Consider the following 230686-nt stretch of genomic DNA (forward strand, 5'->3'; position numbering starts at 1 on the left):
ATGCAAGTCATGAGTTTACTAAAGTAAAGAACCAAAATAAACTTTCCAAAGAAAATATTGATAAGATTGTCGAAACATATAAAAACCGTAAAGATGTGGAGAATTATGCACATGTCGCTACTTTTGATGAAATCAAAGAAAATGATTTTAATTTGAACATCCCTCGATATGTGGATACCTTTGAAGAAGAAGTGCCTGTTGATATGGCTGCAATCGGCTCAACCATTCAAGACATACGAAAAGAAAAAGCAGAACTAGAATCTAGCCTATATGACATGATTTCTTTGCTACAATTTGATGAAGAAAACACAGACTGGATCAAGGGTGCATTAGAGGTGTTTACTCGTGAAAAATAAAATTACACCAGAAATTCGCTTTCCAGGATATACAGGAGATTGGGAGCAACAAAAGTTAGGGGAAGTAGCAGATTTTTTTGATGAAAAACGAATACCAATTGACTCTGTAAAGCGAATAAAAGGTCAATATCCTTATTATGGGGCAACTGGGATAATTGATTATGTTGAAGACTATATATTTGAAGGAGAATATGTACTCTTAGCAGAAGATGGTGCCAATATTACCACGAGAAACAGTCCAATAGCCTATTTGACTGAAGGAAAATTTTGGGTTAATAACCATGCACACATCATGAAAATGAAGTTGGGGTCTAATATTTATTTAGTACAACTCTTGGAAAAACAAAATTATGATAAATACAATAGTGGAACTGCACAACCAAAGTTAAATGGAAAAGTTGTCAAAAACATAATTCTTAATTTCCCATGTAAAGAAGAACAAACTAAAATTGGGGAATTTTTCAAACATCTTGATAACACTATCGCCCTTCTTCAACAAGAACTAACAACCCTTAAACAAATAAAACAAGGATTCTTGCAAAAAATGTTTCCAAAAGAAGGGCAGTCCGTACCAGAAGTTCGGTTCCCGGGATTTACTGGAGATTGGGAAGAGCGTAAGATTTCGGAAATTGGAAATATTTCTGCCGGTGGGGACATTGATAAATCAAAACTTATTGATGGTGGGAAATTTCCTGTATTAGCAAATGCATTAACAAATGATGGCATTGTTGGCTATTATAACAACTATAAGTCAGTTGCGCCAGCTGTTACGATTACTGGTCGTGGTGATGTAGGACACGCAAAGGCTAGACATGTCAATTTCACAGCTATTGTTAGACTCTTAGTTTTAAAACCTTTTGATGATTTTAATGTTGATTTTTTAGAACCAGCAATAAATAATACTAATATTTTGGTTGAATCAACAGGTGTTCCACAACTTACAGCTCCGCAATTTGGGAATTATAAAATATATTTCCCAACTCTTGAGGAACAAATTAAAATCGGTAATTTCTTTAAGCAACTCGATGAGACTATCGCTCTTCATCAACGCGAATTAGATACCTTAAAGGAAACCCAAAAAGCTTTCTTACAAAAGATGTTTCTATAAGTAAGTAGAGGGAGAAGAAAAATGACAAAGATACCACATAACGATGAAGCTGAAGTGGAACGTCGCCTGATTGAAGTGCTAGGGGAAGGGCATAACCAGTGGAATTGTCGCCCAGATTTAAAATCGGAAGAAGCTCTATGGGAGAACTTGCGTCAAAAAATTACGCAAAATAACTTATCAGAAATTGGGGAACATCCAATTTCTGATAAAGAATTTGACAATATTAAAACAGAATTACTATTGAAAACAAAGACACCCTTTGAGGCTGCTAGATGGCTCAAAGGGGAGAATGGAATCTCTCGCATTACGATTGAACGTGAAGATGTTTCCTTGGGGTCAATGTCATTGGTGTTGTATTCCAACCAAGATATTGGTGGCGGAATCTCTACTTACGAAGTCGTTCATCAGATTGCGAAACAAAAGACAGACGTTGATGGCCGTGATCGTCGATTTGACGTGACACTCTTAATCAACGGGTTGCCAATTGTTCAAATTGAATTGAAGCAGGTCGGTGCCAAAGATGGCGTATTCCAAGCCTTTAATCAAATCAAAAAATACGCAGAAGAAGGAATGTTTAGAAACAATATCTTTTCTACTCTTCAGTTATTTGTCATTTCCAACGAACAAACGACTCGCTATTTTGCCAATGCGATGCCAAAAGACATGCACAAGAAATCTGTTTTCAGTTGGCGAACAACAGACAATCGAAAAGTAGAAAATCTCTATGAATTTGTGAAACAGGTCTTAAATATTCCAGATGCGCATCGCTTGATTGCCCATTATACGATTGTTAGTGAAGACCAAGACAATAAATCCTTAATGGTGTTAAAATCCTATCAAATTCATGCAATTGAAGCCTTGTTTACATCTGCCATGAAACATGAATCCGGATACGTTTGGCATGCGACTGGTTCAGGAAAAACGTTGACAAGTTTTGTGTCTACGAAGTTATTGGCTCGCAAACCAGGTGTAGATCGTACAATTATGCTGGTTGACCGAAAAGACTTAGATAATCAAACAACGTCGGAATTTACCAAATTTGCTTCCGAGTTTAATACCGGTATTTCTTCTGGTAATGCGAAGTCTAATAGCTTGATTGTTGGAACCGGAAGTGCTCCGGAGCTAAGTAATACTCTGCTATCTGATGCCAATTCCAATACAGTAATTATTACCACTCGTCAAAAATTGGAAGCTGCCTTGCGCTATGCTCAAAAACTAGAAGAACAAAAAGGCACTCAGCGCTTTAAGAAACTACTAGGACAACATATTGTGTTTATCGTTGATGAATGCCATCGGGCGTTAAGCGCAGAAGGGATGGAAGCGATCAAGGGATTTTTTCCAAATTCTACATGGTTTGGATTTACAGGTACACCGATATTTGATGTAAACAAGAAACAAGCTAAAGGCCAATTAGCTCGCACCACTCGTGATCAATATGGAGATATCCTGCATCCCTATACCATTAAGAATGCGTTAGATGACGGGGCTGTTTTAGGATTCCAAGTAGAGCATGAGGATACGATTGAACCAACATCATTAAATAACTATATTTTTGCTCAACTGCGTCAACAGGAAAAATACGCTCATTTTAGTGATGATGAAATGAACGACATGATCGATCAAATGGATGGAATAGAAAAAGAAGCATATCTTGGATCATCTTCTTATGAAAGTGATGAACATATTCAAAAAGTTATTCGCAAGATTTTTCGCCCGGATAATGCCTATACCAAATTTGATTTCCAAAATGGTCGCCCGCAAAAGTCCGCTATTTTAACAACAAGTTCCATTGATATGGCGAAACGCTACTATCAGGCAATCAAGGAAATGACGAAAGATCCGGAATGGTTGACGAAGGAATTTGCTGAACATCCGATTCGAACAGGGCGAACGATTGAAGATCCGGACTTCCCACGGATTGCCATCACCTATTCGATGCAAGAAAACGAAGATAATTCTAAACAAAATCAAGATGAAATGTTAGAAATTATCAAGGACTATAACGATTATTATCATACAGCTTGGTCGTTAGAAGATATTGAACGATATAATGGCGATATCAACAATCGTTTAGCTCGTAAGAAGGCAGAGTTCAAAGAATTCGGGAAACAAATTGACCTCGTTATTGTTGTAGAGCGTTTATTGACTGGATTCGATGCTCCAACCGTCCAAACGTTATTTGTGGACCGGAATTTAAGTTATGCCAATCTGATCCAAGCCTTTTCCCGAACAAATCGTACCTATCCAGGAAAGACAAAGGGATTGATTGTGACTTTCCGGAAACCTTGGACAATGGAGCAAAATGTAAAGGATGCCACGAAGTTATATTCTCAAGAACAAGAGGAATCAGAGCTTGTTTATCAATTTATATTCCAATAATTTTTTCTTTTGCTCTTTTTAATATCTGTGGTATATTAATTAAGTAAATTCATTCTATTCTGCAAATGGAAATAATCTGACAACAAAGGGGAAATTGATATGAAGAAGTTTGGTTTATTTAGTTTGTTTTTAATTCTTACTATCTTTATCGCGGCTTGTGGAAGTAGTGACGCAAAAAGCGGGAAAGAGGAAAAGGCTAAGGTGTATAAAGTAGGTGTAGATACGACCTATCCTCCGTTTGAATTTAAAGAAGGAAACGACTATAAGGGTATCGATATTGAGTTAATCAATGCCATTGCAAAAAATCAAGGTTTCAAAATTGAACTTTCACCAATGGATTTTGGTGGTATCATCCCAGCAATGCAAGCTAATCAGCTAGATGTGGCGATTGCAGGAATGAGTATTACAGAAGATAGAAAGAAAATAGTAGATTTCTCCACACCATATTTTGATGCGGGGTTAACATTAATTGTCAAAAACGATAATTCATCGATTAAATCGATCAATGACCTTAAAGGCAAAAAAGTTGCGGTTAAAAAAGGTACTTCTGGTGCAAAATATGCAACAGACAATGCTTCAAAACTAGGAATTTCTGTTGTTCAATTTAATGATAGTCCTGCTATGTTCCAAGAGGTATCTAACGGAAATGCAGATGCTCTAATTGAAGATTATCCAGTAATTTCGTATGCTATTGCCCAAAAAGACCTTGGATTAAAAATCGTAGGTGATCGTTTAAATGGGGATCAATATGGAATCGCTGTTCTAAAAGGAAAAAATACGGATCTTTTGAAAAAAATCGACGCTGGTCTTGCTGAGTTAAAGAAAGATGGAACCTATGATAAAATTATAAAAACTTATCTTGGTGAAAAATAGATTTGTAAGCTAGAGGCGCGCTTATAGCGCGCTTTCTTGTTGAAAGGTGATGATAAGAATGGATATTATTTCTGCGGCTATACCAATGTTATTAAAAGGACTTCAAGTTACTCTTTATATTTTTGTAATTGCAATTATTCTAGGTTTTCTAATTGGTTTAGTCATCGCCTTATTGAGATTGGCTCCAAGTAAGATTTTAAACTGGATTGCAAAGATTTATGTGGATGCAATTCGAGGGACACCATTTATTGTCCAGCTATTTTTTATTTACTTTGGCGTCAATTCTTTACAAATAGTGTCCTTGAACAGCACAACAGCAGGGATCGTCACTGTTGCCATTAATGCTGGGGCGTATTTTGCGGAGATTATCAGAGCGGGAATTCAATCGATTGATAAGGGACAAACAGAAGCGGCAAGATCGATTGGGTTTACAGGTGCCCAAACGATGCGCTATGTGGTGCTTCCACAGGCATTTAGAAGAATGCTACCTACCATTACGAATCAGTCGATTATTAGTTTAAAAGATACTTCTCTTTTATCGGTTATTGGGATTGCTGATTTAACACAGCAAGGGCAAATTCAAGCCTCCGCAACGTTTGAAGCTTTCAAGATTTGGCTAGTTGTGGGTGTTATTTACTTTATTATTATTTATTTATTAACCATTCTAGCTAATTTCATCGAAAGGAGGATTCAGCTTCGATGAGTATGATTACTGTTAAAAACTTAAGAAAATCGTTTGGTAAGGTAGAGGTTTTAAAGGATATTAATGCAATCGTACAAGAAAAAGAGGTAGTTTGTGTTATTGGTCCATCTGGTTCCGGAAAGAGTACGTTTCTTCGCTGCTTAAATCGCCTCGAGGAAATTTCAGGTGGCGAGGTAGTCATTAACGGACAGGATATAACAGACAATAAGATCAATATCAATAAGGTTAGACAAGAAGTTGGAATGGTATTTCAGCATTTCAATCTATTCCCTCATAAAACCGTTTTAGAAAACCTAACGATGGGGCCTATTAAAATTCGTTCGACCGAAAAATCAGCTGCTGAAAAATTAGCCTATGAGTTGCTCGATAAAGTTGGTTTAAGAGAAAAGGCAAATAGTTATCCAGGCGAACTCTCTGGGGGGCAGAAACAACGTGTTGCCATTGCTAGGGCGCTGGCAATGAATCCAAAAATCATGCTCTTTGACGAGCCGACTTCTGCACTTGACCCTGAAATGGTCGGAGATGTATTAGAAGTCATGAAACAGCTTGCTAAAGAGGGGATGACAATGGTGGTTGTTACCCACGAAATGGGCTTTGCACGTGAAGTTGGCGATCGGGTTATTTTCATGGACGGCGGCTATATTGTTGAAGAAAATGAACCGAATGAGTTATTCAGTAACCCTCAGCATAACCGAACCAAAGCATTTTTAAGTAAAGTGTTATAAACGATAAGTTTTTTCAATTGAATAGGAAAATAAATAAGCCATCAAATACTAGTGAGCATAAATCTAGTGTTTGATGGCTTATTTTACTGGTTGGATTATGTAAAGTAGAGTAGAAACTACCTATGTATGGGTATACTCTTTTTGAGATTGTTATTTCATTTGGTGGATATCTCCATAACATTAAAATGAATTTAGACATCTAAGAGGAGTGAAGCTATGAAATGCCCACAATGTGTTTATTCCAACCCAGAGGGAGTGAAGTTCTGCCTAAGCTGCGGTGAAAAATTTATTAAGGGTAACTCGCAAGAGGAGGATAACAGCTTTTTTTATGAGTTTGCCCACTATGTGGACATGGTTCCAAAATTAGAACAATCGGTTGAACCAAAAATGCAAAATATATTTTCTCGTGTTTTCCGAAATCATAGTGAACTAGAAGCTGAGCGGCTGTTTATCGTTGGAACCGCTCTTACGACTCCGAAAATTTCCGAAGTAAAAAGCACATGGCCAAAACCTTGGCTATTTGCAAGGGTGTTCATCATTTCGCTTCTCGCGTTCGTCGGGCTGCACATTGGGTTCAGCTATTTTAGTAATATCAATTTTATACCCGGACTTATTATAGTGGGTGCTTTTGCTGTTCCGTTGACAACACTTATATTCTTCTGGGAAATGAATGCTCCGCAAAATATTGCCTTTTATCGAATTATTTATGTCGTACTCATCGGCGGGATTGTCTCGTTGTTAGTTGCACTTGTCTTTTTTGATATTCTAAAGAATATTATTAATCCGATTACGATTGGAATCGCTGAGGAGCTTGCCAAAACGATTACCGTAATTAGTTTTGTCAAGTATCGAAAATACAGGTATATTCTTAATGGTCTACTCATTGGTGCGGCCGTTGGTGCAGGCTTTGCCGCATTTGAAACAGCTGGCTATGCCTTAAGAGCATTGCTATCCGGGGATACACAAAATCTCTATACCACGATATTATGGCGAGGGCTCTTAGCACCTGGCGGCCATGTCGCCTGGGCGGGCTTAACAGGTGCGGCATTCTGCAGGGTACAAGGGGATCAGCCCTTTAATCTTAACATGTTATTTAGAATTAAATTTTTACGTGTCTTTATCCTCGTCGTATTGATGCATGCGCTATGGGATACTCCCGTAACTGGAATGTTTCCTTATGGCCATATTTTTTTAATGATCACTTCATGGATTGTTGTTTTTCTGCTAATTCGTGCCGGACTTAAGGAGATTAGTGAAAAAATTGAGCTTCAAAAGGATGGTTCTCATAGTTACTGATGTGTTGAAGTTGTCCACGAGAACCTTCCACATAGTCTCAGGGATAAAAAAAAGACCATCTATCAGATGGTCTTTAAACGCGTTTGGTTCCAACGTATCTTGGATGCCAATATGGATTGTTTGTGTTTGTAATCATGACTCCTCTTGATGAAGAAGCCATAATCATTTTTCCATTCCCAATATATATCGCGACATGTGTTGGTCGACTTGCTTTGGTTGGAGCGAAGAACATTAAATCACCCGGTTGGATATAATTATAGATACGATATCCGTTTCCATAATACATTTGAGCGGCGGTACGGTTTAATGTTCTTCCAGCTCTAGCATAAGAATACTTCACGAGACCAGAACAATCAAAACCGTTAGTTGACATACCGCCCCAACGATAAGGTACTCCTAAATTAGACTTTGCAACCGACACTGCCTTTGAATTATAATAAGCTGCTTCCGCTTTATCACCTATGCTAGCAAACAAAGAGCCACAAGAAACGATGATGGTAAATGCTAGAATGAATTTCTTTAGCATGATTGTTACCTCCTAGTGTGATTTGATAGTTTTAATATACTAGAAAGCTGTAACAGAGACGTCTCAGTAAAATTACAATTTCATTACAAAGTTATATTGGAATAATTTTTAGAATAGGAAAAAGTGCATGGGATAAATATCCAAATATTCCGTTTATCGGTTAGCGGATCAGGTTAAGAACCCGAGCTGGTAAGTAGACGGAAAAATTCCGCTTAATTTGTAAATATAATTAAAATAAGCTTAAATAGACGGAGAGATTCCGCCTATTTACTCAAAGTATTCGAAAATGGGAGAATTTGCTTTACATAACCGGAAAAATTCCCCTTATATTCCCCGAAACGAACACCATTCTGCATTTAACCGGAAAATCTCCGCTTATTTTACTTTTGCTGGTTACTCGATTAAGGACAAGACATCTTATTTAAAAGAAAGTGAGTTTTTTCTCGAAAAGCTAATAGAACCTCATTTTGGTGCAAAACGTTGAACCGTATTACCTGTAAGTGAGATTTAATAAAAAGTGTTTTTGTATTCTTAATAAAGAAACTCGCCAATAGTGAGCTATGGCGAGTTTTACTTTTATATATATCAATAACGCTGCCAATACGACTGTCATTTTGCTAAGTATTTTAAGAAAAGTACCTAATAACGTAACCCATTAAATAAGTATCCAAACGTTTTATATGCAACTCAATAAACACGTATTCAATTTTGGTGTCAGGCACCAATCAGATTAGCTGGAATTTTAATCGATAATATTTTAAAAGTTAGGAAGGGTATAACCCGTCCTAGCTTTTTTGTACGGAAAGACGAAGTGTCCCCCTGAACTTTGATTTACTTTAAAATAAATAACCAACCTTGATTTAAGTCAATTAATAATGATAATTATTATCATATAATGAGTGGGAATAAACGGTTGATCCTTTTTATTTATTTAAATTTGAGAAGAGGAAAAAAATGCGCACTCTAGTATTTCAAGGATATTTGTGGGGTTATATTTTAAGTAAAGCAAACAAAACATTTACGATAAATAAATTAAAGAAAGCCGGTAAGAACAAAGAAAAACTAGAACTAATTAATAAGTTGATTTTAAAATGTACAAAAAAATTAGTGAAAATTTCTGGTGCCGACCTAACAGTAACAGGAATAGAAAATGTTCCATTAGATGAATCCGTATTATATGTTGGAAACCATCAAAGTAATATGGATATTCCACTTTTATTTTCAACAGCACCACAAACTATGGCGTTTGTCGCTAAAAAGGAAATGGAAAAGATTCCATTATTGGGTTTTTGGATGAAAGAGCGAGGCTGTGTGTTCATCGATAGGGAAAATGCTCGCAGTTCCTTAAAGTCTATAAACCAAGCGATTGAAAATTTAATACGGGGTCATTCAATGGCCATCTTCCCGGAAGGAACGAGAAGTAGAGGTCCGCAAATGGGCGATTTTAAATCTGGTAGTTTAAGGATCGCTATGAAATCAGGAGTAAAAGTTATCCCTGTTTCCATCAAGGATTCTTATAAATTAACAGAAAAGAAAGGGAAACATACTGCTGTCAAAGTATCTGTACATTATTCTGAACCTATTGATTCAAAAATCTTTAAAGATACAAACGAACTAGCCGCAGCAGTTCAGGCTCAAATTAAAAACCATTTATAATAGAAGTAGATGTAAGTGAAGAGAAAACGAAAATGTTCTGATCATTATGAGCAAATTGTCTGTCATTTAGAAAAGGTTCAATAAACACGAGGGCTGGTGTCAGGCACCACACGGGTTACCAGGAATTAAGACATGAAAAAGAGTGCAGTCACTATTCCGCATGGAATGGTGACTGTACTCTTTTTATAATTATTGGTTCAAAAAATAGGTTTCACCCAGTATTTCCTTCACTTGATAACTGCTTTTTGAAAGTTCTTTTTCGGCAAATGCGATGATTTCTGTTTTTTCAAGATCATACATGACTTCAATCTCTTTGGAAAATAAGAGCTTTTCTTTTTCAAGCAGGCTTGAGAGGGCAGGTTGTTGTTTAGGTTGGAGAGTCTCTGAATCCAGAGCTTGTTTTAGACCTGCAACGTAGTATTCTAATGGGCGAGAACCAACCATCTTGACACCTTTATTTTCCTCATTGATCATAACAATCGTTGGAAAACCTCTGGCACCTAATTTTGCAGCTAGCCCAAAATCTTCGTTTAATAATTGCTGTCCGCTTGGCTGCTCCGCTTCTTTTACAATTGCTTCACCATCAAGTCCAAGTGTATTTACAATATCAACTAAAATTGAATGCTCTGCAATATTTTGATTGAACGCAAAAACGGCTTCTCTCACCCGACGTAAAAACACACGAGCCAACGCTTCATTTTGTTTTTGAATGACTTTAAAAACAATGGAAGGAGGATAGGATGAGTGAATAGGGTTGTCATACCAAAGTGAGCCATCAATAGGCATACGTGTATATTCCCCAACTTCTCTCCAGTGTCCAGCCACATCAGACGGTTGTCCAATCCCGTTTGCTGGATCGACAGGTCCATCCCCCCATTTTTCTAACAATCCGCCCATAACCGTATGAACTGTAAAGTGATCGCCATACTGTTCTTCAAAACGACGGAGAACTGGCTCTAATGCCCAACAGTGAGAGCAGATGGGGTCGGTAACGTAATAAAGCTCAATCGCTTTTTTTGGTTGATTAAAGTCAAGCATTACCATTTCCTCGTCTCCAGCACTTCCACAAACGCCTGTTTCCAAATCGCACATCATATTATTTTTGCTATTCATTTTATTCCTCCTATTATTTTTGATTAAACATGATCTTTAAAATCAATTGCCCAGTTCTGGATCGGCTGAAGGGCAGAAACAAGTGCTTGCCCTTTTTTGGTTAATTTATATGAAATCGTTACGTGTGGTGTATCAATAACAACTTTCTTAACCAAACCATACTCAATAAGTTCAGTTAACCTCATGGATAAGACTCTAGGGGTAATGTTAGAAATTTCTTGAACCATTTCAGTAAAACTGGTGGAGTTGTTTTCACAAAGAGATAAATAGTGAATGATTAAACCGTTCCACTTTTTACCAAGTATTTGAAATGAGTATTCTAAATATGGACAAATTTTAATAACTATCACCTCCACAAGAATAGTACAAACGATATATAAAGTATATCAGATATAAAAAATATATCAACAGATGAGTGTCAGGCACCTGTTCTTTAGAAAATCCAATAAATTTTCTGATATAATGAAAATAAAAAAAGGAAGATTTTTAATAGAACGAATGGGAATTTTATTTTTATTTTCTATCATTCTCATACCGCGCTGTAAAGGATTAAAGCATTATTTGGGGAGGGGGAGAAATTATGCCGTTAGAAATTGTTCGCCATGATATTACCAAGATGAAGGTGGATGCAATTGTGAATGCTGCGAATACCTCACTGAAAATGGGTGGTGGCGTTTGTGGTGCTATTTTTCGCGCAGCCGGTATCCATGAGTTGCAACAAGCCTGCGATAAAATGGGAAATTGTAAGGTTGGAGAAGCAGTTTTGACAGATGGCTTTCACTTGGAGGCAAAATATATTATACATACACCGGGACCTATTTGGCGGGGGGGTTCACATCAAGAAGCAGCACTGTTAAAGGTATCCTACAAAAACTCCTTGGAGCTTGCAAAAAGCCATCAATGTGAATCGATTGCCTTTCCGTTGATTTCGACGGGCATCTATGGCTATCCAAAGGAGGAGGCATTACAGGTCGCGATCTCCTCCATCAGCTCTTTTTTATTACATCATGACCTGCTCGTTTATCTGGTGGTTTTTGATAAAAATTCTTTCGGATTAAGCCAGAAACTATTTACATCGATTCATCAATTTATTGATGAGCATTATGTGAAAGAATTAGAAAGCAAGTTTGCTCGTAATAGGGAAGAACATTTTATATGGGAATTCCGGCAAGAAGTCGAAATTTTTCAGAAGGATGAGTTAAAAGAGGCCGAGAGCTCCTTAGTAAACCTGTTGGACCAACTCGATGAGTCTTTTTCCGAGCGGCTGCTTCGTTTAATTGACGAAAAAGAAATGACAGATGTTGAGACGTATAAACGGGCGAATATTGACCGTCGCTTATTCTCCAAAATACGAAATGGAGCCGATTATACACCGAAAAAGAAAACCACGATTGCTTTTGCTGTTGCATTAAGATTAAATGTGGAAGAAACAATGGAGCTGCTCGCCGCTGCCGGATATACTTTGTCACGGAGCAATAAATTTGATGTGATTATTGAGTATTTTATTCAACAGGAAAATTTCAATATTCATGAAATCAATGAGGCCTTATTCGCTTTTGACCAGCCCTTACTCGGTGCCTGAAATGTCGCTTCCCAAGCGACCATTTTGTCATCGATATTTGTTATTCTTTGTTTATCACATAACAAGGGATGATGAATATGAAAAGAAACCTTACAGAATTAGTGTTTATTTTAGATAAAAGCGGCTCGATGGCCGGCCTTGAGGCCGATACCATCGGCGGTTATAATGCGATGTTAAAGAAGCAGCAAAAGGCAGAAGGAGAAGCTGTTGTCACGACTGCATTATTTGATCACGATTATGAATTATTACACGACCGTAAAAATATAAGGGGCATTTCTCCTATCACTGAAAAAGATTATGAAGTAGGGGGAACCACAGCGTTATTGGACGCGATCGGTTTTACAATTCAAAAAATCATCAATGTACAAAAGAGAACGAGTGAGGATGAACGTGCTGAAAAAGTACTCTGCGTTATTACAACCGATGGGATGGAAAATGCCAGCCGTGAATTCACAACAGACCAAATCAAAAAAATGGTTCAGCACCAAAAGGACAAATATGGTTGGGAATTCCTGTTCCTTGGGGCTAATATCGATGCCATTGCAACGGCTGCCCGGTTTGGAATCGGTGAGGACTTTGCGGTTGAATACCACGCGGACCATGAAGGAACGCAATTAAATTATGAAGCGGTCAATGAAGCCGTCGTCAACCTTCGAAGTGGCAAAAAGATTGATCGCAGCTGGAAACAAGGAATTGAAAGGGATTATAATCACCGATCGGGAAATAAATAAGTTGATTTCTACTAAAGGGACACCTGCTGTTAGGAGTAACAGAGGTGTCTTTTTTCTTTCATAAGGTTCTTTTCTGTGATGTAGGTCACGAATCTAGAAATTAGTTTACACTATACTAATAGTAGAAACTAATTTAATTAAGAAAAAGAGGGAATGAATGATGACTATTTCATTAGAACAGGAACAAGTGAATGAGTTGGTTGACCGCTTTTATGATAAGCTGTTAAAGGATACATATTATATCAACATGTTTAATGAAAGAAACACGGATATTGAAATGTTGAAAAGTCGGCAAAGAGTCTTTATAAACCGTCTTGTTTCCGATGAATCTGCTCAGGAAGAAGGAATGCAGGTGTCACAGGTAAAAGAGAGACACTCCTTTCAAATAGCTCCTGAAAGGGCCGCAGTTTGGTTTGGTCAATTGAAAGAGACGATGGAAGAAATGGATCTTGATGTTTGTGTAAGGGACCTTCTTATAGAGAAAGTTGATTTTTTGTTGAATAAGATTGTAAAATGATTTCCAAAAATATTTCTTGTTTCGCAGTAGCGTTTAACGATGAACCTAAGCGGCAATAATGATGCTAGGACTAATCCGAATTTTGGAGGTTCTGGTATTTTTTATTGGCGCATTTTGTCGTATCTAGTAGAATAGTAGGAGACGAACGAAAGGTGGAACCCTGAATGAAGGAGAAAATGAAGGCTTGGATTCATTCATATTTTAAAACGATGCAACTACCTACTAGACGAAAAAAGATAGATATTCAACAACTAGAGGATTATCTCATTCAAGATAAATTAAAGGACCACATTCGTTATCTATCCGAAAATGGCTATCGCTACTTTGTACAACTAATCAACGAGCTTAGTGCAGAAGGTGTCATTTCACCGGTGAAGAAAAGTCCATTAAACGGAAGGAGGCCAAGTCTCCATTCGGAATGGTGGCTGAATCCTGTACCAGTAGAGACGCAGTGGACGGATATGCAGATTTTAGCGGTTTCAGACCGTCTTAATCTGACCAAATACCGTCAGCATCCGGAGTGGCAGACGGACATAGAGTGGCAGCGAATTCAAGCAGTTTATTTATTTTTAAAACAAAAAGATCATGCTAACTGGGTGACAAGAGAGGAGCGCTCCTTCGAGCTTTTTGGTGAGGAGAAGTTCCTCACCAATGAGGGTGCAACTCTACTGCAACGTTTGCTGCTTTCGTTGGAGGACTTGAAGGCAAAAATATACGGTGAACCATTTGCTTTTTGGCCTGCTCCAAGGACAGATATTAATCATGCGAAAACGGTTTTAGTTGTTGAGAACCAGTCGTTTTATCATACCTGTAGGCTTTTGATGAGCAAAGGTCGAGATATTGTCGGCATTCGACCAGACCTCTTGATTTATGGTGAAGGAAAAAAAATCGAGAAAAGCTTTTATTTTTTACATGATATTACCAAAGACAATAAATTAACCATCTATTATGTTGGTGATATTGATCCAGAAGGCTGGGGGATCTATGTTCGCCTGAAGGATAATTACCCAGATTTTAACATTCAGTTAGCTATTCCGATATACTCCGCCTTATTGGATAAACAAGTGGTGAATAAAACTGATAAAAATCAAAATGAAAATCGAACATATCTCGAGCGTGTCATGGAAGAATTCAAGCAAATTGCCCGGTCAGATATGGCTGAACGGGTACAAACCCTTTGGGACCAAAAATATAGAGTGCCTCAAGAAGTTCTTTCATTAGATACGATATGCTCTTCTAAAGGTGAAAAAGAATGAATGGACGTTGGCAAGGGTTTGGAGAGCGGATGAAGCGGTTAAATCCGATTTGGAGTTTCGCATCGGGCATGCAGTTGGCTGGTCTGAAAGATTACGCACAGATGCTTGCACTTAGTGTGTTGTTGGAGGTTTTTTACCGGGAAATTGAAAATAATCCAGATCGTAAAAAACAGGATTTACAAGGAATCACGAAATCTTGTCTGAACGATTTAAATATTTCCATCGAGTCCGACAATCAAGAAGAGCTAATTCATCGATTTGTCGATGGGCTGCTTTGGAGTGGACAAGCGGAACTGCATCAACCGTTTTTAGCAAAATGGTTTGATGAAAAGGAACGAGTGATAAAGGATCACCGGTTCCGTTACTTAGTTGAAGACCGAGAAACCTCCCAATGGGAAAAGGGTGGCAAAACCGTTTATCGTTGTTCGGATGAAGCAAAAGAATTAATTTTTATGAGTCGGGAGATTCTTCAAGAACTAGAGATTACGATTGATCAGCTCTATATTGAGCATTTAGTAAAGAATGGCCATTTCCAACAAGCCCTGTCTGGGTTGGATGACTTGATGGCCCGTGTCAAACGGATGATTGCCAGGGAGTTGGATTATCGGGAAAGTATGAAAAGGAATCCGAAGATTATTTTTCAACAAGAGTTTGATCTTCGCAGTGGTCGCGAACAAGAGGTAAAGAAGCAATTCCAAGATGAAAAACTGCGGTTCCAACAAATGCGGCAGCTGCTTCAAAGAATCTCGACCTCGAATCAACATTTTGAAATATCGGAAAAATTGGAACAAACACGAAGGATTCATGATCTATTGGCGAGTCATGTGGTTGAAAATATGCGCTTAGAGATTGAACTCCGCTATGAGTTTCCAAACCTTTTCTGGAAACAGCAGCATGTTTCCTTTCAGAAAAGCTTTTTTCAGGATTGGCTCGTGGCTGAGGGAATGCCATCTCCAGAGGATATGGCAACAATATTGGAGCCCTTGTTTTCGGCTCAAACCCACTTCATCTATCCACTCGATTGGAGTTGGATGGAACAGGAAACAGATCTCCAACTAAACGAAAAAGTAGAAATTATCGAAGACGATATTGAAGAAGTGGTTTACCAAAAGCGGGAAGTTGATTGGGAAAAGGTTGTCAGGTTATGGGAACCTATTTTTGTGGAACTTCTAGAAAAAGGAGAATTTCATCTTTCTAAGCTACGAGACATTCCTGAATCCTTACAAAAAAAATGGTTGGAGCAAAAGGAAGCCGTTGACTTATGGCTCTTATTCCATAGTGAGAACTTATCGATTCCTGCTATTAATAATGACAAAGAACCATCCGATGAGCGCTTATTATTAATTCATAAATTAGAGAGTAAACAACAACGTTTTTTGAAACTCGAAGGGAAAACCATCCTGTCTTCCATTGATTCGGACCAGCCGATGATCCATTGGAAGGGTATGAGTATTTCCCCATTTGTATTATGCCTAACGAATTAATGGTGCCTGACACCATTATTTACTTAAAGGAAGTGTTTACGTGAGTATTTCGACGCAACAGCTGCAGGATGCGGCGAAGATTTTTTTTCTATTATTGAATCGAAGGATTGTTTTAACGAATGATCCTATCTTAAGTCCATATTTTGAAGAAGATGGCGTCCGGGATGCGTTAAAAGTATTAGCAGAGGAATCAAGGACACGAATCATTCAAACGACCGACCGAATTCACTTAGTGGCCCGTCCCGAAGGTTCAATCTTTGCAACTTCTTTTACCCAGTTTAAGAAGAAATACAGTGATGTTGAAAATAAAAAGTATTTTTATCTTATTAATCTCATCGTGTTTGTTTTCTTAGCTGAGATTGATATACCATCTAGTTCCAATCTTCGCTGGGAACATGCGGGAGTTTCCTATTTCTTACTGGAGAAAAATTTGAATCAACTTTTACATGAGTGGAACAAGGAAAATAAGGAAACAGAGGGAAAGTTCAGTGAAGCCTATGGCTTGGCTGTTACTGATATGGCTGACATTTGGAGTTCGATGGCGGTCGATTCAGATCATGAAACTGCCGATGAGAGAATTATGGTGACAAAGAAAACCCATATCGGACTGATTCATATGGCGATGCGATTATTACGTGATGAAGGGCTCGTTTTTATTGTCGAGGATGAAAAGCGGGTCATTCCAAAAATGGAATTATTCGAACGAATAGAGGAGGGTTACCATCAACAGGCACGCTATGAAGAAATGCGTGTCTTGATCATGTCCACTTTAAATGCAGGAGGGGAACCAATTGCCTAGAATCGAAAAAGTCCGGATCACGGGTGTACGTTATGACAAAATGAAAAAGCACTATGAAAATACGATTTTTGATTTTATGAATGATAGTGATCCTGAACATGCCCTGTTAACTCTAGTGAACGGTGGCGGGAAAGGGATGTTGCTACAAATTATCTTTCAGGCACTGATTCCCCTTACGACCTGGGGAAAGAATGGCGAGAATCAAATTGATGCTCTCTTTTATAATGAAAAGCAGCAATTCGATCCTTATACTTTCCATGTCGCGCTGGAATGGCGGTTGGATACAGATCCTGCTGAATGGTTGGTAACCGGGATTTGTGTAACAGCACGAAAATTCGGCCAGGAAAATGAGGAAATTGAGACCGAGCCACAATACTTTTTATATACAAGCAAATACCGCAAACCAGAGGATTGGACGATTGATACGCTGCCCCTCTACGACGAGGAAAATAAGCGAACCGCCCCATTTGAAGATTGGGAGAATTGGTTGAAAAGACATAAACAACAGTTTCATATCTACTCGAAATCGAAACAAACCGCCTATTTTCAATACTTATCCTCATATGGCATTGAAAAAGCTGAATGGCGCCAGATGAAGGAGATTAACCGGGACGAGGGTGGCATTGAGCATTATTTTAAAAAGGGCTTGGATAACTTTGGGTTGTTTCACCATTTAATTATTCCAGAGATTAGTGCGTATCTTCAGGAAGACCAGGAAGAAAATCTAGTAAAAATCTTTCGAGATAATTCGATTATTGCCCAAAAGCTCCCAAAGCTCCTTAAGCGTGAGGATGCCTATCAGCTGATTCAAGGTAAGCTCGTTCCCATCAAAGCTACTTTAGAAGAAGGTCAAGTCTTGGAAACCAAGGTCCAAGAGCATCATGACCGTGCGAATTATCTATATGCCGGTATGGAAGAACAAAAGCAAACTAACCATTATGAGCAGGATAAATGGGAAGAGGACAAACGGAAATCTGAGCAGTTGCAGGCAGATTTTCTTTGGCAAAAAGACAATCTGGACTATGCGAAAGAATGTCGTTCTTACGATGAGATTTCCCGTGATATCGAATTTTCACAATCCAAAGTACAGCAATTAGATGAGACTAAGCTAAACTATGAATCAGAAAAGCATGACATGGAGGTAACCATCGCACTAACTGATTATAATGAGTCAACTGAAAAGTTAAAATCGATTGAATCCCGGATCATCTTTTTAGAAGATGCTCAGAACCTTCAAGAAGAAAAAGCGCAATCAGAAAAAATTGAGCAGCAGCTAACGAATAGTTGGAAGGCTATTGAGACTGAGCTGCGAGACGATATTGAGAAGTTTAATACCTTGCAAAATCGATTGAATAAAAATTTAAATGGACTCCATTCCCAAATAAATTTTAGCCAGCAAGAATTGAATGATGTCCGCTCACAGTTAGGTACGTATACAGCATATATTAAGGCACACCATCAAAAAGCTATCACAATGGAACAAAAATACGGTAGAGACATTAACCGAGAGCCTGAGCTTGTTCAAAGGAAAGTAACTAAGGAGCTGCAAGAGCTTAATGAAGCTTCAATTAGACTGCAAAAAGAAAGCGAAGAACTTCATTCCAGAAAAGTCGAAGTCAGTAAGCAGCTTGGTGAGTGTGGAGCTGTTATTAAAGGGAAAAAGTCTGAACTACTTCAGGCGGCTAAAGAAATAGCGGAAAGACTAGGGGCGGAACGTGCGTTCCATAAGCGTTGGAGCCGGTATTATTTTCTTGAACAAGAGTTTCAGTCCTTTTCAGCTAATGATTGGATCGATATTTCTGAGCAGATAAACAAAGAAAAGGACCAATTAAGATTTCAATTTGATAATATTCAAAAAGAATATTGGTATCATCAGCTTGATACTGCACTTGTGAATGATGATTATTGGGTTCCGAACAACGATGTCCGCAAAATGGTTGAAAAGCTTGCCGAAGACGGTGTTCAAGCAAGTTATGGCACTCGGTTGATCCAAGAGTTAAACCCTGAAGAACAAGCATTAGTGATGGAAAGATATCCTTTATTGGCGTATGGCATTGTCATTCATCAACAGGATTGGGATAAAAAAGTCGACGAATCACGTTTTCAGCAAATGTTAGCACATGCCCCAGTGCCGATATTTATCCGTGAACGCATGGATCAACCCTATGCACAGCCATTTGAAATTGCTCGTAATCAAGGGATTGCCATGGCGTTTCATAAAGAACTATGGTTGGATTGGAAGGATAATCTATCAAAGTTAACGGATAATTTTACAACAGACTTAGGTAAGGTTGAAACGAAGCTCGATGAGGTAGAGCATTTGCTAGAAATAATCAAGGGACTTGCTGTTACAACCTATGAAGAAATTCTTAACGCAGAAGAGTCTATTAAACGTCAATTGGCGGAGCTCAATGAGCAACAAAGTCAACTTCATGAAGAAATGAATTTAGTTGATGGGCAACTGGCGGAGTTAGCAAAGCTTACGATTACGAATAACCAGGAACTTAAGGAAGCACAAAAGAAACTGCATGAAATCGAGTCTTGGGTGAATGATTACAAACAGTATAAACAATATCAGCTATTAAAATCGGAAACACAAATGAAAGAAACTCAGATACAAAAAAGATTAGGAGAATTCACACAGCAAAGAGACGAATTGCAACAGAATCTTTCTAGTTGGGTAAGGTCTTTTCAAATCTGGGAAATCAGTACTCAGCAGCAGACTGAGCTAATAAAAGAAATCCTGCCAACAATACAATATCCTATGAGTGATCACGTTCTTACGAATGAAGGGGTAACGCCACAGTTACGGAAGGTGATCTTTGATGAGGTAGGATCAATGGTAAAACATTGGCATAACCTACAACAAAAAATCAATAGTGTTAACAGTGAATTAGCATCGGAACGAACAAATCGGGACCATCAGATAAAGGATCAGCAATTAAAAAAATCGCATCTAGAACAGCTGGAGTCCAACTGGATCGAACGAGAGGTTTCAAAGTTTCCGAGAGAAATTCTCCAGGAACAACTGAGATTAAAAAATGAGGAAATCCTGCAAACGAAGAAGGCATTAAGTTCTGAACGTGGCCGAGCCCAGGGGCTTCAAGGTCAAATCGTGCAGATAGAAAAAAATAAATTGAAGCTAGAACAGCAAATTTTCAAGAAGCATCACCTAGCTGTTGAATCATGGGCTAATGTGAATCTTGAAGAAAAAGAAATAGAAATTGACGAGCTATTGAAGAAGGTTAGCGAAGATTTGGCTGCCCAGCAAAAAATTATTGGGGAACTTATTCGTCAGCAGCAACTACTGCAAAAGCAGCAGGATATTTTAAAAACCCATCAGGTAAGCTTTAAACAAGTTGGAGAAATCCCACCCGATTATAAAGAGAAAATCAAAAATGAGCCAGAGAAACTAATCCAACATTGGATTGGACAAAACAATGATTTCAATCAGCGAAAAGAGCAATACCACAAAGGTTTTAAAGAACGGTTGAAGGAACTAAGTTTCGTTTTGCAGGATGAAAAAATGGATACACCGCTAAAACAAAGCATGAATCATTTGATTCCACAGCTAGAAAGTGATTCGATTCGGTCTGGTTTAAGCGTGATCTCGAGTGTTATTGAGCATATTCAGCATGAGTTATTGAAACTAAAGTATGATAAACAAAAAGCGGAAAATGCTCAAGAAATCTGGGTGGATCGGGCCGTTATTCGTGTCATCAGAATTTTTCAATCGCTTAAACAGATGGTTAACCGGATGAAAATAAAGAATAAGGAAGGCCACTCTTTCCCACTCGTCGAGATTGAACGATTAAAAGAAATAGAAACAGGCGATGAAGAGGAATACCGTCGCTTATTACGGGAGCATTTTATCCAAACGATTGAAAAATTACTCGACAGCGAAGAAGCAATTGAAAATCTAACCGATGCCCAATTGAAAAAGTATATCGATGATAATCAGCTGGTGTTGATTTCATTGCGAAACCGTTATCCGAAGCTTCAAATCTATAAACCTCAAACGACGAATGCCTTTTTATATGAAAAACCAAGAAAACACCATTTTACTGATTGGGAGACCTTAAACAAAGGCTCAAAAATGGAAGCGAAGGGCAGCGGCGGCCAGTTGCTTGCAGCAAGAACAATGATTATGATGATGATTATGACCTTCAAGCGTCAGGAACACAACAATAACTGGTCCGTGTTAATTACCGATAATCCATTTGGCCAAGCGGTATCGGCACACATCTTAGACCCGATTTTCTCGATTGCCGATATTCTCAGGTTCCAATGGATTGTCCTGGCACCGCCAGAATTAATCAAACTAGATGTCAGCCGCCGCTTCCCCGTGTATTGGAAACTAGAATTGAGTCAGCAGAAACATGGGGAAATAGTTAAGGAAGTCCTGCAGCATGGGGGAAGGACCTTTGATGAAGTGGAGTTTAGTTTGTTTTAAAAGAACTTTGCAGAATTGATGAATAGAAATGAAGAATTAACTAACAATTAAGGATGGTTTATATTAATAGTCCCCGATGATACTTAATAGAAGTGCAAGAATTAGATAAAATTCTTTTTGAGTTGCAAAACACTAATGACCGTATTGGCAATATGGAAAAACTGGCCAAAAAGAAATTACTCATCGAATGAAAAAATTAGAAGTTAAGGCATCAACCTAATTGGACGATGCCTTAAAATTTACTTGAGTATTTTCATAATTTTTAGGGCAACGAAGATCTTTAGCAAGTCTTCCATCTGATTAAAGTCAACATTTAATATCGTTTCCAACTTTTTTAAGCGTTTCCGTAACGTGTTTGGGTGAATTTAGAGCTGCTCAGCGGTTTGATTAATATCACCATTGTGATTATAAAATGCTGCTTCCAATGTGACCATATAAAAATCATCATTCTCTTCATCTAAAAGAATCAGTTCTCCCAATGTTGCCTCATAATATTCGTGCAATAAATCATTATGAACATTCGAGAGGAGTCTCGCTATTCCTATATCTTCAAAATGACGCACGGAATGATGGTTAGATTCATACTTTCCTAATTCTAGTGCAACCTTTGCCTCATAAAAACTACGAAACAATTGCATATTGGATGGGTAATGACGTCCTAACCCAATTTGACATTCCATTGTATCTTGTCATCTATGTGAAGATATATGCTTTTTCCAAAATATCCTCTTACAAGACCAGCCAAATATCCAACTGCTTTCTAATAAAATCGTACTTGCGGAAAAACCTTGCCATTGTCACAATGAACCAATTTAATGAAGATTTAAAGAGATAGTTTTAATAAAATTCCATCTTCCTGCTGACTAATAAAAATTATGATTAGTCGAAAAGGTAATCGTGCATTATAATAGCAATTATGAATATACCCGGAAAATGGAGGAAAAATAAATGAAATTCCCAAATGATGCTGATGGAGATGCTTTACGTAGTCTCTATAAAGATGGTTTAAATTTCAAAAAACAACAATCGGTGGAATTTTTTGTTGCCGTTCCCGATCAAGCAACAGGTGAAAAATTATCACAAATCCTAAAAGGTGAAGGATTCAATTGTTTCTTAGAACAAGACGACGAAACAGAAGAATGGGCATGTTGTTTCTCTAAAAAAATGCTATTAAATTATAGTGAACTAATTAAAATACAGAATAAATTAAATAACCTAAGCAAACCACATGGTGGGTTTTCAGACGGTTGGGGTGTTTTTGTAGAGTAAGTGTGACTATGATGCCGATTTTGAGGAATTAAAAGCGGGTCAAGCTGAAATAATAGATTTAATTGAACATATAAACACATTATTGACAGGAAAGTTCACCTATATCTGTAAGGATATGACGTCTTATCGGTTGGGGGGCAGGTTAAGGACCGGGTTTGATAAATAAGCGGAGAAACTTCTCTTAATCAAGAAAAAGTACTGAAAATAGCCTAAATAGACGGAGGAATTCCGACTATTAACTCAAAAAACATGAAAATGGGTAATTTTCCTTGGCTTAATCGGAAAACCTCCGCTTATATACCCCGAATCGGGCTCTATACTGAAGTCTAACCGGAAAATCTCCGCTTATGATTTCCAATTATTGTTTTTATCATGTCGAAAATTATCTTCAATTTAAATTCTCCAGTTAGACAAATAATCCACACCTTATCTCAGACTATTAGAAATTCATAGTGATGGTTTTAATATGGAGTTAATTCCTACTACCGCAATAACCATCAAGATAGTTTCTTAACAGTTGTATTTTTTCCACTTTTAACCCCTCTAAATAGTTTGTATAATTCAATTGTACCTTAAATTCTGAAGTGAATTCAAAAAGTGTAGTTATGGGGGATTCCTATGAAAATCAAGATTGCCGATTTAAAAAAACAGTTAAAAACCTATGAACAAAAGGAATTGATTGAACTCATTGTCGAGATGTTTAAGTCAAACAAAGATGTTCAAAACTACTTATCCAGTAAATTTCTAGGGGATGTAGTAATCGATGAGCTGTTTCAGCAAGCTCAAAAAAAAATAAATAATGAATTTTTTCCAGATAGAGGCCATGGAAAACTATGGTTAGCAGAGGCGAAAAAAGAGATCACTGCTTTTAAGAAAGCAACAAATGATGAGAAACGAACGGTTCATCTTATGCTTTTTTATGTGGAAATGGGTGTTGAATTTACGAATGCATATGGTGATATAGATGAACAGTTTTATTCTAGTATGGTGAAAATGTTTGACCAAGTGGCCATGGAATGTGATCGGGATGAAGAACTATACAAAGTTTTTTCGAATAGATTAGAAAATGTTCTGAACAAGGCAGATGGGACAGGTTGGTGGTTCCATGAACCTTTGGAGGAGATATATTATACGATTGAATGGGTCCATGATGAGGACGATGATGAAGAAGAAGAAGATGTTGGTGAAGATTAATAGGTAATGACTTATGCATATTAATTATGAAAAATGTAGGATTTGGTAACATAGTTAAATATCAATTTTGGTTATAAGAGTGGGATATTTGGATGGCTAAAAAGAAAAACAAATCAAACAACACACCTAGAAGAAAACAGTATAATCAGACTGCGCGGCTACAAAATGCAAAGAAATGGGTTGAGCAGTACAATGGGAAGAATATCGCAAAGGGTTATAGTAACTGGTTTGGTGTTGACTTACTTTGTGCAATTAAAGAATTGGAGCTCTTAGGATACAAATTTAAACAATCATATAAAGAAAATGTGAAGCAATCACTAATAGCTAGACAAAAACAAAGAGAAAGAAGAAAACGAGAAAAAGAACGGGAACATTTTAATGAAGGATTTGAATCCTTTTATTTTATCGAAGGTTTTACTTCAAATTGTTTTCCATATGGCGTTACATTAGATGAAATTAATGATATTGAGGATATAGAATGGCAATTGAAGCGGCAAGACAAAAAGCATCCATTTATCGAAGTTAAAGATATACCTTTTTAGTCTAGTAATTCTTACTTACTATTAATCGAAAGAAAGGCTGTAGATATGAAAAAGATATTAATACGTAGTGGAATTGGTATTTTGCTAGTGTTCCTTTTATTATTAGGAACCTATAAGTTAATGAATGCTAGAACATTTCAATTATTTGGCGGGATTACCGACAAGGTGGAGACCAACCAAAAGGTAGTCGCATTGACCTTTGATGATGGACCAACGAAGAATGTCGATAAAATTCTACCGTTGTTAAACCAATACCATGCAAAAGCGACATTTTTTCTCATTGGCAATGAAATAGAAAAAAATCCAGAAGAAGCAATAAAAATTGTAAGGGCCGGGCATCAAATTGGCAATCATACTTATTCTCATCAGCGGATGGTATTTAAATCACCTTCATACATCAAGACGGAAATAGAAAAAACTGATAAACTAATACGAGAAGCGGGGTATAAAGGGGAAATTGATTTCCGACCACCAAATGGAAAAAAACTCGTAGGCTTGCCTTTTTACTTAAATCAGCATAAAAGAGAGACCATAATGTGGAATCTCGAACCAGATACCTACTACACAACTGCTGCTGACAAATTAAGTTACGTGAAAAAGAACATAAAACCTGGTTCGATTATCTTGATTCACCCGATGTATGATGATTCTAACGTAGAGCTAGAAACAATTAAAGGAATCCTGCAATCATTATCAAACGAGGGTTACAAGTTCATCACTGTTAATGAACTTTTGAAGATAAAGAAAACCCAATGATGGTGCATCCTAAAACTTCTATTTAATAATACATATTGATTATAAATAAGGAGGTGTTCGCTTGGAAACAATCCAAAATATGTTTGAGCATTTACATTGGTCTAATCAACGAATTATAAAAACTTTGCAAGGTAATGAAGGTGAGAACAAGCAGGTTTACAAATTGTTCGCACATATCCTTTTGGCAGAACAGGTGTGGTTTACAAGGTTAAAAGGATTAGATAGTTCAAAGTTACCTATTTGGGCAGAGGTCAATTTAGAAGCCTGTGAGCAGCTGGTTAACCAAAATCATCAAAACTTTAAAGAGTTACTATCTGGTATGTCTACGCCTAAACTCGAGCAAATCGTGTCTTACAAGAATAGTAAAGGCAAAGAGTTCAATAATTCGGTAAGGGACATCCTGACACATGTTGCTCTACATGGCCAATATCACCGAGGCCAGATTAATCTCCTTCTAAGAGCAAATGAATTTGAACCAGTGAATGTAGACTATATAACATTTGTGAGATAACATCATGGATTTATTGAAAGAATGGCTAGGAGGTTTTCTCCTAGCTATTTTTTTTGTGAACCAATAGAGCCACTCTTTATCCAGTTGATGAAATACTATTAAAATGGTAAGTTTAATATATAATTTTATTCGTTTACCAAACTAACAAAAATAAATATAAGTGGTCAATATGAATAAGATTTCAAATCCAACCTAAAAAAATCACAAATTATCCTAAAAAAAGGACATTCAAAAACCTTCATTAGTTTCTTAAAATGAAAAGGAAGAAACCGTTTTCAAATGGGGGGAATCAAATGAATGTGATCAAACGAGTAGGTCTAGTCATCGATACTATTTTCGAAAAATTCACTCTAATTTCGTTAATTGCGTTAATCTTTGTTGTCACTACTCAAGTTTTTACAAGGAAATTATTTAATTTTGTTTTCTTTTGGTCAGAGGAAGTTACGCTTTTGTTATTAGCATGGTTTGCTTTTATGGCCATCGCGGTAGGCTTTCGAGAATATATCCATTTAGGAATTGATTCCTTCACCAATCTATTTCCTAAAAGTTTTAATAAGGTTCTAGATAAAATCATCAGCGCCTCCATTTTTGCTTTTGGTCTCTACTTAGTGATCCAGGGCTGGGAATTTACGGTCTTGATGATGGATTCAACCCTGCCGGCGACAAAATGGCCAAGTAGTATCACCTATGCTGTGATGCCGGTTACCGGAGTGATGATTTGTGTGTATTCACTTTTGCAATTCTTTAACATTCACACCACTCGCCACAAAGACATAGAGGAGGGCATGTAACTTGGATAGCAACACAATTGGTATTATTATCTTACTTTCAAGCTTTGTCCTATTAGTCCTACTTCGTTTTCCCATTGCCCTAACGCTCATTGTATCGTCATTATTAACGGTTATCTACCTAGGTATCCCTCTTCCGGTGGTGGGTCAGCAAATGATTCAAGGAATGAATTCTTTTTCATTACTTGCGATCCCGTTCTTTATTTTAACAGGACAAATTATGAGTGAAGGGGGCCTTGCAACTCGAATTGTGAATCTGGCAAGTTTAATGGTCGGAAGAATTCGCGGGGGGCTCGCCATGGTTAACAGTGTAGCTGCATTGTTCTTTGGAAATATTTCCGGATCTGCGGTTGCCGACGTTTCCTCCGTTGGGTCTGTTATGATTCCGATGATGAAAAAGAAGGGCTACGAAGCAGACTATGCGGTCGGTGTAACGATTGCCTCTGCGATTCAAGGTGTAGTAGTCCCGCCGAGTCATAATCTTGTTTTATATTCCTTAGCTGTAGGTGGGGTTTCCATCGCCAGTTTATTTATGGCAGGTATTGTTCCCGGATTTATTATGTTAATTTCCTTAATGATCACGGGTTACATTATTGCCAGAAAAAGAGGTTATCAAAAAGCGGACCCTGTTCCAAAATCTGAAATTGGCGGTATTCTTTTCCATGGACTTTTATCCTTAAGCCCGGCGGTCATTATTTTGGGCGGGATTATGAGTGGCTGGTTTACAGCAACGGAATCCGGAGCATTAGCTTGTTTGTATTCTTTTATTCTAGCGTTTGTTGTCTATCGGGAAGCAAAGTTCTCTAATATATGGAAAATATTAACCCGGACGATGAGAACAGTTTCGATGGTATTTTTCCTAATAGCCGCATCTGCTTCATTCGGCTGGATCTTAGCTTATTTGAAAATTCCTTCCATGGTAACGAACTTATTTTTAAGTATTTCTGATAACCCAATTATTATTCTATTGATTATTAATATTTTGTTGCTGCTTCTAGGAGCACCAATGGACATGGCGCCTATGATTTTAATTATGACACCCATTCTCCTTCCAGTGGTAACAAGCTTTGGAATGGATCCGGTGCATTTCGGGATTGTCCTTATTTTAAATGCTGGAATTGGCTTATTAACGCCGCCAGTAGGAACCGTTTTGTTCGTCGGATGTGCGATAGGAAAAGTCTCGATACAGCAAGGGACAAAAGCGATGATGCCATTTTTCTACGCGTTACTAATTGTTCTGTTGGTTATTACCTATATTCCTGAGGTAGTCCTTTGGCTTCCCAATATGTTAGCCAAGTAACCGAAGGAAAGGTGAAAATATAATAACATTTTTTAAGGAGGGTTACAGAGAATGAAGAAAAAAAGATCACAGGAATACTTGCAGCAACGCTTTTAATGGGTAGTATCCTAGCTGCCTGTGGAAAAGAGGCCACGACCGGGACAAAAGATGGGGGATCGAAAGCAGAGGAAGCAAAATATACCTTCCGCTTAGCAGATAATCAGCCGCCGGATTACCCAACTGTGGTTGGTGACAAAAAGTTCGCCGAATTGGTTGAAGAACGAACAAAGGGACGCATTAAAATTGAGGTATTTCCATCTGCACAATTAGGGGATGAAAAATCCGTGTTGGAACAAGTTCAGCTTGGAGCGATTGAGTTCACAAGAATCAATTCTAGTCCGCTTGCTGAATTCAATGATCAGTTCACTGCACTAGGACTCCCATATGTTTTTGACGGTGAAGAACATTTATGGAACTTCCTAAATGGAGAGATGGGAACCAAGCTGTTAGATGGTTTAGAACAGTCAAAAATGAAAGGGCTTGCTTATTACGATTCAGGTTCGCGTAGTTTTTATTCTACTAAACCACTAAAAGGTGTAAAAGACTTAAAAGGGCAAAAAATCCGTGTGCAGCAGAGTAAAATCAATATTGACTTCATGGAGGCTCTAGGTGCAAGTGCAACGCCAATGCCATATGGAGAGGTATTTAGTGCCCTTCAAACGGGAATTATTGACGGTGCAGAAAATAACATTCCAAGTTTAGACTCTTCCAACCATTATCAGGAGGCAAAAACTTTATTTTAGACCATCATCAACGAATCCCTGAAGTCCTGCTCATTAGCAAAGCCGCCTGGGATAAACTTTCAAAAGAAGACCAAAAGATTGTTAAGCAAGCAGCACTTGATTCCGTTCAAGCTCAAAGAGACGAATGGGATAAGTGGGAAGAGCGTTCCACGAAGAAACTGAAAGATGCAGGCGTGACATTCACGGAGGTTGATGATATTACACCTTGGAAAGACGCTGTTAAATCCATGGTTGATCAATACTCAAAAGATTATAAAGAAGTAATGGATGCGATCGAAAAAGCACGTCCATAATAAATAGCTGGCAGTAAGCCTAGTTGGTGAGTATTTCCATTTACCTACTAGGTCTTTTCTGTTTAAAAAATCACGAATAGATAGGATGAATAGCAACAATGATGATCTGGTGGAGAAAAATGGCGGAATTTCTTGAACGATACATCCTATTAAAAAATCAATCATTAATGATAAAGCTTGCTGTATTCTCAAGTTTTCTGGTTATTTTTCCAGTCATTTCAGTTGGGGTTATTTCCTACAACCGTTCAGCGGTTGAACTCGAAAACGTACTAAGACAATCGAGCGGTCAGGTAATTGATCAAGTAGAGTCACATATCGAATATTATTTACAAGACTTTGAGATTACCAGCCTTAAAATTATCAACTCTCCGGAAGTTTCTAGTCTGTTGAAATTGAAATCGTCAGAAAGCAAGGATACCTTAATTGAACCAACTCGTAACACCTTAAAAGCAGCAGAGTATTCGCGAGCAGATATTTCGAATATCACCCTCATCCTTGATAACGATCAGGTGATTGATACGTTAGGAAAAAGAAATTTCTATCCTGTGATAAGAATGAAAGAGGAATATTGGTATTCGTCAGTCCCACTTAATGGGATGAGTATGTTAGTTACAAGAAAAATTAAATTAGAAAATAAGGAACAGCCAGTTATTTCACTTGTAAGGAGACTCTATAACCCCCAGACACTCTTACCTGTAGGCATGCTTATTATTGATATCAATTTTAGGAGAATTGAAGAAATTTCTAACAAAGTAACGATCAGTAAAAATGGCTATTTTTTTATATTAGATGCGAATGGGCATTATGTATACCATCCTAATTACTCGAAACTCGGGAAAAGAGTTGAATTCAAACAACTTTTAAACCTGAAAACAGAAGGAAACAGCACGGAAATTTTAGAAAATGAACGAAAAGATTTTGTTACCTATACCTTCTCTCAAAACCTCGGCTGGAGGTTTCTATCGGCAGTCCCATACCGTGATTTAACGGGGGGTATCATTCAAATTGAAAAAGCAATATCTTTCACTATTTTTGTGTCTTTGATCATCGCTTATTTGATTGGTTACGGATTCGCCACAAGTATCATTCGGCCCGTCCGCCGTCTCCAGCATTTTATGAAGGAAGTTGAAATTGGAAAACTAGATGGCAGAGTTCGAGTGGATTCCAATGATGAAATTGGACAATTGTCTGCTGGTTTTAATAATACGGTTGAGAAACTATCCCATCTCCTTGAGGAGGTATACATCTCCAAGTTAAGGGAAGCAGAAATGTCACTTAAACAAAAAGAAATAGAATTAAAAATGCTCCAATCACAAATGAATCCCCACTTTTTATATAATTCTCTTGAAACGATTAGGGGAATGGCATTGGAACAAAATCAGGAAAATATTGCATCCATGTCATACGCGCTTGGAAAACTACTCCGATATAATCTTAATAACCATTCATCGACTGTGAGTTTTAGAGAAGAAATAAATTTTTGTGAAATGTATTTGCAGATTCAAAAATTTCGCTTTGAGGACCGTTTTGAGTACAAGTTTGATATTCCGCAATGGGTCATGGCACTGAAGGTGGTTAAGTTTTCGTTGCAGCCATTAGTAGAGAATTGTTTTGTTCACGGTTATGGTCCTGATACGAGAAAACTAAAAATTATGATCTCTGCTTACCGTCAATCTGAGTCTTCCTTTGTCATTCGGATTTTCGATTCCGGTAAAGGAATAGATGATGATATTTTAGAAGAGATCAAGAAAAGAATAAACTTAAAAAAGGCAGCTAGTGATGGGGAAAATATCGGAATAGTCAATGTTCATCAAAGAATTCACTATTTGTTTGGTGCTGAATATGGAATCACCATACAAAGTGAACAGGGTTCTGGAACGGAGATCTTGATTCGGTTACCAATTCTAGATTATCACGTGGAAGGGGAGACAGCATGAAGAAGAATATCTTGTTGGTTGATGATGAGAGATGGGTTCGGACAGCTCTTAAGTGGACGATAAACAAGTTACAGCTTCCTTTACAGGTTATCCACGAATGTGAAAATGGTTTAGAAGCACTCGACTGGATTAAGCAAAATGAGGTTGATTTAGTATTAACCGATATTCGAATGCCGATTATGGACGGTTTATCTTTAGTAAAGGAATTAAGCCAGTTGAAGAAGAAACAGGATATCATCGTGATTAGTGTTCATGATGAATTTCAATTTGTTCAGCAAGCGATACGAACTGGAGTAACCGATTACCTGTTAAAACCAGTAGAGGAAACCGAGTTAAAAGAGTGTCTTGAAAAATGGTTAAACATGAAATCAAAAGAAGAAATAAACAGGAATACTGAAAAAAATGAGGATGAAACTCTTCCTTTCTCAACGATTGAGAAGGTTCTGCAGTATTTAGAAAAAACACCACTAGATCAAATTACACTAAAAGATGCAGCTGATTGTGTCCATATGAATCCTAGTTATCTCAGTCAATTGTTTAAACAACAGTTGAATAAAAAGTTTGTTGATTATATTACGGAGCTGCGTATTCAGGAAAGCAAGCGATTGTTAATAAATACAAGCCTACGAATGTCCGAGATTGCTGAGAGAGTAGGATACTCGGATTTAGCCTATTTTAGTAATAATTTTAAGAGGATTACTGGCCTTTCACCATCCGAGTTTCGAAAATCATCCATTTGAAGGGCTTCTTTTTTTCGCCTGACTTTTATTAAATTTTAGGTTCATTAGAGATAGAAAGGATTTTAGCACCAGGTATATATAGCTGAATATTTAGAATCTTAAAAAAACACAAATTACTCTAAAAATACTCCCTATTAAAGTTTCCTTACTAAATTATACAATTATCTTGATTAAAAGCGGTTTCTTCTGAAGGAGGGGTTTGAATGTCGTGATTCAGTTATGAATTACTAGTTTTACTCATTTTGTAAGTAATTTAAAAGGAAAACGGGGGAGAAAAAAGATATGAAACTATTTTCAAAAAAAGCATCCACAATAACGATCGCTGCATTGATGTTATCATCACTGGCTATTCCATACGCAAGCGCGGAACCGGGAAAATCGAATGGCAATAAGCAAAATGCACCTTCGGTTGAAGCGAGGTCCAAACAGATCCTTACACAGGGGGAGAAGAAATTTAAAGATCTAAATAATAACGGAAGACTTGATCCTTATGAAAACTGGCAGGTCCCAATTGACGTACGCGTTAAGGATCTTATTAAAAAGATGACGCTTGAGGAAAAAGCCGGAATGATGCTTATCACTGAATTTCCACAATTTAAAGATAACAAGCTAGTTTTACCGAATAAATTAATAAACCAAAATACTCGCTACTATATTTTCCGTAAAATTCCAACAACAGATGTGATAGCAGACTATAATAATCAATTGCAGGAAGTGGCTGAGGGATCTAGATTAGGAATCCCTATTGTAATTACATCCAACCCGCGTAATCATGCGTCAACTGATTATACGAATAATAGTGAAGGGGCAGGTCTGCATTCGTTTTGGCCGGGTCCTTTAGGTCTAGCAGCAACGCGTGATACTAGACTTGTAAAGGACTTTGCTGAAACTGCCGCAAAGGAATGGCGTGCCTCAGGTATTCGTAAAGTTTACGGGTATACGGCTGATATCGCTACTGACCCGCTCTGGGCAAGAATTGAAGATACCTTTGGGGAACAGCCAGAACTTGCTTCTGACATGATTTATAATGTCATCAAAGGTTTTCAAGGGGAAGAACTTGGTAAAGACAGTGTGTCCATTACCGTGAAGCATTTCCCTGGCGGCGGTGCACGTGATAATGGTTTGGATCCCCATTTTGTGGAGGGGAAATTCAATCCATATCCAACTGAAGGGAGCTTGCTTAAATATCATATCCCAACCTTTAAAGCAGCTATTGCTGCAGGTGTATCGTCTGTGATGCCATACTATGCATTTCCAAGTAATACGAGTGCTGACCAAGGTTTGCCATGGTTTAACGAAACCCAGCAATTTGAAGAAGTTGGTTTTGCTTTAAATAAAGCAATTATCACGGATCTATTGCGTGGACAGCTTGGTTTCAAGGGCTATGTAAACTCAGATACTGGGGCGGTTGGTAATAATGCTTGGGGTGCAGAAGGGTTAACACCGGAACAAAAATTTGCGAAAGCAATCGATGCCGGGACAAATATCATTTCTGGTGCATCCGATCCGACGCCGATTATTAATGCCGTTAAGAACGGATTGCTTGCAGAAGAAAAAGTAGATGAATCGGTCACTTTCCTACTAAACGAGATGATGAAATTAGGCCTTTTCGAAAACCCTTATGTCGATCGTCAAAATGCGCTTAATGTAGTCAATAATCCAGAATCACAGAAAAAAGCGGATGAAGCACACCGGAAGTCATTGGTTCTATTACGGAATGACACAGTTAATGGTAAAAAAGTATTACCATTGGGTGATAGTGAAATAAAGGATGTAAAACTATACATTGAGATGTTCCCAGGTGGAAACGATGCAGCGGCCACCCAGAAATTAAAAGAAACCATCCAAAAATATGATCCATCTATCATAGTAACGGATAATCTTGCAGAAGCTACACATGCGTTTGTTTGGGTCAGACCAGTTCAATCCAATTGGGATAATAATCCACGGATCACAGTTGGCCCTGAAACAGGAATCAATAATGTCGATAAAATTATTGAGATTCAGAAAAAAGTTCCGACGATTACTGCGATAAACTTCACGAACCCATGGTTAATTGATCAAATTGAGCCCAATGCTGCAGCGGTAATTAGCACGTTTGGCGTAAAGGCTGAGGCGATTGTAGACGTTATTCGTGGCAAATTCAAACCGACAGGGAAACTTCCTTTCACCATTCCTGCGAACAAAGAGGCAGTAGACAACGAGGTGGGGGATATTCCTGGCTATGTGGAGGATCCTTCTTATGTTTATAAAAATAAAAATGGGGATTCTTATGGATTTGACTTTGGATTAACCTATAAATAATTTTTGAAAGCACACGAAGCATTAAATTGTGACGGAAAGGTGTCAGCTTTAGATGGATTTTGTTTTTTTATATATCAAAATAATATCTTAATTCAGAAAATTTGTTTGACAAGACTCTTCCAATAGACTAGGATTTAATTAGATTCATAATTGCGGATGAGTATTGTGGGAGAGACTAAACGAATTGTTTAGCACCGAAGGAGCAAACCCCAAAAAATTGGGCTCAATCTCTCAGGTAAAAGGACTACAATAGGACGCGTCTCTGGAGAGAGCCATGTGCCACCAAAGGAGTTATACTCTCAGGTAAAAGGACAGAGGAGGAATAGGAATTAACCTATTTTTCTTTGTCCTTTTTGTGTGGAGAAAAATAGTAATAAATGATAAAGGAGGAGTTAGAACAGAAATAATCATCGGATGCACATCATGATTGTCCTCTTGATTTTATACTTCAAAAAAATGTAAGCGCTTTTTCTGCCGAATTGACGAATAAAAAAAACTTTCACGCGAATCAATTTGCAAATACAGAATTTACATACGACTTATTGATTAAGACCATCAAGCAATTGCAAGCATTCTCGGGGAAGTAGGGGAGAGGGAATTCATATGCAGGAACAAACATTGTCGAGGGGTCTAAAAAACAGGCATGTACAATTAATCGCGATTGGCGGGGCAATCGGAACGGGACTATTTCTTGGGGCAGGTAAATCAATCCATCTCGCCGGACCATCGATATTATTTGCTTATCTGATTACAGGGGTCATTTGCTTTTTAATCATGCGCGCGCTTGGAGAACTGCTTTTATCGAATTTGAAATATCATTCTTTTGTTGACTTTGTTAGAGACTATATGGGAAATATGGCAGCATTTATCACAGGCTGGACCTACTGGTTTTGCTGGATTTCAATCGCTATGGCCGATCTAACAGCAGTTGGTCTCTATACCCAGTTTTGGTTTCCGAGTGTACCGCAGTGGATGCCGGGACTAATTGCATTAGTCGTTTTACTCGTCATGAACCTTGCTACAGTCAAGCTTTTTGGCGAAATGGAATTCTGGTTTGCATTAATTAAAGTAATTGCGATTGTTGGACTAATTATTGTCGGGACTTTCATGATTATTAAAGGTTTTTCTACAAATTCAGGCACATCTAGTTTTACGAATATATGGAGCCATGGAGGCATGTTCCCTAATGGCGTAAATGGTTTTATCCTCTCATTCCAAATGGTCGTGTTTGCGTTTGTTGGTATTGAACTTGTCGGACTTACTGCAGGGGAAACAGAAGACCCAGAAACAGTTATCCCAAAAGCTATCAATAATATTCCAATTCGAGTGTTAATTTTCTACATTGGCGCCCTTATTGTCATCATGAGTATTTATCCATGGAACGCGATCAATCCAGCGAAAAGCCCATTCGTTCAAGTATTCGTAGCTGTTGGTATCGCGGCAGCTGCTGGTATCGTTAATTTTGTCGTGCTAACGTCTGCAGCTTCAGCATGTAACAGTGCCGTTTTCAGTACTAGTCGGATGGTATACTCACTTGCCAAAGATAAAAATGCACCTGTACCATTTGCAAAACTGACTTCTCGTCAAGTACCTTCCAATGCATTGTTCTTTTCTACTGTTGTTATCTTGGTTGCCGTAATATTGAACTATGTTATGCCAGAAGGAGTATTTACACTGATTACAAGTATTTCTACTGTATGTTTCATCTTTATCTGGGGAATTACGGTTATCAGCCATTTGAAGTACCGGAAAACCAGACCAGATCTAGCAAAAGTGAACAAGTTTAAATTACCGCTTTACCCATTTTCCAATTACCTAATCCTTGTCTTCTTGGCGTTCGTACTTGTCGTGCTTGCACTTGCGGAAGACACTCGTGTTGCCTTATTCGTCACACCTGTTTGGTTTATCATGCTGATTGCGATCTATAAGATGATGGGCAAGAAGGCTGATTTTGCTGATCAAGCAGATGATCGAAAAGTAGTGGGAGATTAAGAGGCTGATCGATAGGTTTATACAAAAGATGTATCCGTTTTCAAAAAAAGCTTGACTTAGATGTCTCTAACTATTAATCTGAAAATAATAAAAAAATATGAGCGGATGATGGTTGTGGGAGAGTGCAAGATTTCACGCCACCGAAGGAGCAAGTTCCAAAAAGACCCTTGGAACAAATCTCTCAGGTAGATGGTACCACGATTGGACGCAACTCTGGAGAGCGCGTATAAAGTTTACGCCACCAAAGGGGAAGGTTCCTATACGGAACTTAAACTCTCAGGTAAAAGGACAGAGAAGGGTAGATGAAAGCTTTAAGCTACCCTTCTATGTCCTTTTTTGCGTGCAAAAAAAGGGTAGTGCTGTGTTTCAGGTTTTATCTTGGGAATTAGCAGATAAAATCTTCAATGTTTAACACCCTTAGTAATAGCCAAAACAACCAACCAAGGAGGAACATGATGAGTTTACAACAGAATGATTCAACAATTTTTGAAGCTATTAGAAATGAGCAGGATAGACAGTGTCAAACATTGGAATTGATCGCATCTGAAAATTTCGTAAGCGAGGATGTTTTAGAAGCTATGGGAAGTGTGATGACGAACAAATATGCAGAAGGCTATCCGGGGAAGCGTTACTATGGAGGCTGTGAATTTGTCGATGTGGCAGAACGAGCAGCGATTGACCGCCTAACGCAGTTGTTTGGCGCTAAATATGCCAATGTACAGCCTCATTCAGGTGCACAAGCTAATTTTGCTGTATTTTTCGCACTGCTTCAACCCGGTGATAAAGTGATGGGGATGAACCTTTCACATGGCGGGCATTTAACGCACGGAAGTCCTGTCAGTGTTTCAGGAAAATGGTTTGAGGTTGTCTCCTATGGTGTGAGAAAAGATACTCAATTGATTGATTATGATGAACTAGAAGAAATTGCAAAAAGGGAAAAGCCGAAATTGATCATTGCAGGTACAAGTGCTTACACTAGAACGATTGATTTTGCTCGCTTTAGACAAATTGCTGATCAAGTTGGCGCAAAATTCATGGTAGATATGGCGCATATTGCGGGACTAGTTGCCACAGGACTTCATCCTTCACCAGTTCCATATGCAGATGTTGTAACGAGTACAACCCATAAAACCTTGAGAGGTCCTCGCGGGGGCATTATTTTAACAAATGATGAAGAGATGATCAAAGCTATTAATAAATCCGTATTCCCAGGAATTCAAGGTGGCCCGCAAATGCATATTATTGCAGCGAAGGCAGTTGCCTTCAATGAAGCATTGCAGCCAAGCTTTAAAGAATATGCAAAACAAATCATTCTAAATGCCGCCACACTAGGCGAGACATTAAAAAATGAAGGTGCAGCTCTTGTTTCTGGTGGAACGGATAATCATATCGTCCTTTTAGATTTGCGTCCGTGGAATTTAACTGGGAAAGTGGCAGAAAAATTATTAGAAGAAGCGGGCATTACTGTTAATAAAAATACGATTCCCTTTGATCCGGAAAAGCCGTTCGTAACGAGTGGTATTCGGATGGGAACAGCGGCTTTAACAACACGGGGTATGAAACAGGATGAAATGGTGAAAATCGGGAAAGTAATTGCAGCTGTTTTAAAGAGCAATGGGGATAAAGACGTTCTTGAGAAAGCAAAAGAAACAACTAAAGCAATTTGTGAAGTTTATCCGTTATTTCAGCAGGCAATCACAGTATAAGAAAGGGGTATGAGGATGGGGACAGCAACAGCATTAAAGCAAACACCGCTTTTTGAAACTTATGGAAAGTTTGGTGCAAAGGTCATTGATTTTGGAGGCTGGGCATTGCCAGTACAGTTTTCAGGCATTTTAGATGAGCATGAGGCAGTTCGAACGAAAGCAGGTCTTTTTGATGTCTCACATATGGGTGAAGTGCTTGTTGAAGGCAAAGATGCAGAGAGCTACATTAACTACCTTGTCACGAACGATGTAACCAAGCTTAGTATCGATCAAGCACAGTATACAGCGATGTGCTATCCGGACGGCGGAACAGTCGATGATTTATTAGTATACAAATTAGCGGATGAAAAATATTTACTTGTCATTAATGCTGCAAACATAGAGAAAGATTTTGACTGGATGAAGCAGCATGTAAAAGGAGATGTGACACTCCAAAATATTTCGAACACAGTTGCTCAGCTTGCCATTCAAGGTCCAAAGGCTGAAGGTATTTTACAAAAGTTAACGGATACAGATCTTTCAAAAATTGGCTCCTTTAAATTTGCACAACAGGTCAACCTGAACGGAATCACAGATGTGCTCGTATCTCGGACAGGGTATACCGGAGAAGATGGCCTTGAGCTTTATTTAGATGCTTCACAAGTCGAAGCACTTTGGGTAAAGCTTTTAGATGCAGGAATTGATGAGGGCTTAAAACCATGTGGTCTGGGTGCACGTGACACGCTTCGCTTAGAAGCACGTCTTGCACTCTATGGTCAAGAACTATTAAGTGATATTAGTCCCCTTGAAGCTGGAATCGGCTTTGCCGTAAAAATTAAAAAAGAGAGTGATTTTATCGGTAAATCCGCACTTTCAGCCCAAAAAGAAGCGGGGTTAAAACGAAAATTAGTAGGAATTGAGGTAACTGGCCGAGGGATTCCGCGCCACGGCTATCCAGTCGTTTCCGAAGATGGAGAGGCAATTGGTGTGGTTACATCAGGAACCCAATCACCATCTTTAAAGAAAAGCATTGGTCTTGCACTCCTATCAGCAGAGCATGCTGAAGTGGGGACACCATTAAAAGTGGTTATCCGTAATAAGCCGGTTGATGCAGTGGTAGTTAAAGCACCTTTCTATAAAAAGAATTAATAGAGTGATAGAAACCTGAATATCAAACATTACTTTACATTGGGAAGGAAGAGAAATGATGACAAAAGCAACTGCAAATTTACTATATAGCAAAGAACATGAGTGGGTATTACTATTAGACGGAAACCGAGTACGAATTGGAATATCTGATTTTGCGCAAAAGCAATTAGGCGATATCGTCTTTGTTGAAACTCCGGAAGTGGACACGGAAGTAACAGCAAACGATTCCATGGGAACCATCGAATCAGTAAAAGCAGTTTCTGAACTTTATTCTCCTGTATCAGGCACGGTTGTTACTGTAAATGAGGAGTTAGCAGATGCCCCTGAGACGATTAACGAACATCCTTTTGAAGCAGGTTGGTTAGTCGAAGTGGAGATGTCCAATCCGGAAGAATTGGATGCACTTTTAAATGAGGATGTGTACCAAGCATATATAAATGAAGGAGAGGAATAAAATGACTTCTACTTATCGGTACCTCCCTGATACGAAACAAGATCAAGAGGAAATGCTCGCCTTTTTAAATATTTCTTCGATAGACGAGTTATTTGAAGATATTCCGGCTGAGATTCAATTAAAAGGGGAGTTAAATATCCCAGAGGCGGTTTCTGAACCACTTCTTTTGAAAAAAATGAATCAGCTTGCTTCTAAAAATAAAAATGCGAACCATTACCCAACCTTTCTTGGGGCGGGAACCTATGATCACTACATACCAAGTGTGGTCGATCATATGATTTCACGGTCCGAATTTTACACTGCTTATACACCCTACCAACCGGAAATCAGCCAAGGTGAATTACAGGCGATTTTTGAGTTTCAAACCATGGTTTGTGAGCTGACAGGAATGGATGTCGCCAACTCTTCAATGTACGATGGCTTTACATCTCTAGCAGAAGCGGCGTCACTTGCTGTTGCATCAACACGACGTTCGAAAGTACTTGTGTCAAAGGCAGTTCATCCTGAATCCCGTGCGATCTTAAATACGGTAGCAGAAGGCCAAGGATATATAGTTGAAGACGTCAATCTTACGGATGATGAGACAAGCTTGGTGAAGCTGCAAGGACAAATAGATAAAAACACTGCTGCGGTTATTGTTCAATACCCTAACTTTTTCGGATCCATTGAGGATCTGGCTGAAATCAAGAATATCGCGGATACAAAAGGAGCGCTGTTAATTGTAAGTGCCAATCCATTGTCACTTGCACTCTTGCAGGCTCCAGGTAAACTTGGTGCAGACATTGTGGTCGGAGATATGCAGCCATTAGGAATCCCAATGTCCTTTGGCGGACCACACTGCGGTTATTTTGCCGTAAGTAAGAAATTCATGCGAAAAATCCCAGGACGAATTGTTGGGCAAACAACAGATGAAAAAGGACAGCGCGGATTTGTATTAACCCTGCAGGCTCGTGAACAACATATTCGCCGTGATAAAGCATCATCCAATATTTGTTCAAACCAGGCACTAAATGCGCTTGCTTCTGCGGTTTGTATGAGTGCACTTGGAAAACAAGGAATTCGTCAAATGGCCCAACTAAACATTGAAAAAGCCGATTACATGGCAAAGTCTCTCGATAAAAAAGGCTTTCCTATTATCAATAAAGCCCCGTTCTTTAATGAATTTGTTGTCGAACTTCCTCGTCCGGTAAAGGAAGTCAATACAAAACTTCTTGAGGCTGGTATCATCGGTGGCTTTGATTTAGGAACGGATTACGACCTAGTAAATCAAATGCTACTCGCAGTGACAGAGCAGCGGACAAAAGAGGAGATTGACCAATTTATCGAGGTATTGGAGGCAGCTGTAAATGGTTGAATATAATGATCTAATTTTTGAAATCAGTCGTCAAGGACGTGTTGGTTCAAGCCTTCCAGAAAGTGATGTTGATCAGGTTAATATTAATGATAAACTTCCCAAGCATTTGATTCGGGACCTGCCGGCAGAACTCCCGGAAGTATCAGAGTTACAGCTTGTTCGCCATTATACTGCTCTTTCGAATAAGAACCATGGAATCGATAATGGCTTCTATCCACTTGGTTCTTGTACGATGAAGTACAATCCGAAAATAAATGAAGATGTGGCGCGTTTGGAAGGGTTTAGCCGGATTCATCCATACCAGCCTACTGAAACGGTCCAAGGTGCACTAGAAGTTTTATATGAATTACAGGAAGAGTTAGCTGTCATCACAGGAATGGATGCAGTAACTTTACAGCCTTCAGCAGGAGCACAGGGTGAATGGACTGGGTTAATGATGGTCAAAGCCTACCATAAGCAAAAAGGAGAAGTGAGAACAAAGGTTCTTGTACCAGACTCTGCACATGGAACAAACCCTGCGAGTGCATCAGTTGCCGGTTTTGAAACGATAACCATTCCATCCAATGAGCATGGATTAGTCGACATTGAAGAACTAAAGAAGCATGTAAATGATCAAACAGCCGCACTGATGTTAACCAATCCAAATACTCTCGGCTTGTTTGAAAAAGAAATCGTAGAAATCGCTGAAGTTGTTCATGAAGCTGGCGGCTTATTGTACTATGATGGAGCGAATGCTAATGCCATCTTAGGGAAATCAACTCCAGGGCAAATGGGCTTTGACATCGTGCACTTAAATCTTCATAAAACATTTACTACACCTCATGGCGGCGGCGGCCCAGGTGCAGGTCCAGTCGGTGTGAAAGAGAAACTGATTCCGTTTTTACCTGTACCGCGAGTGGAGAAAGTAAATGACGTATATGTGCTAGACTCTAACCAACCGCTATCTATCGGTCGGGTGAAGGGATATTATGGAAACTTCGGTATTCTATTACGTGCGTACACCTATATTCGCACAATGGGACCTGTTGGGTTACGTCAAGTGTCAGAAGGTGCGGTACTTCATGCGAATTATCTGCGCAAAAAACTCGAGCCGTATTTTGAGGCACCATATACACAAATTTGTAAGCATGAATTTGTGTTATCAGGATCCAGACAGAAAAAGCTTGGTGTAAGAACACTTGATATGGCCAAACGTCTGCTTGATTTTGGCTACCATCCACCTACCATCTACTTCCCGCTCAATGTAGAGGAATGTTTGATGATTGAACCGACAGAAACAGAGTCAAAAGAAACACTAGATGCTTTTGCAGATGTCATGATTCAAATTGCAAAGGAAGTCGAAGAAAATCCAGGTGTTGTATTGGACGCACCACATACGACGGTTATTGGCCGATTGGATGAAGTACAGGCAGCTAGACAACCAATTTTGCGTTATACAAAAGAAGAAGCGGTAAAAAGAGAACCTGTAATGTCTTAAATGAATGTTTATCCATGAACCACCGGGAATGAAGATTAAGAGAAAAGGAATTTTCTTATGATGTCATTCTTGGTGGTTTAATATAAATAAATTAAAAACTTCATGACTGTTCATAGGAGTGAAACAGATGTCTACTGATTATGTCCGCAAACCAGAATGGCTAAAAATTAAATTAAATACGAACGAACAATATACTAACATAAAAAAAATGATGCGTGAAAAAAAACTACATACAGTCTGTGAGGAAGCGAAATGCCCAAACATTCATGAATGCTGGGCTGAACGTAAAACGGCAACCTTTATGATCTTAGGAAGTGTGTGCACGCGTGCCTGCCGATTTTGCGCAGTTCAAACAGGTCTTCCGACCGAGCTTGATTGGGAAGAGCCAGAACGTGTGGCCGTATCCGTGGAGCAAATGGGCCTAAAGCATGTCGTAATTACCGCGGTTGCTCGTGATGATTTAAAAGATGGTGGAGCCGGAGTGTTTGCAGAAACCATACGGGCAGTAAGACGCCGCAATCCATTATGCAGCATTGAAGTCCTTCCCTCCGATATGAACGGAGAATATGAAAACCTAAAAGCATTACTAGATGCGAAGCCTGATATATTAAATCATAATATTGAGACAGTGAAACGGTTAACACCAAGAATCCGCGCCCGTGCAACGTATGAAAGGTCTCTTGAGTTTTTGAGACGAGCAAAAGAATTGAATGCTGCTATTCCTACAAAATCCAGCATTATGGTTGGTCTAGGTGAAACAAAAGAAGAAATTATTGAAACGATGGACGATCTTCGTGCAAACAATGTAAATATATTAACAATCGGTCAATATTTGCAGCCAACCAAACATCATATAAAAGTCCAAAAGTATTGGAGTTTACAAGAATTTGAAGAACTTAAGCTGATTGCCATGTCAAAAGGCTTTAGTCACTGTGAATCGGGTCCTCTTGTTCGCTCTTCTTATCATGCGGATGAACAGGTCCATGCAGCAAAAGCAAATGCATAATCAAATATAAATGGCGATATTTGGGGAGGGCGGTCCAATGTTGATAAAAATGACAGAAGAAGCTAGGTATAAGCTGAAGGAAATGATAGTCAATAGAGCGCAAACTCCTCGGATTGACGCCGATGTCACCGGCGGATGCGGGATGACTGTTAAGTTTTCGATTGTTTTCGATGAACCGCGTCGAAACGATTTAATCTTTGAAACGGATGGGATTGAGATTCGATTGGATCGTTTTACAAAACGCTATTTAAATGAAGAAACACATATCGAATATAGTGACGAACACGGTTTTCTAGTGGGAGAAAGCTTTGCCTCTAGTGCCTGTGCAATTGAAATAGATTAAGAGAATATCGAAACTTCAAATTTCCCATACATTTTATAGTTTCTCAAAGGAGACACGACGATGACAAAAGAATATGATGTGGTTATTATCGGCGGTGGAACAGGCGGGTATGTTGCTGCCATTCGCGCTTCCCAATTAGGCTTAAAAGCGGCGGTTATCGAAAAAGGAAAAATCGGTGGAACCTGCCTTCATGCCGGTTGTATCCCGAGTAAAGCCCTACTTAGAAGCGCAGAAGTATACGCACAAACAAAACATGCTGATAAGTATGGTGTTGTTGCCCCAGAAGTTGGACTTGATTTCTCAAAAGTACAAGCGCGGAAAGAAGAAATTACCGATCGTCTCTTTAAAGGTGTCCAACATTTAATGAAAAAAGGAAAGATCGATGTTTATGATGGGAAAGGCAGTATCTTGCAGTCAAAAGATGTATTAGTGGAATTGAACACTAGTGAAGAGGAAATCATTTTAAGCCCACGGAATATTGTCATTGCTACCGGCTCTCGCCCAAGAACACTGCCTGGCTTAGAAGTAGATGAAAAGTATGTAATGACATCGGACGAAGCGCTTAAAATGGAAAAGCTTCCTGATTCGATTATCATTGTTGGCGGCGGAGTTATCGGAATGGAATGGGCATCGATGCTCGTGGACTTCGGAATACAAGTAACCGTACTTGAATATGCTGATCGTATTTTACCAACCGAAGATCAAGATGTCTCTAAGGAAATCCAACGGTTAATGAAGAAAAAAGGTGTAAAAATCGTTACTAGTGCTAAGGTGCTGCCTGAAACACTTGAAAAAGGTGAGGGTGTAACGATTAAGGCGGAACATAAAGGAAAAGAAACGCCATTTTCTGCTGATAAACTATTAGTATCTGTAGGGCGGTTACCAAATACTGAAGGCCTGGGCATTGAAAAGCTGGCGATTGAGCTGGATCGTGGATTTATTAAAACAAATCAGTCTTATCAAACAAATGAAGCAAATATTTATGCTATAGGTGATGTGATCGGCGGTCTGCAGCTTGCCCATGTTGCCTCACATGAAGGCATCATCGCAATTGAACATATGGCAGGAGAAAACCCTGCTCCACTTGATTCAACTTTGGTTTCCAAATGTGTATACAGCAGCCCGGAAGTAGCAAGTGTTGGGCTTACAGAAGAGGAAGCAAAGTCGGAAGGATATCAAGTGAAGACTGGTAAATTTTCATTCCGGGCGATTGGAAAGGCTTTGGTTTTTGGTGAATCAGATGGTTTTGTAAAACTTGTTGTTGAAGAAGGAACGAATAAGCTGTTAGGAGCCCATATGGTTGGTCCACATGTAACAGATATGATTACAGAAGTAGGTCTTGCCCGTGTATTAAATGCAACCGCGATGGATATTGCTCATACAATCCATCCCCACCCGTCACTGGCTGAAGCAATAGGTGAAGCAGCACTTGCCGTTAATGAAATGGCTATCCACGGATAAAATTATCAAAAAAGACAGCTTCTAATTAGAGGCTGTCTTCGTGTTTTGTTTTCTTGCAGAAGATAAATAATTCCACTGGATTAATCCTCACCGCTATCATTTACAGTGATGCCATGCTTTCTTGAATACACATAATCCGAAGATAAGGAATGCAAGGAAGCCAATTAAAGCAATAAGGAAGTTTAGAACAGTAACAAGTAAACCACTTAGGCCAATTACACCAAGCAAGATTGTCACCCAGCCCAGTACTACAAACAATAACCAAATTGCACCTGTTAAAAATCCAAGAAAAATCCCAAAAATACCGCAGGAAGAATGGTTATGACTCACGGAAACTCACCCCCTTTCTTTCTAAGGTTGTTCAATAATAATGTATGCGGTACCAAATGAACTCGTTTAAGAAAACACAAAAATAGGGCTCAAAACAGGCATTTGTCCTATGCATATTAAGTTGGATATTTTCTATAAAGCTTACATCGAAGTACTTTCCACAATGTAACAAATATTCAATCTTCGTATTCCTACCAATGTACTGAAGAATATAGTAAAATAAGTGAGGAAAAATTAAATAGAAATCGAAATAGTGTGGAGGATTAAAGTGACATACCATCAAAACAAAAGGTTTAAACTTTTTTCATTAAATTCAAATCAAAGGCTAGCAGCCGAGATGGCTGAACTCTTGGGCTGTAAGCTAGGAAAAAGTTCTGTATCTCATTTCAGTGATGGAGAAATTCAAATTCATATTGAAGAAAGTGTTCGTGGCAGTGAGGTCTATGTTGTTCAATCCACATCGTACCCTGTCAATGATAATATTTTGGAACTCCTCATCATGATTGATGCTTTAAAAAGAGCTTCTGCAGGAATAATCAATATTGTTATTCCATATTATGGGTATGGGCGCCAAGATCGAAAGGCACGTTCGCGGGAACCAATTACAGCAAAACTGGTCGCAAACCTTTTAGAAAAAACAGGAGCAGACCGTATCCTTACAATGGACCTCCATACTTCACAGATTCAAGGATTTTTTGATATACCTGTTGAACATTTATATGGTGTACCAATCCTTGGGCAGTATTTCCAGGAAAAGGAATTAGAAGATATTGTTATTGTTGCGCCGCATAATGGCAGCATCGGCCGAGCTAGAAAAGTGGCCAACCTCTTACATGCTCCAATTGCTCTAATCGATAAAAGAAGATTTGAAGAAAATGCTTTTGAAACTACGAGTGTAGTTGGAAATGTTGAAGGAAAAAATGCGATTATTATTGATGATTTAATTGATACAGGTGATACCATTGTATTAGCAGCTAAGACACTAGCAGAAAATGGGGCAAAAGCCATCTATGCCGGTTGTACACATCCTGTCTTTACGGACAAAGCGATTGAGAAAATTGAAGCCTCTCCGATTAAAGAATTAGTGGTAACCAATACGATTGAATTACCAAGCGAGAAAGAAATCAGTAAAATAAAGACGATCTCAGTTGCCCCATTACTTGTTGAGGCAATCGACCGGATTCATAATGAAAAAGCGGTAAGTCCTTTATTTGAATAAACCCAAGCGAGGCCAACTATTTTTAATAGTTGGCTTTAGTTTTCTGTAGGAGTAGTACCAGATAATAAGGCTTGCTATTAAATGTTTTTTAAAGACTAAATAATTTACATAATTTTTTAAAGTGCTATTATTGTAAGAGTTAAGGTTATTTAGTATCTTATGTTATAATCAGGTACTAACTAACAAACTCTGCTAAACGGGAAACTCAACATATAATTACTAAGAATGGAGATTGACAATTGTGGATTTGAAATCATTGATCGCACCAGAGCACTTTAATTTAGCAAGTGAAATATCTAAGCATAACTCCAATAAAATCGCTTTGCGATTGGAAAATGAACTCGGGGAAACGAGAACGATCTCTTATGCTCAGTTAATCACGAAGTCGAATAAACTTGCCAATGGGTTAACCAAGTTAGGATTAGAGAAAGGTGACCGGGTTGTCGTCATGACCACTCGACTCATTGAGTCTTATGTTATCTATTTAGCCTGTTTAAAAGCAGGATTAGTTATTAGTCCAACTTCAGAGCTTTTACGGGCAAAGGATTTAGTGTATCGCTTAAATCATTCAGAGGCGAAAGCAGTTATTTCCTATTCCGAATTAATTAATGAATTCGAAAATATAAGTGAGGAAACACCATTTTTACAGTTTAAGATTGCCTTTGGTCAGGAGGTACCCAACTGGATTTCATTGGAAGCGCTAGTGGAAGATGAATCAGACACCTTTAGCGATGTGGATACGCTGAGTGAAGATTATGCCTTTTTAGCCTATACTTCAGGGACAACCGGTCAGCCAAAAGGGGTTGTCCATAGTCACGGCTGGGGCTATGCACATTTAAGAATTGCTGCTTCAAAATGGCTGAATATTAGTGAAGAGGACCTAGTTTGGGCCACCGCTTCCCCAGGTTGGCAAAAGTGGGTTTGGAGTCCATTCTTATCGATTCTAGGTTCAGGAGCAACAGGATATATCTATCATGGTAGGTTCAATCCCCACAAATATTTACGGCTTCTTCAAGAGAACAAGGTAAATGTATTATGCTGTACACCGACAGAATACCGAATGATGGCAAAATTAGATGATTTATCAAGCTTCGATCTCTCGCAATTACACACTGCTGTTTCGGCAGGTGAGGCACTAAACCGTGAAGTCATTGATGTGTTTAAAAATCAATTTAATATCTTGATTCGCGATGGATATGGTCAAACAGAAAGCACTTTATTGATTGCTAACTTAAATACCAATGAGAACAAATTGGGATCAATGGGGCAGCCGCTTTTACAAGAATTTATTGAAGTGGTTGATGAAAATGGTCAACCTGCTCCCATAAATGAAGTCGGGACGATTGCGATTAGAAGTGATTTTCCTGCCTTATTTAAACAGTATTATAAAAATCCCGTGACCACAGCTTCTTCCTATCAAGGTCAATATTTTTTATCGGGTGACCGTGCGATGAAGGACGAGGATAATTATTATTGGTTCCAGGGTCGGAAAGACGATGTGATCATCAGCTCTGGGTATACAATTGGACCGTTTGAAGTGGAAGATGCCTTAATGAAACATAAAGCGGTTAAAGAGTGTGCCGTCGTTGCATTACCGGATCCAATCAGAGGAAATGTTGTCAAAGCATTTGTTGTGTTGAAGGAAGGAACTCTCGGTACAGTGGAGTTAACCAAGGAATTACAGGGATTTGTTAAAAATTTAACGGCGCCTTATAAATATCCGCGGGTGATCGAATATATCGACGCACTTCCTAAAACAGATTCAGGGAAAATTCGTCGGATCGAACTTCGTATTCAGCGATAACAGAATGAACAAAAGGCGCAAGCGCCCGTTCAGCGGCGTATGGCCTGGAGCGCTCCAACTGAGATAAAGGAAACACGAAGAGCGTTAGCGCATTCGTGCTTGACTTATCGTAGGGCGGAGAGCGAAGGGCACTAGCCGTTGGGCGCTGGAGCTGGATTCAAAGAGACTAAATCAATTTTTCCACAATTAAATATTTTATAATTTCCTATACAACCAGAAAAACCTCCTCAAATTTTTAATTTGAGGAGGTTCTTCATAATCAGATCCATATCATTCTCTTCTAGGCGGGGGACTAACCCCGATTAGCTTGAATATATTATTTAAAAATGCCAAAAGGCTTGCCAACTGGGAGAGTAACTTTCCCAAAGTGCGTGTTTAGGACGCTTGCTGCAGAGCCGTAGAAGCTACAAATAGAGATTAATAACTCCGAAACAGCGGCTAATTTATGCATTGACTCTGGTAAAATCCCTAATGTTGAAAACGATAAGCCAATAAATAAGAAATCAATTAATACGAAAATAATAAATAAAACTTTGTGTGTCTCCATTGCACCAACAGTCATAAATATGCTGAAGATTAAGTAGCCTACAAAGGCAACCCCTAATTGTTTTGGATCTGCAGCAGCTGCAGCAGCCTTACCAAATAAACCAAGTTGTATTAACCACGAGGTTCCAACTCCTAGCCAGAATAGACCAAATGCTCCAAAGGCTGTTGCACCAAACGTGTTGTTATGCTTAGAATCTTGTAGACTAGCAATTAGCTGAGCAATACCTCCTAGAAAAATAGCCCAAGGTAATACAAGAGAAACTCCGTCTGTCCAACCTAGCTTTGCTGAGGATGCCACAAGTGTTACCATTGCTAAACCAAATAGGCCTAGAGCGGAAGGGTCAGCTGTTAAAATTTGAACTTGTTGTGTAGTTTGCGACTGATTCATGATGATACCTCCTATTAAACATACTTGATAAATTTACATAATTAAATTGCATTTTGCAACAAAAAAATTGTGTATATTTTATGTAGAAACAGAGGTTTATTATTTTGATTAGGAGAGTTAAGATTACGTTACAGCTATCTTTAACTAACCATCAGTGTCCCAAACAGGGGTTATTGACGACCGAAATTGTGAAAAAAGTAAAAGACCGGTAGCCAATAGAGGTTATTGGCGACCGAACTCGTGAAAAAAGAAAAGGAGCGGTCGTCAATAGTGTAAACTCATGCTGAATTTTTACATAGTTAGCAATTATCGAAAAAAACAATTAACTATTAAGTCCATCTAATGTATAATGTGTTCAACATAGACAGAGAGGTTTTGTAAACATGAATGCATTTATAAAAGATCAAATTGAATTATTTCAAGAAAAGAATAAAAACAGGGGATGCTTGCTAGTTAGTTGCCCCGATCAACCAGGAATTGTTGCGGCGATTTCCAAATTTTTGTTTTCTTATAATGCAAATATTATCGAATCGAGTCAATATTCCACCAATCCCGAAGGCGGGACCTTTTTTATCCGAATTGAATTTGAATGCCCCAACTTAAAGGATAAAGCAAAAGAAATGGAGAATGAGTTTGCGGAAATCGTTGAACAGTTTTCGATGGAGTGGAATTTTACGCATGTTTATCATGTGAAAAAAGCGGCAATCTTTGTTTCAAAAGAGCTCCATTGTTTGCTCGAACTTTTATGGGAATGGCAAAGTGGTGATCTAATGGCGGATATTGCTCTTGTGATTAGTAACCATGAAACCGCAAGAGAGGTTGTTGAGGGGCTGAATATACCGTTTTATTACGTTCCAGCCAATAAAGATATTCGTGGACAAGCCGAAGCTGCCCAACTTAAGCTATTAAAAGAGTATGAGATTGATTTTGTCGTTTTGGCCCGTTATATGCAAATCCTGTCACCAAAATTCGTCGTAGAAAATCCAAATAAGATTATTAATATCCACCATTCCTTTTTACCGGCCTTTGTTGGTGCAAGGCCCTATGAACGCGCTTTTGACCGCGGGGTTAAATTAATCGGTGCCACTTCTCATTATGTAACCAATGATCTTGATGAGGGACCGATCATCGAACAGGATATCAGCCGTGTCGACCACCATGATGATGTGGATAGTCTAAAAAAAATCGGTCGTCGAATTGAAAGAAGCGTTCTAGCTCGAGCCGTTAAATGGCATATTGAGGACAGGATTATTGTTCACCAAAATAAAACGATTGTTTTTTAAAAAATCCCTTTTATAGGGATTTTTTTGTTGAAAAAAATTTTTCAACTTTTTCAAGAAATATCTTGAACTATTCGAAGGGGAGGTGAATATACATCTTAGAAAAAGCAGGAGGGGGAGAGATTGAGTTTTCAAGCTGAAAATTTATCGGAACCAAAAAGAAGGATTGTTCGTGTTATTAAAACTAGTGGTGCTTTATCAATGAGCGAACTTGCCTCATTGTTGGATTTATCCGGCGAGGCAGTCCGGCAGCATCTCCTCCTATTAGAAAAGGACGGCTGGATTGTCAGGATTTCAGAAAAGCACTCTGGAATTGGCAGGCCTCATATTCGATATCAATTAACCACCGCTGGGGAACATCTCTTTGAAAAAAACTATGATCACTTAACGATTGAAGTTCTTGACACCTTGGTCAGTCATCTCGGTGAAAATGCACTTAAAGATGTGCTTACCGCGATGATTGAAGATAGAGTTCGTGAATGGAAGCCGAAATTGCAAGGTCTTGGCATCGCTGAAAGATTAACGGTGCTTAAGGATTTTTATGCAAAAGATGACTCATATATGGAAGTAGTCAAAAAAGGTAATGATAATTACCTAATTGAGCGGAATTGTCCTTTTCATAATGTTGCACTTAAGCGTCCTATCTTGTGCAGTGTGACTGTTTCCGTTCTGACTCAATTGCTTGGTTGTAAGGTGCAAAGAGAACAACGCTTTCAGAATCGTGATGGGTGCTGTGCATTTCGAATTCAACAAAATGAGCAAGTAGATGATAACACGCCTTGTTTAATCATCGAGGATCAACCCTCCAATATCATGCCAAAGGAATGATGTGCAATGACAAGTGATCAATATCTTTTATTATCTAAGAAGTTTCCAAGCTTGTTTAAACCCCATGCAGAGGAGAACCATCGGAATTTAATGGATGTTAATTTTTTCTCCACGGCGATTAGACAATTAATTAAGCTTTGTGGAGATGACCCTGATCGAGATGGACTGCAAGACACTCCGTTTAGGGTACTTAAAGCATTCCTCGAATATACCGAAGGCTATCATGAGGACCCCAAACTTCACCTCGAAAAGACGTTTGATATTCAGCATAAGGGTCTGATTTTAGTTAAGGAGATTGAGTTCTTTTCAATGTGTGAACATCATTTCGCTCCGTTTTTTGGCGTTGCTCACGTAGGTTACATCCCTAATGATAAAATCACAGGCTTATCGAAAATTGGTCGAATGGTTGACGGGTTTGCGAAAAGATTTCAGGTGCAAGAGAGACTTACATCGCAGATTGCAGTGGCTATGGAAGAGGTTTTGAAACCGGAAGGAACCATGGTAGTAGTTGAAGCAAAGCATATGTGTATGTGCAGCAGAGGAACGAAAAAATCAACCACATTTACCACTACCACCAGCATTCATGGGGCATTTGAAACAAATCCTAGTTTACGTTCTGAATTTTTTTCATTAATAAAAAATTAAAGGAGATATGATAAATATGGATAATCATATTAAAATTAACGATAATGGTCCATTGCAGATAAGTGGTGATTTTCAGATCTTCGATGCAGATGGAAAGGAGTATCCGAAGAAGGCAAAAGTGTATCTATGCCGTTGCGGACTTTCTAACAAAAAGCCGTTCTGTGATGGTTCCCATAAAAAGGGCGGCTTTGAAAGCAGTCCAAGAGCCACTGAATAAACAAGGATTAAAACGGTGTCAGGCACCACTATAAAGCCAGGATGAAAAACGTCATCCTGGCTTTAACATTGTTCCCTTATCCATGATGGTTTATTGCGTCTGCAGTGAAGAGTTGATAAGATATTATTAGGTATGTTACAGCATGAATGAAAAATACTATCTACGTATTAAACTAAGTGAATGTTGAGAGGCGGTAAATAAAATGAACACAGGTAATAATGTAAAAGTAACGGTAAAAGCGACAGTTAATGCTCCAGTAGAAAAAGTCTGGGAATATTGGACAGAGCCTAAACATATCACCAAATGGAATAATGCTTCAGATGATTGGCACACTCCCATTGCCGAAAATGATTTAACGGTTGGCGGAAAATTCCTTACCAGAATGGAAGCAAAGGATGGCAGTTTTGGCTTTGATTTTGGCGGGATTTATGATGAAGTGAAATTAAATGAGGTAATTTCTTATACCATGGGGGATGGAAGAAAAGTTACGATTACTTTTAAAGCTCATGGAAACGAAACAGAGGTAATCGAAACTTTCGATGCGGAAACCTCTAATCCAGTTGAGATGCAACAAGCTGGCTGGCAGGCGATTTTAGATAACTTTAAAAAATATGTAGAGCAATAAATTGAAAAGATTTTTATAAAAATTTTTTCTTCAAAAAAGAGAGAGAATCAGTATAAAGCTGATTCTCTCTCTTTTGGTTATTGGGATGTTTAATTGGCTGCTTCCTAATGAGTTTTGCCTATAGACAGTGTTATTAACGAGAATGAACCTTTACTCCTTGTACCCAAACTTCACGAATGTTTTCTGGTCGGGCTAGATATATAATCTTTTGGAAGATATCAAGTAAATCTTCATTTGCATGATAAAGAGGGAGTTTTGCGAATGGGACGGACGTATCAATGATTTGTACATCCCAGGCATAGTTTTCCTCCAAGCGGCCGATCGGCAAATTTAAACTCTCTCCGCCGCCAGCTGTTGCGAAATAGAAAGCTTCATTTATGGTGATGCGTGAATTAGCTACACCGCGTTCCTCTGCAGGAAGAGTACTGTTCACACCATCCTCTAACATTCTAGAGACAATCACTGCTTGTCTAACATTATCAAAAAGGCTGGGTGAAAAACCGCCAGAAATGTCGGTACCTAAACCAATTTCAACTCCTTTGGAATGCAAATGTGCGATAGGTATGACACTATTGGCAAAGTAAGAATTAGAGATGGGACAATGGCACACAGCAGTACCTGTGGCAGCAAATAAATCGGCGTCTGCATCATCTAAGAAATTACAATGCGCCATAACCGACTTTTCGCCTAATAAACCAAATTCTTGTAAAGCAAACGCATCATTCTTACCGAGGCGATTCTTAACATATCCATGCTCCCAATCACTTTCACTACAGTGTGATTGAACATACGTATCGTATTTTTCAGCTAATTCTCCCAACCCTTTTAACGCATCATCCGTACAACTAGGAATAAAACGTGGGGTTACGACAGGATATACCCCCTGTTTCGCACTCTTCGCTAATTTATTTACAGCTAAAATAAATTCCTCTGTGTCAGCTAAGGCTGTTTTTGTATCTGCATCACGATAATAATCTGGATTTTGTTCAGGATTATCCATCACAACCTTTCCGACTAGACCGCGCTGCCCTTTTTCAGCGCAAATTTCTGCTAGTAATAAACTTGCTTCTTTATGTACAGTGGCGAAATAAAGTGCCGTAGTTGTTCCATTTGAGAGTAAGGTTCTTACGACATCTTCGTAGACATCTTTCGCGAAATCTAAATCCGAAAATTTTGACTCAAGAGGGAAGGTATATGTATTTAACCAATCATAGAGTGGAATATCTAATGCCGTCCCAGTCTGAGCCCATTGCGGAGCATGTACATGTAAATCGACAAAACCAGGTAAGAAATATTGACCTTCAGCTAAGTGATGAAAGTTCTCTTCCTTTTGATATGCATCTAATATAGGCTGGTATTCAACCTCTTCTGGGGAAACCACTTTTTCAATCATTCCGTTCTCATTAATGCAGAAAAGATGATCTTTTAATAGTTGGATTTCTTTTGGCGACTTGCTGGAAAAAGCAGTCCCCTGGAATATTTGTGTATAATTTTTCATGAATGGCACCTTTATGTTCGTATTTTTAAATTAAATCGAGGATCTCCTATTAGTATTAGGAGTTAACTTCCTATTTATCAAATCAAAGTACACCAGTAAATTAAAAATTTTTAGGTTACTAAAGGGGCCTTAATCATACTTTTAACCCTAATAGTGGTCTTTTTTAATGAGACGATAACTAGTAAATTCTAGTTTCTTTGTCGTTTCCAGCTGGATTAATTCTCCATGCTTCAAATGGATTTTTTTTGAAAATAATGGTCCATCATAGACAAAAGTATGATATTCACCCGCTTCTCCCATCGGACAAATAGTAGTCTTTTGGACATCTTGAAGGAACGTTTCATCGATGATTCTTCCCAGCCAGGTTTCATCTAGTAGATCTTCCCTGACTCGAATTACGATTGCTTCATAACTGGATTGGACAAACTTACCTAGAGATTGTAGTGCTTCTTCTTTTTTCATCCATAATGGATACAAGGCCTCGACATCTGCAGCGGCTGCTACTTTTTCTCCCCATTCCCGATGCTCGTCTAAATATAGATCCCCGTACGCAATTCCCCTTACATTCAATTGATTTTTCAAGTATTCTGCTGCTTTGATAAATTGACTTGTATAGTTTTCGTATGAACATTCGATAAAATGAACAGGGATGTTTAGAGCCTCGCCTTGTAGTTTAATCATTTCCATTCGCTCACCATGTCCAAACGTGCGTCCAAGCTCTTTGGGAACAGTTGTAACCAAGCAAACTACTTCAAATCCCTGTGATACTAGGGTATCAAGGGCCATACAACAATCCTTCCCACCACTCCAAGATAAAGCAATTCTATTATTCAAAATTCATCATCCCCAATTTATATAATATTGCTAGTTTAACATAAAAAAAGGCGACTGAGCCCAAACGGTCTAATCCAAAAAGGCAAAGAGAGGGTATGATGCCATTTTCAGTCGCCAATCCCTCCGATTGGTGATTTTTTTAGGTCTGTATCCATCGGTTGTTATGAAGCATAACCCTGGTTCCTACGCGGATTAGTGATATAATAAACGATATTAATTTTATATTCCTGTTAAATTTAGACAAACAAATAATTTTGAAGAAGTGTTGTGTATGAATATTAAATCCCTCAAATTAAGTCGTAAAACTAATTCTTTGTTAGATAAATATTTTACCGGGGAATCTATAGATTACAAGCAAATGTTTGCTATTATTCTGCCAATATTTGTAGACCAGGCGTTTTTAATAGTGATGAGTTTATTAAATACGGCAATGATAAGTTCTGCTGGAGTTGCTGCTGTCAGTGCGGTTAGTATGGTAGATTCATTGAATATTTTCCTGGTCAATGTATTTATTGCTGTAGCCACAGGCGGCACTGTAATGGTAGCGCAATATAAAGGCAGCGGGAATTTAGGGATGGTTTCCAAAACTGCCACGCAAGCCATTTCTGCGGTTACCATTTTTTCTGTCTTGATAAGTGTGCTCGTCATTATTTTTCATACGTCAATCCTTAACCTTTTATTCGGTCAAGCAGAAGCGGCTGTTTTTGAAAATGCAAAAATCTATCTCATTGGCAGTTGTATTTCTTATCCATTGATTGCGATCTTTCAAGCCGTGAGTGGTGCTTTAAGAGGAGTAGGAGAAACCAAACCAGTCTTGAATTTATCCTTATTAATGAATTTAACCAATACGGGACTGAATGTTCTGCTAATTATCGTCTTTGATATGGGTGTAAAAGGACTTGTCATCGCTACTATTATAGCGAGAATTTTGGGGATGGCAGCTTCGTTAATCTATATCTTGAGGTACAATGAGACCATCCGTTTCCAAATCAAAAAAGCCTTGCACATCGATTTTTCTATTTTAAAAAAGGTGATGTATATCGGTCTGCCTTTCGCGGCAGAACAGATCTTTTTTAATGGTGGAAAACTGCTAACACAAACCTTTATTGTCCAATTAGGAACCTTAGCGCTGACCGTCTATGCTATTTGTAATTCGATCATGATGGTATTTCAAATAGGGCCTAATGCTCTAGGGATTGCCAGTGTAACCATTGTGGGCCAGAGTATCGGTCAACGAAACATTGGGGATGCAAGGAAATTTACTAAATCCTTGATTGGACTTTCCTCGATTTATTTTGTTATTACAACCGGCTTATTAATACCGATTTTTCCATTACTGATTAAGATGTTTAACCCGCCGGCTGAAATTGTGCCCACTATTTTTACTCTAATTATAATAGGGGCGATTGCGCAGCCGTTCTTATGGTCCCCAAGCTTTATTATGCCAGCAGCATTAAGAGCAGCAGGAGATTCGAACTTTACTTCGATTGCCTCGCTGTTATCGATGTGGTTGTTACGAGTAATCCTTGGATATTTTTTAGGAATTACCTTAGGGTTTGGGATTATTGGTGTTTGGGTAGCAATGATTATAGAATGGGGCTGTCGAGGACTGATCTTTTACATGCGCTTTAAAGGGAAAAAGTGGTACGCACATAAGTTGGTATAGGGATAATAAGATCAAAATAGACATATCCATCTGGATGTTGTAGGTTTTAAGTGAGTAATACATCCTATCGATTTTGTAGAAAGCTATTATGAGGGGTAGTCAAGTGGACAGTAAAAGTAAATGGAATACAAAATATAAAGAACGCATGAATGATCTGAAGGAACCTGTACCAAACCCCCGATTAAAAAACCAGTCTGCTTATCTTAAAGGTGGAACCGCTCTTGATCTAGCGTGTGGACTCGGGGGGAACAGTTTGTTCCTAGCGCGAATGAACTATCAAGTTCATGCTGTTGATATTTCGGATGTGGCAATTTCCTATGTTAGAGATCAGGCCGACCAGGACCATCTTAAGATTCAAGCCCAGGTATGTGACCTAACAGAATTGAATAATCCATTCTGGGTCAATCAAAATTTCGATTTAGTGGTTATTTCCTATTACCTCGACCGTTCACTTTTTTCAATGGTGAAGAGCCTAATTAAAGAGGGAGGATATTTTTTTATGGAAACCTTCTATCAATCACCGAATACGGGGAATCAGGGCGTATCTAATCAATATAAACTTAATCCTAAAGAGTTGTTGGATGAATTTAATAATTGGGATGTTCTCTTTTTTGATGAAAATGAACAGGAAAGTATACAAACAATATTTTGTCAGAAGCGATAGGTGGATATTGAAATAAGTTTAATATAAAAATGTTATGTAAACTATTATAGTAATATGGAGTGGAGAATTTGAGTCGTTTATTTGCCAATTGGTACGATTTTTTTATGAATCCGTTGGAAAAAAAGAAGTTTAAGAGGATTCGGGAAGAACTTCTTTCTAAGGCAACCGGTAATGTCCTAGAATTAGGATCGGGCACGGGAATAAATTTTCCTTTATATGAGGAAGCAGTAAAAGTAACTGCGATAGAGCCAAGTAAGCACATGATAGAGCAATCTTTATTAAAACAAAAGCAAGCATGTGTCCCAATTGACATAGTTCAGGCAAGTGCAGAAGAGCTGCCTTTTGCTGCGGATACTTTCGATACCGTTATAGCAACACTTGTATTTTGTACGATTCCAAATCCCGAAAAAGCAATCTTAGAAATGAAACGAGTATGTAAATCGAATGGGAAAATTCTTCTTTTTGAGCATGTTCAAATGCAAAATAGATTTCTATCTTCGCTACAGGACTGGCTTACTCCAGCCTGGAAAAAAATCTGTGATGGTTGCTGTTTAAATAGGAATACCATCGATTTACTTAGGGGTCATAATATCTCGATCATTCAGGTCCAAAACTATTATCGTGATTTATTTGTTTGTGCAGAAGGTGTAAATAAAAAATAGGTGACTTAAAGGCTGATTCTAAAGGTTGTTAAAGGAACAACATAGAAGCAGCCTTTTGTTTGCCAAACTTTTTGATTAAACGCTCCAGGGGCCAGACTCGAACGAATTCGTATTAGTCCTTGATTTCAACCTTTCCATTTTCATCAATCTCGATCGTAGTATAGCTTTTAAAGACTTCCATGTTGGTGATTTCATGCGTAACTACGCTGGCAAAGCTCTCCATGTAGGGCTTGTACACCTCAGGATCCTTTACGAGATGATAGAAATTTACTCGTCTTCCATCTTTCATATCTGTCATTCTCAATAAAAAGCGATCACCAAATTGCCCCTTAAACCATTCTCTTGCTTCTTCATGACTATTGAATTTAGGCAACTGGTTCGGATCAATTGTATTATCTTGATTCAATGTCTCGTCCACCTCTTTTCGTTATTTAGCCTCTTCTAATATTCCCTATAGTCATAAAAATTATTGACGAGTAAAAGTTTAATGAAAAATACAACTGTCTCTCCATTTCTATGGTAAATTTAAAGAGTGAAGATCAATAGGAACTTATTAATAAAGGCATTTTATAATTGAACCAAGTGTATGGAGGAAAGGTTATGGCAGTTGTAAAATCAGTCACAATCGATGGTGAGAGTATCCATGTGTTTAGAAACGCGGTCTACATTTTTGAATCGAGTTTGGGCTTTACCTTAGAATTGGATCTGATTGTCAGTGAGGTTGTAGTAAAAAAATATAAGACGGTGGACAACTTAATCGTCGAGATAGAATTAGAAGATGGTAGAATCATCCATTCGATTATGCATGCAAAAATTCTCTCGGGCGGATTGCCACAACTTAATTTATTCTGTGACCTCGATGATATCCAAGAATTCGCTGATTTCGATCGGGTTAGCGAAAATGATTCCTGGTTTCCGAATATCGAAGATGGCATTACAATAGAAGAAATAAGAAAAGTCGAAATGCCTCATGAGGATGTAAGTATCAAACTAAATCTGCCAATTAATCAGATAGAATGGATAAAAAAACAAAAAAAGAAAAGTTTGAATGAAATTTTTCAAGAAATGATTAATGAATATTGGGAAAAACAGAACATTAAGTAATTTGGGGTGATTGTTGCACTCCCGTCTGAAAATTCCATCTAGATGGTGGGTTGGTTCGATTCTATAGGGTTTGCATTGGGATGGTGATAACGCATGAAGGAAACAAAAAAGCTCCTAGAGATAGATTTATATAAACCCATTCAGACCCATTTTGTCCGAGAAGGATATAAGGTTTACGGTGAAGTGAAAGACTGTGATATTGTTGCACTGAGGGATGAGGAGTTAGTTGTTATCGAATTAAAGCTTAACTTAACTGTTGATTTATTGATGCAAGCGGCCAAACGGCAGCGGATTACGGATAAGGTGTATGTGGCGATTCCGAAACCGAAGCATCGTTTAAATTCGAAACAATGGTCGGATAAAATCCATTTAATCCGCAGGCTGGAGCTTGGTTTAATCGTTGTTTCAAGCCCAGGGAAAAGTGGAAGAGCTGAAATTATTTTTGAGCCCACTCCATTTCAGCGCAGGAAAAACAAGCGTAAGCGCGATTCTATTCTGAAGGAAATTAATGGTCGCAGTGCGGATTATAATATTGGCGGGAGTAATCGGACGAAGATTATGACGGCATATAAAGAGAATTGTATCCAAATTGCCTGTTATCTTGAAAATTTAGGCCCTTTAGCCCCAAGGATGTTAATTCAATTAGGATCAGGAAAAAATACTTCATCGATTCTTACAAAAAACTATTATGGGTGGTTTGAAAGAATCAAACGAGGTACCTATGTGATAACAGAAAAGGGGAAAGAAGAAATGAAGGAATATTCGGAGTTAGTAACTTATTATTTATCTAGCTTAGGTGACGAGAACGATACATAAACATACAAAGGCTGTCCCAAGAATTTACTTGGGACAGTTTTTTATTTACTAAGTTCCTTAATAACCACAATTGTTCGCGGCCGCGTGCCTCTGTACCATTGATAACAATGAATGCTGATCAAAATTAGGACAGTTGCGTCACCGCTATAATACATAAGCAATCCGCCTGTTTTGGCTTGGACACAGGGAACTCCGATTGGCGGGTGTGCATAAATATATTTTGAAAGGATGCCAAGGCATGCCAAGGCGATGAGTAATACACACGAACGGTGGTTAGATTCATTCTAATGAAGTTGATAGCTAAATTTGTTGATAAAAATCTTATTTTTAATTTCTCTGCAATTTGTCAAGACTGATAAAGAGAGGGCGATTAAGATAAGGAAGGAGACTTATTTATGAATAACCCGTTTGAATACCCAGAAATTTACTATAACGAAGTCATCTATTTTTTAGAAACGAAATGGAAGCGTCGACTAAGTGAACATGAGCGTCATGTACTTATTGAAGGCTATAAATTTGGAAGGATGGTTGAGGCGGAAAATGAAATCAGAATTCTTTCGGCGGAGTAATTTTTTTTGATGGGATGAATTCTATTGGCAGCGGTTGCTGCCTGTAATTTTATCAGATTTTAAATGTAACTTTGCAAACTGCAAGGTTTTTTCTCGTGTTAAGTATTGTATAATAAAGGAAGCGCTTCATATTTTTAAAAAAATGGTGTCATTGACCAACCAATTACGAGAGGCAGGTGTAAGAGGTTCGGAGATTAGTAGGTTTTCGTAGGTGTAAAAGTTTAAGCTACATAAGGGGGAATTAACGGATGTCAAACTATGTAAAAATGGGTAATCTTCAAGTAGCGGATGTACTTTATCATTTTATTAACGAAGATGCACTGCCTGGGACTGGCTTAGACCGTGAGAAGTTTTGGGCTGATTTTGAGACACTTTTTGATGACTTAACACCGAAAAATAATAAGCTGCTAGCTCGTAGGGATGATATTCAACAACAAATCAATGCCTGGCACAGGATAAATAAAACCTTTGACTTTGAAAATTATCAATCTTTTTTAAAGGAAATTGGTTATTTAGAGCGGGAATCTGCTGATTTTCAAATAAGTACGGAAAATGTTGATGAAGAAGTAGCCTTAAAAGCAGGACCACAGCTCGTCGTTCCAGTCGATAATGCCCGTTATGCTCTAAATGCAGCAAATGCCCGTTGGGGAAGCCTTTATGATGCGTTATATGGCACGGATGCAATCAGTGAAGACAATGGGGCAAAGCGAATCGGAGCCTATAATCCAAAACGAGGGGAACTAGTCATTGCCTATGGAAGGGAATTTCTTGATCAAGCTGTACCTCTAAAACAATCTTCCCATCAGGATGCTTGCAAATACCAAATTGTTAATGGGAAATTAGTAGTTTTGCTTCGTAACGGCGCAACGGGAGAACTTAAGGATGGATCCAAATTAATTGGATATCAAGGGAATCCGGAAGAGCCTTCCGCCATTTTGATGAAAAATAACGGGAATTATTTTGAAATCCAAATTGACCGCAGCCATCCGATTGGTAAAACAGATTTGGCGGGCGTTAAAGATATTTTCTTAGAGTCGGCCTTAACTACGATTATGGACTGTGAGGATTCCGTTGCCGCTGTGGATGCCGAGGACAAGGTGCTTGTTTATTCCAATTGGCTTGGTTTGATGAAGGGGGACCTGACGGCTGCTTTTACAAAGAACGGAAAGACGATCACGCGAGCTCTCCAGCCTGACAGAAAATATGCTGCCCCTTCAGGTGGTGAAATTACCTTAAAAGGACGATCTCTCATGTTTATCCGAATTGTCGGACATCTAATGAAGAGTCATGCAATTCTTGATAAGGATGGAAACGAGGTCCCTGAAGGGTTAATGGATACAGTTCTAACTAGTTTGATAGCTAAACATTCTCTTCTGGCGAATGGCCAATATCAGAATTCTTCAAAGGGCTCTATTTATATAGTTAAGCCAAAAATGCATGGGTCTGAGGAAGCAGCGTTTGCTAACGAAACGTTTAATCGTGTCGAAGATATGCTGGGACTTGAGCGGAATACGCTAAAGATTGGTGTTATGGATGAAGAACGCCGGACGTCGTTGAATCTGAAGAATTGCATAGGTGAAGTGAAGGAACGTATCGTATTCATTAATACGGGCTTCTTGGACCGAACGGGGGATGAAATCCATACGTCAATGGAAATCGGTGCGGTGATTCGTAAAAATGAAATGAAGTTTTCAACCTGGCTGCAAAGCTATGAAAAATCAAATGTGTTTGTTGGACTATCCACTGGTCTAAAAGGCCGTGCCCAGATTGGTAAAGGGATGTGGGCAATGCCGGATCTAATGGCAGAAATGCTTAAGCAAAAGATCGGTCACTTGCAAGCTGGCGGTACAACGGCATGGGTTCCTTCACCAACGGCTGCTACCCTGCACGCGCTTCATTATCATCAATTAGATGTTTCAAAGGTGCAGGAGGAGTTAGCTAAGGATATCCAGGATTTAAGGGAGCAAATTTTAACCATCCCTGTGGCCGAAAATGCTGACTGGTCGGCAGAAGAAATTCAGCAAGAGCTGGATAACAATGCCCAGGGCATCCTTGGATATGTGGTTCGTTGGGTGGAAATGGGTGTTGGCTGTTCAAAAGTACCGGATATTAATCACGTAGGCTTAATGGAGGACCGTGCGACGCTAAGGATTTCGAGTCAGCATATCGCCAATTGGCTTCACCATGGAATATGTACTCGGGAACAAGTATTGGAAACCTTAAAGAGAATGGCGAAAGTGGTCGACCGTCAAAATGAAGGAGACTCGTCTTATCGCCCAATGGCTATCGATTATGATCAATCTGTTGCCTTCCAAGCGGCGTGCGACTTAGTCTTTAAAGGCTATGATCAGCCAAACGGATACACCGAGCCAATTTTGCATCGCCGCCGAATTGAAGCAAAAGCCAAATTGGGTGTCAGGCACCACAACTGATGTAACATATTCACAAGCAACTACATCACCCCTGATGTAGTTGTTTTTATGAATGAATCTGTAAACTTATGGGAAAATACATTTGATACATATCTTAAGAGGGAGTGAATTATATGAGAAACATTGAACAGAAAGAAACACCACATATTAAGCCAAATGGGGTAGAAATTGCCGAAACGATTTTATTACCGGGAGATCCGTTACGGGCAAAGTTTATTGCTGAGACTTATTTAGACAACCCGGTCCAATTTAATTCAGTTCGAAATATGTTTGGATACACAGGATCTTATAAAGGAAAGAAAGTATCGGTAATGGGTACAGGCATGGGAATGCCAAGCATGAGCCTCTATTCCTGGGAGCTGATTCATGTTTTTGGAGTAAAAAATTTGATTCGAATCGGCACTTGCGGTGCAATCCAAGACCAGATGAATTTGTATGATATTGTTCTAGCAATGGGGGCATCGACGGACTCCCGCTATGTTCATCAATACAACCTCCCTGGAGAGTATTCCAATATTGCCTCGTTTTCATTGTTGGAAAAAGCGAAAAAAGGGGTAGATGAAAAAGGTTTTCCTGTCCATGTTGGAAATGTTCTTTCGAGTGATATTTTTTATAATGCTGACCCTAGTGCGATTGAAAAGTGGCGTAAAATGGGGATTCTTTGTGTAGAAATGGAGACCGCGGGACTTTATATGAATGCAGCATATGCTGGGGTTAATGCATTGACCATTTTAACGGTAAGTGATCATATTTTAAGAAATGAACAAACGTCACCTGAAGAAAGGCAAAATGCTTTCACTCAGATGATGGAAATCGCCTTAGAGCTTGCCTGACTAGTTATTACCGTTACAGAGATTCTTAGAAAAATAAGATTTTTGCTTATCATTTGTAAATATCAATAACGCATCAGTTCCATCACTTATACCTGGCAAATATATTGTATTGTAGAAAATGCGAGGATCGAGGTGGAACCGATGTATTTATTCAAGCAAATTTCAGAGGATGTTAAACCCATACATTTAGATTTCAAGAAAAATTCAAAAACTAAACGGCTAGTATTATGCGCATTATTTGCGTGCATTGCAGCAGTTCTTCAAGCTGCAGGTGGTTTTTTACCGGTTTTAGGTTATTTTATTAGCCCCTTTGCGACAGCACCGATTCTTTTTTGTTCCATGCTCTCCCTTCCGCTAGGCGTGATGGCCTATTTCCTTACCAATCTATTGCTGCTAATTCTTCAGCCAAGTGAATTAATTGTCTTCCCCTTTACCACTGGTTTGTTAGGGCTGGGTACTGGTGTCGCTTTCTATTTTTTTAAGAAGAGAATAAGCATCATCGTTACCGGGGCCGCATTTTTAACCGTCGGAATAATAATCCTATTAAATATTTTTAAATTCCCACTCTTGGGACCAACTATTTCGTCCTCTTTCTCTTTGTTAACAACAAGTAGTATTTTTTTATTTTCGTGCATTTATAGCTGGATTTGGATTGATATTGTCTTAATTATTTTTAAAAGGTTAAAAAAGGCTTTAACCCGGTAGGGGCAGATCCTATTTTCTTATTCTTGTGGAGATCTTTCGGTCAATTTTGCATGGCTACGTCAATTAAGACGATTTCCTCCACAGACTTCAACGCTTCTTTAAGGATGTTTTCGAATTCAAAAAGATTACTCGCTCGCTCTCCTCTAATTCCAAAACTAGCCGCTAATTGTACAAAATCCGGGTTCTTAAAGGTGACGCCGTAGTTGTTTCCAAACTTTTTGTTCATTTGCTGTACCTCAAGTTTTAACATGGAGTCATTTAAAACAATAACGATAAAAGAAAGCCCTAGTCGTTTGGCGGTCTCAATTTCGGAAAAATTCATAAGGGCGCCACCATCCCCGGTAATACAAATAACAGGGTCATAAGGGCTGGCCAATTTTGCACCAATAGCCCCTGGAATAGCTATTCCCATTGAAGCGAGACCGTTAGAGATGATTAACCGGTCTGGCATTTTCGGCTGATAGGTTCGCGCGATTGAAACTTTATGGGACCCGACATCAGATATAACAATCGTATTTTCAGGTGTTAGAGTTTCAATACAATGTAAAATATTCTCAATCGTAAAGGGTTGAGAGTGGGTGTTCACTTGATCCTGATCGATTTGATAAGCGGTCTTTATATGCTCCTTAAGTTTGTCGGAAGGTACCCAGGATTTCTTTGGCAGCTCCAATTGATTAAGCATTTGGAGTGTCATCTTAATGTTCCCGATCAGTTCAACTCCGATTGGATAATATTCATTGATTTCGGCAGGTAAGGTATCAATATGTAATACCGGAAGTTTCTTTTGATTCCAGTCTTTCGGCAGTTTCTCGACAAAGTCAAAGCCGATGACAATCAGTAAATCTGCTTCTGCCATGCCTGGTAAAACTTCATCGTTTTCATTAAATCCAAACGTAAAGAAATTCAGCGGATGTTCCTTCGGAAGCACACCTTTCGCCATAAAACTGTGGGCAACCGGAGATTGAATGGTATCGATAAATGTCAGCACCTCTGGAACTGCATCCTGCCTAATGATACCGTTTCCGATGATAATAAATGGTTTCAAGTATTTTTTTATAAGCGTGAGTGCTGCTTCGAGTGCCTCATTAACTGGGACACTTTCAGGTATAGATGTTACCGGCAAAGGCTTTCCAGGAATCATTTGAGCTGAAAAGTTCTCGGGTAACGAAATAGCTACCGCACCAGGTTTCTCTATTTTTGCTACTCTGAATGCTTTCCGAATAATAGCAGGGACAGTCTCGGATTCTTTGATTTGAGTGCTCCACTTTGTGGCTGGCTCAAACATTTTTGCAATATCTATATATTGATGGGATTCGGGATGATGACGTTCCACACCTGCTTGACCAATTAATGCCACTACTGGTGAATGATCGAGCTGGGCACTGGCAATTCCAGTTAACAAATTGGTAGCTCCAGGACCCAGCGTTGATAAACAAACGCCAACCTTCTTTGACAATCTACCATAAACATCGGCCATAAAAGCAGCCCCTTGCTCGTGCCTGACATTCACATATTGAATTTGTGATGATTTGGATAGCGAATCAGCCAGATCAAGTGTCTCCTTGCCGACAATTCCAAACACGTATTCCACACCTTCGTTTTCTAAGCAATGAACAAGTACATCGGTTACCTTCATCTTTTGTCTCCTTTACCACCTTCGTTATTTTTCTATGGTTACCGCTGATGGGATTTTTCAACCGTCCACAATATGGAGATGACTGGAAAAGTGTTAAGACGTTTAATCCAAGGAGTGATACAATTAGAAGAAAATAATGGAAAGGTTGAGAAAAAGGGTGAAAATCTATGAATGAAAACCACCAATATGTTTGGTATGCAAGTTATGGTTCCAATATTAATCCTGAGCGATTCTTATGTTATATAAAAGGGGGTCAACCTGAGGGGTCCTCCCAAGTTGAGATAGGCTGTAAGGATACTTCTCTTCCTGTGGATGAGTCAACTTTTACAATAGACCGGCCACTTTACTTTGCTAAAAAAGCAGCTAGATGGGAAGCTCAAGGAGCAGCCTTTATCGGTTTGCACGAAGACAAAGAAAACAGGACATACAGCAAAAAATATCTAATTACGGTCGAGCAGTTTTTAGATGTTGTTAAACAAGAGAATAACGGGATTGATTTTAAAATTGATTTACATGAGGTCCAACGGAAAGGTTCAAAAGTATTCCAACGCCATTCTTGGTATGGGAATATATTATTTTTAGGAGAAGAAGGAGGCTTTCCAATTTACACATTTACAGCCCCATGGGATATCAATGATGTGGAATGGAATAAGCCTTCCCATGCTTATTTAAAAACAATTATAAAGGGATTAAGTAAAGACTACATAGATGATGAAATCTTCACTTATTTTCAAAACAAACCGGGGATTAAAGATCGGTACACTGATTCTGAATTGGCTCTACTGATTAAAGAAAAGTAGAGCATTTAGGAAAAAACTATAAATTGATCAATTTGCTCAATAATATTTGGCCGTGAAGGGTATTCTTCTTACCTTTTCACGGCTTATTTTTATTAAATAAGGAATAATAAGAATCATTCATCTTGTTAAAAGAAGTGAGAGGAAAATTTATCCTTGGTAAATTGTGAATTCGCTTACAATTCACAATTAAAACCGTAATTATTCTGTTTTTAGTGTTATGATAATGATAATGGTAATATTGAACTGAAATCTCGTTTTATTTGAAATCAGTTGATGAAAATCTGTTGAAAAGGGAGTACTCCTATGAGCATAAAACAACACAAAAAACATAATATTCTTCAACGAATTGGACGAGCTTTTAAGTTGAACTTTATCAAACTGTTGCGTTCTCCAGGTGGGGCAAAAAAAGTATCGTTGGGGTTCGCAATTGGCTTTGGTTTAGAGATGGTCGTACTTTCGACGGCATCCCTTATTTATATTATGTTTTTACCAATGGTACGAATGTCTAAAGGTTCCTTACCTGCAGCTATCATCGGAAATGTCATTGGTAAATTTTCCTTTTTGCCGGTACTCCTTCTTCCTTTTGCAAAAACAATCGGTAAACTCATCTATCCATTTAACGGACAAATCGGGCATAAGACCCCATTTTCGGTTGAGGGACTATTGCATGGTGATTTTCATGGCCTTGTCAGCCTCCTCCATGGGGGAGTCCATGTGTTAATTGGAATGACTATATTCGGAATTATCCTTGGTTTTCTTTCCTACTTCCTTGTTCATTATTTCTACGAAAAAGAAAAGCAGAAAAGACTTACAAGAATTCGTGATAAACAAGCTTCTCGAAAAAATACGCTTGTTATCATTGATGCCGGTAATAATTAAGGTTTTAGCTTTTTTATGATGATGGATTCTAAAAACCTCCAGGGAAGAAAACTTTTAAGTGTCAGCATACTCTTTACACCAGCCCCGATTGGATACCTAAGTTCGGGTGTTTTTGGTTGCGAAGCAATTTGCGCAGCCAGTTTGGCAACTTCAATTGGATTGCCATGTCTGGCTTTGCCGCCTTCAATTTCTTTTAGAATGTTTTCCATATAGGCTGAGTATGGAGATTCACCCTTGACTTCCATTCCATCTACGCTGGCCCAAATATTGGTTTGATAGGATCCTGGTTCAATTAAGGAAACATCAATCCCAAAGGGTTTTAGCTCTAATCGTAAACTTTCGCTATAACCCTCCAGAGCGTATTTGGATGCAACATAGGCAGATAAACCCGGGAATCCAAATCTCCCGCTAATACTGCTCATATTGATAATCCTGCCTTGTTTCTTTGCCCGCATGGATGGTAAGACTGATTGGGTGACAGCAATTAACCCGAAAAAGTTAGTTTCAAATTGACTTCGATAAGCCTCTACTGGTAGCTCTTCGCTAAAACCTCCCAATGCAAAGCCTGCATTGTTTACCAACACATCTATAGCGGGATATTCCGCCAACAAGGTTTGAAAATGACGAATGGAATCCTGTGACGTCACATCAAGCGGTAGGACATGGATGAAATCTTCTACCTGTTTCTCTTTTGCAAGGTCCAATAACGGCTTTCCTTTGTTTACCTCTCTCATCGTTGCAATGACCGTAAATCCTTTCAATGCCAATTCAATCGCAGTTAACAGACCAAATCCGCTCGAAGATCCTGTAACAATTGCTGTTTTTGACTTCATGAGTGCCTCCTTCACTGCCCTTTTCTCTATTTAAACTTAAATTAAAGGTGTTTGTATACCTTAAAGAGAAAAAGGCTGTCCCAAAATACTTTGGGACAGCCTCTGGCTGGAATCACCTGTTATTGATTTTGCTGATTCCTGAGGGTTTGTTCAGCATAAGCAACCAGACGTTTGGTCATTTCGCCTCCGACTGAACCATTTGCTCGTGCGGTCGTATCAGCACCAAGTTGAACTCCAAACTCGTTGGCAATCTCTTCTTTCATTTGATCTAAAGCATTATCTGCTCCAGGAACCAATAGTTTGTTTCTAGCCATGATACATCACTCCCGACGAAGTTTTTTGAGCAATAAAAAATTGCTCATTGATAATTTACCCGTTTTTGGTTCATTTCATTATCATCGGGGATATTATTCTTAATGGTTGGTTAAACATTATATAGAAAAGTGAGTGATATTGATTATGATCGAATTCCCAAAAAATCTATATTGTGATAAGTGTGGCAAAGAAACAGAACACATAGTAAGTGAAGATGCTTTAGAGATAGAATATATTTGTACCGTTTGCAAGAATGAACAAGAAATTATCAAATCCTTTTTTTAAAATTTATGAAATAGGTGTTCAATGCAAAAAATAATCGTGATCGGAGCAGGAATTCTAGGTGCTTCAACCGCTTATCACCTTGCCAAGTTTGGAGCTGAGGTAACATTAGTTGATCGTATGGATCCCGGACAGGCTACGGATGCTGCGGCAGGGATTGTTTGCCCCTGGCTCTCACAGCGGCGCAACAATGCTTGGTATCAGTTAGCCAAAGGCGGTGCTCGTTACTACCCGGAATTAATTGCTCAATTAGAAGCTGATGGCGAAAGAGATACGGGCTATCAACGGGTTGGGGCGATCAGTCTTCATACAGAACAGAATAAACTCGAACAAATGGCGGAAAGAGCGAGAAAACGACGCGAGGATGCCCCGGAAATAGGTGAGATTGCTATTCTTTCACCGTCTGAAACCAAACAGCTTTTTCCTCCGTTATCTGAAGTATATGGATCTGTTTATGTTAGTGGAGGAGCACGTGTAAATGGAAGGGCATTGCGAGAATCACTAATTCGCACCTCCATTAAGCATGGTGTTACATTCATGGAAGGGGGTGCGTCCCTCGTCATGGAGGGAAACAAAGTAATTGGCTTGAACCTCGATGATTCAATCATTATGGGTGATCAGGTAATTGTGACAGGAGGGGCATGGTCTAAAGAGCTTTTACAGCCATTAGGTGTTGAGTTTTTAGTGAAACCTCAAAAGGCACAAATCATTCACCTGGAATTGCTTGAGACGGATACAAGCCAATGGCCCGTGGTCATACCTCCACAAAATCATTACATCCTAACCTTTGAAAATGGCCGCGTCGTTGTGGGTTCGACACATGAAAATGACCCCAGATTTGATACTCGAGTAACCGCAGGGGGGATCCTGGAGATTTTAAGCAAAGCGCTAGAAGTGGCACCAGGTTTATCCGCAGGCACATATCTTGAAACAAGAGTCGGCTTCCGGCCGTATACTCCAGGTTTTTTACCAGTGATTGGGGCGTTGCCGCAATTTGAAGGAATCTATGTAGCCAATGGTTTAGGGGCATCAGGGTTAACGAGTGGACCTTATCTTGGTATGGAACTGGCAAAACATGTAATAGGATGGCAAACAGAAATAGATCTGAGCAGCTATAATGTGGCCGGTGCACTTGCATCACAGGAATAATTATACATAGGTAAAAAAGAGTCTTCGGACTCTTTTTTTGTCTAAAAATAAGCTGAGGCGAATTTATGTATTATCTGATTAAAACTTTTTAGAAAATTCAAAGACATTTGAAATAATGGATTGATTAATCGAATCTGGAAATGTATAATTAACAACATACTAAATTAATCCTACCTGAATAGTATGGATTATGAGCTGATAGATTGGATGCGTGTTTACCAGCTTAATAGAGAAGTTACATAAGGAGAGGTTATACATGGTTTGGACGTCTATTGCTTATATCATCGCTTTCTTCTTCGCCATGAATATTGGAGCAAGTGGGACGGCAGCATCGATGGGATCGGCCTATGGTGCAGACGCAATTAAGAGTAAACGCTTGGCAATGGTGTTAGTGGCCTTTGCAGCCTTCCTTGGGGCTGTACTTGGTGGTGGAGAAGTTGTAAAAACAATTGGAGAGGGAATTATCCCTTCCAATCTCCTTAGTATAAAACTAGTCGTCCTGATCCTTGCAGGAGCAACATTAACCCTATTTATAGCAAATATACTAGGAATTCCCTTGTCAACCAGTGAGGTTACTGTTGGATCGATTGTAGGAGCAGGGATTGCGTTTAAAAGTTTGTACATAAATAACTTAATGGTAATTGTTTTATTTTGGGTGTTAGTTCCAATTATCTCTTTTCTCATTACGTTTTTGCTTGGAAAAATCATTTCCATGGCTGAGAAACGATGGGTTGCTTTGACGAAGAATGGGAAATGGAAAAAGTGGCTGGCTGTATTACTTGTCATAGGGGGCTGTTTAGAAGCTTTTTCGGCCGGGATGAATAATGTTGCAAACGCCGTTGGACCGCTAGTTGGTGCCGGGATGATTTCCACAACAAAAGGAATCTGGATTGGCGGTATATTCGTTTCAATCGGTGCCATTTTATTAGGGGGCAGGGTACTTGAAACGAATGGAAAGAAAATTACCAGGTTGTCTTTGCTGGAAGGAAGTGCAGTTTCCTTTACGGGAGGAACCCTCGTAATTGTGGCATCCCTGTTTGGTTTGCCAATTCCGCTGACCCAAGTTACAACCTGTGGAATTTTAGGTGTAGGTGCCTCACAAAAAGGGTTTGGTATTTGGCAAAAATCAGTAATTCAAAGGATTCTAAAAGTTTGGCTTATTTCTCCGTTAGCCTCACTTGTTATTTCTTATATTCTAATCAATCTCTTAGTTAAAATTAATATTTATAATATTATCATCATAGTTAGTACATTGATTGCAACTGTAGGAGCGCTAAGCCTCTCAGCAACCATCCGCAAGGAAAACAGTACCATTCATGATGATGGTGGTGGGATATAATTTCTCGATTTTTAGGCTTGTTTGGAACTCTGTTGAAAAACTATCAACAGAGTTTTTATATTTTAATATGAATTCACAAGTAGTAAAATTATTTTGAGCAGGATACATAGTAGAAATTAAAAAAGGCAGAAAGTTTGCCTCTTCAAAAGAAAGGATAGATTTTATGAGAGAGATAAAAAAGGTAACTATTATTGGTTTAGGGGCATTAGGTATTCTTTATGGACATCATTTTTCAAAGAAAATGCCAAAAGCAGATTTACGTATCATTGCGGACCGAGAACGAATTAATAAATATGAAAAAGAACATGTCTATTGTAACGGGGAACATTGCAATTTCAATTATCTGTCACCTGATGAACCAAGTGAGCCAGCTGATTTACTCATTTTTACGGTCAAATATAATGGATTAAAGGACGCCATTCAAGCTGTAAAGAACCATGTTGGTGAACAGACGATTATTTTATCCGCTTTAAATGGGATTTCTAGCGAGAGGATCATTGGACAGGTTTATGGTGACAAGAAAATTTTATATTGTGTTGCCCAAGGAATGGATGCCGTTAAAGAGGGAAATCAACTCATATATGACCATATGGGAATCTTATGTTTTGGAGAACAAGAACCGGGCTTGATTTCTGATAAGGTAAAGAGTGTGGCGGAATTTTTTGATCAAGTCGAACTTCCCTATGAGATTGATACAAAAATGGTGAAACGACAATGGGGGAAGTTTATGTTAAATGTAGGGGTCAATCAAACCGTAGCTGTTTTTGATAGTAATTATGGAGAGGTACAGCAGGAAGGGAAAGCTAGAGAGATGATGATTGGAGCGATGAGAGAGGTCATCGCGCTATCTGAAAAAGCAGGGGTCCATCTTACAGAAGCAGATCTAGACTATTGGTTGAGTGTATTGGCTACCTTAAGTCCAGACGGAAAACCCTCGATGGCTCAAGATGTCGAGGCCAGACGCCCCAGTGAAGTGGAATTGTTTGCCGGAACAGTCTTACACTTAGCTAAACAATACGGCATAGCAACACCCATAAATCAGGATCTTTATCACAGGATTCAATTGATAGAAAGTCAATATAAATAAAAATAGTGCCTGACACCCAATTCGTCCAAAGTTAAAATTGTGGTGTCAGGCACTATTTTGTTACGAAAATGTGAACTCAGTAGTACCTATCTGTGATTTTTATAAGCAGGTATATGGAAGGTTTTATCATTGTTATCATAAAATAGATGTATATGTAATTATTATTCTCGAGAGAAATGTAGGGATCATGACGGTGCGCAAATGGACAGAAATAGGGAACTACAACTTGAGAAGAGGGTTGATGTTAATGTGGCCTTTTGATAGCAGAAAAAAGACGAATAATATGGCAGGAAGGTCATGCTACTTTTCTGTGAAAGAGACTACAGAGGGAACCGAGTTTAATGATTTCGTCCATAACCTGAAAGAAGTCCTTAGCAATACTACAAAGGAAATCGTCTTTTTATGTGTGGGTACCGATCGTTCAACAGGAGACTCCCTGGGTCCCATCGTGGGGACAATGCTAATAAAAAATAACGTTCCATACCCTGTATATGGAACGTTAGAAAAACCAGTGCACGCGTTAAATATCAAGAAGATTCTGAAGGAAATTAATCAAACACACAATGATCCGTTTATTTTGGGGATTGATGCTTGTTTGGGTGATGAGAGGCAAATTGGGTTTATCTTTTTCAAAGAAGGTTCATTGATACCGGGCATCGCTGTCAATAAAAAGCTTCCTCATGTTGGTGAATACCATATGAAGGCAGTGGTTAATTACCTTGATGCGCTGTCACCGGCCCAATCCTTAAATAATACCAGGTTATTTACTGTCATGACGATCGCAGAAGTTATGACAAAGATGATTACGTCAGCTGTAGAAAGAGAAGCACCATCTTCCAAAAGACCAGTTGAAAACTTCCGTAGATAAGAAAGATTACTTTCTCCTATTTTTCTATTGGAAATTCTGACCAAAGAATTTGAAGTTTTTTAATAGTGTGAGTTATAATTGGTACAATGTATACCTGGAAAGAAGGAGAAATTGTGGGGAATAATTGGGCCGAGGAAGATCTAATATCTTTACGTGAGAGGGTCTTTATCCATATTAAAGACCTTATTTTAGAAGGTGAATTTAAAACCGGGGATCGTCTAGTGGAACGGGAACTTGCCGAACGATTAAATATTAGCAGAACGCCTATTCGTGAAGCATTATTTAGATTAGAATCGCAAGGGTTTGTAAAAACCGTTCCAAGAAAAGGTGTTATTGTCGCAGATATATCTGAGAAGGAAATCATTGAAGTATTTACAATTCTTTCTTCACTTGAGGTTTTGGCAGCCAAATTAGCTGTTCAGAAGCTGGACAATGAAACCAAAAGTAAATTTGTTGAGTACAGTAAAAAGGTGGAAGATTGTTTAAAGAATCAGAAGGATACTGATTTTACTCCTTTGCATAGTGAATTAAATCACCTTTTATATAGCTCGGCGAAGAATACAAAACTGTATGACATGCTGAGCGGTTTATCGGACTATATTCGCGCCTTTGCCAAGACAGGGTATAAAAACCCGGGCAGGGCTGTCCAATCGATGGAAGAACACTTACGAATTATGGAAGCTATTATCAATCAAGAAATTGAAATGGCCGAGTATTTGACGAAAATTCATATTGAAAATTCTCGAAAAGCGTATATTGAGGCAGTCAAACTAGGAAAAAAAGAGAAGTAAGAAAAAGAGAAACTCCATCCCAAGGTAGAGTTTCTCTTTTTCTGTTAACTAATCATTAAACGCCAATCACAACAGATGAAGTTAGGTTTTGCAATACTTTCGCTACACTCATGGCGACAATCGGGCTAGATTTAGGATTTTCCTTAAAAGGATTGTTTTGAATGGTGGTTTCCATTTGCCCGAAATAACCCTTCGCTACAATGGTATGGGTATTCATTTGAATGGTTGGGTCTACATAAACTTGAACCTTTGTTTCCTCAAAGCCGATTCCAGCGAGGCTTAACGCTGCCGATACATTCACATTTTGAGGGAATAAATTTGCAGCACTTCTAGCATTTCCCTCAAAGATACAAACAGGATCTTTAATCGTTCCTAAATCAACCTTTTCCTCAGCAATTGTCCCATACCAACTTTTTGGCGGTTTTCGCGTAATCAGTGTGATTTCATCTATATCACCTAACACCCCTGCGGCGATACGATCTAATCCTGCGATGGCTCCTGATGGGATTATCATTTGTTTTTTGCATTTCGCCGCAGCCGCCTGTAATTTCTCATAAAAGTCTAAATCCGCTAAAGCACCGACGGACAGGATGATTAAATGAAGTCCAGAGGTGAGGGCTTTTTCCCCGTATAATTGAAGGGCATGATGACCGGCCGCCTCAATGATGATATCTAAATTTTGGGTAAAAAAAACATCTTCATTTGTAGTAACTGTACATTGAGCGGGTGAATAATCCAACGGACCAAGAGGGGTCCTTACCAAAATGGATTGAAGGACGACATCTCCGGCTTGTCCTGACTCAATTAATTTGCTAATACTCTTTCCCAGCGTTCCATAGCCAATGATACCAGCTCTAAGCATCTTCATTCTCCTCTTGATTAAATTTTACAGATCCGATTAACTAGAAAGCTATCATTCTATGTATATAAAATATTCTGTATACGGTATACCATTAATTTTCTACATTTTAGCCGATTCGTCTAACAAAAGCAATAGTAATAACTTGAATATCAAAAGACTTCAAAATTTTCAAAATAGTTTGCAATGATAAAAGAATCATGGTATATTATTTTCAACCTTAAGGTAAACAAGGTGTACATAGTGGAAAGAAGGGGTGATTTTAATATTCCTAAAATTCAAACTACATAAAACTCAGAAAAGAAATCTGAAAGCGCATTCAACAGTAATTTTGTAGATGGAGAGCTTTAGGAAAGTAGAAAAATAGCTGGTAATGGAGGTTTCACTAAATTTAGTATTCAGTTGTATTCAATAATTCCGCAATATTTTTTACTACCATGGTATACAATCTACAGTATGCAAAATATAATCTTCATCATTTTATAAAGAATATTGGCATTGTTTATCAATTTAGGAATTAAGAAAAGAACATCTGAAGTAGAGGATTTACACCATGAAAAAGATCATTTTCTAATGATTATTCCTCTCCCACGATCTTTTCCCATATGTAAAGGAAATCTTTCGCTACAATCGTTTTAAACTATTTTAAAACAACGGAGGGGAAATATGGAATTAACAGCAGCTCATTGGGTATATCTAGTTGTCACTATAGCCGTTATAATTATCATGTTATTTAGAAAAGGTGTCGTATTACCACTTATTGTGGGAACCTTTATTGTGGCAGCTGTTTATAAAGGGAGCGTAATTGGAGGTTTCCAAGCCGTCTTTAATGCAAACCTCGTGGCTGCCAAGGAACTTTTTAGTATTTTCCTAATCATTTCCATTATGATTGGTCTTCTTAATTCCTTAAAGGATCTTGGCGCCGATAAAAGGATGGTCGTGCCAATCCAAAAAATAATGGTAAACGGCCACGTTTCTTACTTAGTGTTAATGGTCACGACATTTGTGATTTCGCTCTTCTTCTGGCCAACCCCAGCTGTTCCATTAATTTGTGCATTATTAGTACCTGCGGCAGTAAGTGCCGGATTGCCGGTCATGACCTCAGCAATGGTTATTGTTATTGCAGGACAAGGTATGGCCCTTTCATCAGACTATATTATGCAAGTTGCCCCAATGTTAAGTGCAAAAGCCGCTGGAATTGATAAATCCTTAGTTTCAGATAAAGCCTTCATTCTCTCTCTTATTACGGGAATAACTTCACTTGCGATTGTGTATGCCACACATCGAAAAGCAATTACGAAAAGATCTGTTAATGAGATGAACAATGAAAAAGTATTCTTCCAGGTTAGCGAAGAACTTGCTGCTACGGTAGAAGAAACTGCCGAAGTTATCAAGGTAAAAGAAAAATGGGGGAAAATCTTTGCGCTTATCGTACCCTTAGCGATGCTAGGTGTAATGATCTTTATGATTCAATCCAAATTTGGCGGTGGATCTGGATTTGAGGGTGGCGACGGCGCAGCTTTTATTGGTGGAGTTGCTACGATTCTCTTAGTTTTGGCGACAATTGCTTTTAACCGAATTCATGCGCTCGATAAAATCAGTGAGCATATTACGGAAGGATTTGTATTCGCTTTTAGAGCTATGGCTCCCGTCATCCCGATTGCTGGTTACTTCTTTATGGGAAGTGGTGACTTTTCAGCTTCCATCCTCTCGTTAGGTGAAGATGCAGCGAAGCCGGGATTCCTATTTGATTTAATCCAAGCAGGTCAAAATTATATTCCACACAGCCCATTTATTGCAGCATTTAGTATCTTAATCGTTGGTATCATTACCGGGTTAGATGGCTCTGGATTTGCAGGACTTCCGTTAACGGGTGCTTTGTCAGGAGCAATTGGACCTGGAAGTCACATCGATCCTTCTGTCCTTGCAGCTATTGGGCAAATGGGTGCAGTTTGGAGCGGTGGAGGTACGCTGATTGCCTGGTCATCTCTTGTTGCCGTTGCAGGCTTCCTACAAATATCACCGTTAGATCTGGCCCGAAAGAATTTCTTCCCAGTTATAACAGGACTTTTCATTGCAACTCTCTTGGCCGTTTTCATATGGTAAAGTAATAGTTAATTTTTAATTTAACTATTAAGTATACTAGATAGAAAAATTAGGGGTCGCTATTATATAGGCTATTCCAAAAGTCAGCAGTGAACTGATTTTTGGGATAGCCTTATTATTTGTAGTTTAAAACTGAAAACATGGGTTCAATTGTTTAGGAAGAAGTCATAATCTGAAATGAAGAGAGGGGATACAAGATGAACAAAAGGATCGCTTTAGCAGGGATAGGTAAATTAGGGACGGCTTTGATGACTCATTGGGCTAAAAAGGGAATCGCAATCGGGGTTTACCATCCAGTCAAAACAAAAGCCGAGCATTTTCTGGAATCCTTCCCAAATGGCTTACTGTTAACAGAAAAAGAATTAAGAAATTTCGATGTATTTATTTTAGCACTGCCGGCAATGGAGGTTGTACCATTTATCTCAACATTCATCCTCCAAAATCAAACGCACCATTTACCGACTATCATTAATATGGCAACAAACATTCCCACTGAAGATCTAAAGCGTAAGTTTCCAAAAATTAATATTCACGGTGTGAAGTATATGGGGCATTGGAAAGATTTATTGGAACATGGAAATGGTTTATTTATTTCTGAATCCGCCTTACCTTCAAATATTAACGAGCTTTTTGCAGTGCTGGGCAATGTAAAGATAGATAGTGAAAGTTATTTAACCGAAGTAAATAAATTAGCAACCTATTTTGCTTTAAAAACAGCAATAGCCATAGAGACTGAATTTGTGACAAGAGGTTTATCACCAGAATACTTAAAAAGAGCGCTAACCTCGCTAGCGCCTGAAGTAATCCGTTCGTATAGTGAGGGGAGCCTTGGGCATTTTGCTAAGGAAATTGTCAAAGAGATCCAGGTAGAGAATCCTAGCGACGATCTTACAAGCTATTAAATGACAAAGGTGCCAATCCAATGATTGACACCTTTGGCTATTAATATAAGCTTATGTCTTTTACTTAGATAACTGTCTAGCTCCAGCGCCGCTAAATAGGCGCTACCGCATTTCTTATTAAGATAAAAACAATTGCAAAATAAATAGATAGACCATGACAAAGCCGATATAAATACTGGCGAATGGAAGATTCCAGTTCGATACTTTATAGGAACTTTCCTTGACGATGTTTGACATCAGTCCTAACGTTGCATTATATGGGCCTACCATGAAGGCTGAAACCGCTCCGGCTAACATCGCTACTGTTAGAATATGTGGTGATATCCCAACAATCTCCGGATTCAACCCTTCTGTCATTAAAGCTAATGATACGGCAGGATGCAGTCCTAAAAAGGCAAAAACCAACGGAATCAATGGCATTAATATTAAAAAAATCTCTATACCAGCGAAACTAATAAACTTATTAACCCAGGCATCCAGCCACACATTCGTATGGGAAACGTTAATCGTTGAGATGAAGAAACCTGTCGATAAAAAAATGAAGAATTGATCCTTCATACTTACAGAGAATGTTTGAAAATGCTTGATCAAGTGGGCACCGAACTCTTTACCCTGTTTTAATAACAATGACCATGAAAACGAAAATGGAATAACCAACAAAGATACTAAAATTAAAAACGGATAAGGAAACTTTGTTTCTACTAAAGAAATAATCACATTAAATATGATGATTGCCAGGAAAATTTGGAAGATTCTACTGGAACGATTTATCTGACCGGTTAATTCGATTGTGGCAGCCGTTTCGTGGGCATGTAGATTCTTTTTGTTATGGATCATGACATTTGCCTTTCGAGGACCAATATACCAATCCACCCCTATACCCACGATACTTAAAGGAATCACATAGGGTAGAATCGAAACCCAGCTTACCCCCGTCATCGTGATGACAATCCCGACAATCGGTGTAACAGGTGCCCAAAGAAGGGGCATGGCAAAACCACGCGTAATCGCTCTGCTCATAAACCGTTCTTTATTTTCAACGGGAATGACATCTAAAGCAGGTCTAATGGAGTAGTAGGTCATTGGTAATGTGGCCAGATTCATAAAAATACTAAAAAAATACGAAATGCCAGATGTGATCATATAAAGTTGACCAGAGGTTTTTACCCTTTTTTGAATGAGGGCTTGTATCCCCCCGCTATAATTCCCTAATTTGATTGGAATCCCTAAAATTGGAATCAATGTAAACATGGTAAGCAAGTCCAGCATGGGTCCGAAAGAAAGGATGTATTGATGCCAGGAGGCCCCGCTTGTCCAAAGTAATAATACTCCAAGCAGCAAAAAGGTACCCCCTAAAACTTGAACGAATCGCTTCGCTTGAAATATGGTAAAAAGGACAATGGCAAGACTTAAACAGGAGATGATGACCCCTAGATGAAGGACGGGAAAAAGCACATTTACTAAATACAATAATATCACGAAGAAAAACATATATCTTAGCATATCCACCACCCTAACATATTAAGTTGTATACCAAAACAATAATTAATGCTCTAAATGGACACAAATCAGCCATAACTAACTACTTTTTTGGTATTTGGTATACGAAAAACTTGTTTTATTGTTAATCCCATTATACAATTACAGTATCAAATAACTCATTAAATAGGGGGAACTTACATGTTTAACTTTCTATTTGGATCTAAAAGTGCTAAAGAAAAAGCTGAGAGAAAATTAGCATCACTAAGAAAAACACTGAAGTTTTAGTTTTCTATTACAACCACCACTACCAAGTGGTGGTTTTTTATTGTATAGGAAATTATAAAATATTTAATTGTGGAAAAATTGATTTAGTATCTTTGAATCCAGCTCCAGCGCCCAACGGCTAGTGTCCTTCGCACTCCGCCCTACGATAAGTCAAGCACGAATGCGCTAACGCTCTTCGTGTTTCCTTTATCTCAGTTGGAGCGCTCCAGGCCATACGCCGCTGAACGGGCGCTTGCGCCTTTTGTTCTTATTATAAAGAATAAAATCCGGAGAGAAAGCGGTATCTCTCCGGATTTTTGCTGTTTGGAAGCAATCATTTGGTGCGCTGCTCTAAACTGCTTGTTCAGCTGATTTAACTAGTTTGGAGTTAACGGAATCTTCACTGTTACCAGACGCCTTGACAATTTCAGCTAATTCATCGCGGGCAGCGTCGATCGTATCAAACTTTTCAAAAAACTTGACTGCAATTTGATTAACATACTCTTTTCCTTCATAGTTTTCGAATAATTGAATTTTAATTGTTTCATCAAGAACTTCGGCAATGGTGTACTTTGCTTTTAAACTATCAAAGAAATAGAAATGGTAGGTTTCAATCGGTTTTAAACCATCATTTTCAAGAATCGTTTGGAAAGTATCTTTATTCGTTAAGACAATATATTTCCCCATGTAGAACACTCCTTTAGAATATTGTATACCAAACTACTTAAGTGTATTTTATCTCATGAGGTAAGAATGTTCAAGGATATATTCTAAATATTTAAATTATTGCTGCAACTGTTGGTAGTTTAGTTGATTTACATGAAAAATTTCAATCCAACTAAAAATTCTAGTTTGCTTCTCTAACAAAAAGATTGTATACTTCAGAAAAGTATCAAAATTTTTAGAATAAACAGAAAGGGGAAATCAATATGCCAAAAGTAATCCTTCATGTTGATGGAACGACAATTGAACAAGAGGTAAAAGATAATGCCAATTTAGTAGTATTAGCAGGTACCCGTCAACTACCAAAATTAAAATATGGGTGTGGCATGGGACGATGTACAAAATGTACATGTATCGTTGTAAATGGCGCTGAGTCATTATCGCCACCGAATTGGAAAGAAGAAAAAATGCTTGGAGATAAAGTTAATGAGGGATACCGCTTAACATGCCAACTAACGATAAAAGAGGATATTGAAATTTCTCAAGAAAATATTTCAATCCAAGCCCCGAAGAAACAATCAGCTATTCAATCCTAAAAGAAGATTCTGTTTAATGATTAATGGTATACAAAATACAAGATAAATAAGAGGTGAGATAGAATGGAATGTTATGATTTAACCGCTATGACCTGGAAAGAAGTAGAAGAGTCACTCAAAACTGTTCAACTTGCGATTATTCCGATTGGAGCTCATGAACAACATGGTCCCCATATGGTGGAAAGCTGTGATGCGGTCTTAGCTGAAAAAATGGCTCTAAAGTTAGGGCAACGGATGTTTCCATATGCAATGGTAGCACCAACTATTAATATGGGTGTTTCACAACACCATCTGAATTTTCCGGGGACAATTTCTTTGCAGCCCACAACGTTAATTTCCATATTAAAGGATGTCATTTCATCCCTGAAACATCATGGAATTGGAAAATTTTTATTATTAAATTCACATGGTGGTAACCAATCGACACTAAATGTGGCCTCCATGATGTTAACTAACGAATTAGACGTAGAAATATACTATGCTAAAACAACAGGCTCTGCCAAGACGGCGATAAAGGAAAATGTTACTTCACCATTATTTGGGCATAGCTGTGAACGGGAAGTTTCCGAAGCACTTTATTTAGCGCCTGAGATTGTCAGACTTGAAAACCTTGAAATAGGTGATATTCAAGAAGAGGGAAGATGGAAGCAGCTTCGTCCCGGTAAAGCAATCCAAGGATTTTACTATTATGAAGAAATGACAAAAAACGGCAATATCGGGGATGCAACCAAAGCTAGCTGGGAAATAGGCCAGCAGATCGTTGAGGAAGCATTGGATAATCTATCGAATGAACTCTCTAAATTATTAGATTTAAAAGTAGATGCGCATCAAAAAATGTAGCAGTTAAAAGGAAACGATTATAATCTTTAAAAAATTCTAAAAATTCTATTTACAAATAAACAATATATTGGTAGTATAAACGTAAGGTATACCAAATCGATAAATTCACCAAATAAAAGAGGGTTGGAATGAGAAGTTGACCATCATCTTTTTATTTTTAATCTAATTTGGTATACAAAATATCAAATACCAATTTAGGATTGGGTACCTACATAAAATTAGAGGAGGAATTTCAGTTGACAGAATTATTATCTAAAGATGAGTTTCGCAAACAATTAGAAGAAGCAATTAAAGGTAACCATAGCCAGAAGGCTCCATTTACAGTAGCATGGGCTGAAGGGAAACTTGGAAGAAAGCACTTTTCTAGATGGGCTGAAAATCACTACCATTATGTAGGACCATTCGCAGATTACCTAGCGTATATTTACCACAACACTCCATCAGATCCAAAGTTTGCATCTGCAAAAGATTTCACTCTTCAAAATATGTATGAAGAAGAAATCGCTGCAGATCGTCACACTGATTTATTAATTCGCTTTGCAGAAGCATGTGGTACAACTGCAGAAAGAATTATCGACCCTAACAATATGGCTCCTACGACTTTAGGTCTTCAAAGCTGGTGTTTCGCAGTAGCTGCGCGTGAGAATTTCGTCGTAGCAACTGCAGCTCTAGTTGTAGGCTTAGAATCACAAGTACCTGACATTTACCGTAAACAAACTCCTGCTCTTCGTGAACAGTATGGATTTACGGATGAAGAAATTGAATTCTTCGACTTACACATCGTTTCAGATGAAATTCATGGTGAGCGCGGTTACAAAATCGTTCTAGACCACGCGGATACACCTGAGTTACAACAACGTTGCTTAGAAGTTGTTCGTACAGGAGCAAAAATGCGCCGTATGTACATGGATGGTCTTTGGAGAGAATACTGTGAGCAAGATTTAGGTGCTTTAGTAGAAACGAAGTAATAAGAAAATTTTACCGGCCGTCCTATTAATCTTGTAATTTAAAGGTTTAAGTGACGGCCCTTTTTTTATAAAAAACAGGGAACTTAATAAATGAAAAAAGGTGATAGTAGTGATTACTACGAAAGTAGAAACATTTAATAATTATATTAATGGAGAATGGCAGGAGTCGGTGAGTAAGAAGACGTTTTTTAGTGTGAACCCTGCAAATACTGAAGATGTAGTGGGAGAATTTCAGGCTTCGAATGAACAAGATGTAAAAACTGCGATAGAAGCGGCCAAAAATGCTTTTCCTAGTTGGTCGCAAACTGCCCCTTCTAGGCGTGCGGCCATCTTAAATCAAGCCGCTAATATATTAGAACAAAATGTGGCCGCCTTGGCCGAAGAGTTAACAAGGGAAGAAGGCAAGCATGTTGAGGATGCCAAGAATGAAGTGATCCGTTCAGCGCAAACGCTCCGCTATTATGCTGTAGAAGGACAAAGCTTTACGGGGGAAACCTTTCCAAATGATGATGCAAACATGAAAGTTTCAACGGAGAGAGAAGCGCTTGGAGTAGTAAGTGTCATCACTCCTTGGAACTTTCCACTTTCGATTCCTGCCCGAAAAATAGCTCCTGCTTTAATTACGGGGAATACGGTTGTATTTAAACCATCCTCTGATACTCCACTGATTGCATTCCGCTTAGTCGAAGCACTAGCTAAGGCAGGAATTCCTAAAGGTGTGATTAACTTTGTAACGGGCAAAGCTTCAGATGTGGGTGATCTATTGGTAACCCATCCTGCAGTTAGGGCCGTCACATTTACAGGTTCAACCGCAGCCGGAGAAGATATTCATAGCAAGGCCTCTTTTACAACGCGCACTCAAATGGAGCTTGGCGGGAAAAATCCGTTAATTGTTATGGAAGATGCGGATCTCGATCTAGCAGCCACTTTGACTGTAAATGGAGCCTATTCCTTAACAGGGCAAGCATGTACCGGAACAAGCCGGGTCATTGTTTTAAAAGAAGTGAAAGAGGAATTTACTCAAAAGCTAGTACAAAAAACTAGTGCGCTAAAGATCGGAAATGGCTTCGAAGCAGGAGTGAAAATTGGGCCGCTAGCTAACGAAAAACAACTGAAAAATGTCTTGAAGTATATTGAATTTGGTAAAGAAGATGGTGCAGATTTAGTATACGGCGGGGAGCAAATCCTTACCGGAGAATTCGAAAAAGGATACTATATTGAGCCTGCAATTTTCACCAATGTAAAACCGAATTCGCGAATTGCGAAAGAAGAGATCTTTGGACCGGTAGTGGCAGTGATTGAAGTAGATACATATGAAGAAGCCATTGCTGTTGCTAATGATGTTGAGTATGGTTTGTCTGCCTCAATTGTTACCAATAATCTCAAAATCGCTAACCAATTTACAAAGGATATCCAAGCCGGGACGGTTAAGGTTAACCGTACGACGACTGGAAACCTAATGAATGCGCCATTTGGCGGTCTGAAAAAATCAAGTACTTCCACTTTCCGTGAATCCGGAAGAGTGGGTCTAGAGTTCTTTACCCAATTAAAAACTGTCTATATGGGCTATTAAAATAATATATTATCTAAAGGAGAACAAAAATGAAATCTGTGTTGAAATTAGAACTAGAAGAAGCGAAGTTAATGATTGAAGCAGCAAAGAAAAAGTCGGAAGAGATCCATGTTTTAGAAACCATCGCTATTGTCGATGATGGAGGCAACCTGCTAGCGCTTGAACGTATGAATGGCGCACGCATCACTGGACCGGATATATCGATTGCGAAAGCATACACAGCTGCAGGCCATAAACGCTCAACGCATTTATTTAACAAAGAGCCTAATGGACCTGCACTTCCTGGAAATGAAGCCTTTGGAATTCAACAAATGCTTCCAGGGAAATTCGCCATTTTTGTTGGAGGTTTTCCAATTGTTGTCGATGGTGAGGTTATTGGTGGAATTGGCGTGAGCGGTGGGAACGGCGAGCAAGACACGGCCGTAGGAACAGCAGCCTTGAAAGCATTGCAAAGCTATGTAGAAAGTGCCGGGCATGAAGTAATCACTGTAGCTGATATAAAAAAATAATAAAAGCAGGACCTCATTCAACGCATTTTTTAGCAGAATGAGGTCTATCTTAATCTCAGGTTCTATAAAAAGTAGTGTTAGAATGTTATATTGGTATAAAAAGGGGGAGAGTCAACTGAAAGCATATTTGGAGTTAGCTATTGGATTTGCTCGTACTGGAGTGACTGGCTATGGCGGTGGACCCTCGACAATACCGTTGATTGAATTTGAAGCTGTCAAAAAATACAAATGGATGAATGAGGATGAATTTGTAGAAATACTGGCATTAGCTAATACCTTGCCAGGGCCGATTGCAACTAAAATGGCGGCGTATATTGGTTATAAAGTGAAGGGGTATTTAGGGGCGACCGTAGCTATTCTAACTCACATTCTACCATCTATTATTGCGATGATCGCATTATTGGGCGTGCTTTACAAATTTAAGGAATCACCGATTGTCAGTGGGATGGTTCAAGGGGTTACGCCTGTCATTGGTTTTATGCTTTTGGAGATGGCTTACCGTTTCTTCCAAAATGGCCGTAAAGGTTTGGGGTTACCAATCATGCTCTCATTGTCGGTCGTTTCATTAATATTTGTCCAGTTCCTAGGATTGCATCCCGGAATCTTAATTGCGGTCTTTCTTATTACTGCCTTTTTTATAGCGGACCGAAAAGAAAAAGCTGCTGCAGCTGCGGCGCTTCTTCAGAGAAAGGAAAAAAGTTCATGATCTATTTGCATATCTTTTGGGCATTTTTTATTGCTAATTTATTGGGTTATGGCGGCGGACCTGCAACCATTCCATTAATTCAAAATGAAGTGGTCAACAATTATCACTGGATGAGTTTATCCGAGTTTGGAGATGTATTGGCGATTGGTAATGCCTTACCCGGACCGATTGCTACTAAAATGGGAGGCTATATTGGATATGACGTCGGTGGGATTCTAGGTTCGATTATCGCACTTATAGCTACAATTCTTCCTTCCGCACTCGCAGTCATTATACTATTTAAATTTGTGAATCTATTTAAAGGGTCACCCAAAGTATCGCTTATGACCAAGTCAGTACAGCCGATTATTGCTATTTTACTTGCTGTAATGGCGTATCAATTCTTTTTAACCGCTTATGAAAATAGTGGTATTTTTCACCTGCTGCTATTGGCAGTGGTCAGCTATTTTGCATTAAGTAAAATAAAAATGCATCCTTCTCTAGTCATTATTTGTGCATTAATTTATGGTGGTGTATTTCTCTCGTAACCTGGGATTTTGGAAAAAACTTTAAAAATGAGCGGGTGGAGTTTATGGATATAAGCTGGGAGGAAAACAATCTTTTATCGATTCGAGAGCATGCCTATAAATACCTTAAGGAAATGATACTTGAGGGCGAACTAAAAGCAGGCGACCGGTTAATTGAAAGAGAGCTTGCAGGGAAATTGGGCATTAGTCGGACTCCGATTCGGGAGGCGTTGTTCCGGTTGGAATCTCAAGGCTTTGTTAAAACAGTTCCAAGAAAAGGTGTCGTCGTCAGTAATATTTCTGAAAATGAAGTCATCGAGGTATTTACAATTCTTGCCTCTTTAGAAGTTTTGGCTGTTAAATTAGCAGCAAGGCGAATGGATAGAGAAACACAGCTAGAATTGGATCAAAAGATTGAAGAACTAATCGAGTTCAATGATCAGGCGGAAGAAAACTTTAATCTTGAACATATTGAAATGAATCGTTTGATTAATAAAGCATCGAAAAGTCCTAAATTATTAGAGATTCTCTCTGGTCTGATTGACTATATACATATGTCAGCAAATATGGGCTATGAGACACCAGGAAGAAGAAAAGAATCCTTAAGGGAACATATTGATATTATGACAGCCTTGCGCGATAAGGAAGCGGAAATGGCGGAGTATTTAATGAGGATTCATATTGAAAACTCGAAAAAGGCATATATCACTTATATTAAGAGTTTAAAAGAAAAGCTTAATAAAAAGGAAAAATTGATGTCCACTTGATCCGTTCCTATTTATGATCTTGGAGTGGAACGAACATCTATATTAATGACCACACCGTCTCCTCGATGTGGTCTTATCTTTACCCTTATCAGAAAAATATAAATATTTGAAATTTATTATTGTTTGAAAATTGTAAATATGGTATATTGTATACCAAGAAGATAAATATAAGGGAGGACACGAGGCATGCCAAAAATAAATTTCATTAACAGTAATAAACAATTAGAGGTGCCAGAGGATGCAAATATTTTAAGGATGTCCCTCCGTTACGATGGAGAACTCCCAAACCGATGCGGCGGGGGAATTTGTGGCAGCTGCGTATTTAAAGCGGAGGAAGGTGCTGAATTCCTCGATAAAGTCAAGGTGCAGGAAAGAAGAAAATTAGGTGAAGAATGGCTAAATAAAGGGTACCGCCTCGGCTGTCAAACATTTGTGACGAATGGAGATATCTCGATTTCTTGGGATGATGAAGTTACAGAAGTAGTCAAAAAAAGAAAGCCCGATAAACTTCAGAAAGAAGTCTCAACTATTAAATAAGAAGTAAAAAAATATGAATTCGGGGTGAGATCATGTGGGCCTGTGACAGACATATGAAAGAAATATTAACCTTCTTAGAAACTCCCCATATTAGTAAAGCTTCCTATCAGATTAAATGTTCACTATGCGATAACCATGCACTTGCAAAAATCTATTATACGCATAAACCCCTGCATTTGAAGGAGAACAAAAAACTTCGTTCACTGGCTTAGCTTGTTAGGCAACCCACAACTAGATTTAATGTTAAAAAGTAGTAGGATCTGACACTGAAATAAACATGTACAAAAAAGCGATGAGATTTCTGCTCATCGCTTTTTTGTGTAATATATGCTTTTCAAGTTTACTCCTTCGCAAAAAAGTTTTCTGTATAGTAGGGCTGTGATTCATTATTAAAAGCTACACCTACCCCTAAAAACTCGTAATCCTCTCGCAAAATATTTTCTCGATGTCCGAGGGAGTTCATTAATCCTTCATGGGCGAATATGCTGCTAAACTGACCATAGGCGAGGTTTTCACCGGCTAAGTAAAAGCTGATATCATCCTCTTTCATTCGGTCAAACGGTGATTCTCCCTTAAGATTTGTGTGATCAAAGTAATTATTGACCGCCATATCGGTGCTATGTTTTCGAGCTGTTCCTCGGACGTGTTCATCCCATGTTAGAATTGGAAGCTGATGCTGGACTCGAGCAGCATTAGTCAAATCGAATAATTGATATTCAAAACCTTCCTTTAAGGCGGAATTGGCCTTAGTATAAAAATCTGTTTTCTTTTCTTCAAAGTCTTTACGAATTAATTGCATCGCTGTCACCGTATTATCCTCATGTTTGTCATAAAAGACGGTTACATATGTTCCTTTAAGTAAGTACATATCATAATCACTATTTTCCTGTAATTGATAAACGGTCAACCCTTTTTGAATTTTCGTTAAAGGTTCCCCTAGTTTTGAACGAACATCTTTCTTTGAACTACCCATTTTGATTCCATTCGTTGAAGCAATTAAATCTTGGTTTGTGTATAATCCTGCTGCCTTGTTAGTTTTATCATACATGATCATAAAAAAATCATGGTAATCTTCGTGATAGGTGTACCATTTTGTTCCATATTCATTTAGAGAAGACCGGTTTGCCTTGCCTATATTATGATCAATATCTTCTTTTAGATTCCCAAGTTCAATATTATTGATTGAAAAAACTTGTTCCGTCGGGGGAGTTAACTCTACTTTTTCGACTTCATTCGGCTTCTGTTGCGGCTCTTGTTTCGTGAAAGGATGATCATCCATCTGAAAACCAAGCTGATCCGCTAATTGTTGAATTTTTTCATATAAACTAGTAAGCGTATCTGATAAGGCAGTGTTATCTATGCCACTTAATTCAGATTGAACCGAATCAATCGTCTTTTTGATTTCTGTATTTTCCAACTGTTTATCAACAACAGGTAATGAAAATTTAAATAATAGTAAAAACGAGATGATCGCAAGTAATCGAACCATGAACTTTCCTCCATTTCTTATTAGAATTCTAACCAAATTAAATAAAATGTATAAGTAATATGCTTATGGGACAAAATATGCTCGGCTTTCTTAACAAAAAAATCCCTACTATCTAGAAAGATAGAAGGGATTTTTGAATTTAAATTCTCTGAATCTGTCTGTTTCTATTGATTAAATCAATCCAAAACCTCAGGATTAATCAGGTTTTTTGGACGTTTCCCCGTGAGTCCCGCTAATAGATTCTCTACCGCAAGCTGTGCCATTTTATATTCTGTTTCGTGAGTAGATGAGCCAATATGCGGGGTCGTCACCACATTTGGATACTGAACCAGCGGATGGTCCGCACTCACCGGCTCTCTCTGGAATACATCGATTGCGGCTCCGTGAATTTCGTTTGTTTTAATTGCCTCAATAAGTGCTTTTTCATCTACTGTTTTTCCACGCGAACCATTGACAAAAATAGCGGACTTTTTCATCAATTTAAATTCTCGTTCACCGATTAAATTTTCGGTTTCCGGTGTGAGCGGGGTCATTAAACAAACAAAATCTGCTTCCTTAAGTAAGGTATCAAGCTCCGAGTAGACAGCATTATATTTTTTCTCCGCCTCTAGGTTTCGGGTCCGATTGTGGTATAGAATATTCATATCAAAACCTAAATGCCCGCGCTTAGCAATTAACGACCCGATTTTCCCCATCCCAATAATTCCTAAGGTTTTGTGATGGACATCAATAGCATACTCGTTTCGGGTTAAATGCTGCTTCCAATGTCCTGCCTTCACGAAGCGGTCCAGTTCAGGGATGCGTCGTGCTGCAGCCAGTAATATACCGAAGATCGCATCTGCCGTTGTATCTTCTAAGACACCTGGTGTGTTTGTTCCCATTACCCCCCGTTTAGTCATCTCACCAATAGCAAGGTTATTAAATCCAGTCGAGTTATTTGAGACTATTTTCAAATTCGGGGCACAATCTAGTAATTCTTTATCGACTGGAAGGGCTAGGCCGACAATTCCTTCGGCATACTTAAGAGCTTGTAAAAAGTCTGGGTCTATCTTGGGATTGATTTTTTCAAAAATATCCACATCAAAATCATCTCTCAAACGATCTAAGGTTTCTGAGAATTCAAAGTTATAAGCAAGTATTTTTCTTTTCATATGTTTATAGTCTCTTCTCCTTTAGGAATATATCTTTAAATTGACATAGAATTTTTAAACAGTCAATATTTAGAAAATGAAAAAAGCACAATGATTTTGAAGAAGTGGATGGAAGCATATAAAAAGTGTTAGGATACAAGTAATAAATAGTGGAAAGGTGGATTTACATGAAATATAACTTTGATGAAATTGTCAATCGAAGAGGAACCTATTCAATCAAATGGGATGGCGGGGAGTTACTTAAACAGATTGGTCTGACTGATCGATATGATGAAGAGACGATTCCGTTGTTTACAGCCGATATGGATTTACCCGTCCCACAGCCGTTAATAGAGGCTTTACATAAGACTGTCGACCACCGGATTTTTGGTTATACCATCTTTCCAAAAGAGTATTTTGAAGCTATTCAGCATTGGTTTAAGAAGAGACATGATTGGGATATTCCACAAGAGGATATCAGCTTTAGCCCTGGAACAGTACATGCTCTAAATGTAGCGGTGAAGGCATTAACTAACCCAGGAGATGGGATCATTATTCAACGGCCTGTTTATCCACCGTTTACTTCTGCGATTGAAGCAAACGGACGAAAAGTCATGAATAATGCACTTAAAGCAAATAGTGACGGCTATTTTCAAATTGATTTTGAGGATTTTGAAGAGAAGGCAAAAGACGAAACGACGAAAATGTTTATTTTATGTAACCCCCATAATCCAACGGGAAGGGTATTTACTAAGGAAGAACTTAATAAATTAGCTGATATTTGTGCGAAACATGATGTTCTGATCGTTGCGGATGAAATTCACGGTGATTTAGTTCGCCGCAATCAAACCTTTATTCCAATTGCAAAAGCTACCGACCATGGTGAGCGTATTATTACTTTTACAGCCATCAATAAAACGTTCAATGTCGCTGGACTTCATTGCACAAATGTGATTATCTCAAATCCGGAACTAAGAAAAACCTACAATACCGTCATGGGAATGCATTTACCTTCTCCATTTACTGTTTCTGCACTGATTGCCGTCTACAATGAAGGAGAAGAATGGTTAGAGCAGTTGAAGGACTATATTGATGGGACAATGGAATGGGCTGTCCAATTTCTAGCAGAGAAAATGCCGAAAGTAAAGGTGAGAATTCCAGAGGGAACCTATATCATGTGGATGGATTTTAGTGAATATGGCCTCTCACCAGATGAAATCCATGACCGAATCTATAATAAAGCAAATGTTCTTCTCGAAGATGGAAAGATGTTTGGCGAAGAAGGGTTACAGTGGCAAAGAATTTGTATCCCGTCGCCTCGCCCCTTAATTCAGGAAGCGTTTGAAAGGATTGCTAGAGAATTCAAGGACGTACGATAGAAAGATAGGAAGGATGTTAAAGGAGGGGTGAAATTTGTTTGCCGCGGGTCAAAAGGATATGCAGAAAATGGATCAGTTTACTATGGAGAAGCTAGGCTTACCTGGTGTGGTATTAATGGAAAATGCCGGAGCAAAGGTGGTTGAGGAAATACTTGCAAGTTCACCTTGTAAAAATCCTAGAGTGATTATACTTGCAGGTGGTGGAAATAATGGCGGAGACGGTTTTGTCATCGCCCGCCGTTTGTCCGATATTGGTCTTAAGCCCTTGTTGTGTTTGTTAATTACCCCCGAACGAATCAAAGGAGATGCAAAAGTACATTTTGATGTGTATCTTAACCGACAATTACCGATTTTCCTACTACATGAACAGACGCTGGCTGCACTACAAAATGAATTAAATCAGGCAGACATTATCATTGATGCCATTTTAGGGACAGGGATGAACGGTGCTGTAAGAGAACCTTTGAGCCAAGTTATCGAGTTGGTAAATGAATATAATGGGGAAAAATTAGTCATTTCTGTCGATATACCTTCAGGTGTTAATAGCGAAAATGGAAAAGTGGACGGACTAGCAATAAAAGCAACAAAGACAATTACGTTTGTTTTTCCTAAAAAGGGCTTCTTTCTGAATGAAGGATCAAAGTTTATCGGGGAGTGGAAGGCGGTTGACATTTCCGTTCCCCCTTCGTGTGCTGCGGAACTGGGACTAGTCATGCCTAAACTGATTTCGGAGGATCTTGTTAAATCTTCTGTTCCACTTCGACCTAGGCATGGGCATAAGGGGACGTTCGGTCATGTCCTAATAGTAGGCGGGTCACGTAACTATGTCGGCGCGCCCATTTTCTCTGCAAAGGCAGCCCTGCATTCCGGAGCGGGATTAGTCACATTAGCCGTTCCTGAAAATATTTATCCAATGGCTGCCATCCAAAACCCGGAATCCTTACTTTTACCACTACCTGAGGATAACGGACATATCGCTGAAAAATCAGTTGATGTCCTGGTACCTGTGCTTGAGCAATTTGATAGTATCGCAATAGGTCCTGGATTGGGTCGCTTCTCCGGTGGCGAGGTGTGGATTCAATCGATCCTAACTGCTCTTCAACTCCAACCTGTTGTTATCGATGCTGATGGTTTATATTTGTTTCGGAATAAATTGGATGTTGTCCGTAGCTATCAGGGACCAGTGATTTTTACCCCGCATCCAGGGGAAATGGCTCGTCTCATCAATAAGACGGTAAAAGAAGTGGAAGCGGATCGCCTTGAAATCGCCGCCGCTTTTGCGAAGGATTATCGAGTTTATTTGCTTTTAAAGGGGCATCGCTCCATAATCGCCACTCCTGATGGTGACCTATACATAAATCCGTACGGCCATGATGCGCTTGGAAAAGGTGGGAGCGGTGATATATTGACAGGGCTGATTACTTCCTTTCTTGCCCAGGGTGCTTCGCCCTTACAAGCTCTGATTTCAGCCAGTTACTTCCATGCGAGAGCTGGGGAGGAAAAGGCAAAAGTTCTTTCTCATTATGGGGTAGGACCGTTTGACCTTATTGATGGAGTTAGAGACCAATTACATCAGTTGTAGAAAGGCTGCGAATAAGCTGCCTTTCTGAATGTTATTTTGATATAATGAAATAGCATGTAAACGTTTTCAGTTAAAAAATTTATCTCTAAATATAATACAATATTATTATTTCAAAACATTGATATATAAGGACTTGGACCTAATTTAAGCAAAAGTAAACACATTTCACACTTTGTTCAATACTTCACAAACTATTATCTAAAATTCATGCTATGATAAATCCATAAACAAACAAGGAGTGATAAGACATGATGGTTTGTGAATGGAAAACCTTCTCTACCGATTCTGAAACTTATTCCCTAGAAACATTTGAAAAAGCAGTTGGGGACGAATTTGAGGCAATGTATTTTAAAGAAAATGAAGAAATCCCCGCCTATATCTGGACCGTAAATTATGTGATCATGGTTAAAAAGTATTCGAAGATTCTTAATGACATTTTATTTGAAAAGATTCCACGCAATCCAGTCTGTGAATAGTAATTTATTTGCACAATAGTTAGTTTAATATTTTTTTAACTAATAATGTGAAACAATTCACAAACAAACATTCCAGGACACCCAGAGAGAATACCAGACAATATTTTTTTAAACAAACTTGTGAAATATTTCACAAACATTTAATCAAATGGAGGTATTACAATGGCAATTGTTGAAAAGGCAGTTAAAGAAAAGCAAGATGTAACGAAGATGGTTAACGTTTTAGTGGAAAACGGACTAAAAGCATTGGCTGAGTTCCGCAGCTTTGATCAAGAGATGATTAATGAAATTGTGAAAGATATGGCCTTGGCCGGTCTTGACCAGCATATGCCGCTAGCAAAGCTTGCTGTAGAAGAAACAGGCAGAGGCGTTTATGAAGATAAAATTATTAAGAATATGTTTGCGACAGAATATGTCTATCATAATATTAAATATGATAAAACCGTAGGAATCATTAACGAAAATGAACATGAAGGAATGATTGAAATTGCAGAACCAGTCGGAGTCATTGCAGGAGTAACACCTGTAACCAACCCAACATCGACCACCATGTTTAAATCACTCATTTCGATAAAAACACGAAATCCGATTATTTTTGCTTTCCATCCATCTGCACAGAAATGCAGCAGTGAAGCAGCAAGAGTGCTTAGAGATGCAGCGATCAAAGCAGGTGCACCAGAAAATTGCATTCAATGGATTGAAGCGCCATCACTTGAAGCAACACAAGCTCTTATGAACCATCCGAAAATATCGTTAATTCTTGCCACAGGTGGTGCGGGAATGGTGAAATCCGCTTACAGTTCAGGTAAGCCGGCACTCGGAGTAGGACCTGGAAATGTACCATGTTATATTGAAAAAACAGCCAATCTCGATCAAGCAGTAAATGACCTCATTCTATCAAAAACGTTTGACAATGGGATGATTTGCGCTTCCGAACAGGCGGTCATTATTGATCAAGAAATTTATGATAGTGTAAAACATAAAATGGCGGCTAATAATTGTTATTTTTTGAATGAAGAAGAAAAAGCTAAGGTTGAAAAATTAGTCATTAATGAGCAATCCTGTGCGGTTAATCCAGTCATTGTTGGGATGGCAGCTTCAAAAATTGCCCAGTTGGCAGGGGTAAAAGTTCCGGATGATACAAAGATCCTTATCGCAGAATTAATAGGGGTCGGTCCTGGATTCCCGCTTTCAAGGGAGAAATTAAGCCCAGTGCTTGCTTGCTACAAAGTAAGCGGTCTTGAGGAAGGACTAAAACGAGCCGAAGAAATGCTAGAGTTCGGCGGGTTAGGTCACTCAGCTGTCATTCATACCACGGATCAAACCGTTATTAAAAAGTTTGGGCTGCGGATGAGAGCGGGGCGTATTATTGTCAATGCTCCATCTTCACAAGGTGCGATTGGTGATATTTATAACGCCTATATGCCATCATTGACCCTCGGCTGTGGAACATATGGCGGCAATTCGGTTTCTACCAATGTTGGTACCATTCATCTAATGAATATTAAAAAAGTGGCGAAAAGGAATATTAATATGCAATGGTTTAAAGTACCATCTAAAATCTATTTCGAGAAAAATTCAACTCAATACCTTGCGAAAATGCCAAAAATATCAAAAGCATTTATTGTCACCGACCCTGGAATGGTGAAATTAGGGTATGTTGATAAAGTACTTTATTATTTAAGAAAGCGTCCGGATTATGTACATTGTGAAATCTTTTCCGAGGTAGAACCGGATCCATCGATTGAAACAGTCATGAAGGGTGCAGAAATGATGGCTAATTTCCAGCCGGATGTGATCATTGCCCTAGGTGGTGGTTCCGCAATGGATGCGGCCAAAGGAATGTGGTTATTCTATGAACATCCAGATACCGAATTCTTTGGCTTAAAACAAAAATTCTTAGATATTCGGAAAAGAATTGTTAAATATCCTAATCTTGGTCAAAGAGCACAATTTGTAGCCATTCCAACTACATCTGGAACAGGCTCGGAGGTAACTTCATTCTCAGTAATTACAGATAAGGAAGCCAATATTAAATATCCACTTGCTGATTATGAATTGACACCGGACGTCGCCATTATCGACCCACAGTTTGTGATGACGGTACCTAAACATATTACCGCCGATACAGGATTGGATGTATTGACACACGCGATTGAAGCCTATGTATCGTGCATGGCGAATGATTTTACCGATGGCCTTGCCATTAAAGCGATCCAACTTGTATTTGAGTACCTGCCAAGAGCTTACAAAAACGGCCAGGATGAAGAAGCGCGTGAAAAGATTCATAATGCTTCGACGATTGCCGGTATGGCGTTCGCTAACGCATTTTTAGGTATTAACCATAGTCTTGCTCATAAGTTGGGTGCTGAGTTCCATATTGCCCATGGACGGGCAAATGCAGTGCTAATGCCGCATGTGATCCGCTATAATGCAACGAAACCGAAGAAATTTACTGCTTTTCCGAAGTACAACCATTTCAAAGCGGATAAACGGTATGCTGAAATCGCTAGAATCCTAGGTTTACCTGCAAGAACCATTGAGGAAGGTGTAGAGAGCCTTGTTCAAGCCATTATTCAATTGGCGAAAGAACTTGAAGTCCCAATGAGCCTTGAAGCAAATCATATTAATAAAGTCGAATTCGAGAGCAAGGTTGACTACCTGGCAGACAGAGCCTTCGAAGACCAATGTACTACTGCTAATCCTAAGCTTCCTTTAGTAACAGAATTAGCTGATATTTACCGCAAAGCTTATAAAGGGGTATAATAATCTTTGCCAATACGAAAAATCAAACTAATTGGTTTTTCGTATTGGCTTTTTATTTTTTTTAGAAGAGGGTGGATTTTTTGGCATACAGAATGAAAGATGTGATGATTTCCGAAATAGCAATTAAAGAACGAGTAAAGGAATTAGCAGAGCAAATTGAAAGTGACTTTAACAATGAAGAAATTGTCCTCATCGTTGTCTTAAAGGGTTCCTTTGTTTTTGCCGCAGATCTAATTCGTGAGATGAAGGGGGATATTAAAATTGATTTCATCTCTGTTTCGAGCTATGGAGATGAAACAGAGTCCACAGGGAAAGTAAGGTTATTGAAGGATCTGGATGCGAATATAACCAATCAAAATGTTGTGGTAGTGGAGGATATTATCGACAGCGGGCTGACACTGCATTTCTTACGTGATCATTTGAAAACACACAAACCGAAACACATTAGGATTTGCACTCTTTTAGATAAGCCTGAAAGAAGAAAAGTTGAGTTACCGGTCGATTATGTTGGTTTTGTGATTCCGGATGAATTTATTGTTGGCTATGGGATTGACTATGCCCAAAAGTATCGAAATTTACCACATATCTCCACAGTGGAGGAGTATTAGAAATGTCTTTGAAAAAGCATTTCCTGTGGGAAATTTTGCTATCAAAAGTAACGATGATATACTTTTATGGAAAAACAGTTAAAAAATGGAGGAATGAATGATGTATACTTCTATCGCTGAATTTACTATGGATTGGAATCAAGAAGCAGCATCTACACAAAAGGTATTGGATGTATTAACAGATGGTTCACTTCAACAAGCCGTATCACCAGACGACCGTACGTTAGGGAGAATTGCATGGCATGTCGTAACAAGTACACCTGAAATGCTGAATGAATTTGGAATTACAGTCGAAAATGTAGAAAACTCAAGTGCTGTCCCGTCCTCTGCAAAGCAAATTGCAGACACCTTTCGAAAGGTTAGTGCTGACACAATTGACGCTGTTAAGCAGCAGTGGACTGACGCTTCTTTGAATGAAATGAAAAATGTGTTTGGAATGGATATGCCGAAGGCTGTAACGCTTGATCTCTTGATTAAACATATTATCCACCACCGCGGCCAAATGACAGTTCTTATGCGCCAAGCAGGATTGAATGTTCCTGGGGTATATGGTCCATCAAGAGACGAATGGAGCCAAATGGGGATGGAAGCCCCAGCGTTATAAATGTACATACAGTTCAGTTCTCGCACGAGCACACTTAACCTAAGTGTGCTTTTTATGTCTCAATCATTTCATCCTTCCAAGAGGGATAGAAACGCTCCATTACTTTCCTTTTTTTAGCAAAAATAGTATAATATAGATGGATAGAATAACTCTCTTTGTTTCGACGACGATTTTCCAAATCTGATCGAAAGAAGATGGGGAAAATGAAAACGAGTAAGGCTTTAAGGTTGGTTACTGCTGATTTCTTATTGTTTATTGGTGCCGGTGCAATTCTCTGTGGAATGATGTTTATCGTAAGTCCAGATGGCAGCAGGCTAAGTATGACAGTGGATTTATTGAAAGATAGTCCATTTAAAGATTTCTTTATCCCAGGGATCGTCCTACTGGTAGCTAATGGGGTACTAAGCATTATTGCAGCGCTATTATTATTTTTCAATCATCGTTATGCAGGTGTAGGGGTCGTGTTACTTGGAGCAGTGATGTTGATTTGGATCGGCGCTCAAGTTTATTGGATTGGCTGGCAAAGCTGGCTTCAACCGGCATTTATGGGGGTTGGACTAATTGAAATGATGATTGGATTTTTGTTGGAAGCCAGGTACCATAATAACTGGAAGAGTTTTAGTGGCCGCCACGATTCACATGCACATTAATTACAAATATCTCACGTTACTAATCAAAGTACCTTTAATGCGGTAAGCGTAACTGCTGTATTAAAGGTACTTTTTTATACCTGTGCTAGGCTAATATATCACAATGCTAGCATTGTGATATAACTGTGATAAAGCTATCCTATCACTGGTTTTACTCAATATATCATTAGAAGCACTGCAAAAGAACTACTTCCTCTTTCGGTTATTATTAATTTTACACTTTTGAGAAAAATTTCTACATATTTCAACAAATTTATCTGAATTGAGTGTTAGCAAACTATATTAAATCATTGATTATTTTGTTAAAATACGAATAAGCAAATATATATACATAGGACAGAAGATTAGATTAGTCAATTAATCTATCTCAAACCATTGCTAGAGTTATACGAATTTTTAGAAGAAGTCTACGATTATTTTAAAATAATAAAGCAATAAACGCTGGATGAGGAGGATTAATATGTGGGATTTTGACATGAATATAGATCAGGTTGCTAGAATTAAAGTAATTGGTGTTGGCGGCGGAGGGAATAATGCAGTTAATCGGATGATTGAAGGTGGAGTTCAAGGTGTCGAGTTTATCGCCGTAAATACAGATGCTCAAGCTCTAAACCTATCAAAAGCGGAAATCAAAATGCAAATTGGTGCACAATTGACAAGAGGTTTAGGGGCAGGTGCGAATCCGGAAGTTGGCAGAAAAGCAGTTGAAGAAAGTAGAAGGCAGTTAGAGGATGTACTAAAAGGAGCGGACATGGTGTTCGTTACAGCTGGAATGGGCGGTGGTACAGGAACTGGCGCTGCACCAGCGATTGCTGAAATTTCGCGCGCGATTGGAGCGTTGACAATCGGTGTTGTTACTCGTCCGTTTGGTTTTGAAGGACGTAAACGAGCTCAAAATGCGGCAAATGGAATTGAGTTAATGCGTGATGCGGTAGATACGTTAATTATTGTTCCTAATGATCGCTTGTTGCAAATTGTTGACAAAAGAACACCGATGATTGAAGCGTTCCGGGAAGCTGATAATGTTCTTCGCCAAGGGGTTCAAGGTATTTCGGATTTAATTGCCGTCCCAGGTTTAATCAATTTGGATTTTGCTGACGTGAAGACGATTATGAGTAATCAAGGGACAGCCTTAATGGGCATAGGGGTGGCCAAAGGAGAAGGGCGCGCAGTTGAAGCAGCAAAAAAGGCTATTTCCAGTCCATTATTAGAAACTTCGATTGATGGGGCACAAGGAATCCTCATGAATATCACCGGCGGGAAAGACTTAAGTCTTTATGAGGTGCAAGAAGCAGCGGATCTTGTCGCTTCTGCAGCAGATAAAGAATTAAATATGATCTTTGGCTCCATTATTAACGAAAATTTTAAGAATGAAATAATGATTACAGTGATTGCAACGGGCTTTGAAGAAAGACAGACACGACCTATTAAATCGTCCACTCAGCCTCCACAGGAAAGAACACAAATACAGTCCCAACCTAGACATGAACAACCTCGATATGAACAGGTGAGACATGAAGAACCTGAATATGATAAAGGATCATATGGACAGGAACAGGAAGAGTCTCTCGACATCCCGACGTTTTTGCGCAACCGAAATAAAAGAAATAGATAGTCATTCTAAAAACCTGCGTAGTGAGGAGTGAGCACTGGACAAGAGCCCATATGGGAATTGTCCTGTGCGTTACTCCATGAATAAATAGGGCAATAATCAAAAACACATCAATAAAAAAGATTTAAATTTGATTTTAATGGATTAAATCATTAAAACCGACTTGACTTATAGGAATAGTAAAACTATTATTATATTAATCATTTTTTGACTGAAAAGTTTGTATTGTAAGATTTTTAAAAAAGTCATGATAAATAAATGATCACGATAAGTTAATAATCCTTTGTGAGGTGGATTTTGGTGCAACTTCAAGTATTGAACAGTCCTTTTAATCAGGAGCAGGCAGAGCTCCTCAACCGTATTCTCCCAACCTTGACAGAATCTCAAAAAGTCTGGTTGAGCGGGTTTTTGGCAGCGGCCCAATTTGCTTCGGTTCCCGGATCAGGAAATGTCCAAGTGGCAGATCGTCCTGTTGGGATTACCGCCCCAACTGTTTCAAAAGATGTGACCATTCTTTTTGGCTCACAGACCGGTAACGCTCAAGGTCTTGCTAAGACGGCGGGCAAAAAACTTGAGGGAGAGGGCTTTCAAGTAACCATCCAGTCGATGAGCGATTTTAAAGCTAACAATTTAAAAAAGGTCCAAAACCTGCTGATTGTCGCGAGTACCCACGGAGAAGGTGATCCACCGGACAACGCATTGTCATTTCATGAGTTTCTTCATGGTAAGCGGGCTCCAAAGCTTGAAAATCTTCGTTACTCCGTTTTGGCGCTGGGAGACAGCTCGTATGAGTTTTTCTGTCAAACGGGTAAAGACTTTGATACACGACTTGGGGAACTTGGTGGTACAAGGCTATATCCTCGTTTCGATTGCGATCTTGATTATGATGAGCCTGCAGCCGAATGGTTGGCTGGTGTACTTAACGGCTTAAATGAAGCTGTGGGAGGTAGTGCAGTTCCAGAATCGGAACCGGCACAAGCATCACAACTTGTTGAGTCCACGTATTCCAGAACCAATCCATTTAAGGCTGAAGTGTTGGAAAATATTAATCTGAATGGCCGCGGCTCGAATAAAGAAACACGTCACCTCGAATTATCACTCGAAGGTTCCGGGCTTACATTTGAACCAGGGGATAGTCTTGGTATTTACCCGGCGAATGATCCTGAGCTTGTTCAATTACTTCTAGAAGAAATGAATTGGGATCCGGAACAACAAGTAACTGTAAGTAAAAAGGGAGAAGTTCTTACGCTTCAAGATGCGCTCCTATCACACTTTGAAATAACTACTTTGACCAAACCACTTCTTGAGAAGGCAGCACCGCTTTCTGCAAATGAGAAGTTGCAGGACCTTGTGGCAGCAGGGAATGAGGAACAATTAAAGCAGTACCTTGAAGGACGGGATTTACTTGATTTAGTGCGTGATTTTACGCCTTGGATCGGTGCAGCACAAGAATTTATCTCCATTTTGCGTAAGATGCCGTCTCGTCTATATTCGATAGCGAGCAGCTTAACAGCAAATCCTGAAGAAGTTCATTTAACGATCGGTGCGGTTCGTTATGAGGCACACGGGCGTGAACGAAAAGGCGTTTGTTCTATTTTAGCTTCGGAACGTTTGCAGCCGGGTGATACAGTACCTGTGTACATTCAGCATAATGAAAACTTTAAGCTGCCACAAAATTCAGTCACTCCAATCATTATGGTTGGTCCTGGAACAGGTGCAGCACCGTTTCGATCCTTTATGCAAGAACGTGAAGAAATCGGAGCGGAAGGAAAATCATGGATGTTCTTTGGAGACCAGCATTTTGTGACGGATTTCCTTTATCAAACCGAATGGCAAAAGTGGTTGAAATCGGGTGCGTTAACGAAAATGGATGTGGCCTTTTCTCGTGATACAGATGAAAAAGTATATGTGCAGCATCGCATGCTAGAGCATAGTAAGGAGCTATTTGAGTGGCTTCAAGAGGGTGCACACCTGTATATTTGCGGAGATGAAAAACACATGGCGCATGACGTCCATACTACTTTAATTGAGATCATTGAAAAAGAAGGCGGCATGAGCCGTGAACAAGCAGGAGAATATCTTGCTGAGATGCAGCAGCAAAAACGTTATCAGCGTGACGTATACTGATTTGGGATGGAAAGGAGTTTCACCATGGTTAATCAAATTTTAAAAGCACCTGAAGGCCCGCCTAGTGATGTAGAAGGTATTAAAGAAAGAAGTAATTATTTGCGGGGAACACTAAAAGAAGTAATGCTAGACCGAATGAGTGCAGGAATTCCTGAAGATGATAACCGACTTATGAAACATCATGGCAGTTACTTACAGGATGACCGTGACCTGCGTAATGAGCGTGCCAAACAAAAACTTGAACCTGCATACCAGTTTATGCTGCGTGTCCGCTTACCAGGCGGGGTGGCTACACCTGAACAATGGCTCGTAATGGATGATCTTGCTCAAAAGAACGGGAATGGCACCTTAAAAATAACAACACGACAGACCTTTCAAATGCATGGTATTTTAAAGTGGAATATGAAAAATACGATTCAGGAAATCCATGCTACTCTTTTAGATACGATTGCTGCCTGTGGAGATGTAAACCGGAATGTTTTGTGCACATCAAATCCATATCAATCTGAAATCCATTCTGAAGTATATGGATGGTCAAAAAAATTAAGTGATGATTTATTACCACGAACAAGAGCCTATCATCAAGTTTGGCTTGACGAAGAAGTAGTGGCAGGTACACCGGAAATTGAAGAAGTTGAACCAATGTATGGACCGCTTTATTTGCCGCGGAAGTTTAAAATCGGAATTGCTGTCCCGCCGGAAAATGATATTGATGTTTTTTCACAAGATCTAGCATTGATTGCCATTGTTGAGGATGGAAAACTGATTGGTTTTAACGTCGGACTTGGTGGTGGAATGGGAAGTTCCCACGGGGACAAAGCGACCTATCCACAGCTTGCTAAGGTAATTGGTTTCTGTAAGCCAGAGCAAATTTATGATGTAGCGGAGAAAACAATCACCATTCAACGTGATTACGGTAATCGCTCAGTTAGGAAAAATGCTAGGTTCAAGTACACTGTTGACCGCCTTGGCATTGAAACAGTTAAGGAAGAATTGGAACACAGGCTGGGCTGGAAATTGGAAGAAGCAAAACCGTTTCATTTTGATCATAACGGTGATCGTTATGGCTGGGAAAAGGGCGTAAATGGCAAATGGCATTTGACCTTGTTTATTCAAAACGGTCGAGTTGCCGATTTTGCCGATTATAAGTTAATGACTGGATTGCGTGAAATTGCTAAAGTTCATACGGGTGAATTCCGTTTGACAACCAATCAAAATCTGATCATTGCTAATGTATCAACTCAGAAAAAGAAAATAATTACCGAATTGATTGAACAATATGGGTTGACCGATGGCAAATATACATCAGCACTTCGCCGCAGCTCCATGGCATGTGTAGCATTGCCAACCTGTGGATTGGCAATGGCTGAAGCAGAGCGCTATTTACCAGTACTAATTGATAAAATTGAAACAATCATTGATGAAAATGGCCTTCGAGATAAAGAAATAACCATCCGGATGACAGGGTGTCCCAATGGCTGTGCTCGTCCGGGACTTGGTGAAATTGCTTTTATGGGTAAGGCGGTAGGCAAGTATAATATGTACCTTGGTGCCGCTTTTGATGGAAGCCGACTAAACAAAATGTACCGAGAGAATATCGGCGAAGAAGAAATTCTAAGCGAACTGCGTGTTCTGCTTTCTCGTTATGCGAAAGAAAGAGAAGATGGTGAGCACTTCGGTGATTTTGTCATTCGTGCAGGAATCATCAAAGCTACGACTGACGGAACCAATTTTCACGATTAATCAAATGTAAAAAGAGACAGGGACTTCCTGTCTCTTTTTGTTGGCTAAAGTGGAAAGAACAAAAGGCGGGTAATTTCCTATCCAATTAAAAAGGCAAACATGTCAATACCATGTTTGCCTTTTACTATATGTTGATGTATTAAAAACGTTACAGTTATCCGCGTCTTCCGCCTCTGCCGCCCCGTTTTGTTTCAGTGCTGCGTTTTAGGGTGGATAGATTCTCTTCACTAGCCTTTAAAAATTTAGCCATTTTGTCTTCAAAGTTTTCTTTAGGTTTAAAATTGCTTCCGCCTTTTGAACGAAAATCTTTCGAACGGCTATCTACTCTTCCCTGACGTGGTGGTCGTTGGGAATAAGACGAGGTTTGTCCTTCGGGCTTATCTATAGCTTTTTTGATGGACAAGGCAGTCTTTCCGTCCTTCTCACTAATTACTTTTACTTCAATTAGGTCGCCAACTTTAAGATGGTCATTAACGTCTTTAACATAGCTATCCGCTACCTCACTGATATGGACTAACCCTGTTGTTCCACCAGGCAATTCTACGAATGCCCCAAAACTAGTGATGCCTGTTACTTTACCTTGTACCTTAGTACCTACCTCGATTGACATAAAAAAGTGTTCCTCCTCAATAATGTTACAACTACCTCATTATAACAAATAGATAGGGATAATATCAATTCTTTCCTGTAGTGCCTGACACCTTTTTTTTGAAACGTTCTTAAATTCTAAAGTTTAATGATGAGTGATATGGAATAGAATATAAAGATTACCATTTTTTAGTTAAAAAATATTAGGGCAATTAAGGAGTGAAATGACTTTGTCAGGTCCAAGTTTAAGAAAACGGGATGCTCATTCATCCATTCATGAAGCAGCACTCAATGAGGCACTTGAGTTAAGAGAATTATTTCAGAGATGTCTAGAAGATAATGAAACGGAAAAGGCATTACAGGTGATTGAGGTAGCGATTGAACACTGGGAATCAAGGACATTGAAACATGCGGAGGCGGAAGAGGAAGGGCTATATAAGGATATTGTGGATGAGAATCCAGATATGATCTCAACTGTGATTCAGTTAACACGGGATCATGATCTTATGCGCAGGATTGTAGAAACCTTGAAAAATAGACTTCAATCACAACAGCCTGACCAACAAATGGTTACATTACTAGATAGTCTTGTCATCATTGATGAAATCCATAATGCAGATGAAATGAATAAACTTCTTAACCACGGAGAAAAATAAGCAGGAAAATTTGGGTAAAACAGGAAGTGAGGGTGAAAATGAGCAATCCACAGGAACTCGAGGAAAAGTTATTACGGTTTGCGGCACCGGAATTATTTAAACAATTGACCGATATATTCTCAAGTTATCATATCCAACCTTACGATATCCACGGGACAGTCAAAAAAGATGAAACAGGCTATGATATCACCTTAAGATTTTCGCAATCATTTTCGCAATCTATTTCCACGCATGTGAGCTTTGAACAAGCGATGAACCCCGATGAACAGGTGGAACATTTTTTTAAAGAAGCAGCTGAGAAATGTAAATCACTGTTAATCTCGGATTATTATAAAATGATTAGACTGTAAGAAGGAGATGACGGGACCATTGTTTTCATTTGAAAATGATCATTTACTTATCGATGATCGAGAGGATTTAATTGCAGTACTTAGAATGCGCTTTGGGGAATTATCTGGAGTATTAATACAAGAAATCTATGAAATAGATGATATGAATACGTTGCAGAGGCTAATTCTTGCAGCTGCCAATGCAGCCAATTGGGATATCTTTCTGGAAGAGTTACAAAGCGGGAAAGAATCATTCCGACTTTTAGGTGAAGAGTTTAACCCATTAGCAGATATATTGAGAGGAAGTGATGACAGCGATGCAGTCTAAAAAAAATAACCTCCTTCATTCTCTTAAACATTTAGTGCGCGGGGAACGAATTAATGGGGGGTGGACAGAAGAGAACCCTCGTCCCCGGGATTGGGAGGAGGTCTACCGACGACGCTGGCAGCATGATAAAGTCGTTCGTTCGACACACGGGGTGAACTGCACTGGCTCCTGCAGTTGGAAGATTCATGTTAAGGATGGGATAATCGCTTGGGAAACTCAGCAAACGGATTATCCATCAACTGGTGATGATTTCCCGGAATATGAACCAAGAGGCTGTCCGCGTGGAGCCAGTTTTTCCTGGTATACATATAGCCCCACTCGTGTGAAATACCCGTATGTTCGCGGAGATTTGTATGCATTGTGGCAAGACGAACTAACCCGGGCCAGTAACCCTATTGAAGCATGGGAAAATATTGTGACCGATCCGAAAAAACGCGAACAATATGTGCAGGCTCGTGGGAAAGGCGGATTTGTCCGGGGCACGTGGAAAGACGTTTGTCTGATGATTGCAGCCTCGACTATTTATACAATTAAAAAATATGGCCCGGACCGTGTTGTTGGGTTTAGCCCCATTCCTGCGATGTCGATGGTCAGTTATTCCGGTGGAACGAGATTTTTATCATTAATTGGCGGGACCATTTTAAGCTTTTACGATTGGTATGCCGATCTTCCGCCTGCATCCCCTCAAGTATGGGGGGATCAAACGGATGTTCCTGAAAGTGGGGATTGGTATAATTCAAAGTATTTCATTATTTGGGGAACGAATATCCCGCAAACAAGAACTCCTGATGCCCATTTTATGGTGGAATCACGCTATAACGGAACGAAAGTAGTCGGTGTTAGTCCTGACTATGCGGAATATGATAAGTTCGCCGATATGTGGCTGCCGGCCAAGGCCGGGACCGATGGGGCCCTTGCGATGGCAATGACGCATGTCATTTTAAAGGAATTTTATGTGGATCAAGAAACACCCTATTTTAGTGGATATGCAAAACAATATACTGATTTGCCCTATCTTGTTACGTTAACGAAAAAGAATGGCAGCTATCGATCCGATCGTTTTTTACGAGCATCTGATATTTCTGACCAAGAAGATAAATTAGGTGACTGGAAAACTGTGGTCTGGGATGAAAAGCTAAAGAAATTTGCCATTCCAAATGGCAGCCAAGGTTTTAGATGGGATGAAGGTAATAAGTGGAATTTAGATTTAGCGGCGGAAGACGGTTCACAAATTAGTCCCCAGCTTAGCTTATTAAATGAAAAAGATGATGTAGCAATGGTTGAATTCCCGTATTTTGCTGAAATTGAGGGCGGAAAAAGCGAACGTGGTGTTCCGATAAAGCGTATTAAGGACCAATCTGGAAATGAACTAATCGTTACGACTGTCTACGATTTGATGCTTGCGCATACGGGGGTAAACCGAGGTCTTCCAGGTGATTACCCTGTTGATTATCATGATGCAAATAAGCCCTATACACCGGCATGGCAGGAAAGTATTACAGGTGTGAATCAAGCACATGTAATCCAGGTGGCCAGAGAATTTGCTGATAATGCTGCCCGAACGCAAGGAAAATCTATGATTGCAATGGGCGGCGGCACAAACCACTGGTTCCACAGTGATCAAATCTACCGGTCGATTTTGAATCTCGTCTTATTAACGGGTTCGCAAGGGGTAAATGGCGGCGGTTGGGCCCATTATGTTGGCCAGGAGAAGGTTCGTCCTTTGGAAGGATTTTCGCAAATTGCGTTTGCGAATGATTGGGTAAAATCACCACGCTTTATGAACGGGACATCCTTCTTTTATTTTGCGACGGAACAATTTCGCTATGAATATGATGCCAACGATTCACAAACGGATTGGGGAAGCCAATATGCAAAAATGCATCCTGCTGATTTTAATGCGATGTCAGCACGTTTAGGCTGGCTGCCAAGCTTTCCACAGCTTTCACAAAATTCACTGGAAGTGATGAAAGAGGCGAGATCACGGACGGTTAACGACCTTGCATTGATTGAAGATGTGGCGAAGCAGCTAAAAGAAGGTAAGCTTGATTTTGCGATTGAAAATCCGAATGACCCGCGTAACTTTCCGCGTGTGTTTTTTAATTGGCGCTCAAATTTGCTGGGTGACAGTGGAAAGGGCCACGAGTACTTTGTGAAACATTTAATTGGCTCAAAGGATTCAGTCCTTTCAGAGGTTGAAAACTCGTGGCAGCCAAAAGATGTGAATATTACCGAAACGCCGCCAGAAGGTAAGACCGACCTTTTTGTAAGTATGGATTTCCGAATGACTAGCTCAGGACTGTTTTCAGATATTATTTTGCCTGCAGCGACCTGGTATGAAAAATATGATATAAGCAGCACAGATCTACATCCATTTGTGCATCCATTTAATGCGGCGATTAACCCTCCATGGGAGACGAGAAGTGATTGGGATGCATTCCGAGAAATAGCTAAGGTTTTCTCTGAACTTGCTAAGGAACATCTTCCTGCCCAAGAAGACTTGATTATGTCTCCGCTTGCTCATGATACGATTAATGAAATTGCCCAGCCATTTGGAAAAGTGAAAGACTGGCGGAAGGGCGAAGTGGAGGCAATTCCTGGGAAAACTATGCCAAACTTCACGATTTTAAAACGGGATTATCCTCATGTCTATGATATGTGGATCACGGTCGGGCCCAATATTAAGAATGGATATGGAACAAAGGGTGTTCGTATTCCAGGCGATAAAGTGTACAAGGAATTACTCAGTCGACTTGGAACGTCCAAGCATGAAGGGATCGGAAAGGGTTATCCAGATTTATATTCTGATAAAAAGGCAATCAATGCCATCCTGTTAATGTCCGGTGCCACAAACGGGAAACGGGCGGTTGAAGGCTGGAAGTCGATGGAGGAAAAAACGGGTAAAAAGCTTGCACATATTTCAGAGGGGCGCGAAGAGGAGGATTATACACTCGATGCATTAACAATCCAGCCGCGCCAAGCCATATCAACACCTGTTTGGAGTGGCCTCGAAAATGATAATCGCCGCTATTCGCCGTTCACGGTAAATAAGGAATACCATATTCCATGGCATACACTTACGGGACGGCAAAGCTTTTATCTCGATCATGAAGTTATGCTTGATTATGGCGAGGGACTTCCCTTGTATATCCCGCCAATTTCTAAGGGACCTTTTATTAAAGGTGAAAAGGAAGTGGAGAATCAAGGGAAATCGATTACGCTTCGCTATATGACTCCCCACCAAAAGTGGGGCATTCATACCATGTTTACGGATACAACCAATATGATTCAGTTATTCCGGGGCTGGCAGGTGGTGTGGATGAATGAAGAGGACGGGGCAGAAATCGGCATAAAGGATAATGATTGGATTGAACTTTACAATCGTAATGGTGTCGTTGTCGCCAGAGCTGTATTAACGTACCGGATGCCGCGCGGGGCTGTCTATATGCATCATGCACAGGATCGAACCATGGGTGTGCCGGGTAATACCATTAATAAAACTCGTGGTGGGACACACAACAGCGTGACGAGAATTTACCCAAAAGCCACTCATATGATTGGCGGGTATTCGCAACTAAGCTACGGGTTTAATTATTATGGTCCCACAGGAAGTCAGAGGGACACATTGACGATTGTCCGGCCATTAAAGGAGGTCGATTGGCTTGAAAATTAAAGCACAAGTGGCAATGGTCATGCACCTTGATAAATGTATTGGCTGTCATACTTGTTCTGTTACCTGTAAAAATGTCTGGACAAACCGCCCAGGGATGGAATACGTCTGGTATAACAATGTGGAGACACGACCAGGGCCCGGTTATCCCAAAGAATGGGAGAATACCGACCGCTACAAGGGCGGCTGGGTCATGCGAAATGGAAAATTACATTTAAGAGCAGGGGGACCTATCTCGAAGCTAGCAAATATTTTTTACAATCCCAATATGGCTGAATTAGACGATTTTTATGAGCCATGGACGTACGATTTTCAACATTTGCATAATAGCCCGAAGAAAGAAAATTTACCGGTGGCACGGCCGAAGTCGATGATTACAGGTAAATTTATGGATAAACCTGAATGGGGCCCTAACTGGGATGATGACCTAGCGGGGGGCAGTGCCGTGGTTCCGATGGATCCCAATGTCCAAAAGATTCAGGAACATATAGCAATGGAATATGAAAAGACATTCATGATGTATTTGCCAAGAATTTGTGAGCATTGTCTTAATCCATCTTGCGTGGCCTCGTGCCCTACTGGTGCTTTATATAAAAGGGATGAGGATGGGATTGTCCTTGTCGACCAGGATGCCTGCCGGGGCTGGCGTTTCTGCCAGAATGGCTGTCCCTATCATAAGGTGTATTACAATTGGAATACCCATAAAGCAGAGAAATGTAATTTCTGTTATCCACGGACGGAAGCCGGACTCCCGACGATATGTTCAGAAACCTGTGTGGGCCGGATTCGCTATATCGGAGTTGTATTATATGATGCAGACAGGGTGAAAGAAGCTGCGTCTGTTGAAGATCCAAAGGAATTGTATGAAGCACAGCTCTCGGTATTTCTAGATCCGTTTGACCCTAAGATAATTGAGGAGGCAGAAAAACAGGGAATCAATCATAGCTGGATTGAGAGTGCACAGGCTTCACCTGTCTATAAGATGGCGATGAAGTGGAAAATCGCGTTGCCGCTTCACCCGGAATATCGGACATTGCCAATGGTTTGGTATGTTCCGCCACTCAGCCCAATCATGAATCATATTACGAATGAAAATGAGTTGAGTGCCGATGGTTATATACCGGCTGTTGATCAAATGCGGATTCCAATGGAATACTTAGCATCCTTGTTATCTGCAGACGACACGGATGTAATCCGCAGAGTCCTATTAAAAATGGCAGCCATGCGCGTTCATATGCGTGAAAAGACGGTGGGTGGGGCCGATAAACTGAAGGTCAGCAAGCTTTTAGAAGAAGCGAAAACAACACCGGAGGAGCTTGAAGAGATGGCGCGCTTACTTGCCGTGGCCAAATATAACGAACGATTTGTCATTCCAACCGGCCGCCGTGAAATGGATGGGGATTTACATTATAAGCAGGGTTCCTGCAGCATTGAAGATATAGCACCGGCTGAAGGAATGACGACATATCCATATGAAAGAAGTGAAAGTCAATGACAAATGAATCCTCCGCCCTGTTAGTAATCATGTCCAGGATTTTGGAATATCCAAATGATGATTTTTTTGAAGAGCGCCCTATCATTGAAAAATTCGTCAATGAACAGATTCACGAAGAAACGCAGCGGAAGGATATTTTGGATAGGATTGCCCCATTATTTGATATGGGGCAAAAGAAACTCCAAGAACTTTATGTGGAAACATTTGATTATAAGGAAAAAACGAGTCTATATTTAACCGCCCATGAGCTGGGAGACAGTCGGAAACGTGGTGCCGCCTTAATTAAATTACAAAAGCTCATTTGCGAAGCAGGCTTTGAATATGAGGGGAAGGAACTGGCTGATTATATCCCGATGTTATTGGAACTTTTGGCAGTGGCACCGGCGGAAGAAAATATAATCATGCTCAAGCGCCGTCTGTCCTATGCCATCCATAGGCTTTTAAACAATCTTCCCAGCAGCAATCCATATCACAAAGCGATTGACCTTTTGATGATGTTTGTCTTTACAGCACCGAAAAAAGAAGAAATCGATTTCTTGGAAAATGAACGTGAGGAAGCTGATCTGGATGAACTTCCCTATCCTGTAATGTATCGATAGTAAGTTACTCAGTACTTCAAAGCTAGTCTAAGAAGGAGGTAGGAGATGGAAATGATTTTTTGGTGGACCATTTTTCCTTATATATGCGGTACCATTCTCATCGTGGGAACTTTTTATCGCTTTATTTTTCGAGGGAAAAGCTGGTATGCCCCGTCAACAGAAATTTTTGAGAAAAAGTGGCTGCGATTCGGTTCTGTCCTTTTTCATTATGGGATTATTTTTGCCTTTATTGGTCATGTAATGGGCGTCTTGATTCCAATCGGAGTCTATGAAGCACTAGGAATTGGTGAACATCTGTACCATATGGGCGCAATTGCAGGGGGAGGAATCGCAGGATTAATGGTTGTCATTGGCTTGGTGGTGATGATCATTCGGAAGTGGTCGTTTCCGAAGGTCCGCGTACATACGACCTTTGGCGATTATTTCACGATTGTTCTGTTACTCATAATTGCTGCCCTTGGCACCTATATGACACTAATTTATAGTTATACAGTGGTAGCCTATGAGTATCGATTAACGATTGGTCCGTGGTTCCGGAGTTTATTCACCTTCCAACCCTTATCTGAACTCATGTTAGGGATACCCACCGTTTTTAAGATCCATGTTGTTTTGTCATTCTTTTTATTTGCATCCATACCATTTACCCAACTTATCCATATGTTTAGTTTCCCGGCACGTTATCCAACAAGGGCTCCACAGCAATACCGCTCCCGGAATGGGTATGATAAGAGCTGATTGGGTGCCTGACACCATAGGAAAACCTACTAAAAAAACAGCCATCAATTTTGGCTGTTTATTTTTGTCTAAAAGCGAAATTCTGGGCGGTGTCAGGCACCTTATTTATAGAAAATTCTCAAAATAAACTTTATTGAAAGCGTATGCTATAATGGATTTAAAAACAACAGCAAGGGGTAATCGCTATGTTGAAAGATATTTTTATGGGTTTATCACAAAATCAATTTTTAAATAGTACAGCTAAAAAATACGGCTTAAAACTAGGGGCACAAAGTGTCGTAGCTGGTACAAATATATCGGAAGTAATCAAAAGTATTAAGGAGCTTAATGCACATGGAATCTCTTGTACTGTTGATAATTTAGGGGAATTCGTTTTTAAAGAAGAAGAGGCAACTGCTGCGAAAGAACAAATCCTTAAGGTAATCGAAGCCATTCAGGAGAATAAAGTGGATGCACATATTTCCTTAAAACCAACGCAAGTCGGATTAGATATTGACTATCAATTTTGTCTCAATAATGTAAGAGAAATCGTCGATAGAGCACATCGATACGATATTTTTGTCAATATTGATATGGAGGACTTCAAACACCTAGAGCCCACCTTTAATTTATTGGACGACCTGTCACTCGAATATACTAATGTTGGAACGGTTATTCAATCTTATTTCCACAAAGCACAAGAATACCTTGAAAGATATAAAAATTTCCGGATTCGTCTTGTTAAAGGTGCCTATAAAGAATCAGAAGAAATTGCCTATCAAGATAAAACGGATATTGATGAAAACTTTATTAAAATTACCGAGTGGCATCTATTAAATGGTAAATTCACTTCGATTGCGACGCATGATCATCGAATTATTAACCATATTAAGGAATTTGTTAAGAAGCACGATATTCCAAATGATAAATTTGAATTTCAAATGCTTTATGGCTTTAGAAAAGAAATGCAACTGCAATTAGCCAGTGAAGGCTATAATTTCTGTACCTACGTTCCTTTCGGCAATGATTGGTACGGTTATTTCATGAGACGTCTAGCAGAAAGACCGCAAAACCTAAATCTTGTGGCTAAGCAGGTCTTTAATAAAAAAACAAACACTGTTATCGGTGTAGCAGCAGGTGCGTTCATATTAGGAAGATTAACAAAGGCTGAAAAGAAAAAGCGTCGCTAAACATTAGCAAAATTTATCAACCTCCCATTTCAGCAAATGGGAGGTTATTTGTCAGCGTTATAGAGCAGTGTAAATTATGAAACTTTTGTGTATCGTTAAATTTCTAACTCTTACCTATTGCGTAAATTGGTAAATTATCTCTATAATAAGAGTATAGAGATTGTGAAGGAGTGAGCAAACTGTGGATTATGATAAAAAGAAAGTGGTAATCCTAGGCGGAGGCTACGCGGGATTAATGACCGCAGTTACTTTGCAGAAAAAAGTGCATCCATCCCGAATTGAAATTTATTTGGTCAATAAAAATGATTATCACTATTTTACGACCAAGGTACACGAAGCAGGAGCAGGGACGGTGAATCCAGAATCTATTAAACTGCCAATTCTGGAATTAATTGATTCCCAGCGAGTCACATTCATACAAGATGAAGTCACCGGTTTGGACATAGAACGGAAACGGGTCATATGTAAAAATCAGACTCTAAATTATGATTACGTAGTTGTGGGCATTGGCGGAACTCCAAAAACGTCTAACATCCCTGGATTAGAGGAACATGCCTTCTTTTTATTCAATTGGGAAGGAACGTACCGTTTGCGACAACATATTGAAGAAAAGTTTCAGGAATTTAGCCAGCAGCGAGCAGGAAAATTAAACTTGGTGATTGGTGGTACAGGATTTACAGGGATGGAGTTTATCCATGAATTAACTAATAGTATCCCTATTCTGTGCAAACGTTTTAAAGTGGTTCCTAATGATGTAAACATTATTGTTGTAGAACCAAACCAAGGTATACTTCAAGGTTTTCCAGAAGCAATAGTCTCTGATGCCGTTAATTCACTCCGAAAAACGAATATAGAATATAAAGTCGGCCTACAGGTGACGAGGGTCGAGGATAGAAAGATTATTTTAGAAGATGGCACTGAAGTTCCGACTGACACGTTTATCTGGGCAGGCGGGGTTATGGGGAATCCACTTCTAGACGGACTAGGGTTTGAATTGTTAGATGGCAGAGTCAAATTGAATGAGTTTTGTGAAGTTCCTGGCTGTCATGATGTCTATGTGATCGGCGATGCCTCAGTCAGTTTAAATGAAAAAGGTAACCCGTATCTACCCACCGCCCAAATTGCTATTCAACAAGGACAGTATTGTGCCTATAATATGGCCATGAAAATTTATGGTCAGCCTACTAAACCGTTCCAGTATATTCATCGTGGAACCGTTATATCTTTAGGAAAAGGTAATGCTACGGGGATAGTTTATGATCATCATATCAGCGGACATTTTGCTGCATGGATGAAATGGATGATCGAAATGCGCTATTATTTTATGTTAGGCGGTTTGCCACTAGTTCGCAAACAATGGAAAAACTAATTTTAGCCAGTCGCTCACAACAGTTGCTGTGCTAAAAAAGGGATTTTGGTATTAATGTGGATTTTTGCGGTAAAAGGAAAAATGAAATAGTTAAGTGATAAAAACCCGCAAGGATGGATAATCCTGAGGGTTTTTTCATGAAATCCTAACGCATCAGTTATCAAAGATAACGGTGTCAGGCACCAGGTTTTACAGCATTATAAGAAAAGTTATTATCATCCCATTGAAAGATACCTTCTTGAAGCTTGATTGTGTCATTAAAAGGGCATGTGATCGGGAAGTTGCCGTTTTCGGGTTCCTCATCCAACCTATTAGTCTTTTGATCGATTAACTGGTTCTTTAGTTGAAGCATATCTATTTTTGAAGCAACACGAAGAATCCTATCAAGAGTTATTTTCTTTTCGCTAATTCCATGACTGTTACATATGCTTGTCTGAAAACTCTTGTTATATTGGATCATCATATGCAAATCATTGATACATGCAACTCCAAAAACCTCTTTTATTACATCCTCATAGCGCAACTGGGTGCCAGTTGCAAATTTAATAATATTCTTTTCAGGATTTTCTAAGAAATAAACAGTTTCGATAAAATTTTCCATAAAAACACCCTTTCTATATTTTCATTTCATTAGCCGATTCATAAAGATGAATTTCAATGAGATAGTGAGTAAGAAATTTATGTGATTTCATCTGATTAGGAGTATTTACCTATGCAGCACTCTCTAAAAAATCAGTACGTTTAAAAATATTATATCATATTTTAGGTTTGTCTGCTGACTCAACTCGAAATATGCAGATATTTGTCGGAAAATTTATTTTCTTGAAACATCGTTCATTGAAATGTGGCATGTAGGGATGGGTATTTTTTCCTTGTTAAATTAAACGCATTACTAAATTGGACTTTTTAAGCTTGAACTCACCGAATTGGTGAGTTTGTTAATTTTTTATTTCCTACCAAAATTATCAAGTAGTAAACTAATAGTTTTATACTGTAATATTCTAATATAAGTACTTCATCCTTATATGAACGGAGAATGATTTTGAAAAAATTGGGCGCCTGTTTTCTGGCCTTATTATTATTAATAAATGTACTCATTCCAAGTGTATCAGCTGAAAAACTAGAACCAAAGGTAAAAGTAAAGCTGGTTAATTATCTTGGCAATAAAACAGAGGTAACGATTAAACCCACAGGCGAATATTTGATTGATCAATCAATTGTCCGATTAACAACCGGAAAGTCCTATCTCGTAAAATATAATAATAACAAAATAACTATATTAGATGGGACAACACCACTTTTTACTTCGGAAACAGTAAAGCTATTACCACTTAATGAAACTAACTATATAGCAATTAATAATCGTAATTATCTTGGTTCGTTTCAATTTGTCCCTGAAAATTCAAAGTATGTTCGCCCTATTAACGAGGTCTACATGGAAGATTATTTAAAGGGTGTTGTACCTTCTGAAATGTATGCGGAATGGCATCGAGAAGCCTTGAAAACGCAAGCAGTAGCTGCTCGAACGTATGCTTTATCCTATCAAGCGGTAACCATTGATGATACCATCAACTATCAAGTATATGGTGGATACAATTGGCATCCAAACAGCACTGCGGCAGTAGACGAGACAAAAGGGGAAGTATTAAAGGTAAACGGACGCTTAATCAGTGCCGTTTTCTCTGCCAGTAATGGCGGGAAAACAGAATCGAATGCAAATAGTTGGAACACCTCACCTGTTTCTTACTTGACGATTAAAGAAGATAAGTATGATGCAAAAACAGCTTGGGATTTTTCTGTAAAAAAACAACAATTTATACCTGCCAAATTGACATGGAGTCAAATGAAAGAAAATGATACAACCATAACAAACACGATTAAAGCATGGATGGCAAACCATGGCTATGCTGAAAAGGAAATAAAAATAACCGCAATCCCTGTATTATCATTACACACTCCTACATCAGGAGGCCGAGTCTCTAAAGGAGATATTACAGTTGAATTTTTCACAAAAGATAAGATGGATGAAAAAGGTTCTTTTATTCCGCAAATGATAGAATATAAAAACGTAGCGGCTTCGCAAATTCGTGCTATGGTTGGCAATCGAATCATGAAAAGCTATCTTGTAACGGACAAAACAGAGACCAACGAAACCATTACAGTCAAAGGTCTTGGAGACGGTCATGGAGTTGGGTTAAGTCAATGGGGTGCAGAGAATCGTGCCGAGGTTGGACATCAAAAATACGATGAGATTCTTGGCTTCTATTATGATGGAGCGGCTATTGTTAAAGAATACAGTGAGCGACCAGTAACAGTTGTAAATGTACCTGTAGAACCGACGGAACCAGTAACTGAAGTACCGGTGGAACCAGTAACAGAGGATCAAACTGGACAACTTCCTGAAGGAACGAAGGAGCAAGTGTCAACTGAACCAATAGTGGTACCAGCACCGATTTCAGACAAACTTGCCCCAAATATAAGTGAAGTAAAAGTTAGTGTAGATTACAAGAAGAATAAAGCTTTAATCTCGTTTCAATTTAACGAGAAAGCAGAAGTAACAGTTTACCTTAAAGACAGTAAGGGTAAGATTATCTATTTGACAAAAGATGAGCTAACAAATCCAGGGATCGTTAAGAAAGAATATAATATTAGTTCTTTACCAAACGGAAAATATTATGTAGGTATTATTACTGTCGATCTAAGTAATAACAAATCTTCGACACTGCCATCCTTTGAACTGAAAAAAGATAAGACTGCTCCAAAATTAAGCAGTGTTAAGGTAAGCGTTGACAACAATAAAAATAAAGGCGGCATTTCTTTTAAGACAAATGAGACCGCAAATGTTACCGTCTATATAAAGAATAGCAGTGGAAGAACCCTGAGTTACTTGAAAAAAGACGTTTCAACCAAAGCAGGTACAACTAACCTTGGTTACAGCACTGCTTCGCTAGGGAATGGAAAATACTCCATTGTCATTTCAGCATCAGACAGAAATAAAAATCGGTCGAGCATTACCACAACTTTTAATGTGAAAAAAGTTGTAAAAACAAAAACAGGTAAAGTGACGGCATCAAGACTAAATGTACGAGCTACAGCCTCAACCAGGAGTAAAGTCATTGGTACATTAAAGAAAAATCAATCTGTGACCATTGTCTCAACAAATGGTTCTTGGAAAAAAATCAAATACGGTAAAACCACAGGTTATGTTTCAAGTAAATATATAAAATAAAAGGCAGATCAACCATCTGCCTTTGTTTTTTAAGGAATAATATGGTGTTTTTCAATAGCCAACAGTTTTTCCTTCATCTCTAATCCGCCCCGAAAACCAGTTAACTTTCCGTTCTTACCAATTACACGATGACAAGGGACCGTTATTAAGATAGGGTTCGCCCCGATGGCAGCAGCTACGGCACGTACCGATTTCGGTATTTGCAGGATATCAGCAACTTCGGAGTACGTATGTGTACTGCCAAATGGAATATTGTTTAAAGCATTCCAAACTGATTGTTGAAAGGGAGTTCCGTGAAAATCGGTTGGAAAGCTAAATGACGTGCGCTTCCCGTCAAAATACTCAGTGAATTCGTCTACATAGGGTTTTAATTTTTTATCATTTTGCTCTAATAAGTGATGCGGAAGTTTTTTTTGGACCCAATTCACCAGTTCTTCCATATCCTTATGATTGGAACCTACATAACAAAGTCCTTCTACCGTTGCGGCAAGATACATTTTCCATGGTCCATGATGAAACAAACTCCAATAAATAATATTTTTTTCCATTGTAAAAAGCTCCAATCTATTAATCATTTGCCGATATTTTCAGTATACCTTATTGAATATGGGAAGTAAGTTTTTTTAAGTCGAAAAGAAAGATTACCGAAGATAATGTAAGCGCTCTAAAATAGTTAAATAAATAGTCACAGGATTTTTGAAGAAAATGTTATAAAATAGAATTATGTTAAACATTTCACATACTAAAGATGCATTTAAAAAGGAGTATATCTTATGGGATACAGTAAACCCGAACAAATTATGGAAATTACCGTGGGAAATGGCGTAAAGAAATCAAAATACCCTACATTACAAACCCTGATCTTAGGATTTGAAGCAGGTGCCTTCATTGCTTTAGGTTATTTACTTTTCATTCGAGTCACAGCAACTTTAACAGGAAATTTAGAGGGGATAAGCAGTTTGATTGGTGCATCTGTCTTCCCAATCGGCCTGATCCTCACCTTGCTTGCAGGTGGTGAGCTATTGACGGGAAATATGATGGCTGTGCCTCTCGCTCGAATCGCAAATAAGATTAGCACTAGACAGGTTATGAATAATTGGTTTCTTGTTACGGTCAGTAACTTTATCGGCGCCCTTTTTGTAGCTTACTTTTTTGGACACTTGGTTGGACTTACTGAAACAGGACCCTTCTTGGAAAAAACGATTAGTATTGCTGACCATAAATTAGAAGCCACCTTTCTCCAAGCATTCATTTCGGGGATTGGCTGTAATTGGCTGGTGGCAGCGGCAGTGTGGCTTTGTTATGGAGCAAACGATATGGTCGGAAAAATTGCAGGTATTTGGTTTCCAACGATGGCATTTGTCGCTATCGGATTTCAACACGTTGTAGCGAATATGTTTGTGATTCCCGCTGCAATATTTGCCGGACACTTTACTTGGCTAGCATATATTGAAAATTTTATCCCTGTCTTTCTGGGAAATGCAGTAGGAGGTTCAGTCTTTATAGCACTCGCCTATTGGCATGCTTATAAGAAAAAAGAACTTCCTTATATGGAACCGAAAGTGGTACAACCGATAATGAAAAGCAGCGTAAGATAATTTGCAGCATTATTAAATCTTATATCTTCACAGTTAAAGCTCCTTACATCCAAGGGGCTTTTCTAATTAATCGATTCTTTTTTGTCATATTGACATCCACTTGTGAATAAAATCCAAGAATGAATGGACTTCGTTTGGAGTACAGCATTTACTACACAAGAAAATATAGGATATGAGGTTGGGGAAATGACAAAACGCTCTTGGCTAGTATCGATTTTATTAATCTGCAACTTCATCGTGATGGCCGGATGTACAGGAAAGACGAAAACAGAAAAGGCAGTTGAAGAAAAAGTAACAGAACAACAGCAACAACCTGAGCAAAAACCACAAGAAGAACCACAGAAGGTGGAAGAACCTAAACCAATCACGGTAAATGTCCTCGACCCAAATACAAGAGCCATTTTGAAAACCTTTTTACCGGTGGAAATGGTGTTTGGAACCGATAATGAAACCTATAAAAAGGAACTTGAAATATGGGCAAAGAATTTAGCGAGAGGGACGGAAAATACCAAGGGATATGACCAACGAATGATTCTTGATAAGCTTGCCTCCAATGGTCAAATCATTAAAGGAAAACCGAGGATTATCTTAGAGGAGTCAGAGTTGGTTGAAAAAGTAATAACAGCATCGGCCGTAGGAGGTGATATTGAATTGCCTCTATATGTGACCGAGAGCGGCTATAAACCTGAGGATGTTGACCATTTAGAGGAAGTGGTCGTGGCAAGCTATACGACGAGATTTAATAGCGGGGTGATAGGCCGTTCAAAGAATATTGAACTATCGGCAGAGGCCATTAATAATATTATTGTTGGTGCGGGAGATAATTTTTCATTTAATACCACTGTGGGTCCAAGTGATGTTGCTCATGGCTATCAGAAGGCAAAGGAAATTGTAAATAAGCAACTAGTCGACGGAATCGGCGGCGGGATTTGCCAAACGTCATCGACCCTGTTCAATACTGTAGATCAGGTAGGCGTCAGTTATATTGAAAAACATCATCATTCCCTGTCTGTGGGCTATGTTCCTGCCGGAAGAGATGCAACCGTATCTTACGGTGGACCAGACTTCCAATTTCAAAATACTACTGGAGCCCCCTTTATCATCAAATCCATCTATAAAAAAGGAACCTTAACAATCGAAATAAGGACATCAGCAGCCTACCAAAGTCTAATAGCCAAACACTAACCGGTGTCAGGCACCAAAATAGTTTAACGGAAAAATGCCTTACTTTAAAAAGCCCACTATTATGCCTTCTACTGCGAAGTGGAAGTGTAATAGTGGGTTTTCCCTTTCAAAGCCTAATAAAATATGCATATTCCTTCCTTTGAAAACAAAAAATACCATGATTCATTGATAAAATGGTAGGAGGATTGGCATGGTATGGTGTAAGAAAGCGGTTATATCCTTGACTCTCGTTATAGTAATCGGTGGATTGGGATATAAAAGTGCAGAAGCAAGGAATCTAACAGAAACAGATCAGCCTGATCAAAAGATACTCCAATCACAGTCTGTAAAGGCAGTCAGACAAATGTCGGCGAAGGTAAAGAATCAAGGACTATCGAAAACGTACCATGGACATATATCCAATCGTCCGGAGGCTGTTAATCCCAACAAAGGAAAACCACCTGCAACAAATAATCAGTTTATTCAAGTTCAACTTTTAGGTATCAATGACTTGCATGGTCAAATAAATATTACGCGGAAAGTAAACGGAAAACCGGTTGGACGCGTGGATTATTTAGCAGCATATTTAAAACAGCGGGAAGCTGAAAATAAAAATACGCTTTTGGTTCAAGCGGGAGACATGGTAGGAGCAAGTCCTCCAGTTTCCGCTCTATTACAGGATGAACCGACGATTGAGGTCTTGAACAAACTGGGATTTGATATTGGAACAGTAGGTAATCATGAGTTTGATGAAGGCGTAACAGAATTGCTTCGTCTAATTAAAGGGGGGGCACATGCGAAAACAGGAAATTTTGTCGGGTCGAAATTTCCATGGATCGCTGCGAATGTCGTCAATGATAAAACTGGTGAGACGATTCTTCCACCTTATCAAGTGATGAAAGTAAATGGGATGCCCATCGGTTTTATCGGTGTAGTAACGACTGAAACTCCAAAACTCGTTGACCCAAGCGGGGTGGCCGAATTAACATTTACGGATGAAGTGGAAGCAATTAATCAAAATGTGGCTGAGTTGAAAAGGAAAGGCGTAAAATCAATTGTTGTATTAGCCCATATCCCTGGTATTTCAGGCCCAAACGGAGAGAATCCAGCAGGGCAGCTTGTCGATATTGCAAACCGAGTCGACGATGAAGTAGATATCATCTTCGGCGGCCATAATCATGCCTATATGAATGCTACGATTGACAATAAACTGGTTGTCCAAGCCTATTCCTACGGAACGGCCTTTTCAGATGTAGATCTAGCAATCGATCCTAAAACGAAAGATATAGTCTCAAAAAGAGCAGAAATTGTAACTACTTTTCAAGAAGATATCAAGCCAGACCCTGAAATGAAAAAGATGATTGCAGGTTATGAAGCAAAAGTAGAACGAATTGTTAATAAAGTTGTTGGCACTTCATCTGAAGGTCTGTCCGCAAGGCTAAATGAAAATGGGGAATCTGAGCTTGGTGATTTTATTGCAGATGCACAAAGAAAGGCGCTGAATACCGAAATAGCCTTTATGAATCCTGGTGGAATCCGAGCGGATATCGACCCAGGGGATATCACATGGGGTGAAATTTACACAGTACAGCCATTTAATAATGACCTAGTTAAAATGACGATGACTGGGGAGCAGATTCGTGGATTACTAAACCAGCAGTGGGGTGCAGCCAAAACGAATATGTTGCAAGTTTCTGGTTTAAGTTATAGTTGGGATTCAACGAAGCCGGCAGGGCAAAGGGTCGTAAGCGTAAAGCTCCCAGATGGCACGGAAATGGATCCTAATAAAACATATTCTGTGACAGCGAATAGCTTCCTCTCTAATGGGGGTGATGGCTTTACCTTATTTGCCCAAGCCCGAAACAAAGAAATCGGTCCAATAGACCTTGAGGCATTCGTTCATTTTATTTCATCGCAGCCTAAACCGTTCACCTTCCATATTCAAAATCGTATCCATAGAGTTCAGTAAAACAAAAGGGTGTTAGGCACCAATTGGTGCCTGACACCCTTTTGTTGTTCCCTATTGTAAGGCCTCAATGGTTAGCTCTTTAGCTGGCAGGAAGTCTTCACCGGTGTTTAAGTAACGGACGGTCACTTTATCTCCTTCTTTTAAGTAGATAGCAAGTGGAACCTTTTCTGATGAAATCATAAAATTTTGCCGGTTTTCTAATAAAAATGAGACAACCGTGAAATCTCCACTTTTTTCTTTATAAACTCTAACCACAGAACCGCTGATTAGCTTTTCTTCTGCTTTAGAATTGCTGTCTACAGTGCCTTTGCCCCTTTGCAAGGCAATTTTATACTGTTTAAGTGAGTCGTTCGGTGTGGTCGCGTATACAGAAATTTCTGGATTTGCTGCAGAAACGATAAAGTAATTTTGCAGAAAACCGTTTGAATCCAATACAGCCGTTAACCAGCTGGCTTCTCCGTAAAAATTGTAGAGAATCGGCATTTGCCCATGCCATTTCTTTTCGATAAATTTCTTTTCTATGATTTGCAAGGCCCCCTGTGAATCCATGTAGGATTGTTCAGGATTACCTGTATAGAATGTTGCTTTTCCCGTCCTGGAATTGGTCAACGAGTATCCCAACATAGAATCTACACCTTCTTTTGGACTTGTGAAATCAGTAAAATAGTACATCGTTCCATTTTCATCAAAGATCGGGCTAACATTTGACTCCGTTCCTTCATCTGATGGGAGTTTCACGTCTGATTTTCCAAACTTACTATTCCAGAAACCATGAATAAAGTTGCCGTAATAACTGTTTTGCAAACTAACCGCTTCTGGTGAGACGGCTCCATCGATAAACGCTGGAACATCTGCTAGCGGAAATTCTTTTATTGCGCCACTCTTAGAATCAACGACTACTAGCCCTTTAGCTGTAAATCCATTACGGGCAGAAATAAATTCACCATAGGTACGGATGTAAAATGGTTGTCCTTCCTCGTCAATTTCTAATTGAACATCCCCGTAGAAAATCTTCTTCGGATATTGCATACGAATATGCCGTTCAATATTTTTATTAAAAAAGGAGGAAGGAGTATAAACCATTTCAGATTTAATGAATTTAGGATTTGATGTAGAATCCGTTGCACTTAAAGTAAAGTAGCCTGGTGTACTATTTCCCTTCCACCACTTAAAAAATCCAGAGAATTCCACCGGAGCAATATATACATAATCTCCGTTCAGCTTTTGAATTTGAAGATTTCCAAGTTCGTAGTAACTAGTGTTTGGGACTTGCCCAAATGCCTTTTTCATTTTGTTACGTGCAAACTGAGGAGGAACGCTTGCAGGTGTTTCCTGCTCATCAAAGGTCTGAATCTCTACCTTTTCATCCATTTTTGCGAGTTTATACTTTTCATCAGCATTAAAAATAAAGGCGGTTAAGAAATAAATTCCCAGTCCTAAACATGCTAGGAAAAGGAGTCCTTTGACCTTTCTTTCGATGCCTTTAGCAAGGATAGCTCCACCAGCGGTAAGGAAGAGGCCTAACAGCCATAAAGAAGAGAAGTTTCTATCAAAATTACTAAAATAATAGAATGAAAACACTGAAAGCAAGAGAATGACAACAACGGTAATAAATATTCCCAGTTTCAGTTTTTGGCCTTCTTTTTTGCTGCCCTGCTCTTTTGTAAAAATGGGTATTAAAATAAGTCCGGCTCCTATACCAATTATCATTGTAAATAGAAATATGTTTCCCATAATATATCTCCCTTTCAACTTTGACTTCCAAATCAGTCAATTCATATACGTATAATCTGACAGTTTGGTTTCATTTTAATCTGGTGTCAGGCACTATGTGAAAACAGTCTATTTTTCTAATATTTGGCCAATTAATTGACCTGAGAAATTTTTCAATGATATCATATCTATGTAAACGTTTTCGAAAAAGGGGGAGAGTTTAATGGAAGTGAAAACAGTAAATGCCATTCAGGATGAGTATCCAGATGATTTTGCGTGGTGTTATGGATGTGGCCGGTTAAATGAAGAAGGCCACCATTTTCGTACGAGTTGGAATGGGGAGCAGACGGTAACCATCTTTACACCTGAAAACAATCATCTAGCATTGCCCGGTTTTGTTTATGGCGGCATTGTTGCTTCATTAATAGATTGTCATGGAACAGGATCGGCTGCGTTAGCACTGCACCGAAAGAATGGTCATGAAGCAGGGGATGGAGTGGAACCACCACGTTTTGTCACGGCATCATTAAATGTAAATTTTCTAAAACCAACTCCACATGGGGTACCGTTAAAAGCAATTGGTACGGTCCAAGAGATCCACCCGAAAAAATTCAAGGTGGAGACTGAGGTCTTTGCAAATGATATTCTATGTGCACGAGGTGAGGTCGTAGCGGTTGTCATGCCTACTACTTTCTTAAATAAATAAGATAGAAAGACTGGTCCGCTTTGCTATTATTGCAAAGTGGATTTTTGTAATACAAATGAAATATCGTATTTCGAAACAAATCGCTTCCTTATTCGTCTAACTAAGTATAAATATCATTTTTGGAGGAGGACGGATGGGATGAGGAAAAGAATAATCATTACCTTGTTGGTGGTAATTGTTGGAGGGTCCTGTATTGGTATTAGTACTTTGGGTTCTGCCTTATTACAAGAGGAGAATCCCATCCGATTAATTATCTCAGCCATGAAGCTTAAACTTTCCGATACTGAATATGTCCAGTTTGCAAAAACGGAAAAACGGAGTAGGTATTTATCTATAAATACTAATCATAGTCGATATGAAGTAGTAAAGGAATATATGTTTTCAAAAGGATGGATGTTTCAAGAACAGATGGGGGCCGGCCTTATTTTTACAAGAAATGAGGAAGATGCTGTAGTTGAAATTAGACAATATTCGAAGCATTATTTCATTTGGGAAGTTCAGCAGGCACTTTATAAGTAATAAGCGTACATACAAAATTCTTTTTCTATAAAAAAACCCCTAATCCGCTATCGTTAGGGGTCAAGTTGCCTCAATTTCTTCTAATTGTTTGAAATAATCATCGATCATTGTTTCTAATGACGGTTTGTCGATTTTCCAAATTGAACTTGCTTTCAAAGTGGAAAGGGCACTTTCAATCAGGTATTTTCTTGGAGTACTCCTATGCAACAGTTCTTCTTGGATAAAGTCTATTAATTCAAGATGTTTCTCCTTTTCAGATTCATCATGTAAGTTCTTCGTAATCGCTTTCCTTAAAGCCCCAGTCATTTGGAGTAATTGGTTTTTAAATCCATTATCATTTTTTTTACAGCCGGGAAGCCATTTTTCTATAAGGTTAGGTTCATGTAATTGATTACCAGATTCAGCAACCTCTTCCACCAACTTCACCAATCGTGCCACGCTATAACCAACTACTCGGCTGATTTTTTCGCCCGTTTCATTAGCCAAACGATTATATAGAAGATTATATTGAATGATCCCCTGAAACATAATCGCACAATCTAACAGGTATGGTCTCTTGTCTTCACCGAAGATATCGATGAACCGATTGAAATACCAATGCAGTGATTTCAACCGGGCATTTTGGACGAATTGTTTAAGATCAGCGTCATTCGAAGCCAGCACTTCTTCATAGAGGGCAATTAACTTATTCTTCCTATTTGATATCATCTGAAGTTCTAGTTGTTTGATAAAGATATCAATATCAGCAGGATTTCTACCAATCAGTAAATCATTTCTGTCCTTTTCAAGCTGTTTGTAAATTGTTTTATAAATACCGATTAATAATTCGTTTTTTGATGAAAAATAATTATAAAATGTTCCCTTTGATATCCCGCTATAATCTAAAATGTCCTGGATGGATGTAGCTTGGAAACCTTTTTCGATAAATAGCTGGTGGGCCATCTTAATGACATTTTGTTTCCGGTTATACATAAATATCACCTTTAGCCTAAATTTGTACTTACTGTATAATATAATACTAACTTATTTAATGCTTCTTTACAAACCCATATATTTGTAGGATTTTTTAATTGCAAAAATTGAACTGAGCGTATATTATTATGTAAGTGTGAAATTGGAGTATAAAAATTTGAACATATGTTATAGGGGGAAATTAAATGGATCAAACGATAAAAAAGACGAACAAACCACCGTATGGCGTTCTTGCCGTACTGATAATCGGTGCTTTTATTGCCTTTTTAAATAACACATTATTAAATATCGCACTGCCTTCGATTATGAACGACTTAAAAATTGACCCATCAACGGGTCAATGGTTGATAACCGGTTTTATGTTAGTAAATGGAATACTGATTCCATTATCAGCCTATTTAATTCAAAAATTTTCTGTCCGGCAGTTATTCCTGGCAGCCATGCTTTTATTTACTTTAGGAACTGTCTTAGCCGGATTTGCGCATGCCTTTCCACTATTATTAACTGGTCGGATGATTCAAGCTTCCGGATCAGCGATTATGATGCCGTTGTTAATGAATGTTATGTTAACGAGTTTTCCAGTTGAAAAACGGGGAGTAGCGATGGGCGTTTTTGGGCTAGTTTTAATGTTTGCTCCGGCAATTGGACCGACATTATCAGGCTGGATTATTGAACACTATGACTGGAGAATGCTATTCCATTTTGTCACACCTATCGCTATTATTGTCGTATTGCTTGGCTTTTTCTTACTTAAAGATAAAAAAGATAAAATTTATCTTCGACTTGATTTCTTATCTGTGGTGTTATCAAGCGTAGGTTTTGGCGGTATCCTCTATGGATTCAGTTCAGCTGGTAAAGATGGATGGGATAGTCCGCAGGTTTATGGGACGCTTGCTGTTGGACTCATTTCATTGGTAACATTTATCTTACGTCAATTAAGACAAGAACGGCCACTTCTTAACTTCCGGATTTATAAATATCCCATGTTTGCATTATCTTCTGCTATTTCAATGGTAGTTACAATGGCGATGTTTTCAGGGATGCTTCTTCTACCAATTTATGTCCAAAATATTCGTGGGATTTCACCAATGGATGCGGGCTTAATGTTATTGCCAGGGGCGATCTTGATGGCAATCATGATGCCTGTTACGGGTAAATTATTTGATAAGTTTGGCGGCCGTGCTTTAGCAATCATTGGTCTAGCAATTACAGTAATAACAAGTTATTTATTCAGTAAATTAACACTTGAAACAACTTATACACACTTAATCATTTTATATACAGTTCGTATGTTTGGGATGTCAATGGTTAATATGCCAGTTACCACAAACGGTTTAAACCAGCTGCCAGCACGCTTTTATCCTCACGGTACGGCGATGAACAATACGATGTCCCAGGTATCCGGTGCGATTGGTACAGCATTGTTGGTAACAGTAATGACAACCCGTGCGAAAACACATGCCACAGAACTGATTGAAGCTGCGAAGAAGGTTGTTCCTAATCCTTCTGTAAAAATTACGGAAGCGATGCAATTAAAAATGCAGCATGATATTCAAATGAAAGCCATGTTAGAAGGGATTAATGACGCATTCTTTGTCACCGTTTTTATCGCTGGTCTTGCTTTGGTGCTTGCTTTATTTATTAAACGTGCTAAACAAGCGGAAGATCCAGGTGAGGTAAAACCTTCTGCACAAAAGGTTAAAGCGAAGTTAGCGGAGAATTAATTAGTATTTTAGGGGTGACTGCAAAGTCACCTCTATTTTTTATTTAAAACATGTAAACAATGTTGAAATGTTTGAAAATATATTAGTAAAGTTTTTTTAATATAAGATTACTTAAGAAATAACGTTTTCTTCCTTTTGTAAAGAAAATAATTCTTATCTAAAAATAACAAAAAAATCAGAAAACAATTCTCTATTAAGAACTTACGTGATATAATTTACCCATGATGAACCTTTTTTACAGCAGATAGAGTACTTAATAAAAGACGATAAGGCTCATTATAAAAAATCAGGGAGAGATGCTGATGCCTTATGTTTAAGTTTAAGAAGCTGAGAAAAGTCGGTCGGTCGGTGCAAATTGTCTTGGTCGCAGGACTGTTAATCGTTTCCACATTAGGAGGCACTACAAAATTAGAAGCTGCAATGGGGGGGATGGATTCGGGAGTTACGCCGGACTATTACGGAACTCCTAACTATGCAAATAGCCAGTTACCTGAACTAGATACGGCTGGAAAGGTAATTCCAGGGACGGGAATTCGCAAATTTGTTGACTCTTTACCGGGTCTAGGGCTAGAAAACAAAAATAATCTTGGTCAGTACATTCCAGTAGCGGTTCCAGACACAACTACCTACCCAGGGTCAGATTACTATGAAATCTCGCTTGTACAGTATACCGAGCAATTACATAGTGATTTGCAGCCTACAACTCTTAGAGGGTATAAGCAAACCAATACGAAGGACCCAACAGTTAGTGTGCCAAATTACTTTGGTCCAATGATCATTGCCCAAAAAGATCGACCAGTCCGGGTTAAATTTACAAATGAATTGCCAACTGGAAGTGGCGGAGATTTGTTCCTACCAGTTGACACATCACTAATGGGAGCTGGAATGACTCCAGATGGGAAGAGTATGTATACGCAAAACCGCGCCACACTGCATTTACATGGAGGAATGACACCGTGGATTAGTGATGGGACTCCGCACCAATGGATTACACCTGCTGGGGAGATCACGGACTATCCAAAGGGTGTAAGTGTGAAAAATGTCCCGGATATGCCTGATCCAGGACCGGGGTCAATGACGTTCTTTTATTCGAACCAACAAAGTGCAAGGGTGATGTTTTACCACGATCACAGCTTAGGTCTTACCCGCTTGAATGTATACGCGGGAGAGGCAGGCGGATATCTTATTCGTGATAAGGTAGAGCAAGACCTAATTGATCAGGGAGTTATTCCTAAAGATGAAATTCCTTTATTTATTCAAGATAAAACGTTTGTACCAACAGATAATCAGCTATTGGCAACCGATCCAACTTGGGATAAGACCAAATGGGGAGGACAAGGGAACCTATGGTTTCCACATGTCTATATGCCTAACCAAAATCCTTATGATCTCACTGGTTCTAATCCATATGGCCGCTGGGATTATGGTCCCTGGTTCTGGCCGCCCAATACTGGTTTGAAAAATGGACCTGTAGCGAATCCATTGTATGGGCAGGAAGGCCAGCCGCCAATGATTCCGGGAACTCCGAATGTGTCTACTGTACCCGAAGCATTTATGGATACACCTCTGATAAATGGAACAGCCTACCCAACTCTCACGGTTGATCCAAAGGCGTACAGATTCCGGGTTCTAAATGCCTCAAACGATCGGTTTTGGAACCTTCAGTTCTATAAAGCTAAATCAAATGGTGATATGTGGAACGCAGACGGCACTTTAAAAGATGGTGATGTTGGTGAAGTTCCAATGGTCGATGCGGTACGGAATGCTAGCTATCCTGCCACTTGGCCGCATGATGGCAGGGATGGTGGAGTTCCGGATCCTGCTGCCGCAGGACCTAAGATGTTTCAAATCGGAAATGAAAGTGGTTTTATACCTCAGGTAGCAGAACTGGCAAATCAGCCGATAGATTATGAATATGGACGTCGAAGCATTACTGTACTAAACGTGTCCAGTAAAACATTATTCTTGGCACCTGCCGAAAGGGCAGATGTAGTTGTCGATTTTAGTAAATATGCAGGTCAAACTCTTATTCTATATAACGATTCTCCAGCACCTGTACCAGCATTTGACCCACGTTACGATTACTATACAGGTGATGAAGATCAATCTATTACTGGCGACAATACTGGTGGGGCACCTTCGATCCTACCTGGATATGGACCAAACACACGCACGATCATGCAAATTAAAGTGGCAGATATACCGAATACGCCAGACACAACTCAAACTACCTTAGATAAGTTAAAAACTGAAATTCCGAATGCGTTTAAAGCTGGACAGAACCCGATTCTTGTACCGGAAGATAAGTGGGTCAATATTCAAGATAATTCCACAACCTTTACGCCGATTGGAGATACTACTCCATTAACATTAGATATTCAGCCAAAGGCTATCGCTGAAGAATTTGAGCAAGTTTTTGGACGTATGAATGGAACACTTGGAGTAGAAATGCCAAATACTAACTTCCAGAATCAAACGACCATTATGCTGGGATATGTAGATCCATCTACTGAAATCTTAAAAGATTCGATGACTCCGTTGACACCAAAAGCAGGGGACGGAACTCAAATATGGAAGATCACACATAACGGGGTAGACACCCATGCGATGCACTTCCATCTCTTTGATGTCCAGTTGATTAACCGTGTTGGTTGGGATGGATCCATTCGATTCCCGGATGCCAATGAAAGAGGATGGAAAGATACCGTAAGGATGAATCCGTTAGAGGATTGTATTGTAGCTCTCAGACCAGTGGCTCCGAAAACCACTTTTGGTATCCCTGATAGTATTCGTCTTCTTGATCCAACCATGCCGGCTGGTACGACAACACAATTCATGGGAATCGATCCGAAAACCGGTAATCCAATGACTGTAAAGAACGAAATGACAAACTTCGGTTGGGAATATGTGTGGCATTGCCATTTGTTAGGGCATGAAGAAAATGACATGATGCGTGCGATGATCTTTAACATTGAACGTGTAAAGCCGACAGCATCAACCTTACAAGGCACAAGAACGAATGGCGGGGAAGTGAACCTAAGCTGGACGGATCCTACAATGGTAGATAATCCAGACACATTGGGGAATCCCTCAAATGAGATTGGCTACAATGTAATGCGTGCAGTGGAAATAAACGGTATTGCAGGTGCATACAGTCAAATTGGCACCACCTTAGCAAACCACACAAGCTATATCGATACTACTGTTGATGCAAATACAAGTTATAGTTACAGGATTACTAGCTTTAATGCTGAAGGGGAAACGAATTCAAATGCTCTATCCACACCTGGGCTTCCAATGGCACCATCTAATCTTACAGCTGATCAATCTGGTTCAGATGCAGTTGTAACTTGGACAGATAATGCGTTAAATGAAACTAGTTTTGCTATAGAGCGATCAACAGACGGTGTTAATTTTACGGTTTTGGCTACTCCAAATATGGCAAACGATACAGGCACTGTAAGTTACACTGATACAACGGTAAATCCCGGAACCTATACCTATCGGGTGAAGGCGTTAAATGGATCATTAGAATCCAGTTACTCGAATTTAGCCAATGTAACAATTATTGCAGTTCCGCCAGTCAATTCACCAGCTGCACCAACTAATTTAAGTGCAACGCTTCAATCAGGACCAAATATAAATTTATCCTGGAGGGATAACGCCAGCAATGAAACAGGCTTTACCGTAGAACGTGCAACCAATGGCGGCGCTTATACTGTCATTGCCAACCCTGGTCGAAGAAATAATACAGGAACTGTTACCTATACTGATTCAACCGTTCAGACAGGAAATAGTTATACCTATCGGGTAAAGGCAATGAACGGAACTGTTTCTTCAGCCTATTCTAATGATTCTTCAACAATAAGTGTACCTGTTATACCTCCAGCACCAACAGGATTACAGGTGTCCGCCTCAAGAAATGGGGGGAATGATAAGGTGACTATGAATTGGAGTAAACCAGCGGGAAGCATAACCAGCTATGTCGTTCAGTATGCAACGAATTCCACATTCACGCAGAATGTTGCAACTAGTACTGTAACCACTACTACATTTGTCCAATCAGGATTTACGAGAAACAGAACTTACTATTTAAGAGTACAGGCAGTAAATCAAAGCGGTTCATCCCCTTGGTCGAATTCAGTAAGTGTTAGAACACCGTAATAGATTACAAGGACGACCTTGGAAAAACGACCGGCCCTAGGAGTACTACAGTTTAATATATAAAAGAATTGCAGTCTCCTACGGGGGAACACAAACTAATTAGTAAGTAGCAATAAAGGAGGTATATGAATGAGAAAAAGACTTCTCAAAGTTACTTCGATCATAGCAGTCATTCTAATTTTGGGTACAGCTGTGATGGTATGGAAAAATCATTCTGCACTAGCCAAGAAACAAGATGCAAATGTGAAAATATCTGCGGCGGAAAGAATGGCTAAATATTCTGTTAAGACGAAACAAAACACAGATTCATCACTTCGAAAAAGCCGTTTGAGTCAAATAAATGTCGTGAGTGAAGCAGCAACCATTCTAAATGTTCTTCCCATAAATATCATGGAGGAAATGACGAAAGGAAAAAAATTAGAAGAAATTGCCCTAGATAAAGGAATGTCAAAAACCAAGTTTTTAAAGAAATTAACAGATTTAGATACGAAAAACATTGATGATGCTGTTCGTACTGGAACAATCTCAACAAAACATGGGACTGCGTTAAAGGAAGGCCAAAAAGACCGTTTGCATCACAGCCTTATGCTTGAAGCCGTTGATGTAAACGACCATAAAGCAATGGATATGAACCATTAGACAATTTTTCATTGGGGTGACATTTTGACGTCACCTCTATTTTTTTTGTTTCTGCTCATTTTATAGTAGAATAAGGTTAACAAGGAACAGTTATTTTTAGGAGGAGTTTTTTTTCATGATAAAAGATCATATCCAACAATACATATTAGAGCAACAATCCATTCAAAAGTCAGAGACACTAACACTTTTTAAAGAAGAAAAAGAATATCTTGAAAAAAACAGACTTTCAGATAATCTTCAATTGTCAGAAAAGGATCCAAGCATCCGCTTCTCTGACGCCTATATTGAGCGATGTGATAAAGAAACAGAAAATATGATTAAGAACGAGTCCTCTTCATTTTTAGCTCAGAGGCTTGATTACTTGAAAAAGCATAAAAATGAGTTTGTCTATTTAGAATCCAATTGGTTTGATCTCATTGGCGTCGAGGCAGTTTCTGTCGAGGCCGACGATGTATTCGAAACCTATGATGTCATGTTAGGGTTAAAGCTGCAAAAGAAGTTTGAAAAAGTATTAAAAGATCATTTGAACAGCCAATTATACGGAGATGAAGCAAAATTTGACTTAATGTTCAGCCTTGAAGACGGCTTATGGAATTTGAATTTTGCCTTAAATTATGTGGAGGGTTTTAACGAAGATATAACAATAGGTGAGGCGTTCCAGCTCATTTATCGCTTTTTATTTCAGTTGGTGGAAGCGGTTGAAGGGGAACGGAAGTAGGCGGATGCTAATAGGGAGGTTTCACCCCTCCCTAAAATGTCAACTAAAATTCTGATCCGATATCGATATGGCAGAACCCGTTGATGTATGCTCGTTTACCCATGCAAGTGAGGTTTCCGATACTTGTGACCAGTTAGGTATTTCATCCTTATGCTGTTCGACCCAACTCATGCAATATTGTGGATCAATATTATAATCGAGACATTGGACTAAAAATGCTTGGATCGTGTCTTCATTGCAATTCTGCCATGACCTACAAGTATTGCTCCACACATTCTCCATCTTCGTTTGTATCGAAACCTCATTAATAAAATTACTAAATTGGAAATCGTTAGGCATCTAAGCTCCTCCTTAAAAAAATTCACATTTTTAAGTATGTCCAATGAGAAAATATTTGAACAAAGAAACAGTTTTTAATTACAAAATAATAAATGATTAACTGTCTTTCTCACTTAGGGGTGTAAATTTAATTCTCAAACTAAACCAATAAGCCCCCATAAATATCGCTATTTGTATTGGAACTGAATAGGTAAAGCGCCAACGAACCGGATTGTAAACCGTCAACCATGTGAAAAATGGTTCAGCGACATAGGAACTAAGGATAGCGAAGAAAATCGCTTTAATCCATGGATTTTTCTTCGGGTGAATCTGTAACATTACCATAATTGTAATGGGCATAAGCGTCATGTCCCAAGGGAAATACGTCGGAAGTACGGGGATCACATGGTATCGGTAATGCCACAAACCAATTTGATCACCGATAATGTCAAGCATGATGGAGATTGACATAACATAAAAGCCCACATACATTAACAGGTCTGTACTTTGCCTTTTTCTGATCATGAACCAAATGATCCAGGGCACAATGGATAAGACAACTCCCATCCACCATAATCCTGAAAAAAGGACATGTTCTCTCCATAGATCAATTTTAATGTCAATTAAATCTTCAATCTTATCCACGTTTTTATCTATTATATTTATAACTTTATGGTTATTTTCCATAATTACCTCTTAAGTTTTGTAGTATTCTTCTTATATTTATACAAAAAGGTAAAATTATACTTATGTGGATTAATATTCTTCATTACTCCCGGTGATTGTGCAATAATCTTAATAAAGCCGATTATTATAGCAATTTCAGTTAAATGGCAGGGGCGAAGGGGGGGCTAGTTGTGAAGAACAGAAAGAAAACAGCCGTGATTCTAGGTGCTACAGGACTAGTAGGAAATGAATTAGTAAATATTCTCATCCAACAACTAAATTACGAAAAGATACATTTGTTAGTTCGGAGACCGCCTGATAGCCACGATCCTGTATGTGAAGTACATGTCGTTGACTTTGAGCAACTTTATTCATACAGAGAATTATTTCAGGTAACAGATGTTTTTTGTTGTTTAGGGACGACCATTAAAAAGGCAAAAAGCAAAGAAGCCTTTCGAAAAGTAGACTATGAATATCCTGTTGAGGCAGCAAAAATGGCATGTGAAAGTGGAGCAGAGAAATTTCTCATGATTACAGCGATGGGTTCAAATCCCAAGTCAAGGATTTTTTATAATCAAGTCAAAGGTGAAGTCGAGGAATCTATTAGTGAGTTAACTATACCATCTATTCATATTTTCAGACCATCATTATTGTTAGGAAAGCGTGAAGAGTTTCGTTTCGGTGAAAAAATTGCAGAAAAAGCTAGTATTTTATTAAATTTAATTATGGTCGGCCCATTACGGCCATTTAAAGCGATTGAAGCAAAAAACGTCGCAGCAGCAATGGCAGCAATGGCCCGAACTGGTAAAGGTGGAGTGAACATTTATCCTTCACATGAGATTGAACGAATTGCCATAGAAAATAATTAATACGAGTTGAGAGGTAAGTGCAATGGAGAATAGTTTAACAGGAAAACGGGTTGTTATCTGCGGTTCGCGCAAATTAGAAGAGATATCTACATTAATCGAAAAAAAGGGAGGCGTTCCTATCGTCCGAACCCTCCAAGGAACTGTATTTTTTGCAGATAAGGAAGTAGAACCTGATTTACTCAATTTTGTGCAAACAGGTGCCGATTGGGTGATTTTCACGACTGGAATTGGTTTTGAGGCACTTGTTAATGTAGCAGAAAAGCTTGGATTGGGAGATTCATATTTAAAGAATATACGTGAAGCAAAAGTAGCATCCAGAGGATACAAGACATTGTCTGCTTTAATAAAATATGAACTTAAACCCATTGTGGTTGCTGAAGATGGCACAACCAAAGGATTAGTACAAGCACTCGAAAACATTGATTTCTCTGGTAAAAGAGTAATGTTGCAGCTACACGGGGAAATAGCACCGCTGTTAACCAAATTTCTTGAAGTACGTGGGGCAACAGTGCAGAAGATACTTCCATATCAACATATTGCTCCTTTGAACGAGACTGTTGCCATGTTGTGTAAAGAACTTCAGACAAATGATTGTGACGCTGTCTGCTTTACAACTGCCACCCAGGTCCAATCACTTTTTGACTTTGCAAGAGAACATAAAATTATCACAGATCTTATTGCTTTGTTTAATGAAAGGATTGTAGCAGTTGCAGTTGGAAAAGTGACCGAGGCAGCGTTAAAGGAAGAAGGTATTAAACGGGTCGTGGTTCCTGAAAATGAAAGAATGGGTGCAATGGTTGTCCAATTGGCAAAATATTATCAAAGTTAATCATTTCAAGTGTACCTTCTAAACAGTTGGTACACTTTTTTCATAAGTTTTATGCCTTCCCAATTCGTAGAAATTGTCGAGAAGTTTTTTCAATTATCATGGAAGATTATTTGACAATTCGATATATTTTTACAGTTTTTTTGGTATGATTATGTTAAATTAAAAAAGAATTCCGAAAAGTGTACAAGAAGTAATCCTCTAACAACCATAGATTTAATTCCGTTCTTTTCCAATTTAACTGACAACAACGCTCCCCTGAGGTCTTATATTCTTAAGAAATATTAACTTTTTACATAATGGTTGATCAAATGGTTGTATCTATTTACAGAATGTAAGATGAAATACCTAAAATCAGTCTGTAAAATAAAATAAGATGCATAATTTCCCACATAAAACATCATTAGGCTAAAGGAGCTGATCCCCTTTTTGGTAATATCATTTTGTTAAAGCGCTTACATTTTACTTGAGTAAATAAACCATTCATATGAAAAGGAGGATTTCCCTTTGGCGAATGAAAAAATTCAACGTATTACCTTAGCTAATCTTGAAATGAACTTTCAAGAGGTGGAGCGGGGCTTGACTAATCAAGAAGCTGTTGAAGAATCCAATCGATGCCTCTATTGCTATGATGCTCCTTGTATAAAAGCCTGTCCAACAGGTATTGATATTCCAACCTTTATAAAAAAAATTGCCTCAGGTAACCTATTAGGATCCGCTAAAACAATCATGTCATCCAATCCTGTTGGTGCAAGCTGCTCTAGGGTTTGTCCAACCGATGAACTATGTGAAGGAGCTTGTGTCCTTAATCACTCAACCAAGCCAATCATGATTGGCAATTTACAAAGATATGCTACTGACTGGGCAATGAAGACTGGACAAACACTTTTCCAACCTGGTCAAGCGAATGGACGGTCAGCTGCTATCATCGGCGGTGGTCCAGCTGGCCTCTCAGCTGCAAGGGAACTGGCAAGATTAGGTTACGAGGTTACGATATTTGAAGGATCCGAGAAAGCGGGCGGCTTAAATACGTATGGAATTGTCTCTTTCCGATTGCCACAAAAAATTTCTTACTGGGAAGTAGAGCAGGTCGAGAAATTGAATGTAAATATCAGAACCAACTCAATGGTGGGCAGGGATATTTCAGCAAAAGAAATTACTGAAAATTTCGATTATGTTATCTTAGCAGTAGGGATGGCTCATGTTCCAAACCTTGGTGTTGAAGGTGAAAACATAGCAGGTGTCTATGATGCGATTGAGTTTGTCAAGGCAACAAAAAGCGGCCAGTTATCTGAAGAGTTTGTTGGGAAACGAGTTGTAGTCATTGGTGCCGGGAATACAGCGATCGATGGTGCAACCTGCTCGGTTCGTTTAGGAGCTGAAAACGTTAAAATCTTATACCGGAGAACCGAGGAAGAAATGACTGCCTATGATTTTGAATACGAATTTGCCAAACAAGACGGCGTGGAGTTCCGCTGGTTAACAGCACCAAAACGAATCATAGGCGATGAATCGGGGAAAGTCACTGGAATTGAATGTATCAAAATGAAGCTGGGTGAACCTGAAAAGGATGGACGGCGAAGACCTATTGCCATTGAAGAGTCCGAATATATTCTGCCAGTAGACGCTGTGGTAAAAGCGATTGGTCAAACTAGACACTTGAAGTTAATTGAAGAGTTTGGCCTCACACATGATCGTGGTGTGGTCAAGGTGGATCCGGAAACGTTCCAAACCTCCAATCCAAAAGTGTTTGCTTGTGGCGACGTTGTGTTTGGTAAAGGGAATGGGGATGCAATGGTCGTTACCGCTGCCCAACAAGGAAAAAATGTAGCCCATGCAATCCATAAGCAATATTCTGTTGTCAGAACGGCAAATTAACTTCTTATTTGGAAAAAGGGGGAGAAAAATAGATGGCTGATTTACGTATTAATCTTGCAGGGATTCAATCTCCTAACCCGTTCTGGCTAGCGTCAGCACCGCCGACTAACTCCGGCTATCAGGTACAGCGAGCCTTTGAAGCCGGTTGGGGCGGGGCAGTCTGGAAAACATTAGGTGATCCCATTTTGAATGTTTCATCAAGGTTTGCTGCAGTAAGTTTTAACGGACAAAGGGTGGCTGGTTTTAATAATATTGAACTAATAACCGACCGTCCGCTCGATGTCAATCTAAAAGAAATTTATGAAACTAAAAAGCGATTTCCAAACCATGCGATTATTGCTTCGTTAATGGTGGAACCAAAACAGGAGAAGTGGCATGAAATCGTTAAACGTGTCGAGGATGTAGGGGTAGATGGACTTGAGTTGAATTTCGGATGTCCACATGGGATGGCAGAACGCGGCATGGGTGCGGCTTCGGGGCAGGTACCAGCCCTTGTTGAACGACAGACCTATTGGGCGAAGGAAGTGGCCAAAACACCTGTTATTGTTAAATTAACGCCAAATATTACGGATATAACGGCGACCGCTGAAGCTGCCTGCAATGGCGGTGCGGACGCGATCAGTATGATTAATACGATTAACAGTCTTATGGGTGTCGACCTCGATTCATGGAATACGATTCCCCATGTCGCGGGAAAGGGAGCGCATGGCGGCTATTGCGGACCAGCAGTTAAGCCGATTGCTTTAAACATGGTTGCAGAATGTGCAAGACATCCACATATTAATGTCCCAATTTCAGGGATTGGCGGGATTTCCAACTGGAAGGACGCTGTTGAATTTATGTTGATGGGAGCAACGGGTGTTCAAATTTGTACAGCCGCCATGCATCATGGTTTCCGAATTGTGGAGGACATGATTGATGGACTAAGTAATTATCTTGATAGTAAGGGGATTGCCTCGGTTTCTGATATCATCGGAAAATCCGTCCCTAAATATTCGGATTGGGGCAACTTGGATCTTAATTACAATATCGTTGCAAAAATCAATACCGATGTCTGTATCAATTGCAATAAGTGCCATATTGCTTGTGAAGATACCTCACATCAATGTATCGATAGGTTGACTGACGCAAATGGGATGAGCTTCCTCAAAGTGCGGGAAGAGGATTGTGTAGGATGTAATTTATGCTCGATTGTATGTCCAGTTGACGGGGCGATTGATATGGTAGAAGCAGTAAGAGAGATGCCGCCGATGACCTGGAATGAGCGTCAAGCAGCTTTAAGTGGAGCAGCCATATTGAAAGCAGATGTAACCAAGTAGAAGATTTGGAGGGAACGATCGATGAAAAAAATTATCAAAAATGGAACCATTGTTACCGCCGCAGACACGTATCAAGGAGAAATCTTAATAGAAGATGGTAAAATAACGCAAATTGGTACGAACCTATCAGCAATTGGTGCAGAAATAATTGATGCAAAAGGCTGTTTTGTTTTTCCGGGAGGAATTGATCCACACACCCATCTCGATATGCCATTTGGCGGAACGGTAACGAAGGATGATTTTGAATCAGGAACGATTGCCGCTGCTTTTGGCGGTACGACAACGGTTATAGATTTTTGCTTAACCAACAAAGGTGAGCCGCTAAAGAATGCTATTCAAATCTGGCATGATAAATCGCGAGAAAAAGCGGTTATTGATTATAGCTTCCATTTGATGATTTCAGAAATCAATGAGAATGTCCTCAATGAACTTCCACAGGTGATTAGTGAAGAAGGGATTACCTCCTTTAAGGTGTTTATGGCATACAAAAATGTATTTCAAGCAGATGATGAAACATTGTTTAAAACACTAATCTCTGCAAAAGACCACGGGGCCTTGGTGATGGTCCATGCAGAAAACGGAGATGTTATCGATTATTTAACGAAGAAAGCCCTCGATGAAGGGAATACAGCCCCTATTTATCATGCATTAACAAGACCGCAGGAATTAGAAGGGGAAGCTACAGGTCGTGCGGCAAATTTCACAGGGCTTGCCAATTCACAGTTATATGTGGTCCATGTTTCCTGCGCAGATGCTGTTGAGCAGATAGCTAAAGCTCGCAGTAAGGGCTTTGATGTCTGGGGTGAAACGTGCCCGCAATATTTAGTCCTTGATCAAAGCTATTTAGAGAAAGCTAATTTTGAAGGAGCAAAATATGTTTGGTCCCCGCCGCTTAGAGAGAAGTGGAATCAGGATGTTCTCTGGAATGCCTTAAAGAGCGGTCAACTGCAAACCATCGGTTCCGATCAATGTTCGTTTGATTTTAAAGGGCAAAAGGATTTAGGCAGAGATGATTTTACGAAAATTCCGAACGGCGGCCCAATTATCGAGGACCGGTTGTCGATTTTATACTCTGAGGGAGTAAAGAAAGGACGGATTAGTCTAAATCAATTTGTCGACATTACCTCGACACGAAGCGCAAAGCTTTTTGGATTATTTCCGAGAAAAGGAACGATCGCTGTTGGGGCAGATGCTGACCTTGTTATTTTTGATCCCAATATCGAACGAGTCATTTCGGCTGAAACCCACCATATGGCCGTGGATTATAATGCGTTTGAAGGAATGAAGGTGACCGGGGAGCCCGTTTCGGTGTTGTCTCGCGGGGAATTTGTTGTTCGTGACAAGCAATTTGTAGGAAAACCAGGTTCAGGCCAATATTTAAAGAGAGCAAAATATAATAAAAATGCGCTCATCAACCAAAGCGAAACCTTATCAATTTAATTGTAGACAATTGAACTAGATGCATATGAAATGAATCGGGGGGATTGGATGTCAGATTATCAGCAATTTTTACATGAAAGAGATAAAATTGATTTTCTTATCCAAAAAGGGTATCGAATTAATGGAGTTAAGGAACATTTAAATGGGGCCACGGTTGAATTTATTAATCCCAAAGGCAATGTTTTTGAAACACTTGTAATTGGAACGGCCAACGCACGAAAATATTTTACGAGTCTTCTATTGAAACAGAATCACACATAACAATGACTGCCTAATTTGAAAAGAAAAAAATGAGGTGGGAAGTTTGGAATTCTATTTGAAATCAAAGGACAATGCGTACCCTTGTATAGTCACAATCGATGAAGACAATGGACGTTATACGATTCGAAAATCAGATTCTAGCGGGGAGTACTTCAACTCTCCGAAAGAATTAGTGGCCTGGATCATGGAAAATTGGCACCCGGAGGATTTTTTGGATCGTCAGGAGTATGAGTCAATGCTTAGTGAAATATGTGTATACTTCCCGTTAATCCATTAGAATTTTTTGAGAAGGATTGGTTGCAAGACCAATCCTCTTTTTAACTATCATTTCTGTTTTTATTTTTGTGAGGAGAGCCAAATGATGAAAGAACATTTCCAATTAACTGTGGCAGATATTTTAAAGCGAAAGCATTTTGAGAGTGCACAGGTTATAGCCGGGGAAGACGGTATCCACCGATTCGTCAAATGGGTTCATGTCGTCGAGGTCACCAGTATTCGAAATCTTCTTAATGGAAATGAACTTATTCTCTCAACTGGTGTTGCTTGGAAGGATAATATGGATTTATTTGCATCAATGGTAAAGGAATTTCTTGCAAATAATGCGGCTGGCTTATGTATCGAAATGGGGACATACATGTCAGCAATCCCAACTGAAGTCATCGAATTTGCGAATGAACATCAATTTCCGATTATTGTTTTCCAGCAGGAAGTTCCATTTGTACAAATCACTCAGGACATCCACTCGAATATTATTAATCAACAATATCAGATGATTTCTGATTTAGAGAATTACTCGCAAAGCTTAAATAAACGACTTTTAACGATGGATAGATATGAAGATATTCTTCACTGTATCTTCGCTGCGTTGGAATTACAAATCATTTTCCGATTAAAAAATTTGGACTATGAATTTGTCCCGGAAATTAGTGAAATCGAACAAAAAACATTGGTGACCCGACTCGACGAGGCCAAAATTCAACCATGTGAGCATATGGCGTCAGCTCCTATTTTTTTGTTTGGACAAGAATATGCAGAGGTATTTATTTATTCGAAGGATATCCCCATCAGCGAATACGATTTATTAATTCTGGACCGGACGGCAACAGCGCTAGCCCAGCATTTATTAAGGGATAGGTATGTCGAAGAAAAAAAGCGTGTCGAGGAGTTTGAATGGCTCTACGGTTGGCTCGAAGGTGAACATTCGCTTGAGAGCATTAGTGAATATTTTGCTCAGAATGGGATTAAAACAAGAACGAATGAAGCAGTCGTTTTAATTACAAAACTTATACCCATAAAAGAGAAAGTAACTCAAGACGTTACCTATTTAAAATTATTATTTCGTTCGGTTTTTGAACAGAATGGGTTTACAGTGTTTATGGTTGAAAAAAGAAATGAAATAACATTCATTCTCGTCAATAATCGGGTGAAAAAGAATTTTAAGGAACGGATAAAAACGTCAATTGAATCCATTACCGATTCGGAGTTTATTCAAAAACAATGTTCAGCGAAAATAGTGATTGCGGCAGGGAATTTTATCAAAAGTTTAAATGAAGTACATAAAAGTTATCTTACAGCGAAGGAAACTGAGCGAATTCAACAAAGAATGAACAATAAATCACTCTATTATTTTTATGAAGACCTGCATTTATATCGGCTGATTTCGCAAATGAGTAAGCATGTGAATCTCCAGGAGTATGCAGCAGAGTATTTACAACCTGTTATCCAATATGATCAAAAATATAATGGCAAGTTGCTTGAGACGTTAAAAGCCTATTTAGAGTGTAATGGATCTAAGCAGGAAACTTCCAATAAGCTTTTCATTGTTAGGCAAACGCTATACCATCGCCTGCAAAAGCTTGAAAACATTCTTGGTGAGGACTTTATGGAACATGAAAAACGAGTAGCGATCGAATTTATGCTTCTTGTCCAAGATTATTTGGCTGCGTCCCAACCAAATGTAAACCAGGCTAGGTTTCTTAATTCAGAATAAGTGTATTTCAGAAAATTCGAAACAATATATATAGAATATTAGGAGGTTTTAAATATATGAGTGTAATTAAAAAGGATACGGCCATTTTGAGTTAAAACACTAAACGAATCCCTTCAGAAAATACTTTAACCGAAAAAAGAACCCATGTATTTACAATTGTAAATGATAGGGGTTCTTTTTTTCATGCATGGAAATCAGCTATTTTACTAGATGAAAAAGGTGATCGAGAAATCTTGTTTATAAATGTCGAAATCTTTTGAAAGAATGATTGACAGACGCTAGACGTGAGTTATAATGAAATTAGCAAATGTTCAACACAACATTACATAATTTCAGAACACAAAATCTAAAGATGAACAAATGCAAATCTTTATTTTTACAAAAGAATGTAATCGCTTTCTTTTGTGTGGAAAATAGGGTGGAAAGCTGTGAGAAGAGTTTCAGAATTTTATTACTTTAAAAATTAGGTGAATGATCAATGGCGGATGAAAAGATCTCGCGCCTGGTGGAAGTGGCTAAAATGTACTATCAATTAGACTACAGCCAACAGGAAATTGCGAAAAAGTTAGGTATTTCCCGCCCCACCGTCTCCAGGCTTCTAGTCCAGGCTGTTGATGAAGGAGTAGTCCATATAAAAATATGTGACCCTGCTGAAGATGTTCAGGAACTGGCAATGCAGATAAAGGAAAACTTCAATCTAAAGCACTGTATTGTTGCGTCTATTCCGGAATATAAGGATGAATTAATCAAAGAGAAGCTGGGAGAGGTTTCCGCAGATTATTTATATGGGATTGTCCAAAGCGGCGATACGATTGGAATTACCTGGGGTACAACTTTATATCAACTAGTGAAACAAATTCAACCGAAGAATGTAAAGGATGTAACGATTGTCCAGCTAAATGGTGGGGTAAGTTACTCTGAGTCAAATACGTATGCATCAGAAATCATTAATGGTCTTGCCAATGCTTTTCAAACGATTCCTCACTTCTTGCAGGTACCTGCGGTTGTTGATCACATTGTTGTTAAGCAGGCAATTATTGCAGACCGTCATGTTAAGAGAATATTGGAATTAGGTAAACAGGCTAATATTGCGATTTTCACTGTGGGAGATCCAGGTGAACAATCAACCCTTATGCATGCGGGCTATTTTTTAGAAAGTGACATTGAAATTCTTCGGGCCAATAAAACGGTCGGGGATATATGTTCCAGATTTATTGATATTAATGGCCATATTAGTCATGAAACATTAAACGATCGCACGATTGGGATTGACCTCTCCCATTTAGATGAAAAAGAATACGGCATACTCATTGCTGGCGGAAACACAAAGGTCGAAGGGATATATGGTGCGCTAAGAGGCCGTCATGCGAATGTCCTGATTACCGACCAGTATACTGCTAGGGCATTACTCGATATCGGGGGTGATCAAATTTAATGAATAAGGAAAAAATTAGAGAAATCGTCGAAGTGATGGTAAAAAACTCACTCCAAAAAGCTAAGATGGTTCCAATCGCGGCATCCAACCGGCATATTCATTTATCACCCGAATATGTCGAACGCCTTTTTGGACGAGGTTACGAGCTTTCGAGGTTAAAGGACTTGTCACAGCCCAATCAATTTGCTGCGAAGGAAACTCTTACACTTATCGGTCCGAAAGCGAAAATACGAAATGTCCGCGTCCTCGGGCCAGCCAGAGGCAGCACACAGGTGGAAGTGTCGTTATTTGATGGGTTTACATTAGGAGTCAAGCCGCCCATTCGTAACTCCGGGGATATTAACGGTTCCGAACCAATCACCATACAAGGGCCGCGGGGACAAATTATCATAAAAGAGGGCTTGATCTGTGCGGCCCGCCATATTCATATGCACACGAGTGATGGAGAATCGTTTGGTGTAAAGGATGGTGACCTTGTTCAAGTAAAAGTGGACGGAGTCCGCGGGGTTATATTTACAAATGTCCTGATTCGTGTGTCTTCTAAATTCAAACTGGAGATGCATATTGACCTGGATGAAGCGAATGCAGCCGGGATCAAAAATGGACAATTGGGTGAAATTATAGCCATTGAAAGCCGAAAACAAGTGGGTGAAGAGTAATGCTGGTGGATGTTAGAACGCAGGTAAAAATGCTCGTCCAACAGGCAGTTGAAGCTTACTTAAAAAATGAACTGCATACGAACAAGGATTCTTCGATTGCTATTCTTTTAGGTTATCAATCTCTAAATCCATCAATAGTTTTGGAAACGGTTTCACAACTTCTTGATACATATGATGTAACGTTACTCTTAACAAAAGAATGGCTCCCTTTACAAGAACCATGGAACGGGGTGCCCTTTGTCTTAATAGAAGAGACGGACCAACAGGAATTAGGTACGTTGTTAGAAAAATCATCTGTCCTCGTTGTTCCCCAACCATCATATAGCTTGCTCTCAAAGCTTTCATTAACGATTGATGATGAGGACCCGGTATGGATAGCCATCCAATTCCAATTGCTTGGAAAGCCAATTGTTATGGCTAACAACGATGTTGAACCTAATGTTTACCAACAAATCCATGCACCACATTCAGTCCAGGATCGTCTTCAATCATATATTAGGCAAATCCAAACCGATCAGGTGAAATGGGTGCCTCTCAATAAGTTGGTGAAGGCAGTGGATGAACAATATGCCGCCTACCGGGAAAAGCAGTCTCTTATTCTAGCAAAGCACGTGGAAAGAGCCTTTCAAGATGGACTTAAAGAGATTGAGGTTCCACTAAAGAGCCGGATAACGCCTGCAGCGAAAGACTTGGCACGAGACTTAAAGATTCAAATAAAACAGATTGATTCCTCGAAAGGAGGGACGCTATGATCATCTGTAAAGTGGTTGGTTCAATTGTTTCCACCACTAAAGCTGAGAAATTAAAAGGAAAAAAACTTATGATCGTCCAACCGCTTGATATGAAAAGTATCGAGGAAGATGGAAAACCGCTTGTTGCAATTGATACGGTTGGATCAGGTGTGGGCGAAGTCGTTCTACTTGTCAGTGGCAGTTCAGCAAGACAAACAGAAATGACCAACGGCGTCCCCGTTGACGCAGCAATCGTAGGGATTGTTGATCAAATTGAAATTCAAGGGACCTTAACCTTTAAAAAAGGAGGTAACTAATTTTGCAGATAACTGAAATCGATATCAAAAAAATGGTTGAACAGGTCCTCAATCAATTAGGCCAAAATCAAACAGACGACAGCCATGTCACCTCCCTTCCCGATGTCAGGTTAGGCAATGGGGTGTTTACAACTGTTGATGAAGCAGCCGCTGCAGCAAGACTAGCTTGGGAAAAGCTTCGAAAACTTCCTATGGCAACCAGACGGCAAATGATCGAGAACATGAGAGCAGTAAGTCGCAAGCATGCAGAAGAGTTAGCGAAGCTGGCTGTGGAAGAAACAGGTCTTGGAAGAGTAGAAGATAAGATTGCTAAAATCCTTTTGGCAACAAATAAGACACCTGGTGTTGAGGATTTAATCAGCACGGCATATTCAGGTGATGATGGCTTGACACTAGTTGAATATGCTCCGATTGGCGTATTTGGTTCCATTACACCTTCAACAAACCCTGCAGCAACCGTTATCAACAATTCCATATCATTAATTGCAGCAGGTAATACGGTTATATACAACCCGCATCCAAGTGCGAAACGTGTTTCGATTAAAACGTTACAGAACTTAAACCAAGCAATTGTTGAAGCAGGCGGGCCAGAAAATGCGCTCACTTCTGTGGCAGCACCAAATCTTGAAACATCTGCACAAGTCATGAATCATCCACAGGTAAATGCACTTGTTGTCACAGGCGGCGGACCTGTTGTCAAAGCTGCGATGGCCGTTGGTAAAAAAGTGATTGCGGCTGGTCCGGGTAACCCGCCAGTTGTCGTTGATGAGACAGCGATTATCTCAAAGGCAGCATCAGATATTGTCAAGGGCGCAAGCTTTGATAACAACGTTTTATGTACAGCTGAAAAAGAAGTGTTCGTGGTTGACAAGGTAGCCAATGCCCTTAAAGCAGAAATGGTCAAAAACGGGGCAATGGAGCTGAAAGGCTTCCAGTTTGAAAAGGTGCTTGAGAAAGTCCTTGTGAAGAAAAATGATAAGTTTTATCCAAACAGAGACTTTATTGGAAAAGACGCTCATGTGATTTTACAAGCTTCAGGTATACAGACAAGTCCTGCTGTAAAGCTGATTATTGCTGAAACAACAAAAGATCACCCATTGGTGATGACAGAAATGTTAATGCCAATTGTACCAATTGTCAGAGTTCCTGACGTGGATAAAGCGATTGAGCTTGCGGTAATTGCTGAAAAAGGAAACCGACACACAGCAATCATGCACTCGCAAAACATTACCAATCTAACGAAGATGGCGCAAGAAATTCAAGCAACCATTTTTGTGAAAAATGGACCATCCGTCGCTGGCTTAGGCTTTGAAAGTGAAGGGTTTACTACTCTAACCATCGCCGGACCAACAGGTGAGGGATTAACCAGTGCGAAAACATTTACGCGTCAGCGCCGCTGCGTTTTAGTAGATGGATTAAGAATCATTTAGTGAGGTGTGTACATTGGCTAAGACAAAAGAAGAAAAAATAGTCACTTCAAAAGATGAACAAGTAAAACAAAAATTAGAGGTTACTAGAGGAGGAAATAAAATGGGTCAAGAGGCTTTAGGAATGATTGAAACAAAAGGTTTAGTAGGTGCAATTGAAGCAGCTGATGCGATGGTGAAAGCTGCAAACGTTTCTTTAGTAGGCAGAGAATTAGTGGGAGCAGGCATTGTGACAGTTATGGTCCGTGGTGATGTTGGTGCCGTAAAAGCTGCAACTGAAGCTGGGGCTGAAGCAGCACAACGCGTTGGTACGCTTTTATCTGTACATGTTATTCCGCGTCCAAACGGCGATGTAGAAGGTATTTTACCGAAAGCAGAATAAGGTGAATGTAAATGGAACAATCCATTGAAAGCTATATTAAAAATCTAGTAAGAGATGTCATTGGTCAGTCTCTAGGTGAACTTCAGCTTCAGAGTGATCGGCAAACCTATGTGATTGCCAACTGGAAAATGAATAAAAACCTTAATGAGACCGCTGAATTTTTCCAAAAAATTAACAGCAGCCAGGACGTGTCGGTCGTTATTTGCCCGCCAGCCCAGCTGTTATACCCTGCCCATTTATTGATCAAACAATCCGGTAAGGCGATTGGATTGGGTGGGCAAAATGTTCACTGGGCGGACAAAGGGGCCTACACGGGAGAGTCATCAGGATGGATGTTGAGGGATGTTGGCTGTGAGTATGTCATTATAGGCCATTCTGAACGAAGGCAATACTCATATGAAGATGATGAGTTAGTAAACAAAAAGGTTCTGCATGCGATTAAATCTGAGCTTACGCCGATCATCTGTATTGGCGAAACCTTAGGACAAAAGAACGCATTACAAACGGAACAGGTTTTAGAAAAGCAACTTTGTGGTGCTTTAAAGGACATCGATTCTAGTCATTTTATTCTTGCCTACGAACCGGTTTGGGCGATTGGCACAGGGCAATCGGCAACTGCTGAATTAGCCCAGCAAACCCATGCTTACATCCGGTCCATCTTAAAGAAAATAATCGGTGAAAAAGCTGAGGGCATTTCGATTTTATATGGCGGCTCAGCAAACGAACACAATGCAGCTGATTTCAACGCTATGCCTGATATCGATGGTGTCCTCGTTGGCGGAGCTAGTTTGAATGCCCAGTCTTTTGATGGAATTATTAATGTATTTGCCAAAGGAGAACAAAATTCATGAAAAAAGTTGCGATTGGTTGCGACCATGGTGGATACGGACTTAAAGAAACGTTAAAAGCCTATTTAACTGAATTAGGCTATGAATATTTAGATTTCGGCTGTAAAGCTAATGAATCAGTAGACTATCCGGATATCGCCTTTTTTGTGGGCGAAACGGTAGCCACAAATGATGACTATGTCGGGATTATGATGGATGGTGTCGGTATTGGCAGTGGGATGGTATTAAACAAGATACCCGGTGTCCGCGCTGCCGTTTGCTGGGATTTATCTTCAGTTATTAACAGTAAAGAGCATAATAACGCGAACGTTTTATCGATTGGCGGTCAATTTATTGGAGAAGGCCTTGCCAAGCAATTAGTGAAAGCATGGTTGGAAACAGAGTTTGCCGGCGGCCGTCATGATCGTAGAGTCACAAAAATTATGGAAATCGAAAGTCGGTTCATGGGTCGGAATTAGCACTATATCAGAGATTCGCTGATAAAACCTTCAGTATCGCTGATAAAAGTGATTTATCGCTGATAAAAATAAATTAACGCTGATAAATGGTTTAGTTTCGCTGATAAATAGTATTTTATAGAAAAATAGGAGAGTTAAACTCAGAGATTTATAGAAAAGAAAGCAGGTTTGAAAATGTTTGTAGCCAAAGTGATTGGAAATATGGTTTGTACGCATAAAGATGACAATTTAAAAGGTTTAAAGCTGCTGATTGTCCAACCAGTAGATGTGCAATTGAATGACAAAGGCAAACCACTTGTGGCTATTGATACGATTGGACAATCAGGAGCAGGAGACCTCGTGTACTTAGCAAAAAGCAGAGAATCCTCCTTACCGCTTAATAAAGATTTAGTAGCTTCAGATGCTGGAATCTTAGGAATAATAGACTACTATAATGTGACCAAACGAATGGAGGAATTATAAATGAGCAACGCATTAGGAATGATCGAAACTAAAGGTTTAGTTGGAGCAATTGAAGCAGCTGACGCAATGACAAAAGCAGCCAACGTTACCTTGCTTGGTAAAGTGAATGTTGGCGGCGGGTTAGTATGTGTAATGGTGCGAGGTGATGTAGGTGCGGTAAAGGCAGCCACTGAAGCAGGTGCGGATGCAGCGCAGCGTGTTGGCGAATTCTTATCTGTTCACGTTATTCCAAGACCCCACTCTGATATCGAGAAAATTCTTCCTGTTGCAAAATAATGAAACTAGCAAAAGTGGTTGGAAATGTCGTAGCAACGATAAAAACACCAAGTCATCAAAATAAAAAGCTGATGGTTGTCATCCCTGTTGACGCATCTGGTAAGGAATGCGGCGATGCAATGATTGCCTTTGACCGGTTTTCAGCAGGAGCTGGCGATTATGTTCTCATACTAGAAGAAGGTGGATCGGCAAGAGACATTTTAGAAGACCCAAAAGGATCTTTCGATGCAGTCATTGCCGGAATCGTTGATCGATTATATTAATGTGAGGTGAGCACGATGCAAATGGAAGCATTGGTAGAACAAATTACAAATCAAATTATGCAGCAACTAACGAATAAAGAAACGCTGAAAGAAGTGAAACCTGTTACTTCTGGAAACGTGACTTACAAAGAAGGATCATCATCCAATATTATTACGGGACCATCTGTCGCTCGGATGATTGACCATACATTATTAAAGCCTGAAGCATCTAAAGACCAAATTGTTAAGATTTGTGAAGAAGCAAGAGAACATAAATTTGCAACGGTCTGTGTGAATCCCTATTGGGTGGCAACAGCAGCCAAAGAATTAAAAGGTTCTGGAGTAGGGATTACCACGGTTGTTGGATTTCCGCTAGGTGCAACGAGCACATTTGTAAAAAGTGCCGAAACTCGTGACGCAATTGCAAATGGTGCCACGGAAATTGACATGGTCATGAACATTGGTGCCCTGAAATCCGGTGACTTTGAGACCGTGAAAAAAGATATTGAAGGTGTTGTTTTAGCAACGAATGGTCATGCACCTGTTAAAGTTATTATTGAAACTGGCCTTCTTGAGATCGAAGAAAAGAAAAAGGCTTGTATTCTAGCAAAAATGGCCGGTGCGGCTTTTGTGAAAACATCAACTGGGTTCGGACCTGGCTGTGCTACAGCTGAAGACATTAAACTTATGCGTGAAGCAGTTGGCCCGGATATGGGTGTGAAAGCTTCTGCTTGTGTCAGAGATTTAGATACAGCTAGAAAACTAATCCAGGCCGGTGCGACAAGAATTGGTGCAAGTTCTAGTATTGCAATCATTACGGGCGGCCAAGGTACAGGTTATTAATAGGATATTTATTAATTTCAAAAGGGGAAATTTAGGTATTTCATGTGGCAATTATTGCAAAGTGGAATATTCAGATTTCCTTTCTCCTCTACTAGTAAAAGCATTGTATAAATTTAAATAGTTTAATATAATTGTATTATTAAAATGAAATCGCTTACATAATAAGGGGTGCTAAAATGAACAATATTGGACATCAACTAAAGAAAATGCGATTAAACCGTGAAATTGAAATTGAAAAACTAGCTTTGCTTTCAGGATTAAATGCTGGAACGATTGTAGCCATTGAAGAAGGCGAGTTGGATGTACAAGTTTCCACTTTAGCAAAGATTTCTGATGTTTTGAATTGCTCCTTCTCCATTGGAGACGTCTCAATCTAAATTATATTAACTAAAAAATCGCCGTTAGGCGATTTTTTTTAGTCATCGTTGTTTTCTTCTTCTAGGTCTAAAACGGAAATTGCCACTACTTTCATTGTCACTTAAGTTATTAACCACTGGAGCAGCATCAACATAATTATTTTTCACTTTTTTAGGCGGGACTACCGCCGCTTTAACTATATTAACCTCATCAACCTGATTAACCACATCTGCAACTACTACTTCATTCCCCAGTTCTGGCTGTTTGTCTTCCGCCTTTTCAATTTCATATAGAATAACTTCAATTTCATTAGTAAGAGTTGCAACATCCGTACTAAAAGGTCTAACTTCATTATTTAAAGTTACAGCATCAGTACTAAAATATCTATCTTCTGTACTTAGAGTTTCAACTTCAGACACAGCCTCTTTTATTTCATCCATTTCCCCGAAAACCTCATGAACTCCTTCAACTTCAGTAACATTATTCTCATCTTCATAACTTAATTCCGATTCAGAATCATCTACTTCAGCAATTTCTTCCTCTTCGAGTAAGAGTTCTTGTTTTACTTTTTTTATTTTTCCTAGTGCAATTGTTCGCTTAACTGCAATTCCAATGATTTCATCAATTAGAGCAGTGAATTGATCAAATTCTACATTATTTTCGCCGCTTTTTTGAATGATATTTAGAAAATCTTGATGAAATAGGTTAAATTCTTGTTCGAACTGGTCACGATCCATTTCTCGGAATGATATCCCTTTAATCCGAATAAATCCATAAATTAGTTTACTTAATAATTTGGAAACGGCTTCTAATTCCTCCTGTTTCACCTCCGAATCATTTGTTAAATAATAATGGACATCCCGGAGTGTTTGATAATAACTCTTAAAATTCCGGCTTATTTCTAGGAAATCTAAATTACCCATTAGAAATATCCCTCCGTATCTATTTAATGTATAATATTTTGAATCAGCGTAAATTTCCTTTTTTATTAAGGATATGCATATAGAAGGGATTATTCTAATGAAGGTGATAAATTTTATAAAAGAATGGCAGCAGGCCCTCCAAAATGAGATCCTCCATTTAAAAAAATATGGCAGTAATAAATTTTTTGTTACGAATGGCAGGCTGCTATCGGCAGAGGGATCCTATACCTACTACTTCGATACCGCGCTATCGATTCGAATACCTATCGGTTCTCAGGTTCGGCTCGAGTGGGGAAGCATGAAACAAAATGGACGTGTTCTCTCCTCTGAAGGTAAAGGAGTGATGCTTGCCATGGAGCAATCCTACGGAGATTTAATTCATGAGGCACAGCTTTTTCATGATCCATGGGAACTGCTCGAACAGCTGATTTTGCGTTTGGATGAGATAAAGAAAAATAAGCAAAAACGAATCAGAGTGAAACGGTTGATGGCCCCATCGATGCCTGCTAAGCATCCAATAGAAAAAAGTAAAAGCAATGTTCATGAACTCGTTTTACGTTCCAAGTACAATCCAGTGACCTTTGTTTGGGGGCCACCTGGAACAGGTAAAACCTATACCTTGGCCCGGGTAGCCGCTAATAAGTATTTTCAGGAAAAAAAAGTCTTGATTTTATCGCACAGTAACCAAGCAGTCGATGTCCTCATTAGTGAAATATCAACCTTTATTCAAAAAAAAGGACGCTTCCGTGCAGGGGATGTGCTACGCTATGGATTCAATACGGGTGAGCAACTTGCTAATCATCAAGCGGTTACGACTAGTCAGCTCCTTCAAAAAGACGATCCCTTGCTTGCGGAGGATAAAGACAATTTATTAGCGGAAAGACGGAAACTGAAGCTAGATATCGCCCGTTCTTTTAGCAAAAGGGACACCAATCTGTTGCTAGAGCTTGAGACCAAGATTGCCAGGGTCCTTGAAAAGATTCGCCAAAAGGAACTTGAATTTATTAAGGATGCGTTCATTGTCGGGACGACTCTTGCCAAAGCAGCTGGTGATTCAGCCATTTATGAAAAGGAATTTGATCTTGTCATCCTTGATGAAGCCAGTATGGCTTATGTCCCACAGGCGGCTTTCGCGGCAACACTAGGAAAGCGTGTTATTATTTGCGGGGATTTTAAACAATTACCACCGATTGCATCTTCTAGAGATCCGTTAGTGACAATGTGGTTAAAAGAGGATATCTTTCATCGCGCAGGTGTGGTCGACTGGGTAAAGGACGGGATGCTCCATCCGCATTTATTTTTATTAAAAGAGCAACGGAGAATGCATCCTGATATTTCAGCGTTTACCAATCAATACATTTATCATTCGCTTGTCGGCGATCATGAAAGTGTTCAAAACAGCAGGAAAGCAATCGTCGAACTTGCACCCTTTTCAGGCAGGGCCGCTGTTCTATTGGATACAAGTTATCTTGGGGCACATTGCATGACAGAAAAGGCATCTAATTCTCGCATGAATATATGGCAGGCGTTATTGTCTTTTCAATTAATCCATGAGTCATACGTCGCCGGGGCACGGTCGATTGGGTATGTCACCCCCTACCGTGCGCAAGCTAATTTAATGGAACTAATACTGGCGGATTTATACGCCAAAGAACTTTCGTCAGCTGATATCATCGCTGCGACCGTCCACAGATTTCAAGGCAGTGAGCGTGATGTGATGGTTTTTGATACGGTGGACAGTGAACCGCAAACACGGGCAGGGATGCTGCTGACCGGCAAGGACAGTGAACGATTGATCAATGTGGCCATCACAAGAACAAAAGGAAAGTTCATTCATGTCAGCAACCAATCATTTATCCGAAAACATATCTTCCCTCGTAAAACACTGAGGCAACTAGTGGACCAACAGGTGAGTAAACAGCAAACAGTTGGAACAAAGGATATTGGAAAATGGATTAAGGAGCAGCATCCACGATTAGATTGGATCCATGCACTTAAGTTAGACAAAGTATTCAGGGATCTCGAATCAGCTAAAAAATCAATCATTCTTTCTTTACCAGAGCAAACCATACTAACTGAGGAATGGAAGAATCATCTGGCAAAAAGGAGCCCGTTTGTAAAATTAACTGTTTTGACAGGCGGCGATACATTTGCAACGATTCAACCAGATCAACTGTTGAACGAAAACTCATCGTTTCCATTTATCATCATTGACGAGCATCTTTTATGGCTGGGTTTACCATTAGAGGCGGTAAAAGGGGTCCATCCACCCTATATTTCAGCAAGACTCCATTCGGAAAAAGTATGTGAGTATTTAATCGGACAGTTTCAGACTCGAGAGTAGTTATTAGGATAAGTTCAGAGTGGAGGGGCACACACTTATATTTGACTAAATAGGCTAATTGGAGTAAAGTTTGACATAATAATCTAACTTAGCTAAAATTAGATTATATAATCTAACTATTTTAGTTAAAGGGGAAAACAAATGAATTATCCGATATCGATTTTTATTCTTGATGTCAGCGATTCATCCACAGAAAAGATGGGGGAGGCACTTACCGTTTATTTGGATGAATTGGTCGACTGGATCACTGAATGGACTAAGAATATGGGTCCGATACAAATAAAACATCGTGCTGGAGATGAAATTATTTTTGTGGGACCTGGTTATTCAACCGCTTATACGATTGCCTTTTTTGTAAGCAGGGTATGGAAGTTCAAGAATCATATGCCTTATTTTGGCTTGGCTTTTGGGGATATAGAAAAAGAAATAAAGGAAGTCGATCTTGAGAAATGGATTCATCCTTTGGTTAAACAAGCAAGATATGCGAATGATTTAATCAAACAAGAAAAAAATCGAATGCTCTTTAAATTCGAACTTGATCAGTTCTACCCAAGTGAAGTTAATCCCTCGTTACCGTATCACCAGTTCAGAAATGAATTTGAGACACTTATTAATGGATTATTGCACTTACAGCTAAAATTTATCAAGAAACAAACCGATATCCAGGAGACCGTATGTTCACTTTATCTCATTTTAAACCAGCAAAAGGTGATTGGAAAGCTCCTTGGTAAAACATCTCCGACGATATCGAGTCATTTTAAAAAGGGAAATAGTGAAGAAATCCTAGATACTTTTTCAAAAATTATTAGTATACTGCATTCGTTACAAGAAAAAGCGTATCTTGAACGTGCAACCCATCCTCGAGATGTTAATAAGAACCTAATAACAAGCATCCGGAATCATTTGAAGCTGAAATTGAAAACATTACTTGATTCCTAGATTCAATCATAGAGAGAGGAGAAGCCATGTTATTTCTCAGTCTAGTCCTTGCTCACTTTATTGCGGATTTTTATTTACAAACAGATGACATGGTCATTGAAAAACAAAAGAATTTAAAAAAGCATGTGGTTCATCATTTACTATTGACGGCAATTGTTTTAGGCGGTGATTGGATTTTTCAGTTTAATTTTGAAAATCCCATTAAAAACTTGTTGATCCCGTTGATATTTATCGTAATCACGCATCTTTTAATTGATCTTATAAAGATTAAGCTACTTTATCATACAAAAATGAATAACGAAGAAAACATGAAGCGGCTAGGGTTCTTTGTAATAGATCAGTTACTTCATATCGGTGTGATAATTTTAGGATGTGAGCTCTGTTTTAATTTTAATCTAGTCAGTTATTTTCAACAGCCAGGGGGACTGGGTTTAATGGAGTCTGCCCTGTTTATGTTCATCATGTTCATCTTAGCAACCACTGTCAGCGGGCATATGATAAAAATTCTCCTAGGCACTTTACCAAACCAGCTATTAACGTTTGAAGGGAAATATTCTTTTAAAAATGAACGAAAAGAAGCAGACTTTGTACATATGGGGAAAAAGGGTTTAACCGAGGAATATAATTATACGATTTTTAGTAAGCATGATCTTTCACGGGGGAAATTAATCGGCTATATTGAGAGATTACTAGTATTATTGTTAACTTTCTATAGTGCCTATCCAGCGATCGGGTTTATCGTGGCGGCTAAGTCCATAGCCCGCTTTAAACAAATGGATGATCGGGATTGGGCAGAATATTTTTTGCTCGGAACACTTACCTCCATGTTTCTGGGAATGACATTGGGAATTTTATTAAAGGTGGTGTTGACGTAAAAATAAATTAGTTTTACGATAAACTCATATTCTAGTAAATCGGTTCCTGTTCGCTTTGTTTTTATTTATTTAAATTATCAAAAAAATTATATTGACTTTTTGCTGAATTCTGAGGATAATCAAATAAATCGAATTTTAAAAATGTATGGGATTAGTAAATCTTTGGAACGTGATAGAGAGTGAAACCCGTCCGGCTGAAAGGTTTCTCACGGAAAAAAGTTTGAACCTGCCCTAAACAAACTGCTTATGCAAACATAAGCCGTCACCCTCGTTACGGGTTCAAAGTGGGTGCATGGCATCAATAAAGGTGGTACCGCGGAAACGACTTTCCGTCCTTTTTTTTAGGACAAAAGAGTCGTTTTTTTATTTTATAAAAAAGAAAGGTTCGGTACGGGATGAAAAAACAACTAGTGGTTGTAAAGATTGGGAGCAGCTCGCTCACCAATGCCTCCGGGACAATTTCTGAAAGAAAAATACGAGATCATGTTGAGGCACTTGCTTGTTTAAAAGAGCAAGGGCATGATGTCATTCTTATTTCATCAGGAGCGGTTGCGGCTGGATTTGGCCCCCTTGGCTATCCAACGCGTCCAAAAACGGTTGCCGGGAAACAGGCTGCCGCAGCGGTGGGTCAGGGATTGTTAATGCAAAATTATATTCAATTGTTTAACGAGTTTGCCATCGTACCAGCCCAGATTCTATTAACTCGAGAAGATTTTTACAGCCAAGTGCGGTTCCATAACCTCTTTAATACGATTCATGAGCTGCTTCAAAAAGGTGTACTACCGATTATTAATGAAAATGATTCGGTTTCGATTGAGGAATTAACCTTCGGAGATAATGATATGCTATCCGCACTAGTGAGTGGTTTTTTACATGCGAATGCCCTGATTATTTTAACGGATGTCAATGGTCTATATGATGGCAATCCGAAAGTAGCAAAAGATGCAAAAAAATATCATTTTATAGCTGAAATATCTGATAAACTCCTCGGTGTGGCCGGAGAAAGTGGTTCTTCCGTTGGAACAGGGGGAATGAAATCAAAACTACTTGCTTCCAAAAAGGCTCTTTCCCTTGGTGTCAGCGTCTTTGTCGGTACCGGTGCCGGAAAAGAAAAACTGGTTGATATTCTAGCTGGTAAGGGGGACGGGACATATATTGGCGGACCATTCCAAACGCAAATGCAAATGAGAAAGCAATGGATTGCTTATCACTCCCAGGTCGGCGGTGTGATTGAAATTGATGATGGGGCGGAAAAGGCGATTGTCTTCCAGGGTAAAAGTTTACTACCTGTTGGCGTTACGAATGTTATTGGGGATTTTAACGCATTAGATGTTGTCGTAGTCCGGAATCAAAAAGGAAAAATTGTCGGTAAAGGGCAAATCCATTATTCCTCTAAGAATCTATTGAAAATAAAAGGCTTACCGAGTGAACAGTCAAAAGAGTACTCGATTAATAAAAAAGCCGAAGTGATTCATCGCGATAATTGGGTCACAATGACAAAGGAGTGAAAACGAATGAGTGAGTTAATAGAAAAAGCCAGCAAATTAAGAAAAGCCGCCAAACAAATGGGGATTCTGTCAGCGGAAGCAAAAAACACAGCTCTTTTGGTAATGGCTGAACATTTATTGACGAAGAAAGAATGGATCATCGCTGAAAATGCCAAAGATATTGAAGCGGGAAAAGAAAAGGGGTTTACAGAGTCGCTCCTGGATCGTCTTCTTTTAACAGAAGCAAGAATTGAACAAATTGTTGCTGGGGTTCGTCAATTAATTGATTTGGAGGATCCAATTGGTGAAACGATTGAAGCATGGGAGCGTCCGAACGGGTTACAAATTGAAACGATTCGGGTTCCGCTAGGGGTAATAGGAATGGTGTATGAAGCACGTCCCAATGTGACCGTGGATGCAGGAAGTCTTTGTTTAAAAGCTGGAAATGCGGTTCTGTTAAGAGGGAGTTCTTCCGCCATCCATTCCAATAAAGCGCTCGTTCATGTGATGCACGAAGCCCTTGCGAAAACATCGATTCCTGTTGATGCCGTCCAGCTTTTGGAGGACACGAGCAGGGAAACAGCATCCGAAATGTTTAAATTGAATCAATACCTAGATGTCCTCATTCCACGAGGCGGGGCGGGGTTAATCCAAACGGTGATCCAAAATGCCACCGTTCCAGTGTTGGAAACGGGTGTTGGTAACTGTCATGTTTTCATTGATGAAACAGCCAAAGAAAACATGGCAATCGATATTGCGATTAATGCAAAATTGCATCGTCCATCTGTTTGTAACGCTGCCGAAACCGTGCTTATTCATAAAAACTGGCCTTTTGCAGACGAGCTTCTAGGTTCTCTTCATGACCGAGGTGTGGAGCTGCGCGGGGATACTGAATTAACATCAACCTATTCATTTGTAAAACCAGCAACAGAAGAAGATTGGTCTTCTGAATTTTTAGCGCCAATTTTGGCCGTTAAACTAGTGAGTGATGTAAAGGAAGCGATTAATCATATAGATCATTATGGAACAAAACATTCTGAGGCCATCATCAGTGAAAATCCTGATCACGTGCGTTTGTTCTTCCAGACAATCGATGCCGCCGTGTTATATCATAATGCCTCAACACGATTTACGGATGGGGAGCAATTTGGCTATGGGGCAGAAATCGGAATTAGCACACAAAAGCTCCATGCACGTGGGCCAATGGGACTCCGTGCACTAACAACAACAAAAGCGATTGTCCGTGGCAGTGGACAAATACGGTTATAACTCCTTTTTATTGACGCAGATTATGCGTCAATTTTTTTGATTTCTGTTATAATTAGAATACAAACATACATTCTAATAATAACTTTTTTAATAAGTTGGTGTTACATGTCAGAGTCAATTCATATTTCCGTAAGAACGCTTGTTGAACATGTGTTTAAGAGTGGAAGTATTGATTCACGTTTCCGCACTCAATCGACCCTTTTGGATGGGACAAGGATACATCAAAAAATCCAGAAAACCTACCACGATGGGGATCAAAAAGAATTGTACCTCCGTGCGGAAGTCCCGTTTAATGAGCTTTCTTTCATTATTGATGGCAGGTGTGATGGGCTGTTGTTTCGTGATGGCGAGGTGATTATTGACGAAATCAAATCATTCCAAGAGCCATCTCCGCAGCGTGATCAAGAGGGTTTCCCGGTTCACTGGGCACAAGCAAAGCTATACGCCTATATGTATGCAAAGGAAAATGACTTACAGGAAATTTTTGTTCAGCTTACCTATGTCCAGGTAGATACACTTGCGAAGACTTATTTCAAACAGAAGTGCTTGTTTTCTGAACTAGAAACATTTGTTCTGAAAGTGATTGAAGACTACTCTCCATACGCGAGACTGCTTGATGAACATCGAAAAAAACGAAACGAAAGCTGTAAAGAGCTAATTTTTCCTTTTGAAACCTATCGTGAGGGACAGCGGAAATTAGCCGGGGTGGTTTATAAAACAATTTTAGATAAAAAAAATCTATTTGCTAAGGCTCCAACAGGGATTGGCAAGACGATATCGACTCTTTTTCCTTCAGTTAAGGCAATCGGGGAAGGACATCTGAACCGTGTTTTCTATCTTACGGCGAAAACCATTACCCGAACAGCGGCCGAAGAGGCATTTAAAAAAATGCAAACCCGCGGTCTTTGTCTAAATACGGTAACCATTACTGCTAAGGACAAGGTTTGTTTTAAGGAAGAAACCATTTGCCAAAAGGATTCTTGTGAATTTGCAAATGGCTATTATGACCGAATCAATGATGCGATTCTTGATATCTTACTTAATGAAACAGCGATGACGCGTGAAGTAATTGAAAAATATGCAAGGAAACATACAATTTGTCCATTTGAATTTTCCCTCGATCTTGCCTATGCAGTCGACTGTATCATCTGTGACTATAATTATATTTTCGAACCTCGGGTATCTCTGAAGCGTCTTTTAGAAGAGCAAAAAAAACAGACCGTACTCCTCGTCGATGAGGCACACAATCTGGTGGACCGTGGTCGAGAAATGTTTTCATCCTCTTTAAACAAAGAAATATTTCTTCAATTAAAAAAGGAGTTTAAAGGTGTCAATAAAACAATCTCTGAGGTAGCAAGTAAGCTAAATGCTTGGTTTATTTCATTGAAAAAGGAACATCCGGATACACAAGAATTCACCATTGATCAGTTGGGAGAAGAACTAATTGAACCTCTGATTCAGTTTCTAGAAAGCGCAGAACAGGCCCTTCAAACGGAAACGTCCCAAAATCTGTTGGAAGCCTATTTTATCGTAAATAACTTTTTGAAAATTACCGAACTGCTCGATGAACATTATGTAATCTACGTTGAAAAAATAAAAAACGATGTAACAGTAAAGCTTTTTTGCATGGACCCTTCTAAGCTTCTCAAACAAATGGGAAAGGGTTATCGATCAAAGATCTTCTTTTCAGCGACACTGTCACCTTTATCCTATTATCAAGATATTCTTGGTGGGCAGGAAGAGGATTATGCACTCTCCATCCCTTCACCCTTTTCAAGTGAACAGCTCGAAGTTATGATCAATCCAGTGTCTACCCGCTACCGGGATCGGGAACGGACGAAGGAACACATCGTATCTGTAATCCAATCATTGATTCAAAATCGGCCCGGAAATTATTTCATCTTTTTTCCATCCTATCAATACCTACTATCTGTCTATGAGCTATTCAAACAAAAAGACCCAATAACCAATACCATCATCCAAGCATCAGGGATGACCGAAATCGAAAGGGAGGACTTTTTGGGGGCTTTTAAAGCGAATCAACCAGAAACCTTACTGGGTTTCGCTGTCCTTGGCGGCATTTTTTCCGAGGGTGTTGATTTAATTGGCGATCGCTTAAATGGGGTGGTGGTTGTCGGTGTAGGATTGCCGCAGCTGTGTTTTGAACGGAACCTCATTAAGGATCATTATAATCAAAAAGACAAAAACGGTTATGACTATGCCTACGTATATCCCGGCATGAATAAAGTCCTGCAAGCAGGAGGAAGATTGATTCGCTCGGAGGAAGACCATGGAACGATTGTATTGATTGATGACCGATTCCTCCAACGTCAGTATCAAAATCTCATGCCACTAGAATGGCAGCACTATACGGTTAGTTCAAAAAAGCACCCTTATGGGCAATATCCATAAGGGTGCTTTTTGTCTTAAATGAAAAATGTGCCAGAGACCATAAAGCTAAAAAGGGACCCTAGTACTAAACCTATTGCCGCAAAAAAAGTTAGGATGGCACCGTGGACTTGATTACGCTCAAGAAAAGTCATAACTCCCATGAATACTGCTCCTACACCAAACAATAGCGGCATAAAAACGAGCGAAATGGCAACGAACAGCCACCCTAATACGGCATACATTATCCCCTTACTTTTACTGGTAGAAGCTGCTTCATGATGAAGAGTTACACTCCCGCAACTTTGACAAACATTTGAGTTAACCACCTCGAAGGACCCGCCTGAAGGATTAAACACTTTACCCACTCCATTCCCTTTGCTTTCTAAATGACTGAATATTATAAAAATTACTATTAGATTACCATATTCTGATAATAATTCAAGTGAAACACATCATTATATTAAAAAAAATTGAATTTTTATCCATTTTTTTAATAAAAACCTAGTTTCTAATACGCAGATAATAATTATTTTTGCTAATTAGGGGACATTATTGAAATTTTTACATATAATTAAAGAAAAGTTGCACACGGTAAAAACTTTAAAGGTGGGGAAAGAGAGATGGATAAACCTAATATTATTAAACTCGTGAATGGACAAAAAGGAAATTTGATAAAAATAACTGAGTTAAATCTAGAAGGGGTTATGAGAAGAAGATTATTAGATTTAGGATTTGTGACTGGAGCACTTGTGGAGGTTATCCGAAAAAGTCCATTGGGAGACCCGATTGCTTTTCGTGTCAGTCAAACAACGATTGCCCTCCGAAGAGAGGAGAGTTCTAAAATAGAAGGGGAGCTGGTATCTAATGGGGAATGAATACCGAATTGCCTTAGCGGGAAACCCGAATACGGGAAAAAGTACCTTGTTCAATGCCTTAACCGGCCTTAGACAGCATACCGGAAATTGGGCTGGTAAAACTGTTTCCCTTGCGCAAGGGAGTGTTCAGTTTAAAGATAAAATCTTTCAATTAATTGACCTGCCAGGAACCTATTCACTTTTTTCAAATTCAACGGACGAAGAAGTCGCACGTAATTATATTGTGTTTGAAAAACCGGATGTGACCATTGTAGTACTTGATGCGACATCCTTAGAACGAAATTTCAACTTAGCTCTACAAGTCTTGGAAATGACAACTAACGTGATTATTTGTATAAATTTAATTGATGTGGCGGAGGAACAAGGCATTAACATTAATGAGCGGTTGTTAACTAACCGGTTAGGGGTCCCAGTTATCAAAATTTCAGCCCGAAACAAAAAAGGTTTCCCGATGCTGCTCGATACAATTGACCGGATTGTAACGGGAGCAATCGAATGTCATCCGGTTCAGATGTTCTATCCGGATGACATTGAAGCAAAGATAATGAAAATAGAACCAAAAGTACGTGAAGTTGTGGGAGATCATTTATCTTCTCGCTGGGTAACTTTGAGATTACTGGACGGAGACGAGGCCTTACTAAATGAAATTAGTAAACGATTAGTGCCGGAGGAGGTTTAGCGCTATGCGTATAGAAGAATTATTTGCAGAGGCTCAGGAGTTATCGACCTCTAAGCTGAGAGATGACATTGTCCAGCATCTTTATGACCGCAGTCATAAATTATGCGGCGAGGGAATCACCTACACAAAATCGAAAAGGGACACTCGAACAGAAAAACTAGATGAGATTTTCACCTCACCTATTTTGGGTTTTCCCATTATGCTAATCATGTTAGGGGTTTTGTTTTATTTAACCATCGCTGGGGCCAATGTACCATCTGCAATGATCGCTGAGTTTTTTGGATTTTTAGAGGGATATATTACCTCATTTTTTACCCTTATTCATGCACCTGATTGGCTGCACGGGATCCTGGTCCTCGGATTATACCGAGGCACGACATGGGTTATAAGCGTGATGCTGCCGCCAATGGCCATCTTCTTCCCATCATTTGCCCTGTTAGAGAATTATGGGTATTTGCCAAGGGTAGCTTTTAACATGGATCGTCTCTTTAAAAGAGTCGGTGCCCATGGGAAGCAATCATTAACAATGGCCATGGGATTTGGGTGTAATGCGGCTGCCGTTATTTCCACGAGGATTATTGAATCCCCAAGAGAACGGATGCTAGCTATTTTAACAAACAACTTTGTTCCGTGTAATGGCCGGTGGGGAACATTAATTGTCTTGGCTTCGTTATTCATGGCAGCTAATTTTACTGGAGGACTTAAATCACTCGTAACAACAGGCGTTATTGTTGGCATTGTTCTTATTGGAATAATCGTTACGTTCTTTGTATCTTGGGTTTTATCTAAGACATTATTAAAGGGAATACCAACACATTATACGTTAGAACTTCCACCATATAGAAAACCAAAGATTTTTGATACGGTCATTCGCTCTTCTTTAACAAAGTCCTGGTCCGTATTAGTTCGAGCGGTTAAAGTTGCCGCACCAGCAGCGATATTAACTTGGGTGTTCGCGAATATTTATATAGGTGATACAAGTATCCTAATGTATGCCGTCGAGTTCTTAGACCCGTTTGGAAAAATGCTCGGCCTTGATGGTTATATCATGATGGCATTTATCTTGGGATTACCCGCCAACGAAATAGTTCTTCCCATTCTCTTGATGGGTTATTTATCAACGGGTTCACTGACTGAAGTGGATAACTTAGTGGATTTGAAGCAAATATTTCTAAACCATGGCTGGACATGGCTGACAGCATTGAATATGATGTTATTCTCGTTGCTACATTATCCGTGCGGCACAACCCTGCTAAATATTTATAAAGAGACAAAAAGTAAGAAATGGACATTTCTAGCCTTCCTTATCCCGACCGTTATCGCGATCCTTGTTCCACTTATTATTACGCAAACGGTGAGATATTTTGGTTTACTTTAATTACAATGTTAAAAGGGACTGACACGTTTGTCAGTCCCTTTTATATATTCGTTTAATGGTTAATAAGTAGAAAGAAGGGCTTGATGGGATTTGAACCCACAAGACACACTGCAGTCCACGAGATGGGACTTCAGGTTGCTCTACCATTTGAGCTACAAGCCCTGATTTTATTTTGACCAAGTATCTCAAATATATCCTTTTCATTTAAAAAAATTAATCTACAATCATCTTCCATGGCAATAAACGACTCAAATAAGGTAACAGGAACCATGACAAGATTTGGAGAACCATCGACTGCAATGATAATTTTTCCCTCTGATAAGCCAGCAGCCACCCGATCTACTCGTTCAGTTGAAATGGATTGAGGAAATAAAGAGTTTGTATTGTCCTCAATCATTGAAGAAAGATAAGCGCTGTCCTGTATATGATCATATTGAACATTGCTGATTCTTTGGACAACCGTGTTCACATTTTCCGGGTCCGCAATGCCATCGATATAGAGAACCGCAACATTTGTTTTTGATAGTTTTCCGACCTTCATTTCGATTACAAGCAATTCAGGCACAGGTAACCGCTTTCGAATCAAATTAATATTGATGTCTAATTCTTCAATAAAACCTACTTGTGGTCCAACAGCGGAGGACTCCAATGTTGTTATGCTAACATCCCGAAATTTACTGTTTGCTATATTGATTAATAAACATTCTTTATCTTGTTCATGCTTTTGAAGTGCCAGGAATCCTTGCATGATGCTTTCGATGATTTCCTTAGAATCTTTTGTAAAATTAATCTCTTGTACAGGAATTATGCTTTTTAATTCCTCTAATGATAACTTCTCCTGCAAAAATGGCAAAACATCCTGATGGAGGATATCAGATGAAATCAGTGTCCGATAGTATGAAAGCCAAAAAGGAGTTCCCTCCATTAAGGAAGTATGCTCGTGAATGAAATCATTTGATTGTGATAAACGTTGGAGCCAATCTTGGTTCTCTGAGTTATTAGCGTTTGTTTCTGAATTTTTCATAAAATCCCTCAAAAAACTTTTTCTCTCATTATGTGTAGAATAGGGAATCTTATGCAATATATCCCATGTTTGTTAAGCAAATATTAGGATAGATATGGATAAAGAAGAATAATAAAAAGTAAAAAATGAGAAATTAAGTAGGCAATAACTTATACTTTTGAGCGAATATTGTTGAAAGTTGGTGAAAAGCTTGAGAATATTCATGGTAATTTTATTTTCTATTTTATTAGGAGGCTGCTCATCTGGTCATTTGAGTGACGAACATCAAGTCCATCCCACTTCACCATCAAAATTTGAAGATGTCAACAAACATAAAAATAAAAAAGGAATCATGAACTTCCTATTAATTGGGAGCGATTCACGAGGTGAACCTCAATCTTTTTCAGATGCAATCATTATTGCCCAATATGTTCCAAAAGAAGGGAATATCAAGTTAATCTCCCTGATGAGAGATAGTTATGTGAAAATCCCGGGGTACTCAAAAGGGTACGATAAGCTTAACAAGGCTTATTTTATAGGTGGAAATGATTTATTAAAAAAAACCATTTATCAAAATTTCGGAATGCAAGTGGATCATTCCATTTCCATTGATTTTGAAGGATTTGCAAACTTCATTGATCTGATTGCGCCAGAAGGTATTACTGTGAATGTTAGTCAAAAGATGATTGACGATTTTAACATGGAAGTTAAGCCTGGAGAAAATGCGCTAAAGGGAAGAGAATTATTAAAATATGTCCGGTTCAGACATGATGCCGAAAGTGATTTTGGCCGGGTAAAACGACAACAGGAAGTCATCCTTAAGGTAAAGGAACAATTGAAAAATAAATTCAGTCATATGGAGTCGCTGGCAGCGCTGCCGGATTTTGTGGAGGAAAGTTTAAATCATGTGGATTCAGATATGGACAAAGGGGAGATTTTATCAGTCTTATCTAAACTAGTCTTTTATCCGATTAAGAATATCGATAGTTTACGGATACCCGTCCAAAATAGCTTTGAAAATAAAACCTATCCCCATGCCGGTGCTGTTCTAGAGATAAATCTGGAAGAAAATCGAGAGGCATTAAAGGATTTCTTACTAAAGCCTTCTCCGGTTAATAGAGAGTATCATTATTAAGAACAAAAAGCAGACAAACTCAAAGAGTATGTCTGCTTTTAATATGAAACCTATCTTTTCAATTTATTGATTTCTTCCGTTACGACAAACGCAAGGTCATCATTTCCAAATAACGCTAACACTCCAAGCAAGGTTTGGTCGCTCACTTCACCCGCTTCGTCTTTTGGAACAGTTAACTCAATGGCTTCTTTTAGGGCAGGATTAGAGGCTTGATTGGGATAAGCGCGTAAATACAACTCTTCTGGATCAAGATCATGGTTCACGCACCATTGAGCAAAGACAAGAATCATCATTTTCTCTTCTCCGCGATAGTTTTCGATAATCTTTTCCTCTAACTGTTTTTGGTTCATCTCAAGGTCTCCTTAGAATTCATTATGAATTTATTATATAAGATTTTTGTCGAATATATAGTGGAAATATATAAATTCGAATGAAACCCATTCATTTATGGGATAATGTTAAAGGTTATACTTTTTATATGAAAGGGGAACGTATAAATGAGTAAGGTCGAAGTAGGCGAAATTTTTACCATAAGTGATGAAAATGATGAGGAACAAGAAGTCGAAGTGTTAGGAGTCTTGACGATCGAAGGAAATGATTATGTGGCTGTGGGATTTGCGGAGGATGTTAGACAAGAATCAGATGAAGATATTGATATCTTTTTTCTGAAGGTCGATGATGATGGTGATTTTTCCGCCATTGAAAGTGATGAAGAATTCGACAAAGTTTCAGCAGCATTTGACGAAATGATGGACGAGGAAGAAGGAACAGAAGAATAAAATGCTTGGGATAAGAGGGATTCATTCGTCTCTCTTTTTTATTTTATATGAATTCAATTGGGAAATTTATGTATGTATAAATTCTTTCTTGGCATACTACTGATGAAGAACATCTATAAAGGAGTAATGTAATGTTAATTGAAGAAGGTACAAAATATCAAATTTCCCCAGGGATTAAAGGTTTTTTCAATTCAGCTGAAACGATGACGGTCAAAAATTATAATGGTATCACTGTACAATTTACTCTAGCAGACAGCAAAGGCCATGGCTCCATGCCAATAGAACATTTAAATTATTTATTAAAAAAATCAAACCTAACCCAAATTCCAAGTAAACGCATATTACTTAGCACAGACAATACTGAAGAGCAGATTAGCTAAAACACTCTGGAGTGGAAACCTATATGGAACTTAAGAAACTTACTCTCCAAGATACATCAATAGCATACATAGATAGCGGGACAGGGGAACCCATTATTCTTCTGCATGGTTTTTGTGGAAGTTCTCAATATTGGGAACATGTCATACCGGCATTATCAGCCGATTACCGGGTGATAGCTCCTGATTTGCCTGGGCATGGACAATCTGATCCTTTAGAAGGTAACAGTAGGATTGAAAATATCGCCGATCAAGTAAAAAGCCTGATCGATAAATTAAATTTACCTAAAGTGACTATGTTTGGTCACTCGTTAGGAGGCTACATCACGCTTGCCTTCGCAGAAAAATATAGCGGCCAATTAAATGGGTATTCACTTATTCATTCAACCGCCTTTCCAGATTCGGAAGAAGCGAAAAAAGGCAGGCTAGCTAATATTGAAAAAGTAAACCAGTCTGGAATCTACTCGCTAATCGACGGTTTGGTACCAAAACTTTTCTCGCCGGAAAACCAGGATGAGAATTACGTGGGTGAAGCGATGGAGATAGGTTATACAACTTCAGCAGAGGGTGCAATAGATGCCCTAAATGTGATGAAGGACCGGCCAGACCGTAATCATGTATTAGAAGCTTCTACACTGCCAGTTCTTTTAATAGCAGGGGAACAAGATCAAATTATCCCATCAGATAGGACTTTTTCGGTTAGCAAAGCCAATATTAAACAGTCAGTAATCAAAGATTCGGGCCATATGAGTATGTATGAAAATCCTATGGATCTCATTTCAGAAATTCAAAATTTTTTATCAACTCTATAATGGTTAGTAGAGGAACCAAGCTGGTTCCTTTCTTTGATTTGTATTCTAATAAAAAACAAATTTTCACATTGGGAGAAAAAATAATTGACGAACTATAAGATGAAATGTTATCTTATAAACAACAAAGGTTCATATCTAAATACAAAATAGAGAGGATGATGAAAATGATGGCACCGATGATTTATGAACTTCGTAAGCCGGCGCAAATTGATCCAGCTAAAACCTATCCGGCATTGTTTCTCATGCACGGGATTGGAAGTAATGAGCAGAACATGTTGTCTTTAGTCAATGGATTAGAAGACAGCTTTTATATTTTCAGTGTTCGCGGGCATCTTCCTCAACCCCCAGGTTTTGCCTATTTTACCATTCAAGGGTATGGAAAACCGCATCGGGAAGTGTTCGATGAAGGAGTTAGTAAACTATCCAGCTTTATTGATTATGCATGTAGCGAATACCCGATTGATAGGAGTCAATTGTTTTTACTAGGCTTCAGCCAGGGGGCAATTCTATCAATGACTTTAGGATTAGCATTGGGGAATCGAATCAAGGGGATTATTGCACTTAGCGGCTACATTCCAGCTTTTGTTAAAGAAGAGTACAACATTAAGCCAGTTGATCAGCTATCTTTGTTTATTTCACATGGCGAAATGGATCAAGTTCTTCCATTTGATTGGGGTTTGGCAAATAATGAGTATTTCCGTGAGTTGGGGGCAAATGTCACCTTTAAGACGTATCAAGAAGGACATACCGTTTCAATGGAAAACCATAAAGATTTCATGCAATGGTTAGCAGAAAAAGTAAAATAATAAAAATATAAAATGACAACTAAGGGGAAATGAGATATGTTAAACAATAAATTTGAAGCTAGTACATTACTATTAAGAGTTATGTTAGGAATTACATTCTTTGTTCATGGATTAGTTAAATTCCAAGGCGGAATTGAGAATATCGTTGGTTGGTTTGATAGTATCGGGTTACCAGGATTTTTAGCATATGGTGTTGCTTTAGTCGAGATGATCGGTGGAGCAGCTTTAGTACTTGGTTTAGGAAGTCGAATTGTTTCAGGTTTACATGCATTGATGATGATTGGTGCAACAATAAAAGTGAAACTTTCAGTAGGCTTTTTAGGGAATGGACAAATGGCCGGTTATGAATTAGATTTGGCTTTATTGGTTATGACTGTGTTTATTGTGATTAATGGAAGCAAAATGTTTGCGTTAGATCAGCTGATTTACAAAGGAAACAAGGAAGATAAAACATCCTTTTCAAAAAGTCTTACTAACTAAACAAAATAGGGGGAATTAGCATGTTACCGTCTTTTTTTATTGCTCATGGTGCGCCTCTTTTAGCGGTTGAGAATAATGAGTATACTCAGTTTCTAAATCAGCTTGGGCAAACACTGCCACGACCAAAGGCGATTATCTTGTTTTCGGCCCATTGGGAATCATCCACTCAAAAAGTAAGCGATGTTGACACCTATGACACGATCTATGATTTTGGTGGTTTCGATCCGGAATTGTACCGCATTAAATATTCTGCACAGGGCGATCAGCAGATTTCAAATGAAATTAAAGATTTGTTTACTAAAAATGGTGTAAGTTTCGATGTTGATACGAAACGCGGTCTCGATCATGGAGCATGGGTGGTTCTTCGTCTTCTTTATCCGAATGCTGATATTCCGGTGATTTCGATGTCTGTTAATCAAAATCTAAAACCTGAAGAACAATATAAAATCGGTAAATCTTTGTCGGCTTTACGAGCAAATGATATTTTAATTATTGCTAGTGGGGGAACCGTGCATAATCTTAGAGCGGTAAAATGGGCAGATAACGGAGTTGACCAATGGGCGCTTGAGTTTGACGATTGGTTGGCACACCATTTGAATAATTGGGATTTAGACTCCCTATTCCAGTATGATTCATTAGCTCCTAATGCTGAATATGCCGTTCCACGTTATGGCAAAGAACACTTTATCCCAATTTTCTATGCCATGGGGGCAGCAGATGATAGCCAAAAAGCGAAGCTGTTACATCGGAGTTATCGGTATGGAAACTTGAGTCATAGTGTTTGGCAGTTTGGATGAGCTGAGTCCTTATTGTAAAAAAAATCCTTCCGTTGGGAAGGATTTTTTTATGTTCTTTGAATATTGATATATTACATTGGAGCAAGACCCATGTATACTCCATTAATAAATACTGCCATCATTAAAGAGCCTTCTTGCGTATAATAAGGTACTCCCACCATTAAAGCATTATCATGGGTATGATTGACAATTACTTCAATATTTTTTGCGCCTTTCCAGCTGATACCATCATACATTAGGGAAAGTTTTGCATCCTTAAACGCTTGACTACTTATTAGCTCAGCAACAATTTTATTTTTCTCAGCTCCAAAAACTGGTGAAACATCGCAGCCACAATCATCCGCTGCTTTTACCGTATTCCCTGTAGTCACAAACAACGATAATGCAATAAAACCTCCACATAAAACGGTTAATAATTTTTTCATCTTTTTTCCTCCTTTATTTTACCTCCCTAACTTGATTCTCCTTTTTTCGACAATCTCCTTCAAAAAGTTTGGAAAAATATACGACAAATGTAAAAATTTATTACGACTTTGTGTCAAAATGGGTGTCAGGCACCAAGTTGTTGTCATTTTTCCATAAATAGGTTCTAATGGAAGTATGACTCTAAACTGTTAAAGGGGATTTTCCGGTGTGGTTTATACTTGGTGTTATTTTAATTTACAATATGCTTTTATTTTACATAGGTTGGAATGGCTGGAAATGGTTAAAAATAATTATTGGAAATAAAAAGCATGTGAAGTACGTATTTTGGCTCGTTCTTTTTCTGTTTGGATATTCCTTTGTTTTCGGGCGCTTTGTTGAAGATAGTGACGTGCTTACCTGGATAGGTGCGATTTGGCTGGGTTTTTTTTATTTTTTACTTTTAGTTCTACCGCTAATTAACCTGATCATCTTTTTGACGAAATTTACTACTCTATCTAAAAATACTGCCATTAAGTGGTTTGGGTATGCGGTGCTAATCGGCATAGCGGCATTCTTTGCTTTTGGTATTTACAACGCATATACCCCAGTAGTAAAAAGTTATCAAATACATATAGCTAAGCCTGTGGAAGGGAAACAAAGTCTAAACATTGTAATGGCATCTGATATGCATTTTGGGAAATTGGCAGGTGCTAAGCATGCGAAAAATCTAGTTCAACATATTAATTCAATGGAACCTGATCTTGTTTTCTTCCCCGGTGATATCATTGACGATGATGTGAAGCCTTATCTTGATGAAGGAATTCCTGACATACTTAAGCAAATTAAAGCGCCCGTGTATGCTTCGTTTGGAAATCATGACCGTGATGAAGGTGTTGACCTGAAAAAGGTTTTTAATGAAAGCGGGATGAAGCTTTTAGCGGATGAAACGTTGGTTTTGGAAAATGGTATTACCCTGATTGGCAGGAAGGACCGGGGCTATCAAGATGTCTCTCGTGCGGAACTTTCCGATTTAATGAAGAAGACGGATTTAACGAAACCGGTCATTCTACTGGAACACCAGCCCTATGATTTTGACATCGCCCTAAAAAACGGCGTGGACTTAATTTTATCTGGGCATACGCATCGTGGACAAATCGCGCCGATGAATTTGATTACAAACATGATCTATGAAAATGATTGGGGCTACTTAAAGAAAGGCAAGCTGCAATCAATTGTCTCATCGGGCTATGGTTTTTGGGGAACACCGATTCGAATCGGTACACAGTCTGAGATTGTTCAAATAAAAGTTACCTTTAATCCATAGAGGGTTAATTTATTGAAGCATATAGCAAAAATCCCCTATTTGGACCTTTTATTTTTATGAGATCATTGACGACCGAAACTATGAAAAACACAAAGGGACGGTAGTCAATAGAGCTTGTTGACGACCGAGACTATGGAAAAAGCAAAGGGACGGTAGCCAATAGCCCTTATTGACGACCGAGACTATGGAAAAAGCAAAGGAACGGTAGCCAATAGCCCTAATTGACGACCGATACTATGAAAAAAGCAAAGGAACGGTCGTCAATTGAGAACCATAACTCCAGAAACTAAAAGGCTGTTCCCCATTTAAACGAGGGAACAGCCTTTTCTGATTAATATCCTTTTGCGGTATAGTATTTCAATGGTTCTTTTGATGAATTTTTTAATTCTGTAAAAATAGTCCCTGTTAGACTGTGTGATCCCTCGGCATCAAGTCCAGATTCCCAAAGCATCATGCCGCCAAAGCCATGATCTAGTGCCAAACGTGTTTTCTTTTTCATTGTTGCACCGCCATTATAATGATAAGTTGTGCCGTTCATCTTAACCATGTCTTTTTCAGCATTTGCAGGGTTCTTGTTAATAATCGTGGCAAAGGAAACCTGTTTGATTTTAGGATCTTCCGGCTGCGCGTAAAATGGAACACCTAAGACTAGTTTTTCTTTTGAAATTTTCTGATTCTCGAAGAAGGTAGACCAATAGTTTACGATTTTCTCAGTAAACGGATAGGGTGATAAGTTTGCTGCATTGTAACTGCCGTCCCACTGACCATCATAGGCCATAATATTGACATGGTCGACATGCTGGAACATCGAGGGTTCATACTTAATAAAGCCAACCTCCGTTAAAGTCAACGCATGAATCTTTGAATAAACAGCAATGGACAGCTCCTTCTTTTTTGGATGGAGCTGTGCGCTTAACTCTTTTGCAAAGGCCTCCAAATTTCGTGAATCTGCCTCGGTTCGAGGGTGTTCAAAATCAATATCAATACCGTCCAGGTTTTCACGGACTGCGATATTAGTAAGCTCTTTAACTAGTTTGGCACGTGATTTAGGATTAGAAATCGCTGGTTTAAAATAATTATAGGATTCGCCGCCCTTGATGTGGTACCAACCGCCAATAGCAAGCATCACCTTCGTGTCGTGTTTATCTGCTTTTGAAACCACTGTTCGCAGGTTTTTTAGTGCGGTATCACCATTAAATAGGATTTCACCATCCTTTGTTGGATGAACAAACGAAAATATGACATGTGTTAGTTTAGAGTAATCAATCATATTAGGATCCCGATAATCTTGGACATAACCAATGAGGACCTTTGCTGGTTTCGTATTATATTTAGGAAACTCTTTTGAAGTGGGTTTAATTGCTGACTTTGGTGCATCTTCTAAAATTAGCGTATTTGGACGCTCTTGATTGTCACTATTGGTGGTGAAAAAAACTCCCGTTAGTATTCCTCCAATGAAGGTAATCGCAATTACCAGGCCAAGGAGGAGATAACGTTTACTCATAGTTTAATTCCTCCTTATTATTTCTCACTTAAAAAATTGTAACAGAAAAAGAGTAGACAAACGCTTGGTAATATCCACCTGTCTCCATCATAAAGTGAATAAATTTGAATATCTAGGCTTGTTTTTGATATAATCATAAGGTTAATGTTAAAAACTACGTGTTTTTTATATATAAAATTGTAAGGTGGTCTACATGAATCAAGAATATAGAGTATTGCTGTACTATAAATATGTAACAATTGAGAATCCCGAAGAAGTGACTCAAGAACATCTGAACGCATGTAATGAAATGGGCCTCAAAGGCCGAATTATCATTGCGGCGGAAGGGATCAATGGAACGGTGTCAGGCACCGTTGAACAAACAGATGCCTATATAAAATACATGGATGAGCATCCATTATTTGCGGGGACTATTTTTAAGATAGATGAATCGACTGAACATGCGTTCAAAAAGATGCGGGTGCGTTGTAGACCGGAGCTTGTTACTTTGCGTTTGGAAGATGATGTGGATCCAAACGTTCAAACAGGGAAGCATTTAAAACCAAAAGATTTTTTTGCTGAAATGCAAAAAGAAGAAACGGTGGTCATCGACGCCAGAAATGATTATGAATATGATCTTGGTCATTTTAGAGGGGCGGTCAGACCGGATATTTTAAACTTCCGCGACCTTCCACAATGGATTCGAGAAAATAAACAGGAGTTTGAAGGCAAAAAGATTCTTACCTATTGTACAGGTGGAATTCGTTGTGAAAAATTCTCAGGTTGGTTATTGAAAGAAGGCTTTGAAGATGTATCACAATTAGAGGGTGGAATTGTCACCTACGGTAAGGACCCTGAAGTCCAAGGAGATTTATGGGATGGAAAGCTCTATGTTTTCGATGAGCGAATAAGTGTTCCTGTTAACCAAAAAGAGCATGTCGTAGTTGGTAAGGATTTTTACACGGGAGAGCCATGTGAACGCTACGTGAATTGTGCTAACCCGGAATGTAATCGAAAAATTCTATGCTCTGAAGAGAATGAACATAAGCACCTGCGCAGCTGTTCGCATGAGTGCCGCGTTCATCCACGTAACCGTTATATTGCTCAACTTGGGTTAAGTGAGGAAGAGGTTCAAGAAAGATTAGCGGCAATTGAGAAAGAGTTAACCAGATAATGATTTATGTAAGTAAGCAGGTCATTTCGGTGTCCTGCTTGCTTTTTTTAGGTTTGCCAATAGGAATTTAGGAATATATTTATTATGATAGAGGATAGAAGCTGCTGTTTTGAAATCTTTTACAATGAGAGGAGCGGATGGGGCAAATGGTGACCTATACAAATCGAAAGGAAGTCCCTTCACTTGAAAAGTGGAACTTAGCCGATATCTATTCAGATATTAAGAAATGGGAAGAGGATTATCTGCTGATTGAAAAGATGGCGGTGAACCTAAAGCAATATGATGGGAACATTCAAGATGGACACTCGCTGTATCAATATCTAAAGCAAAGAGAAGAGTTATCTTATACCTTCAACAAAATTTATGCCTATGCCATGTTAAGTGTAGATGAAAATACGAGGGATTCCCAGGCGCAGTCCCATTTAGACAAAGCGAAACAACTGAGTGTTAAGGTTAGTGCTGCTACCTCTTTCTTTATGCCATATTTATTAAGCCTTGATGAAGATACTTTAAAAGCTTACATATCCGCAGAAAAAGAGCTAGACTATTTTGCAGAGGATTTATGGGAGTCATTTCGTTATAAGCAGCATGTATTAACTAAAGATCAGGAAGCAGTCCTCTCGCAATTAGGTGAAGCACTTACAGCACCGGGGAACATCTTTGGCATGATGAATAATGCAGATATTAAATTCGGGGAAGTTACTAGTGAGAACGGCGATCGTGTGGAACTAACCAGAGGCATGTACTCTAAGTTAATTGAAGATACGGATCGAGAAAAGCGAAGAGAGGCCTATAAGGCGTATTACCAGCCGTACCTGCAATTGAAAAATTCGATTGCTGCAACACTCTCAGCCGCCATTAAAAATAATGTGACGACAGCTAAAATCCGTCAGTATCCCTCCGCACTGGAAAAGGCGTTGTTCGGGGATAAAGTACCAAAAGAGGTATACGAGAATCTAATTAAAACTACCAAAGAAAATATTGGTCCACTTCATCATTATTCACGTATTCGGAAGGAAAAGTTGGAGCTTGATGAACTTCGTCAATATGATATGAGTGTCCCTCTTGTCGGCGGTGTTAAACAAGTGATTTCATATGAGGAAGCCTATGACACGATGTGTAAGGCTTTAGCTCCGCTTGGAGAGGATTACATCACTATCCTAAAGGAATTTAAAAACGCACGGTATCTTGATGTTAGAGAAACTCCGGGGAAGCGCTCAGGTGCCTACAATCTTGGTGTCTACGGGGTCCATCCCTATATCCTTCTCAATCATCAGGATGATTTGGATAGTTTATTCACGTTGGTTCATGAGTGCGGACACGGTGTCCACAGTCGCTTGAGTTCACAGTACCAGCCGCAAATTACTGCTCGGTACAGTATCTTCGTTGCTGAAGTGGCATCTACCGTCAATGAAGTTCTATTAATTAACTATTTATTATCCAATGAAAAAAATCCCGATGTTCGGAAACATTTAGTCAATCATTTCATTGATCAATTTAAGGGAACGTTTTTTACACAAGTCATGTTTGCTGAGTTTGAGATGAAAACACATGAAATGGCAGAAAAGGGACTTCCCTTAAATGTGGAAGTATTTAATCAAACCTATGAGACGTTATTCCGAGAATACAATGGGGATGAGATTGTCTTCGATGAGGAAGTAAAATTTGGATGGTCAAGAATCCCACATTTCTACCGTCCTTTCTATGTTTACAAATATGCAACAGGATTTGCTTCCGCCATCCATTTAGCGACTAAGATTCTTGAAGGCGACCAAGAAACGCTGACTTCCTATTTGGAATTCTTAAAAAGCGGCAGTTCGGATTACCCGCTGGAACTGTTAAAAAAGACGGGGGTCGACCTAACCACTCCATATCCAATCGAAAATTCAATGAAACGGTTTGGTGAATTGGTCGAGGAATTCTCACGCTTGTAAAAATATTCAACTCCAAAACCCATGGATGTCCTACTACAAGAGACAACCGTGGGTTTTATTTTTTTGTAGTGCAATAGTTGGAATTATTGTAGAATAAGGAAAGTTAAGTAAATTAAAGGGGCAATTTGGATTATGGAGAGTAGAAAAGACAAAAATCAAGGGCGGAAAAAATCATTTATCCCAGTCATTATCGTTGTTGCCATTTTGCTGATTACTGGTGGTTTTTATTTGAACAGGAGTATGACAGAAGAGAATGAAACTTCAAACAGCGCCAATCTCAAGGAAAAACCTGCTGAGAAAATAAACGAAGAACCAAGGTCAAAACCTAAACCAGATATACAACTAGAAGTTAAACCAGAACCAGTCCAAGAAACTACAATTAATATTAGCGCAGCGGGTGATTTTACACTTGGGTCGGATGAATCGTTTAATTATAGTTCTTCCTTTATCAAAGCAGCTGCTGACAATGGTCTACCGTATTTTGTTAAAGGCCTGGATAATATTTTCAAAAATGATGATTTTACAACAGTTAATTTAGAAACAACGCTAACAAATGCAACTCAAAAAGCGGTCAAGACCTATCGCTTTAAAGGAGATCCATCTTATGCGAAAATTCTTGAATTGGGCGGAATTGAAGCGGTAAATCTTGCAAACAATCATATCCATGATTACTTAGATAAAGGCTATCAGGACACGATGACTTCATTAGAAAAGCAGAACATAGGTTACTTTGGTTATGATCATAAATATATGACGACTGTTAAAGGTACGAAAATTGGTGCTTTAGGTTATGAGGGCTGGGCGGACACACCTGAAATGCGCAGTCAGGTTGAACGGGATATTAAAGAATTACGGGCTCAAGGTGCACAGATTATTCTCGTCCATTATCATTGGGGCAGTGAACGGCATTATGTCCCTGATCGTTCTCAAAAGTCGCTGGCCAGGTTTACCATTGATAGCGGTGCGGATTTAATTCTTGGCCATCATCCCCATGTTGTCCAAGGAATTGAAGAATATAAAGGGAAATTTATTGTCTATAGTTTAGGCAATTTTATGTTTGGGGGGAATAGTAATCCAAGTGATAAGGATACGTTTGTGTTTCAACAAACCTTCCATTTGAAAAATGGAGTATTAGATGATACGAAGGAAATCAGTGTTGTGCCATTTTCTATCTCTTCTGTTTCGTCGAGAAATGATTATCAGCCTACTTTATTGACTGGCTCCGAACAGAATAGAGTCAAGCAGAAAATAATTGATGGGTCAAACAAAATCAATGGTTCCGATTGGTTGGTTTATGAAAAAAATGAACAAGTTGTGAAAAAAGAGAACTAGACATTTCCTAATATGAATTAAAGGGACAGTAACCGCTGTCCCTTTAACTAATGGTAGTTATTTTTAATCCAACGTTCGAGTAGATCGTATTGTAAAAAGTAAAATCACGATGGTTATATTGATATTGGTTCTTACTTGGTATCTGTTTTCTGATATTAATTTTTAAATAATCATTAAAACATAAAAAGATCGAATAGGTGGATGTGGGCAGATAGTTTAATAATTTTAAATCTATTTCTAATAGGCCATCCCCACTTTTATCTACGCTGACAGGCAGGGAAGATTCATTCAAGGCATTTTTAGTATCACGAATCAGCCCGTGTGTGATTGATTCTAAATCATCACCAAACACTTTAAATTTAAGATAATATATATTTTTTTCCACATATTCTTCTTCAAAAACAGAATGCATTGGAATCCTGATATATTTGTATGTGTCTTCTAGGAAAGGGACAACAACAAAGGGACGATTCTCTTTAATGATAACCTCCTTTATTTTTTCCTTCTTTTCCCACGCAAAAAAGCTCTCCAGCTGCTTATATTTACGTTCACAAAACAGTTTATATACCACCTTGTTCATTGGTTGGATGAATTCCTCAGAAAACTCATAAGTTAACTTTTTCGTTGTTTTTAACACTTGATTAAACTTATAGTAATAAACAATTTTAAACTTTGTTTTTTGAAAATGAGGTGTATGAAAAAACCTTGTAATCGAATCAAATTCATACAGTCGATTTAAAACCATCTTCTCTTTTTCTAAATCTAACTTTTTATTAATGATATGGTTAATCACTTTAAGGTTACAATTTGTCTTTTGAATAATATTGGTTTGATTTGACAAACGTGTGTTTTGATTATCGAGCCGATTTAAATAATAAATGGGATGTTGTGTCGTAGAGATTGTCCGGCAATGTGTTAAAACATCCATAAAAAATTGCTTATCTTCAGCAAATTTCATTTCGGGAAATATGATCTGATTGTCTTTTATTACACTTGTTTTTATCATTCGAGCTCTTGGTCCTAAATGATGAAAGATATGAGGAATCGAAAAGGGTGATTCACTTCTTCTTTCTTTACATGATTCATGTTCACCGATAATTGTCTTTCCTTTCGATTGAATCTGAATCGTTTTACCTACAGCATAATCGTCACCTGTTTCCGCTAAGATGTTCGATAATACTTCCAGGCCATTGGGTTCCAGCCAATCATCTGCATCTAAGAAAGAAATATACCTGGAGCTCGATAACTGGATACCGATATTACGGGGGCGACCAGGTGTGCCAGTATTTCTTTTAAGAAAAACTACTATGATGTTATCAAATTTCGAAGAGTATTCTAATAAAATATCTCTTGAGGTATCGGTGGAACAATCATCGACTAATATAAATTCAATATTTTCTATGCCAATGGATTGATTTAAGACAGAGTCAATCGTTTTCCTCAGGTATTTTTCGGCGTTATAAACGGGTGTAATCACCGAAACTATTGTAGACTTCCGCTCCATGTTTAATTTTTGATCAACGATATAATAACCTTTCGCATTATAATTCATGATTTGCTGCTTTTGTTTCCATTTCCATTCCATGTTTCCTCACCTCAACTTCTGTCCGTCCTATTACTATTTTTTTGTTTTAAAAAAATCCAAACCATTATAATTTTGGGGGAAAATATTGAATTTTATTCGAAAAATAACGCACGACCTGTAAAACTAGTCCAGATTTTATATCCTTTGCCAACTTTTTACACTAAACATTTCGTAATAATGATAAAATAGGTCTAATTATAGATTCTAGGAGGATATTTACGGTGGATAAAAAGTTTACGACACCCAAAGGTTTCGGAGAAATACTCGACCATACCTTTCAATTAACAAAAAATCGCTTTAAGGATCTTTTTATGATTTTATTGATTTTCATGGGCCCAGTTTACTTGCTTCAAGCTATTTTGCAGCTATTGTCTGGAACAAGCTTTTTTAGAGAGGTTGGCAGCGGTGGGGCATGGTTTGAGCAAATCCTTTCGAGTTTTGAAGAGACAGGAACTTTCGATTCCAGCAGTCTAGGTGCTGACATTGGATTAATCGTGGTGGGGTTAATTAGTGCGATCTTGGCTCCTGTTGCGGAGGCAGCAATCCTATTTACAATCAATCATGTCCGAAAAAATGAAGACTATACCGTGGGTTCCGTGATTAAACAAGCCTTTTCGCGATTTTGGCCGATGATTGGAAGTAGTATCCTTTTCTTTCTTATTACGATAGGGATAATTATTATTCCACTCGCGATTGTCGGTGTCATTGGTGGTGTGGTTGCGACGATGGTGAATACGGTATTAGGGATTCTTTTAGGCATCATTCTATTTATAGGTTCCGCCGTTGGCATTGGCTTATTATTAACTCGCTGGAGCTTTTATTTCGGCTCTGTCGTATTGGATAAGGATTCACCTGGACTTGGCAGAAGTTGGAGATTATCAAGGAAGCGTACATGGGCATTGATGGGTCTCTATATCGTGTTTTATTTTATTATCTCAAGTATAAGCTTTGGAGTCCAAATGACGCTAGGGATCGTTTTAGGTAATAGTGTGTTGTTAACACTGATCTCAAACCTCGTCACATTAGTTACGACGATGATTTTCTCTGTGGGTTATGGAGTCATGTATCTTGATTTAAAAACAAGAAATGATGCAGATGATATAAAAGAAATGCTAGAGGACTATAAGACTATTTAATAAAAACCTATAATGTTAGGTGATGGTTATGGTAGATACAGACAAGGCACGCGATGACCTTGAAAAAATTTTAAAAACAAAAGAATATACAGTTTATCACGACTCAAAGGGATTCATTGCAACATGGTGGGATCAAGCAAAAGAGTGGGTGGCGGCGCAACTGGAAAAATTGTTTCCTGCGATGGATTCAGCAAGCAGGGCTTCCGGTCCGATTCTTATTTCAATCATTGTAGTTGTCATTATCCTGTTCGTAATATCAGCATTTTTGCTAATTCGTCATTCTAGACGAAATCGTCTTTTGCGCAAACAAAACCCACTTCAATCGAGGAAAGACATGATTTGGACGTACCAAAGACATCTGGAAGAGGCAGAAAAACACGAGCGGAATGACGAATATACACTTTCAACCCGTCATCTGTTCCTAGCTTTACTGCTTTACTTCCATGAGAAGGGATGGTTAGAGGCAAGGATCTGGAAAACGAATTGGGACTACTATGATGAGCTAAGAAAGGGAAATCAACAAAAGGCTGATAACTTTTTTAAACTGGCACGTTTTTTTGAAGAAGTGACCTACGGGGAACGCAAAGTACATAAGGATGAATACTGGCAATTTCACAACGAGGCTATACAGGTGCTTAGCGATAAGGAGGAGGAGAATCGTTTATGAAACCTCTTTCTAAAATACGCGCATGGATGTGGCTTATTATCCTGCTCGGCTTATTTTTGGTCTTTAGTTATTTGAGCTATTCGCCAAAACCACAGTATTATCCGGATTATGTTACCCATTCACCTTCACCAACGGGTGTAAAGGCGTTTTATAAATATATTGAAAAAGAAAAAGCAGGGGAAAGGTGGAATCATCCACCAGAATTGTTAAAAGCAACGGTTGATCGCCAATTACTTGTTATGGTCGAACCCTCCTTTATTCCTGAAAAGGCTGAGATGAATGCCTATATCCGTTTTATGAAGGCTGGAAATACCATTGTATTGTTACAAAACAATCCACAAGGGATGTTTGATGTAAAAACAGGGTCAGTTAAACCCAACAAGGAAATGAAGATTTATACACAAGAACATACTTCCAATCATGCCGAAATTGATTCAGCTGTCCGATTGCAGACCAAAAAGGAAGATCAAGTTTTACTCTCTGATCAGGCTGGTCCCATTGCGGTGAAAAAGTCGTTAGGAAAAGGTCAATTAATTGTAGCAGTGACCCCTGAGTGGATGACCAATGATCGCCTCTTAAAAAAGGATCATTTACCGCTACTTTTTTATTTGCTAAATGAAGAGAAAGCGAACACAATCCTGTTTGATGAATATATTCATGGCGGGGAAAACGCATCAACTTTTTGGAATGTGTACCCGATGTGGTTTTTACTGCTTGTTTTGCAAGGAATCCTTTTGATAGTTCTCTGGTTATGGGCAAAAGGCAAGCGATTCGGCCCTATTTTTGAACCAAGGGAAGCGTCGGTTCGCTTTAGTGATGAGGGTATCCATGCCCTAGCAGCATGGTATCTCCGTGGCAAACGGTATCATGATTCAATTAAGATTCAGGCCGACTATATCAAACTGGTTCTCAAGGAAACATGGCAGATCCCATATAACAGAGAATGGAAGGATTTATCGAGTACCTTTGAGAAAAAGTGGACGGGGTTGTCTGCTTATGAAATCAATTCCTTCTTAACAGGATTGATCAACATTCTTGAGAAAGAAAAAATCTCCAAACAAGAATACTTATTATGGTCGAAAAAGCTTGAGGAATTAAGGAAAGAGGTTGAAGGATGAAAACAGAATTAACATCTTTTTTGGACAAGTATGAAGAGAGGATAGTTGGTCAGAGCCTGAATCTTAGACTCCTTTTATCTGCAATTTTAGCTGGAGGTCATGTTCTTCTAGAAGGAGTGCCAGGCACCGGCAAAACACAAATGGTCCGAACCCTTGCGAATCTTCTCGGAGGGACCTTTAACCGGATTCAGTTTACACCGGATTTATTACCAAGTGATATCACCGGGAGCACGATTTACAATATGAAGGAGAGCACCTTTCAAACATTGAAAGGCCCTATTTTTACGAATATCCTTCTAGCTGATGAAATTAACCGGACACCAGCGAAGACACAAGCTGCGTTGCTCGAAGCAATGGAAGAAAAGCAAGTGACGATTCAAGGGGAGACGTATCCGTTACCTGATGTGTTTTTTGTGGTTGCGACCCAGAATCCAATTGAATTTGAAGGCACCTATCCACTCCCAGAAGCGCAGCAAGACCGTTTTTTATTTAAGCTGAAAATAGAGTTTCCTAGCTTTGAGGAAGAGAAAAAGGTATTAAAACAAGTGATAGAACACAGCTTTGACGAAAACCTTGTTTCCCCCATTCTAGATATGGAAGATTTTTTAAGGATTAGACGAGAAATTGAAAATGTCACGGTGAGTGAGAATGTATTAGACTATATGATGAAAATTGTGAGGAAAACTCGTGAGGCAGAAGCAATCCGCTTTGGGGCCAGTACAAGAGCAGGTATTTCCATTGGAAAGGCAGCACAAGCGTGGGCATACCTTTCAGGCAGGGATTATGTTACACCCGATGATATCAAAATGGTTGCCAAACCTGCGTTAAGGCATCGGATTCAGTTATCCCCACATGTAGAATTGGAGGGAGCAACCGTTGACCAAATTATTGAAGAGCTGGTGGGCTCGGTTCCTGTTCCAAGATAAAGGGGTTTTACCAACGAATCGATTATTGCTGGTTTTCCTCCTGCTATCGATTATTTTATGCATTGGAACGGTTTGGAATATCTCTTGGGGGTATGTTATTGCTGCAAATATCATTGTATTTGTGATAAGTCTGGTAGACTTGCTTTTTTCGCCCACTAAAAAGCAGCTTTTCTTTCAGCGATCAGTCGCTGATGAATTAGAAAGAGGTATCCCTTATACGGTGAAGATTGAAGTGCAGAATTCCTCTGTATATCCTATTAGCTACCGGTTAGTCGATAGTTTGCCGCAGACTTTCGAAAGCCCGTTTCCTATTGTTGGTTCTATACCTAATGAAGCAACGACCGAGATTTCGTTTGATACAACTGCCAAGGTCCGAGGAAAATACGAGCTTAACAAGCTTTATTTTCGATATACGAGTTTGCTTGGCATGTGGGAAAAGCAAGTAACCGTGGAATTGAAGGATTCTGTGAAAGTCATCCCTGATTTAACTGAGACCAAGCAATATTTAGAAAATGCACAAAAATATTTGGTTTACGAGGGGTTAAAGATTCGGAGGCAACGTAGTGGAGTAGGCGATTTTTCCAAGATTAGAAATTATGTTGTCGGCGATGATCCGCGTAAAATTAACTGGCGCCAAACAGCGAAGCTCCAAGAAGTAATGACGAATGAATATGAACCGGAGCACGGAAAGTATATAACTATCCTAATTGATTGCGGAAGAATGATGGGGGCAGAATTGTCGAAAGGAAATCGCTTAGAAAAAACATTAGAAGCGGCCCTGACCGTGACAGCGGCAGCCCTCCAAAAGGGTGATTATGTGTCTGTCCTAGCCTTTTCAAAGAATATTAAGGTCTATGTACCGCCAGCAAAAGGGATGGCACATCTTAAGACCATTCTCCAAGCTATCTATGACGTAAACGTAGATGCGGCTGAGTCCAATTATGCTGCTGTATTACAATATTTAGAAATGATTCAAAAGAAACGAAGTCTGCTGCTATTATTTAGTGATGTCCGGACCTTCCTTCATGAGGAAAGTGCTCTTGTCCTTTTAAAAAGACTCCGTAAGCGGCATTTATTTTTAATGATTGGAATAGATGATCAGACACTTTTAAGAAAAGTCAAGGAGGAGCCGACTTCTCTTCAAGCAGCCATGCGGAAAAGTATTGCGCAACAGCAAGTACTTATAAAGAAAAGAGAAAAAATTAAATGGGAAAAACAAGGCCTTCAAATGATTGAGGCCCGTGAGGATAGGTTGGCGGTTACAGCCGTATCTCATTATATTGAAATTATCAATCAGAACCTTTTATAATCTTCGTAAGTTTTAACTTACCAATTACGATATAGAGGATCAAACCGACTACCGTTAAGATAGCAACGATGTACTTTGCTTCTAATGAAATGGCTGCCGGGGTGATGAATCCTTCGATGATACCGGCAATGATAAACAATGGAATGGTTCCAAGAAGAAGTTGAACGGATCGCATCGCTTGCTGTTTTAATTGATAACTCCGCGAAAATTGACCCGAGACAAACAGCTTATATCCCATAAGAAGACCCGCACCACCCGCAATAAAAATGGCTGTGAGTTCAATCATTCCGTGAGGAACGATATATGCCCAAAAATCATACGATTTTCCATGATGCCAAAACAGGGCAGCGAGCGCACCAATGATAATACCGTTGTAAACCATCAAATAAACAGTCACGAGCCCAAAGGTGATTCCACCGGCAAAAGCAAAGATTGCCACCTTGATATTATTTGTCATAATACTAGCCGACATGAGGGAGGAGTCCACTGCACCATGACCTTTCCCAAGTTGATCAGGGTCAACACCTTTGGCGATTTCCGACGGGAGAATGGCATAGATGTGTAGAGGATCATTCATAACTGATAGAAAACTCCCCAAGGCGCCAATCAAAAATAAAATCATCGCAAAGAAGACAAATTTCCATTGCTCTAACAACAGTCCAATAAATTTTACACTAAAAAAGTGACGGATTTGTTTGAGGCTTGATACCTGGTCTTTATACAAAAGATTATGGGATTTGGCAATTAATCCGTTCAAATATAAGGTAACTTCATCATTCGGAAAATAGGTTTGACTGTAGGAAAGATTTTGGGCAGCCTTTTGATAGAGTCGATGGTATTGAGTGATACGGTCACCTGTTATAGAATTTCTGTTCCTGCCTAACGTCGTGATTAATTCTTCAAGCTGTTTCCATTCTTCACGATGCATTTTTACAAATTGATTTACATTCATTTTGACACCTACTTTATGAGGGCTATATATTAATTAGTCATTATTCTCCTAATTATAGTAAAATTATAGAAAAATAGAAATAGAAACAATCAAGCAGATGACGGGGGAAGCTTATGAATGAAGATAAAGTAGATATCAAAACACCGGAATTTGTATCAATTCAATTTCAGACTGCTGGTTTAGGCAGTAGGTCTGCTGCTTTTATCATCGACCAGATGCTATTAATGGTCATTAACATTTTGTCCTTGATTGTCCTTTTTTTCGTTCTGGACGGGATGTCGAAGTTGGAATTTATTTTCATCCGGAATTCGCTGCCTATTGCAATCACGATTATAGTTCTGTTTATTGTGAATTGGGGTTACTTTTTTGTGTTTGAATTTTTCTCAGGGGGCAGGACGCTTGGGAAGAAGCTTATAGGAATCAGGGTCATACAGGAAAATGGTCATAGTATTACATTGCTTTCGAGCTTTATTCGGAATCTTATCCGAATGATTGATTCCTTGCCGACTGCGTATTTTCTCGGAATTATCATGATCTTTTTCCACTCCAAACATAAACGACTCGGTGATATGGTCGCAGGGACGATTGTCGTTCATGAGCGTAAGGCAAAATGGAAAAAGAAACATTCTCCGTTTGAGAACGAAATTACAAACAGAGGGCTTTCCAAGGATGATCTCATCATTGATGAATGGACGCTGAAATCTTTAGGGATAAAGGAATGGAAACTCGTCAGTATATACGTCCATCGGTTTCATCAACTCCCATTAAATGAAAGAAATCAACTAACCATCCAAATCGCCGAAGTATTATTTCCTAATATCGGACTGGATTCTGCAGGGAAAACGACTTCAGAGTTAGAAAACAACCTTCTAGTGCTTTATTTAATACTCCGCGAGGAATGGGAGTTTGAACTGTAAGGGAGAATGAATTACTGACATTTGATGGATATTAATAGGACGAACCTTAATTCGATAGAGGTGTATGAGATGAGTAAAGATTTACACAGAAACACCCCAGTTCCGGTGAAAGTTAATGGCAAAAGCATGACCACACCTGCAATCAATATAAATACCAAGCTATTGGTACCATTAAGGGAAGTGTTAGAAAGCGTAGGTGCGATGGTAAAAATAAACGAATCTTTTACAACTGCCACTGTACGTATGAATGATTTTTCATTTGAAATAGCATCCGGTGATTCACAAGTGACGATCAGTGAGCCGGTTTCTACGACACTTAGGTTAGATCACCCGGTCCTTTTTGAAGAGGATGAACTCTTTGTCAGTGTTCGTTTCGCATTGACTGTATTGAAAGCTAAACTAGGCAGGGAGGCAGAAGCGGGGATTGTAACGATTGATACGCTGCCTGAAAATAACTTAAAAGTAACTTCACCAGCATTCGAGGCTTGGGGAAATATTCCCCACAAATTCGCCCAGCATAGCGTTGGCGGTGAAAATATTAGTTTACCGATAAAATGGACAGGTGCACCGACAAACACGAAATCATTTGCCGTGGTAGTTTATGATGCCCATGTTCTCCCTGAATATTGGGTTCACTGGGCCGTGGTTAATATTGACAGTAATACAATGGAAATGCCAGAAAATGCAGCTGAGAGGTTGACAGGGCAGCAGCAGATTAAACCGTACTACGGGATGCAACCCGCTGAATTAACAGGAGATCATGCGTATCAAATCGCTGTTTATGCTTTAGATATTGAAAGAGTTGAGATACCGAATCAGGTGGTATTTTTTGAAGACATAGCGCCAATTTTGGAGTCACATACGCTTGCAAGTGGAACACTGGTTAGTTTTTTTCAAGGTTAAAATATAGGGAAATGCAATCATTTTTGCTCTATGAAATGTAGGACAATTTTGCTTAGTAGGAAGAATTTGGCAAACCATTTTCGCCTTCTCGTATTGATATTTGCGTAGGTATGAGAATTCGTAGGCGGAAAATTTCCGTCTATTGTTCATAGAGGAAGCTAAAGCAGCAGATATAGGCGGAGATATTCCGCTTAACTCCTCTAAATAAGACAATATCTAAAGATTTGGACCATATAAGCGGAAAAACTCCCCTTATTTTTATGGAAATATGGTTATTTCCCAATTTAGCCGGAGTTTCTCCGTTTATTTTTCAAACACATTGAAATCGACATTCAGTTATAATAGAGCCTAACCAATATTTCTGTATATCAATTTGTAAGTAAAAATGTAGTGAATTTTGCTGAGGTACACTGGCTATTTTAATTTCCAATATATTCTATCTTAGTCCAATCCACACTTTTATCCATTTCATAGGTCTTTGAGGACTTCTCATAATTCACTCGTAATTTATCGTTGGTAATCCATTTGATTCGAAATTGGTTATCAGAAACAAATGTGTTTCCACCTTTATTTGGAAATTCATCATCTGTTTCCAAAAGTGACAACTGATAGGAAGTCCCTGTTGTAGCACCACAATCCCGCTGAAAAATATAAGCTACTTTATCTCCATCCGGTGACGGTGATTTTTGAACAATGTCGTTTCCACACATATCTCCGAATAGTTTATCAAGTAAATAACTTCCCGCAAAATAAAGACCAATTAGAACTATTGCGGTTATCAAAAGAGGTTTTAGTTTATTTAACCATTTATTCTTCATTTTTTCGCCCCGTCCCTATTATATATCTACCTTAATAGCTGAGGTACATTTATATGTAGTAATTTTATTGAAAGATAGGTTCAATTTCCCAAAACATCCGACTTGTGTCTCATTTACTCGAAATTCGTCGAATTATTTTCAGTTAGGATGTATAATAGGGAAATGTGGATTGTTATGTAAAATAAGGAGGAAACTAATATGATGGAATGGACATTAATTCTGTTAATTGCGATATCAGCTGTGTTGCTAATCGTTTCAATAGCATCAAATCGGAACGCAGAAAAACAGAAACATAAGGAAATTGATATGGTCCATGTTGCTGTAATGAAAGATATCAATAACGTGAACGAGCAAATTCGCAATCTGGAGCTTGATATAGAGGTTGTTACAAAAGAAGCAGGCGTTCAACTGACTCAGGATGAAATGATCTTTAAGCGTGAAGTACTAGATTTATATAAGCGCAAATATTCGATTGAGACGATTGCTCAGAAAAAACAAGTTTCAGAGAGCGAAATAAATCAATTACTTGCCCCGTATCTGGCAGCAAAGGATGGAAGGAGCAAATTAGCCCATGAAATTTAATGTAGTGAGCAGCTTTGCGACCGGAATTCTTTTGGCAACGACCATTTGTGGTGCTGTTTACTTTACTGAAGATCCAGTCGTCACAAAAGCAGCAGCCAAACCCACCAAAACTGTGGAGAAAATAGTTGCTCAACCAACTGAAACAGAGATGAAAGATAAACTATTAGCAGCGGGGTATGTTGTACAACCAAAGGCAGAATTTGATAAGGCTATAGAAGCAGCCAAAAAAGCAGCAGCAGCAGCAACCGCTCCGGCAGCTAATAATTCTAAAAAGATTGCCTATCGAGCAGTTATAACTGTAACACAGGGAATGACTAGCATTGATGTCGGTAAAATGCTTGAAAAGGCAAAAATTGTACCTGATGATTTTAAATTCTCTCGAGATGTGGAGAAAAAGGGTGTCGAGAAAAATTTGCGTCCAGGTACATTTACAGTCGATACGGAAATGACCTATGATCAAGTCATCGCGACCATTTTTAAAAAGTAAATATAGATACAACGAAAGCCGGACAGTAGGGGTTAGTTACTGTTCGGCTTTTTTTTAGTGTTTTTTTACAAATTCCTGAATCATTTCGCCCGTAACGTTTTTCCTCGTGGGTATAAAGCGCAGGTTTATCTTATTAATCCTATTAGTGACTGCATTTATTTTATCGGTTGAAAAGGGTTGACCTTGTTTACATAACTCAATCGCTTCTTCAATATATTGTTCGCGTTGTTGGTCAAGAGCCAGGAATTCTTGATAAGTTTCATTTTGATTTGCCGCATGTTTAATTAAATCTTTATGTACACTCATGATTTCACTCCTTAAGTAATGAACTTAATTAATCATACCATAAAAGAAACGGGAAGAGAGTACAGCGTTTTTTAGAATCAAATGGTGAAAGAAATGAAACCAGATTAAGTTAAGCTTATCTTAAGATTCACTCGATAATATAAGAGTCAGTTAGCGTAACGTTTTGAATTAGGAGGAAAATGATATGAAAAAAAATTATACAAAAATGGTACTGGATTTGGTGCTAGCAATTACTTTTGTATTGCTAATGAATCCGAGAGTATTTGACGGATTACCGTTTCATGAAATAGCTGGACTAATAATAGGGTTGGCCATTCTTTTCCACATCGGTCTGAACTATCAATGGGTTGTAAGCACGACTAAAAAGATTTTGGACCCAAAGCTTCCCAAAAAAACTCGATTTAGTTATTTGTTAAATATACTGCTCTTAATTTCGATGGCTGCTATCATTATAACGGGTATCTTAATATCGAAGGTAGTTCTTCCAAGTATTGCCATTCAAGGGAGTCATACAATACGTGAACTCCACGGTTTATCTGCGGACGCAACACTGGCATTTGTTGGTCTTCATGTTGGAGTACATTGGCAATGGGTAATGAGTATATGCAAAAAGGCCTTTAAATCCAGGACAGGAAAACGAAGGAAGGCTGTTCTTGTTTCAGTAGTTCTTTCAATTGCCATTTTGGCAGGAGGTATTCAATGGTTTTCCTCAACAACCTCTTCAAACAACAGTTTTAAGCAGGAACAAATGCATCAAAGTGGACAATCCTCCAGTACGAGCACTGGGAATACAACAACTACACAGCAAGGTCCGACTCAAGAAGATTTTCGTGAAGGAAAAATACATGGAATAGAGGAGCATGATGGTAGCAGCAACCCGTTTCTCGTAGTTCTGAACTATTTTGCGATTTGGGCAGCTATCATCATTCCTACTTATTATCTAGAAAAGCGACTGTTAAGGAATAAACGAAAATCAAAGCGGTTGGATCCGCAACCTTCATAAATCTATTTGAATCAAGCCCTACTAATTATATGGTAGGGCTTTTTATGTTTTTGTAAAAGTATCTCTGGTGTAGAAACGAATGGAAATTCTAATACTACAGATATCGATCATACTGTTGTGATGTTTGATTAGGTAGAGAATAGCTAAGGAGAGATGCAAATTTGGATTCATTTTACCGTGCGTTATTGATTTTTGTGGTAGGATACTTATTTTTAAGGTTAACCGGAAAAAAAGCTGTTGCTCAAATGCACTCTTTCGATTTATTGTATATTCTTGTCCTCACCAATATTATCAGCAGTCCAGTAGAGGTTAATAATACAGGAAAGGCAATTATCTATGCTGGAATTGTCGTCATTCTATATAAGGTATTTACACGTTTATCCCTACATAATAAATTAAGATGGATCTTATATGAAAGTCCAACAGTATTAATCCAAAACGGGGATATTGATCGGAAAGGACTTAAAAAGGTGCGTATGCCTCTCAATCAATTATTGTCCCATTTAAGAGAAAAAGGGTACACCGATACTCAAAACATTGCCATTGCCGTGATGGAGGGAACAGGGAGTATTAGTGTGATTCCCAAATCGGACTATCGAGCAGTTCAACCTAGTGATTTAAAGTTACATGTAAAAAAAGAATACCTACCGATCCCACTGATAATGGATGGTCAAATCGTACACCATAATTTAAAATATCTGCAATTAGATCAGAGTTGGCTTATTAATGAAATCGAAAAAATGGGTGAAAAAATAGAAAATATTACATTAGCAACTTTTTTAGAAGATGGAAAGTTATTTATAGATAATAATGAAATGAAGGACCATAAAGGCGATCCTTATTACTACAAGCCGGGGAGGGAAAATTGATTAAAATGTGGGGATAGGAAATCTTAAAATAGGTTTAGGAAAATGACAAGTACCCGGTAGGCACAATTAGGCAGGGAAAAAAACAACCTTTTACCTTTAAGATTAATGAGTTTGTACTTATAAAAATCATAGGGAAAGAGCCCTTCCCAAATTAATTGACTTAACATAAATTGTAAGGAATAAATCTAAAGGGGGTCAATTAAATGTTCGGATATGGTGGATACGGCGGATTTGGTGGTTGTTGTGGTGGCTATGGCTACGGCGGTGGCTACGGTGGCGGTTTTGCTTTAATCGTTGTATTATTTATCTTGTTAATCATTGTGGGAGCATCGATCTGTTTTTAAGAAAAATAATTACACGTAACTTAAAAAAGCCCTTTGCGGGCTTTTTTTTTTGAACCTTCCCACATTTTCATTCATGTTTAGGATAAGTCTTATTTTGGAGAGCTTTTTTAATTTTTCATAAGCACATGTCTATACACTTTTAATAATTGAAAATATGTTATTAGTACACCAAGCCAAATATTTTTTACCTCCAAAGAACGTTTGCCTAATAGGCAGACGTTTTTCTGTTTTTTATGTATCAACTTTAGTATCGCTATATATTTGTCGAAAATGTGAAGTTTCCACCATAGGACTTTACATATTTTTAAAAGATTATATAATACCCCTATAGGTATAAAACCCATAGGGGTATACCTAATGAGAAATAAGATTATGAAGAAAGTAATTAACTTATATAAATTTGGAGGGAATAACATGACACAAAAAATTATCATCGTAGGTGGAGTAGCTGGCGGAGCGACAGCAGCTGCAAGATTAAGAAGAATTAGTGAAGATGTTGATATTATACTAGTTGAACGGGGAGAGCACATTTCATTTGCCAATTGCGGTTTGCCGTACTATATTGGTGAAACAATCAAGGATCGAAGTAAATTATTAGTGCAATCTGTAAAAGGAATGTCGGAACGATTTAACCTTGACATCCGCAATTTAAGCGAAGTCATATCCATTAATCCTGAAGTCAAAAACGTAACGATAAAGAACTTACAAACTGGTGAAGTGTACGAGGAATCTTATGACAAGTTATTATTATCACCAGGAGCAAGACCAATTGTACCGCCTATCCCTGGGATAAATGATCATCAGACTTTATTTACGTTAAGAAATATTCCCGATACGGATAAAATTAAAAACTATGTTGATTCTCATAATCCTAAAAAGGCAGTCGTAATCGGTGGAGGATTTATTGGGATTGAAATGGCTGAAAATCTTGTTGATCGAGGGATAGAAGTTACAATTATTGAAATGGCTAATCAAATTATGGCTCCGATTGACTTTGAAATGGCAAGTATCTTACACACGCATTTAAAAGAAAAAGGCGTGAAGTTACTCCTAGAAAATGGTGTCGAGTCATTTGCCGACCAAGGTAAGAAGATTATTCTTTCTAATGGAATAGAAATTGAAACAGAAATGACAATTCTTTCTATCGGAGTCAGACCGGAAAATGAGTTAGCCAAGGTTGCCGGATTGGAGCTAGCAGAGCGTGGAGGAATCGTTGTAAATGAATTTCTGCAAACTTCTAATGAGTATATTTATGCAGTTGGGGATGCAGTAGAGGTTGTTGATTATATTAGCGGTACAAAGGCGATGATCCCACTTGCAGGACCAGCAAACCGACAAGGACGCATTGCGGCTAATAATATGATGGGCAAAAAGGAAAAGTATCAAGGGACATTGGGTACATCAATCGCTAAGGTGTTTGACTTAACTATTGCAGCAACTGGTAACAATGAAAAAACACTTAGACGCTTAGTGGTTCCATATGAAGTGGTTCATATTCATCCAAGCTCTCATGCAGGGTATTATCCAGGAGCAGCACCAATAGCTTTAAAACTTATCTTTGACAAAGAAACAGGCAAAATTTTTGGTGCACAAGCTGTAGGAGCGGATGGGGTTGATAAGCGTATTGACGTTATAGCAACTGCCATTTTGGGTGGATTAACGGTTGAAGATTTAACAAATCTTGAATTGTCTTACGCACCACCATATTCTTCAGCAAAAGATCCTGTGAATATGGCTGGATATGTAGCTTCTAATATCATGGGTGGCGAATTGGAAATGATTCAGTGGCACGAAGTAGATGCGATCGTTGCTACTGGAGGAATATTAATAGACGTTCGCGAACCAATGGAGCGCGAATTTGGATTTATTGAAGGATCTATCAATATTCCTCTAAATGATTTAAGATGTAAAATGACTGAATTACCTCTTGATAAACCAATTTATGTTTCATGTCAGGTAGGCTTAAGAGGATATCTGGCCACACGTATCTTGAATAATAGTGGGTTTAAAGCTATTAATTTAGATGGTGGATGGAAAACTTATTCCTCTGTATACGGAAGCAATCTAAACAAAAATGTTGAAACAACAACAAATGATCGTGGAGAAACAGTTATAGAAAACCAAAATGAGATAAAGGTTGATACAGTGGTGGATGTTACTGGATTAACCTGTCCAATGCCAATTATTAAGCTTAAAAAAGGTATTGAGTCATTAGATAGTGGACAAGTAATAGAGCTCCAAGTTACTGACAGAGGTGCCCTAAATGATCTCCCAGCTTGGTCGGAAAATGCCGGTCACACCCTGCTAAAAACAGAACAAAATGAAAATGCCATTAAATTTTGGATTAAAAAGAAATAAAAAGGACTATCCATTAAAGCATGCTCCAATTATAGGGGCTTGCTTTTTAAATTGTCTTAAAAATATATGGATTAGAACGGGAAAAATATGGTGTGTACCATAAAGCATGGAAAGATAAACTCGAAAGATAATAATCAAGAAAGGAGGTAAAAGCTATTGAAGGTTACTTTCGATATAAGACTCTAAAGCTGGATGAAACTCTTTTTGATAGTGATTATCTGGACAAGTTTTAATAACTATTGCTTTTAAAAAGTTTGATTGTTTTGTTTCTAATACTTTCTTACAGGTCGGACATGTATCCATAAACAGGCGTTTTAATAATTTCATAACTGACCCCTCCTTAATTCCTCTAATCCCTATATATATACTATGAATTATAAGTGTATATTCGGCATTAATCAATAAATTAATCCAAGGAAGGAAGATAATTATATTTAAATTCGATTTCCTTCTTGGGCATTTATTGTGGTCATTTTTCTATAAGCAATTTTTTTAAGATTATTCTATTGACATTATACCTACAGGGGTATATTATATAGCTTGTCAATGACATTAGTTCATTGAAGGAGGATTTAATGATACTATAAATCTTAACTACAATTCATCACCAATAACTAGTAAGGGAAATTTCCTTGAAAATAGAAACTAATGGTTAAAGGAGGAAAAGCATTGGATTATAATGATCAAATGAAAAACAGAGTAAAACGTATTGAAGGACAGTTACGAGGAATTTTAAAAATGATGGAAGAAAACAAGGACTGTAAAGAAGTTATTACCCAGTTATCTGCAACTAGAAGTGCCATCGACCGTACTATTGGAGTTATTGTTAGTTCCAATTTAGTGGAATGTGTTCAAAAAGCAAATGAACAAGGTGAAAAAAGCATGGAAGAAATAGTAAAAGAAGCTGTTAATTTGCTAGTAAAAAGTCGATAAAAAAGGGTTGACACCCTCTTTTATTTTCACTAATAAATATACCCATAGGGGTAATGGTAATTATTTTCTAAAGGGAGGAATACAATAATGAATAGTACAAAAGTAGTTGATGCAAAAGGTTTAGCTTGCCCAATGCCAATTGTTAAAACAAAGAAAGCGATGAATGAACTTGAATCAGGTCAAGTTTTAGAGATTCATACAACAGATAAAGGCGCTAAGAATGATCTTGCAGCTTGGGCTAAATCAGGTGGTCATGAATTGCTGAAACATGAAGAAGAAAATAGTATCTTAAAGTTTTGGATTAAAAAAGGATAAATTTTTTTAATTTTAGTAATACCTGTATAGGTATTATTTCTTCAGGAGGACAAAACATGACAGAAAAGAAAAAGACGACAATTGTATTATTTAGTGGTGATTACGATAAAGCAATGGCAGCCTATATCATTGCGAATGGTGCAGCTGCTTATGACCATGAAGTAACCATTTTTCATACATTTTGGGGATTAAATGCCCTTCGCAAAGAGGAAAAGGTCCTGGTGAAAAAAGGATTTATGGAGAAATTGTTTGGCAAAATGATGCCAAGAGGCGCTGATAAAATGGGGCTGTCCAAAATGAACTTTGCCGGATTCGGCCCTAAAATGATTAAGGATATTATGAAAAAGCATAACGCAATTCCTCTGCCGCAATTAATTGAAATGGCACTGGAACAGGATGTAAAACTAGTAGCATGTACCATGACAATGGATTTGTTAGGTCTTAAAGAGGAAGAGTTATTAGAATCCATTGAATTTGCAGGAGTTGCTGCTTACTTAGGAGATGCAGAGGAAGGTAATGTCAATCTGTTTATTTAAAACAAAATGGGGATTCCCCTTATAAAACAGAAGGAGAAATATAAAATGAAACAAATGACAGCAAAAGAGGTTGAAATATTATTAAACGGTGAAAAGAAATTAAATATCATAGACGTACGTGAAGTGGACGAAGTTGCAGCTGGCAAAATCCCAGGTGCTGTAAACATTCGATTAGGATTAGTTGAGTTCCGCATGCATGAATTAGATAAATCAAAAGAGTATATTATCGTATGCCGTTCAGGAGGCAGAAGTGGTCGTGCTGCGCAATTTCTTGAAAGTTATGGATTTAATGTAATCAACATGGCTGGTGGAATGCTTGCTTGGGAAGGTAAAGTGGAATAATTTTTTTAAAGAAAAACAATACCCTTATAGGTATTAAGGAGGATTTTAAAATGGAAAACTTAAAATCAAATGTGATTTTAGATGCCAAAGGATTAGCTTGTCCGATGCCGATTGTTAGGACAAAAAAAGCAATGAATAACCTGGAGGAAGGACAAGTGTTAGAAGTTCAAGCGACAGACAAAGGATCCAAAGCGGACATGAAGGCATGGGCTGAAAGTACGGGCCATCAATATTTGGGAACAATTGAAGAAGGCGGAGTATTGAAGCATTATCTTCGCAAATCTTCTAACGACGAAGCAACTGAAAAGAAACACCCAAATGTTATCAATAATGAAGACCTTGAGAAAAAAATTGCAGCAACTGAAAACATCGTCATAATCGATGTTAGAGAATCTGCAGAATATGCTTTTAACCATATTCCGAGTGCAATCTCCATACCATTGGGTGTATTGGAAGATAGAATAAATGAATTTAATAAACAGGAAGAAATTATCGTGGTTTGTCGTACAGGGAACCGTAGCGATCTTGCTGCCCAAAAATTATCGGATAATGGTTTTGCTAACGTCATTAATGTTGTACCAGGAATGATTGGTTGGAATGGTAAAACAACGGGTATTAACAATAAATAAGACTATCTGGAGGAAAAAACAATGACTAAGAGAGTAGCAATTATTGCAAGTAATGGTGGATTATTTGATGCATACAAAGTATTTAATATCGCAACAGCGGCAGCAGCAACTGATCAAGAAGTAGCTATCTTCTTCACATTTGAAGGTTTAAACTTAATCCATAGAGAAGCTTCCAAACAGCTTCCAATGCCAGAGGGGAAAGAGCATTTTGCTGATGGCTTTGCAAAAGCAAATGTACCTTCCATTCCAGAACTATCTGCAATGGCTCAAGAAATGGGTGTTCAATTTATCGGATGTCAAATGACTATGGATGTCATGGGATTAGAAATAGAAAATTTTGTTGATTGAATTGAAGTAGGCGGTGCTGTCACCTTTTTAGAGTTCGCCAAGGATGCGGATGTTACCTTAACTTTTTAATTAGCATATTTTTTTAATGATTATAATACCATAGGGGGTAAATAAAGAATGCCTTTAAATGTAATGACTTCAAAAGAAGTAACACAAAAAGTTTTTAATAATGAAGAGTTATTTATTCTAGATGTTAGAAATGAGAGTGATTTTAACGATTGGAAAATTGAAGGTGAGAAATTTGACTATTTAAATGTCCCTTATTTTGAACTGCTTGATGGTGTGGATGAAATCCTTGACAAAATTCCTGCCGATCGAGAAGTATTGGTGGTTTGTGCTAAGGAAGGTTCATCTGTCATGGTGGCAGATATGCTTTCAGATGCGGGGTTAAACGTGTCATACTTAAAAGGTGGGATGAAAGAATGGAGTGAACATTTAGAACCGGTTAAAGTGGGCGACCTAAATGATGGCGGTGAAATTTATCAATTTGTTCGAATTGGTAAAGGCTGCTTATCTTATATGGTAGTATCAAACGATGAGGCAGCACTGATTGATGCAACACGTATGACTGATAGCTATCTTGATTTTGCGGAAGGAATCGGCGCAAAAATTACACACGTATTTGATACACACCTTCATGCGGACCATATTTCTGGTGGACGTACATTGGCTGAAAAAACAGGTGCAACTTATTGGCTTCCACCAAAGGATGCAACAGAAGTCACCTTTGATTTCCAACCATTAGAAGATGGAAATGACGTAAAAATCGGAAACACTATTATTAATATTCACGCATTGTATTCTCCAGGTCACACGATTGGTTCCACTTCATTTGTTGTAGATGAAAAGTTCTTGCTTTCAGGCGATATTGTATTCATTGATTCCATCGGAAGACCGGATCTCGCAGGGATGGCGGAAGACTGGGTTGGAGATTTACGCGAGACACTTTATAAACGTTACAGAGAATTATCAGAAGAGCTCATTGTGCTTCCAGCCCACTTTATGATAATTGATGAGTTAAATGATGATGGCAGTGTGGCTCAAAAATTAGGAACATTAATTGAAGAAAATCATGGTCTAAATATCGAAGACGAGAGTGAATTCAGAAAAATGGTAACAGAAAACCTGCCGCCCCAGCCTAATGCATATCAAGAAATTCGTCAAACCAACATGGGAAAAATCAATCCCGACATTGATCAACAGCGAGAAATGGAAATCGGCCCAAACCGCTGTGCTGTTCGATAACTTTATGACTAAAAAAATTAAAAATTTAGGGAACTAGTAAAGGTTCCTTTTTTTTAAGGGGGGAGGATACCATGGCTATTAGCTTTATCATTACGATCTTCCTAATTGGTTTTGTTGGGTCATTTATTTCAGGGATGTTAGGTATTGGTGGTGCAATCATTAATTTCCCCATGTTATTGTACATTCCAGTTATACTAGGGGTAGGTCATTTTACAGCACATGAGGTTTCAGGAATTACTGCCATCCAAGTTTTCTTTTCGACAATTGGTGGTGTTCTGGTTTACCGGAAAGGTGGATTCTTAAATAAAAAACTTATTGCCTATATGGGAATAAGTATTTTGATTGGAAGCTTTATCGGTGGATTTGGCTCTACACATTTGCCGGAAAGCGGAATTAATATTGTTTACGGAATTTTAGCATTGATTGCTGTCATTATGATGTTTATTCCGAAAAAAGGAATTGATACTATTCCTTTAGACCAAGTTAAATTTAACAAGTGGCTTGCAGCGCTATTTGCTTTCATTGTCGGGATTGGTGCTGGGATCGTTGGTGCTGGAGGAGCATTCCTATTGGTGCCAATTATGCTAACGGTGTTAAAGATACCGACAAGAATGACCATTGCCTCATCCTTAGCCATTACACTTATTTCATCCATAGGAGCGGTTTCTGGGAAAATTTCAACAGGGCAAGTGGCTATTCTACCCTCGATCATTATGGTTGCAGCTAGTTTAATTGCTTCACCAATAGGCGCCAATTTAGGAAAAAGAGTGAACCCCAGGGTATTGCAAATTATAATGGGGATTTTAATTTTTGTAACAGCAGTCAAAACATGGATTGGTATTTTATAAAATTAATTAGCTTTTATAGACAACAAAGGTTTACTTTGGTTCGTTACACTTTGTATAAAAAACCTATAGGGAGGAATTAAGATGATTAAAATTACACAGGCTGCAATAGTAAAAATAAAAAATGAAGTTCAAGATATTATCAATGAAGGCAAAAAACCCCTAATCCGTTTAGAGATGGGAATTGGCTGAGGGGGTCCACAGCTTCGTCTGACTCTGGAGGAGTCAGCATTAGATATGGATGAAATAACAGAACAAGATGGAATAGAGTTTTTGGTAAATGAAAGAGATAAGGTTTATTTTGATCATGTGAAAATAGATTATGTTAGGAGTTTACTCGGAGGGGGACAATTTATAGTGCTACGAGTTTAACTACCGGTCCATTGCACCCTATCCATTCAAAAAGGAGAAGGAGATACACTATATATGTATGTCCTTCTCCTTTTTTATAGGATTACAAGTTCTAGGGCTGCTCTGAAGGTCTACCAATGCATCAATAAACGACCACTGGGTCATAGCTGCTGAGATTGTCATACACAGATTTCATAACACTTGGCGGGGTGTTAACACAGCCATGCGATCCATTGCTGCGATAGATATTACCACCAAAACTTGACCTCCAGTTGGCATCGTGGAATCCCTGACCACCATTCGTAAAAGGGACCCAGTAATTAACAGGTGTCTGATACGTAATCTTTCCGTTTTCTCTGCCCGTTAGGACGGCAGGGGTTTGCTTATAAAGGACATACCATACTCCTGGTGTTGTATCATGGTGGGTACCTTGATTGCCAGTAACCACACTTGTTGTCACGACTAATTTCCCATTTTTGTAAATCCAAATTCGCTGCTTTGCTATGGAGACTTCAGCATACGTATCACCAATCCCATTGTTTTTGACAGCGTCATATCCGTAACCTTCACCATTCCACCCATTTCCGTATATATTAGAGGCGGAAACCGATTTCTTCCCACTTTCAAAAGCTTTCATAATACGGGGAATTTCTTTATCCACATTTATGGCCCAGCCATAACCTCTAGCTTTAACCGAAATCATCGATCCTGAATGGGTCCTGAATGACATATCCTTGTATAATGTGGATTGAGATTGGTTTATTTCAGCAATCTTTTTCTTAAAATTACCCTTATCATCAATCTTAATCTGTGAATCTTTTGAAATAGATGCATTTTTAATTAATTCGCCCGCTTTTAATGTAAAAACCTTATTCTGCACCTTATAATCGACGGTCTGCACAAGAAATTCTTCCAGCTTTTTTTGTTGATTTTTTACAAACTCGCTGTCTTCTTTAATGGGCTGTATGTATACTGGATTGAGCTGGATTTCACTAATATATTCGTGTTTGTCGTAGTCCACTAAAAGACTAGGAACATCATATTGCTCTCCGCTAATGCTGTTAGTGACTACAATTTTGCCTTGTTTCAAACGAACCACCGCATCTTTTGGCACTTTTAAACTTTTATTCATGGCTAACAGCTTTTCTTCCACCTGCTTTTTCAATGTCTGGTTTCGATAATGATCCTGTTTACGGGGCATTAAGGAATAATTATTAGCTTTTGAAGAGGGTAAAAACGTATACTGGTCCTTTAATTTTTTCTTGATTTGGGGCAGGTCATTTTCCATAAATCCCATCATGGTATCTTTTCCATCGAAAACTTGTTGATTTCCGACATAGACGATATTTTTCAATGTAGTTGTTTTTAATTTCTTAAGTGCTTGATCAGCGTTCATTCCACCGACCTTTATCCCATTAATTTTGATTTGTGAATTAAAATGGGTTGCTTGATAGTACCAGACTGCTGCAATCAAGAGGATGATAGTAAAGAGGAGACCTCCGGTAATAAACCTCCAGTTCGCGTACCACTTTACTGAATTCTCGTGTTTTTTGTCCATTTCTTTAATTTCTGCTGGGCTTTCCATAAAGTTTCCTCCTACACCTGATGAAATTCTAGCTATTAATATTTCATTTTCTTCAATATATTTATGTCATAAATTACAGTTTTATTGCAAAATTGTAATTTATACAACTATTCTACTAAATGTTATCGTCGAACATTGTCGGTTTTTGAATATGCCTAAATTTATTTTTATTCGCACTGATTAATAACCAATTATTTAACAAAAAAAACCCATCACAGGGTACATGATGGGTTTTGCCTTTCGGACAACCTTACTATTCTATTTCATATCCCCAAGTATTCATTCCACCAGTCATATTATAAATAGATTTAAAACTATTTGTTGTTAGAATTTCACTTGCTTGGGCGGAACGATTTCCACTACGGCAGACTACTAAATAGGTTGCAGAAGGGTCTAATTCTTTCATTCTATTTTCTAATTCTTGAAGTGGAATTAGGGTTGCATTTGGGATATGTCCACCCTGGTATTCTTCTGCCGTACGGACATCTAATACCACTACTTCCTTTTTGTCGATTAATTCTTTGGCTTCATCTGCTGTTACATTCCTGTATCCTTCCATACTGCATGCAGAAAGGCCAAGGACTAAAAGTAAAACTAATAATACAGCACTTTTTTTCATTATCTAACCACCCTAATCCAAAATGTCTTTTGTAAAAGTTATTTCTACCGAATCATTTTAATTATACCCTACAGGGTAAAGGTGGGTAGGTAGTAAATATGGACAAAATAGCAAAATAACACTGGTTGCCATTTTAATTGCTAATGAGGGGAGAAGCTTTGGTAAGATTATTTCAGTAGTAAAAATGAATATGGGAATTTAGGGTTTGGCTGAGGCTATAAAAACGGGATACGAGTTTTTAATTTTGGTAATTGAATAGGGAGTTAACAGTTAATAAAAACCATTCTAAGCACCTTATAGCGCTTAGAATGTTTTTTAGCTTACTTATTAATCTTACAATCCGTACCTGTTTCTTTTTTCATTTTAGCTACACAATCTTTGTGCACCTCTTTTAATTGTTTATCACTTAAATCAGGATATTTCTCTTGCATCATAGGGATCATTTCTTTAAAATCTCCCACTTTGCAATCAATTTTATTAGTTGCTGCCATAACTCCAGTTCCCAATCCAAGTAATAAGACTAGGGTAAAAGTACTCGTAACAATTTTTTTCTTCATTGAAGGTCCCTCCGGAGGTAAAATTTTTTTACTACTATTTTATTTTACAATAGATTTGATATACTCCACGGGGTAATTGTTACAGGTTATAAAACTTTTAATCTTGAAATAAATAATACATCATTTTCGTTTTTTTCCAACCGCACCAAGGAAAAGAACAAATTCTTCATCGCCGTCTAAACCTAATACCTCATCGATCAGCTTTTGATCATAGATACCAATCGCACAAGCTCCGGCATCAATAGATTCACTTGCTAAATAAAGGTTTTGAGAAACATGACCAATATCAATCAGGATTTTTTTATGTGCTGAAATATCATACTTCCATTCAGAACGGTATGGAATGGAACTCCATGCAAACACCACGGCAGCCCTTTTAGCGAAATTAGGTACAAAAGGTTGATCTAGAGTAATGGCATCAATTTTGTTATCTAACTCATCTAATTCAAACATAAATAAGAGTTTGTGTTCAACCGGAAGATATCTGTAGATTCCTTGTGGAATTCCTTCTACTCGCATAATGAAAAGATAGGTTTCAAAAGTATGTGTTGCACCACTGCATGGTACTGTTCGCAGTGTAAGTCCAGCCTTGTTGGTGGCAGTTATACCTTGGGTAGCCCATAATAGATAGGATAACTCCTCAAGACTTAAACAATCTTCAGAATAAAATCTTGTACTTCTTCGATCCTTAATGCAATCATATATATTTTCTCTTTTTACAACTTTTTGACTAACTTCTGGCAAATCAATTACAGTTGACGAAGAGGCATAGGGTTTAACAATTGGCGGTTTTGGCAGACCCTTTATTTTATCTGTTCTAATTTGTTTAAATTCAAGAAAATTAGACTTTAAGAAACTCCTTTGTTGTTCATATCGTCCCATGTTAGAACCTCCTATGATATCTTTACTTTATAAAAGTATACCCGTTCCGGTATTTAAATCTATGACCTGCATCATAGTTAACAATTTGTTCACTATTTCTTGATATGGTTCTTGCAACAAATAACTACACAATCTAAAAAAACTTGCTACCATATTGGAGCAAGTTTTTTTCTTAATTATAGAAGAAACAACTCTTCGAATAATTTTTCAATACGGTGAATATAACAGAAGAGGAATCTAAGTATTTATTTCCAAGTGAAGGGAGAAAAATCGTGAGTAGCATAGAAAATGACAATCTCAGTGAAACGAGAAAAAAACTAGTAAACGAAATTTCATTATTAGGTTATGATAATTTTAATAATAGGACTGACAATAATGGGTGGAGTATAGCCCAAGTTTGTCATCATTTGGTCTTGGTAGAAAAAGCGTCTGCACATGCTATTGCTTTTGGACTAAACAGAATAGACGGTAATAAAAAAGAACGTAAAGAACTACATTCTGTATTGGATAGGACGAAAAAATTGGAGGCACCAGAAATAGTTAATCCATCTGTAGAACCATTTGAAGTCCAACAAATAATTGATTTGCTGAATGATTCCAGAAATAAGTTGATGGCTGTCCTTAGTAAGGTAGAAGATACGGCAATATTGGCAGATAAATCAGCGAAACATCCTCGCTTTGGTGAATTACCTCTAAATCAATGGATAGAATTATTATATTTACATGAGCAACGACACATAGATCAAATAAAAGAAATAAAAATACTTATAGATGGGAAGTAATAGACTTCCCAATTGGCTAGCTTTTGAACATATCCTGATATACTCTAACGATGAAAGGAGCTACCAGTAGTGTTGGCAGCTCCTATTTGGTGAATTAACGAGGCAATGAATCATCATAGCCTTTATAGTTCCAACATTGCATTAATTGGTGTATGCCTTTTTCAATTTGGTCCAAGGGAATGCCTCCGAAGCCAAATAAAAAAGTTGGATATGGATAGTCAATGGGACTTAACAGATAATCGCTTAATGGATAGATGGCAATATGGTTCTTTGCCGCGATGTGTTTTAACTGATCTTCCCTTTTGGATAAGGGGACGGAAATTAAAATGTGCATTCCGGCCAGGTCTCCTGTAATAATGACTTCCGGATAAAATGTTTCTAATATCCGGGTTAATTTTTCATGTTTTTTCCGATAAATTCTCCGCATCCTGTTTAAGTGTTTGGAAAAATAGCCATCTCTCATAAAATCAGCTAGTATATGCTGATCGAATCTTGGTACAGTTGATGAGTAAAAACTGAATGTCTCTTTATATTTTTGCATTAAGTTTGAAGGTAAGACAAAATAAGCAACACGTAAAGAAGGCATTAATGATTTGGTAAACGTGCTTAAATAAATTACTTTTTCGTTTTGATCTAACCCTTGTAAGGCGGGTATAGGTTTTCCAATATAACGAAACTCGCTATCATAATCGTCTTCAATGATGTAGCGGCTTTTATCTTTTGCTGCCCAGTTTAATAGCTGTGTTCTTCGTGTTGCCGATAGGACCGCACCCGTAGGGAATTGGTGGGAAGGAGTAATGTAAACAATATTGGCCTCTGTTTTTTCCAGTTCATCCACGATTAAACCATTTTCATCCACTGGAATAGGGATGGCTCTATTTTGTATTTGTATTTTAGGTATGGCCGAATACCCAGGATTTTCAAGTGCAAATTTTAAATCATCTCCAAGTAACCTTAGAATCATGGGAAGCAGCTGTTCCGTGCCCGAACCAATGACAATCTGTTCAGGGTTGCAAACAATTCCCCTCGATTGATAAAGATATTTGGCAATTTCCACTCTTAATACGAATTCTCCTTGCGGGTCCCCAGTTTCCAGCAACTCTTTTGAACTGCTATCATATATATTTTTTGCATATTTACGCCAAAGTGAAAAAGGGAAGGAGTCTGCATCAATTTTTCCGGGATGGAAGTCAAATTGAACGATTTTTTTCTCGACCTTTCCTACAGGCATGTTAAGAAGTTCTTTTTCAATATAGGGTAATTCATCGATCTCTTCCACGAAAAAACCGATGCGGGGTTTGGATGCCACATAGCCTTCTGCCACGAGCTGGGAATAGGCAATTTCAATGGTAGTTTGGCTTATATTTAAGAATTCTGCTAATTTTTTCTTCGATGGCAATTTGGTTCCCACTTCAATTTGTTTTTGGATAATGGCATCTTTGATCCCATTATAAAGCTGTTCATACAATGGTTTTTCTGTACCATTATCCAACTTAAACATGAGCATATCCATTCGCAATTTCCCCCAACTGACCACATTGTTTTTTATAAAACTGAACCTTTTCATGTAGTCAACTTCTATTATACTAGTAATTATCAAATGAATGGAGGTTATTTTATGAAACTAGTAGGAACTGAAAGAGTAAAACGAGGAATGGCTGAAATGCAAAAAGGCGGCGTTATTATGGATGTCATTAATGCCGAGCAAGCAAAAATAGCTGAAGCTTCAGGTGCAGTTGCGGTTATGGCGTTGGAGCGGGTACCATCCGATATTCGCGCAGCTGGGGGCGTTGCCAGGATGGCAGATCCTCGGATTATGGAAGAAGTAATGAACGCTGTCACCATTCCTGTAATGGCAAAAGCACGCATCGGCCACATTGTCGAAGCACGTGTATTGGAAGCAATGGGCGTCGATTACATAGATGAAAGTGAAGTATTAACACCTGCGGATGAGGAGTACCATTTATTAAAAAGCGACTATACCGTACCTTTTGTTTGCGGATGCCGCGATTTAGGGGAAGCTGCACGTCGCATTGGCGAAGGAGCCTCCATGTTACGGACAAAAGGGGAACCTGGAACTGGTAATATTGTCGAGGCGGTTCGTCATATTCGTAAAGTGAATGCACAAGTAAGACGCGTTGTCGGTATGAATACGGATGAATTAATGACGGAAGCAAAAAATTTAGGGGCACCATTTGAATTATTGCTAGAAATTAAAAAATTGGGAAGGCTGCCTGTTGTCAATTTTGCTGCCGGCGGGGTGGCGACACCTGCGGATGCCGCTTTAATGATGGAACTTGGAGCTGATGGTGTATTTGTCGGATCAGGTATTTTCAAATCCGATAATCCAGAAAAATTTGCCCGTGCCATTGTAGAAGCAACTACAAACTACCGAGATTATAAACTAATTGCCGAAATTTCAAAAGAGCTAGGGACACCGATGAAAGGTATTGAAATTTCCGCGCTAGATGCAAAAGACCGTATGCAGGAACGTGGTTGGTAAGATGCTGAAAATTGGGGTACTTGCATTACAAGGTGCAGTCAGAGAACATATAAGACAAATTGAAGAGCTTGGTTGCAGGGCCATTTCAGTAAAATCAGCTAAAGATCTAAAAGAATTGAATGGTCTTATACTGCCTGGCGGAGAAAGTACAACAATGCGGAAACTGCTGGACCGATACGAGTTACTTGAACCCATTCGTGCTCTCGCCGCCGAGGGAGTTCCGATGTTTGGAACATGTGCTGGACTGATTTTACTAGCTAAAGAAATCGTTGGCTATGATACGCCACATCTAGGCGTGATGGACATCGTGGTCGAACGGAATTCATTTGGTCGCCAAGTGGATAGTTTTGAAGTCGAGATGCCCATCAGTGGAGTAGGAGAGGATATACCTGCTGTTTTCATCCGGGCACCTCATATCGTGGCTGCAGGTGAGAATGTTGAAATTCTGGCAAAACATGAAGAGCGTATTGTTTTAGCGCGGGAAGGTCAATTCTTAGGATGTTCCTTTCATCCGGAATTAACAGAGGATCATAGAATTTTGAAGTATTTTATTGAAATGGTGCGAGAGAATACAAATGTTATAGCTCATTAGGTTCCAAGGCACGCCGATTGGTTATTTAAACCAGTCGGCGTTTTTTCATGTAGCATTATCAGATCAAAATTATTTAACAAAGGATGATTATTTTCCTTTATAATGGAAGAATATAATACATTGTTTTTTTACAGGACTGATTTAATAAAGTTTATGGGGGAAGCCACCTAGTAAAATAAAGATATATAAGCTAAAAATAATTTTAAAGAGTTTAAAAAGGGAACACAATTCTATTTGATTGCTGTGTTTTACGAACGAAAGATTTAGCAGTCAGGCTGCCAATTAATGAAAAAGAGCTACATAGAATTTTATATTAATAAAGGATGATTGAAAAATCTATCAAGTAAAGGGCTGCCAAAAATTGAGCAGCCCTTTACCTATTCGAAACTTGCAACTAATAAATCTTCAGTTGGAGGAGAATCTGAAAGAATTTAGAATTGGTCTTGAGTGGTTGAAATTTCCTTTGTTTATGTTATTTTACAAATTCTGAAAAACCTTATTTGTTTTAGAATCGTCTATTTAGGTGAAGGGAGCAGATCACGTTGGAAGAGAGTATCATTGAAGACCTTATAGTAAATGACAGAGAGAAATTATTAGATCAATTAATGGATAACTACGGCCAGTCGTTACTACAACTTGCCTATTCATACGTTAGGAACAGGGAGGTTGCAGAGGACCTTACCCAAGAGGTATTTGTAAAATGTTATCAAAGATTGGACCAATATCAAAGAAAGTCCTCTTTAAAGACTTGGTTATGGCGAATTGCCATCAACCATTGCAAGGATTATTTAAAAAGCTGGCACCATAACCATATCGTTATCTCTGAGGAACAAGCAAAACAAACACCCAGTCGAGAAAAAGAAGTGGAAAACCAAGTGATTCAGAGATATGAAGACCAACAATTAGCAAAAGCGGTAATGAGTTTACCAGATACATATAGGGAAGTCATTTATTTATATTATTTCGAGGAACTTTCAATAAAGGAAGTGTCTTACCTAACAGGTATGAATCAGAATACGATTAAGACTAGGTTAAAGCGAGCAAAAGAAATCTTAAAAGATTGCTTGGAGGTATAAAAATGGAAGACCGTTTGAAAAATCTTAAAAACATTTTGAAAAGGACAGTACTACAGGATTTAGACTTTACCGAGGAACATAAAAGAGAGATAAGACTAAAAATTAATCACCTGCCTAAAACTTCTGAAGAAGATTTTATATTAGCAATATTTCAGTTATTGAAGCAAAAGCGTACTGGTTTTGAATTAAGTAGACTGATCCGTGCCAGAGGGATTGAAACATTTGAAAAGGGAGAGGGCTTCCTCTATACATCTTTACATAAATTCGAACACAAAGGTTACTTGAATTCTAATTGGGAGGCACCAGACATTAAATACTATCAGATTAGCAGCAAAGGATTAAAATTATTAAAAACCCTTGAAAACGATTGTGAAAGTAAAGCTTACCTATTAAAAGAGATATTTGAGAGGTGATAAACGTGAGTAATCTTAAAGAACATTTTTTAGCTGAAGTCTTGCAATACATAAAAACAAAAGAAGCTAAGGAAGTGGTTTACAAAGAGTTAGGATATCATATAAAATTGTCCAAGTTGGAACTAGTGTCAAAGGGGTCTAATGAAGACGAAGCAGAAGAAAAAGCGATAAAAAATATGGGGAGCCCTAAAGAAATAGGAGCACACTTTAATAAACTGTATCGTCCAAAGTTTGATTGGAAACTTTTTGGTTTATTTATCATCATTATCTTAATGGGAATTCTCCCAACTTTAAATGTGCAAGATCGTTATTCAGACAATTTATTTTTAAAACAAATGATATATATTGCATTAGGGATTATCGTTGCAATATCCGTTATGCTGATTGACTATAGAAGAATAATGAGATTTGGTTGGCTTTTTCTTATTGCGGCATTAAGTTTATTACTCGCACTTAACTTTATCCCTAATCAGGTGATTAATGGAGTTTCTTATATTCACATCTTTGGAATTACCATTAGCGGGAGTTCACTTTTGCCTTTATTTTTAGTGTTTTGGGCTTACTATTTTTCAAAGGAAAAACAGAAACCGTTCGTAATTATAGGTGTTTACTTAATCTCCGTGCTATTGTTTTTGGGATTACCAAGCATTTCTGCAGCTATTGTTTATTCTGTTTTGGTATTAGCTTTATTTTGTTGTAGTTCCTTTAGTAAGAAGTCGATCTTTACAACCATAGGGGTTTGTTCAGGTGCTTTTCTTACCTGTTTCACCATTTTTTGGTTTACCGTTGAGAGTTACCAGAAGATTAGGTTACGTGCCTTTTTCAATCCTGATGACTACCCAATAAATGAAGGTTATGCCTACTTAGTATTAAAAGATTTAATTACTGATGGTGGATGGTTCGGAAATAAAGTGCCACCGAAATATATTGGCATCATGACACCCGATATGGCATTTGCTAATATCACTTATTTTTATGGGTGGGTTCTATCTGGATTGCTTTTCGTTTTAGTATTGTTGCTTACGTATAGACTAATAGTTGTCTCAGCACAAATAAAAGACCGAATAGGTAAACAATTAACTCTTGGAGTATGTGCATTACTTTCTATCCAATTTGTCTACAATATCGGTATGATCCTAGGGTTATTTCCAATTATTTCAATGTCACTACCGTTTATTAGCTACGGACTGACACCAACAGTCTTAAATTCACTTCTAATTGGGATGGTATTAAGCGTGTACCGCAGAAAACATCTGGTGATTAATATATAAGCATGTCTATAATAGAAGGCGATTCTTTACAAGAAAAGATCGCTTTTTTTGTTTCATTTTAAATTTGAGGATACCAGGAAGAATATAGGACCGCTGATGTTCTTGCAGATTTGAACAACATACTATCATAATACTGTGAGGAGTTACTTGAAAAACCGTGTGACACAAACAATGCAACAAAAAGCCATATAGTATCAAAGTTTGTGTCACAAAGATCATAACTCCAGGAGGGGTTTCCTAATCCTCCTTTTACATAACTGCGTAAAATATAAATTTGACGCAATTAACTCATTTTAGTAAAATATAGAAGTGGGGTGATTTTATGGTAAATCAAAATAAGCAGCAACAATTTCAAAAACTACAAACGATCCTTAACGAACTTCCTTGGTATGTTGACGAATACATCAATCATAAATTACGTAAGCTTTCGACGGCATCCTTATTCAATTATTGTCATGACTATAAGATCTTTTTTAACTGGATGATTAACGAACAATTGGTGTCAGGCACCATTAAAGATATTCCATTGGAACGACTGGAGCAAATGACCGTTTTAGAGATTGAAAGTTTCTTAAACTATCTCCATTATCAATTAAGTAATAAAGAGCTAACCGTTAATCGGAAATTATCGGCACTAAAATCACTATTTAATTATTTGCAAAATATTGCTGAAACACCAGACTTAAAGCCGTATTTGAATCGTAATGTTATGGCGAAAATCGAGTTTAATGAAGTAAAAGACAGTATGGAAACGAAGGCAACGAAGATGGAGGGTAAAATTCTCCTTGGTGATGAATACGAGAAGTTTCGTCTTTTTGTTGCCAATGATTACGGTGATTTAATTAAAGACAATAAAAAGTTAGTAAACTTTTATCAATTGAATAAGGAACGTGATACAGCCATTGTGTCCTTAATCCTTGGATCGGGTCTTCGCCTTTCAGAATTAGTTGGTATTGAATTAGATGATATCGATTTTAAAAAATTCTGTGTCAGAGTTATTCGCAAAGGAAATAAAGAACAATTCGTTTATTTCAGTCAAGTGGCTATGGCTGACCTCCAAGAATATTTAGCAGTTAGAATGGTTAAATACGATCTTGATAAAAATGAAAAGGCATTATTTGTTAGTGGACCAACGGGGCCGAAAGTAAAATCACGAAGTTTAAAAGCTAGAGCTGTTGAAAATCTGATTGAAAAATATGCAACCGCATTTGGTAAACCCTCATTATCCGTACATAAGCTGCGTCATTCATTTGCGACAAGATACCATGCTGAAATCAATGATGTTCCGAAATTAAGACGGCAATTAGGCCATTCATCTATCCAAACAACGATGATCTACACGCACATTAAGAATGATGATTTAAAAATTGCAGTGGATAAGATGGATATGCCAAAAGAACAAATAGAATAACAATTAGGACTGTCATCATTATGGCGGTTCTTTTTTCAATTTTATCAGTTAACATAACATTATTATGTTAACAAAAATGCCAAATATCTCAATTCCTAAGTATACTTAAGATAATGAGACGAAGCGAAATTTTTATTCATTTTCTTCAATGTAAAAAAAGCGTTCAGACAGCTAATAGCTCTCTAAACGCTTCATTTTATCCTACATCTTTCATTAAATTACTTCCACTAAACTGACTATTATACAAATCTGCATAAAATCCGCCTTTTTCAAGTAATTCAAGATGATTTCCTTTTTCAATCACACTTCCATTATTCATCACAAGGATTAAATCAGCTTCACGAATCGTTGATAATCTGTGGGCGATTACAAAGCTGGTCCTCCCTTTCATCAAATGATTCATCGCCTTTTGAATTTGTACCTCTGTACGGGTGTCGACACTGCTTGTTGCTTCGTCAAGAATCAGAATCGCTGGATTAGCGAGTATCGCCCTGGCAATCGTTAACAGTTGTTTTTGGCCTTGAGAAATATTGGATGCTTCCTCGTTCAAAATCGTTTCATACCCATCCGGAAGAGTTCGGATAAAATGGTCTGCGTTGGCTGCACGAGCCGCTGCAACCACTTCTTCTTTTGTTGCCCCTTCCCTTCCATAGGCGATATTATCATAAATCGTACTATTAAATAGCCATGTATCCTGCAGAACCATCCCAAATAAGCTCCTCAGGTGTTCCCTTTTAAGATCTCTAGTATCAATTCCATCAATTAAGATTCGACCAGAATTAAGTTCGTAGAATCGCATTAACAAATTAATAAGTGTGGTCTTCCCTGCCCCTGTTGGTCCGACTATTGCAACTGTCTGGCCAGATTTCACATCAATTTGCATATCTTTAATTAAGATTTCATTTTCCTCGTAGCCGAAAGTAACCTGTTCAAAAGTTACTTCACCCTTTGGAGCAGTAATTACTTTCGCATGAACCGCTTCTGGGACTTCTTCCGTTTCATCCAAGATTTCGAACACACGTTCCGCACTGGCGATGGTTGATTGAATAACGTTGGCGATCGATGCTGTTTGAGCAATTGGCTGGGAAAATTGCCGCGAATATTGAATAAAGGCCTGAATATCTCCTATTTCAATCGCTTTTTTCGTAACCAGGATTCCGCCCACGACGGAGACTAGGACATAGCCAATATTATTAATAAATGACATGAGTGGCATAATCATCCCGGATACAAATTGGGCCTTCCATGCGGATTGGTAGAGAGTATCATTAATTTCTTCAAATGTTTCAATCGATTTCTGCTCATGTCCAAATACTTTGACTACCTTATGCCCTGTGTACATTTCTTCCACGTGACCATTAAGCTGGCCAAGTGATTTTTGCTGCCCTTTAAAATAGAGCTGTGACTTTTTGGCGATCTTTGCAATCGCCACACCACTTAGTGGCAGGGTTACAATAACAATCAATGTCATCAATGGACTGATGGATAGCATCATGATGATTACTCCGATAATAGTAACTACAGAGGTAATCAACTGGGTTAAGCTTTGTTGTAATGTCGTGCTAATATTATCGACATCATTGACCGCTCGGCTGAGAATCTCCCCATGGGTACGTGAATCAAAGTATTTTAACGGCAGCCGATTAAGCTTTTCCTCTACTTCTTTTCGGAGATTATACACCGTTTTTTGCGCCACACCTGCCATGATGTATTGTTGTAAATAGGCGAAAATTGCACTCAATATATAGAGGCCAATGAGTAAAATAATAATTTGACCGATATAATCAAAATCTATTTTGGCCCCAGGGCCACCCTTCAGCTTCATCATCAAGCCTTCAAATAATTTGGTTGTTGCTTTCCCCATAATTTTCGGGCTGACGATCGCGAAGATGGTACTAATTATCGCAGTAACTAATACAGAAAGTAGCTGTAATTTAAAAGGTTTTAAATAGCTGATTAATCGATTTAAGGTTCCTTTAAAGTTCTTTGCTTTTTGGACTGGCATACCCATTCCCATCGGGCCAAATCCTCCGCCTGGACCTGGGCCGGGTTTGCGTGGTCCGGACTCTTGTTCGAATTTTTGATTCTTACTCATGCGATTTCCTCCTCTGACAGCTGTGACATGACAATTTCACGGTAAACCGCACTCGATTCCATCAATTCCTTGTGTTTGCCAATTCCGGTAATTTCGCCGTTATCTAGGACAATAATCTGATCGGCATCCATAATTGTGGTTACTCGTTGTGCTACGATTAATACAGTGGAATTACCCGTTTCTGCTTTTAAGGCTGAGCGAAGTTTGGCATCCGTTTTAAAGTCTAATGCGGAAAAGCTGTCATCGAATATATAGATTTCTGGCTTTCGAACGAGGGCTCTCGCAATCGATAATCGTTGTTTCTGACCGCCCGAAACATTTGTTCCCCCCTGTGCGATTACCGCATCAAACCCTTCTGGCATATTGGCAATAAATTCTTTCGCCTGAGCAACTTCTGCCGCATGTTCCACTTCTTCTGTCGTTGCCGTTTCTTTACCATAACGAATATTTTCAGCAATAGTCCCGGTAAAAAGCACGGATTGCTGGGGGACAAACCCAATTTTTTTCCTAAGCTGTTCTTGGGCTATTTCCCTAACATCAATCCCATCGACAAGGACTTTTCCGCTGTCGACATCATAAAAGCGCGGAATCAAGTTAATCAATGTTGACTTTCCTGAGCCTGTTCCACCGATAATCGCTGTCACTTCACCCGGCCTCATTGAAAAGGAAATATTAGAAATAGCAGGCATTTCCGCTCCAGGATAGCTGAAAGTTACATCCTGGAATTCTACATGCCCTATTACGGCATCTCCTGATAACGGCGTGGATGAATCCTTAATATCTGCTACAGTTTCAAGAACTTCGTTGATTCGGACAGCAGATACGGATGCCCTTGGGATCATCACAAACATCATCGACAGCATAATAAACGAGAACATAATTTGCATTGCATACTGAATAAACGCCATCATATCACCGACCTGCATATGACCATGGCTAATCCGCAGTCCACCAAACCAGACAATCGCTACTGTCGAGAGGTTTAACACAATCATCATAATCGGCATCATGGCCGCCATGATTTTATTAACCTTAATCGCTGTTTGTGTTAAATCCCAGTTAGCTTCATCAAAACGCTTCTTCTCATGGTCGACTCGATTAAAAGAACGAATGACACGAATCCCTGTTAAGTTTTCACGTAAAACACGATTGAGATTATCTAATTTAACTTGCATCGCTTTAAAAAGCGGGATCCCTTTTCTAGCAATAACCATGATTGCTAGCACGAGAATCGGCAAAGCGACCGCAAGAACTAAAGTGAGCTTGGCATCCTTGGAATAGGCCATAATGATCCCACCAATACACATCATCGGCGCCATCGCCATCATACGTAACATCATTACTAATACCTGCTGGATTTGGGTAATATCGTTAGTTGTTCTGGTAATTAATGAGGCAGTTCCGAGTTTATCAAACTCATGTAACGAAAAATTCCCAACGTGTGCGAAAATTTTGCTCCGCAATAACCTTCCAAAGCCTGAAGCTGCTTTTGCTGAGTAAAAACTTGCAGCAATCGAACAAATCATGCCTCCTGCTGCAACAAGCAGCATGAAACCGCCGATTTTCCATATGTAATTTGTATCGCCAGTTACTACACCTTTGTCAACGATATCAGCCATTAAAGTTGGCAAGTAAAGCTCTGACAAGGACTGTAAGAGCACGAGGCCTAAAACCAGATAAATGGCTAATTGAAATGGTTTTAGAAATTTGGTTAATTTAATCAAAATCCTTCAACTCCGTTTTTAATAGTAATTAAGAGTAATTTTATCCTAGTTTTATGAACTGAATATGAACAAAATAATTTATTAAATTTTTATCGAAGTCATGCGGCTTGCTAAGCAATCATAAGTATATTCCTGACAGATTATCTCGTCAATTATTATCAAAATAAAAAACACAGGAAGGCCTGTGTTAAAAAAGTTATCTATTTAATTCTTTATTTACAATGGTACTTTTTAGTTTCCAATGACCATTTTCAAACGTCCAAGTAGATTTAACCGATGCAATGACGTCTGCGTTTGCGATTCCAGTAACCCTTTGTTCCCCCTGTAACTCCACTTTATTGCCCTTTGCGATCGGTTGGAGTTGGTTAAATGGGTTTACGGTCAGTTCAGTAGGCTCATTTAGTTTTCCATTATAATAAAGTCCGAGCCTTTTATAATATATTTTTCGGTCCTTTAAATCAAACCGATAAGCTTTTCCCGTTGTGGCAAGTTTGATTTCAGCTTTATATCCTTTTAAAAAATGGCTTTCCATTTCAAGCGGCTCCGGTAATGGGATATTGGTTTGATCAAAATCTTTTAGAGAATAGGCGTAGTTTTGGACAATTCCCTCACTTTCACCTGTCAACACACTTGCAAATATATCCTGTAAGCCATCACCGTTTAAGTCCACTAACTGAAAGGAAGCTCTAGCACCACTTTCCAAAGGGAAGGAATATTTCTTACCGTTCGAGGCGTTAATTTCAAAATAAATCTTCTCCAAAAATGTATCTTCTTTCTGATAAGGAACCCCCTTTAAAAGGATCTCCTCCTCTTTACCATCACCTGTAATGTCTGCTTCCTCATTTGAAATAGTGACTATTTTTGTCGTTTCTTCGATGGCATAAACCCCGGTAATCGCAGTAAGTGACATGAGAAAAAACGAAGCAATAACTAGAAGCATCTCTTTTTTCATTCATGATCCCTCCCAAATCTGTTAATAGTTAGTATGTCCAGTTTTGGAAAAATGATGAAAAAGGACCCTCTAGATTTCTAGAGAATCCTACAAAAATTTATAGACCTGGTTTTTCTGATGATGGAACTTTCCAAGCAGTGGTTACTTTTCCTTTGTCATCCTCATCAAGAATAAATGACCCGTTCGAATAACGGTCACTGAAGTGAATATCAACTGTATTCAATGTTTCAATATGACCTTTTTCCGTCTGGAGATAAATAACATCCTGTTCTTTTACGATGACAAATCCAGTGATTCGGTGTGGATTGGACTTAAGCTCTCTTAAAATGACAACTCCGCGCTTGGCTCGTGTTGCTTTTTCAAACTCTTTTAGTTTCATCCGCTTCACAGCTCCGCGCTGTGTCGAAATAACAATGGTTTCGTTACTGTCTGAATGAATAATTCTACCGCCAATGACAAAATCGTCATCTTTTAAATTAATTCCTTTAACACCGGCAGCACGCGCACCGACAATACTAATTTCTTCTTCATGAAACCATAAAGAGTAACCTAAGTGGGTGATTAAGAATAATTCCTTCGTTCCGTCTGTTAGATGAACATCCGTAACTTGATCATCATCCTTCAAGTTAATGCCAACAAGCGGTTTGGAATAACGTTGTGCTTTATAGTGTTTCAGCTCTGTTTTCTTGACCATCCCGTTTTTAGTGACAAAGACTAGAAATAAATTTGCCTCAAAGTCCTTCACAGGAACGGCTTGGATAATCTCTTCATCACGCTCAATTGGAATAATATTCGCGACATGCTGTCCAAGGTCTTTCCAGCGGATATCCGGCAGCTCGTGGACTGGGCAGAATAAGTAATTTCCTTTATTCGTGAACAGGAGCAAAACATCTTTTGTATTCATTTCAAGCTGTGCGAACAAACGATCTGAATCCTTCATGGCAAGGTCCTGACCACTAGAGGCCGCAAAAGAACGCGGGCTTGTTCGCTTCACATAACCCTCTTTTGTAACCGTAACAATTACGTCTTCACTTGGGACGGTGACTTCAAGATTGATTTTTAATTCTTCGATTTCCGCTTCGATCTTAGAACGACGCTCATCTGCAAACCGTTTTTTGACATCTTTTAATTCTTTTTTAATCACAGAGAATAACGTTTTATCGCTTGCTAAAATACTAGTTAGCTCATCAATCCTTTTTGCTAATTCTTCAGCTTCCTGTCTCAGTGCAGTGATATCGGTGTTCGTTAAGCGATATAGCTGTAAAGAAACGATTGCTTCTGATTGAAGCTCGGTAAACGCAAACTTGGCCATTAAATTGTCCTTCGCATCGCGTTTATCCTTGGAAGCACGGATGGTGGCGATTACTTCATCGAGGATCGATAAAGCCTTCATTAATCCTTCGACGATATGCTGCCGCTCTTTGGCCTTATTTAGATCAAATTGCGATCTTCTTGTTACAACTTCCTTTTGATGCTCGATATATGCATCCAACATATCTCTTAGTCCCATTAATTTAGGACGTTTTTTATAAATGGCAACCATATTAAAATTGTAAGTTATTTGAAGGTCACTATTTTTGTATAAATAGTTTAAGACACCTTCTGCATCGGCATCTTTCTTTAAATCAATGACAATTCTAAGACCTGTCCGGTCCGTTTCATCACGGATTTCAGAGATGCCTTCCACTTTTCGATCGAGACGGAATTCATCCATTTTTTTGACGAGATTGGCCTTATTAATCTCATAAGGAATTTCGGTGATAACAATTTGCTGCTTACCGCCACGTACCTCTTCGATTTCCGCTTTACTGCGGACGATAATTTTTCCTTTACCAGTTTCATAGGCTTTTTTAATCCCAGCTACCCCTTGAATGATACCGCCTGTAGGGAAATCAGGACCTTTGATGATTGTCATTAAATCATCGACTGAACAATCAGGTTGGTCCATTCTCTTGATGACCCCATCAATAATTTCACCAAGATGATGCGGCGGGATATCTGTTGCATAGCCCGCTGAAATTCCTGTTGATCCATTGACAAGGAGATTAGGGAACATGGCTGGTAATACTGTTGGCTCTTTCGAAGTATCATCAAAGTTTGGAATGAATTCCACGGTATTTTTTTCGATATCCCGCATTAATTCTGCAGCAATCGCTGAAAGCCTTGCTTCCGTATAACGCATGGCTGCTGGCGGATCGCCATCGACGCTGCCGTTGTTTCCATGCATTTGGACCAAAACATTTCTTACTTTCCAATCCTGACTCATCCGTACCATTGCCTCATACACAGATGAATCACCGTGTGGGTGGTAGTTACCAATCACGTTTCCGACCGTTTTAGCTGATTTCCGAAAACCCTTATCATGCGTATTTCCTTCAAAATGCATCGCATAAAGAATTCTCCGCTGTACTGGTTTTAAGCCGTCACGTGCATCGGGAAGGGCTCGTTCTTGAATAATATACTTACTATATCGACCAAAACGATCACCAATTACATCTTCTAGAGGCAAGTCACGGAATTTTTCATTTGTACTCATCCTTCAGAATCCTCCTCAGAGACCGTAATATTTTCATTTTCTAATATGGTGTCATCCTCTTCTAAACCAAAGGCCACATTGCTTTCAATCCATTTTCGACGCGGTTCCACTTTATCACCCATCAGCGTGGTCACCCTGCGTTCCGCTCTTGCGGCATCATCTATTTTCACACGAATCAACGTCCGTGTTTCCGGGTCCATCGTTGTATCCCATAGTTGGTCGGCGTTCATTTCTCCAAGTCCTTTATAGCGTTGAAGAATATAGCCTCTGCCAACTTTTTTAATTGCATCCTGGAGGTCATCATCACTCCAAGCATATTCAATGATTTCTTTTTTGCCTGTCCCTTTACTCACCTTATATAACGGTGGAAGGGCAATAAACACTTTACCCGCTTCGAGCAAGGGCTTCATATAACGATAAAAGAAAGTAAGCAGTAACACTTGAATATGTGCGCCATCTGTATCGGCATCGGTCATTATGACAATTTTATCGTAATTGATATCTTCTACACTAAAATCGGTTCCTACTCCACCGCCAATGGCATGAATAATCGTATTGATTTCTTCATTCTTAAAAATGTCAGCGAGCTTGGCTTTTTCGGTATTAATTACTTTACCCCTCAGTGGAAGAACAGCTTGGAAGCGTCGGTCACGCCCTTGTTTTGCCGAACCACCTGCGGAATCACCCTCGACCAGGTAAAGTTCATTTTTTTGCGGATTACGAGATTGGGCTGGTGTTAGTTTACCAGATAAAACCGCATCTGAACGCTTGCGTTTTTTTCCGCTCCTTGCGTCTTCACGCGCTTTTCTTGCAGCCTCTCTTGCTTGATAGGCTTTTATTGATTTCTTGATCAGAAGGGAGCTAATATCAGGGTTCTCTTCTAGAAAATAGGAGAGATGTTCAGAAACAACCGCATCGACAGCGGACCTAGCTTCACTTGTTCCTAATTTACCCTTCGTTTGTCCTTCGAACTGGAGCAGTTCTTCCGGGATTCGAACGGAGATGATTGCTGACAAACCTTCGCGGATATCTGCACCATCAAGGTTTTTATCTTTGTCTTTTAAGAAAGAAACCTTTCGTGCATAATCGTTAAATACTCTTGTCATGGCTGTTTTAGCCCCGGCTTCATGCGTACCGCCGTCTCTTGTGCGGACATTATTAACGAACGAGAGGACATTTTCTGAATAGCCATCATTAAATTGAAACGCAAAATCAACTTCAATCCCATGATTAGCGCCTTCGAGGCTAATAACTGGGTGCAGAACATCCTTTTCTTCGTTTAAATAGGAAACAAACGCTTCAATTCCATTTTCATAATGAAAAACTTCGTGGAAATCATTCCGTCCATCGATAATTTCTATTTTTAATCCTTTAAGTAAGAATGCGGACTCTCTTAACCTCTCACATAAAGTCTCAAAGTTATAAGTGGTCGTCGAAAAAATAGTCGGATCCGGCTTAAAATGAATTGTTGTTCCTGTTTGATTGGTTTTGCCGATTTTTTCAAGCGTTGTTACCGGCTTGCCGCCATTTTCAAAGCGCTGTTCATATACGAAACCGTCTCTTTTAATTGTGACGGTTAACCATTCAGATAACGCATTAACTACTGATGCACCAACACCGTGCAAACCGCCGCTTGTTTTATAACCGCCTTGACCAAACTTACCGCCGGCATGAAGAACAGTTAAGATAACCTCTGGTGTCGGTTTCCCCATTTTGTGCATTCCCGTAGGCATTCCGCGTCCTCGGTCATTTACACTTATTGAATTATCTTTGTGTATTTTTACAATGATTTGATCACCAAATCCACCAAGCGCTTCATCGACAGAATTGTCAACAATCTCGTAAACAAGATGATGGAGTCCTCGTGCATCGGTGCTGCCAATGTACATTCCCGGGCGTTTTCTAACGGCCTCAAGACCTTCTAGTACCTGTATGGCATCATCATTATAATCAAAAACTTGCTGATTCCTTGCCACTAAAATACCCCTTTCATTCCCTACAAAAAGAAGTATCCTTCTAATTGCTTCATGAACTAATTGATTAGACGTTCATTTAATTATCTTTTTAATTATAAAATAGAACCAATGTTTGCCGCTTCTTATTTTATCATATAACTTGCGGCGTCTATGCTTAATTGTAGCGATTTATTTTATTTTGGCAAATAGGTATTTTTAAACAACATAATTTTGTAATAATATTAGCAGGCGTAATTGGGGAAATAAAAGAAAAAAACTGCTAATCTTTAGCAGTTTTTTGGTAAAAAATTATACCCTTGTTAACGCATGTTCAACTTTAATACAGCGATTCATAATGACAGTATATCCCTTATTTTTTAAAAACTCATAGGCTTCTTCATTTTCAAGACCAAGCTGGGCCCAATATACATCTGCATCGATTAAATCAAATTCTTTTGCAACACCGAACAGTTGTTCCGACCTGCGAAAAACGTTAACAATGTCCACATGACCTTCAATATCCTTCAGTGAAGCAACGGCTTTTACACCCAGCACCTGATCAATTGTTGGATTCACTGGAATAATGTCATAACCAGCTTTTTGCATAGCAGCGGAAACTTGATAGGATGTTCGTTCAGGATTATCACTCAACCCAACAACAGCGATTCTTTTTGCCTTGTTTAAAATTGTTCCAATTTCATTGCGACTTGGATTTTCAATCGTCAAAAGTCTCACTCCCTTTCCCTCTTTATTTTACCTATATTTTCAAAAAAAAACATAATAAAAGGTTTTCAAATAGAAAAAGCCCCTGGTAAAAGGAGCAAGTTAGTATTAACTTGATACGGAAATAAGTTCTGGTTTAACCGCGGGGGCTGCCTTCGGGATGATGAGGCAAAATCGGGCTCCATCCCCGGTATTTTCTACCTGGACACTTCCTTCCATATTTTCCAATATCCTCTTTGCGAGATAAAGTCCTAAACCAGTCCCGTGTTGTCTCGTCGTAAAATAAGGATCGAAGATTTTCTCAAGTATTTCTCGTTCGATTCCGCCAGCATTATCGATAAATTCTGCTGTGATCTCTCTGTCCGTTTCACCTATGGTGATGAATATTTTTCGATTTTTTGTATCGTTTTGAACAAAAGCATCCCTTGTATTTGTTAATAGATTAAGGACAACTTGGCTATATTCATTGGGAAAACCAATAGCCGTATACTGTCCTCGATATTCAAACTCCACTTGAATGGCATGTTTTTTTAAACTGGTTGAAAAGATGGATAGGGCATCTTCAATCGAATCCCCTACATAAAATGGGGTTTTTTCCTTGTTCGGTTTATAAAATCTGCGAAAATCATTAATTGTTTGCGACATTTCCTTAATTTGGAACATGCTTTCTTTTGTAAACCGGTCCATATATTGATCGTCAATTTCCCCGAACACTAGTGCTTCTCTTACGTCCTGGATCAATAATGATAAGCTATTTAACGGCTGACGCCATTGATGACCCATACTAGCAATCAATTCTCCCATCGCAGCAAGTCTTGATTGCTGGATAAGGGCATAATCCTTCGCACGATTTTTGGCAACTTCTTCTTGAATTCTAATTTCTAAATCGTGTTTCAAAATTTTCGCAGCTTCATATTTTTTTGCCAAATCCCGGTAGCTGTTTTCACTTTCTTTCAACTTTTTCATTAACTCACGGCTATTACGAATAGATTGGAAAATAACAAAAATGAATAATCCAATTACCAAGAATATAAAAATATACCACAAAAGCACTCTGACCACCCTCTTAACTTTCCTGACTGTAATTGGTTATACAGTTTCGACCTTTATTTTTAGATTGAGTGAGTGCCTTATCTGCCTCTACTATCAATTCATTTTTCGCTTTGCCTCGAGTAAACTCAGTAATCCCAAAACTACAAGTAATCGGATCTATATCTTTAAACGGAAAGTCTTCGATGATGGCACGGATAGATTCTGCTAATTCTATTGCTCCCTTTCCGTCGGTTCCGGGAGTGAGTATAATAAATTCTTCTCCACCCCAGCGGACAAAAATATCTGATTCTCTAATCCGTTGTTGAACGATAGTAGAAATCGTATGGAGGACTTTATCCTCAGCTTGTTGTCCAAACCGTTCATTCACATGTTTAAAGAAGTCAATATCGATCAATATAAGTGAAAAAGGCTGCCCCAATCGCTCGGAACGTCTTATTTCCATTGCCAAGATATCATCCATTTCTAATCGATTGATACTGTTGGTTAAAGAATCCATCAGGACCAATTGACGATTCCTTCTACTCTCATCCTCTAATGATGTGATATCTTTACAGACAATTAGATACTGGTTGGTACCTGGAATAATCTTGGTCTTTAGTAAAAAGATCGTATCTCTGCTATTAGTATCTTTCCAGTGCACCTTTAAAGCGCTCTTTCCAGTTTCCAGAATTTCCTGATACCATTTACTCTTGTCCTTAGGGTAAAAATAATTCATGTCCTCAACAAAATAACTAGAAAGTAATTTACTCTTATGTAACTGAGTTTGTATCTTACTAATTCCAGTAAAGTTGGCAAAGGCTTGATTAAATTCAATTATTTCATCGTTTTCAATGATAAAAATGAGGTTATCCTGAAAATCCAAAATGGCCCTCGATAACTTCTTTTGTTTGGCAAGCTCTTTCTCTAATTGCATTTGATAGACTGATTTTTGAATCGCCTGCAAAAGGAAATCTAAATCAATTGGTTTGAAGATAAAATGATTAACTTTATTAGCAATCGATTCAATAAATATATCTTGATCATCATAAGAGGTTGTTGCTATGATTTGAACTTGCTCGTTTAAAGCACGGATCTTATTAATGAATTCTAATCCGCTGATTTGATTCATTTTGATATCACAAATAATCAAATCAGGTTGGTAACGCTGGTAAAGCTGAAGAGCTTCCACATCGTCAATTGCCGCGTGAACATCAACAAAACGACGCTTTAAAACACGCAAGAGCTTTTCTCGCGAAAACTTTTCCTCTTCAACATATAATATCTTTATGTCTTTATAATGATTATTTAAGTAATACTGGAGATTTGTAGCCATTGGTTTTCACCCCAATTGTCATTCAAGATTATTTGATACATGAAAACCGACCTTTTCACTCGTTTCGTCGGTCGGTTTTCATGTGTTATATATGATTATATCTAAATTATATTAACTCCATTCACTACTTTCAATCGATAAACAAAGGGTTTGAAAATTCTCCTTATTTTCGTAATAATATTGACTCTAATTGTCCTTTCTTTGGACAGAAACGGAAAAGCGTGGTGTTTTTTCTATATTACATGGTAAAATAGAAGAACTGGATCTTTATGTAGAAGGAGAATTTATTCATGGTTCAAATTATTTTAGTCCTAATTCTTGCTTATTTACTTGGCTCGATTCCATCTGGTTTAATTATCGGAAAGGTTTTTTATAAAACAGATATTCGTCAACATGGAAGTGGAAATTTAGGAGGTACGAATACGTTTCGTACACTTGGTGTCAAAGCAGGTATGGTGGTAACTCTTGCAGATATATTGAAAGGGACGTTAGCAGCATCCTTGCCGCTCCTGTTTAATGTAGAGATAAATCCGCTTTTAGCAGGTGTTTTTGCGGTTGTTGGTCACACCTATCCAATCTTTGCAGGTTTCCGTGGCGGAAAAGCAGTTGCCACTTCAGGGGGTGTTTTATTACTTTGTGCTCCACTTCTGTTTTTTACAGTATTAATAGTATTTTTTATTAGTCTTTACATAACCAAATATGTCTCTTTATCATCTATGATTGCTGGAATAACTGCTTTTCTGTTTGCTTTAATATCAGGTTTTATTCAGGAGTGGGACATCCCATTGTTAATAGTGGTATTCCTGCTTGCTTCGTTCGTCATTTACCGGCACCGTGCAAATGTGAAACGAATAATGAATAAAACAGAGCCTAAAATAAAATGGCTTTAATAAGAACTGCGAAGCGCCCTGTTGTTCAGAAGCGTTTTGAAAATGGGAACCGATATTCGGTTCCCATTTTCTTACTCAATTATACGAAATTTGATTGGAGATCAGAGAATGAACAGTAACAACCAAAAAGGGATCTTGCTAAGTGTTTTATTTATTTTCATGTCCTATTTTTTTACAAGAGGTTTGTATTCTCCTTTTTTTGTTCTACTAATAGCTTTATTATTATTAGTCGCCTTTTTTAAAGAAGGGATGCGCTCATTTGCCTGGGTAGTTATTTCTTTTTTTCTTGGTAATCTTTTGCTTGTTTATATGGATACCTTTATGGAAAGCTTTCATTTCCCTCACTATTCACTAGTTATGTATAGTCAAATGTTATTACTCATTCCAATTCTTTTGATTAGCTATGTTAGTAAGAAATTTAAACAAGAAATCATCCCTTATTTTCAAAAACCTATTCTTACAGGGAAAATACAACTCCCTATTAACATGGCATTTTCCCTGAGTAAAGTTTTTCTAATCCTTTGCCTACTTTCAATCCTATCCATTATTGGGTCACTATTTGTAAAAATTGAAGATGGGCGCCTGTCTGCTGTCCTATTCATTTTATTGTTCTCATGCATCAATGCATTGCTTGAAGAGGTTTTGTGGCGGGGAATATTTCTTCCGAAGCTGATAACGATCACGAATCACCCATTAGGTATGGTCGTAACAAGTATTGCCTTTGGTTTACACACGACTATGTTTGGATTTTCACTGATTCTATCTATTTCTTATATGTTACTAGGGATATTTCTTGGATTTCTTACCATTAAATTTAAAAGTATCTTCCCATCGGTAGTCGTTCATTTCTCAGTAACTACACTTTTATTAATTTTCGGCTGGATGGTAATTCCTATTTAATGTTAATTAATAGCTTTAGAAGTAAACAGAAGGCTCACTTGAAAGATAGTTAATCTTCAAGTGAGCCTTTTTTATCTATCCAAATGTGTTCAACTAAGCCTTCTTTTAGCAAAATTTCCTTTTGCCTTTCCCCAATTAAATCAAAATGGGAATAGCCATCGACCCTATGATGAATCCATTCTTTTTTTAGACCATGTTTCTTTCCCCAAGCAGCTAATTTTTCAAGATCATTGCAGCCAACCTTCGTAACTGTCTTACATCCAGGAAATCGGTCATCAAGCCAATAATGGGTTAAAAAGGCTATTTCGCCATGATCAATATTTCTTTTCCACTTGATGACTTCCTGCCTTTTTATTCCAAAAGCCAATTATATCACCTCAATTTACATGTTAGCCCGTTTGTTATTTCTTCTTAATTTCTTCATATTTTAAATACCATTCAGGAAAGGCTTTTTTGAATGAAGTGGGTCTAAAATTTTCTTTCTTGACGATAATATGGGTTGATTTCCCCTCGGCACAGATTTCATCGTTCCCATTTGTAATCGTATAACCATAAACAGATTTGATGCCATCATTTAATTCTACCCACGTTTTTACAAAACCCTTATCACCATACCGAAGAGGTTTTTTATAGGTAATTTGAATATCATAGACAGGTGAATAGAAACCTGCCTCCTCCATAGACAGATAATTGTATCCAAGGTCTTCAATTAATCCTGTTCTTCCGAGTTCAAAAAACTTTAAATAATTTGCATGATAGATTACACCCATCATATCTGTATCAGCATAATAGAGCTGAATTTCTCTAGTCGAAGTAAATAAATTTTCCACCCGGTCACAACCTTTTCACTCGATAGTATTATACATTTTTACTAATTGCCATGAGGACATCCTCTACTTCAAGAAGCAGGGATTTTTCAAACAGATGTTCATCTTCTTCTGAATCCATGAGTCTAGAGGCTTGCGCTTGGATCATTTCATCGACCAGGTTTGTGGCGAAACGGCCGTTACCTTTATAGGATTCCTCATTCATATTTTGAAGTAACATCGCCTTAGCTTCCTCTGTTAATTGATATTGAAAACTTTCGGCATAAACGACCATGATTTCAAGCAGTTCTTCCGGGGTATAGTCAGGAAATAAAAAGAATTTTTTAAATCGTGAACGTAGACCTGGATTACTTTCAAGGAGCAAGTCCATTTCATGTGGGTATCCAGCCAAGACAACGACTAAGTTTTCATTATGCTTGGTCATTTCATCAACAATGGTATCAATAACCTCTTTACCAAAATCACCTGTTGTGGAACTAAAAAGGGAATAGGCCTCGTCAATAAATAAGACGCCTCCGAGTGCTTCCTTAATTTTCTTCTTAGTTTTTGCTGCCGTTTGACCCACATATCCCGCTACAAAATCTGCCCGACTAGCCACGATTAGATGGCCTCTTTTTAAGATTCCGCATTCCTTTAAAAGCTCCGCATAAACTTTAGCGACGGTCGTTTTTCCTGTACCGGGGTTTCCAGTGAACACCGCATGAAGCTGAATCGGTACAGGAGGCAGCCCGTTTTTCAACCGGTATTGCTGCATTTTTACAAACGAGATAAGTGATCTCATTTCCACCTTTAATGCTTCTAAACCAATAAGCCGGGCCAATTTATCATATGGCGACTCAGAACTTTCCTCTTTATCTAAAAGAAAGTCTTCTTTATTCAAAACAATAAAATCAAGTAGGCTATCTTTATTTACTTCTTTGACAGACCCCTTCTTAAAGATTGCATCAATAACAATATTATGAACAGTCCTTGCGTTTCCAAAAGTATCATCGACTCGTTCCCGGTCTAACCGTTGGTTGATTTCGGTCTTAGCATCCTCACTGAGGAAATAATCATTATCCGAAGCGACTTGTTCAGCAATCCTTATTAACTCTTCATTTGAATAATTTGGTAAATGAATGAGATTCGATTGTGGAAAACGACTTCGTAAACCTGGATTTGCATCCAGAAAGGAGCGCATTTCCTCGGGATAGCCTGCCATAATCACGGCAAATTTCCCTCCGTATTCATGTCCAGTCATCAGCGAAACGAGTGTATCAATGGCTGCTTGACCATAATCATTGCCTGTTTGCCCTTCGCGTTTTAGACTATAGGCCTCATCAATAAATAACACCCCGCCAATGGAACGTTCGACAATGGCTCGGACGTTTTCTTCTGTTTGGCCGACAAATGCACCTACAAGCTGTGATCGGTCCGTTTCAATCACTTCTTCACGAGGCAAGACACCTAATTCATGATATATTTTCGCAAGTAACCGGGCCAGTGTTGTTTTTCCAGTACCCGGATTTCCTGTCAAAATCATGTTCAAGCTCAGATCGTCCTTCATTTGAAAGCCTAGTTCTTTCCGCTGTTTTTGATACTTTAAAAACCGATAAAAATCATTGACCCGATTTTTAACAAAATCCATTCCAATCATTTCATTTAGTTGATCTAGGGCATTTTTTTGTGTTGGGAGACTCTCGGCTTGTTCTTCAAGAAATTGATTATGCCAGTTCGCTTTGATTTCCTCCAGATTCGCTAAATGTAACTTTAAATCATCATAATAGGTGGATGTATGGAATACACCAGTAATGGATTGGTCGTACTCCTCAGCCGCCTTATACAAATTACCGGTTTCTTCTATCCCCGATGCCAATAGTTCAGAGAGAAGATTGTATTTTAGATATAAAGCCTGATTTATTATTTTCGAAGACAAATCTCTTTTAGCTTCTAACTTATTTTGAATCTCATCAGCTTGGACTAAAAAGCTTTGACACACTTCTATGTATTGTTCCGCCGTTTTCTTCTTAGCGGTCCGATTATCCGTTTCCCTAATGGCAGGAAAGGTAAGCGGTGAAAGTGAATCTTCAAACTTCTTCCAATCAGATTGGAGCATATATTCCTTTGCTAATTGATTATCGGGGTAGAGATTAAGCGCTCTTTCAAGCCATACTAGTGCCATTTTATCCTGTTTATTACGTTGGATTCGCGATAAAGCGGCTAGTGACAACAGTTTTGATAAAGTAACCGGGTTGGTTTCCGTCGTTAACGTGGAAATCAATTCATTCTCATCTGAAATATATCCGTTGTCATTGAATTCACTTTCCCATAGCTTTAATTTTTCTTCATTTATAGTGAGCTGATTATTTACAAGTTGTCTCATGGTTATCACTTCTTCTTCAAAATTTCCTTTCTATCTTACCATAACAGTGACTCCATACCTAAACAAAAGACCTGTCCACAATGAACAGGTCTTCCACTTTTTTAGCTTTGTTGGTTGTCTGACTCATCCTTAATTTCTGAACGGAAGGAGTCGATGCTTTCACGACGACGTTCATTCTTTGCTTCAATTTGTGAGCGCTGGGTATCACTATCCGTTAATGCCAAAGATTCCTCAGCTGCTTCAATATTATTTTCGGTATTTTGAATCATCGCTTGGAGTTTCTCAACATTATCACTACGATCATCCGGATTCGGTTTGTTGTTATAGGGCATTGTAATTCCTCCTTGGTCTTTTTGGTACAGATATAGTTTGTTACGGAGTAGAAAAAATAAACAAAGAAAATTTTTATTGAAACAAAAAAGACCCACAGGCTTCTGCCTATTGAGTCTTATAATCTATACCTATTCACCTTTTGTTTGAATTACTTGAGCATGCTGGCCTGATGTATCATTCATTTTTTTACCCTTATTCCCATTAAATCCTCTTGGTTGTGTGCCAGTATGGCTAGGTACAAAATGTTTGCTATCTTTTTTCGGATTACCCATGTCTGATCCCTCCTTATGTACATTTTGTCCATTTGGAAGGAAAACATAATTGGTAAACTTTTTTAGTTACTCAGCTTTGCCAAGACGTTTTTCTTCTAAGCGCTGTTCAATTTTTTCAATTGCAGCACGATCTTTTAAAAGTTGTGATTTATTTTCAGATACAAGCTCTGCAAACGAGCGTTTTCTAGGTTTTCTCA

Annotated in this window: 221 protein-coding genes, 1 tRNA gene, 4 pseudogenes and 3 riboswitches (2 of these 229 cut by a window edge); of the genes and pseudogenes, 170 read left to right on the forward strand and 56 right to left on the reverse strand. The window is 38.7% G+C overall.

Annotated elements, in window-relative coordinates; all coding sequences use genetic code 11:
* From RCG22_RS01895 to RCG22_RS01925, 7 genes and pseudogenes are all read left to right on the forward strand, one after another.
* Positions 1–356: pseudogene (locus tag RCG22_RS01895) on the forward strand (type I restriction-modification system subunit M); its annotated part reaches 1158 nt to the left of the window's first position; the annotation flags it as partial.
* Positions 346–1464: a restriction endonuclease subunit S gene (locus RCG22_RS01900; protein WP_308105481.1), complete on the forward strand. Its 1119-nt coding sequence runs from the start codon at positions 346–348 to the stop codon at positions 1462–1464. The pseudogene RCG22_RS01895 and the gene RCG22_RS01900, both read left to right, overlap by 11 nt.
* Positions 1465–1485: 21 nt before the next feature.
* Positions 1486–3825, forward strand: a pseudogene (locus RCG22_RS01905) (HsdR family type I site-specific deoxyribonuclease); the annotation flags it as partial.
* Positions 3826–3942: 117 nt separating this feature from the next.
* Complete coding sequence (locus RCG22_RS01910) at positions 3943–4716, forward strand: transporter substrate-binding domain-containing protein (protein WP_308105482.1); 774 nt, start codon at positions 3943–3945, stop codon at positions 4714–4716.
* 58 nt (positions 4717–4774) lie between these two features.
* Positions 4775–5419: an amino acid ABC transporter permease gene (locus RCG22_RS01915; protein ID WP_098259884.1), complete on the forward strand. Its 645-nt coding sequence runs from the start codon at positions 4775–4777 to the stop codon at positions 5417–5419.
* Complete coding sequence (locus RCG22_RS01920) at positions 5416–6144, forward strand: amino acid ABC transporter ATP-binding protein (RefSeq protein ID WP_098259885.1); 729 nt, start codon at positions 5416–5418, stop codon at positions 6142–6144. Before RCG22_RS01915 ends, RCG22_RS01920 begins: the two co-directional genes overlap by 4 nt.
* Positions 6145–6360: 216 nt before the next feature.
* The gene (locus tag RCG22_RS01925) at positions 6361–7440 is read left to right on the forward strand and encodes a PrsW family intramembrane metalloprotease (RefSeq protein ID WP_308105483.1); all 1080 of its coding nucleotides are present in this window, start codon (positions 6361–6363) and stop codon (positions 7438–7440) included.
* 73 nt (positions 7441–7513) lie between these two features.
* Here RCG22_RS01925 and RCG22_RS01930 read toward each other — a convergent pair whose 3' ends face one another.
* Positions 7514–7966 carry a C40 family peptidase gene (locus RCG22_RS01930; RefSeq protein WP_308105484.1) on the reverse strand — a complete coding sequence of 151 codons (453 nt, stop codon included), beginning with the start codon at positions 7964–7966 and terminating at the stop codon, positions 7514–7516.
* Between the two features lie 954 nt (positions 7967–8920).
* On the opposite strand from RCG22_RS01930, the gene RCG22_RS01935 reads away from it, so the two are divergent.
* Positions 8921–9622, forward strand: coding sequence for a lysophospholipid acyltransferase family protein (locus RCG22_RS01935; RefSeq protein WP_308105485.1), 702 nt, complete (start codon positions 8921–8923; stop codon positions 9620–9622).
* A 189-nt stretch (positions 9623–9811) separates the two neighbouring features.
* Here RCG22_RS01935 and RCG22_RS01940 read toward each other — a convergent pair whose 3' ends face one another.
* Together RCG22_RS01940 and RCG22_RS01945 are read right to left on the reverse strand one after the other, a co-directional pair.
* Positions 9812–10735, reverse strand: a complete 924-nt coding sequence (locus RCG22_RS01940) for a DsbA family protein (protein ID WP_308105486.1) — start codon at positions 10733–10735, stop codon at positions 9812–9814.
* Between the two features lie 23 nt (positions 10736–10758).
* Positions 10759–11091 carry a winged helix-turn-helix transcriptional regulator gene (locus tag RCG22_RS01945; protein WP_374049416.1) on the reverse strand — a complete coding sequence of 111 codons (333 nt, stop codon included), beginning with the start codon at positions 11089–11091 and terminating at the stop codon, positions 10759–10761.
* 224 nt (positions 11092–11315) lie between these two features.
* On the opposite strand from RCG22_RS01945, the gene RCG22_RS01950 reads away from it, so the two are divergent.
* From RCG22_RS01950 to RCG22_RS01980, 7 genes are all read left to right on the forward strand, one after another.
* Positions 11316–12317: a macro domain-containing protein gene (locus tag RCG22_RS01950; RefSeq protein ID WP_308105487.1), complete on the forward strand. Its 1002-nt coding sequence runs from the start codon at positions 11316–11318 to the stop codon at positions 12315–12317.
* Between the two features lie 77 nt (positions 12318–12394).
* Positions 12395–13048, forward strand: a complete 654-nt coding sequence (locus tag RCG22_RS01955; RefSeq protein WP_308105488.1) for a vWA domain-containing protein — start codon at positions 12395–12397, stop codon at positions 13046–13048.
* Positions 13049–13205: 157 nt separating this feature from the next.
* Positions 13206–13565, forward strand: a complete 360-nt coding sequence (locus RCG22_RS01960) for a protoglobin domain-containing protein (protein ID WP_308105489.1) — start codon at positions 13206–13208, stop codon at positions 13563–13565.
* Positions 13566–13729: 164 nt separating this feature from the next.
* On the forward strand, positions 13730–14821 hold the full coding sequence (locus tag RCG22_RS01965) for a Wadjet anti-phage system protein JetD domain-containing protein (RefSeq protein WP_308105490.1): 1092 nt from the start codon (positions 13730–13732) through the stop codon (positions 14819–14821).
* A complete protein-coding gene (locus RCG22_RS01970) occupies positions 14818–16305 on the forward strand; it encodes a hypothetical protein (protein ID WP_308105491.1) in 1488 nt (495 codons plus the stop codon). Before RCG22_RS01965 ends, RCG22_RS01970 begins: the two co-directional genes overlap by 4 nt.
* Positions 16306–16345: 40 nt before the next feature.
* Complete coding sequence (locus tag RCG22_RS01975) at positions 16346–17104, forward strand: DUF6063 family protein (RefSeq protein ID WP_308105492.1); 759 nt, start codon at positions 16346–16348, stop codon at positions 17102–17104.
* Positions 17097–21557, forward strand: coding sequence for a hypothetical protein (locus tag RCG22_RS01980; protein WP_308105493.1), 4461 nt, complete (start codon positions 17097–17099; stop codon positions 21555–21557). Before RCG22_RS01975 ends, RCG22_RS01980 begins: the two co-directional genes overlap by 8 nt.
* A 239-nt stretch (positions 21558–21796) precedes the next feature.
* Here the strand turns inward: RCG22_RS01980 and RCG22_RS25390 are convergent, their stop codons facing one another.
* Positions 21797–21922, reverse strand: coding sequence for a helix-turn-helix domain-containing protein (locus RCG22_RS25390; protein WP_374049459.1), 126 nt, complete (start codon positions 21920–21922; stop codon positions 21797–21799).
* Positions 21923–22237: a PucR family transcriptional regulator gene (locus RCG22_RS01985; protein WP_308105494.1), complete on the reverse strand. Its 315-nt coding sequence runs from the start codon at positions 22235–22237 to the stop codon at positions 21923–21925.
* Positions 22238–22505: 268 nt separating this feature from the next.
* Here RCG22_RS01985 and RCG22_RS01990 point away from each other — a divergent pair, with 268 nt between their 5' ends.
* The 20 genes and pseudogenes from RCG22_RS01990 to lpdA all read left to right on the forward strand — a co-directional run bounded on the left by RCG22_RS01990 (position 22506) and on the right by lpdA (position 44894).
* A complete protein-coding gene (locus RCG22_RS01990) occupies positions 22506–22826 on the forward strand; it encodes a ribonuclease E inhibitor RraB (protein WP_308105495.1) in 321 nt (106 codons plus the stop codon).
* 618 nt (positions 22827–23444) lie between these two features.
* Positions 23445–24020, forward strand: a complete 576-nt coding sequence (locus RCG22_RS01995; protein ID WP_308105496.1) for a DUF6155 family protein — start codon at positions 23445–23447, stop codon at positions 24018–24020.
* A 92-nt stretch (positions 24021–24112) separates the two neighbouring features.
* The gene (locus RCG22_RS02000) at positions 24113–24562 is read left to right on the forward strand and encodes a hypothetical protein (protein WP_308105497.1); all 450 of its coding nucleotides are present in this window, start codon (positions 24113–24115) and stop codon (positions 24560–24562) included.
* 45 nt (positions 24563–24607) lie between these two features.
* A complete protein-coding gene (locus tag RCG22_RS02005; RefSeq protein ID WP_308105498.1) occupies positions 24608–25318 on the forward strand; it encodes a polysaccharide deacetylase family protein in 711 nt (236 codons plus the stop codon).
* Positions 25319–25379: 61 nt separating this feature from the next.
* Entirely contained in the window at positions 25380–25829 is a 450-nt protein-coding gene (locus RCG22_RS02010; protein WP_308105499.1) for a DinB family protein, read from the forward strand.
* Between the two features lie 293 nt (positions 25830–26122).
* On the forward strand, positions 26123–26620 hold the full coding sequence (locus tag RCG22_RS02015; RefSeq protein WP_308105500.1) for a TRAP transporter small permease: 498 nt from the start codon (positions 26123–26125) through the stop codon (positions 26618–26620).
* A gap of 1 nt (position 26621) precedes the next feature.
* Positions 26622–27917, forward strand: coding sequence for a TRAP transporter large permease (locus RCG22_RS02020; RefSeq protein ID WP_308105501.1), 1296 nt, complete (start codon positions 26622–26624; stop codon positions 27915–27917).
* Between the two features lie 95 nt (positions 27918–28012).
* Positions 28013–28992: pseudogene (locus tag RCG22_RS02025) on the forward strand (TRAP transporter substrate-binding protein).
* 98 nt (positions 28993–29090) lie between these two features.
* Positions 29091–30929, forward strand: coding sequence for a sensor histidine kinase (locus tag RCG22_RS02030; RefSeq protein ID WP_308105502.1), 1839 nt, complete (start codon positions 29091–29093; stop codon positions 30927–30929).
* Positions 30926–31669 carry a response regulator transcription factor gene (locus RCG22_RS02035; RefSeq protein WP_308105503.1) on the forward strand — a complete coding sequence of 248 codons (744 nt, stop codon included), beginning with the start codon at positions 30926–30928 and terminating at the stop codon, positions 31667–31669. Before RCG22_RS02030 ends, RCG22_RS02035 begins: the two co-directional genes overlap by 4 nt.
* A gap of 282 nt (positions 31670–31951) precedes the next feature.
* Positions 31952–33973: a glycoside hydrolase family 3 protein gene (locus RCG22_RS02040; protein ID WP_308105504.1), complete on the forward strand. Its 2022-nt coding sequence runs from the start codon at positions 31952–31954 to the stop codon at positions 33971–33973.
* A 156-nt stretch (positions 33974–34129) separates the two neighbouring features.
* Positions 34130–34230, forward strand: a riboswitch (glycine riboswitch).
* A riboswitch (glycine riboswitch) is annotated at positions 34231–34298 on the forward strand.
* A gap of 278 nt (positions 34299–34576) precedes the next feature.
* Entirely contained in the window at positions 34577–35965 is a 1389-nt protein-coding gene (locus tag RCG22_RS02045) for an amino acid permease (protein WP_308105505.1), read from the forward strand.
* Positions 35966–36168: 203 nt separating this feature from the next.
* Positions 36169–36267: riboswitch (glycine riboswitch) on the forward strand.
* Between the two features lie 150 nt (positions 36268–36417).
* Entirely contained in the window at positions 36418–37671 is a 1254-nt protein-coding gene (gene glyA / locus RCG22_RS02050; RefSeq protein WP_374049418.1) for a serine hydroxymethyltransferase, read from the forward strand.
* A gap of 15 nt (positions 37672–37686) precedes the next feature.
* Positions 37687–38799: a glycine cleavage system aminomethyltransferase GcvT gene (gene gcvT, locus RCG22_RS02055; RefSeq protein WP_308105507.1), complete on the forward strand. Its 1113-nt coding sequence runs from the start codon at positions 37687–37689 to the stop codon at positions 38797–38799.
* A gap of 58 nt (positions 38800–38857) precedes the next feature.
* Positions 38858–39253: a glycine cleavage system protein GcvH gene (gene gcvH, locus RCG22_RS02060; protein ID WP_308107066.1), complete on the forward strand. Its 396-nt coding sequence runs from the start codon at positions 38858–38860 to the stop codon at positions 39251–39253.
* Between the two features lies 1 nt (position 39254).
* The gene (gene gcvPA / locus RCG22_RS02065; protein ID WP_308105508.1) at positions 39255–40607 is read left to right on the forward strand and encodes an aminomethyl-transferring glycine dehydrogenase subunit GcvPA; all 1353 of its coding nucleotides are present in this window, start codon (positions 39255–39257) and stop codon (positions 40605–40607) included.
* Positions 40600–42084, forward strand: a complete 1485-nt coding sequence (gene gcvPB / locus RCG22_RS02070) for an aminomethyl-transferring glycine dehydrogenase subunit GcvPB (RefSeq protein WP_308105509.1) — start codon at positions 40600–40602, stop codon at positions 42082–42084. The genes gcvPA and gcvPB overlap by 8 nt, the downstream gene beginning before the upstream one ends.
* A 127-nt stretch (positions 42085–42211) precedes the next feature.
* On the forward strand, positions 42212–43090 hold the full coding sequence (gene lipA / locus RCG22_RS02075) for a lipoyl synthase (protein WP_308105510.1): 879 nt from the start codon (positions 42212–42214) through the stop codon (positions 43088–43090).
* A 37-nt stretch (positions 43091–43127) separates the two neighbouring features.
* Positions 43128–43433 carry an iron-sulfur cluster biosynthesis family protein gene (locus tag RCG22_RS02080; RefSeq protein ID WP_308105511.1) on the forward strand — a complete coding sequence of 102 codons (306 nt, stop codon included), beginning with the start codon at positions 43128–43130 and terminating at the stop codon, positions 43431–43433.
* Between the two features lie 60 nt (positions 43434–43493).
* Complete coding sequence (lpdA, locus tag RCG22_RS02085; RefSeq protein WP_308105512.1) at positions 43494–44894, forward strand: dihydrolipoyl dehydrogenase; 1401 nt, start codon at positions 43494–43496, stop codon at positions 44892–44894.
* Positions 44895–44990: 96 nt separating this feature from the next.
* On the opposite strand, the gene RCG22_RS02090 is transcribed toward lpdA, so the two are convergent.
* Entirely contained in the window at positions 44991–45224 is a 234-nt protein-coding gene (locus RCG22_RS02090) for an ABC transporter (RefSeq protein WP_308105513.1), read from the reverse strand.
* Positions 45225–45492: 268 nt separating this feature from the next.
* On the opposite strand from RCG22_RS02090, the gene RCG22_RS02095 reads away from it, so the two are divergent.
* Together RCG22_RS02095 and RCG22_RS02100 are read left to right on the forward strand one after the other, a co-directional pair.
* Positions 45493–46443, forward strand: a complete 951-nt coding sequence (locus tag RCG22_RS02095) for a ribose-phosphate diphosphokinase (RefSeq protein WP_308105514.1) — start codon at positions 45493–45495, stop codon at positions 46441–46443.
* A gap of 238 nt (positions 46444–46681) precedes the next feature.
* Positions 46682–48247: an acetate--CoA ligase gene (locus tag RCG22_RS02100; RefSeq protein ID WP_308107067.1), complete on the forward strand. Its 1566-nt coding sequence runs from the start codon at positions 46682–46684 to the stop codon at positions 48245–48247.
* A gap of 316 nt (positions 48248–48563) precedes the next feature.
* On the opposite strand, the gene RCG22_RS02105 is transcribed toward RCG22_RS02100, so the two are convergent.
* Positions 48564–49181, reverse strand: coding sequence for an acetate uptake transporter (locus RCG22_RS02105; RefSeq protein WP_098260431.1), 618 nt, complete (start codon positions 49179–49181; stop codon positions 48564–48566).
* Between the two features lie 383 nt (positions 49182–49564).
* Between RCG22_RS02105 and purU the strand changes: the two genes are divergently transcribed.
* The 5 genes from purU to RCG22_RS02130 all read left to right on the forward strand — a co-directional run bounded on the left by purU (position 49565) and on the right by RCG22_RS02130 (position 52776).
* Positions 49565–50464 (forward strand): formyltetrahydrofolate deformylase, encoded by a 900-nt coding sequence (gene purU, locus RCG22_RS02110; RefSeq protein ID WP_308105515.1) that lies wholly within the window; start codon positions 49565–49567, stop codon positions 50462–50464.
* Positions 50465–50584: 120 nt separating this feature from the next.
* Entirely contained in the window at positions 50585–51289 is a 705-nt protein-coding gene (locus tag RCG22_RS02115) for a helix-turn-helix transcriptional regulator (RefSeq protein ID WP_308105516.1), read from the forward strand.
* Between the two features lie 6 nt (positions 51290–51295).
* A complete protein-coding gene (gene folE / locus RCG22_RS02120; RefSeq protein ID WP_308105517.1) occupies positions 51296–51934 on the forward strand; it encodes a GTP cyclohydrolase I FolE in 639 nt (212 codons plus the stop codon).
* Between the two features lie 16 nt (positions 51935–51950).
* On the forward strand, positions 51951–52151 hold the full coding sequence (locus tag RCG22_RS02125) for a CDGSH iron-sulfur domain-containing protein (protein WP_374049419.1): 201 nt from the start codon (positions 51951–51953) through the stop codon (positions 52149–52151).
* A gap of 202 nt (positions 52152–52353) precedes the next feature.
* The gene (locus tag RCG22_RS02130) at positions 52354–52776 is read left to right on the forward strand and encodes an SRPBCC family protein (protein ID WP_308105519.1); all 423 of its coding nucleotides are present in this window, start codon (positions 52354–52356) and stop codon (positions 52774–52776) included.
* Positions 52777–52909: 133 nt separating this feature from the next.
* Here the strand turns inward: RCG22_RS02130 and guaD are convergent, their stop codons facing one another.
* Both guaD and RCG22_RS02140 read right to left on the reverse strand, forming a co-directional pair.
* Positions 52910–54274, reverse strand: coding sequence for a guanine deaminase (gene guaD / locus RCG22_RS02135; RefSeq protein WP_308105520.1), 1365 nt, complete (start codon positions 54272–54274; stop codon positions 52910–52912).
* A 147-nt stretch (positions 54275–54421) separates the two neighbouring features.
* Positions 54422–55108 (reverse strand): Dph6-related ATP pyrophosphatase, encoded by a 687-nt coding sequence (locus RCG22_RS02140; protein ID WP_308105521.1) that lies wholly within the window; start codon positions 55106–55108, stop codon positions 54422–54424.
* A gap of 271 nt (positions 55109–55379) precedes the next feature.
* Here RCG22_RS02140 and RCG22_RS02145 point away from each other — a divergent pair, with 271 nt between their 5' ends.
* The 3 genes from RCG22_RS02145 to RCG22_RS02155 all read left to right on the forward strand — a co-directional run bounded on the left by RCG22_RS02145 (position 55380) and on the right by RCG22_RS02155 (position 58100).
* Positions 55380–56774, forward strand: a complete 1395-nt coding sequence (locus tag RCG22_RS02145; protein ID WP_308105522.1) for an MATE family efflux transporter — start codon at positions 55380–55382, stop codon at positions 56772–56774.
* A 103-nt stretch (positions 56775–56877) separates the two neighbouring features.
* Complete coding sequence (locus RCG22_RS02150) at positions 56878–57438, forward strand: class I SAM-dependent methyltransferase (RefSeq protein WP_308105523.1); 561 nt, start codon at positions 56878–56880, stop codon at positions 57436–57438.
* 59 nt (positions 57439–57497) lie between these two features.
* Positions 57498–58100 (forward strand): class I SAM-dependent methyltransferase, encoded by a 603-nt coding sequence (locus tag RCG22_RS02155; protein ID WP_308105524.1) that lies wholly within the window; start codon positions 57498–57500, stop codon positions 58098–58100.
* Positions 58101–58212: 112 nt separating this feature from the next.
* On the opposite strand, the gene RCG22_RS02160 is transcribed toward RCG22_RS02155, so the two are convergent.
* A complete protein-coding gene (locus RCG22_RS02160; RefSeq protein ID WP_308105525.1) occupies positions 58213–58506 on the reverse strand; it encodes a hypothetical protein in 294 nt (97 codons plus the stop codon).
* 194 nt (positions 58507–58700) lie between these two features.
* Here RCG22_RS02160 and RCG22_RS02165 point away from each other — a divergent pair, with 194 nt between their 5' ends.
* The 6 genes from RCG22_RS02165 (at position 58701) to RCG22_RS02190 (ending at position 64559) form a co-directional block, all read left to right on the forward strand.
* Positions 58701–59204: a hypothetical protein gene (locus RCG22_RS02165; RefSeq protein WP_308105526.1), complete on the forward strand. Its 504-nt coding sequence runs from the start codon at positions 58701–58703 to the stop codon at positions 59202–59204.
* Positions 59205–59297: 93 nt separating this feature from the next.
* Positions 59298–60020: a DUF2161 domain-containing phosphodiesterase gene (locus RCG22_RS02170; RefSeq protein WP_308105527.1), complete on the forward strand. Its 723-nt coding sequence runs from the start codon at positions 59298–59300 to the stop codon at positions 60018–60020.
* A gap of 395 nt (positions 60021–60415) precedes the next feature.
* Positions 60416–60589, forward strand: coding sequence for a hypothetical protein (locus RCG22_RS02175; protein WP_176525466.1), 174 nt, complete (start codon positions 60416–60418; stop codon positions 60587–60589).
* 248 nt (positions 60590–60837) lie between these two features.
* A complete protein-coding gene (locus RCG22_RS02180; RefSeq protein WP_308105528.1) occupies positions 60838–63021 on the forward strand; it encodes a malate synthase G in 2184 nt (727 codons plus the stop codon).
* Between the two features lie 113 nt (positions 63022–63134).
* Entirely contained in the window at positions 63135–63854 is a 720-nt protein-coding gene (deoD, locus tag RCG22_RS02185) for a purine-nucleoside phosphorylase (RefSeq protein WP_308105529.1), read from the forward strand.
* Positions 63855–63995: 141 nt separating this feature from the next.
* On the forward strand, positions 63996–64559 hold the full coding sequence (locus RCG22_RS02190; RefSeq protein ID WP_308105530.1) for a hypothetical protein: 564 nt from the start codon (positions 63996–63998) through the stop codon (positions 64557–64559).
* A gap of 40 nt (positions 64560–64599) precedes the next feature.
* Here the strand turns inward: RCG22_RS02190 and RCG22_RS02195 are convergent, their stop codons facing one another.
* Positions 64600–66195 carry an acetolactate synthase large subunit gene (locus RCG22_RS02195; RefSeq protein WP_308105531.1) on the reverse strand — a complete coding sequence of 532 codons (1596 nt, stop codon included), beginning with the start codon at positions 66193–66195 and terminating at the stop codon, positions 64600–64602.
* Between the two features lie 167 nt (positions 66196–66362).
* On the opposite strand from RCG22_RS02195, the gene RCG22_RS02200 reads away from it, so the two are divergent.
* Together RCG22_RS02200 and RCG22_RS02205 are read left to right on the forward strand one after the other, a co-directional pair.
* The gene (locus RCG22_RS02200; RefSeq protein WP_308105532.1) at positions 66363–66995 is read left to right on the forward strand and encodes a hypothetical protein; all 633 of its coding nucleotides are present in this window, start codon (positions 66363–66365) and stop codon (positions 66993–66995) included.
* Positions 66996–67298: 303 nt separating this feature from the next.
* Entirely contained in the window at positions 67299–67874 is a 576-nt protein-coding gene (locus RCG22_RS02205; RefSeq protein WP_308105533.1) for a DUF2062 domain-containing protein, read from the forward strand.
* Here RCG22_RS02205 and RCG22_RS02210 read toward each other — a convergent pair.
* A complete protein-coding gene (locus tag RCG22_RS02210; protein ID WP_308105534.1) occupies positions 67871–68707 on the reverse strand; it encodes an SDR family oxidoreductase in 837 nt (278 codons plus the stop codon). The two genes, RCG22_RS02205 and RCG22_RS02210, sit on opposite strands and share 4 nt — an antisense overlap.
* Positions 68708–68826: 119 nt before the next feature.
* Positions 68827–69021 (reverse strand): alpha/beta-type small acid-soluble spore protein, encoded by a 195-nt coding sequence (locus RCG22_RS02215; RefSeq protein ID WP_308105535.1) that lies wholly within the window; start codon positions 69019–69021, stop codon positions 68827–68829.
* Positions 69022–69328: 307 nt separating this feature from the next.
* Here RCG22_RS02215 and RCG22_RS02220 point away from each other — a divergent pair, with 307 nt between their 5' ends.
* The 5 genes from RCG22_RS02220 to RCG22_RS02240 all read left to right on the forward strand — a co-directional run bounded on the left by RCG22_RS02220 (position 69329) and on the right by RCG22_RS02240 (position 74538).
* Positions 69329–70453 carry an NAD(P)/FAD-dependent oxidoreductase gene (locus tag RCG22_RS02220; protein WP_308105536.1) on the forward strand — a complete coding sequence of 375 codons (1125 nt, stop codon included), beginning with the start codon at positions 69329–69331 and terminating at the stop codon, positions 70451–70453.
* 256 nt (positions 70454–70709) lie between these two features.
* Positions 70710–71792 (forward strand): sulfate permease, encoded by a 1083-nt coding sequence (gene cysP / locus RCG22_RS02225; RefSeq protein WP_308105537.1) that lies wholly within the window; start codon positions 70710–70712, stop codon positions 71790–71792.
* Between the two features lie 163 nt (positions 71793–71955).
* Positions 71956–72879: a ketopantoate reductase family protein gene (locus tag RCG22_RS02230; protein WP_308105538.1), complete on the forward strand. Its 924-nt coding sequence runs from the start codon at positions 71956–71958 to the stop codon at positions 72877–72879.
* Between the two features lie 310 nt (positions 72880–73189).
* Positions 73190–73747 (forward strand): spore protease YyaC, encoded by a 558-nt coding sequence (gene yyaC / locus RCG22_RS02235; RefSeq protein ID WP_308105539.1) that lies wholly within the window; start codon positions 73190–73192, stop codon positions 73745–73747.
* Positions 73748–73860: 113 nt separating this feature from the next.
* Positions 73861–74538: a GntR family transcriptional regulator gene (locus RCG22_RS02240; protein WP_308105540.1), complete on the forward strand. Its 678-nt coding sequence runs from the start codon at positions 73861–73863 to the stop codon at positions 74536–74538.
* 55 nt (positions 74539–74593) lie between these two features.
* Here the strand turns inward: RCG22_RS02240 and RCG22_RS02245 are convergent, their stop codons facing one another.
* Complete coding sequence (locus RCG22_RS02245; RefSeq protein WP_308105541.1) at positions 74594–75406, reverse strand: aspartate dehydrogenase; 813 nt, start codon at positions 75404–75406, stop codon at positions 74594–74596.
* A gap of 657 nt (positions 75407–76063) precedes the next feature.
* Here RCG22_RS02245 and RCG22_RS02250 point away from each other — a divergent pair.
* Together RCG22_RS02250 and RCG22_RS02255 are read left to right on the forward strand one after the other, a co-directional pair.
* On the forward strand, positions 76064–77503 hold the full coding sequence (locus RCG22_RS02250; RefSeq protein ID WP_308105542.1) for a hypothetical protein: 1440 nt from the start codon (positions 76064–76066) through the stop codon (positions 77501–77503).
* A 197-nt stretch (positions 77504–77700) separates the two neighbouring features.
* A complete protein-coding gene (locus RCG22_RS02255) occupies positions 77701–78405 on the forward strand; it encodes an NAD(P)-binding domain-containing protein (protein WP_308105543.1) in 705 nt (234 codons plus the stop codon).
* Positions 78406–78522: 117 nt separating this feature from the next.
* Here the strand turns inward: RCG22_RS02255 and RCG22_RS02260 are convergent, their stop codons facing one another.
* Both RCG22_RS02260 and RCG22_RS02265 read right to left on the reverse strand, forming a co-directional pair.
* Complete coding sequence (locus tag RCG22_RS02260; RefSeq protein WP_308105544.1) at positions 78523–79908, reverse strand: hypothetical protein; 1386 nt, start codon at positions 79906–79908, stop codon at positions 78523–78525.
* A 594-nt stretch (positions 79909–80502) separates the two neighbouring features.
* Positions 80503–80838 carry a hypothetical protein gene (locus RCG22_RS02265; RefSeq protein WP_308105545.1) on the reverse strand — a complete coding sequence of 112 codons (336 nt, stop codon included), beginning with the start codon at positions 80836–80838 and terminating at the stop codon, positions 80503–80505.
* A gap of 242 nt (positions 80839–81080) precedes the next feature.
* On the opposite strand from RCG22_RS02265, the gene RCG22_RS02270 reads away from it, so the two are divergent.
* The 9 genes from RCG22_RS02270 (at position 81081) to RCG22_RS02310 (ending at position 87816) form a co-directional block, all read left to right on the forward strand.
* Positions 81081–81410 carry a 2Fe-2S iron-sulfur cluster-binding protein gene (locus tag RCG22_RS02270; protein ID WP_166258927.1) on the forward strand — a complete coding sequence of 110 codons (330 nt, stop codon included), beginning with the start codon at positions 81081–81083 and terminating at the stop codon, positions 81408–81410.
* Positions 81411–81473: 63 nt separating this feature from the next.
* The gene (locus RCG22_RS02275; RefSeq protein WP_308105546.1) at positions 81474–82250 is read left to right on the forward strand and encodes a creatininase family protein; all 777 of its coding nucleotides are present in this window, start codon (positions 81474–81476) and stop codon (positions 82248–82250) included.
* A 236-nt stretch (positions 82251–82486) separates the two neighbouring features.
* Entirely contained in the window at positions 82487–83218 is a 732-nt protein-coding gene (locus RCG22_RS02280; protein WP_098260468.1) for an iron-containing redox enzyme family protein, read from the forward strand.
* Between the two features lie 109 nt (positions 83219–83327).
* A complete protein-coding gene (locus RCG22_RS02285; RefSeq protein ID WP_308105547.1) occupies positions 83328–84791 on the forward strand; it encodes an aldehyde dehydrogenase family protein in 1464 nt (487 codons plus the stop codon).
* Between the two features lie 29 nt (positions 84792–84820).
* Positions 84821–85300, forward strand: coding sequence for a GlcG/HbpS family heme-binding protein (locus RCG22_RS02290; RefSeq protein ID WP_308105548.1), 480 nt, complete (start codon positions 84821–84823; stop codon positions 85298–85300).
* Between the two features lie 82 nt (positions 85301–85382).
* Positions 85383–86006 carry a chromate transporter gene (locus tag RCG22_RS02295; RefSeq protein ID WP_286137778.1) on the forward strand — a complete coding sequence of 208 codons (624 nt, stop codon included), beginning with the start codon at positions 85383–85385 and terminating at the stop codon, positions 86004–86006.
* Positions 86003–86533, forward strand: coding sequence for a chromate transporter (locus tag RCG22_RS02300; protein WP_308105549.1), 531 nt, complete (start codon positions 86003–86005; stop codon positions 86531–86533). Before RCG22_RS02295 ends, RCG22_RS02300 begins: the two co-directional genes overlap by 4 nt.
* A 44-nt stretch (positions 86534–86577) precedes the next feature.
* Positions 86578–87279, forward strand: a complete 702-nt coding sequence (locus RCG22_RS02305) for a GntR family transcriptional regulator (protein ID WP_308105550.1) — start codon at positions 86578–86580, stop codon at positions 87277–87279.
* A gap of 186 nt (positions 87280–87465) precedes the next feature.
* Complete coding sequence (locus RCG22_RS02310; RefSeq protein ID WP_098260473.1) at positions 87466–87816, forward strand: 2Fe-2S iron-sulfur cluster-binding protein; 351 nt, start codon at positions 87466–87468, stop codon at positions 87814–87816.
* Positions 87817–88156: 340 nt separating this feature from the next.
* On the opposite strand, the gene RCG22_RS02315 is transcribed toward RCG22_RS02310, so the two are convergent.
* Together RCG22_RS02315 and RCG22_RS02320 are read right to left on the reverse strand one after the other, a co-directional pair.
* Positions 88157–89305: a CAP domain-containing protein gene (locus tag RCG22_RS02315; RefSeq protein ID WP_308105551.1), complete on the reverse strand. Its 1149-nt coding sequence runs from the start codon at positions 89303–89305 to the stop codon at positions 88157–88159.
* 176 nt (positions 89306–89481) lie between these two features.
* Positions 89482–90456 carry a 2-hydroxyacid dehydrogenase gene (locus tag RCG22_RS02320; RefSeq protein ID WP_308105552.1) on the reverse strand — a complete coding sequence of 325 codons (975 nt, stop codon included), beginning with the start codon at positions 90454–90456 and terminating at the stop codon, positions 89482–89484.
* A gap of 167 nt (positions 90457–90623) precedes the next feature.
* On the opposite strand from RCG22_RS02320, the gene RCG22_RS02325 reads away from it, so the two are divergent.
* The 10 genes from RCG22_RS02325 to cysI all read left to right on the forward strand — a co-directional run bounded on the left by RCG22_RS02325 (position 90624) and on the right by cysI (position 103982).
* Positions 90624–91814 carry a MalY/PatB family protein gene (locus tag RCG22_RS02325; protein ID WP_308105553.1) on the forward strand — a complete coding sequence of 397 codons (1191 nt, stop codon included), beginning with the start codon at positions 90624–90626 and terminating at the stop codon, positions 91812–91814.
* Between the two features lie 34 nt (positions 91815–91848).
* A complete protein-coding gene (locus tag RCG22_RS02330) occupies positions 91849–93396 on the forward strand; it encodes an NAD(P)H-hydrate dehydratase (RefSeq protein WP_308105554.1) in 1548 nt (515 codons plus the stop codon).
* A 248-nt stretch (positions 93397–93644) separates the two neighbouring features.
* A complete protein-coding gene (locus RCG22_RS02335; protein WP_308105555.1) occupies positions 93645–93872 on the forward strand; it encodes a hypothetical protein in 228 nt (75 codons plus the stop codon).
* A gap of 162 nt (positions 93873–94034) precedes the next feature.
* Entirely contained in the window at positions 94035–96638 is a 2604-nt protein-coding gene (gene adhE / locus RCG22_RS02340; protein ID WP_308105556.1) for a bifunctional acetaldehyde-CoA/alcohol dehydrogenase, read from the forward strand.
* A 92-nt stretch (positions 96639–96730) separates the two neighbouring features.
* Positions 96731–97246, forward strand: a complete 516-nt coding sequence (gene hpt, locus RCG22_RS02345) for a hypoxanthine phosphoribosyltransferase (RefSeq protein ID WP_374049460.1) — start codon at positions 96731–96733, stop codon at positions 97244–97246.
* Between the two features lie 100 nt (positions 97247–97346).
* The gene (locus RCG22_RS02350) at positions 97347–97850 is read left to right on the forward strand and encodes a DinB family protein (protein ID WP_308107068.1); all 504 of its coding nucleotides are present in this window, start codon (positions 97347–97349) and stop codon (positions 97848–97850) included.
* 203 nt (positions 97851–98053) lie between these two features.
* Positions 98054–98500 carry a hypothetical protein gene (locus RCG22_RS02355; protein ID WP_308105558.1) on the forward strand — a complete coding sequence of 149 codons (447 nt, stop codon included), beginning with the start codon at positions 98054–98056 and terminating at the stop codon, positions 98498–98500.
* 460 nt (positions 98501–98960) lie between these two features.
* Positions 98961–100115 (forward strand): cell division protein FtsZ, encoded by a 1155-nt coding sequence (gene ftsZ, locus RCG22_RS02360; RefSeq protein ID WP_098260483.1) that lies wholly within the window; start codon positions 98961–98963, stop codon positions 100113–100115.
* Between the two features lie 297 nt (positions 100116–100412).
* Positions 100413–102239: an assimilatory sulfite reductase (NADPH) flavoprotein subunit gene (locus tag RCG22_RS02365; protein ID WP_308105559.1), complete on the forward strand. Its 1827-nt coding sequence runs from the start codon at positions 100413–100415 to the stop codon at positions 102237–102239.
* Positions 102240–102263: 24 nt separating this feature from the next.
* A complete protein-coding gene (cysI, locus tag RCG22_RS02370; protein ID WP_308105560.1) occupies positions 102264–103982 on the forward strand; it encodes an assimilatory sulfite reductase (NADPH) hemoprotein subunit in 1719 nt (572 codons plus the stop codon).
* 154 nt (positions 103983–104136) lie between these two features.
* On the opposite strand, the gene RCG22_RS02375 is transcribed toward cysI, so the two are convergent.
* Positions 104137–104592, reverse strand: a complete 456-nt coding sequence (locus RCG22_RS02375) for a S1 domain-containing RNA-binding protein (RefSeq protein ID WP_166259638.1) — start codon at positions 104590–104592, stop codon at positions 104137–104139.
* Between the two features lie 208 nt (positions 104593–104800).
* Here RCG22_RS02375 and RCG22_RS02380 point away from each other — a divergent pair, with 208 nt between their 5' ends.
* From RCG22_RS02380 to RCG22_RS02420, 9 genes are all read left to right on the forward strand, one after another.
* On the forward strand, positions 104801–105226 hold the full coding sequence (locus RCG22_RS02380) for a hemerythrin domain-containing protein (RefSeq protein WP_098260487.1): 426 nt from the start codon (positions 104801–104803) through the stop codon (positions 105224–105226).
* Between the two features lie 38 nt (positions 105227–105264).
* A complete protein-coding gene (locus RCG22_RS02385; protein ID WP_286137782.1) occupies positions 105265–105576 on the forward strand; it encodes a hypothetical protein in 312 nt (103 codons plus the stop codon).
* 19 nt (positions 105577–105595) lie between these two features.
* Positions 105596–105883, forward strand: a complete 288-nt coding sequence (locus tag RCG22_RS02390; RefSeq protein WP_166259632.1) for a hypothetical protein — start codon at positions 105596–105598, stop codon at positions 105881–105883.
* A complete protein-coding gene (locus RCG22_RS02395; RefSeq protein WP_308107069.1) occupies positions 105873–109556 on the forward strand; it encodes a nitrate reductase subunit alpha in 3684 nt (1227 codons plus the stop codon). The genes RCG22_RS02390 and RCG22_RS02395 overlap by 11 nt, the downstream gene beginning before the upstream one ends.
* Positions 109546–111048: a nitrate reductase subunit beta gene (narH, locus tag RCG22_RS02400; protein ID WP_308105561.1), complete on the forward strand. Its 1503-nt coding sequence runs from the start codon at positions 109546–109548 to the stop codon at positions 111046–111048. Before RCG22_RS02395 ends, narH begins: the two co-directional genes overlap by 11 nt.
* Positions 111045–111647, forward strand: a complete 603-nt coding sequence (gene narJ / locus RCG22_RS02405; RefSeq protein WP_308105562.1) for a nitrate reductase molybdenum cofactor assembly chaperone — start codon at positions 111045–111047, stop codon at positions 111645–111647. Before narH ends, narJ begins: the two co-directional genes overlap by 4 nt.
* Positions 111648–111692: 45 nt before the next feature.
* Positions 111693–112382 carry a respiratory nitrate reductase subunit gamma gene (narI, locus tag RCG22_RS02410; RefSeq protein ID WP_308105563.1) on the forward strand — a complete coding sequence of 230 codons (690 nt, stop codon included), beginning with the start codon at positions 111693–111695 and terminating at the stop codon, positions 112380–112382.
* A 185-nt stretch (positions 112383–112567) separates the two neighbouring features.
* Positions 112568–113551: a proline dehydrogenase family protein gene (locus tag RCG22_RS02415; RefSeq protein WP_308105564.1), complete on the forward strand. Its 984-nt coding sequence runs from the start codon at positions 112568–112570 to the stop codon at positions 113549–113551.
* Between the two features lie 181 nt (positions 113552–113732).
* On the forward strand, positions 113733–114920 hold the full coding sequence (locus RCG22_RS02420; protein WP_308105565.1) for an NAD(P)/FAD-dependent oxidoreductase: 1188 nt from the start codon (positions 113733–113735) through the stop codon (positions 114918–114920).
* Positions 114921–115095: 175 nt separating this feature from the next.
* Here RCG22_RS02420 and RCG22_RS02425 read toward each other — a convergent pair whose 3' ends face one another.
* Entirely contained in the window at positions 115096–115521 is a 426-nt protein-coding gene (locus tag RCG22_RS02425; protein WP_308105566.1) for a hypothetical protein, read from the reverse strand.
* Between the two features lie 441 nt (positions 115522–115962).
* On the opposite strand from RCG22_RS02425, the gene RCG22_RS02430 reads away from it, so the two are divergent.
* The gene (locus RCG22_RS02430; protein ID WP_308105567.1) at positions 115963–118149 is read left to right on the forward strand and encodes a SpoIID/LytB domain-containing protein; all 2187 of its coding nucleotides are present in this window, start codon (positions 115963–115965) and stop codon (positions 118147–118149) included.
* A gap of 29 nt (positions 118150–118178) precedes the next feature.
* Here RCG22_RS02430 and RCG22_RS02435 read toward each other — a convergent pair whose 3' ends face one another.
* Positions 118179–118697 (reverse strand): methylated-DNA--[protein]-cysteine S-methyltransferase, encoded by a 519-nt coding sequence (locus tag RCG22_RS02435; RefSeq protein WP_308105568.1) that lies wholly within the window; start codon positions 118695–118697, stop codon positions 118179–118181.
* Between the two features lie 225 nt (positions 118698–118922).
* On the opposite strand from RCG22_RS02435, the gene RCG22_RS02440 reads away from it, so the two are divergent.
* The 3 genes from RCG22_RS02440 (at position 118923) to RCG22_RS02450 (ending at position 122880) form a co-directional block, all read left to right on the forward strand.
* Positions 118923–119747: a formate/nitrite transporter family protein gene (locus RCG22_RS02440; RefSeq protein ID WP_308105569.1), complete on the forward strand. Its 825-nt coding sequence runs from the start codon at positions 118923–118925 to the stop codon at positions 119745–119747.
* A gap of 186 nt (positions 119748–119933) precedes the next feature.
* On the forward strand, positions 119934–120932 hold the full coding sequence (locus RCG22_RS02445) for a VanW family protein (RefSeq protein ID WP_308105570.1): 999 nt from the start codon (positions 119934–119936) through the stop codon (positions 120930–120932).
* Positions 120933–121122: 190 nt separating this feature from the next.
* A complete protein-coding gene (locus RCG22_RS02450; protein ID WP_308105571.1) occupies positions 121123–122880 on the forward strand; it encodes a bifunctional metallophosphatase/5'-nucleotidase in 1758 nt (585 codons plus the stop codon).
* A gap of 51 nt (positions 122881–122931) precedes the next feature.
* On the opposite strand, the gene RCG22_RS02455 is transcribed toward RCG22_RS02450, so the two are convergent.
* A complete protein-coding gene (locus RCG22_RS02455; RefSeq protein ID WP_308105572.1) occupies positions 122932–124614 on the reverse strand; it encodes a sulfite exporter TauE/SafE family protein in 1683 nt (560 codons plus the stop codon).
* Between the two features lie 202 nt (positions 124615–124816).
* On the opposite strand from RCG22_RS02455, the gene RCG22_RS02460 reads away from it, so the two are divergent.
* Together RCG22_RS02460 and RCG22_RS02465 are read left to right on the forward strand one after the other, a co-directional pair.
* Entirely contained in the window at positions 124817–125299 is a 483-nt protein-coding gene (locus RCG22_RS02460; protein WP_308105573.1) for a PaaI family thioesterase, read from the forward strand.
* A 138-nt stretch (positions 125300–125437) separates the two neighbouring features.
* On the forward strand, positions 125438–125818 hold the full coding sequence (locus tag RCG22_RS02465; protein ID WP_308105574.1) for a hypothetical protein: 381 nt from the start codon (positions 125438–125440) through the stop codon (positions 125816–125818).
* 60 nt (positions 125819–125878) lie between these two features.
* On the opposite strand, the gene RCG22_RS02470 is transcribed toward RCG22_RS02465, so the two are convergent.
* Complete coding sequence (locus RCG22_RS02470; protein ID WP_308105575.1) at positions 125879–126790, reverse strand: TetR/AcrR family transcriptional regulator; 912 nt, start codon at positions 126788–126790, stop codon at positions 125879–125881.
* Between the two features lie 185 nt (positions 126791–126975).
* Between RCG22_RS02470 and RCG22_RS02475 the strand changes: the two genes are divergently transcribed.
* From RCG22_RS02475 to RCG22_RS02490, 4 genes are all read left to right on the forward strand, one after another.
* Complete coding sequence (locus RCG22_RS02475) at positions 126976–128514, forward strand: DHA2 family efflux MFS transporter permease subunit (RefSeq protein ID WP_308105576.1); 1539 nt, start codon at positions 126976–126978, stop codon at positions 128512–128514.
* A 309-nt stretch (positions 128515–128823) separates the two neighbouring features.
* Positions 128824–132678: a fibronectin type III domain-containing protein gene (locus tag RCG22_RS02480; RefSeq protein WP_308105577.1), complete on the forward strand. Its 3855-nt coding sequence runs from the start codon at positions 128824–128826 to the stop codon at positions 132676–132678.
* A 129-nt stretch (positions 132679–132807) separates the two neighbouring features.
* On the forward strand, positions 132808–133317 hold the full coding sequence (locus RCG22_RS02485) for a hypothetical protein (protein WP_098260508.1): 510 nt from the start codon (positions 132808–132810) through the stop codon (positions 133315–133317).
* Between the two features lie 115 nt (positions 133318–133432).
* Positions 133433–134035 carry a branched-chain amino acid aminotransferase gene (locus RCG22_RS02490; protein WP_098260509.1) on the forward strand — a complete coding sequence of 201 codons (603 nt, stop codon included), beginning with the start codon at positions 133433–133435 and terminating at the stop codon, positions 134033–134035.
* Positions 134036–134074: 39 nt separating this feature from the next.
* Here the strand turns inward: RCG22_RS02490 and RCG22_RS02495 are convergent, their stop codons facing one another.
* Complete coding sequence (locus RCG22_RS02495; RefSeq protein ID WP_308105578.1) at positions 134075–134374, reverse strand: hypothetical protein; 300 nt, start codon at positions 134372–134374, stop codon at positions 134075–134077.
* 96 nt (positions 134375–134470) lie between these two features.
* Entirely contained in the window at positions 134471–135040 is a 570-nt protein-coding gene (locus tag RCG22_RS02500; protein ID WP_308105579.1) for a CBO0543 family protein, read from the reverse strand.
* Positions 135041–135210: 170 nt separating this feature from the next.
* Here RCG22_RS02500 and RCG22_RS02505 point away from each other — a divergent pair, with 170 nt between their 5' ends.
* The 21 genes from RCG22_RS02505 to RCG22_RS02605 all read left to right on the forward strand — a co-directional run bounded on the left by RCG22_RS02505 (position 135211) and on the right by RCG22_RS02605 (position 152059).
* The gene (locus tag RCG22_RS02505) at positions 135211–135888 is read left to right on the forward strand and encodes an NAD(P)H-binding protein (protein ID WP_308105580.1); all 678 of its coding nucleotides are present in this window, start codon (positions 135211–135213) and stop codon (positions 135886–135888) included.
* Positions 135889–135910: 22 nt separating this feature from the next.
* On the forward strand, positions 135911–136717 hold the full coding sequence (locus RCG22_RS02510) for a uroporphyrinogen-III synthase (RefSeq protein ID WP_308105581.1): 807 nt from the start codon (positions 135911–135913) through the stop codon (positions 136715–136717).
* Positions 136718–137266: 549 nt separating this feature from the next.
* Positions 137267–138592: an NAD(P)-dependent oxidoreductase gene (locus RCG22_RS02515; RefSeq protein WP_308107070.1), complete on the forward strand. Its 1326-nt coding sequence runs from the start codon at positions 137267–137269 to the stop codon at positions 138590–138592.
* Between the two features lie 32 nt (positions 138593–138624).
* Positions 138625–139911: an NAD-dependent dihydropyrimidine dehydrogenase subunit PreA gene (gene preA, locus RCG22_RS02520; protein WP_308105582.1), complete on the forward strand. Its 1287-nt coding sequence runs from the start codon at positions 138625–138627 to the stop codon at positions 139909–139911.
* 21 nt (positions 139912–139932) lie between these two features.
* Entirely contained in the window at positions 139933–141351 is a 1419-nt protein-coding gene (hydA, locus tag RCG22_RS02525) for a dihydropyrimidinase (RefSeq protein WP_308105583.1), read from the forward strand.
* 48 nt (positions 141352–141399) lie between these two features.
* A complete protein-coding gene (locus RCG22_RS02530; RefSeq protein WP_308105584.1) occupies positions 141400–141612 on the forward strand; it encodes a hypothetical protein in 213 nt (70 codons plus the stop codon).
* A gap of 34 nt (positions 141613–141646) precedes the next feature.
* Positions 141647–141889 carry a hypothetical protein gene (locus RCG22_RS02535; RefSeq protein ID WP_374049421.1) on the forward strand — a complete coding sequence of 81 codons (243 nt, stop codon included), beginning with the start codon at positions 141647–141649 and terminating at the stop codon, positions 141887–141889.
* Between the two features lie 84 nt (positions 141890–141973).
* The gene (locus RCG22_RS02540) at positions 141974–143602 is read left to right on the forward strand and encodes a PucR family transcriptional regulator (RefSeq protein ID WP_374049461.1); all 1629 of its coding nucleotides are present in this window, start codon (positions 141974–141976) and stop codon (positions 143600–143602) included.
* Positions 143603–144080: 478 nt separating this feature from the next.
* Positions 144081–145037, forward strand: coding sequence for a DNA-binding transcriptional repressor DeoR (deoR, locus tag RCG22_RS02545; RefSeq protein WP_308105587.1), 957 nt, complete (start codon positions 144081–144083; stop codon positions 145035–145037).
* Positions 145037–145696 carry a phosphate propanoyltransferase gene (gene pduL / locus RCG22_RS02550; protein WP_308105588.1) on the forward strand — a complete coding sequence of 220 codons (660 nt, stop codon included), beginning with the start codon at positions 145037–145039 and terminating at the stop codon, positions 145694–145696. Before deoR ends, pduL begins: the two co-directional genes overlap by 1 nt.
* Before the next feature lie 5 nt (positions 145697–145701).
* Entirely contained in the window at positions 145702–146448 is a 747-nt protein-coding gene (locus RCG22_RS02555) for a hypothetical protein (RefSeq protein ID WP_308105589.1), read from the forward strand.
* Positions 146445–146744, forward strand: a complete 300-nt coding sequence (locus RCG22_RS02560) for a EutN/CcmL family microcompartment protein (protein WP_066254981.1) — start codon at positions 146445–146447, stop codon at positions 146742–146744. Before RCG22_RS02555 ends, RCG22_RS02560 begins: the two co-directional genes overlap by 4 nt.
* Before the next feature lie 2 nt (positions 146745–146746).
* Positions 146747–148174 (forward strand): aldehyde dehydrogenase family protein, encoded by a 1428-nt coding sequence (locus RCG22_RS02565; RefSeq protein ID WP_308105590.1) that lies wholly within the window; start codon positions 146747–146749, stop codon positions 148172–148174.
* A gap of 100 nt (positions 148175–148274) precedes the next feature.
* Positions 148275–148553, forward strand: coding sequence for a BMC domain-containing protein (locus tag RCG22_RS02570; RefSeq protein WP_066260038.1), 279 nt, complete (start codon positions 148275–148277; stop codon positions 148551–148553).
* Positions 148554–148564: 11 nt separating this feature from the next.
* On the forward strand, positions 148565–149404 hold the full coding sequence (gene tpiA, locus RCG22_RS02575) for a triose-phosphate isomerase (protein WP_308105591.1): 840 nt from the start codon (positions 148565–148567) through the stop codon (positions 149402–149404).
* The gene (gene rpiB / locus RCG22_RS02580; protein WP_308105592.1) at positions 149401–149859 is read left to right on the forward strand and encodes a ribose 5-phosphate isomerase B; all 459 of its coding nucleotides are present in this window, start codon (positions 149401–149403) and stop codon (positions 149857–149859) included. Before tpiA ends, rpiB begins: the two co-directional genes overlap by 4 nt.
* 174 nt (positions 149860–150033) lie before the next feature.
* Positions 150034–150321 (forward strand): EutN/CcmL family microcompartment protein, encoded by a 288-nt coding sequence (locus RCG22_RS02585; protein WP_166258160.1) that lies wholly within the window; start codon positions 150034–150036, stop codon positions 150319–150321.
* A complete protein-coding gene (locus tag RCG22_RS02590) occupies positions 150322–150597 on the forward strand; it encodes a BMC domain-containing protein (RefSeq protein ID WP_026567441.1) in 276 nt (91 codons plus the stop codon).
* Positions 150597–150860, forward strand: a complete 264-nt coding sequence (locus tag RCG22_RS02595) for a EutN/CcmL family microcompartment protein (protein WP_166258166.1) — start codon at positions 150597–150599, stop codon at positions 150858–150860. The genes RCG22_RS02590 and RCG22_RS02595 overlap by 1 nt, the downstream gene beginning before the upstream one ends.
* Positions 150861–151034: 174 nt before the next feature.
* On the forward strand, positions 151035–151682 hold the full coding sequence (gene deoC, locus RCG22_RS02600) for a deoxyribose-phosphate aldolase (protein ID WP_308107071.1): 648 nt from the start codon (positions 151035–151037) through the stop codon (positions 151680–151682).
* A gap of 176 nt (positions 151683–151858) precedes the next feature.
* A complete protein-coding gene (locus RCG22_RS02605) occupies positions 151859–152059 on the forward strand; it encodes a helix-turn-helix domain-containing protein (protein ID WP_308105593.1) in 201 nt (66 codons plus the stop codon).
* 42 nt (positions 152060–152101) lie between these two features.
* On the opposite strand, the gene RCG22_RS02610 is transcribed toward RCG22_RS02605, so the two are convergent.
* On the reverse strand, positions 152102–152962 hold the full coding sequence (locus RCG22_RS02610; protein WP_308105594.1) for a hypothetical protein: 861 nt from the start codon (positions 152960–152962) through the stop codon (positions 152102–152104).
* 97 nt (positions 152963–153059) lie between these two features.
* On the opposite strand from RCG22_RS02610, the gene RCG22_RS02615 reads away from it, so the two are divergent.
* From RCG22_RS02615 to RCG22_RS02640, 6 genes are all read left to right on the forward strand, one after another.
* On the forward strand, positions 153060–155306 hold the full coding sequence (locus RCG22_RS02615) for an AAA domain-containing protein (RefSeq protein WP_308105595.1): 2247 nt from the start codon (positions 153060–153062) through the stop codon (positions 155304–155306).
* A gap of 141 nt (positions 155307–155447) precedes the next feature.
* Complete coding sequence (locus RCG22_RS02620) at positions 155448–156245, forward strand: hypothetical protein (RefSeq protein ID WP_308105596.1); 798 nt, start codon at positions 155448–155450, stop codon at positions 156243–156245.
* Between the two features lie 26 nt (positions 156246–156271).
* Positions 156272–157120, forward strand: a complete 849-nt coding sequence (locus RCG22_RS02625; protein ID WP_308105597.1) for a DUF3307 domain-containing protein — start codon at positions 156272–156274, stop codon at positions 157118–157120.
* 395 nt (positions 157121–157515) lie between these two features.
* Positions 157516–158628 (forward strand): glutamate 5-kinase, encoded by a 1113-nt coding sequence (gene proB / locus RCG22_RS02630; RefSeq protein WP_308105598.1) that lies wholly within the window; start codon positions 157516–157518, stop codon positions 158626–158628.
* 6 nt (positions 158629–158634) lie between these two features.
* Positions 158635–159876: a glutamate-5-semialdehyde dehydrogenase gene (locus RCG22_RS02635; RefSeq protein ID WP_308105599.1), complete on the forward strand. Its 1242-nt coding sequence runs from the start codon at positions 158635–158637 to the stop codon at positions 159874–159876.
* 105 nt (positions 159877–159981) lie between these two features.
* Positions 159982–162288: an ATP-dependent DNA helicase gene (locus RCG22_RS02640; protein WP_308105600.1), complete on the forward strand. Its 2307-nt coding sequence runs from the start codon at positions 159982–159984 to the stop codon at positions 162286–162288.
* 14 nt (positions 162289–162302) lie between these two features.
* On the opposite strand, the gene RCG22_RS02645 is transcribed toward RCG22_RS02640, so the two are convergent.
* Positions 162303–162623, reverse strand: coding sequence for a hypothetical protein (locus RCG22_RS02645; RefSeq protein WP_308105601.1), 321 nt, complete (start codon positions 162621–162623; stop codon positions 162303–162305).
* Positions 162624–162887: 264 nt separating this feature from the next.
* Here RCG22_RS02645 and RCG22_RS02650 point away from each other — a divergent pair, with 264 nt between their 5' ends.
* Genes RCG22_RS02650 through RCG22_RS02660 form a run of 3 tightly spaced genes read left to right on the forward strand, consistent with a single transcriptional unit; the run spans position 162888 to position 165199 of the window.
* Positions 162888–163142, forward strand: a complete 255-nt coding sequence (locus RCG22_RS02650; RefSeq protein ID WP_098260535.1) for a FeoA family protein — start codon at positions 162888–162890, stop codon at positions 163140–163142.
* Positions 163132–163821, forward strand: a complete 690-nt coding sequence (locus RCG22_RS02655; protein ID WP_308105602.1) for a FeoB small GTPase domain-containing protein — start codon at positions 163132–163134, stop codon at positions 163819–163821. Before RCG22_RS02650 ends, RCG22_RS02655 begins: the two co-directional genes overlap by 11 nt.
* Before the next feature lie 4 nt (positions 163822–163825).
* A complete protein-coding gene (locus RCG22_RS02660; protein WP_098260537.1) occupies positions 163826–165199 on the forward strand; it encodes a nucleoside recognition domain-containing protein in 1374 nt (457 codons plus the stop codon).
* A 75-nt stretch (positions 165200–165274) separates the two neighbouring features.
* On the opposite strand, the gene RCG22_RS02665 is transcribed toward RCG22_RS02660, so the two are convergent.
* Positions 165275–165361, reverse strand: a tRNA-OTHER gene (locus RCG22_RS02665).
* Positions 165330–166223: a spore germination protein gene (locus tag RCG22_RS02670; protein WP_308105603.1), complete on the reverse strand. Its 894-nt coding sequence runs from the start codon at positions 166221–166223 to the stop codon at positions 165330–165332. Before RCG22_RS02670 ends, RCG22_RS02665 begins: the two co-directional genes overlap by 32 nt.
* Positions 166224–166425: 202 nt before the next feature.
* On the opposite strand from RCG22_RS02670, the gene RCG22_RS02675 reads away from it, so the two are divergent.
* Positions 166426–167337 (forward strand): LCP family protein, encoded by a 912-nt coding sequence (locus RCG22_RS02675; RefSeq protein ID WP_308105604.1) that lies wholly within the window; start codon positions 166426–166428, stop codon positions 167335–167337.
* Between the two features lie 50 nt (positions 167338–167387).
* On the opposite strand, the gene RCG22_RS02680 is transcribed toward RCG22_RS02675, so the two are convergent.
* Complete coding sequence (locus RCG22_RS02680; RefSeq protein ID WP_308105605.1) at positions 167388–167687, reverse strand: hypothetical protein; 300 nt, start codon at positions 167685–167687, stop codon at positions 167388–167390.
* Positions 167688–167834: 147 nt separating this feature from the next.
* Between RCG22_RS02680 and RCG22_RS02685 the strand changes: the two genes are divergently transcribed.
* The 6 genes from RCG22_RS02685 to RCG22_RS02710 all read left to right on the forward strand — a co-directional run bounded on the left by RCG22_RS02685 (position 167835) and on the right by RCG22_RS02710 (position 171388).
* On the forward strand, positions 167835–168116 hold the full coding sequence (locus RCG22_RS02685) for a DUF1292 domain-containing protein (RefSeq protein WP_308105606.1): 282 nt from the start codon (positions 167835–167837) through the stop codon (positions 168114–168116).
* 131 nt (positions 168117–168247) lie between these two features.
* The gene (locus RCG22_RS02690) at positions 168248–168496 is read left to right on the forward strand and encodes a hypothetical protein (protein ID WP_308105607.1); all 249 of its coding nucleotides are present in this window, start codon (positions 168248–168250) and stop codon (positions 168494–168496) included.
* Positions 168497–168519: 23 nt separating this feature from the next.
* A complete protein-coding gene (locus RCG22_RS02695; RefSeq protein WP_308105608.1) occupies positions 168520–169305 on the forward strand; it encodes an alpha/beta fold hydrolase in 786 nt (261 codons plus the stop codon).
* A 155-nt stretch (positions 169306–169460) separates the two neighbouring features.
* The gene (locus RCG22_RS02700; protein WP_308105609.1) at positions 169461–170111 is read left to right on the forward strand and encodes an alpha/beta hydrolase; all 651 of its coding nucleotides are present in this window, start codon (positions 169461–169463) and stop codon (positions 170109–170111) included.
* Between the two features lie 36 nt (positions 170112–170147).
* Positions 170148–170591, forward strand: coding sequence for a DoxX family protein (locus tag RCG22_RS02705; protein WP_308105610.1), 444 nt, complete (start codon positions 170148–170150; stop codon positions 170589–170591).
* A gap of 20 nt (positions 170592–170611) precedes the next feature.
* Complete coding sequence (locus tag RCG22_RS02710) at positions 170612–171388, forward strand: DODA-type extradiol aromatic ring-opening family dioxygenase (protein WP_308105611.1); 777 nt, start codon at positions 170612–170614, stop codon at positions 171386–171388.
* Between the two features lie 71 nt (positions 171389–171459).
* On the opposite strand, the gene RCG22_RS02715 is transcribed toward RCG22_RS02710, so the two are convergent.
* Positions 171460–171813 carry a hypothetical protein gene (locus RCG22_RS02715; RefSeq protein ID WP_308105612.1) on the reverse strand — a complete coding sequence of 118 codons (354 nt, stop codon included), beginning with the start codon at positions 171811–171813 and terminating at the stop codon, positions 171460–171462.
* A gap of 206 nt (positions 171814–172019) precedes the next feature.
* On the opposite strand from RCG22_RS02715, the gene RCG22_RS02720 reads away from it, so the two are divergent.
* Positions 172020–173117 carry a metallophosphoesterase gene (locus tag RCG22_RS02720; protein ID WP_308105613.1) on the forward strand — a complete coding sequence of 366 codons (1098 nt, stop codon included), beginning with the start codon at positions 172020–172022 and terminating at the stop codon, positions 173115–173117.
* Positions 173118–173448: 331 nt separating this feature from the next.
* Here RCG22_RS02720 and RCG22_RS02725 read toward each other — a convergent pair whose 3' ends face one another.
* Positions 173449–174621, reverse strand: coding sequence for a glycoside hydrolase family 18 protein (locus tag RCG22_RS02725; protein ID WP_308105614.1), 1173 nt, complete (start codon positions 174619–174621; stop codon positions 173449–173451).
* 193 nt (positions 174622–174814) lie between these two features.
* Between RCG22_RS02725 and trhO the strand changes: the two genes are divergently transcribed.
* The 3 genes from trhO to RCG22_RS02740 all read left to right on the forward strand — a co-directional run bounded on the left by trhO (position 174815) and on the right by RCG22_RS02740 (position 179040).
* Entirely contained in the window at positions 174815–175774 is a 960-nt protein-coding gene (gene trhO / locus RCG22_RS02730; RefSeq protein ID WP_308105615.1) for an oxygen-dependent tRNA uridine(34) hydroxylase TrhO, read from the forward strand.
* 146 nt (positions 175775–175920) lie between these two features.
* Positions 175921–177708, forward strand: a complete 1788-nt coding sequence (pepF, locus tag RCG22_RS02735) for an oligoendopeptidase F (protein WP_308107072.1) — start codon at positions 175921–175923, stop codon at positions 177706–177708.
* 132 nt (positions 177709–177840) lie between these two features.
* Positions 177841–179040 (forward strand): CapA family protein, encoded by a 1200-nt coding sequence (locus RCG22_RS02740; RefSeq protein ID WP_308105616.1) that lies wholly within the window; start codon positions 177841–177843, stop codon positions 179038–179040.
* Positions 179041–179083: 43 nt separating this feature from the next.
* Here RCG22_RS02740 and RCG22_RS02745 read toward each other — a convergent pair whose 3' ends face one another.
* Positions 179084–180625, reverse strand: a complete 1542-nt coding sequence (locus RCG22_RS02745) for a glycosyltransferase family 2 protein (RefSeq protein WP_308105617.1) — start codon at positions 180623–180625, stop codon at positions 179084–179086.
* Positions 180626–180846: 221 nt separating this feature from the next.
* Between RCG22_RS02745 and RCG22_RS02750 the strand changes: the two genes are divergently transcribed.
* The 5 genes from RCG22_RS02750 to RCG22_RS02770 are packed head-to-tail and all read left to right on the forward strand — an operon-like array spanning position 180847 to position 185781.
* Positions 180847–181761, forward strand: coding sequence for a hypothetical protein (locus RCG22_RS02750; protein ID WP_308105618.1), 915 nt, complete (start codon positions 180847–180849; stop codon positions 181759–181761).
* 22 nt (positions 181762–181783) lie between these two features.
* On the forward strand, positions 181784–182428 hold the full coding sequence (locus tag RCG22_RS02755) for a DUF4129 domain-containing protein (RefSeq protein WP_308105619.1): 645 nt from the start codon (positions 181784–181786) through the stop codon (positions 182426–182428).
* On the forward strand, positions 182425–183546 hold the full coding sequence (locus tag RCG22_RS02760) for a DUF4350 domain-containing protein (RefSeq protein ID WP_308105620.1): 1122 nt from the start codon (positions 182425–182427) through the stop codon (positions 183544–183546). The genes RCG22_RS02755 and RCG22_RS02760 overlap by 4 nt, the downstream gene beginning before the upstream one ends.
* Positions 183543–184472, forward strand: coding sequence for an AAA family ATPase (locus tag RCG22_RS02765; protein WP_308105621.1), 930 nt, complete (start codon positions 183543–183545; stop codon positions 184470–184472). The genes RCG22_RS02760 and RCG22_RS02765 overlap by 4 nt, the downstream gene beginning before the upstream one ends.
* A complete protein-coding gene (locus RCG22_RS02770; RefSeq protein ID WP_308105622.1) occupies positions 184423–185781 on the forward strand; it encodes a DUF58 domain-containing protein in 1359 nt (452 codons plus the stop codon). The genes RCG22_RS02765 and RCG22_RS02770 overlap by 50 nt, the downstream gene beginning before the upstream one ends.
* Here the strand turns inward: RCG22_RS02770 and RCG22_RS02775 are convergent.
* Entirely contained in the window at positions 185762–186733 is a 972-nt protein-coding gene (locus RCG22_RS02775) for a stage II sporulation protein M (protein ID WP_308105623.1), read from the reverse strand. The genes RCG22_RS02770 and RCG22_RS02775 overlap by 20 nt on opposite strands.
* Before the next feature lie 113 nt (positions 186734–186846).
* Here RCG22_RS02775 and RCG22_RS02780 point away from each other — a divergent pair, with 113 nt between their 5' ends.
* Together RCG22_RS02780 and RCG22_RS02785 are read left to right on the forward strand one after the other, a co-directional pair.
* Positions 186847–187650: an RDD family protein gene (locus RCG22_RS02780; RefSeq protein ID WP_308105624.1), complete on the forward strand. Its 804-nt coding sequence runs from the start codon at positions 186847–186849 to the stop codon at positions 187648–187650.
* A gap of 69 nt (positions 187651–187719) precedes the next feature.
* Positions 187720–188553, forward strand: coding sequence for a YbhB/YbcL family Raf kinase inhibitor-like protein (locus RCG22_RS02785; protein ID WP_308105625.1), 834 nt, complete (start codon positions 187720–187722; stop codon positions 188551–188553).
* A 419-nt stretch (positions 188554–188972) separates the two neighbouring features.
* Here RCG22_RS02785 and RCG22_RS02790 read toward each other — a convergent pair whose 3' ends face one another.
* Entirely contained in the window at positions 188973–189371 is a 399-nt protein-coding gene (locus RCG22_RS02790; RefSeq protein ID WP_308105626.1) for a hypothetical protein, read from the reverse strand.
* Positions 189372–189569: 198 nt separating this feature from the next.
* Between RCG22_RS02790 and RCG22_RS02795 the strand changes: the two genes are divergently transcribed.
* Both RCG22_RS02795 and RCG22_RS02800 read left to right on the forward strand, forming a co-directional pair.
* Complete coding sequence (locus RCG22_RS02795) at positions 189570–189953, forward strand: hypothetical protein (RefSeq protein ID WP_308105627.1); 384 nt, start codon at positions 189570–189572, stop codon at positions 189951–189953.
* Positions 189943–190440 carry an aminodeoxychorismate lyase gene (locus RCG22_RS02800; RefSeq protein ID WP_308105628.1) on the forward strand — a complete coding sequence of 166 codons (498 nt, stop codon included), beginning with the start codon at positions 189943–189945 and terminating at the stop codon, positions 190438–190440. The genes RCG22_RS02795 and RCG22_RS02800 overlap by 11 nt, the downstream gene beginning before the upstream one ends.
* A gap of 54 nt (positions 190441–190494) precedes the next feature.
* Here the strand turns inward: RCG22_RS02800 and RCG22_RS02805 are convergent, their stop codons facing one another.
* Complete coding sequence (locus tag RCG22_RS02805) at positions 190495–190746, reverse strand: DUF2533 family protein (RefSeq protein ID WP_308105629.1); 252 nt, start codon at positions 190744–190746, stop codon at positions 190495–190497.
* A gap of 184 nt (positions 190747–190930) precedes the next feature.
* Here RCG22_RS02805 and RCG22_RS02810 point away from each other — a divergent pair, with 184 nt between their 5' ends.
* The 4 genes from RCG22_RS02810 (at position 190931) to RCG22_RS02825 (ending at position 195320) form a co-directional block, all read left to right on the forward strand.
* Entirely contained in the window at positions 190931–191749 is an 819-nt protein-coding gene (locus tag RCG22_RS02810; RefSeq protein WP_308105630.1) for a DUF4405 domain-containing protein, read from the forward strand.
* Positions 191750–191910: 161 nt separating this feature from the next.
* Complete coding sequence (locus RCG22_RS02815; protein ID WP_308105631.1) at positions 191911–192618, forward strand: DUF421 domain-containing protein; 708 nt, start codon at positions 191911–191913, stop codon at positions 192616–192618.
* A gap of 203 nt (positions 192619–192821) precedes the next feature.
* Complete coding sequence (locus RCG22_RS02820) at positions 192822–192962, forward strand: YjcZ family sporulation protein (RefSeq protein ID WP_166262705.1); 141 nt, start codon at positions 192822–192824, stop codon at positions 192960–192962.
* Positions 192963–193376: 414 nt separating this feature from the next.
* Complete coding sequence (locus RCG22_RS02825) at positions 193377–195320, forward strand: CoA-disulfide reductase (protein ID WP_308105632.1); 1944 nt, start codon at positions 193377–193379, stop codon at positions 195318–195320.
* Positions 195321–195473: 153 nt separating this feature from the next.
* Here the strand turns inward: RCG22_RS02825 and RCG22_RS02830 are convergent, their stop codons facing one another.
* On the reverse strand, positions 195474–195647 hold the full coding sequence (locus tag RCG22_RS02830; protein WP_308105633.1) for a hypothetical protein: 174 nt from the start codon (positions 195645–195647) through the stop codon (positions 195474–195476).
* A 342-nt stretch (positions 195648–195989) separates the two neighbouring features.
* Here RCG22_RS02830 and RCG22_RS02835 point away from each other — a divergent pair, with 342 nt between their 5' ends.
* From RCG22_RS02835 to RCG22_RS02875, 9 genes and pseudogenes are all read left to right on the forward strand, one after another.
* A complete protein-coding gene (locus tag RCG22_RS02835) occupies positions 195990–196253 on the forward strand; it encodes a metal-sensitive transcriptional regulator (RefSeq protein WP_098260569.1) in 264 nt (87 codons plus the stop codon).
* Between the two features lie 87 nt (positions 196254–196340).
* The gene (locus tag RCG22_RS02840) at positions 196341–196568 is read left to right on the forward strand and encodes a sulfurtransferase TusA family protein (protein ID WP_098260570.1); all 228 of its coding nucleotides are present in this window, start codon (positions 196341–196343) and stop codon (positions 196566–196568) included.
* Between the two features lie 56 nt (positions 196569–196624).
* Positions 196625–197104: a DsrE/DsrF/DrsH-like family protein gene (locus tag RCG22_RS02845; protein ID WP_308105634.1), complete on the forward strand. Its 480-nt coding sequence runs from the start codon at positions 196625–196627 to the stop codon at positions 197102–197104.
* Positions 197105–197149: 45 nt separating this feature from the next.
* A complete protein-coding gene (locus RCG22_RS02850; protein WP_308105635.1) occupies positions 197150–197446 on the forward strand; it encodes a rhodanese-like domain-containing protein in 297 nt (98 codons plus the stop codon).
* Positions 197447–197496: 50 nt separating this feature from the next.
* Complete coding sequence (locus RCG22_RS02855; protein WP_308105636.1) at positions 197497–198075, forward strand: sulfurtransferase TusA family protein; 579 nt, start codon at positions 197497–197499, stop codon at positions 198073–198075.
* A gap of 21 nt (positions 198076–198096) precedes the next feature.
* A pseudogene (locus RCG22_RS02860) lies at positions 198097–198492 on the forward strand (DsrE/DsrF/DrsH-like family protein).
* Between the two features lie 48 nt (positions 198493–198540).
* Positions 198541–199668 (forward strand): MBL fold metallo-hydrolase, encoded by a 1128-nt coding sequence (locus tag RCG22_RS02865; RefSeq protein WP_308105637.1) that lies wholly within the window; start codon positions 198541–198543, stop codon positions 199666–199668.
* 71 nt (positions 199669–199739) lie between these two features.
* On the forward strand, positions 199740–200516 hold the full coding sequence (locus RCG22_RS02870; RefSeq protein ID WP_308105638.1) for a sulfite exporter TauE/SafE family protein: 777 nt from the start codon (positions 199740–199742) through the stop codon (positions 200514–200516).
* A gap of 234 nt (positions 200517–200750) precedes the next feature.
* Entirely contained in the window at positions 200751–200885 is a 135-nt protein-coding gene (locus tag RCG22_RS02875; RefSeq protein ID WP_286137789.1) for a hypothetical protein, read from the forward strand.
* 121 nt (positions 200886–201006) lie between these two features.
* Here the strand turns inward: RCG22_RS02875 and RCG22_RS02880 are convergent, their stop codons facing one another.
* From RCG22_RS02880 to RCG22_RS02895, 4 genes are all read right to left on the reverse strand, one after another.
* Positions 201007–202449 (reverse strand): L,D-transpeptidase family protein, encoded by a 1443-nt coding sequence (locus RCG22_RS02880; protein ID WP_308105639.1) that lies wholly within the window; start codon positions 202447–202449, stop codon positions 201007–201009.
* Positions 202450–202702: 253 nt separating this feature from the next.
* Positions 202703–203068: a rhodanese-like domain-containing protein gene (locus RCG22_RS02885; RefSeq protein ID WP_308105640.1), complete on the reverse strand. Its 366-nt coding sequence runs from the start codon at positions 203066–203068 to the stop codon at positions 202703–202705.
* A 320-nt stretch (positions 203069–203388) separates the two neighbouring features.
* Complete coding sequence (locus RCG22_RS02890) at positions 203389–203625, reverse strand: hypothetical protein (protein ID WP_308105641.1); 237 nt, start codon at positions 203623–203625, stop codon at positions 203389–203391.
* Between the two features lie 120 nt (positions 203626–203745).
* Positions 203746–204507 (reverse strand): SagB/ThcOx family dehydrogenase, encoded by a 762-nt coding sequence (locus RCG22_RS02895; protein ID WP_308105642.1) that lies wholly within the window; start codon positions 204505–204507, stop codon positions 203746–203748.
* Positions 204508–204779: 272 nt separating this feature from the next.
* Between RCG22_RS02895 and RCG22_RS02900 the strand changes: the two genes are divergently transcribed.
* On the forward strand, positions 204780–205289 hold the full coding sequence (locus RCG22_RS02900) for a DinB family protein (protein ID WP_308107073.1): 510 nt from the start codon (positions 204780–204782) through the stop codon (positions 205287–205289).
* Positions 205290–205383: 94 nt separating this feature from the next.
* Here the strand turns inward: RCG22_RS02900 and pdxR are convergent, their stop codons facing one another.
* Positions 205384–206802, reverse strand: coding sequence for a MocR-like pyridoxine biosynthesis transcription factor PdxR (gene pdxR / locus RCG22_RS02905; protein WP_308105643.1), 1419 nt, complete (start codon positions 206800–206802; stop codon positions 205384–205386).
* 105 nt (positions 206803–206907) lie between these two features.
* On the opposite strand from pdxR, the gene pdxS reads away from it, so the two are divergent.
* The 6 genes from pdxS (at position 206908) to xerS (ending at position 212555) form a co-directional block, all read left to right on the forward strand.
* Positions 206908–207792 carry a pyridoxal 5'-phosphate synthase lyase subunit PdxS gene (gene pdxS, locus RCG22_RS02910; protein ID WP_098260585.1) on the forward strand — a complete coding sequence of 295 codons (885 nt, stop codon included), beginning with the start codon at positions 206908–206910 and terminating at the stop codon, positions 207790–207792.
* Position 207793: 1 nt separating this feature from the next.
* On the forward strand, positions 207794–208384 hold the full coding sequence (gene pdxT / locus RCG22_RS02915; protein WP_308105644.1) for a pyridoxal 5'-phosphate synthase glutaminase subunit PdxT: 591 nt from the start codon (positions 207794–207796) through the stop codon (positions 208382–208384).
* A gap of 542 nt (positions 208385–208926) precedes the next feature.
* Positions 208927–209460 (forward strand): sigma-70 family RNA polymerase sigma factor, encoded by a 534-nt coding sequence (locus RCG22_RS02920; RefSeq protein ID WP_308105645.1) that lies wholly within the window; start codon positions 208927–208929, stop codon positions 209458–209460.
* A 2-nt stretch (positions 209461–209462) separates the two neighbouring features.
* A complete protein-coding gene (locus tag RCG22_RS02925) occupies positions 209463–209873 on the forward strand; it encodes a PadR family transcriptional regulator (RefSeq protein WP_308105646.1) in 411 nt (136 codons plus the stop codon).
* Between the two features lie 5 nt (positions 209874–209878).
* Entirely contained in the window at positions 209879–211144 is a 1266-nt protein-coding gene (locus tag RCG22_RS02930; RefSeq protein WP_308105647.1) for an FtsW/RodA/SpoVE family cell cycle protein, read from the forward strand.
* A 322-nt stretch (positions 211145–211466) separates the two neighbouring features.
* Positions 211467–212555 (forward strand): tyrosine recombinase XerS, encoded by a 1089-nt coding sequence (gene xerS, locus RCG22_RS02935; RefSeq protein ID WP_308105648.1) that lies wholly within the window; start codon positions 211467–211469, stop codon positions 212553–212555.
* A gap of 196 nt (positions 212556–212751) precedes the next feature.
* Here the strand turns inward: xerS and RCG22_RS02940 are convergent, their stop codons facing one another.
* The 8 genes from RCG22_RS02940 to RCG22_RS02975 all read right to left on the reverse strand — a co-directional run bounded on the left by RCG22_RS02940 (position 212752) and on the right by RCG22_RS02975 (position 224905).
* The gene (locus tag RCG22_RS02940) at positions 212752–214650 is read right to left on the reverse strand and encodes an ABC transporter ATP-binding protein (protein WP_308105649.1); all 1899 of its coding nucleotides are present in this window, start codon (positions 214648–214650) and stop codon (positions 212752–212754) included.
* On the reverse strand, positions 214647–216374 hold the full coding sequence (locus RCG22_RS02945; RefSeq protein ID WP_308105650.1) for an ABC transporter ATP-binding protein: 1728 nt from the start codon (positions 216372–216374) through the stop codon (positions 214647–214649). The genes RCG22_RS02940 and RCG22_RS02945 overlap by 4 nt, the downstream gene beginning before the upstream one ends.
* A 196-nt stretch (positions 216375–216570) precedes the next feature.
* Positions 216571–217326: a hypothetical protein gene (locus RCG22_RS02950; protein WP_308105651.1), complete on the reverse strand. Its 756-nt coding sequence runs from the start codon at positions 217324–217326 to the stop codon at positions 216571–216573.
* Between the two features lie 97 nt (positions 217327–217423).
* The gene (gene parC / locus RCG22_RS02955; RefSeq protein WP_308105652.1) at positions 217424–219862 is read right to left on the reverse strand and encodes a DNA topoisomerase IV subunit A; all 2439 of its coding nucleotides are present in this window, start codon (positions 219860–219862) and stop codon (positions 217424–217426) included.
* Entirely contained in the window at positions 219859–221838 is a 1980-nt protein-coding gene (parE, locus tag RCG22_RS02960) for a DNA topoisomerase IV subunit B (RefSeq protein ID WP_098260595.1), read from the reverse strand. Before parE ends, parC begins: the two co-directional genes overlap by 4 nt.
* Before the next feature lie 288 nt (positions 221839–222126).
* On the reverse strand, positions 222127–222543 hold the full coding sequence (locus tag RCG22_RS02965) for a CoA-binding protein (RefSeq protein WP_308107074.1): 417 nt from the start codon (positions 222541–222543) through the stop codon (positions 222127–222129).
* Between the two features lie 105 nt (positions 222544–222648).
* On the reverse strand, positions 222649–223593 hold the full coding sequence (locus RCG22_RS02970; RefSeq protein ID WP_308105653.1) for a sensor histidine kinase: 945 nt from the start codon (positions 223591–223593) through the stop codon (positions 222649–222651).
* Between the two features lie 13 nt (positions 223594–223606).
* Positions 223607–224905 carry a GGDEF domain-containing response regulator gene (locus tag RCG22_RS02975; protein ID WP_308105654.1) on the reverse strand — a complete coding sequence of 433 codons (1299 nt, stop codon included), beginning with the start codon at positions 224903–224905 and terminating at the stop codon, positions 223607–223609.
* A 290-nt stretch (positions 224906–225195) separates the two neighbouring features.
* On the opposite strand from RCG22_RS02975, the gene plsY reads away from it, so the two are divergent.
* Entirely contained in the window at positions 225196–225795 is a 600-nt protein-coding gene (gene plsY / locus RCG22_RS02980; protein ID WP_308105655.1) for a glycerol-3-phosphate 1-O-acyltransferase PlsY, read from the forward strand.
* Between the two features lie 108 nt (positions 225796–225903).
* Complete coding sequence (locus tag RCG22_RS02985; RefSeq protein ID WP_308105656.1) at positions 225904–226695, forward strand: CPBP family intramembrane glutamic endopeptidase; 792 nt, start codon at positions 225904–225906, stop codon at positions 226693–226695.
* Between the two features lie 49 nt (positions 226696–226744).
* Here RCG22_RS02985 and RCG22_RS02990 read toward each other — a convergent pair whose 3' ends face one another.
* The 6 genes from RCG22_RS02990 to RCG22_RS03015 all read right to left on the reverse strand — a co-directional run.
* Positions 226745–227062 carry a hypothetical protein gene (locus RCG22_RS02990; protein ID WP_308105657.1) on the reverse strand — a complete coding sequence of 106 codons (318 nt, stop codon included), beginning with the start codon at positions 227060–227062 and terminating at the stop codon, positions 226745–226747.
* A gap of 34 nt (positions 227063–227096) precedes the next feature.
* The gene (locus RCG22_RS02995; protein WP_308105658.1) at positions 227097–227525 is read right to left on the reverse strand and encodes an acyl-CoA thioesterase; all 429 of its coding nucleotides are present in this window, start codon (positions 227523–227525) and stop codon (positions 227097–227099) included.
* Between the two features lie 28 nt (positions 227526–227553).
* Positions 227554–229884: an AAA family ATPase gene (locus RCG22_RS03000; protein ID WP_308105659.1), complete on the reverse strand. Its 2331-nt coding sequence runs from the start codon at positions 229882–229884 to the stop codon at positions 227554–227556.
* A gap of 101 nt (positions 229885–229985) precedes the next feature.
* Positions 229986–230216: a small acid-soluble spore protein Tlp gene (gene tlp, locus RCG22_RS03005; RefSeq protein WP_308105660.1), complete on the reverse strand. Its 231-nt coding sequence runs from the start codon at positions 230214–230216 to the stop codon at positions 229986–229988.
* Positions 230217–230345: 129 nt separating this feature from the next.
* Positions 230346–230489 (reverse strand): acid-soluble spore protein N, encoded by a 144-nt coding sequence (locus RCG22_RS03010; protein WP_098260605.1) that lies wholly within the window; start codon positions 230487–230489, stop codon positions 230346–230348.
* A gap of 66 nt (positions 230490–230555) precedes the next feature.
* Positions 230556–230686, reverse strand: the 3' portion of a protein-coding gene (locus tag RCG22_RS03015) for an FbpB family small basic protein (protein ID WP_088087694.1). Its footprint extends 1 nt past the window's final position; 131 of the gene's 132 nt are visible here — the last part of the coding sequence; only part of the start codon is in view: it crosses the right edge, with 2 bases visible at positions 230685–230686; the stop codon is at positions 230556–230558.

It is taken from the genome of Neobacillus nitrireducens (genome assembly GCF_030915405.1).
In the GTDB taxonomy this organism is placed as follows: Bacteria; Bacillota; Bacilli; order Bacillales; family Cytobacillaceae; genus Neobacillus.

What these genes read in the sequence shown, in the direction of transcription:
- RCG22_RS02230 (WP_308105538.1), top strand. Translation starts at nt 71,956, where the DNA reads ATGAGAGAGATAAAAAAGGTAACTATTATTGGTTTAGGGGCATTAGGT.
- RCG22_RS01920 (WP_098259885.1), top strand. Translation starts at nt 5,416, where the DNA reads ATGAGTATGATTACTGTTAAAAACTTAAGAAAATCGTTTGGTAAGGTA.
- RCG22_RS02295 (WP_286137778.1), top strand. Translation starts at nt 85,383, where the DNA reads ATGTTATATTGGTATAAAAAGGGGGAGAGTCAACTGAAAGCATATTTG.
- RCG22_RS02175 (WP_176525466.1), top strand. Translation starts at nt 60,416, where the DNA reads ATGAATAACCCGTTTGAATACCCAGAAATTTACTATAACGAAGTCATC.
- RCG22_RS02255 (WP_308105543.1), top strand. Translation starts at nt 77,701, where the DNA reads ATGAACAAAAGGATCGCTTTAGCAGGGATAGGTAAATTAGGGACGGCT.
- RCG22_RS02625 (WP_308105597.1), top strand. Translation starts at nt 156,272, where the DNA reads ATGTTATTTCTCAGTCTAGTCCTTGCTCACTTTATTGCGGATTTTTAT.
- deoD (WP_308105529.1), top strand. Translation starts at nt 63,135, where the DNA reads ATGAGAAACATTGAACAGAAAGAAACACCACATATTAAGCCAAATGGG.
- RCG22_RS02170 (WP_308105527.1), top strand. Translation starts at nt 59,298, where the DNA reads ATGAAGGAAACAAAAAAGCTCCTAGAGATAGATTTATATAAACCCATT.
- RCG22_RS02260 (WP_308105544.1), bottom strand. Translation starts at nt 79,908, where the DNA reads ATGCTAAGATATATGTTTTTCTTCGTGATATTATTGTATTTAGTAAAT.
- hydA (WP_308105583.1), top strand. Translation starts at nt 139,933, where the DNA reads ATGAAAAAAATTATCAAAAATGGAACCATTGTTACCGCCGCAGACACG.
- RCG22_RS02325 (WP_308105553.1), top strand. Translation starts at nt 90,624, where the DNA reads ATGAAATATAACTTTGATGAAATTGTCAATCGAAGAGGAACCTATTCA.
- RCG22_RS02620 (WP_308105596.1), top strand. Translation starts at nt 155,448, where the DNA reads ATGAATTATCCGATATCGATTTTTATTCTTGATGTCAGCGATTCATCC.
- RCG22_RS02780 (WP_308105624.1), top strand. Translation starts at nt 186,847, where the DNA reads ATGAATGAAGATAAAGTAGATATCAAAACACCGGAATTTGTATCAATT.
- RCG22_RS01970 (WP_308105491.1), top strand. Translation starts at nt 14,818, where the DNA reads ATGAATGGACGTTGGCAAGGGTTTGGAGAGCGGATGAAGCGGTTAAAT.
- RCG22_RS03000 (WP_308105659.1), bottom strand. Translation starts at nt 229,884, where the DNA reads ATGAGACAACTTGTAAATAATCAGCTCACTATAAATGAAGAAAAATTA.
- RCG22_RS02180 (WP_308105528.1), top strand. Translation starts at nt 60,838, where the DNA reads ATGTCAAACTATGTAAAAATGGGTAATCTTCAAGTAGCGGATGTACTT.
- RCG22_RS02470 (WP_308105575.1), bottom strand. Translation starts at nt 126,790, where the DNA reads ATGTATAACCGGAAACAAAATGTCATTAAGATGGCCCACCAGCTATTT.
- RCG22_RS02515 (WP_308107070.1), top strand. Translation starts at nt 137,267, where the DNA reads ATGAACTTTCAAGAGGTGGAGCGGGGCTTGACTAATCAAGAAGCTGTT.
- RCG22_RS01995 (WP_308105496.1), top strand. Translation starts at nt 23,445, where the DNA reads ATGAAAATCAAGATTGCCGATTTAAAAAAACAGTTAAAAACCTATGAA.
- RCG22_RS02460 (WP_308105573.1), top strand. Translation starts at nt 124,817, where the DNA reads ATGGAAGTGAAAACAGTAAATGCCATTCAGGATGAGTATCCAGATGAT.
- RCG22_RS02320 (WP_308105552.1), bottom strand. Translation starts at nt 90,456, where the DNA reads ATGAAAAGAAAAATACTTGCTTATAACTTTGAATTCTCAGAAACCTTA.
- RCG22_RS01960 (WP_308105489.1), top strand. Translation starts at nt 13,206, where the DNA reads ATGATGACTATTTCATTAGAACAGGAACAAGTGAATGAGTTGGTTGAC.
- RCG22_RS02695 (WP_308105608.1), top strand. Translation starts at nt 168,520, where the DNA reads ATGGAACTTAAGAAACTTACTCTCCAAGATACATCAATAGCATACATA.
- guaD (WP_308105520.1), bottom strand. Translation starts at nt 54,274, where the DNA reads ATGAAAAATTATACACAAATATTCCAGGGGACTGCTTTTTCCAGCAAG.
- RCG22_RS01930 (WP_308105484.1), bottom strand. Translation starts at nt 7,966, where the DNA reads ATGCTAAAGAAATTCATTCTAGCATTTACCATCATCGTTTCTTGTGGC.
- RCG22_RS02195 (WP_308105531.1), bottom strand. Translation starts at nt 66,195, where the DNA reads ATGAAGGTAACCGATGTACTTGTTCATTGCTTAGAAAACGAAGGTGTG.
- RCG22_RS02190 (WP_308105530.1), top strand. Translation starts at nt 63,996, where the DNA reads ATGTATTTATTCAAGCAAATTTCAGAGGATGTTAAACCCATACATTTA.
- RCG22_RS02040 (WP_308105504.1), top strand. Translation starts at nt 31,952, where the DNA reads ATGAAACTATTTTCAAAAAAAGCATCCACAATAACGATCGCTGCATTG.
- RCG22_RS02870 (WP_308105638.1), top strand. Translation starts at nt 199,740, where the DNA reads ATGGCTATTAGCTTTATCATTACGATCTTCCTAATTGGTTTTGTTGGG.
- gcvH (WP_308107066.1), top strand. Translation starts at nt 38,858, where the DNA reads ATGACAAAAGCAACTGCAAATTTACTATATAGCAAAGAACATGAGTGG.
- RCG22_RS01985 (WP_308105494.1), bottom strand. Translation starts at nt 22,237, where the DNA reads ATGGAATGTCAAATTGGGTTAGGACGTCATTACCCATCCAATATGCAA.
- RCG22_RS02845 (WP_308105634.1), top strand. Translation starts at nt 196,625, where the DNA reads ATGACAGAAAAGAAAAAGACGACAATTGTATTATTTAGTGGTGATTAC.
- RCG22_RS02335 (WP_308105555.1), top strand. Translation starts at nt 93,645, where the DNA reads ATGATGGTTTGTGAATGGAAAACCTTCTCTACCGATTCTGAAACTTAT.
- RCG22_RS02585 (WP_166258160.1), top strand. Translation starts at nt 150,034, where the DNA reads ATGTTTGTAGCCAAAGTGATTGGAAATATGGTTTGTACGCATAAAGAT.
- RCG22_RS01950 (WP_308105487.1), top strand. Translation starts at nt 11,316, where the DNA reads ATGCCGTTAGAAATTGTTCGCCATGATATTACCAAGATGAAGGTGGAT.
- RCG22_RS02705 (WP_308105610.1), top strand. Translation starts at nt 170,148, where the DNA reads ATGTTAAACAATAAATTTGAAGCTAGTACATTACTATTAAGAGTTATG.
- RCG22_RS02220 (WP_308105536.1), top strand. Translation starts at nt 69,329, where the DNA reads ATGCAAAAAATAATCGTGATCGGAGCAGGAATTCTAGGTGCTTCAACC.
- cysP (WP_308105537.1), top strand. Translation starts at nt 70,710, where the DNA reads ATGGTTTGGACGTCTATTGCTTATATCATCGCTTTCTTCTTCGCCATG.
- RCG22_RS02760 (WP_308105620.1), top strand. Translation starts at nt 182,425, where the DNA reads ATGAAACCTCTTTCTAAAATACGCGCATGGATGTGGCTTATTATCCTG.
- RCG22_RS02895 (WP_308105642.1), bottom strand. Translation starts at nt 204,507, where the DNA reads ATGGGACGATATGAACAACAAAGGAGTTTCTTAAAGTCTAATTTTCTT.
- adhE (WP_308105556.1), top strand. Translation starts at nt 94,035, where the DNA reads ATGGCAATTGTTGAAAAGGCAGTTAAAGAAAAGCAAGATGTAACGAAG.
- deoR (WP_308105587.1), top strand. Translation starts at nt 144,081, where the DNA reads ATGGCGGATGAAAAGATCTCGCGCCTGGTGGAAGTGGCTAAAATGTAC.
- RCG22_RS02415 (WP_308105564.1), top strand. Translation starts at nt 112,568, where the DNA reads ATGTTGAAAGATATTTTTATGGGTTTATCACAAAATCAATTTTTAAAT.
- RCG22_RS01935 (WP_308105485.1), top strand. Translation starts at nt 8,921, where the DNA reads ATGCGCACTCTAGTATTTCAAGGATATTTGTGGGGTTATATTTTAAGT.
- RCG22_RS02270 (WP_166258927.1), top strand. Translation starts at nt 81,081, where the DNA reads ATGCCAAAAGTAATCCTTCATGTTGATGGAACGACAATTGAACAAGAG.
- RCG22_RS02510 (WP_308105581.1), top strand. Translation starts at nt 135,911, where the DNA reads ATGGAGAATAGTTTAACAGGAAAACGGGTTGTTATCTGCGGTTCGCGC.
- RCG22_RS02650 (WP_098260535.1), top strand. Translation starts at nt 162,888, where the DNA reads ATGGATAAACCTAATATTATTAAACTCGTGAATGGACAAAAAGGAAAT.
- RCG22_RS02685 (WP_308105606.1), top strand. Translation starts at nt 167,835, where the DNA reads ATGAGTAAGGTCGAAGTAGGCGAAATTTTTACCATAAGTGATGAAAAT.
- RCG22_RS02130 (WP_308105519.1), top strand. Translation starts at nt 52,354, where the DNA reads ATGAACACAGGTAATAATGTAAAAGTAACGGTAAAAGCGACAGTTAAT.
- RCG22_RS02125 (WP_374049419.1), top strand. Translation starts at nt 51,951, where the DNA reads ATGGATAATCATATTAAAATTAACGATAATGGTCCATTGCAGATAAGT.
- xerS (WP_308105648.1), top strand. Translation starts at nt 211,467, where the DNA reads ATGGTAAATCAAAATAAGCAGCAACAATTTCAAAAACTACAAACGATC.
- RCG22_RS02395 (WP_308107069.1), top strand. Translation starts at nt 105,873, where the DNA reads ATGCAGTCTAAAAAAAATAACCTCCTTCATTCTCTTAAACATTTAGTG.
- RCG22_RS02830 (WP_308105633.1), bottom strand. Translation starts at nt 195,647, where the DNA reads ATGAAATTATTAAAACGCCTGTTTATGGATACATGTCCGACCTGTAAG.
- RCG22_RS02440 (WP_308105569.1), top strand. Translation starts at nt 118,923, where the DNA reads ATGGGATACAGTAAACCCGAACAAATTATGGAAATTACCGTGGGAAAT.
- RCG22_RS03010 (WP_098260605.1), bottom strand. Translation starts at nt 230,489, where the DNA reads ATGGGTAATCCGAAAAAAGATAGCAAACATTTTGTACCTAGCCATACT.
- RCG22_RS02680 (WP_308105605.1), bottom strand. Translation starts at nt 167,687, where the DNA reads ATGAACCAAAAACAGTTAGAGGAAAAGATTATCGAAAACTATCGCGGA.
- RCG22_RS01940 (WP_308105486.1), bottom strand. Translation starts at nt 10,735, where the DNA reads ATGAATAGCAAAAATAATATGATGTGCGATTTGGAAACAGGCGTTTGT.
- RCG22_RS02005 (WP_308105498.1), top strand. Translation starts at nt 24,608, where the DNA reads ATGAAAAAGATATTAATACGTAGTGGAATTGGTATTTTGCTAGTGTTC.
- RCG22_RS02385 (WP_286137782.1), top strand. Translation starts at nt 105,265, where the DNA reads ATGAGCAATCCACAGGAACTCGAGGAAAAGTTATTACGGTTTGCGGCA.
- RCG22_RS02885 (WP_308105640.1), bottom strand. Translation starts at nt 203,068, where the DNA reads ATGAAAAAAAGTGCTGTATTATTAGTTTTACTTTTAGTCCTTGGCCTT.
- RCG22_RS02465 (WP_308105574.1), top strand. Translation starts at nt 125,438, where the DNA reads ATGAGGAAAAGAATAATCATTACCTTGTTGGTGGTAATTGTTGGAGGG.
- RCG22_RS02775 (WP_308105623.1), bottom strand. Translation starts at nt 186,733, where the DNA reads ATGAATGTAAATCAATTTGTAAAAATGCATCGTGAAGAATGGAAACAG.
- RCG22_RS02745 (WP_308105617.1), bottom strand. Translation starts at nt 180,625, where the DNA reads ATGGAATGGAAATGGAAACAAAAGCAGCAAATCATGAATTATAATGCG.
- RCG22_RS02245 (WP_308105541.1), bottom strand. Translation starts at nt 75,406, where the DNA reads ATGAAGATGCTTAGAGCTGGTATCATTGGCTATGGAACGCTGGGAAAG.
- purU (WP_308105515.1), top strand. Translation starts at nt 49,565, where the DNA reads ATGAATGCATTTATAAAAGATCAAATTGAATTATTTCAAGAAAAGAAT.
- RCG22_RS02475 (WP_308105576.1), top strand. Translation starts at nt 126,976, where the DNA reads ATGGATCAAACGATAAAAAAGACGAACAAACCACCGTATGGCGTTCTT.
- gcvPB (WP_308105509.1), top strand. Translation starts at nt 40,600, where the DNA reads ATGGTTGAATATAATGATCTAATTTTTGAAATCAGTCGTCAAGGACGT.
- narJ (WP_308105562.1), top strand. Translation starts at nt 111,045, where the DNA reads ATGACAAATGAATCCTCCGCCCTGTTAGTAATCATGTCCAGGATTTTG.
- RCG22_RS02655 (WP_308105602.1), top strand. Translation starts at nt 163,132, where the DNA reads ATGGGGAATGAATACCGAATTGCCTTAGCGGGAAACCCGAATACGGGA.
- RCG22_RS02605 (WP_308105593.1), top strand. Translation starts at nt 151,859, where the DNA reads ATGAACAATATTGGACATCAACTAAAGAAAATGCGATTAAACCGTGAA.
- RCG22_RS02880 (WP_308105639.1), bottom strand. Translation starts at nt 202,449, where the DNA reads ATGGAAAGCCCAGCAGAAATTAAAGAAATGGACAAAAAACACGAGAAT.
- RCG22_RS02855 (WP_308105636.1), top strand. Translation starts at nt 197,497, where the DNA reads ATGGAAAACTTAAAATCAAATGTGATTTTAGATGCCAAAGGATTAGCT.
- RCG22_RS02375 (WP_166259638.1), bottom strand. Translation starts at nt 104,592, where the DNA reads ATGTCAATCGAGGTAGGTACTAAGGTACAAGGTAAAGTAACAGGCATC.
- RCG22_RS02850 (WP_308105635.1), top strand. Translation starts at nt 197,150, where the DNA reads ATGAAACAAATGACAGCAAAAGAGGTTGAAATATTATTAAACGGTGAA.
- RCG22_RS02635 (WP_308105599.1), top strand. Translation starts at nt 158,635, where the DNA reads ATGAGTGAGTTAATAGAAAAAGCCAGCAAATTAAGAAAAGCCGCCAAA.
- RCG22_RS02145 (WP_308105522.1), top strand. Translation starts at nt 55,380, where the DNA reads ATGAATATTAAATCCCTCAAATTAAGTCGTAAAACTAATTCTTTGTTA.
- RCG22_RS01955 (WP_308105488.1), top strand. Translation starts at nt 12,395, where the DNA reads ATGAAAAGAAACCTTACAGAATTAGTGTTTATTTTAGATAAAAGCGGC.
- gcvT (WP_308105507.1), top strand. Translation starts at nt 37,687, where the DNA reads ATGGGGACAGCAACAGCATTAAAGCAAACACCGCTTTTTGAAACTTAT.
- RCG22_RS02765 (WP_308105621.1), top strand. Translation starts at nt 183,543, where the DNA reads ATGAAAACAGAATTAACATCTTTTTTGGACAAGTATGAAGAGAGGATA.
- proB (WP_308105598.1), top strand. Translation starts at nt 157,516, where the DNA reads ATGAAAAAACAACTAGTGGTTGTAAAGATTGGGAGCAGCTCGCTCACC.
- RCG22_RS02875 (WP_286137789.1), top strand. Translation starts at nt 200,751, where the DNA reads ATGGATGAAATAACAGAACAAGATGGAATAGAGTTTTTGGTAAATGAA.
- RCG22_RS02660 (WP_098260537.1), top strand. Translation starts at nt 163,826, where the DNA reads ATGCGTATAGAAGAATTATTTGCAGAGGCTCAGGAGTTATCGACCTCT.
- RCG22_RS02610 (WP_308105594.1), bottom strand. Translation starts at nt 152,962, where the DNA reads ATGGGTAATTTAGATTTCCTAGAAATAAGCCGGAATTTTAAGAGTTAT.
- RCG22_RS02350 (WP_308107068.1), top strand. Translation starts at nt 97,347, where the DNA reads ATGTATACTTCTATCGCTGAATTTACTATGGATTGGAATCAAGAAGCA.
- RCG22_RS02310 (WP_098260473.1), top strand. Translation starts at nt 87,466, where the DNA reads ATGCCAAAAATAAATTTCATTAACAGTAATAAACAATTAGAGGTGCCA.
- RCG22_RS02820 (WP_166262705.1), top strand. Translation starts at nt 192,822, where the DNA reads ATGTTCGGATATGGTGGATACGGCGGATTTGGTGGTTGTTGTGGTGGC.
- RCG22_RS02030 (WP_308105502.1), top strand. Translation starts at nt 29,091, where the DNA reads ATGATGATCTGGTGGAGAAAAATGGCGGAATTTCTTGAACGATACATC.
- lpdA (WP_308105512.1), top strand. Translation starts at nt 43,494, where the DNA reads ATGACAAAAGAATATGATGTGGTTATTATCGGCGGTGGAACAGGCGGG.
- RCG22_RS02975 (WP_308105654.1), bottom strand. Translation starts at nt 224,905, where the DNA reads ATGGCTACAAATCTCCAGTATTACTTAAATAATCATTATAAAGACATA.
- RCG22_RS02690 (WP_308105607.1), top strand. Translation starts at nt 168,248, where the DNA reads ATGTTAATTGAAGAAGGTACAAAATATCAAATTTCCCCAGGGATTAAA.
- RCG22_RS01965 (WP_308105490.1), top strand. Translation starts at nt 13,730, where the DNA reads ATGAAGGAGAAAATGAAGGCTTGGATTCATTCATATTTTAAAACGATG.
- RCG22_RS02105 (WP_098260431.1), bottom strand. Translation starts at nt 49,181, where the DNA reads ATGAATCAGTCGCAAACTACACAACAAGTTCAAATTTTAACAGCTGAC.
- RCG22_RS02825 (WP_308105632.1), top strand. Translation starts at nt 193,377, where the DNA reads ATGACACAAAAAATTATCATCGTAGGTGGAGTAGCTGGCGGAGCGACA.
- RCG22_RS02000 (WP_308105497.1), top strand. Translation starts at nt 24,113, where the DNA reads ATGGCTAAAAAGAAAAACAAATCAAACAACACACCTAGAAGAAAACAG.
- RCG22_RS02495 (WP_308105578.1), bottom strand. Translation starts at nt 134,374, where the DNA reads ATGCCTAACGATTTCCAATTTAGTAATTTTATTAATGAGGTTTCGATA.
- RCG22_RS02315 (WP_308105551.1), bottom strand. Translation starts at nt 89,305, where the DNA reads ATGGTTCGATTACTTGCGATCATCTCGTTTTTACTATTATTTAAATTT.
- preA (WP_308105582.1), top strand. Translation starts at nt 138,625, where the DNA reads ATGGCTGATTTACGTATTAATCTTGCAGGGATTCAATCTCCTAACCCG.
- RCG22_RS02490 (WP_098260509.1), top strand. Translation starts at nt 133,433, where the DNA reads ATGATAAAAGATCATATCCAACAATACATATTAGAGCAACAATCCATT.
- RCG22_RS02670 (WP_308105603.1), bottom strand. Translation starts at nt 166,223, where the DNA reads ATGAAAAATTCAGAAACAAACGCTAATAACTCAGAGAACCAAGATTGG.
- gcvPA (WP_308105508.1), top strand. Translation starts at nt 39,255, where the DNA reads ATGACTTCTACTTATCGGTACCTCCCTGATACGAAACAAGATCAAGAG.
- RCG22_RS02015 (WP_308105500.1), top strand. Translation starts at nt 26,123, where the DNA reads ATGAATGTGATCAAACGAGTAGGTCTAGTCATCGATACTATTTTCGAA.
- RCG22_RS01915 (WP_098259884.1), top strand. Translation starts at nt 4,775, where the DNA reads ATGGATATTATTTCTGCGGCTATACCAATGTTATTAAAAGGACTTCAA.
- RCG22_RS02200 (WP_308105532.1), top strand. Translation starts at nt 66,363, where the DNA reads ATGAATGAAAACCACCAATATGTTTGGTATGCAAGTTATGGTTCCAAT.
- RCG22_RS02250 (WP_308105542.1), top strand. Translation starts at nt 76,064, where the DNA reads ATGGAATTAACAGCAGCTCATTGGGTATATCTAGTTGTCACTATAGCC.
- RCG22_RS01910 (WP_308105482.1), top strand. Translation starts at nt 3,943, where the DNA reads ATGAAGAAGTTTGGTTTATTTAGTTTGTTTTTAATTCTTACTATCTTT.
- rpiB (WP_308105592.1), top strand. Translation starts at nt 149,401, where the DNA reads ATGAAAAAAGTTGCGATTGGTTGCGACCATGGTGGATACGGACTTAAA.
- RCG22_RS02450 (WP_308105571.1), top strand. Translation starts at nt 121,123, where the DNA reads ATGGTATGGTGTAAGAAAGCGGTTATATCCTTGACTCTCGTTATAGTA.
- narI (WP_308105563.1), top strand. Translation starts at nt 111,693, where the DNA reads ATGGAAATGATTTTTTGGTGGACCATTTTTCCTTATATATGCGGTACC.
- RCG22_RS02165 (WP_308105526.1), top strand. Translation starts at nt 58,701, where the DNA reads ATGGCAGTTGTAAAATCAGTCACAATCGATGGTGAGAGTATCCATGTG.
- RCG22_RS02300 (WP_308105549.1), top strand. Translation starts at nt 86,003, where the DNA reads ATGATCTATTTGCATATCTTTTGGGCATTTTTTATTGCTAATTTATTG.
- RCG22_RS02355 (WP_308105558.1), top strand. Translation starts at nt 98,054, where the DNA reads ATGAAAACGAGTAAGGCTTTAAGGTTGGTTACTGCTGATTTCTTATTG.
- RCG22_RS02275 (WP_308105546.1), top strand. Translation starts at nt 81,474, where the DNA reads ATGGAATGTTATGATTTAACCGCTATGACCTGGAAAGAAGTAGAAGAG.
- cysI (WP_308105560.1), top strand. Translation starts at nt 102,264, where the DNA reads ATGGTTAATCAAATTTTAAAAGCACCTGAAGGCCCGCCTAGTGATGTA.
- RCG22_RS02265 (WP_308105545.1), bottom strand. Translation starts at nt 80,838, where the DNA reads ATGGGGAAATATATTGTCTTAACGAATAAAGATACTTTCCAAACGATT.
- RCG22_RS02530 (WP_308105584.1), top strand. Translation starts at nt 141,400, where the DNA reads ATGTCAGATTATCAGCAATTTTTACATGAAAGAGATAAAATTGATTTT.
- RCG22_RS02925 (WP_308105646.1), top strand. Translation starts at nt 209,463, where the DNA reads ATGGAAGACCGTTTGAAAAATCTTAAAAACATTTTGAAAAGGACAGTA.
- RCG22_RS02785 (WP_308105625.1), top strand. Translation starts at nt 187,720, where the DNA reads ATGAGTAAAGATTTACACAGAAACACCCCAGTTCCGGTGAAAGTTAAT.
- parC (WP_308105652.1), bottom strand. Translation starts at nt 219,862, where the DNA reads ATGAGTACAAATGAAAAATTCCGTGACTTGCCTCTAGAAGATGTAATT.
- RCG22_RS02560 (WP_066254981.1), top strand. Translation starts at nt 146,445, where the DNA reads ATGATCATCTGTAAAGTGGTTGGTTCAATTGTTTCCACCACTAAAGCT.
- RCG22_RS02615 (WP_308105595.1), top strand. Translation starts at nt 153,060, where the DNA reads ATGAAGGTGATAAATTTTATAAAAGAATGGCAGCAGGCCCTCCAAAAT.
- RCG22_RS02810 (WP_308105630.1), top strand. Translation starts at nt 190,931, where the DNA reads ATGAAAAAAAATTATACAAAAATGGTACTGGATTTGGTGCTAGCAATT.
- RCG22_RS02215 (WP_308105535.1), bottom strand. Translation starts at nt 69,021, where the DNA reads ATGGCTAGAAACAAACTATTGGTTCCTGGAGCAGATAATGCTTTAGAT.
- RCG22_RS02570 (WP_066260038.1), top strand. Translation starts at nt 148,275, where the DNA reads ATGGGTCAAGAGGCTTTAGGAATGATTGAAACAAAAGGTTTAGTAGGT.
- deoC (WP_308107071.1), top strand. Translation starts at nt 151,035, where the DNA reads ATGATTGACCATACATTATTAAAGCCTGAAGCATCTAAAGACCAAATT.
- pepF (WP_308107072.1), top strand. Translation starts at nt 175,921, where the DNA reads ATGGTGACCTATACAAATCGAAAGGAAGTCCCTTCACTTGAAAAGTGG.
- RCG22_RS02480 (WP_308105577.1), top strand. Translation starts at nt 128,824, where the DNA reads ATGTTTAAGTTTAAGAAGCTGAGAAAAGTCGGTCGGTCGGTGCAAATT.
- hpt (WP_374049460.1), top strand. Translation starts at nt 96,731, where the DNA reads ATGAAAGATGTGATGATTTCCGAAATAGCAATTAAAGAACGAGTAAAG.
- RCG22_RS02865 (WP_308105637.1), top strand. Translation starts at nt 198,541, where the DNA reads ATGCCTTTAAATGTAATGACTTCAAAAGAAGTAACACAAAAAGTTTTT.
- RCG22_RS02740 (WP_308105616.1), top strand. Translation starts at nt 177,841, where the DNA reads ATGGAGAGTAGAAAAGACAAAAATCAAGGGCGGAAAAAATCATTTATC.
- folE (WP_308105517.1), top strand. Translation starts at nt 51,296, where the DNA reads ATGACAAGTGATCAATATCTTTTATTATCTAAGAAGTTTCCAAGCTTG.
- RCG22_RS02790 (WP_308105626.1), bottom strand. Translation starts at nt 189,371, where the DNA reads ATGAAGAATAAATGGTTAAATAAACTAAAACCTCTTTTGATAACCGCA.
- RCG22_RS02700 (WP_308105609.1), top strand. Translation starts at nt 169,461, where the DNA reads ATGATGAAAATGATGGCACCGATGATTTATGAACTTCGTAAGCCGGCG.
- RCG22_RS02455 (WP_308105572.1), bottom strand. Translation starts at nt 124,614, where the DNA reads ATGGGAAACATATTTCTATTTACAATGATAATTGGTATAGGAGCCGGA.
- pdxS (WP_098260585.1), top strand. Translation starts at nt 206,908, where the DNA reads ATGAAACTAGTAGGAACTGAAAGAGTAAAACGAGGAATGGCTGAAATG.
- RCG22_RS02840 (WP_098260570.1), top strand. Translation starts at nt 196,341, where the DNA reads ATGAATAGTACAAAAGTAGTTGATGCAAAAGGTTTAGCTTGCCCAATG.
- trhO (WP_308105615.1), top strand. Translation starts at nt 174,815, where the DNA reads ATGAATCAAGAATATAGAGTATTGCTGTACTATAAATATGTAACAATT.
- RCG22_RS02950 (WP_308105651.1), bottom strand. Translation starts at nt 217,326, where the DNA reads ATGAAAAAAGAGATGCTTCTAGTTATTGCTTCGTTTTTTCTCATGTCA.
- RCG22_RS02035 (WP_308105503.1), top strand. Translation starts at nt 30,926, where the DNA reads ATGAAGAAGAATATCTTGTTGGTTGATGATGAGAGATGGGTTCGGACA.
- RCG22_RS02715 (WP_308105612.1), bottom strand. Translation starts at nt 171,813, where the DNA reads ATGAAAAAATTATTAACCGTTTTATGTGGAGGTTTTATTGCATTATCG.
- RCG22_RS02985 (WP_308105656.1), top strand. Translation starts at nt 225,904, where the DNA reads ATGAACAGTAACAACCAAAAAGGGATCTTGCTAAGTGTTTTATTTATT.
- glyA (WP_374049418.1), top strand. Translation starts at nt 36,418, where the DNA reads ATGATGAGTTTACAACAGAATGATTCAACAATTTTTGAAGCTATTAGA.
- RCG22_RS02210 (WP_308105534.1), bottom strand. Translation starts at nt 68,707, where the DNA reads ATGAAGTCAAAAACAGCAATTGTTACAGGATCTTCGAGCGGATTTGGT.
- RCG22_RS02540 (WP_374049461.1), top strand. Translation starts at nt 141,974, where the DNA reads ATGAAAGAACATTTCCAATTAACTGTGGCAGATATTTTAAAGCGAAAG.
- RCG22_RS02800 (WP_308105628.1), top strand. Translation starts at nt 189,943, where the DNA reads ATGAAATTTAATGTAGTGAGCAGCTTTGCGACCGGAATTCTTTTGGCA.
- RCG22_RS02640 (WP_308105600.1), top strand. Translation starts at nt 159,982, where the DNA reads ATGTCAGAGTCAATTCATATTTCCGTAAGAACGCTTGTTGAACATGTG.
- RCG22_RS02290 (WP_308105548.1), top strand. Translation starts at nt 84,821, where the DNA reads ATGAAATCTGTGTTGAAATTAGAACTAGAAGAAGCGAAGTTAATGATT.
- RCG22_RS02675 (WP_308105604.1), top strand. Translation starts at nt 166,426, where the DNA reads ATGGTAATTTTATTTTCTATTTTATTAGGAGGCTGCTCATCTGGTCAT.
- RCG22_RS02940 (WP_308105649.1), bottom strand. Translation starts at nt 214,650, where the DNA reads ATGAGTAAGAATCAAAAATTCGAACAAGAGTCCGGACCACGCAAACCC.
- ftsZ (WP_098260483.1), top strand. Translation starts at nt 98,961, where the DNA reads ATGTGGGATTTTGACATGAATATAGATCAGGTTGCTAGAATTAAAGTA.
- tlp (WP_308105660.1), bottom strand. Translation starts at nt 230,216, where the DNA reads ATGCCCTATAACAACAAACCGAATCCGGATGATCGTAGTGATAATGTT.
- plsY (WP_308105655.1), top strand. Translation starts at nt 225,196, where the DNA reads ATGGTTCAAATTATTTTAGTCCTAATTCTTGCTTATTTACTTGGCTCG.
- lipA (WP_308105510.1), top strand. Translation starts at nt 42,212, where the DNA reads ATGTCTACTGATTATGTCCGCAAACCAGAATGGCTAAAAATTAAATTA.
- RCG22_RS02710 (WP_308105611.1), top strand. Translation starts at nt 170,612, where the DNA reads ATGTTACCGTCTTTTTTTATTGCTCATGGTGCGCCTCTTTTAGCGGTT.
- RCG22_RS02205 (WP_308105533.1), top strand. Translation starts at nt 67,299, where the DNA reads ATGAGCATAAAACAACACAAAAAACATAATATTCTTCAACGAATTGGA.
- RCG22_RS02045 (WP_308105505.1), top strand. Translation starts at nt 34,577, where the DNA reads ATGCAGGAACAAACATTGTCGAGGGGTCTAAAAAACAGGCATGTACAA.
- RCG22_RS02485 (WP_098260508.1), top strand. Translation starts at nt 132,808, where the DNA reads ATGAGAAAAAGACTTCTCAAAGTTACTTCGATCATAGCAGTCATTCTA.
- RCG22_RS02890 (WP_308105641.1), bottom strand. Translation starts at nt 203,625, where the DNA reads ATGAAGAAAAAAATTGTTACGAGTACTTTTACCCTAGTCTTATTACTT.
- RCG22_RS02805 (WP_308105629.1), bottom strand. Translation starts at nt 190,746, where the DNA reads ATGAGTGTACATAAAGATTTAATTAAACATGCGGCAAATCAAAATGAA.
- pdxT (WP_308105644.1), top strand. Translation starts at nt 207,794, where the DNA reads ATGCTGAAAATTGGGGTACTTGCATTACAAGGTGCAGTCAGAGAACAT.
- RCG22_RS02755 (WP_308105619.1), top strand. Translation starts at nt 181,784, where the DNA reads ATGGTTATGGTAGATACAGACAAGGCACGCGATGACCTTGAAAAAATT.
- RCG22_RS01990 (WP_308105495.1), top strand. Translation starts at nt 22,506, where the DNA reads ATGAAATTCCCAAATGATGCTGATGGAGATGCTTTACGTAGTCTCTAT.
- RCG22_RS02500 (WP_308105579.1), bottom strand. Translation starts at nt 135,040, where the DNA reads ATGGAAAATAACCATAAAGTTATAAATATAATAGATAAAAACGTGGAT.
- RCG22_RS02435 (WP_308105568.1), bottom strand. Translation starts at nt 118,697, where the DNA reads ATGGAAAAAAATATTATTTATTGGAGTTTGTTTCATCATGGACCATGG.
- RCG22_RS02595 (WP_166258166.1), top strand. Translation starts at nt 150,597, where the DNA reads ATGAAACTAGCAAAAGTGGTTGGAAATGTCGTAGCAACGATAAAAACA.
- tpiA (WP_308105591.1), top strand. Translation starts at nt 148,565, where the DNA reads ATGGAACAATCCATTGAAAGCTATATTAAAAATCTAGTAAGAGATGTC.
- RCG22_RS02080 (WP_308105511.1), top strand. Translation starts at nt 43,128, where the DNA reads ATGTTGATAAAAATGACAGAAGAAGCTAGGTATAAGCTGAAGGAAATG.
- pduL (WP_308105588.1), top strand. Translation starts at nt 145,037, where the DNA reads ATGAATAAGGAAAAAATTAGAGAAATCGTCGAAGTGATGGTAAAAAAC.
- pdxR (WP_308105643.1), bottom strand. Translation starts at nt 206,802, where the DNA reads ATGGATATGCTCATGTTTAAGTTGGATAATGGTACAGAAAAACCATTG.
- RCG22_RS02425 (WP_308105566.1), bottom strand. Translation starts at nt 115,521, where the DNA reads ATGGAAAATTTTATCGAAACTGTTTATTTCTTAGAAAATCCTGAAAAG.
- RCG22_RS02725 (WP_308105614.1), bottom strand. Translation starts at nt 174,621, where the DNA reads ATGAGTAAACGTTATCTCCTCCTTGGCCTGGTAATTGCGATTACCTTC.
- RCG22_RS02305 (WP_308105550.1), top strand. Translation starts at nt 86,578, where the DNA reads ATGGATATAAGCTGGGAGGAAAACAATCTTTTATCGATTCGAGAGCAT.
- RCG22_RS01925 (WP_308105483.1), top strand. Translation starts at nt 6,361, where the DNA reads ATGAAATGCCCACAATGTGTTTATTCCAACCCAGAGGGAGTGAAGTTC.
- RCG22_RS02795 (WP_308105627.1), top strand. Translation starts at nt 189,570, where the DNA reads ATGATGGAATGGACATTAATTCTGTTAATTGCGATATCAGCTGTGTTG.
- RCG22_RS02590 (WP_026567441.1), top strand. Translation starts at nt 150,322, where the DNA reads ATGAGCAACGCATTAGGAATGATCGAAACTAAAGGTTTAGTTGGAGCA.
- RCG22_RS02445 (WP_308105570.1), top strand. Translation starts at nt 119,934, where the DNA reads ATGACAAAACGCTCTTGGCTAGTATCGATTTTATTAATCTGCAACTTC.